A 216520-nucleotide genomic window follows, 5' to 3' on the forward strand; every position below is an offset into this window, starting at 1 on the left:
CGCCTGCAGGACGATCAGTCCAAGCTGCGTGGGACGGGTGTCGTCGATGTCATAAGGGACACTCATTTCAGCACCCGAATGGCAGGGCCTTGGGGGGATGACAGCCACTCCGCTCCGGTCTCGCGGACCACGATGTTTTCTTCATGGACCATGATGCGCCCATCGCCCAAGGATACCGATGGCTCCAGCGTCAGCACCATGCCTGGATTTAGTGGGGTGTGGTCCGCCACAATAATGGATGGCCACTCGGTCAGCTGCATACCCAGCCCGTGACCAAGGCGCCCCGCCTCCATCGCCTCACCTCCTGGATTGGCGATGGTGTTCATGGCGTGGAAAATGTCGGAAATCGTCGCGCCGGGGCGGGCCGCGTCAAACCCGGCTTGGGTGGAATCGATCAATCGTGCATGGGCATCCCGCACCTCGGTACTCGGTACATCGATGCTGAAGTTGCGATCGAAATCGCAGAAGTACCCATCATGCACGAGGCCGGTGTCGAGCATCAGCACATCCCCCTGCGCCAAAGGCACATCCGTCGCCGGAGAAATCACATCGCCGTACCCGCCCTGATTCGATGCCCCTGCAAGGTACGGCACCCAATCGGCCCCTTCTTCAAGGCAAAGCGCTTGAAACAGGCGAAACACCTCGGACAATGGTGTTCCTGTTCGGGCGACCTCGGCCACGCGATCAAAGGCTCGGTCGGCGATGTTTGCAGCGGTTCGTATCTTTGAAATCTCGGCCTCGGATTTGGTCAATCGCAAACGCCGCGTGATCTGCATATCGCTCACCAGCCTGCGCGATCCCAGCTTTTGCTCGAGGCTGCGCAGATCGCCCAAAGGCATGCGGACATAGCTTTCCATCGCATCGGCAATGCCGATTGAGCCGCCGGGCGGAGTGTGCTCGGACAATGTGTCGACCAGCAATGCGATACCGTCATCGTCATAGTCCGGTGCCTGCCACGTCCGAATATCGGTGATCCATGTCTGGCCCATCAGATGTGCGCCGATGGATGGAATAACGGCAATCGGGTTGCCTTCCGCTGGAACGACAACGAACCAAGGGCGCGTCGGGCTTTCCCAGAAGCGGGTGAGAAAGCCGGTGTAGTACCTGATCTCCGGCTCAGTTGTGAGCAGCAGGGCAGACAGGCCAGCACCTTCCATCATCGACTGGGCCTTGCGGGTGCGCTCCGCAAATTCAGCCGTGGGGAAACCGCGCGCGTGCGGTGTCATTCCGACGCCTCCTCGCTCAGGATCAACAGCACGCGTGACGCGTCCGTCAGACCCAATGCGTCACGATGGGGGGCGCTTGCCAGCAAGGCAGACAGACCCGCCGCCCCGGAGGGCGTGGATGCCAAGCCAACTTTGGCCGAAACAGCGCTGCCGTGCGCGCCTTCCTCCTCGGAAATCAGCACGTAGTCATTGGCGTCTCGCGCCAACCCTTTGAGTGCGATCAGCGATGGTTCTTTGCAATCAAGCCGCCCCATGTCCGAACTTGGCCCTTCGGTCACTTGCGGGGCGCCCGCCTGAACGGACGCGAAAAGGGCGGGGGCCACCTCGGGTTCAACCACGATGATCCGGGGCGCCTGTCCCCATGCGTCGCGCGCATAGGCGGCACAGGCCGCGGCCAGTCCACCAACGCCCGCCTGCAGGAAGATGTGGGTGGGCGCATCCATAGCGGCCACGGTTTCCTGCATCAGTACAGTATACCCTTCCATCAAACGGTGCGGGATGTCGAAGTAGCCGGGCCAGGAGCTGTCAGAAAGAAGCGTCCAGCCATTGGCCTCCGCCGCACGGGCCGCTTCGGCCATGCTGTCTTCGTAGACCGAGCCATGACGCCGTACATCCGCACCAAAGCTACGCAGCCGGTCGGCAAACACCTCCGGCACGGTGTCTGCCAGATAGATAACCGCCTTTGCACCGAAGGCTTGCGCACCCGCCGCGACTGACAAGCCGTGATTGCCAGCGCTGGCCGTCACATAAGTTCGTCCAGACGCTGCGCCGGTCTCGGCGTCGCAGGCAATGACATAAGCCGCACCAAGCGCCTTGAAGCTGCCCAAACCCATGCGCGCCCGTTCGTCCTTGATCTGCACCTCGGCTACATTCGCACTGTCCGCCAAGACAGGCGAGGACACCAATGGTGTTGGCGCCGCCGCCGGGCACCGGCGCAGCAGGCGCGCTGGATTGTCTGCGCTCACGCTGGGATCTGGAACGTCAGTTAGCGTGGCAATGGCTGCGTCGGCGCGGGTGTCTGTACGGGCAAGATGTTTCATGCCCAAACGCTATCAGGTGCTGCAGTCCACGCTAGATAGAATCGCGACATCGCGCGGTGCTGATGCGGCGAGTGCAGTGATATTGCGGAAAGTGGCTGGGATGGTAGGACTCGAACCTACAACCTACTGTACCAAAAACAGTTGATCTACCAATTGATCTACATCCCAACGTGCCGCGCTAATTAGAGCGGCAAAGCGATGTGCGCAAGCCCCTTTACATCAAAAATCCGACTATTCCTTGGGGGCCGCATCTGTCAGCAAATCGGGGGCGTCGGGGTCATTGCGTTCCGCATCCACCAGCTTGTCCAGTCCCGGCTCTGACATGTCGGTAACATCGGCGGCTTCGACCTCTGGGGCTGTCGGCAAAGCGGGTGCCTGTTCGCTTGGTCCGGGCTGGTCCAATTCTGCGTCGAGTGCCGCACCGCCCAGCAACTGAATGCGATAGGTGGTGTCGGGCACTTCGATTCCGGCCCCTTCGATTCGTGCCTTGACCAGACGCAGGGCCTCCCCCTTGGCTCGGACCAGCGATGTCGCCTCTTGATCGATCCAGCCCGTGACTGTCATGAAAATCGCGCCATCCCCGATCCGTTCGATCCACGACATTGGAGCGGGCTCGGAAAGGATAAAGGGCAGCTCCGCCACGGTTTCTTCTGCCATGCGCCGCACCTCGGCCAGATCGGCGTCCGAACTCACGCCAATCTCAAAGCTGAAGCGGCGTTCGGTGTTGGTGGAGTAGTTCACGATGCGGCTTTTGAAGACGGTCGCATTGGGGATGCGAATGTGGTTGCCGTCAAAGCTCAGCAGAATAGTCGCCCGACTGGTCAGGCGAATGACCTTGCCCGTGTCGCCTTCGATTTCGACGACATCATTGGGACGAAAGGGTTGGCGGATCGACAACATGATCGATGCGATAAAGTTTTCGACGGTGTCACGCACGGCAAAACCGATGGCCAGACCCACGATCCCCGCCGCGCCCAGTATCGTGCCCAGCAAGGCCGTCGCTCCAAGGATATCCAGCGCGATGACCACACCTGCGATAAAGAACAGGATACGTACCACCTGGCGGTAGATGTTGGCGATAAAGGCATTTGGCGCGATCCGGTCCCAAGGATAACGTGCGCGAGCCAGCAACATCCCAAGGGTCAGAACCAGAACAAAGGCCAAAAGGGCAACCGCAATCAGCGGCAGCATCGCAACGGCCTGTGTCATGCGGGCCTGAAAGCGCTCGACCGCCGGGTTCAACCGGGCGACCACATCCGTCGTTTCGGTCACTTCGTTCTCGATGGCAACGACGCCTTCGACACGGCCAACCAGTTCGTTCAGGCGGTCGGCGGTTGCGGTGTCCACGGTCGTGCCCCGCAGTGTCACGATGCCAGACGTGACAGACACAGTTACCCCGTCGAACCCGTCAAGCTCGTTCAGAATATCGCGGATACGCACCGCAATTGCGGCGTCCTGTGCGGCACTGTCCGTGATGGCAATCGTGCCTTGGGGCTGGCTCGCGTTCTGTGCCGAAAGTGGTGCAGCGCACAGGCACAGGATGATCAATAGCGCACGGATCACGTCTGCACCTCGACCAGAATGGCTCCGGCCCGCCGACCTGCTTCGACCGCATCATGTGCTGCTGCTGTGTCTGCCAGCGCAAAGGTTTGGGCAATCGGGCAGGTCAGCGCGCCTGTAAGCAGCGCATCATGCAGATGCTCGATCGCCACGGCGCGTTGATCTGGCGGCAGAAGATAGATCAACAGGATGTCGACCGTCGCAGCCTTGAACAGCAATGGACCAAAGGGCAGCGTGGGCGCCATGTCCTGCGCCGAGCCATAGGCCGCGATGGTGCCATTGGGGGCAATCACCTCCGCATCGGTCCCCACATTGCGGCCAAATTCCACTTCGATGATGCGCGATATAGGCGCGCCGTCATTGGCCGCCAGAATGTGCTGTGCAAGGTCAGGGTCGGAGTAGTTCAGAACAACGTCTGCACCTGCGTCCTCCGCGGCGGTCAATCCGTCCCCCCGGGCTGTTGCGATCACCTTGGCACCACCCCATTTCGCCAGTTGCACGGCCAGCAGGCCGACAGTGCCTGCACCGCCTTGGATAAGAAGCGTTTGGCCTGCAACAGCGCCACCTCCGAAAACAGCATGTGCTGCGGTCAGGCCGGGAATGCCCAACACGGCCCCTGTGTCCATGGTGATCGGGTCTGGCAGCGGTACCGCTTGGTCTGCGGGCAGACAGATATGTGTTGCGGCCGTGCCGAAGGGGCGCTGCCACTGGCCGTTCCAGATCCAGACACGTTGCCCGATCCGTGTCTCTGGCACATCATCGCCAACGGCCACGATCCGTCCCGCGCCATCGCTATGTGGGATGATCTGGTCAAACGGAGGCTTTGTCACACCGGGCCGTGTGCCAGAGCGTGCTTTGACATCTGACGGGTTCACGCCGGAAAAGGTCAACTCGACCAGCACCTCGCCCGGTGCGGGGTCCGGCGTTGGCATCTCTGCCAAGGTCAGAACATCCGAGGCCGGGCCGAAACGGGTGTAGTGAATGGCTTTCATTGGAATGTTCTTCTTGGATACGCGTTGTGCAATGCTTTGAATGCTAAACAAGATAAGGGCAAGAGCAAGGAGAGTTGCTGATGACGCGACGGGTATTGATACCACCGGGGCTCGAGGCCGCCTGTGACGCGGCGGGCATGTCGCCGGGGGTCCTATCGCACAATCATGTATTCATGACAGGTGTCACCGGGGCAGCGGCGGACGGAACGATGCCAGTGTCGGAGGAGGCACAATTCCACGCCTGTTTCACCAAGATTGGCGAGGTGCTGGCCCAAGCCGACCTTACCCTGAACGCCGTTGTCGAGATGACCAGTTACCACGTGGGGCTCCACGCCCATTTCGATGCGTTTGATGCCGTGCGCCGCGCACATCTGTCACAACCTTACCCTGCTTGGACAGCGGTCGAGGTGGCAGGGTTGCGCCGCGAAGGGGCGGTCGTGGAAATCCGTATTGTGGCGGAGCTGGGTTAGTCGCGCAGTTCGTCTATCGCAACACCCCAAAGCCGTGCTTTGGGTGCCCAACCGCGATAGCCGCCAGAACTCAGGCGGCACCACTCGGGTCCGCATTTGCCCAATCGGGCGACAACGCCAGCTTCCAATGCAGCGGTGACGGGCGCATTGGCATCAGGTTTGGTGCGAAGGGTCAGCATGTCCTGTTCGACAATGACCGTGCGTGTGCCGGAAAGCAGCGAATAGTGCACCCAGCCGCCCAGTCCGTCCCGGTCTTCGACCCGGCGCCAGTGGCCATGTTCGGCCGTGATGCGCAGCGGCATGTCGCGCCGCTTGAACACCCAGTCGATTCTGTGGGTCAGGGAGGGGCCGCGGCGCACGTTACCCTCTGCCGCTTTCATCGACACAAAGCGCGGCAAGGGCAGGTTGGTCACGGGACCCGTGTCTCGTGCAACAGCGGGCAGGGTCAGGCCCAGCACCAAAAGCATCGATAGCACAAACCGCCAAACCGCAATCATCGGGAACTTTCCGCTCGTCACTCGCCTTTTGATGTGGCCGAGGTTCTTGTGCCTCGTGCTCACATCCGCCACCATGCCAAAGATAGGACCCAAGGCCAAGCACCGGGGAGGGCGCAATGCCAAAGGAACGTCTGAGTGTTGTCGTTACGCGACGGTTGCCCGCCGAGGTGGAAACCCGGTTGAGCGAACTGTTCGACGTCACCTTGCGCGACAGCGATGCGCCCATGACCCGCACCGAGTTGGTCGAGGCGATGAAGGCGGCTGATGTTCTGGTTCCCACGATCACCGACACCGTGGATGGGGCCATGATCGGGCAAGCTGGCGAACGTTTGAAACTGATCGCGAACTATGGCGCAGGTGTTGATAATATTGATGTCTCGACGGCGCGGCAGCGCGGTATCCTGGTGTCAAACACGCCCGGTGTACTGACCGATGACACTGCCGACATGACCATGGGTCTGATCCTTGCCGTGACCCGCCGCCTGCCCGAAGGGCTGGCTGCGATGCAATCGGGCACATGGGACGGATGGGCGCCCACCGCATTCCTTGGCGGCCGGGTGGCCGGGCGCAGGCTCGGCATCCTTGGCATGGGTCGCATCGGACAGGCGGTTGCCCGCCGAGCGGCGGCTTTCGGGATGCAGGTGCACTACCACAACCGCCGCCGCCTGCGGCCCGAGATCGAAGAAGAGTTGCAAGCCACGTGGTGGGAGAGCCTGGACCAGATGGTGGCGCGCATGGACGTTATCAGCGTCAACTGTCCGCACACGCCCTCTACCTTTCACCTGATGAATGCACGCCGTTTGAAACTGATGAAGCCGGATGCCGTGATCGTGAACACGTCGCGTGGCGAGGTGATTGATGAAAACGCCCTGACACGCATGTTGCGGGCGGGCGAGATCGCGGGGGCGGGCCTCGATGTCTATGAAAACGGGACCGAGGTGAACCCGCGCCTGCGCGAACTGAACAACGTTGTATTGTTGCCCCATATGGGTTCGGCCACCCGCGAAAGCCGGATCGAAATGGGCGAAAAGGTCATTATCAATATCAAGACCTTTGACGATGGTCACCGCCCACCTGATCAGGTCGTGCCGTCCATGCTTTGATGCCCCGGGCGGCACAGCTGCCCGGTTTTTTGACCGCCGAATTGACGAGCCTGCCGCGCCAAAGGAGGATCCCATGCGCTTTTCCCTGACCGTTGCCTTTACCCTGATCGCAGGGGCCGCGTTGGCCCAGCAAACCGCGGACGCCGTCCAGCCCGAAGGCGGGACTGAAGGCGCAGCGGTTGCGACCACAGAAGCCATTGCCGCGGCACAAGTATCCAAGGATGCAGGCCAGCCCGTCACGGCGCAAAGCTATATGGTTGCCGCTGCCAACCCGTTGGCCGTGCAGGCCGGCGCCGAAGTGCTTGCGAAGGGCGGCACCGCAGCGGACGCACTTGTGGCCGTGCAGGTCGTTCTGGGATTGGTTGAGCCACAATCGTCCGGCCTGGGAGGAGGCGCGTTCCTGGTCTGGTATGATGCTGAAACACAGGAATTGACGACACTTGATGGGCGCGAAACGGCGCCGTTGGCAGCAACGCCGCAGCTATTCCAGACAGAGGATGGGGAGCCCATGGGCTTCTTCGATGCGGTCGTTGGAGGGCGGTCCGTTGGCACGCCGGGAACACCCGCGCTCTTGGAAGAGGTGCATCAACGTTGGGGCAGCCAACCTTGGCCCAGCCTTTTCGACTCAGCGATTGGGCTGGCCGATGACGGGTTCGAAGTATCACCACGTCTTGCGGGTTTGATCGAACAGGATGCAGAACGCCTGGGTCGCTTCCCCGTGACTGCTGACTATTTCCTGCCTGATGGCACGCCGCTGAGCGCGGGCACAGTGTTGCAGAACCCGGAATATGCCGAAACCTTGCGGGTCTTGGCGGCCGAAGGTGCGGACGGCTTTTACACCGGCAAAATCGCGCAGGACATCATGGCGACGGTGCAGTTTGCAGCGGGCAATCCCGGCGTTCTGTCCGAGCTTGATCTGGCGGTCTACCAGGTCAAGGAACGTGCACCGGTCTGTGTTACCTACCGGGCACATGATGTCTGCGGGATGGGTCCGCCATCGTCGGGGGCGCTGACTGTGGGTCAGATCCTGGGGATGCTGAACAGCTACGATCTTGCCGAGCTTGGGGCAGAAAATCCGGAAAGCTGGCGGTTGATCGGTGACGCATCGCGTCTCGCGTTTGCGGATCGGGGGCGGTACATGGCTGATAGCGACTTCGTTCCAATGCCCACCGCCGGTCTGGTCGATCCTGCCTACCTTGCCGACCGCGCCGGGCAACTGAACGGAGAGACTGCCCTGGCCGATGTTGCCCCGGGCAATCCGGCCTTTGATCACAGCAGTCTTTGGGCCGATGACCAAAGCCTAGAACTGCCTTCGACGTCACACATCTCGATTGTTGATGCGTATGGCAATGTGGCTTCGATGACGACGACCATTGAAAACGCATTTGGCTCACGGCTGATGGTGCATGGGTTCCTTCTGAACAACGAGCTGACCGACTTCAGCTTCAGCACCCATGTGGACGGCGTGCCGATTGCGAATGCGCTTGCACCGGGCAAACGTCCCCGCTCGTCCATGTCGCCGACCATCGTGATGAAGGATGACGCGCCGGTGCTGGCCATCGGCTCGCCCGGTGGCAGCCGCATCATCGGCTACACAGCCAAGTCGATCATCGCATGGATGGACTGGGGGATGGACGTGCAGCAGGCCGTCAGTCTGCCCCACGCCGTGAACCGGTTTGGCACCTACGATTTCGAAGAAGGCACATCGGCGGCCGATCTGGCCCCCGCAATGGAAGCGCTTGGCTTTGAAGTCAATGTGCGTGGGTTGAATTCCGGTCTGCATGCGATTGAGATTGGTGAAACGCTGCAAGGCGGGGCCGATCCGCGCCGTGAAGGCATTGCGCTGGGCGACTGACGCTCGGCGACAAGGGGAGAATACACATGCCGCAGGCCATTGATCTGCCACGCAACGAAGAGGGGATTGCCACGGCGCTTGGCATCCTCAAGCAGAAGTTCGGGGACCAATTCCATACCGGTCAGGCCATGCGCGACCAGCACGCCCACACCACGACGTGGATCCGGGCGCAGGCGCCGGATGCGGTTGTGTTCCCCACCTCGACTAAGGAAGTGTCGGACATCATAAAGGTGTGCGCGACGCATCAGGTGCCTGTGATCCCCTTTGGCACTGGCACGTCGCTCGAGGGACACGTGAATGCGCCGGCGGGTGGCGTATCCGTGGATCTGACCCAGATGGACCAGATACTCGCCGTGAATGCCGAAGACCTTGATTGCGTCGTGCAACCGGGTGTGACGCGAGAGCAGTTGAACACCTATCTGCGGGACAGGGGGCTCTTCTTTCCCATTGATCCCGGTGCGAATGCATCGCTGGGTGGGATGGCCTCGACCCGCGCTTCGGGCACCAACGCGGTGCGCTATGGCACGATGAAGGACAATGTGCTGGCGCTTGAGGCTGTGATGGCCGATGGGCGGGTCATCCGCACGGCGCAGCGGGCCAAGAAAACATCAGCAGGCTATGACATGACACGCTTGCTGATCGGGTCCGAGGGCACGCTGGGTCTGATCACCGAGATCACGCTGAAACTGCAGGGTATCCCGGAGGCTATCTCTGCGGCGCGCATGTCCTTTCCCTCCATCGATGCCGCCTGCCAGGCCGTGATGACGACGATCCAGTATGGCATTCCCGTTGCGCGGATCGAGCTGATGGACGCGCTGAACGTGAAGGCGGCGAATGATTATGCAGGTCTAACCCTGCCAGAGACACCGTTGCTTTTGCTGGAATTCCACGGCTCGGACAGTGGTGTGATCGAACAGGCAGAGATGTTTGGTTCTATCGCCGAGGATGCGGGAGGCACCGACTTTGCAACGACCGCGACGGCAGAAGAACGCAACAAGCTGTGGAAAGCGCGGCACGACCTGTATTGGGCAACCTTGCAATTGCGCCCCGGCGCACAAGGGATCTCGACCGATGTTTGCGTGCCCATCTCGCGACTGGCTGAGGCCGTGACAGGCGCGCAGGCCAAGGCGGAGGAGCTTGGGCTTCTGGCCCCAATCGTCGGGCATGTGGGTGATGGCAATTTTCATAGCCTCGTGCTGATCGATATGGAAAACGCCGAGGAGGTGCGTCGCGCCGAGGAGTTCACGGCCTTCCTTGCGGACGAGGCAATCCGGATGGACGGCACCTGCACCGGTGAGCATGGCATCGGTCAGGGCAAGATGCCCTATCTGGTCAAGGAACTGGGGCCCACGGTCGAATATATGGCCGCGATCAAGACGGCGCTGGATCCACAAAACATCATGAACCCGGGTAAGATCTTTGGCCCGCGTCGCTAAGGCAATCGCGACGTTTCTGTGCGTGGTGATGGCAGGTGTCGCGCTGGCGCAAGACACGGCGCGCTACCGTGTCGATGTGACGTTCAATTGGACGGCAGCGGATGACCTGGACGCGCATTGGAGCAGGTTGATCGCCTTTGCGCATTCATCGCGGTACAGCCTTTTCCAGGACGGAGAAACAGCCTCGAGCGGTTTGGCCCTTGTCGCCACAAACGGGCGCGTCAGCGTGCTTGAAGCGGAACTGGCCGAGGGGCGCAGGCGTGGCCGCGTCGGCGAGCATGTGGTGTTGCCGGGAGTCGCCAGCCCAGGGGCGTTTTCCTTTGAGTTGATGGTGGATGAGACGTTGAGCCGTGTGTCCTTTGCGACGATGCTTGCGCCCAGTCCGGATTGGTTTTCCGGCGCCAGCGGCGTGCAATTGCGCGCCGAAGACATATGGCGGGATCAGGTGACCGTTGTGCTGTGGCCGTGGGACGCGGGGGCAGACAGTGGACCGGATTACACCGGCCCAAATGTCGAAACGCAGCCGCGCCAGTCTGTCCGCCTGCTGACCCATCCCGATTTTCTGACCGCAGATGGTCTTGCCCCCATCGGACAGGCCTCCTTTACCCGTTTGCCTTGATCCTGCGGACGCCTGCGGCGACGCTGTCTGTTTATTGGGGGCCAGCCCCCAAACCCCCGGGATTTTTTGAAACAGGGAAGAAGGGACGTGTCGCGGGCGTCGTTTTTCTGCAGCGTTCGGTCGGCTTGTTGGCGCGGCGCGCGTGTTGTTTTCCTAGAACAACGGGGACGGATTGCGAAGGAATCGGGACATGAAAACTCAGGTCAAAGCATTGGTTGTCGGCGGCGGCGCTGTCGGAACCTCGATTGCCTACCATCTGGCGCGTGCGGGCTGGGACGACGTGATGCTGCTTGAACGGGACGAGTTGACCTCTGGCTCGACATGGCATGCTGCTGGCTTGCTGCCCTATTTCAACATGTCCTATGCCACGACCCACATCCACGACTACTCGATCAAGTTCTACAAGACACTTGAGGAAGAGACGGGGCTGAACGCGGGCTTCGCCGTTGTGGGCAACCTCCGCATGGCGCAAACTCAAGAGCGCATGGACGAATACATGCTCTATGCCTCAACGGCCGAGACCTGCGGGGTGCCTTACGAGTTCATGACGCCTGATGAGATCAAGGCGAAGTGGCCCCTGATCCGGACTGAGGATTTGAAGGGCGCGCTGTATCACCAGACGGACGGCTATATTAACCCCGCTGATGTCACGATGGCGATGGCCAAGGGTGCGCGCCAGCGCGGCGTGATGATCGAGCGGAAGTGGCAGGCCGATGCCTTTCACTGGAACGGTGAGGCTTGGGAGGTCACGGCCACCAAGATGGTGGAGAAGGGCGGCAATCTTGTACCCTCTGACGAGCAGGTGGTGATCACGGCTGAGCATGTTGTGACTGCCAGCGGCAACCATGCGCAGCGCACGGCCCAAATGCTGGGTATCAAGATGCCCGCCATCCCTGTTGAACACCAGTTCATCGTGATGGAGCAGGACCCCGAGCTTGTGAAGTACCGGGCCGAGGGCAATGCCGAGCACCCGGTCATTCGCGATGCCGACGCGCAGTCCTACGTCCGCGAGGAGCGCGGCGGTTGGATCCTTGGGGTGTATGAAAAGAATGCGCCTGCGCGATTCGAACATGGGGTGCCGGACAGCTTCCGGGCGGACCTGTTCCAGCTGGATCTGGAGCGGATCGAAGACCAGTACATGGCGATGATCCATCGCGTGCCGTCTTGCGAAGAAAGCGGTCTCAAGGACGATTTCAATGGCCCGATCTGCTACACGCCGGATGGCAACCCGCTGGTCGGCCCCGCGCCCGGGTTGGACAACATGTGGCTGGCCGAAGGGTTCTCATTTGGCATCACCGCCGCTGGCGGCACCGGGTATTACCTTGCCCAGATGATGGTCGAGGGGGAGGCCGAGATCGACATGGCCTCGCTTGATCCCAAGCGCTACGGCGACTGGATGACGACCGAATATGCTGCGCGCAAGAACGAGGAATGCTACGAGCACGTCTATATCCTGCACCACCCCGACGAAGAGCGTGAAGCGTGCCGTCCGTTGCGGACAGGTCCGGCCTATGACCGGCAAAAGGCGGCAGGCGCACAGTTTGGCTGCGTGAACGGGTTCGAGCGCCCCAACTATTACGGCCCTCTGGATGCGCCGGACAGTTTTGATCACGATGCCAGGTCCTTCCGCCGGGGCGGTTGGTGGCAATACGCCCATGATGAGGCCCAGGCGATCCGTGAGGGCGTTGGTCTCGTCGACGCGACGGCGTTTACCAAGCACCGGATCAGTGGGCCGGGGGCCACGGCATTCCTGGATTGGTTCACCACCAACAAGCTGCCCAAGGTCGGGCGCATCAACCTGACCTATGCCTTGACCGTTGCGGGCACGACACGCACGGAATACACCATCGTGCGGCTGGCCCAGGATGACTATTACCTCGTGTCGGCAGGCGCATGGCACGCCTATGATCAGGATTACCTCTACAAGGCGATCATGGAGAAAGAGGCCGAGTTCGGGCGCATCAACGAAGAGGACGTGACGACCAAGTGGGGCGTATTCGCCATTGCCGGGCCAAAATCGCGGGATGTGCTGAACGAGCTGGTCAAGGATGCGGACCCGTCGACCGTGCTGTCAAACAAGCGTTTCCCTTGGCTGTCCTACCGGGATATCGAACTGGGCATGTGCCCCGTACGCGCCATCCGCGTGGCCTATACTGGCGAGCTGGGGTGGGAACTGCACCATCCAATCGAGATGCAGAACTACCTGTGGGATCAGCTTGTCCAGGCGGGCGAGAAGCACGGGATGAAACTGGTGGGCGCACGCGCGCAGAACTGGTTGCGACAGGAAAAATCCTATCGCGCGTTCGGGACCGAACTGGGCCGCGATGCGACCCCGATGGAAGCTGATTTGCCCCGTTTCGTTGACCTGTCCAAGGATTTCCATGGCAAGGCGGCGATGGAAAAGATTGGCGTCCGTTCGACTTGCGTCACCGTATTGATCGACGGGCCTGATGATGCAGACCCTTGGGGACGTGAAGCCCTCTATCACGGGGATACACGTGTCGGACGTTTGACCTCTGGCGGGTATTCGGTCGCTTTCGGCAAATCGATTGGCATGGGATATGTCCAGCCCGATCTGGCTTTACCGGGCACACAGCTGCAGGTCAGGATGTTCGACAAACTTTGGCAGGCAGAAATTGTCAGCGACAGCCCCTACGATCCAAAGAACGAGGTGATCCGCAAGGATGGGTGAACCCGCCGATTGAAGGGGGATCACTCGCCTGTTGGTTGACTCGGCTGGCGCGTCGCTTAATTGTCCGCTTCAATATTGGAAAAAGGCGTTGCACCACGATGAATCTAATAAAGATTTTTGTATTTGGCATCGGCGCAGCGCTTGCATCAGCGGTGTCACTCAGCGCTCAGGACGTTTTGCGCCCTGCCAAGATCGCCACCGTTCAGGAAACAGAAGCAACGATCCAGCGTACGTATCCTGCGATTGTGTTGCCCTCCGAAGAGGTTGAGCTGTCGTTTCGCGTCAGTGGGCGGGTCATTGAACTCCCCATTCGTGGTGCACAGGATGTGGCGCTGGGTGCGTTGATTGCGCAGATCGACCCGCGCGACTTCGAACGCCAGATTGCCCAGCTTGAAAGCTCACGTGATCAGTCGGCAGCCCAGCTCCGCGCATTGCGAACAGGCGCGCGTGCGGAAGAGATTGTTGCGCTGGAAGCCGCAGTTGAATCGGCCCAGGCCCAAGTTGACCAGGCCCGTGATCAGGCCGAACGGACACGCGAGTTGGCGGAACGTGGCGTTGTTGCCGCTGCCCGTCTTGAACAGGATGAGGCGTCCTTGCGTGTTGCCGAAGCGAACCTGCGGGCGCAGCAAGAACAATTGATCATCGGGCAATCCGGTGGTCGAGCGGAAGACATTGAAGCGGCTGAGGCGGCCTTGCGCGGGCTTGAAGCGCAATTGCAGGTGGCAAACGACAATCTTGATGACGCAACGCTGACGGCGCCTTTTGCGGGCATCATCTCGCGCCGTGATATCGACAACTTCACGAATGTGCAGGCGGGCCAAAGCATTGCGCTGCTGCAAAACATCGACACCGTGCACCTTGCCTTTGATGTGCCGGGGCCGGATGTGGTCGCGCTGTCCGCAAACGGACAGGACCAGATCCAATCCCAGGTTCAGTTTGACGCGTTGCCGGGGCAAACCTTTGACGCAGAGGTGGTGGAATTCTCTGTTCAGGCCGACGCCGCCACCCAAACCTATCGGGGGCGGGTCAGTGTCGCGCAACCAAACGGGTCCATCATTCTGCCTGGCATGGTTGGCCGCGCCTTGGCAACGGCCCCGGGGTCGGCGCCGGAGTTGCGTATTCCGCTGACATCAGTGGGCGCAGACCCCGATGGTTCGCCGTTTGTATGGCTGCTGGATGATGACAACGCCGTGTCCAAGCAATCCGTCACGTTGGGCGAGGCCAGCGGCGCTGAGGTTGCCGTGACCGATGGGGTCAGCGCGGGGGACCGCGTGATTGCTGCTGGGGTCAGTCAGATCGTTGACGGGATGACCATACGCCCGATCACTCGGGTTGGAGATTAAGCTATGGATCTGGCCCGGTTTGCCATCGAAAAGCGTCTGATCTCGGCGATCTCGACGCTCCTTATTCTGATCTCGGGGTACTTTGCCTACACCGTGCTCCCGCGGTTCGAAGACCCTGAATTCATCATCCGTCAGGCCCAGATCATCACGCCCTATCCCGGTGCCAGCGCCGAAGAGGTGGCAGAGGAAGTGACCGAGGTTGTCGAAAACGCCTTGCAGCAATTGCAAGGCGTGGATGAAGTGCGGTCGGTGTCCTCGCCAGGTCTCAGCATCGTGAATGTTGAATTCACCATTCCTTCGGTGCCGGACTACCCTGTGCTCTATGAACGGTTCGCACAGATGCGCGCCAAGGTCGACGATGCGCAGGGGGACCTGCCCCCTAACGCGCTTGAAAGCCTGATCTTTGATGATTTTGGTGACGTTTATGCCCTGTATTTCGCTGTTGTAGGGGATGGGTTCTCCATCAGCGAGTTGCATGAATACGCCAAGGACCTGCAACGCGAACTGGTGACGGTCGATGGCGTGTCCAAGGTGGTTCTGAACGGCGTCCAGGACGAGGTCATCTATGTCGAATACTCGTCGGCCCGCTTGATTGAGCTTGGCTTGGCACCGGATCAGATCGCACAAATCCTTGAAGGCCAGAACCTCGTTCGTCCCGCCGGGTCAATCAAGGCGGGGCAAACCCGCCTGATGGTCCGCCCGGAAAGTGCGGTGTCCTCGACCGAGGCCATCGGCAACCTGATGATCACCAATCCGCAGACCGGCGCGTCCTTCCGCCTGTCCGATATTGCAACGATCAGCCGCGGGGTCGAGGACCCGGCCACCATGTTGCTGTACCGCGATGGGAAACAAGCCATCGGGATCGGGATATCAAACACGTTGGGCGGTAACGTCGTGAACATGGGTGTGGCGGTCAAGGAACGGATGGACGCCCTGATTGATCAGCGCCCCATTGGTATCGATGTGCTGGCGATTTCGGATCAGTCCGTCACGGTCAAAGAGTCGGTCGACGATTTCGTCATGAACGTCGTGTTGGCGCTCGCCATCGTCGTGGGCACGCTTCTGATCTTCATGGGGCTGCGGTCGGGCATTCTGATGGGCGGCATCCTGATGGTGACTGTGGCCGGGACACTGTTCGGGATGTACCTCTATGATCTGGATATGCAGCGCATTTCCCTTGGCGCGTTGATTATCGCGCTGGGGATGCTGGTCGACAACGCCATCGTCGTGGTCGAAGGCACGCTGGTTCGGGTCCAAAGGGGCGAGAGCGCGGCGTCCGCCTCCATCGCGGTTGTGAACCAGACGAAATGGCCGCTGCTGGGGGGGACACTTGTTGGTATCCTCGCCTTTTCACCCATCGGTTTTTCGCCGGACAACACCGGCGAATATGCGGGCAGCCTGTTCTGGACCATCGCGATTTCACTACTGTTTTCCTGGCTGGTTGCCATTTGGCTGACACCGTATTTCTGCACCCTTCTGCTCAAACCCGGCACGGCCGTGGAAGAGCGGGAAAATGTGTTTCTGGGGATGTACCGCAGCATTCTCAAACGTGCGATTGCGGTCCGGTATCTGACCATCGGCCTGGTCGTGGTGCTGTTCGCATCTGCGATTGCGATGTTCAGCATGGTGCCGCCCGGCTTCTTTCCGACCTCCACCCGCGCGCAATTCGCGATTGACTACTTCCTGCCGCAAGGCGCCGACATCACTGCAACCGAGGCGGACATACTGGAAATCAGTGAGCACGTGCGCACGCTGCCCGGGGTCACTGGAACAAACACGGCCATCGGTCGGGGCCACACTCGGTTCATGCTGATCTACGAGGCCGAGACGCAGAACTCGGCCTATGGGCAGATTCTGGTCGACGTGGAGAGCTTTGACCAGATTGAGGACCTGCGTACTGAATTGCAGGCGTGGATCGAAGAAAACTATCCCGTGGCCAATACCAAAGTGTGGAAATTCGTGCTGGGCCCCGGTGGCGGGTCCAAGGTCGAGGCGCGGTTTTTCGGTCCCGATCCCGTGGTCTTGCGCGAACTGGCCGCCAAGGCAAAGGCGATCATGTCCGATGCAGGGGCCATTGCGGTCAAGGACGACTGGCGTGAACAGGTGCAGGTCCTCCGGCCTGTCATCGACACCGAAAACGCGCGCCGTCTGGGCCTGACCCAAAGCGATATCTCGGGTGCCCTTGCCACCCATCTGACCGGATCCACCCTGGGCGTGTATCGCGAGCGGGATGAGCTGTTGAACATTGTCATGCGCCCGACAGCCGTAGAACGTGACGACCTGACAGAGCTGCGCGATGTGCAGGTCTTCAGTCAGGTGGCCGGTGGATACATTCCGATCAATCAGGTCGTGGACCGATTTGACGTTGTGTTCGAGGCAGGTAACCTGCGTCGCATCGACCGTAAGTTGGCCATCACGGCGCAATCCGACAACGCGGTGGGTGTCCTGTCAGGCGACCTGTTCAACGATGTCCGGGACCAGATCGAGGATATCGCTCTGCCGCCCGGCTATGCGCTCGAGTGGAAGGGTGAATACGGCAACTCTCAAGAGGCGAATGCCGGTCTTGCCGCGACCATGCCCTTGGGGTTTGGCGCGATGATCCTTGTTGTGATCTTCCTGTTCAACGCGGTTCGGCAGCCATTAATCATCTGGTTGACGGTGCCGCTGGCCCTGATCGGGGTGATCTGGGGGCTGGCGGCCACGCAAACCCCGCTCGAGTTCATGGCGATCCTTGGTGTCCTGTCCTTGACCGGCCTGCTGATCAAGGCGGCCATCGTGTTGATTGATGAGATCGATAGCCAGATTGCCGACGACAAACCACGCATGGATGCCATCGTGGATTCTGCGGTCAGTAGGGTGCGACCTGTGTTGCTGGGGGTGCTGACGACCGTGCTGGGCGTTGTGCCACTGGTGTGGGACCCGTTCTTCGCCTCGCTGGCAATCGTGATCATCTGCGGGCTCAGCTTTGCAGCGGTTCTCACGTTGATCGTTGTGCCCGCGCTCTATGCCATCTTCTTCCGGGTGAGCGGCGACGAGGTCGCCTAACGGATCGTCCGCCGCTCAAGCCAGCTTTGCCAGTCGGCGGCTGAGCCGTTGAAGGCATTGATATCAACGGAACCGGGCGTGTTTGGCAGCGTCCCGGTTGCCGTGTATTGCCAGAACCGCCACGACTGGCCGGGATAGGCCTGTGCCGGGGTCTTGGCCGTGGTGCGCAGCCAGAATTCGTAGCCCCGCAAACGGTTCAGCTCCGCATCTTCGTAGAAGCCGGGCGTCGTGTAGATGACGGGCTTCTGACCGTAATGTGCCTCAACAATATTCAGCCAACGCTGCATTTCGTCGCGCACCGTGGCCGCATCTGGGCGGCGCTGGCAGGTGGGTGAAAACGGGTTCCATTCCATGTCCAGCACAGGGGGCAAGCTGCCGCGCGTCCGTGGGGCTGTACGGATAAAGAACTGCGCCTGCACCTCGGGTGTCGTGCAGAAATAGTAGAAGTGGTAGGCCCCACGCCTGATCCCGGCTTGACCCGCGCCACGCCAGTGATCCTTGAACATCGGATCGGCCAGGTCCCCGCCTTCGGTCGCCTTCAGGAAGGTAAACTCGATCCCCACGGCCTTGGCCCGCACCCAATCTACGCTTGTCTGGAAACGGGCCGCATCCATGCCGCGCACCGGAAAGGTGCTGGGTTGACGACCGGCAAAGCGCACCGGGTCGGTGTCCCCGATGATCATCGGGCCGGTAAAGGGGGTGGGGCCGGGGGCGCAGGCGGATAAAATGACGAGGGCGGCAATCAAAAATCGTGTGAACATGAGGCTGAGCCTAGCCGCTTAGAACCGCGCTGGCGACAAGGATTTGATGGTGGCCACGTCAATGTGCGGAGGACGGCCAAGGACCAGCTCAGCCACAAACTGGCTGGCCGCGGGCGCTGTCTGAAACCCATAGCCGCCCTGGCCCGCGCACCAAATGAAATCAGGGACTTGGCGGTCGGGTCCCAGCACCAGCGTGCGGTCGGGGGCAAAGCTGCGCAGACCCGCCCATGACGTCTCAACCCGGGTGACAGGTTCGGTCACGTGCTGGCTATAGCGGTCCAGCCCTTTGGCCAGCACCATGTCGTCGGCCCATGCGTCCTGCGGTGCGACAAGGTCTTCATCCGCCGGAGAGACCAAAAGTTTCCCCGCATCCGGCTTGGCATACCACGTCTCGCCCACACCAAAGAAGATGGGCCAATCGCTCACGTCGTGGCCGCCCGGCGCGGGCAGGCGTGCCATGGAACGACGGAGGGGCATGATGCCAATGGGCGCGACCCCCGCCATCGCGGCAATCTGGTCGGCCCAGGCACCCGCAGCGTTCACGAGTACATCAGCGGTGAACACCTCGTCACCGCAACGCACGGTCCAGGTTTTGTCGTGCTTGATCTCGGTCACCGCCTGACCTGTCAGAACCCGCCCGCCATTCGCGCGCACGGTCTTTGCAAAATCCTGAATCATCCGGTCCGTATCGATATCAAACGCATCGGCATGATAAGCGGCGCGGGTGATCGCGTCGTTCAGGATCGGGATGTATGTCCGCGCCTCGTCCACCGAAATCTCGGGGCACTTCAGGGTCTGCGCATCTTCATCGAATTGATCATCTTCGCCTGCGCGCCCAAGTAACAGGAAGCCACGGGGGCTGAGGTACGGTTGCTGATAGGCGGCGCTGGCCTTGTTCAGTGCCACCACCGAAGGCGACCCATAGTTCTCTTCGAACAGCGCGGCAGACCGGCCCGAGGCGTGGTAACCAAGTGCGCTTTCGCCCTCGATCAACGTGACCTGCGCCCCATCCGATAGACGCGCCGCCGCAGACACCCCGGCGATACCACCGCCGATGACGATGATGTCTGTCACGCTTCCTCGATCCGGTCCGTGGCCGGGGGCGGCGTGACGCTGAAGCCGGTGATCTGGTCATAAAGGTCGGCAGTCATGTCAAAGTCGAGCGCGGCAAGCGACGGTGCCAATTGCTCTGCCGATCGGGCCGAAATGATGGGCCGGGGCCGCGCCGGATGCGCCATGGCCCACGCCACGGCAAGCGTTGCAGGGCTGGTGCCAAGGTCAGCTGCCAGCGCAGACAGCTTGGCTGCCGCCTCGCGCATCCAATCCACGTTGTAGCGCGCGGCATAACGGTCATCCTCGGTCAGCCGCCCGGTGCCGCCATCCGCGTATTTGCCGGTCAACAGCCCGCCACCAAGGGGCGAATAGGGTGCGATTTCAATGCCCTGATCGACGGCCATCGGGAAAATCTCGACCTCGGACTGGCGTTTGACGAGGCTGTGCATGGGCTGGATGATGTCGATCCGCACTTCGAACTGTGCGGCAACCGCCTGCGCCTTCATCACCTGCCATGCGGCAAAGTTGGAGACACCGATATGGCGGATCTTGCCCTGCGCCTTCAGCGTGGCCAGCGAGTCAAAGGTTTCCTGCAGTGGCGTGTCATCGTCAAAGCGGTGCAGGTACAGAATATCGACCATATCCATCTGCAACCGCTGCTGAGACGTGGCAAAGCCGGTCAGGATGTTGTCGCGCCCGGACCCACCCTCGTATGCCGCCTTGGTCGCGATGATCAAGTCATCGCGGTCGGCCTTGACCATCTCACCCAACAGCGTTTCGGATGCGCCGCCCGTATAAACAAAGGCGGTGTCGAAATGGGTGATGCCCGCGGCGCGGGCGGCGTCGAACATCGCCCGGCTTTCGCTGGCGTCGGCCTTGCCGCCGAACTGCATGGTGCCGAAGGTCAGCGGTGAAAGCGGGGTGCCGTTGAGAGAGGTAATCATGCGCCAAATCGTGCCATGCAGAACACAGTGGGCGCAACGGCTAACGCGTGTTTTGGTGCGAAGAATGCGGATGCGCCGTGCTGGTCTGTATGGACAGAGTGCACCGGGCGTACATCCCCGAAGCGCCATGGGTGTGTCTCGGCAAACTGTGGTCGGGTGCGTGAACACGGCACAAATGCACGCCACTGCCGCAATCTGGCAGCAGCTTGCGGTGGACTGACCCCCGCTGTGCGATAGGTTCGGAAGGGAACGACATGCAGGGGGCGGATATGGCCGACGGGTTTGAACAGATGGTGGATGAGGCGCTCAGCTTCTTTGCCAAGCTGGAGAAGAACAACACCAAGGACTGGTTCGAGCCGCACAAGGCCCACTACAAGGAGGCCATCGCTGGCCCTGCCGGGTTCTTTTCAGACCTGATGGCCGAGGATATCGCCCGCATCACCGGCAAGCCGCACAGCCCAAAGGTCTTCCGCATCTACCGCGATGTGCGCTTTTCCAAGGACAAGACACCACTCAACACGCATCTGCACATCATGTGGTCCCCTGCGGATAAGGACCCGCTGGCCCCCTCGTGGTTCTGGGGGCTGTCGAAGGACTATTTCATCCTTGGTATGGGGGTGATGGGCCTGCAGGGCGAGCATCTGACCCGCTACCGCGCCTTCGTCGACAGTTGGGGGGACAGCTTGCAGGAGGCGCTGGATGCGGCCGCCGACACCGGTGCTGAGATCAGTGACTGGGGACCAGAGCCGCTGAAGCGCGTACCGAAACCCTATAACCAGGACCATCCGCATGGGGATCTGCTGAAGCGCAAGGCGCTTGCCATGTCGGGGCCGATGCCCGCCAATTGGCGCGACACTGGCCTGATCAAGGCAACCGTATCGCGGATCAACACCTTGATGCCTGTCTGGAAGGTCTTCGATTCGCACCTGTAAATGACGCACATCAATGACAACGCGTACGTGCGGGTTTCTACGTCTTCACCGAATAGCATTAGGAGAAGACTTTTGGCACAATCTGTTGAGATCATTGATCGCAAGCCCTCTAACGCTCAGGCCTTTGACCAGACCCAATGCCCCCACGCCGACAAGATGACGCGTGCCGAATACGAGGCGGAAAAGGCTGCCTTGCAGGTCGAGTTGCTGAAGGTTCAGTTGTGGGTGCAGGAGACGGGCCAGAAGTTTGTGCTGCTGTTCGAAGGGCGCGATGCGGCAGGCAAGGGCGGCACCATCAAACGGTTCATGGAGCATCTGAACCCCCGTGCTGCGCGTGTGGTGGCCCTCAACAAACCCACAGACCAAGAGCGGGGGCAGTGGTTTTTTCAACGCTACATCAAGCATCTGCCGACCAGCGGCGAGATCGTGCTGTATGACCGATCCTGGTACAACCGGGCGGGTGTGGAACGGGTGATGTCGTTCTGTGCCGCCAACGAATACCTTGAATTCATGCGCCAGACACCCGAGTTCGAACGGATGCTGTCGCGGTCGGGCATTCAACTGTTCAAATACTGGTTTTCCGTCACGCAGGATGAACAACGCCGCCGCTTCAAGGCGCGTGAGACGGACCCGCTGAAACAGTGGAAACTGTCGCCGATCGACCGGGCCAGCCTTGATAAATGGGATGCGTACACCGAAGCGAAAGAGGCGATGTTTTTCTACACCGATACGGCCGATGCACCTTGGACGGTCGTCAAATCCAACGACAAGAAACGCGCACGCATCAATTGCATGAAGCACTTTCTGTCGACATTGGACTATCCCGACAAGGACCTGACAGTGGCCACCGTACCCGACCCGCTGATCGTGCAGCAGGCAGATGCTGCTGTGAACGGATCCGAACATATCCTGGCGGCATCTCTGCACCCGCATTCCCGCAAAAGCTGACGACCCGGAGGATCAGATGTCGAACACGCCCCACGAGCTTATGCAGGATTTTCCCGAACATGCAGATCGCATTTCGGACCTGCGGCAGACCGATGCGCATTTCGCCCGCTTGCTCGATGAATACCACGACGTCAATCGCGCCGTGCACCGCGCCGAGACGGATGTTGAACCCGTATCAGACGCGCATATGCAAGACATGCGCAAGCAGCGCATGGCGCTGAAGGACCAGCTCTATGCCACGCTGACGGCCGCCTGAACGGGGTCGTTCACGCGATAAATCGCATTTGAACTAAACTCGGCTCAAAACGCATTGCGGTGGCAACCCCGTGTTTAGGGATGTCGCCGCACAAACCCCGCACGCGATGATTTCAGAATGGGATTGCGATGCGGCGGATTTGGGGCCTTTTGGCGTGTGTTGGATTGGTGGGGCAAGGGGCATTTGCCTGGGCGGAGGCGTTGCCGATGGTCAGTAGGGCCAGCCTGATGACCAAGGCGGCACCGCTGATCAGTACAGAGCCGATGATCCGTCATTCCGGGCCGAGCCTGTTTGCAGGGCGTTCCATCACTGGCCTTTTTGCGCCGCCCGATCCCAAGGAACTCGACAACTTGCGCAACTATCCCGTCGAAGGGCGGGTAGCGCGGTTGCGCAACCTGATCGCACAGGCCGAGGCAGGCAAAAAGGGGTATGACGCGGTGCAATACGGGGCAAAGGTCAAGCCCGCAGCGGCCCCAACCCGGCTGACGATCCAGCAAATCTATGACTGGATCGACGCCACGCCGAGCCAGCCCCACGCCATTGGCCGCTACCAGTTCATTCCACCCACCTTGCGGCGGCTCGTGCGGCAGGCGGGGATCAATCCCAAGACGCAGTTCACACCGCAAGTGCAGGATCGTCTTGCTGACATACTGCTGGCTGACGCTGGCCTTGCACCCTTCCTCGCGGGTGAGATGAAGCGGCAGACCTTCATGAACAATCTGGCCAAGATCTGGGCGGGTCTGCCCAATGACACCGGCAAGTCCCATTATCATGGATATGCGGGCAACAAAGCGACAATGTCATGGGCGCATTTCGACGCGCAGATGGTCCGGATTTTCACGCAATAAAATGTCCCCGGCGCATTTGGCACGGGGTGGCGGAGGACACCTCCGCCTTACAGTGTCGCGCGTAAAGCTGACGCGCCCGTAAGGCGCACGTGCCGTGCGCCCCACCCAACAAAAAACCCCCGGCGCGGGGCCGGGGGCAATCCTGTTCGGCGGGGGAACCCCCGCCTTACAACGGCTTACTGCGGGATATCGCCTTCGATGCCTTCGACATAGAAGTTCATGCCAGCCAGGGTGCCATCATCGGCGGTCTCACCATCTGCCAGGAAGGGCGAGCCGTCCTGCTTGTTCAGCGGGCCGGTGAACGCATGGTACGATCCATCCGCCAAAGCGGCCTTCATCGCCAGTGCCTCTTCCCTGACCTCGGCAGGAACAGCGTCCGAAATCTCGCCGATGCCAACCATGCCAGCGCCGATGCCGTCCCATGTGTCTTTGGACTCCCAAGTGCCGTCCATCACAGCGCGGGTGCGCGCGATATAGTAGGGGGCCCAGTCATCAATAATCGACGACACGCGCGGGAAGGGCGCGTACTGACCCATGTCCGACGCTTGGCCAAAGGTGACAACGCCACCGGCTTCCTGAGCCGCCGCTTGCGGTGCTGTCGAGTCGGTGTGCTGCAGTACCACGTCCGCACCCTGATCGATCAGGGTCTTGGCGGCGTCGGCTTCTTTTGCGGGGTCAAACCACGTGTAAACCCAGATGATCTTGAACTCGACATCCGGGTTCACCTTCTTGGCGTGGATATAGGCCGAGTTGATGCCACGGATCACCTCGGGGATCGGGAAGGACCCGATATAACCGATGGTGTTGGTCTTGGTCATCTTGCCCGCGATGTGACCCTGAATGGCACGGCCTTCATAGAAGCGGGCCGAGTAGGTGGACACGTTCGGGTGCAGGCGCTTGTAGCCGGTCGCGTGCTCGAACTTCACATCCGGGAACTTGGCCGCGACGTTGTTTGTCGGGTCCATGTAGCCAAAGGACGTGGTAAAGATCAGGTCAGCCCCATCCAGTGCCATCTGAGTCATCACGCGCTCGCTGTCCGGACCTTCGGCCACGTTCTCTACGAACACGGTCTCAACCGCATCGCCGAACTCTTCCTCGACCGCAAGACGACCCTGATCATGCTCGTATGTCCAGCCGCCGTCGCCCACGGGCCCTACATAGACAAAGCCAACCTTCGTTTTCTCATGGCCATCGGCATAGGCGCCGCCCGCCAGACCAAGCGCCAGCGCAGCACTTGCCATCAAAGTGGTGAATTTCATTCAGGTAGTCTCCCCATTTAGGTGCGCCCCTTATCCCGAGGCGTGGAATGTGCGCCCCAGTGAGCCGGGGGCGCGTGATTTATCTGCGCTCAGAATCACCAGAACGATGATCGTCACGACGTAGGGGGACATTGCCAAATACTCGACCGGAATGGCAACGCCCGCGCCCTGCAGGTTCAACTGGAGCTGGGTAATTCCGCCAAAAAGATAAGCACCCAGCAACACGCGCCAGGGCTTCCAGCTGGCAAACACAACCAGGGCGAGGGCAATCCACCCCACACCGGCTGTCATCCCCTCGGTCCACTGTGGCACGCGGATCAGCGAAATGTAGGCGCCACCCAGCCCGGCACAGGCCCCGCCAAACAGGATCGCCAACGTCCGGATGCGCTTGACCTTGTACCCTAGCGCATGGGCCGCATCGTGGTTTTCCCCCACTGCCCGCAGGACCAGCCCCATGCGGGTGAATTTCAGTACCGCCCACGTGGCGGCAACGATTCCAAGGCCCAGATAGACCATCAGGTCATGACCAAAGATGATCGGCCCGATGACCGGAATGTCAGCCAGTGGCCCCAGCGGCGTTGCCTCGGCACGGGGCGGTTTGATCCCCACATAGCTCTGCCCCATGAGCGACGACAACCCAAGGCCAAAAAGGGTGAGGGCAAGGCCCGATGCCACTTGGTTCGCCAGGGCCACCTGCGTGAGAAAGGCAAAAAGCAGGGACAGCACCGCGCCCCCGACAGCGGCAGCGATGAAGCCCACGGTGGGTGAGCCGGTGTTCACGGCAATGATAAAGCCACAGACAGCGCCCGTGATCATCATCCCCTCGACCCCAAGGTTCAGGACACCGGCGCGTTCCACGACAAGCTCGCCGATGGCCGCCAGCAGAATGGGCGTCGCCGCCGCGATCATGGCAGCGATCAGGAGAATGGGATTGATGGCGGAAAGGTCCATGTCAGTGCCCGAACCCATGCAAGAATACGTGGAGCATCGCGCCACCCAGTGCAGCGCCACCCAGCATCAGCGTCGCATGCTGACGGCTTGGCCGGTGCACCCGTGCCAACCATGCGCGCAACCGGGGACTTGCAGTAAAGGGCGCGGCAAGCAGGACCAGAGCCGCCACCGCGTGCGCTCCAACAAAGACAAGCAGCGCCGTCAGGTCCAGCGGTTCTGGCGACATGATCTGCCGGTGTAGCATGAACAGCATCATCGCGCCCATCACGAGGCCCAGCCACGTGGGTATCAAGGTTTGTCTTGTCATCATGCTACCTCTGCCCGGCCGACCCGCACGCGGTAATTCGTCAACACGTCCAGCGCCAAAAGGAAGAACAGCAGCATGCCCTGAAACACCTGGATCGCCGCCGCAGGCAGACCCAGCTGCGACTGGGCAATGTCGCCGCCAATATATGTCAACGCCATCAGCAGTCCCGCGGCCACAATGCCCAGCGGGTTCAAACGACCCAGAAAGGCCACGATGATCGCCGTAAACCCGTAACCCACATTGAAATCAATGCTGATCTGACCCGATGGCCCCGCCACTTCGAACATCCCCGCAAGCCCCGCCAAAAGGCCGGACATGCCAAGACAGAACAGCACCAACCGCCCCGGATTAACCCCGCCAAACTTGGCCGCCCGTGGCGCCTCACCCGTCACCCGAATGGCAAATCCCAACCGGTGCCGTGTCAGCAAAACATAGGCAAAGATGACGGCAATCAACGCGGCAACCACACCCCAATGCATGCCAGTGCCCGCAATGATCTCGGCGTTGTGCGCAGACGGATACTGTTGCAGGTTCCGCGAACCGGGAAAGCCAAAGCCCTCCGGATTTTTCAGCAATCCCAACGACATCGATGCCAACAACTGCTCGGCCACATAGACCAGCATCAGCGACACCAAAATCTCATTGGTGCCAAACTTCACCTTCAAAACAGCAGGGATCATCGCCCACGCCCATCCACCCAAGGCCCCGGCCAACACCATGAAAGGAAAGATCAAAACACTCTCTGTCGGAAAAAAGGCCAACCCGGCACCGGCACCGCAAATGGCCCCGACAATGTATTGTCCCTCGGCCCCAATGTTCCAGATGCCTGCTCGAAACCCCAAGGCCAGCCCAATGGCAATCAGCACCAGCGGCGCACCCTTGATCAGCAGTTGCGGCCGGTAAAAGAACGCAAACTCGCCAAAGATCGGCTCCCAGAAAATCGTTGCAATGGCCTGCAACGGATCTTTGCCCAAAACAGCAAACAAGATCCCACCAAAGATCATGGTCAGCACCACCGCGAGCACCGGCGTGGCATAAGCCATAACAGCAGATGGCTGCGGACGCGCCTCGATCCGGATCATCCCCGCAGTCCTCCGGAATAGGGCAGCAGGTCGAACACCTCGGGGCTCCACCCATTCGGACCTGAAACCCTCCACTGGAGGCTTTCCAAGACGGTCCTCATTCCCTGTTTCAAAAAAATCCCCCCCGGAGGGCTGGTCTCAAACATGTGCAACCTCCATCCCGTGGGCGCCGCCCAGCATCAAGCCAATCTGCTCGACATCCAGCCCCACAGTCGGACGCGGATCACTCAGCCGCCCTTCGTTCAGGGCCGCAAACCGGTCCGAGATTTCCATCAACTCATCCAGATCCTGCGAAATCGCAACCACGGCCGACCCGTCAGCCGCCAAATCAAGCAAGGCCTGTCGGATCGCTGCCGCCGCCGCCGCATCCACGCCCCAGGTCGGCTGGTTCACCACCAGCACCTCGGGGCGCTGCAATACCTCGCGGCCGATCACGAATTTCTGCAGGTTCCCACCCGACAGCGACCGCGCCGCATTGTCCGGCCCCGGCGTGCGCACGTCAAAACCCGCAATGATCCGTTCGGCGAAATCGCGGGTCTTGGTCCAATTCAGCATCCCGCGCCGCACCAACCCTTCGCGGGCGGCCCCGGTCAGCATCGCGTTCTCGGTCAGTGACATGTTGGGCGCCGCGGCATGACCCAACCGTTCTTCAGGGGCCGCCAGCACACCCAGACCGCGCCGCGCTTCCGGTCCGTTCTTCGCCAGGTCGCTGCCCTTGAACTGCACCATGCCGACGCCGCAGGGCAGTTCGCCTGACAGAACGGCAAGCAATTCATCCTGCCCGTTGCCCGCGACACCGCCGATGCCCAGCACTTCTCCCGCCCGCACATCAAAGGAAATGCCCCGCAGGGACATGCCAAAGGCAGACGGCGATGCAACCGAAAGGCCCGTCACCGACAACAAAACCTCACCGGCGTCATGGGCGGCAGCCTTGGGCGTGGCAAGCGTGCTGCCCACCATCATTTCGGCCATCGCGCGGGCCGACGTGTCGCGCGGCACGCAGTCGCCCACCACTTTGCCGCCGCGCAGGATCGTAGCGACGTCACACAGGGCGCGGATTTCCTCCAGCTTGTGCGAGATATACAGGATCGCCGTGCCCTCCGCGCTCAGCTTGCGCAGGGTTTCAAACAGGATCTCGACCTCCTGCGGGGTCAGGACGGACGTAGGTTCGTCCATGATCAACAGCTTGGGGTCCTGCAGCAGGCACCGAATGATCTCGACCCGCTGCCGCTCGCCCGCTGACAGATCACCGACAACACGGTCAGGGGACAGCGGCAGGCCATAGGTTTCGGACACCTCACGGATACGGGCCGCCAGCGTGCGCATGGGCGGTGGTGTCTCCATGCCAAGGGCAATGTTCTCGGCCACGCTCAGCGCGTCAAACAGCGAAAAGTGCTGGAACACCATGCCCACGCCCGCCGCCCGCGCCATACGTGGATCGGTGGGGGCAAAATCGCCACCATTCATCTGCATCTGGCCCGCATCGGGCTTGACCAGCCCATAGATCATCTTGACCAGCGTTGACTTGCCCGCCCCGTTTTCCCCCAGCAACGCATGGATTTCCCCGGGGGCGATGGACAACGACACGTCATCATTTGCCACCACGCCGGGATAGGCCTTGGTCAAGCCGGTCAGGGACAGAAGTGGGGTCACGCACGCGTCTCCAGTCGTTGCGGTATGGTCTGCGTGGACTGTGCTAGCCGATAGGCAACCCCGACCGCAATCAAATGTGGGTCCTTTCCCAAAGATGGATCGCCAATGGGGCAGGTGATGCGCGCAATTTCATCCGTGCCGTGTCCCAGTGCGGCAAGCCTTTTGCGAAACCGCGCCCACTTGGTGGCGGACCCGATCAATCCGCAAGAGGCAAAGCCGCGCGTCAGCGCCGCGTGGCACAGGCCCAGATCAATATCATGCGCATAGGTCAGGATCAGGTGATGCGCGCCGCGGGGCGCGTGGGCGGCAAGGGCGGGCAGGTCGGTGGCAGGCACGGTCGTGACGCACTCGGGCACGGCATCCGGAAACCGCTCGGCCTCTGTATCCGCCCAGGTCAGGCTGTATCCGGGCATATGCTGCAAGATATCAACCAACGCGCGCCCGACATGGCCCGCGCCCCAGATCCAGATATCCTGATCCGGTGTGCGCACCGGTTCGATCATCCACCCGTCCTTCAACTGCGCTGCAGGCAACTGTCCCTGGTTCCGCGCCGCCTTCAACATGCGTTTGACCGACAGCGGCATCGGCTCTGGCCCCCGCGCCACAAGATCATCCGGCAGGGCACGCGCACGTTCCAAATCATAGGCTTCGCTCAGCACCTCGACCGCCCCGCCACAGCACTGGCCCAGATCAGGCCCTAAGGCATGGCGACTGCGCGTATCCTTGGTCAGCGTGCGGGCGGCAGCAGCCAGTTCAAACTCAAGGACCCCGCCGCCAATCGTGCCGGATTGGCCCGTGTCCCACACCAGCATCGCCGCACCCACCTCGCGCGGGGCAGACCCTTGCACGGACGCAATCACCACCCGCACAACGCGGGCATGTGCCTTGCAGGCCGCAATCAGTTCCGCCCGATCAAACATCGCCACGCGCGGTGTGCACCGCCTTCAAAATCGTCTCAGCCGTGGCCGGAGCCTGTAGGTCAGGATATTGCGATCCACAGGCCGCCGCCGCATCGCTCAACGCCAGAAAGGCGGATATGCCCAGCATCAGGGGCGGCTCTCCAACGGCCTTCGACTTGTAGATTGTGTCGGCCCGGTTCTCGCCCTCCCACAGGACCACGTTGAACACATCGGGCCGGTCCGAACAGGCAGGGATCTTGTAGGTCGACGGCGCATGGGTCCGCAGACGCCCCTGATCGTCCCAGACCAACTCTTCTGTCGTCAGCCAACCCGCGCCCTGCACATACCCCCCCTCAACCTGCCCGATATCTAGGGCAGGGTTCAGCGATGCACCCGCATCATGCAGAATGTCTGCACGCAGAATACGGTTTTCCCCGGTCAGCGTGTCGATCACCACTTCGGTCACCGCCGCCCCATAGGCAAAGTAGAAAAACGGGCGGCCTTGACCCTTGATCCGGTCCCACTTGATCTCGGGCGTCTTGTAGTAGCCGGTGGAGGACAGGCTGATACGCGCCTCGTAGGTCAGGGCCGCCACCTCGGCAAAGCTGTAGTCGCCCGATCCGGCGCGCACCCGGCCGTCCTCAAAGACCACCTCATCGGGGCGACACTGATGCAGCTGCGCCAGATGCTCGCACATCCGATCCCGAATGGTGTCGCAAGCGGCCTTGACCGCCATTCCGTTCAGATCACTGCCAGAGGAGGCGGCGGTGGCCGACGTATTCGGCACCTTTGCCGTGTCCGTCGCGGTGATCTTGACCATGTCCAAGGGCACGCCAAAACGACTCGCGGCCACTTGGGCCACCTTCTGAAACAGGCCCTGACCCATCTCGGTCCCGCCATGGTTCAGGTGAATGGACCCGTCGGCATAGACATGGACCAAGGCGCCTGCCTGGTTCAGATGGGTGAGGGTAAAGCTGATGCCGAACTTCACAGGCGTCAGCGCAATACCCTTCTTCAACACCGGATTGGCCGCGTTCCAGTCCGCCACAGCCGCCCGGCGGGCCTCATAATCCGACGTCTCCCGCAACTGGGCCACCAGCGCATCGCCAATGAAATCGTCAACCTCCTGACCATAGGGCGTCGTCTGTTTCTTCTGACCGGAAATACCACCGCCGGAGGCATAAAAGTTCACAACCCGCACCGCCAGCGGATCAATATCCAGATGGCCCGCCACATGATCGACAATCCGCTCCATCCCCAACATGCCCTGTGGCCCGCCAAAGCCGCGAAAGGCCGTGGCGCTCTGGGTGTTGGTGCGCAAACGATGGCTCTCGATCCGCACGTGGGGCAGGAAATAGGTATTGTCGGCATGCAGCATGGCCCGGTCGGCCACCGGCAGGGACAGATCCATGGCCCAGCCACAGCGCACGTACTGGCGCACATCCAGGGCCGTGATGCGGCCCGCATCATCAAATCCAACATCGTAATCAATGCGGAAATCATGGCGCTTGCCGGTGATCATCATGTCGTCGTCGCGGTCATAGCGCATCTTGCAAGGGTTGCCGGTTACGCGTGCCGCCACGGCGCATGCCACGGCCAAGGCATTGCCCTGGCTCTCCTTACCGCCAAAGCCGCCTCCCATACGACGGGTCTCGACCCGGACGGCATGCATGGGGCGGCCAATGGCATCAGCCACCTTGTGCTGGATCTCGGTTGGGTGCTGGGTGGACGAGATGACATGCATGTCCCCGTCCTCACCCGGCAGAGCAAGTGCTGCCTGCCCTTCGAGGTAAAAGTGCTCCTGCCCGCCAATCTCGAACGACCCCGTAAGGCGGTGCTGTGCCCCGCCCAGTTCGGTTGTCGCATCGCCACGGGTATAGATGCGCGGGCCATCCTCGAACCGGGTGCCAGCCTTCAGCGCGTCGTCGATGGACAGAACAGGCGCTTCTTCGGTGATCTCAACGTTGCCCAGACGCGCCGCGTGACGGGCGGCCAGATGCGAGCGGGCAACCACCAGAAACAATGGCTGGCCGAGGTAGTGTACCGTCCCATCCGACAGCAGCGGCTCATCATGGGCCGAGGGCGAGACGTCGTTGGCAAAAGGCAGGTCTTCGGCCACAAGCACAGCAACCACATCCGGCGCGGACCGCACGGCATCAAGGTCCATCGCGGCAATCCGGCCATGTGCGACGTCGCTCATGCCAAAGGCCAAGTGTAACGTGCCCACAGGCGTCGGTGTGTCGTCCACATAGCGGGCCGCCCCGGTCACATGCAGATGGGCGGCGTCATGGGGCAGGGGCTTTGCGACAGTCATGACGTCACCTCCAGCACATTGGTGGCCTGCCCTTGATCCTCCAGCCACGCCCGCAACAACATGTTCTGCGCCGTCTGCATCCGGTAATCGGCAGAGGCGCGCATATCGCTGAGCGGTTGGAAATCGCGGGTCATGGCTTGCATGGCGCGGGCCACGACAGCATCGGTCCACGGCTGGCCGCGCAGCGCCGTTTCGGCATGTGCCGCCCGCTTGGGCGTGCCAGCCATGCCGCCAAAAGCAAGGCGCACCTCGGTCACGACGTCATTGACAACTTCGATCCAGAAACAGCCGCATACGGCCGAAATGTCCTGATCAAACCGTTTCGATAGTTTGTAGCAGCGCAAGGCGTCGTCTTGCCGTGGAATCGTGATCGCCTCGACAAACTCGTTCTCGGCCCGGTCCTGCTTGCCATAGTCGATGAAGAAATCCTCGATCGGCAGCGTCCGCACCCCGTCCACCGACCGCAAATGCAGCGTCGCGTCCAAGGCGATCAGCGCGGGCGAGCCATCTCCGATGGGCGAGCCATTGGCGACATTGCCGCCGATGGTCGCTGCATTGCGCACCTGCACGGACCCATAGCGGCGGATCAACTCGGCAAAACCCGGGTGACGGGGGGCAATGGCGTTGTGCAAATCGGTCATGGTTGTGGCCGCTCCGATGCGTATGTCATCCTCGGTGACAGTCACGCCAGACAGATCCGGAATGCGGTTCAGAAAGGCAACCGGTCCAAGATCCCTGAACTGCTTGGTGACCCACAGACCCACATCCGTGGCCCCGGCAATCAGCGTGCCGCCGGGGTTCTGATCCAGCCACGTCGCAAGGGCTTCGGGCGTGGTTGGGGGCATCGCCATTGTCTCTCGGACCAATGGCGTTCCAATGGCGATCCCCGCCTGCGGCTCCCCCGAGGTATTTTGGGCCAGAAGAAGGGGAATGTCCTTTACATGGTCGGGAACGGGCGCTGTTTCAGCCGCCTCTGCTGCGCGGATGATGGGCGCGTAGCCCGTGCAGCGGCACAGGTTTCCAGCAAGGGCGGTGTCGTGATCCGTGTCGCCGTTCAGGTGCGCCGTGGCCATCGTGGTGATGAAACCGGGTGTGCAGAATCCGCATTGTGACCCGTGGTGGTCGATCATTGCCTGTTGCACGGGGTGCAAGGTGCCATCGGGCGCGCTGATCCCCTCGACCGTGCGCACCGCTTTGCCTTCAAGCTGGGGCATGAACAGGATGCAGGCGTTCAGGGCCCGCGCCCCGTCCACATCCGTGACCATCACCGAACAGGCCCCGCAGTCGCCTTCGTTGCAGCCTTCCTTGGTGCCTGTCAGCCCGGGATGTCCCCGTAGCCAGTCCAGCAGCGTTGTCGTGGGGGTCGTGTCGGCCGTGATCTCGCTTCCGTTCAGAAGAAAGGTCGTACGCATATTGTTTTGTGCCTGCCGCGTTACCAACGCCCTTTTTGGGCCTTTTGGTCGATGCGGCGTAGACCAAAGGGCGGGCAGTCGGTCGTCAGGTTAGGCGAGGCAGACAGGGATTGGCAAGCTGTGCGGCCCTGTCAGGCCACCATCTTGGCGGCCAGTGCCTCCAGATTGGCCAGCCCCGCTTCCCAGCCCGCCTTGAATTCACCATCGGCATCCGGCCCGGCAAAGGATGACACGGCCACCGCCACATCCAGTTTCGAACCCGCAGCGTCAGGAGTGATGCGGTAGGTGACCAGCGTGGTCGCAATGGCGCCTTCGCCCATGTTCACCGTCTCGGTAAAGGCCGCGTCATGTGGTCCGTCGATCCGGTACCAGCGCGTGTCGACCGTGAATTCCGGTGCGCCGGCAGGTCCGCTATGATGCGTCTCAAGCCCACCAACCCTGAAATCCGACGTTTGGAGTGTCATCACCATCCCTTCGCCCGGCGCATTCCATGTCCCGCGCATCTCGGCATCCGTCAAAACGTGCCACAAGCGATCCGGAGTGAGGGGAAATGTGCGCGTCAGTTCAAAATGTCCGGTGTCGGTGGTCATGTCCGGGTCCTTTCCAGGTGGTCGGCGAGGCGGGCAAGCCGATCAATGCGGCCCTCCCACATCGATTTGTGCGCCTCGAACCAGTCCGCCCCGGCGCGCAGGGCCTTGGGTTGCATCTCGACCGTGCGGACGCGCCCCTTTTTCGTGCTTGTGACCAATCCGCTGTCTTCCAGCACCTTGAGGTGTCGCAGGAAGGTCGGCAGCGCCATGTCGTGCCCGTCATGCAATGCGCTGACCGCGGCAGGGCCTTGGATCAGCTGTTCCACCACCGCCCGGCGGGTCGGGTCGGCAAGGGCGCTGAAGAAGCTGTCGAGTTGGTTAGTCATATAGCTAAGTATTGCCGCAAGGCGATTCGTGTCAAGATACTTAGCTGTTCAGCTATCTATTGACCTGTGGATAACATCTTGTGGGGCTTTCCCAGCGGCGCGCCACGACATATCGTAGGTCCATGACTGACGCCCCCCGATTCATCCACCTGCGCACCCATTCCGAATACTCCCTGCTTGAAGGGGCCATGCGCCTGAAAAAGCTGCCCGGACTGGTGCGTGACGCGGGTATGCCTGCCATCGCACTGACCGACACGAACAACATGTTCGCGGCGCTCGAATTCTCGGTGGGCATGGCTGGGGCAGGGGTGCAACCGATCATCGGCTGCCAGGTCGATCTGCAATACATGACCCCGCGCCCCGGCGAACGTCCGCGTGACCCCGCACCGCTGGTGCTGCTGGCCCAGACCGAGGCGGGCTACGAACACCTGATGAAGCTGAACTCGTGTCTCTATCTGCGCGACGGCTCAGAACTGCCCCATGTCACGGTCGATGAACTGGCGCGCCATGCTGATGATGTGATTTGTTTGACCGGGGGGCCGGATGGTCCCGTCGGGATGCTGCTGCAAACCGGACAGACGCCCGCCGCGCAGGCGCTGATGGACCGGCTCAAAGAGATCTTTGGCGACCGGCTCTATGTCGAGTTGCAGCGCCACCCGGGCGAGGGCGGACAGCCCGAAGCTGAACGCCTGACCGAACGGCCACTCATTGAAATGGCCTATGCCATGGACCTGCCGCTGGTCGCCACCAATGACGTCTATTTCCCCAAACCGGACATGTACGAAAGCCACGACGCGCTGATCTGCATTGCCGAAGGGGCCTATGTCGACCAACAGGAACCACGCCGCCGCCTGACGGCCCAACACTATTTCAAAAGCCAGGCTGAAATGGTGACGCTCTTTGCGGACCTGCCCGAGGCCATTGAAAACACGGTTGAAATTGCGCAGCGCTGCGCCTTCATGGCCTATCGCCGTGATCCGATCCTGCCAAAGTTTGCGGATGACGAGGTGGAGGAGTTGCGCCGTCAAGCCAATGAGGGCCTGCAAGAGCGGCTCAAGGTCATCCCGCATGCCACCAGCGAGGAAGAATACCAGAAACGCCTCGATTTCGAACTCGACATCATCGAAGGCATGGGCTTTCCCGGCTACTTCCTGATCGTGGCGGACTTCATCAAATGGGCCAAGGATCAGAACATTCCGGTTGGCCCCGGCCGTGGGTCCGGTGCGGGCAGCCTTGTGGCCTACGCGCTCACGGTCACCGACCTCGACCCCTTGCGCTACGCCCTGCTGTTCGAACGGTTCCTGAACCCCGAACGGGTCTCCATGCCGGACTTCGACATCGACTTCTGCATGGACCGGCGCGAGGAAGTGATCCGCTACGTGCAAGAGAAATACGGCCGCGACAAGGTCGGCCAGATCATCACCTTCGGTGCACTTCTGTCCAAGGCCGCCGTGCGCGACATCGGGCGCGTGCTACAGATGCCCTACGGCCAGGTGGACCGGCTGTCGAAACTGATCCCGGTCGAAGGGGTCAAACCGGTCAGCATCGAAAAGGCCCTCGCGGATGAACCCCGACTGCGCGAAGAAGCGCGGAACGAAGAGGTGGTCGCCCGCCTTCTTGAATACGGCCAGCAGGTCGAAGGGCTGCTCAGAAACGCCTCCACCCACGCCGCTGGCGTTGTGATCGGGGACCGGCCATTAGATGCGCTGGTGCCGCTTTACCAAGACCCGCGCTCGGACATGCCTGCAACCCAGTTCAACATGAAATGGGTGGAACAGGCGGGTCTCGTCAAATTCGACTTTCTGGGCCTGAAGACCCTGACGGTGATCCAGAACGCAGTCGAACAAATCCTTGGCTCGGGCCGCAACCTACATGTGGCCGCAGATGGGACTGAACTCTACACGCCTGCAGAGGGAATGGAGAATGACATCGGCGGCATCCCCCTCGATGACGAGCCTTCCTACAAGCTTTATGCCGCAGGCAAGACGGTGGCCGTGTTCCAGGTGGAAAGCTCGGGCATGATCGACGCGCTCAAGCGGATGAAACCGGACTGCATCGAAGATATCATCGCGCTTGTGGCCCTCTATCGCCCCGGCCCGATGGAGAACATCCCGAAATTCTGCGAGGTCAAGAACGGGCTTTCCGAACGCGACACGCTGCACCCCTCCATCGATCATATCCTCGACGAAACCCAGGGCATCATTGTCTACCAGGAACAGGTGATGCAGATCGCGCAGGAAATGGCGGGCTACAGCCTTGGCGGCGCCGACCTGCTGCGCCGCGCGATGGGTAAGAAGATTCAGGAAGCGATGGACGCCGAACGCCCGAAATTCCTGGCGGGCTCGAAAGAAAACGGCGTGGACAAGGACAAGGCGATGGAGGTCTGGAACCTCCTCGACAAGTTCGCCAACTACGGCTTCAACAAATCCCATGCGGCAGCGTATGCCGTGGTCAGCTACCAGACGGCGTGGCTCAAGGCCAACCACCCGGTCGAGTTCATGGCCGGGGTGATGAACTGCGATATCCACCTGACGGACAAGCTGGCGGTCTACTTCGAAGAGGTGCGCAAAGGGCTCGACCTGCCTTGGGTGCCTCCTTGCGTGAACCGCTCCGATGCCACGTTCAAGGTGGTGGATGGCGCACTGGTCTACGCTTTGGGTGCGCTGAAAAACGTGGGTGTTGAGGCCATGCGGCTGGTGCAGGAGGCGAGAAAAGACAAACCCTTCGTCAACCTCTTCGACTTCGCCCGCCGCGTGGACCTGAAACGGGTCGGCAAGCGCCCCCTCGAAATGCTGGCGCGGGCCGGGGCCTTCGACCAGCTTGACCCCAACCGCCGCCGTGTCTTCGATGCGCTTGATGCACTCAGTGCCTATTCCTCAGCCATCCATGACCAGAAGAACTCGAACCAGGTCTCGCTTTTCGGAGAAGCAGGCGATGACCTGCCCGAACCCCGGCTGATGCCGGTGGACGACTGGCTGCCCTCGGAACGGCTGGGTGAAGAACACAAAGCAGTCGGCTTCTACCTCTCCGGCCACCCGCTGGACGACTACATGGGGCCACTCAAACGCAAGGGCATCCTCACACTGGACGAAGTGACGGCCAAGGCCGAAAGCCAGCCGCTGGTCGCCAAGCTGGCCGGCGTTGTATCGGGCCTGCAAATCCGCAAATCCGCCCGCGGCAACCGCTTTGCCTTCTGCCAGATGTCCGACACGACGGGTGCGTTCGAGGTCACGCTGTTCTCCGAAAGTCTGGAGAAAGCACAGGACCACCTCGAAACAGGGGCAAAGGTGATCGTCACGGTCGAGGCGACCATGGAATCCGACCAACTCAAACTGTTGGGCCGATCGGTTGCCGCGATTGACACCGTCGTTGCCGATGTGGGCGGCATGGGGCTGCGCATCTTTGTCGAAGCGCCAAATGCTCTCGCGTCGGTCGCAACCGTGCTCGAAGGCGCGGTGACAGCGGCCAAGGGGGCAGGGCGCGGGCCCATCACCGTGTGCCTCATGGACGACAGCCTGCCGGGTGAGGTCGAGATGGACCTGGGCACGGAATTCCCGGTCACGCCGCAGATCAAGGGAGCGATCAAGTCCCTTTCAGGCGTGCTCGACGTGCAGGAGATGTAAGCGGCGCTCCGCCCGCCTGACTGGACCTGACGCCCTCTTGCCGCTAATGACATCGCCGGGACGTTCAAAATCTGTGGGAGGAGCCGCGCGTGATGCGATCTGCGATGGCATGTGTGATGCTGCTTGCGCTTGCCGCCTGTGGCGATCCCTTGCGCGGAATCGAACGCGTGTCCGAAGGGGCGACGCTGCCCGCAGAACCCGGCAACAACGCACTCCCATCCGAGGAAGAACTGGCGCGCGAGGGCAGCATTCTGGGCGATTTTCTGGACGGTACGGAAACGGATGTGGCCGAAGGTGCAGCACAATCTGCACGTCCACTGCCAACCGCCGACGTTTCCGAAACCGGACCAGTCGCCGCTGCACAGGCACAGACTGCGCCGCAGGAACAGGCCACACAAACGCCCCGGACGTCCGGCGGTCTTTTGGGTTGGCTTCGCGGTGCGGCGCAGAACGACACGCAAGCCCAGGCAGACGTCGTGCCAGTGGCTGCTGCTCCACAAGACCCGGAAACGATCCTTGCCAAGGCCGAAGACGCCCCGGCTGCGCAGAGCCCGGACCTGGTAGAGCCGCAAAAGCGCCGTGGCCTCTTTGGTCGGCCACGCGCCTTTGCACCCGGCAGCGCGGACATCATCGATGTCGCCCCTGGCATGACCGTCCCTTTCGGCCAGATTGCCCGTGCCTGCGCCGCCAATCCCAAAAAAACTGCGACGCTGGTGGACAAGGCGGCGGGCAAGGGGCGTGGCTACGCCCTCTATGACACGGTCCCTGACAGCACCGGTCCCCGGACGTTCTACGTGACCGGCTTTTCAGACAACTGCCCCCGCCAGTTCACGGCAGCGTTGGCCCTGTTCGGCGAGCCCGCGTTTCACGAACAGTTGCGCTACGGTCTGCCGGCCGACGAATACCCCTACTCCACGACGGACAAAGCGTACGAGACGCTGAAACGTCGCATCTGCAATGTGGGCCGCACCAAACCATGCGGCACGCGCATCGACCGGCTGTCGCGCAACACGACCTTCATCAGCGCCTACGAAAACTTCACCGACAACGCGCGCTGGGCGGACATGCTGCTGCATGACGGTGCTGTTCTGGCAACGGCGCTCAAGACACCCTGAACACGGCGCTGCTGGCCACTCGACCCTTCGGGGAGGATTTTTTGAAACAGGGAAGTGCTGGACGGTCCTGCACTATAACGACGGAGGCAAGAGGTCATCCGGTCGGAGTCCAGCCCTTGATCACAATGGACCAAGGGCCTTCCCCGTTTACACCGGTTCGCATCCCTGCTCCCGGTGCTCCGTGAGCAAAGTGCATTAACCTTAATATCGGGTGAACGGGTCCGGCTTCCCTGTTTCAAAAAATCCTCCCCCAAGGGTCGCTTTCGGCCGGGCCGATCGGGTCAATAATGCGGCGGCCGTTCGTCGCCAAGGATCACACCGCCACCGCCATCCGCTTCGCGCTGCGCTTCCCGCTCCATTAGCATCTGCACGCGACGGGTCAGCAGGGCAATCTCCGTCTCCTGCCGCGCCGTGACTTCCGACAACTCATCCACCGTGCGCTGCAAATGCGCGATCTGTTCTTCCAGCTTTTCCATCTCTCCCTCCTGCCATCTCAGGCTCCGCTTGCCCAGCCCCCATGCCTGCGGTATCCCCGCGCCCGAACGCCAGATGGAGCACCACCATGGCCAAGCCCAAGAAAACTCCCCGCCCCAAGGCCCAGACGCCCAAGGGGTTTCGCGATTATTTCGGCACCGATATCTCTGACCGGGCCGAGATGCTGCAGGCGATTGCCGGGGTGTATCATCGGTATGGCTTTGATGCGCTCGAATCCAGTGCCGTGGAAACGGTCGAGGCGTTGGGCAAGTTCCTGCCCGACGTGGACCGCCCGAATGAAGGCGTGTTTGCCTGGCAGGAAGAAGACGGCGACTGGCTGGCCCTGCGCTACGACATGACGGCCCCGCTGGCTCGCGTCTATGCCCAGCACCGCAACGACCTGCCGAACCCCTATCGCCGCTACACGATGGGCCCGGTCTGGCGCAATGAAAAGCCGGGGCCTGGGCGGTTTCGCCAGTTTTATCAATGCGATGCGGATACGGTGGGTACGGCTTCCATGGCCGCGGATGCCGAGATTTGCGCGATGCTCTCCGACACGCTCGAAGCGGTGGGGATCCGGCGCGGCGACTACGTGATCCGCATCAACAACCGCAAGGTGCTGAACGGCGTGATGGAAGTCGCGGGGCTTGCCGGTGACGACAAGGAGGCCGAACGCGGCATCGTCCTGCGCGCCATCGACAAGCTAGACAGGCTTGGCCCCGACGGCGTGCGTGCGCTGCTGGGCGAAGGTCGCAAGGACGACAGCGGGGACTTCACCAAAGGTGCCGGGCTGGGTGACAGCGAAGCCGACATCGTCATGGGCTTTATGGACGCCAAGCGTGACACCGGTACGGAAACCGTTGCCCGTCTGCGCGAACTGGTCCAAGGCTCTGACATCGGTGCCCAAGGCGTCGCTGAACTCGAAGAGATCGCCGCCCTCCTGGACGCTGCAGGCTATGGCCCTGATCGCATCACCATCGACCCCTCTATCGTTCGGGGCTTGGGTTACTACACCGGTCCCGTCTACGAGGCGGAACTCACCTTCGACGTCCAGAACGAAAAGGGCCAGACGGTCCAGTTCGGCTCTGTCGCAGGCGGGGGGCGCTACGATGACCTCGTCAAACGCTTCACTGGGCAGGAAGTCCCAGCCACCGGCGTCTCCATCGGTGTCGACCGACTGTTGGCCGCACTGCGCGCCACCAACCGCATCGGCACCACGGAACAAGGGCCCGTCGTCGTCACCGTGATGGACCGCGCCCGCATGGCCGACTACCAGGCCATGGTCGCCGAGCTGCGCAACGCAGGCATCCGGGCCGAGGTCTATCTGGGCAACCCGAAAAACTTCGGCAACCAGCTCAAATACGCGGACAAGCGCAACTCCCCCATCGCCATCATCGAAGGCGGGGACGAGAAAGTGCGCGGCGTGGTCCAGATCAAGGACCTCTATCTGGGCGCCAAGATTGCCGAGACGGCCACGCACGAAGAATGGGCCGGAAACCCCAGCCAGTTCGAAGTGCCGCGCGACCAGATGCTCGCCAAGGTGCAGGAGATCCTGAACCAATGACGCAAGCACGCCAGCGGGCCCATGCCCTGCGCGACAGCTTTGTCGCGGCGGGGGCACAGGCCGTGGAACCGCCCATCTTGCAATCCGCCGACCTGCTGCTGGACCTCTATGGCGAGGATATCCGCGCGCGCGCCTATGTGACCTCTGACGCCTTGCGTGGGGAACAGATGCTGCGCCCGGATTTCACTGTGCCGGTGGTCCAGATGCACATGTCAAACGGCGCCGAACCCGCACGCTACACCTATGCGGGCGAGGTGTTTCGCAGGCAGGAGGAAGACCCGGACCGGGCCAATGAATTCCTGCAAGTGGGCTACGAGGTCTTTGACCGCACCGATCCGGCAGCCGCAGATGCCGAGGTGTTCGCCCTGATCGCCGACGCGATCAGCACCTTGTCCTTGCGGGCGGCCACGGGCGACATCGGCGTGCTCATGGCGGCCGTGGATGGGCTGGACACATCTGAGCGGCGCAAGGCGGCCTTGCGCCGTCACATCTGGCGTCCGCGCCGGTTCCGCGCGCTGCTCGACCGGTTTTCGGGACGCAGTGATGTGCCAGAAACGCGCGCGGCCCTGCTGGCCGGAGAGGCGCAGACAGACGCACCGCTGACTGGTCTGCGCAGCCAGGCCGAAATCGATGCGCGCATCGCGGCCCTGCACGCGGATGCGGCAGAGCCACACCTGTCCGGCGCGCAGATGGACAGCCTCGACGCGCTCCTGAACGTGCGCGAAACGCTTCCCTTCGCTCTGGCGCAGATGCACACGTTGTGCGTCGACTTGCCTGCCATCCGCCCCGCCGTCAAACGCGTCGACGCACGGGCCGAGGCGCTCAGCGCGCGGGGTGTGGACGTGGACAACCTGGAATTCGAGGCCAGCTTCGGGCGCACCTCCATGGAATATTACGACGGCTTCGTGTTCGGCTTCTACGCCGAACAGCGCCCTGATCTGCCGCCCATCGCCTCGGGCGGGCGCTATGACGCGCTGACCCGCCGCCTTGGCTCAGGTCAGGAAATCCCGGCAGTGGGGGCCGTCATCCGTCCGGGTCTGCTGGTCGAATTGGAGGCAACGCCATGATCAAGCTTGGTGTGCCGTCCAAGGGTCGGCTGATGGAAAAAACGTTCCAGTGGTTTGAAAAGCGTGGCATCACGCTCAGCCGGACAGGATCGGACCGGGAATATGCAGGGGCCGTTGACGGGATCGACGGTGTGTCGCTTGTGCTGCTGTCAGCCGGTGAAACGCCGCGTGAGCTTGCAGCAGGGCGCATCCACCTTGGCGTGACGGGCACCGACCTGATCCACGAAAAGCTGCCGCTGTGGGAACAGCAGGTCGAACCGATGGCCGAAATGGGTTTTGGCCACGCCGACCTTGTGTTGGCCGTGCCGCAGGGCTGGATCGACGTTGATCTGACCGACGACCTTGATGCGGCTGCCGCGGCCTTCCGAGGGACGCATGGCTTCCGCCTGCGCATCGCGACGAAGTATCACCGGCTGGTGCGGGATTTCCTGCGCGAGGCGGGCGTGGCCGACTATGCCCTCGTGGACAGCCAGGGCGCGACCGAAGGCACTGTGGCGAATGAAACGGCAGAGGCAATTGCCGACATCACCTCATCCGGCGAAACGCTGCGCGCCAACCACCTCAAGATCCTCAGCGACGGTCTGATCCTCGCCAGTCAGGCGACGCTGTGGCGGTCGCGCGTGGCTGAGGTCACGGATGCGGATCGCGCGGTGCTGGCGACGCTGCTGGACAGGTTGGGGGCCGACTAGGCGCCAATTCTTTCCAAACAGTGAATGCGCCCGCGCAAACGTTAACAGGTGGAGAGTGTTAACGGTGTCTGAACGGGTGCGCTGACGGTAAAATGCGCAATTTGCGCGTCGAAATGTGCAGTTTGCCTGAAATGCGCCGAAATCCGCGGTTTTGGAGCGGGGCAAAGATCGCGGTTTATGCGGTAAAACGCGCAGTTTCGGAAAATCCGGCCCAAAAACCGCACCGAACGGTCGATTAACCTCTGAGCCTAAAGCACCCCGATCTCGGCTAGCGCGCGGTTCAGTTCGACCGGCAGCGGCTCCTCCCGCTCGCGGCCTTTCGGCAGGTCCGGCGGGGCATCTTCGGGCTTCAGATAACGCCACCCCTGGAAGGGGCGTTTCAACGCTGATTGCACCCGCACCAGCTCCGGATCCGACACGATGGCACAGCGGCGGATGCCGTCGCTGCCAATCACTTCGTCCAGCCTGATGATGCGCTGACGACAGGTCAAAACGCCTTTGACCACCCAAAAGATCGACCCACCGTTCAGGATTTCGGCCTGCCGCTTGGGCCACATGCGGGTCACGTGCCGCGGGTAGCCATCGGCGGTCTGCGCGCGCTTGGTCTGTTGCCACGCCGCCAGACTTTCATAGCATTCGCTGCCCACAGAAAGTTTGATCAGGTTGATGTACTTATCCACAGAGTCGTCCCCAAGCCACACTCTATATTGTAGCGTGTATCCACGCTTCTGCAATCTGTTGGGGTGTGCTACGTTGGTGATCTTCTGCCGACCGATAGATTCGACTGCCACCATGGGGATGCTCTGATGACACGTTTCGCTGCGCCGATCGCTGAACAGATCTGGGACATGAAGTATCGCTTCAAGGACGCCGATGGCACGCCCATCGACACCACGGTCGAAGACAGTTGGCGGCGCATCGCTCGTGATCTCGCCAAGGTCGAAAAAGACCCCGAAGCATGGGAGCAGACGTTCTATAACGCCCTGGAAGATTTCAAGTTTTTGCCCGCCGGTCGTATCACCGCCGGAGCGGGGACGGCGCGTTCGGTCACCCTGTTCAACTGTTTTGTCATGGGCACCATACCCGACAGCATGGCTGGCATCTTTGACATGCTGAAAGAGGCGGCCCTGACCATGCAGCAGGGTGGCGGCATTGGCTACGATTTCTCGACCATCCGGCCCAAGGGGGCAGGGGTCAAAGGCGTGGCGGCAGATGCCTCCGGACCCCTTAGTTTTATGGACGTTTGGGACGCCATGTGCCGCACCATCATGTCCGCAGGCAGCCGCCGCGGCGCCATGATGGCGACCATGCGCTGCGACCACCCTGACATCGAGGATTTCATCACAGCCAAGTCCGACGCCGCCCGCCTGCGCATGTTCAACGTGTCCGTTCTGGTGACGGACGCGTTTATGGAAGCGGTCAAGACAGACGGATCCTGGGACCTGATTTTTGATGGCACCGTCTACAAGACCTTGGAAGCGCGCGACCTCTGGGACGGCATCATGAAGTCGACCTATGATTATGCCGAACCCGGCGTGATCTTCATCGACCGCATAAACGCCGCCAACAACCTGAACTATTGCGAGACCATCGCGGCGACGAACCCTTGTGGGGAACAACCTCTGCCACCCTACGGTGCTTGCCTTCTGGGGTCGATCAACCTTGCCCGTTTGGTTGGCCAACCCTTTGAAGAGGCTGCTGAATTGGATGAGGCAGCGCTGTCCAACCTTGTCGGCACTGCGGTGCGGATGATGGACAATGTGGTCGATGCCTCCCGCTTCCCGCTCGAAGCTCAGGCGCGCGAGGCGCAAGCCAAACGCCGCATCGGGCTTGGCGTTACCGGGCTTGCCGACGCACTGTTGATGCTGGGCCTGCGCTATGGATCCGACGAGGCGGCGCGTCAGACCGAGCAATGGTTGAAAGCCATCGCCCGCGCCGCGTATCTGGCGTCGGTGCAATTGGCGAAGGAAAAGGGCGCCTTCCCGCTGTTCGATGCCGAAGGCTACCTTGCAAGCGGCACCATGCAAATGATGGACGCTGACGTTCGTGACGCCATTGCCGAACATGGCATCCGCAACGCACTTCTGACTTCAATTGCGCCTACGGGCACCATCTCGCTGTATGCCGGGAACGTGTCGTCGGGGATCGAACCGGTCTTTGCTTACGCCTACACGCGCAAGGTCCTGCAAAAGGACGGTTCGCGGACCGAAGAAGAAGTCGTTGATTACGCTGTACAAATGTGGCGCGATAAATTTGGCGATGCCGAGCTGCCCGACTACTTCGTCAACGCACAGACTTTAGCGCCCGCCGATCACGTCAAGATGCAGGCGGCAGCGCAGAAGTGGGTCGACTCGTCAATTTCCAAGACAATCAACTGCCCCGAGGACATCAGCTTTGACGATTTCAAAGATGTCTACATGCAGGCGTGGGATACAGGGTGCAAAGGGTGCACGACATATCGCCCCAACGCCGTGACTGGCTCGGTGCTGACGGTGGCCGAGGAGAAACCGGCCGAGGCATCGGTGCTTGCCAACAACGATGCCGAACCACTGCAGCCTCATGGTGATGTGATCTACATGGCCGAGCCTTTGGACCGACCCAACGCGCTTGAGGGCAACACGTACAAGGTCAAGTGGCCCAACAGCGAACATGCGCTCTACATCACCATCAACGATCTGGTGATTGGCGGGCATCGTCGCCCGTTCGAGGTATTCATCAACTCCAAGAACATGGAGCATTTCGCTTGGACCGTTGCCCTGACCCGCATGATTTCGGCCGTGTTCCGGCGGGGCGGGGATGTGTCGTTTGTGGTTGAAGAACTGAAGGCAGTCTTTGACCCACGTGGCGGCGCGTGGATGCAAGGGAAGTACATCCCATCGATTCTGGCCGCCATTGGTGGCGTGATCGAACAGCACATGATCCAGATCGGTTTCATTGAGGGCGAGGGCATGGGCCTCAAATCGGATCCACGGGCTGAGGTGGTTGGCCTTGATGCACCGCGTGGCAAAGCGTGCTCAAGTTGCGGCAGCTATGAGATGCGCATGATCGAAGGCTGTATGACGTGTGCGTCCTGCGGCTTTTCGAAATGCGGATAGCCTGGTTTGTTCCGGTTGGGCATGTTCCCACGGTTTTGCCATTTTGACCCTGGGGACCGCCAGTCTGGTCGCACAAATCAGCCCTTGACCATTGTCGCTTGGACCCGAGAGTTGGACACTCAATGAATGACGCATTGGTACAAGGCCGATGCCTCTTAGGGTGCCTGTCTCATCGTCTCGGGCAGCCACATCGCGATGTCTGGGAACCAGATCAGGACAAAGCACATCAGGACCATGATCATGAACATCGGGAATGCGGCGCGCGTGATGTAGCCCATTTCGTGTTCAGTCATCCCTTGCAAGACAAAGAGATTAAAACCGATGGGGGGTGTGATCTGCGCCATCTCGACCACCACGACGACAAAGATACCGAACCAGATCAGGTCAATCCCAGCCTCGCGCACCATGGGTTCGACCACGGCCATGGTCAGCACCACCGACGAGATGCCGTCGAGGAACATGCCCAGCACGATGTAAAATACCATCAGGATCATCAGCAGCTCAAAACGTGACAGCTCCATGGTGGCGATCCCGTCGGCGAGTGCGCGGGGCAATCCGGTGAACCCCATGGCGAGTTTCAGGAAGGCCGCCCCGGCAAGGATTAGGGCAATCATTGCAGACGTTCGGGTGGCACCCATCAGGCTTTCGGTGAACGTGTTCCAGTTCAGTGACCCTTGGCTCGCTGCCAGAACTAGCGCTCCGATCACGCCGATGGCTGCTGCTTCGGTTGCGGTGGCGTAACCTGCATACATCGACCCGATGACAATAAAGATCAGGCACAGAACAGGGATCAGGAAGCGGGAATTGCGCAGCTTGTCCCTGAACGACATACCGGTTTCCTGTTTCGGGTTCCAAGCGCCGGATGTGTAGGAGTAGATTGCCACATAGCCCATGAACATCAGGGCTAGGCACAGGCCCGGAAACACGCCTGCAAAGAACAGCTGTGTGATCGATTCATTCACGGTAACGCCATAGACGATCAAGGCTAGCGAGGGGGGTATCATCAGCCCGAGTGTGGCCGCGCCTGCAAGCGTGCCGATCACGATACGCTCCGGGTAGTCGCGCGCGCGCAGTTCGGGGATCGACATTTTGCCAACCGTGGTCAGCGTTGCCGCAGACGATCCGGAGACAGCGGCAAAGACCGTACAGCCGACGATATTGGTGTGCACCAGCCCACCCGGCAGCCGCGCTAGCCAAGGGGACAGCCCGCGAAACATGTCTTCGGACAATCGCGTCCGGAAAAGGATTTCGCCCATCCAGATAAAGAGTGGCAGTGCCGTCAGCGTCCAACTCGACGATGAAGCCCAGATCGTCGTGATCATCGTGTCGCCGACGGGGCGGGTGGTGAACAGTTCCATCCCCACCCATGCGACGCCCATCAGGGCAAGCCCGACCCAGACGCCGCTGCCCAACAACAGGAACAGGACAAACAGAAACAGCGTGATGGCATAGATTTCTTGCATGATCCTACTCCGCGAAGCTTTGATCAACGAGGTTGCGCTTGATCCGGTGATCGCCTCGGAACAGCACGTGGATCAGGTGATCTGTCAGGGAAAGCGCCAGAATGGCACCGCCGATCACCATGACAGATTGTGGGATCCACATTGGCGTCGCATCCTGTGCCTGACTGACTTCCTTGAACTTCCAAGACCAGTAGGTGAACCAATAGGCATAGTAGGTGAAATACCACATGACCGCCGCGGCAATCCCGAAGCACCAGATTTCAAGGAAGCGTCTAAAACGGGTGGGCACTGCATTCAGCACTAATGACACCCGAATATGGGCCCCGCGGTTAAGCGCGTTGGCAAATGCAAAGAAGCTGGCGGCGGCCATGGCGTAGCCAGCATAATTCGCGGCACCAGGGAATATCTCTCCGGTCCAGCGGGCCACCATCTGCGCTACGATCAACAGCAATATCGCGATCAGGCAGAGGGCGGCGAGCACGCCCGCGGCAAGATAAATGAAATCAAGGACGCGGCGCAGACCGCGCAGAAGTCCGGTCATGTGTCTGTCCCCCGCGAAAAAGAAAAGCGGGTCGATCTTTCACAAACCGACCCGCCTGTTGTCGTTTAGTTGGCGTTGTAGGCGTCGACGATGGACTTGCCTGTCTCGCCAGCGGCTTCGAGCCATTCAGCCGTCATTGTAGCGCCGATGTCCTTGAGCTCTGACATGAGCGCATCGCCAGCTGGGCCAACACTCATACCGCCCTCGGCCAAGCCCGCCAGGGTGAAGCCAGTGTATTCCTTGGCGCGCCACGTGCCTGCATATTCGGCCATGCCTGCACAGGCGTTGATGACGTTCTTGTTCGCCTCATCCACGCCGGACCAGACGTCGGAGTTGATCAGCATGTAGTTGCGTGGCAGCCAGGCATCCACGGCATAGAAGTGGCTTAGGCTTTCCCAGACTTTCCGGTCGTAGCCAGTCGCGCCCGAGGACACCATGGATTCCGCCACGCCGGTCGCAAAGGCCTGACTGATCTCGGCGGCTTCGATCTGCACTGGCAACATGCCCGTCAGTTCAGCAAGACGTGCGGTGGCGTTGTTGTAGGAGCGGAACTTGATCCCCTCCATGTCTGCAACGCCGTTCACCTCCTTGTTGAAGTAGAGGCCCTGCGGCGGCCACGGCACGGAGTAAAGCAGTGTCAGGTTCTGCTCAGCCAACAGCTCTTCGAGATGCGGTTTGGCTGCGCCGTAGAGCTTGTCGTGCTCATCGAAGGACGAGACGAGGAATGGAACGGAGTCCCAGCCAAAGATCGCACTTTCGTTCTGGTGGCCGGACAGCAGGCGCTCACCAATCGGCACCTGTCCCGTCTGGACCGCGCGCTTAATGTCTGCGCCCGCAAACAGTGAGCCTGATGGGTGTGTTGTAATCTCGATCGCGCCGCCTGTGCCGGTCGTCACACATTCCGCAAACTCAGCACCGGTGACGGAGTGAAAGTTGGACCCTGAGTACGCCATCGGCAGGTCCCATTTCTCTTGTGCAGCAGCGGGCAGCGCAAGCATCGTCGTCGCAGCCAGCGTGGCGCATGTTTTGGTGAATTTTGTCATTGTAGTCTCCCTGGTGGTCATTTCTTTTTGGCGCGGCCTTAGGAAAAACGCATTGGGTTAAATGCACTTATGTCAGTATTTACGGGCTGTTCCGCGACAAGACCTGCGGTGATCCTTCCCGTTTTCGGCCCACCGGTCAATCCAATATGATGGTGTCCGAACGCTGTGAATACGCCTGTCTCGCCCACTTGCCCAATTAGTGGGAGGCTGTCGGATGGGGCAGGGCGATGGCCAAGCCATTCGACCTCTTCGCTGTAGGTCAGGTTGGGAAAGCTGGCTTTGGCGTGCCTGCGCAAAAAGTCCAGAGGCGGCTTTGAAGGCCCGGCAGACAGCCCGCCGAATTCGACGATGCCCGCGCATCTCAAGCCTGCGGCCATCGGGGTGGCGACGAATTTTCCGCTGGCGACCATTACAGGATGCGAGGGTCCGCCCGCGGCATCCTTGAAGATAATATGATAGCCGCGTTCTGCTTCGATCGGGATCGACAGGCCCAGTTTCTGCATCAGGGGTTTGGACCAAACACCGGTCGCAAGGATGGCTTGATCGCAAGCATGCGGCCCCTGATCTGTCTGCACTGCCGAGATCTTGCCGTCGGTGAGGTCGAAATCTTTGATCTCGGCCTGCAAGATCGTGCCGCCAAGTCTTTCGAACTCGACCGCCAACGCTTTGACGTAGCGACCCGGGTCGCGGACATATCCGTGGTCCTGCATCGTTGCCAGCAGTCCTATGTCGGGCGACAGGTTGGGTTCATATGCGCGTGCGGCGTCACCTTCCCGGATGATCGGTTCAAACCCCGCATCTCGGCGCAGGCCCCAAGTATAGGCGTCGGCTTCGAATGCGGCGCGGTTTGAATAGGCAAAAGAATAGTCGCCGTCGCTTACCCAGCTTGCTGCATCGGTGTCGGCCGCAAGTGCTTTGTGCTGGTCGACACTGTCCGCGACGATGGTGGTCAGCCCATCCGCAATGCGGCGTGTGTCACTTTCATTGGCGTTAGATAGATACCTGAGCAACCAAGGCAGCAGTTTCGGAAAGTAGCCCCAGCGCATGAACAGGGGAAAATCCGGGTTCACAAGCATTCGAGGTGCTTTACGCGTCAGCCCCGGAGCGGTCACGGGCGCAATCGAACAGGCGGCGAGGACGCCGGCATTTCCGTGCGAGGTCCCTTCGCCCGGGCGTAGCCGGTCGATTATCGTGACCTCAGCATCGCTGATGCGGCGCAGCCAGATCCCAGTTGAGACGCCGACAATCCCGGCCCCGGCTATGATCACGCGCTTTGGCATTGTCTTGCTGCTCGACCTCTGAAAACAGTTGTAGTATTGTATACAGATCAATGCACAGCCTTGTGCGCAATGCAAGGGTTGCGCTAGGCTGCCTCTGACACATCGGGATACGAAGAGATGAACCATGCCACGTCTGAGATGAACGACACGGTCAGCGCGATTTATTTTAAATTGCGTGAAATGGCGGCATCTTTTGCCTTCAAGCCGGGTGAAAGGATTAATGAATCATCGTTATCGCGAGATTTGGGCGCCAGCCGCACGCCGTTGCGCGAAGCGTTGAATCGTTTGGTTGCAGAAGGGTTTGTTGAGTTTCGCGCGGGGCGCGGTTTCTTTTGCCGGACGCTGTCTGACAAGCGGATCATTCATTTGTATCAGGCACGGATGGCGATTGAGTGCGAGGCGGTGCGTCAAGCAGCAATGCACGCCAAACCCGCTGAACTAGAGGCGATCGATGCATCGCTGGACCTCTCGGCGGATGAATATTCAAACTGCACAAACCCAATCCGGTTGATGGAGCTGGATGAGGCATTTCATCTGCAACTGGCGGGTCTGTCGGGCAACCCCGAGCTGTTGCGAATGCTCGAAACGATCTATGACAAGATCCGCTTTGTTCGCACGGCTGATTTGCGACGTCTGCAAGCTGCCGGACGCACGACAACGGAACGGCATCGTGCGGTTCTGGACATCGTCCGCACCGGGGATGGTGCTGCGGCCTCTGCTGCCATGCGCGATCATATCGAACACCGCGCAAAACATGCGTCCGAGGCCGTGCGCCTTGCCTTTGCTGATCTTTACGCCCCTCAGGAAGAACTGACATGACGACATATGGTGGCAAAACAGTCTTTGGAGCGACGGTGGGCGTCCTGATGCTGAACACCCGGTTTCCCCGCATTCCCGGAGATATTGGCAACGCAGCCACATGGCCGTTCCCCGTCCAGTTCAAGGTTGTCTCTGCAGCCACGCCCGACAAAGTGGTGCGCGGCGATGCGACACCGCTGCTGGACGCATTTATCGGGGCAGGTCGCGAGTTGGTTGATCTTGGATGCGACGGGATCGCGACAAATTGCGGGTTTCTCGTTCCTTTTCAACACGACATGTCGCGCGCCCTCGGGGTGCCGGTCGCATCCTCATCGCTGTTGCAAGCGCCCCTCATTCGACAGTCGTTGCCTGCCGATCATTCGCTGGGTATTCTCACCATTTCGTCCGAGACACTGACACCCGTGCATCTGGAGGCAGCTGGTATTGCGCCAGATACACCAGTTGCAGGTACTGGGGCTGGATCACACTTCACCACGCGCATCCTTGATGATGCAGCAGAGATCGACTTTGACAAGGCGCGGGCGGATAACACTTCGGCAGCGATGCAACTGGTTGCGGATCACCCAAAGGTAGGTGCCATCCTGCTCGAGTGCACCAATATGGTGCCCTATGCCGCCGACATCCGGCGTGCCACCGGGCGCCCGGTCTTTTCGATCTACACCTATCTGATGTGGTTTCAAGCCGGACTGCTGCCACGCCGCTTTCCCGCAGATCTGGACGACATCCGTCTCAGTGAGGCCGTTCCAAAGTGAGCGATCACCGTATCACTGAGATGCGCGTTCATTGCGTTTCCATTCCAGCCAGAGCGGTCCATTCGCACGGGTCGGGCGATGTGGGCGGGATCAATGTGGTTCTCTGCGAACTTGTAACTGATACTGGCCTGACAGGCTGGGGAGAGGCATCGCCATGGCCGGTCTTCACCGGAACGGTCGAGGGTAATGCCGCTGCGCTGCATGTGAATCTTCGCCCTCATGTCATCGGGCGTGACCCTGTGTTGGTCGAACCGATCCTGAATGATGCAGACCAGCTCCTTGTGGGCCACAACGAGGCCAAGGCCGCCTTGGAATGCGCGTTGCTAGACATCACCGGACAAGTTGCGGGCTTACCCGTGGCCGAGTTGGTAGGCGGGCGGCACCGCGACAGTATTCCGCTCAGCTTTTCGGTTGCGAACCCCGATTTCGGCGCCGATCAGGAGGACGTTGCCCATATCTGGGACAGCGGTGTGCGGATCTTCAAGCTGAAGACCGGTTTTGCCGATCACGCCTTTGATCTGATGCGCCTTGAAAAGCTGCGTGCGCGCTATGGCGACGATATCCGCTTGCGTGTCGATTACAATCAGGGCCTGCCGGCCTATGACGCGATCCGGCACATTCGCGACCTCGAAACGTTTCGCCCCGATTTCGTAGAACAACCCGTCAAACGACACGAGCGCGAAGTGTTGGCCGAGATTACCCGCGCCGTCGATGTGCCGATCATGGCTGATGAAAGTGTATTTGATGTGCGCGATGCAACCCGAGGTGCGGCGGCCCGCATGGCCGACATCTTCTCGCTTAAAACCGCCAAATCCGGCGGCATCCGCCGATGTATCGAGATCGCGGCGATTGCGCGTGCGGCCGGTATTGAAGTTTACGGAGGCTGCATGTTCGAGACGTCCATTGCCCACATGGCAGGTGCACATCTGATGGCCGCCGTTCCCGATCTGACACTCGGTTGCGAATTCTACATGTCCACATTCTATGCCGGGGCGGATTTGGCCGAAACGCCATTCCCGGTGAGTGAGGGTCATGTCCATGTGCCGACAACTTCGGGCCTTGGAACCGCGCCTGATCCGGATGCGCTTGCACGCCACCGGACACAGCTGCTGACATAGGAAGGTTGCTGATGCCAAACATACCAGCCCCGCAACGTATGAATGGCGCGCAGGCGCTCTTGCGAATGCTGGAATTGCATGATGTCACCCACGTCTTTGGATTGCCAGGTGAAACAACAATCGGGTGGTACAAGGAATGGCGCAAACACTCGGACATCGAATTTGTCCTGACCCGCGACGAACGCACGGCTTCATATGCAGCCGAGGCCTATGCCAAAATCACCGGCAAACCCTGTGTGCTTGAAGCCCCCAGCCCGGGCGTGACCCACTGCACCCCGGGCATCACCGAAGCATTCCTGAGCTCGGTGCCCATTATCTTTTTCAGCTCCGACATTCCGATCAATCAGGACAAGAGACATGGGCTGACGGGTGTGGATCAAACGGCGCTGTATGACAGCATCTGCAAGGAATCTTTTGTCGTCACCAAGGTCAGCGAAATCCCTTTCCTTGTTCGGCGTGCCTTTCGCGTTGCAACCTCGGGCAGACCGGCGCCCGTCCACATTCGCGTGCCGATCAACATTTTTGGCGAAGAGGCAGAGGTTACTGATCTCTATGCCGAAGGTGAATACAGCACCTATCCTGCGCATCGTCCGGTCGCCAACCATGGCAAGATCCGGGCGGCGATCGACGTGCTACTGGCTGCCGAAAAACCAGCAATTGTCTGCGGGCAGGGCGCGCTGATCTCCAAAGCATCAGAGGTTATTGTTGAACTGGCTGAACTGCTGCAAATACCGGTCGGGACGACCACGCCGGGCAAGGGCACGATCCGAGAGGATCATCCGCTGGCTTTGCGGGTCATCGGTGGGCGCGGTGGAATGGAGTATTCCAATCAATATGTCTACGATGCCGATACGATCTTTTTCATCGGGTCGAACACGGACAGTGCAGCTACGGATCACTGGAAGCTGTATGGCGACCCGTACAGCAAGACCTTTCTGCACCTTGATATCGCAGAAGCGCATATCGGCAACAACTTCCCGGTTGAAGTTGGCATGGTAGGCGATGCGCGGGCAAGCCTTGAATACATGGTCGAGATCATCAAGACGGAGCACTCAAATTTTGACCGTCCCCGCGTTGATGTGACCGCGACGAAAAAGACGGCGCTCGACAAGGTGTTCAACTCGAACATCCCGATGCCCGAAGGGACGATATCGCCCGTCAAACTGTCACAGGCGTTGGACAGGCTTATGCCCGACAACGCAGTCGTCACCTCCGAACCGGGGGTCAGCGCGATCTACCCTTCGGCGCTGTTGACGTTTCGCAGGGCGGGGCGGCGCTATATCACCAACTATTCCATGGGGGCGCTTGGCTATTCCGTTCCAGCGGCTCTGGGGGCGTCCTATGCCTGTGACAGCCCGGTGATTTCGTTCACCGGGGATGGATCGCTTGGTTTTGTGATGGGGGACATGGAAACGATCAAACGATCCGGAAAGAATGTGACCATCGTCCTGAATCGAAATGATAGCTTCGGTTGGATCCGGGGCGAAGCCGTGTTGCTGGATGATGTGGATGCGCCGTGGTCGACGGATTTCGGCACTGTGGATTACCTGAAAATCGCCGAAGGGTTTGGGTTCGCCACGTCGCGGATCACGTCAGAGGCGGATATCGAATCCACACTGGCAACCGCCATCGCGCATGACGGCGCCAGTTTCATTGAAGTCATGGTGCCCACCCAAGACAAGATCGTGCCCTTCGTCCCAAACTGGGTGCGTGCTGCCCGGGCCAAAAACCTCCCGCATTTTTATTAAATGCTTGTGAATCAATGGGTTGCGAGTCTCCGGCTTACGTTTTGGCATAGTCCTCCATCGGTGGACAGGTGCAGGACAGGTTTCTGTCTCCCCAGACATTGTCGACCCGGTTGACCGGTGGCCAATACTTGTCGACTCGGAAGGATCCGGTTGGGAAGCAACCGCTTTCACGACTGTAAGGGCGATCCCAATCCCGCACCAAGTCTTCCATCGTATGCGGCGCGTTCTTGAGGGGGTTGTTCTCGGGGTCCATTGTCCCCTCTTCGATCGCACGGATCTCATCGCGGATGCCCAGCATGGCATCGCAAAAACGATCCAGCTCTGCCTTGTTCTCGGACTCGGTCGGTTCGATCATCAAGGTGCCCGCCACCGGCCACGACATCGTGGGCGCATGGAACCCGCAATCTGCCAGCCGCTTTGCAATGTCGTCCACCGTGATGTGCGCGTTGTCGGCAAAGGGGCGCGTGTCGATGATACATTCATGCGCCACGCGACCGGTTGGCCCCTTGTACAGAACGTCGAATGCCCCTTCGAGCCGTTTCGCGATGTAGTTGGCGTTCAGGATGGCAACGCGCGTCGCCTGCGTCAGCCCGTCACCGCCCATCATCAGGCAGTAGGCCCACGAGATAGGCAACAGAGAGGGTGACCCAAAGGCTGCAGCGCTGACCGCACCCTCGCCACCATTGGGGTCGCCCGGAAGGTGTTTGGTCAGGTGCGCTTTGACACCGATGGGTCCCATGCCGGGGCCACCGCCACCATGCGGGATGCAGAATGTCTTGTGCAGGTTGAGATGGCTGACATCGCCGCCCAGGTCGCCGGGGCGGCTCAGACCCACCATGGCATTCATGTTGGCCCCGTCGATATAGACCTGTCCGCCCGCATCATGTGTGATCTGGCACACCTCGATTACCGTCTCTTCGAACACGCCGTGGGTCGACGGATACGTGATCATGCAACCGGCAAGGTTGTCCCTGTGTTCCGCCACCTTGGCCCGGAAATCATCCAGATCAATGTCGCCGTTGTCCGCTGACTTCACGGGCACCACCTTCCACCCGACCATCTGGGCGGATGCAGGATTGGTGCCGTGGGCGCTCATCGGGATTAGGCAGATGTCACGATGTCCTTCGCCGTTGGCCCGGTGCCAGCTTGCGATGGTCAAAAGGCCCGCATATTCCCCTTGCGCGCCCGAATTGGGTTGCATGGAAATCGCGTCATAGCCGGTCACATCGCACAGCTTGGCCGACAGATCGTCGATCATCTCGATATACCCCGCGGCCTGATCCTTGGGGCAATAGGGATGCAGTAGCGAAAACTCTCGCCAACTGACCGGCATCATCTCGGCGGCAGAATTCAGCTTCATGGTGCACGACCCCAGCGGGATCATTGCACGGTCCAGCGCCAGATCGCGATCCGCGAGCCGGCGCATGTAGCGCATCATCTCCGTCTCGGCCCGGTTCATGTGAAAAATCGGGTGTGTCATGAAGTCGGATGTGCGGATCAGCTTCTCCGGCATGTTGTAATGCGGCGTGTAATCCTTGTCCTGCCGTTCGATCCCGAACGCGCGCCAGACCTTTTCAATAGTGGCGGGCCGCGTGCGTTCGTCCAGCGTGATGCCGATTGCGGTCGCCCCCACTGCGCGCAGGTTGATACCTTCGTCGATGGCGGACTTGATCACAGCCGATTGCAATGGCCCCACATCGACTGTGATCGTGTCAAAGAAGCTTGCTGGGCGCACATCGAAGCCCGCCTGTTTCAGCCCCTCTGCCAATCGGGCGGTCTTGCGGTGGATGCGCTGCGCAATGGCTTTCAGGCCGTCCGGTCCGTGAAAAACGCCGTAGAATCCAGCCATGACGGCCAGCAACGCCTGCGCCGTACAGACATTCGACGTCGCCTTTTCCCGGCGGATGTGCTGCTCGCGCGTTTGCAGGGACAGGCGGTAGGCCCGGTTGCCAAAGCTGTCGACCGACACCCCGACAATCCGGCCCGGCATGTTACGGGCATAGTTGGCCTTGGTCGCCATATAAGCCGCGTGTGGACCGCCATAGCCGACAGGCACACCAAAGCGCTGAGTCGTGCCAACGGCGATATCCGCGCCCATCGCCCCCGGCTCCTTGAGCAGGGTTAGCGACAGCGGATCAGCAGAGATGATGCCAATGGACTTATTCTCATGCAGCTTTGCGATTTGATCGGTAAAATCCCGGATGTGACCATGGGTACCCGGATACTGGAAAATCGCGCCAAATACGGTGCTGGCATCAAAATCATCGGGATTGCCGACGGTGATTTCTATGCCCAACGGCTGTGCCCGCGTCTTCATCACAGCGATGTTCTGAGGGTGGCAATTCTCATCGACAAAGAAGCCAACCGCCTTCGACTTGCTGATCCGCTGTGCCATGGTCATCGCCTCGGCGCAGGCCGTGGCCTCGTCCAGCAGCGATGCGTTGGCAATCTCGAGCCCGGTCAGGTCCGACACCATGGTCTGGAAATTTAACAGGGCTTCAAGCCGGCCTTGGCTGATCTCGGGTTGGTAGGGCGTGTAAGCCGTGTACCACGCTGGGTTTTCAAGAATGTTCCGCTGGATCGCCGGGGGCGTGACTGTCCCGTGATAGCCTTGGCCAATCAACGAGGTCAGCACTTTGTTCTTGGACGCCGTCACCCGCATGTGGTGCAAAAGTTCCCTTTCCGACTTGGCCTTGCCGAAATCCAACGGTTCCTTTTGCCGGATGTTGGCCGGGATCGTGTCGTCGATCAGCGCGTCGAGGTCTTTCGCCCCCACCACTTTCAGCATCTCGTCCATTTCGGCAGGGGATGGCCCAATATGGCGGCGGTTCGCAAAATCATAGGGCAAATAGTCGGTGGGTTTGAAAGTCATCGATTATGTTCCTTAGCTGATCAGCGCGTTATAGGCGGCTTCATCCATCAAGGTGTCGATCTGGGACGCGTCGGAAGGCTTGATCTTGAAGAACCAGCCAGCGCCGAGCGGGTCGCTGTTTGCAAGGCTCGGGTCATCCGCTAGCGCTGTATTCACTTCGGTGATTTCGCCATCGACAGGAGCCATGATGTCGGACGCGGCCTTCACGCTTTCGATGACCACGATCTCTTCGTCCTTGGTGACGGTCGTGCCAACTTCGGGCAGTTCGACAAAGACCAGATCGCCCAGCTGAGTGGTAGCGTGCTCGGTGATGCCTACGACATAGTCATCCCCGTCGGCGCGCAGCCATTCGTGTTCTTCGGTGAATTTCATAGGGTTTCCTCTCTACTATCGTTTGAAATTGGCTGACGTGAACGGCATTTTTGCTACCGTGAGTGGTTGGCGTTTTCCACGCAATTCGCCGAAAATCGTGGTGCCCAACGCGGCGTATTCAGTGGTGACATAACCCATAGCAACGGGTCCCCCGACCGTGGGGCCAAACCCACCCGAGGTGATGGTACCAATTGAATCCGTTGCATCCTCGGTTACAAGCAGCACCACGCCCTCGCGCATGGGCGCGCGACCGGCAGGCAGCAACCCCACGCGCTTGCGCGCAGCGCCGCTATCCATCTCGGCCAGGATTTTCTCCGCGCCCGGGAAGCCACCTTCCCGGTCTCCGCCCGCGCGCCGCACATTCTGGATCGCCCATGTCAGGCCGCCCTCAACAGGCGTTGTTGTGGCGTCAATGTCATGCCCATATAGGCACAGCCCCGCCTCCAACCGCAGGGAATCGCGCGCGCCCAGGCCGATGGCTTCAACGTCAGAATGGTCCAGCAAGGCCTTTGCAATGTCTTCCGCGACATCCATGGGTGCCGAAATCTCGTACCCGTCTTCGCCCGTGTAGCCGGACCGGGAAACCCAGACCTCAACCCCGTTCAGATCCAGCGTAGCCACATCCATAAAGCGCATCTCTGCTGCACGCGGATCGAGCGCGGCCAGCACACCTTCAGCGGCAGGCCCCTGCAAAGCCAGCAAGGCACGGTCGGTGATCTCAGTCACCGTCACACCCGGTTCAAGCGCGGCTTTCATATGCGCAATATCGGCGTCCTTGCAGGCAGCATTCACCACAACGAACACATGATCCCCGCGGTTCGCCAGCATCAGATCGTCTTCGATGCCGCCATCCGCATTCGTGAAAAAGCCATAACGTTGGCGGTTCTTGCCCAAGCCCAGCACATCGACTGGAATCAGCGATTCCAGACCACGTGCAGCCGCGTCATAAGTCGTCCCGCGCACAATGATCTGCCCCATATGGCTGACGTCAAAAAGACCGGCCTTCGCCCGCGCATGGAGGTGCTCTTTCATGACCCCCAGTTCGTATTGCACCGGCATGTCATACCCCGCAAAGGGTACCATCTTGGCCCCAAGGGCAACGTGCAACGCGTGAAGCGGGGTCTGCTTTAGATCGGACATGCCTCATCACCTTTTTCAAGCCGACAAGATTTGCGTCAAATCATGCGGCACCAAGTCATGCGCAAGACATCTCTTGCGCGTCGGTGCCTCCTCTGTCCCGGGTGCCTGAGATCATTATCCCTTCGGCGGATGCCAATGGCATCACTCTCCAGAGTAGTTTGGCCTGACATTGGTCCTTTGGCCTGAGAGTTTCCGAGGCAGTTGCTCCTTCGGCACCAGTAAGCTGGTTCTCCCAACATCAAGCTGTGAGGGTTTCGTATCGGAAACTTGCCCGAAGTGGCAAGCAGAAAGTTGATACCAGCTGATGGTCGGCGCTTGTATCGGCCAAACGACCTTTTGCTGTTTTGTGCCACCCCACCTTTTGCTCGCTTGCGGGTCCTTGAGGTCGCATGTGACTGATGTGCATGATCGCCAAAACGCAATGGAGAGTGGCGATGATGATCAGGGATGGCACAGTTGAAGATATTGAGCAGATGAGCACATTTCTTCGCGAGCTGACGGCCGCTGGCAAACGTTTGAGTCCTGACGATGAGGAATTCGTACGGCAATACTACATTGAAAGCGTCGATAAGATTCGTTGCTCCGTGGCCGAGGACGATGGGATCATACTTGGATTCCAGTCACTCAAAACTGCCCGTGCGGGCAACCAATGGGGTGTAGAACCTGGGTGGGGCATTGTTGGCACGCACATACGACCCTCCGCAGCACGGCGTGGCGTTGGCCGCGCATTATTCGATGTCACATGTAGGGCTGCGCAAGATGCAGGGTTGGCCCATATCGACGCAAGCATTGGTGCGAATAATCCGGAAGGGTTGGCGTACTACGAAGCGATGGGCTTTCGAACATATAGGACGCCAAGAAACCTGATCTGCAAACGCTTCGACATATTGCAGTGATGGCTCGTTAGCAGACGTAAGTTTCTTCTAGGCTGTGCAACATAAAGCGGAATGGCTTCAACCTGTTCGCAGTAAGAGGGTTGGCAGGCGGTCTGAATGGACGGGCCACAAAACTGATTGTGGCCCGTTTCTAAATTACGAGCATTGCGTCAGGTTATGGGTCGGCGCGCCCGTCAAAAGGTCTGATCGTATTCCCCAACGGTATCTTCAGTCCGGACTATCGCATCGATGTCTGCGAAAATCGCGCGCAACTCGTCTTCGCTTTCCGGGCTTTCGCACACCACCACCAAGTTCGGCGTGTTGGACGAAGCGCGCACCAAACCCCAACCGCCGTTATCCAGAATGACCCGAGCGCCGTTTACCGTCACCACCTCCTTGATTGCGCGACCTGCGATGGGTTCATTCGCAACGGCCTTGGCTGTCAGCTTGGCGACAATACGGTCCAGTGTGCTGTATTTTTCAGTATCCGAGCAGTAGGGGGACATTGTCGGGGTTGAGTGTGTTTTCGGCAGCGCCTTGCGCAGATCCGACATCTTCATGTCAGGGTTGCGATCCAATAGTTTGCAGATTTCAACTGCGACCCGCATCCCGCAATCGTAGCCGCGGCCTATTGGCTCAGCGAGAAAATAGTGGCCTGATTTTTCAAACCCTGCGAGGGCGCCGATTTCCTTGACCCGCCGCTTCATGTGGCTGTGTCCGGTTTTCCAATAGTCTGCCGTGACGCCGTTCGCTTGCAGTTCGGGGTCTGAGGCGAAGAGGCCGGTGGATTTCACATCGGCCACGAAGGTTGCGTTCGGGTAGAGTTTCGACAAGTCGCGCGCCATGATGACCCCCACCTTGTCGGCAAAGATCTCTTCCCCTTCATCATCCACAACGCCGCAGCGGTCACCATCCCCGTCAAATCCAAGCGCAAGGTCTGCGCCAGAAGCTTTTACGCTGTCCGCCATGTCGTGCAGCATTTCCATGGCTTCGGGGTTCGGGTTGTAGTTTGGAAAGGTGTAGTCGAGCGTTGTGTGACTTTCGACCACTTCGACACCGATGCGGCGGAAGAGTTCGGGGGCAAAGGCAGCGGCGGTGCCGTTGCCAGTGGCGCATACGACCTTGAGTGGGCGTGTCATTCTGAAGTCGCCGACAAGGTCCTGAAGGTACGCTTCCTGCACGTCGTCAACGAATTCATAACCGCCGCCAGGACGTGCTTCACCACTACCATTCAATACGATATCGCGCAGTTCCGACATCTCGTCCGGGCCGTGAGTGAGGGGGCGATCAAAGCCCATCTTGACGCCGGTCCAGCCATTGGGATTATGAGAGGCAGTGACCATGGCAACCGCCGGCACATCAAGGTGGAACTGGCTAAAATAGGCCATGGGGGACAGTGCGGGGCCGATGTCCTTGACCTGTATCCCTGCCTGCATCAGCCCGACGATCAGGGCGTTCTTGATGCTGAGAGAGTAATCACGATAGTCGTTGCCTACGGCAATCACAGGATCGATGCCGCGCCGTCGCATTTGTGTCCCAAGGCCAAGACCAAGTGCTGTTACCCCGGGAAGGTTGATCTCGTCCGGGTATTTCCAGCGCGCATCATACTCGCGGAAGCCCGTCGGCTTAATCATGGGGTCGCGCAGGAATTCCCACGTGTTCGGGGTCACGGTGGCGGCAGGTTTGGTCATGGAAAACTCTTTGACTAAAATGTCATTGGGCGCGCTTTGGCGAGCGCATCGAACTGCATAAGAGTCTCGATCAGGGCGGGCATTTGATCGAGATAAATCATATTTGGCCCGTCTGACGGAGCGGTGTCGGGATCGGGGTGCGTTTCGATAAAGACGGCCCCGACCCCGATGGCCACTGCCGCCCGCGCCATAACAGGTGCAAATTCACGCTGCCCGCCACTTGATCCACCTTTGCCCCCCGGTTGCTGCACCGAATGCGTGGCGTCCATCACCACCGGATAGCCGGTTTGCGCCATCTGCGGCAGCGACCGCATGTCGGCCACCAGAGTGTTGTAGCCGAAGGATGTGCCCCGCTCTGTTAGCAGGATACGGGTGTTGCCGGTGCTTTCGACCTTGGTGATGATGTTGGGCATTTCCCACGGAGCCAGGAACTGGCCCTTCTTTATGTTCACCACGGCACCCGTGTCGCCAGCGGCCAAAAGCATGTCCGTCTGACGGCAGAGGAAGGCGGGGATTTGCAGGATGTCAGCGACTTCAGCCACCGGGGCGCATTGAGCCTCTGTATGCACATCCGTAAGTACTGGGACACCGATGGACTCTTTGACCGCTTGCAGCGCTTTTAACCCAGCGTCCAGCCCAAGGCCGCGCCCACCCTTTAGCGATGTGCGGTTGGCTTTGTCATAGCTTGCTTTGAAGACATATTGCGCGCCAGCGGCCTCGCAGACTTCCTTCATACGCCCAGCGACCGCTTGGCCGAGGTCGATGCTCTCCAAGGCGCAAGGGCCTGCGATCACCGTCAAGGGACGGTCATTGCCGATCGTGAGATCGGCGACTTCAACATGTTTCATAGTGGGTCCAGACCCTAGCTTGTCACCTGTTCTCTCAGGATCGACGCGGTGAGCGAGATCATCAGATAGATGCCTGCAAAGACGAGGAATGCCAAGATCGTGTTTTCGAATGCGCGGGGATAGGTCGGTTCCTCGGGCGCGATGGGTTCCACAGCAACTGTAAGATAGCGCACCTGACGGGTTGCTTCGACCCGCGCCTGTTCCATCTGTTGCAGAGCCGATTGCAGCATCAAGTCGCGTGAGGCAAGGTCGGCCTGGGCGATCTGGATGCGTGCGGCAAGCTCCGCCAGTGAGTTTTCGCCTTGGCTCACGTCGGTCATCTTGTTGTTGAGAGCCGCAAGTTGGTCCTTGAGGATTTCAAGCGTGCCGCGTGCGCCGTCCACACGACTCTGGTTGGGCCGCGCGTTGTTCAGCAAGCTGGCCAGCTCGATCTCTTTTTCGATGATTTGTGTTTCGAGTTGGCCGATCTGCGTGCGCAGGGAAGCGATCACGCCCTCCGGGTCGAGGGTGGAGCCCTCGATCTGCAATCGGACAAGGTTTTCTTGCGCTGTGCGGCGCTCCGACTCTGCTCGTTCAAACCCTTGGCGGGCGTCGCGCATCTGGTCATCGCGCTTTTGTGCGGACAGGTTGTTTACGCGCTGTTCCGCGTAGTCGATCAACTGGCTTGAGAACTCGGCCGATACCAGTGGATCAGCGGCGGCCACTTCCATCCGGATCATGCCCTCTGTCGGATCATAGCCGATTTTGACGTTTTTCTTATAGGTTTTGTAGGCTTCTTCATTGGTGGGATTGTCACTCAGCCGCTGGATTGGGTCGATCCAGTTCTGTGTGAAATGCGTCTTGAAGCCGACATCGCGGTCGAGCCGCAGCATCGCATCCTTGGACTGCAAAAAGCCTTGCACGGCAATGCTGTCGGCGTTGGTGGCGAATTGTGTAGGCAGAAGGCCGCCAAGGGGTCCGGCGCCGCCCGATCCTTCGTTCTGAATAATCAGGAACTCGGACTTGGTCGCGTACATCGGCGTGGCGATTGTATAAAAATAGTAGCCGGCAAGGAAGGTGGGCAGGATCACGAAAAAGGCCAGCCGGACCAGCAAAAGGCCCATCTTCTTGCGACGACGCCGTGCAATGTCGCGCTGGATGTTCTGGATTTCCTGAGATCTGCGGTCTGCGGGGCTAAGCTCTGTTGACGGCAGTTGCTGCTGTTTCACAGGCACGGTTTGTGGCAGTTGCGCGCGCCCAGCACCTCCGGCACTTGCAGGCAGGCTTGCGAAGGCATCCGGCGCGCCGCCTTCATGTTGTTCGGCCCCCGCCTGCGGCACAACAAGCTCCAGCATGTTCGCGCGTTGGAATGGATCAATTCCCTTGGCGCGCAGCAGGCGAACGGCATCAAAGTCGGATGTGGGTGCCAGCCCATGCTTCTGCGCCACCCGTCGCGCCATGCGTAGTTGCCGACCGGTCAGCCCCTCCTGGCGTATCGCATCAATGGTATTTTCGCTTTGCACCTGTTGGTTCGACGCGACTTCTCCGCTTTGGGCGGAAGGTTTTTGAGTTTGCTCACGCGGCTTGGCCTCAGGCGCTGGCTTTTCGGGAGGGGTATCGCGCTCGGACGCAGGCGCCGCACTGCCAAGCGCGGGCGCTGTGCGCTTGATCCGGAACTTCCTAGCTTTGGGTTTCGTAGTCATAAAGCCGTTTTGCCTCTTCCAGCGTGTCAAACATGTGCAGTTTGCCGTCCAGCAAAACTGCGGCTGAGCGCGCAAATTTCTCAAGCGTTTGCGCCTGATGCGACACGATGATGATTGTTGTGGTACGCAGCCGTTCCTGCAGTACCTCGCCTGCTTTGCGATTAAATTCAACGTCTGTTGACGAGGGCATGCCCTCGTCGATCAGGTAGATGTCAAAGTCAAGAGCCAACATAAGCGCGAATGAAAACCGCGCCCGCATGCCCGATGAATACGTACCCAAGGGCTGGTCGAAATACTCACCCAGGTTACAGAGCCAGCGACAGAAGCTTTCCACATAGTCGGGATCAAGCCCATAGAGCCGTGCAATGTAACGTGAGTTTTCGAGTGCAGAGATCTTGGGCAGCACCCCGCCCATGAACCCAAGAGGAAAGGAGATGTTGCAGCTGCGGCGGATTTCGCCCTCATCTGGCTTCTCGAGCCCTGCCATCATGTTGATCAGGGTCGTCTTGCCGGTGCCATTGGGGGCCAGCACGCCAAACGAATGGCCCAATTCCACCCGGAAGGATACACGATCAAGGATCACCTTGCGCTGTGTGCCCGTCCAGAAGGACTTGGATACATTTTCGAATTCCAGCATCCCCGTTGCTCCGCGGTGTCTGCTTTGTCCCCGCGCATTAACGTGGGAGACCAGGGCCCTCCTTACCAGAGGCGTCTTAACGGTCTAATCACCGACTTAGGCGATATTATGTCCAAAGTCCTGTTAAATGTATAGGTTTCACGGGGTATTGTCGCGACGGAATGGACAGTTTGGGGGAATGTACACGGGTCTTTGATATGCCCGTGTGCTGTTTGTTCGTACTCTGAGTATGCCTCAGCTCAGAATTTGCCAAGCCATGCCGGCGATGACAGACCCCGCCAGTGCGAAACTCAGGTAAGCAGCAAAGACGCGTGGTTTGACGAGCGCCCAAACGGCTATTGCGGCGGGGATGCAACTGACGCCACCGGCCAGCATGAATGACATAGCTGCTCCTGCAGCCATACCCTGATCCATCAGTTCTGCCACCAGCGGCGCGGCCGCGTAACCATTCAGATAGGCAGGCATGCCCACAAGCGCACCAAGGATCACCGTGCCGATGCCACCATCGCCCAGAACCGATGCAATCAGATCGGCGGGCATATAGTGCACCATGACTGCCTCGATCACGTAGGCGAGCGTCAGCCATTTGAGCAGGAAAATCGCATTGTCCAAAGCCGTGCTACGGAAGATGTCGAGGCGGTTGCGTTCGGTCCAGAACCGCCAGATCGGCTGTGATGAGAAGGGCTGTTTCACGCCACAGCACCCGCCCACCGACGGCTTCTCACGTAGCGGATTTGTAAAGACCGGTGTGCCCGACAGCATCAGCGTTCCAAACCCGCCGAACATACCAAGCGCGACCGCCGCAATTGTCTTTGCCAAGGCGAATTCGAAGCTGATTGCGCCAGTGGTGATTGCGAACATGGCCGGGTCCATCAGCGGAGACGCCAGCCAGAAAGCCATAACCGCGCCAAGCGGTGCACCTACTGCAAGCAGTGCAGCGATAAACGGGATGACTTCGCAGGAACAAAAGGGTGACAAGCCGCCCAGCAGTGCTGCCATGACGATCATGCGTGCGGGGTTCCCCTCAAACGCCTTTGCCAGCAGGTTTTCCGCGCCCGTGGCTTTTAGATAGGCAACTGCGCAGACTGCAAAGGCGATGAACGGGGCTGTGTGTAGCAACGCATTCGCGGCAAAGGTGATCGTCGGCCAAAGCTGCGCTATGTCCAGAACAGCCAGAACCACAAGAACCGCGATCGATGCAATCCATGCGCCATCAAGGAACTTGCGCCGTTGAGCAGGTACCGGTGTAGTGGTGTCAGCCATGATCATGATCCGAGTTGGGGCTGTCTGCGCAGCATTCTGTAAGGAGGAAGTTCGACAGGTCTTGCACCTCGTCAAAGGCGACGGCGGCGCAGATGATCGAACGGCCTTGTCGGGCTTGTGTCACAAGACCCGCACTGGCAAGGATTTTGACGTGATGGGTCAAGGTTGAGCCTGTGACGCCCGTGCGGTCACCCAATGCCCCGATGCTCAGCCCTTCGGGCCCGGCCCGTACCAGCGTTCGCAGAACCGACAGGCGTTGTTCTGATCCAAGTGCGGCAAAGGCTGCGGCGGCGCGTGTCAGATCAAGCGAGTGATGAGATTCTATTTTCATATTTCTAGAATTATAGAAATGTTGGAGTCACGCAAGGTTTATTTCGAAGAGTATCGAATTGATTGCCTAACCCATTGTTGTCGCATAGGTGTTTTTTTATGGGATTGCCTGAAGACATTCGTGCTTGCACGCTTTGTGCGGATCGATTTGCTGCGACCGAAACAGGGCACAGCCCGCGTCCCGTCGTTTGGTTCAAGCCCGGCGCACGGATCCTCGTGGCGGGTCAGGCGCCCGGCGCGCGTGTACACGAAAGCGGACGGCCCTTCACCGACCCTTCCGGAGACCGGCTGCGCGATTGGCTTGGTATGGACGAGGCCACATTTTACGACCGAAACAAATTGGCCATTGTACCGATGGCGTTTTGCTTTCCCGGTTACGACGCAAAGGGATCGGACCGACCGCCGCCCAAGATCTGTGCCAAAACGTGGCGAAGTGATGTCATGGATCATATGGGCGAGGTTCCATTGGTTCTTTTGATTGGCGGATATGCCCAATCCTGGCATCTGGGGACGAAGATGTCGGTGCGTGAAACCGTGGCTGCTTGGCGCGACTTCGCGCCTCGGGCCTTTCCCTTGCCTCATCCGTCTTGGCGCAATACCGCGTGGTTGAAGAAAAACCCGTGGTTCGAGGCGGACGTGCTGCCTGTGCTACAGGCGCGTGTAAAAGAGGTGTTGGCGTGACAGAAACGGTTCTCGATCAGGCGCATGCCGCCATGCTGGCTACGCCCGAGGATGATGCAAAGCGGTTGCGGTTCTTTGAGCGCTTGGGGGATGCGGAGCTGTTCCTTCTGCTCGAAGCAGAGGCGCAAGGGGAGCAGATCACGCCGCAAGTCTTCGACCCCGGTTCTGGTCCGCTTGTTCTTGTCTTTGATCGCGAGGACCGGTTGGCTCTGTTTGTTGGTGCTGAGGCACCATATGCCGCACTGTCCGGTCGGATAATCGCAGGTTTGCTTGCGGAACAGGGGTTGGGGTTGGGGTTGAACCTTGACGTGGCCCAGTCGTCTTTTCTGCTGGATGCGGATGGAGTGCAATGGCTTGCGCGGACACTCGGCAATGGTCCGGACGAAGTTGAGGCACGGCTGGCTGAAGTATCCGCTCCAACAGGTTTGCCGGAAATGCTGATCTCGGCTGTGGATACCAAATTGGCCACGGCAACGGGATTGGCACAGATTGCATATCTGGTCGGTACGACGGATACGGATGGTGTGCGCAGTCACATGCTGGCTTTTGTCGGGGCGGCGCCGGGCGCTGAGGGCGCCTTGACCAGAGCCGCGTCCGAGGCTTTGACCTTTTCCGGGATCGATGCAGGAGCGATGGATGTTGGATTTTTTGAGGCCAATGATCCTGTGACTCAGCGTCTTGCACGTGTTGGTTTGCGCTTTGATTTGCCGCAACCTGCACCCGTACGGTCGCCTGAGCCTGCCGCTCCGGGCATGGACCCGGACCGCCCGCCGCGCCTGCGTTAAGAGCATCCGGTATTCACGGAATCCGACGTCATCTCACATCAGCGCGAGGCAGGCTGAAATGCTGGACCGCGGACCCCTAATGACTGATTATCCACCGCAATGACGCGCGGAGAGCTCAGTTTGACAGAGGATGATCACAAATGATGAATCGATTCACGTTGGCCGTTGCGGCTGCTGCAAGTGCCTTGACTTTCGCAACTGCCGCGTTCGCCGGCGACCAGTATATTGATGAGACGGGGTTTGCCGTCTCTGGTTATGATGTGGTGGCTTATTTTGACCTTGAGATGAAGCCAGTCGGTCAAACCCAAACACCAGGTGTTCCCGGCAATGCCGACATCACCGCGGAATACAATGGTGCGACCTTTGCGTTCTCAACCGAGGAAAACCGCGACAAGTTTGCTGCTGATCCCGCGCGCTATGCCCCTCAATATGACGGTCACTGTGCCTACGGTGTTGCCAAGGGGGGGAAAGTGCCCGCCAACCCCAACCTGTGGCGCATCGTCGATGACAAGCTGTATCTGAACATCACAGACGTTGTTGTGGGCTTTTGGGAAGAAGACATTCCAGGCAACATCACCGTTTCGGAAAGCAACTGGGTCAGCCTCGAGGGTGATGCAGCATCGGAAAGCACCATTCCGAAATTCACAAGCGAAGCTCCAAACACCTGATATGACGGATCGCCCGACAGAACATTCCCGAACTGATCGGGCAAAGGCCCCGGCGCGGATGACGCGCCGGGGCTTTGGTCTTGCCGCCGGAGTGGCCATCGTTGGCGGCGCGGTTTTTGCATCCCGCTGGTACAACATCTCGGCCGAGGCAGGGGTAGAAGGAACGCTGAGCACCCCGGACGCTCATGCTTCGGCGGTGAACGGTGCGATCCTGTTGATCGACATTCGCCGTCCTGACGAATGGGAGCGGACCGGTGTGGGTGAGGGGGCTGTTCCATTGGACATGCGTCGGAAGGATTTTACCGAAGCGCTTCTGATTCATACGGATGGGCGTAGGGATGTGCCTGTTGCTTTGATCTGCGCCCGCGGCGTGCGTTCCCGTCGTTTGACCGAGCGTCTGACAACAGCCGGATTTACAACGATCATCGATGTGCCGGAGGGAATGCTGGGATCGGGTGCAGGGCCTGGTTGGTTGAAGCGCGGCTTACCGACCGTGACATGGCAGCCCGAGTAGACTTTTTCCGAACGGTTGTTTTCGGACGCGCTGTGCTGCTCAACAATTGTATCGCCCTCTCTACGCAAGGGCGTTTTCGCAAATCTAACAGACGGCTGCCGTTTCTGCTTCGAAACGATCTACCGGCTGGTCCCGGACCCGTATTCCTTCGCGCAACAAGACATCGCTTGGCGGTGTCCATTGCTTTGCCTCAACACCGCTCGACTGCGCGCGTTGTCTTTCTCGCGTAGACTGCTACTCGGCTGCGATTTCCGACGCTTCAATCCGCGCGCGCATTTCGGCGCGTGCGGTACGGGCGTTGCCGACGATGGCAGGCTCACGAAGCGTCAGAGGATTGTCGAGCCGTAGGCTCGGTGGCCGGATATGGGCCAAAGGATATGCGCTAAGGCCAGACAGCGGGACAGAAAAGGCCAGGCTGGCGGCAATCGGGATTAGCCACCAGGACACCAGTCCCGTACCTAACCCAAGGAAAAGAAGGGCGCCGATCAGGGTTTCAATCCAATGGAACTTGATCAAGGTCGTCATCGGATACGCCTGTGCGGTACGGCTTTGTGGTGCCCATCCGCCGCGGCCCATCACCCCTCCGATCACGGCCTTGGTTTGCTGGATCATCATGATTGGCGCATAGGCAACAGACAGCGCGAGTTCTGTCACCACCGCACCTGCAAATACGCTACGACCACCAAAGAGCCGAACCGCCTTGCCGTTGGCGGCGATAATCAGGGCAGAGGTGATCTTGGGCGTCAGCAGCATAGCGTACATGACCACCAAGAAGATGGCGCTGTCGATATGTGTCATGGCCGGTGGCCAGTTGGGAAAAAGAGGGTTCGCCTCGTTGAAGTACGAGATCACGTTGGTCTCTGCATCGCGGCCCAGAAGCGCCCAGAACACGAGAAGAACGAACCACGCGGGCGACATCAAGTAGGCAGCTGCCCCCTGAAACAGATGGAAGCGGCTGACCGGGTGCAGGCCACGTGTGGTCAGCAGGCGCAAGTGTTGCAGGTTGCCTCGGCACCAGCGCCGGTCACGGATCACGTAGTCGATCAGTGTTCCGGGGGTTTCTTCGAAACTGCCCGAGATACGGGGCAGGAAACGCACGCGCCAGCCAGAACGCCGCAGGAGCGATGCCTCGACAAAATCATGAGACAGGATCATGTTGGTACGTCCTGTCATACTCTGCAGATGTGGCAGTCCGGCGGAGGAAGCGAAGGCGCGTGTGCGGATGATTGCGTTGTGACCCCAATAGTTACCCTCGGTCCGGGACCAATGCGCAAGCCCTTCGGCCAACAACCAACCATACGCAACATTGGAAAACTGCTGCATTCTTGCAAACAGGGTGTTGGCGCCGATCAGCTGTGGAAAGCTTTGGATCAGACCGGCCTTTGGGTCTGCAGCCAGCTCGCTGGCCAGTCGATCAATGGCGCGGCCGGTCATCAGGCTGTCGGCATCCAGAACCAGCATGGCTTCATAAGAAGCGCCCCATCCCGTGATCCAGTCGACGAGGTTGCCAACCTTTTTATCCGTATTCTGTGCGCGGCGGCGATAATGGACTGGAAACGGCGCGCTGCTCCGCAAAGCTTCGAAAGCTTGCCATTCCTGCCACGCGATGAGGTCGTCCGTCGTGTCACTCAGGATGAAGAGACTGTACCGATGACCGCCCTTTTGGCGGGCCAAGTCAGTCAGCATTGCGGCTGCGTTACCGAATACGTCCCACGGTGTTTCATTGTAAACGGGCACCAGAAGGGCCACGTCCAACGGGTCCGAAGGTTCGGGTTTGCGGTTTGGATCAAGTCTACCAGCCAACCCGACACCGACGGTCGAGACGGCGATGGTGACCCAGACGAACGTGAGGCCGATGAGAGCCAAAAGCACATACTCGAAGCCCGTCATGCCAGACATCTTGAACAGGCCGTAGAGCCCCCAAAGCACTAGGCCTGTGATTGTCAGAGCCGGGATGAACACCGCCATGCGCCAAATCGGGTCCTGTTTGCCTGTGCCTGCATCCGAGTTCGCAGGCGCGCATGCAAAATCCTGCGCCGGCATATCGAGCGGCGCGCGGGTAGGCATTGCTGTGTGTATCATATGGTCCATCGATAGAGCCACACTTCGCTAAGAGCTTGCCCGTCCAGCCGCAATTGCGCACGGAATTCGGCCCACTGTGCGTCACCTGCCATGAAGGTGAATGCAAGGCGCGGCCCGCCGGTTTCGGGATTGCGTTGGATAATACCTTCGGTCACATCACCCGCGCTGGAGCGGACAAGTCGGTCCACTTTTGACAGGTCCTTGGGAACATGGGGCGCGTCTTCGAAGTCAATTGTGAAGATGCGCCCGCCTTCGGGGCGGCCGCCCGCAGCCGTATTCAAAACGCGCAGTGGCATGGCAGCTTTCGGTGCCGGGTCCGCGCCCCAATCCAAGCGATAGGTCATGCGACGGGATGTACCAGCCTCAATGTCAGCTGAGGGCCGCCAATACGCAACAATGTTGTCGTAGACTTCCTTGTCTGTCGGGATTTCGATCAGCGCCACACTTCCGCGTCCCCAACCCTCACCCGGTGTAACCCAAAGACCAGGGCGGCGATGATACAAAGCCTCCAGGTCATTAAAGTCACTGAATTTACGCGCCCTTTGCATCAGGCCGAAACCCCGTGGATTGTTGTCGCCAAAAGCACTGATTTGCAGGGTGCGTGGGTTGGCCAAAGGACGCCAGATCACCTCACCGCCACCATTGTGGATCATGAGCCCGTCATTGTCGTGCACTGCCGGCCGAAAATCATCGAAGCGTTGGGTGTTCATGTCATCGAACATGAACATCGATGTCAGAGGTGCGATGCCCACATGCGTGAGAGTAGCGCGGGCAAAGATTTCCGCTTCAACCTCCATCACAAGCGGTTGGCCGGGCATGATCTCGAACCGGTAGGCCCCGGTGCAGGACGGGCTGTCCAGCAACGCATGAACGACGATTTGCGCCGCTCCAGTTGCGGGGCGCTCCAGCCAGAAATGTGTGAAGTCGGGGAATTCCTCGCCCATCGGATCGCCGGTCTTGAGGGCAAGGCCCCGGGCCGACAGGCCGTAAATATCCCCGGTGCCGATGCCACGAAAATAGCTGGCACCTTGAAAAACGGCGTATTCCTCATGGATGCCGGGCTGGCGCAGCTCTGCCCGCAAACGCAGACCAGAATAGCCTAAGGTGTCGTCAATCGGAACGTCAGGGAATTTGTCGGTCGTGTCGAAGACGCCCATGTCGAACTTGATCGGACGGGCCTGATCGCCTTTGACCACATATGTGCGGATGGCTTGTGGAAAGTAGAGTCCCGGCGGAAACACGTCGACCCGTTGTGGTGCATCGCTGCCTTCCCACAGGCCATTGCGGCTGTCGAACCAAATCTTACGATACTGATCGTAGGTAAGGTTCTGCCACGCTTCAGGGATCATCGGGCGCGGTTCATAGGCGCGGCTGGCCTTGTCCCGGGCCATGTCGATGACGTTTGACGGGTTGAAGGACACGGCATCGCCCAATGGCAAACCGGGTTCATCCTGCGCCCAAGACGCATTGGGGGCTGCGGCAAGCGCTGCAAGGGAAGCGAGGAATTCGCGGCGCAGCATCAGCGGCTCGCCTTTGGTTTCCAGGGAACGGACTTGAACCAGCCTGCCAAATAGGCCGTCAGGACCAGCATGCCGCACCCGAATGCATTGACTGCCAGCACGGTGCCTGTGTCGCGGCCCAGAACGTCCATCGCAAAGCCGTTGAACCGTGCAACGAAGATAGACACGACGAAAACCGCTAGGGATTGCTGACCCACCTTCAGGATGACCGTCAGCACCTTTTCCCATGCACGGGCCAACGCGCTGGTCGTCGAGACCCGCAGGCGGTGGCCCTTGTCGCCTGCCAGAACCCAGGCAAGGTAAGCGAGCGCCAGGAATTGCACGTAACGCAGCAGGCCAAAGTCGGATTTGGAGATCCACTGGCGGTTGTCGGCGCGCCAGTCACGGGCCCAGTCAAAGCCCAGTTCGCGAATGCCGATGTTCGAGAAAGGGATGTTTGCCAGTACGATAAAGGCGGCGATACCGATCAGCACCTTGTTGACGGGCGGTTTCGGTAACCAGCCGCGCATGAAGGCAAAGCCGGTAAAGAAAACAAGCTGCCAGCCAAACGGGTTAAGGAACCAACGCCGCTGCCAATCGTCATTTCCGATCCATGGTTCAGCAGTGAAATTCAGATATGGCAGGCCCATCGCCTCCATGAATTTGCGTTGGCCAAGTATCCACAGGATGCCGCAGAATGCCGCGACAAGCCCCAGATGCACTCGCGCCAGAAAGATCACGATGGGCATCATGGCAAGGATCACCATGTACATCGGCAAGATGTCAAAAAGGTTTGGTACCCACTGCAACGTCATGAAACGGAACAGCATGTCCGGGTTCTGCCAATGCTCGCCTTCGACAAACAGCATCCACAAGTTCAATTGGCCCCAGTAGTTGCGGGTTGTAATTTCAAGATCCGTGACAAAGGCCAACAGGGCTGTGGTGGCAAAGAACAGGCCGACATGCGCCCAGTAAACCTGCCAGATACGGTAGCCAACGCGGGCTGTCCCAAGGGCAAAGCCAGCCCTCTGGAACGTGGAGCCAAAGGCAATGGCGGATGCCATGCCTGAGCAGAAGACGAAGATTTCGGTCGCGTCCGAAAAACCCCAACGTGCAGGGATCCATGAGGTCAGGAAGTTGCCCGGCGTATGTGCAAACAGGATAATGAACATTGCCAACCCGCGGAAGAAATCCAGACGGATATCACGCACCCGCACCGGATTGGCTGGCACGGCGGCAGCGGAAGGCGCTGCAGTGGTGGTCGGGTCGGCGAAAGTCATGGCAGCTGTCTACTTTACCTCACAAATGGGTGCTATCCCCGCACATTATTGAGCGGGAATGCGCCGCGCGTCCTGGATCGAGGCGAGCCGGGTTGCGGCAAACCGGTCGACTGCGCCTGCCCGACGTGCAATGCGATCTTCGAGCAAGGCTTCGGTCGCGTCATACATGCCTGACCGCAGGCCGGCATCGATCGTCATCCGTTCGAACACGTCGCGCTGGGCGTGGCTGCCACCGATGCTCTGCATCGATGGGCGGGCTGCTGCGAGGTCTTGGAATGCAGTGTCGTAACGCCCTTCGGCAAAGGCATTCAGGCCCGAAAGCGCCGCCTTGCCCGGATCAGCTACACGTGCCGGCATCTCACCCTGACGTGCTGCATCGACGGCAAAGCGCGCGGTCATTGCAGCCTGAGCGTCCTCACGCCCAGCGGCACAAAGGGCCAGCTGGTAGTGCAGGTCGGCAAAGACGAGGCATCCATCATCCGTGCGGTGTTGTGCGAAATCCGCCAGCTCGGTCCAGCGATCGCCAACTTGGGTTCCTTCCAGCTCAAGCCGCATCAGCAAGGATGTGGCGTTGGCGATGTCACGGTAGTCGTCTGTCTTCTCCACTCGGATCTGCTGATCATAGAGCGCGAGTACGATATCGTTCTCGCCCCGGTCGAGGTGCAACAGCGCTTTGTGCCACCACACATGGTAGCGGAAGTTGTTACAGTGGTCCCATGCTGGGACATTGTTTTCGATGAGGGAAATGCCCGCGTCAGGACGGGCGGTCATGTCGTAAACGTGGGCTACGGCGTGCAGACCCCAAGCGTCGTCCGTTGCCAGTTCTAGCCCCTTGAGGCCGGCGGCTTCTGCCGCGTGATAGTCACCGGTTTCTTCGAGAGTGAAGGCATGACAGCCGTGCAAGTACCCTTCGAGCGGGTGATCCTTGTGGGCATCCAGCACGTTCTCGATTGAGGTGCGCATGCCGACACCGTCGCCCAGAATGAAACGGATGGCGTGGCTTACCTTGGCTGACAGGGTGTCGGTGGGATGATCGGCCAGAACACGCTCCATTGCGGCTATCGCGCCCGAAGGGCGACCATCCAGCCATTCGCCCAGAGCGCGAACCCACAGCCGTTCGCGTGTGGAGCCTCCGGCAACAGCCAATGCAGCCACCGCATCCTTGCCGGCCTGATGGGCAACATCCCACAACTCCTTTCGCCCCATCATCAGGGAAAAGAGACCTTTTGCGGCGTATCCCATTGCAAACTGGGGCGCGCCAGACAGGACCGCCCCCAGATGTGTGGGGGTTGCAGTGCCATGCGCAAGGAAGGCGCGGATCAAGCCGTTCCACTCTTCAACGAGAGCGGGGTCTTCAAGGCTGACGGGCGCCTGACAAATATCGTGCATCATGGGTGCGTGACCTTTTACCGAATGCGTTCTTGATTGGGTGTAAAACATCTAGGCAGGAATGGTATGCTATGAGCATAGGAAACACGTAACCGTGAAGCAGCATGTGCGGTTCCGTGAGCAAAATGTCAGCACATCTGCGAAAATCAGGCAAAAACCGGCCAAAGCGCTTGGGCTAGTCGGTATTTTGTTGCGAATTTCGGGGCTTTAATGTTGCAAGTACGGCCTCTGTGTCCTGCCCGAACCGCGGCGGGGGGCGTCTGTAAGTCACGGGCGTGGCCGAAAACTTGAGCGGATTCGCCAAAAGACGTACGTGTCCGTCTTTCACATCACTGCTGTCGACCTGCACCACCGTACCGCGCGCCTCGGCCTGATCAGAGTTCAGCGCTTCGGCGACATCGTGGATCGGCCCGCCGGGAACTTTGACAGCATGCATTTTCGCCAGCAGGTCGTCTTTTGTCATCCCGGATAAAATCGGGGTGAGCGACGCAGTCAGCGTTACCCGGTTTTCGATACGGTCAAGGTTGGTTTTATAGCGTGGGTCGCTGCCCAGTTCGAGCGCGCCTATGGCATCGCAGAAACGTACAAATTGCGCGTCGTTTCCAACGGCTACCAGTACATGTCCGTCTGATGTCGCAAACGCATCGTAGGGAACGATGTTCGGGTGCGCATTGCCGCGCCGTTCCGGCACTTGACCCGACACGAGGTAGTTGCATCCTTCATTGATCAGCCACGCCATCTGCGCGTCCACAAGGCTGAGGTCTATGTGCTGCCCTTCGCCGGTTTGATCCCGGTGCCGCAGTGCGGCCAGAATACCGATGGTGGCATACATGCCGCACATGACGTCGGCGATGCCGACACCGACCTTGGTTGGTGTGCCTTCTGGATCGCCGGTCAGTGACATGATCCCGCCATAGCCCTGTGCCATCAGGTCGTAGCCGGGTTTGTCGCGGTTTGGGCCGGTTTGCCCGAACCCGGAGATCGAACAATAGACAAGTCCCGGATGGGCGCCCAGGAGGGTGTCGCGATCAAGGCCGTATTTTGCCAACCCCCCGGGCTTGTAATTCTCGATCACCACATCGGCGCGCGCGGCGAGCTGGCGAACAACATCCTGACCCTCTTCGGTCGAAAGATCGACGGCCACCGATTGCTTATTGCGGTTTGCGGACATGAAATAGGCAGATAGATCAGTGGGTTGTCCATCTTGGTCGCGGGCGTAGTTGGGGCCCCATCCTCGTGTGTCGTCACCGCCGGTCTTCGGGTTCTCAATCTTGATCACTGTGGCACCAAGGTCGCCCAACATTTGCGTCGCAGTTGGCCCGGCAAGAATACGCGACAGGTCCAGAACGAACAGGCCATCCAGCGCGCCCGGTGTATCAGATGCGGCCATCATATGCTCCCCGATCAATCACAGCGGCAATCACGGTGAAGGTATCGGCGGATTGCGCGGCGGCAAGTGCGTCTTTCAACTCGGTCCGTGACGTGACCGTATGGCCTGCGCCGCCAAAGGCGCGCGCCATCGCAGCGAAATCATGTTTGGCAAAGTCGACGCCTGCATTGGTGAGTTGTCGTTGCCGCTGTTTCAGTTCGATCAGAGCCAGAGAAGCATCGACGAAGACGACAAAGATGGTCTTGAGACCCAGTTCGGCCGCTGTCGATAGTTCCCCGGCAACCATGAGGAATCCGGCGTCGCCCGAAAAGCTGACAACCGTGCGCGCGGGATCAGCCACCTGGGCACCCATCGCAAGGGGAATTGCACAGCCCATGGTGCAGAGCGCAGAGGATTGCATGAGCCCGCGTGCCTCGTAGCATTCCCACATCTGGCTGAGCAGAATGCGATGCGCTCCGCTGTCTGCCGTGGCAAGCGCATCGCGGGGCAGTTCGGCACGACATGTGTCTATCACCGCCGCCGGTCCCCAATCGTCGTCACGCGGGAAGGCCTTGGACAACTTGGCTTTAGCAGCGGAGGCTTCTCCATCTGCCCATGTGGCGCGCGGCGTTACGCCCTCAGCCATCGCCGTCAGGGTGGCGGCGCAATCGCCGATCACATTGGTTGTGGCTTGGTGCATGTAGTGATGGTTCGGTTCAGCCGTGATGTCGATCATGGTCTGGATGCCGGGGAAATAGAAATCACGCCAACCGGTGCGCATTTCGATCGGGTCATAGCCCAGACCGATGATCAGATCGGCGCGCTGGACGAGTGGCAGCAGAATCTTGTCTGCCTTGGGCGACAGTCCCGCACCCCCCAAAGCCAGTGGGTGATCTTCGGGTAGCAGCCCTTTGGCTTTGTACGTGGTGATGACGGGTACGTTGTAGGTTTCGACAAAGTGACGCAGCGTGTCTGACATGCCTTGGCGCCGCGTGTCGAAACCTTGGTTCAACGCATCGACGCCAGCAATCAGAATGGGGCGTTCTGCGTTGGCCAGGGCGGCCCGCATGTCGGCAAGTGTTTGTGCCGCCGGTACAACCGGTTCGGCACACGACCTGCGTATCGGAAGCTCCGGACGTACAGGGGTGACTGCAACAGTGATTGGCACATCGATGTGAACGGGGCCGGGTCGACCCTCCAGCGCGATGCCCACGGCCTTGTCTGCAATGACGTGCGTTGCACCAGTGTTGAGAGTGAAGGTTGCCTTCGTGATCGGACGGAACACTTGCGTCTGATCCAGCACCTGGTGCGTGTAGGTCTGCGCCTCATCCGCATCAACACAACCAGCGAGCACAATCAGCGGCACGCGGTCTTGATGCGCATTGGCCACCGCATTCACGCCATTCAATGCGCCAGGACCGACCGTAGCGACTAGAATGCCCGGTGCGCCGGTGCGGTGCCATGCCCCTTCGGCCATGAAAGCCGCGGCGTTCTCGTGTTTGCACAAGATGAAGCGAATACCGGCCCGCTCCAGAGCGTCCACGATGGTCAGGACCTCGCCGCCCGGCATACCAAAGGCGAAACGGCACCCCGCATCAAAAAGCCGCGCCGCCAGAACATCTGCGGCGCGCGGTGGTGTCGGGGGCGGGGGCAAGTCTTGCATCGCTGGTCTTTCACGTTTTTACACCGCGTCTTCCTGTCATGGTCGTTGCTGACGCACAACTCACACCTGCGCTGGGTTTGTTTCATCAGGGACTTGACCTTCCAGTCACTGGAAGCCCTATGTGCAATGCATGGCTGATCAAACATTGACCTTTCAGTTGCAGGGACTGCGCTGCGCATCTTGCGTGGGACGGGCCGAAACGGCCTTGGCGGCATTGCCGGGTGCGCATGACGTAAGGGTGAACCTTGCAGATCACAGCGCACGTGTCGCGGGGGTCGATATGGCCAACGCGGTGCAGGCATTGGATGACGCCGGTTATCCGCCTGCCGTCCGGCAGATCGTCTTGAACATCCCGTCCATGTCCTGCGCATCCTGCGTTGGGCGGATCGAGGCGGCGGCGCGCGCCACGCCGGGTGTCATCAAGGCCGAGGCACGTTTGCCAACCCGTACCCTTGTTGTTGACATGCTCGGGTCTGACACAGATCTGCGAACCGCTTTGAAGGATGCAGGCTATCCAGCGGAGGCATCCAACGCCAGTGCGCAAGAGGCAGACGAAACCCAGCGCATTTTCCGCCGCTTCCTGCTTGCCGCCGCGCTGACATTGCCCGTGTTTGTTATCGAGATGGGCGGTCACATGTATCCGCCTTTGCATCACTGGGTGGCCCGCACGATCGGCACCGCCAACAGTCATCTGTTTCAACTTGTCCTGACTGCCGTCGTATTGGCAGGGCCCGGGGCGGGGTTCTTCCGTCGCGGTATTCCAAACCTTTTCAAGGCACGCCCGGACATGGATGCCTTGGTGGCACTCGGGGCAGGGGCGGCGTTCGCATTTTCAGCTTTTTCCGTCCTTGCCCCCGGCATCTTGCCACCTGCAGGCGTCTATTTCGAAGCTGCCGCAGTGATTGTCACATTGATCCTCATGGGGCGCTGGCTTGAGGCGCGCGCGAAGGGGCGCACCGGTGACGCCGTCCGGCGTTTGCTGGGGTTGCGCCCGGACACAGCCGAGCGGCTGACAGATGACGGTGAGACAGAGACTGTGCCGCTGACAGCTGTACATACCGGCGATGTGCTGCGTGTGCGTTCCGGTGGGCGGATCCCGGTGGATGGCATCGTGGTCGATGGGTACAGCCACGTTGATGAAAGCATGTTGACGGGTGAACCTGTGCCGGTCCTCAGGCAAGAGGGCGACGTGGTCACCGGCGGGACGCTGACAACCACAGGCACCATCGCGCTGCGCGCCACACATGTGGGCGAGGATACAGTGCTGGCTCGCATTACGGCCCTGACGCAGGAAGCACAGGCCGCGCGTTTGCCGGTTGAGGCACTGGTCAATCGGATCACGGCGCGGTTCGTGCCCGCGGTCCTTGCAGTGGCATTTGGGACATTTGTGATCTGGTGGGCTCTTGCCGGATTGGCCCCTGCCGTGGTTTCGGCCGTTTCGGTGCTGATCATTGCGTGTCCCTGCGCAATGGGCTTGGCAACGCCCATGTCCGTGATGGTGGGCACGGGGCGGGCGGCAGAGTTGGGCGTCCTGTTCCACAAGGGCGATGCGTTGCAGCGGGTGCAGGATGCGCAGGTCGTAGCCTTTGACAAGACAGGGACTTTGACCATGGGGACGCCGCGACTCCATGAAATCGCCTTGGCTAGTGCTGTGGATGAGGCGTTTGTTATGCGGATGGCTGCGGGTGTCGAAAGTCTGTCCGAACATCCAATCGCCCGCGCGATAGTTGATCATGTTGCGAAAGTTCCGACGCGTATCACCGACTTCCAGGCGACTCTGGGGGCAGGAGCATCCGCATCTGTCGAAGGGCACAACGTGGTTGTTGGCAATCTGGATATGCTGTTGCAGGCCAACGTAACGACGGATGCACCGTTGAGCGAGACCGCTGCAGGCTGGGCTGCGACGGGTGCAACCGTTGTGCATGTGTCCATTGATGAGCGGCACATGGCGTCATTGGCCATCCGCGATACGATACGAAGCGGTGCGGCAGACGCCATTGCCGCTTTGAAAGCGCAGGGCAGGTCGGTGGCCATGATATCTGGTGACGCGGTTGCCGCAGCAAAATACACTGCCGCAGCATTGCAGATCGATACTGTCATCGCCGGTGTGAAACCGGATCAAAAGGTTGATGCGATCCGCCAACTGCGCGCCGACAAAGGCGCCGTTGCCTTTGTCGGAGACGGCATCAACGATGCCCCGGCTCTAGCCGCTGCCGACGTTGGGCTGGCCGTAAATGGGGCCACTGACGCAGCCATCGAAGCGGCGGATGTTGTGCTCATGTCGCCGCAACCAGCGGCCGTCCTGCGCGCCATGCGCATCAGCCGTGCCACGCTACGCAACATCTGGCAGAATCTGGGTTGGGCTTTCGTCTACAACACAGCCCTGATCCCGGTGGCCGCAGGCATTCTTGTGCCCTTTGGTGGCCCGCAACTTTCGCCTGCTTTGGCAGCCCTGGCCATGGCGCTGTCGTCCGTTTTTGTCGTTACGAATGCATTGCGCTTGCGCACGGAGGGAGCCGAATGAATATCTCGGACGCTGCAGAGATCACGTCACTGCCACCCAAAACAATTCGCTACTACGAAGAGATAGGGTTGATCACGCCGGGGCGCAGCGCGAACGGCTACCGAAGCTTTACAGACATGCACATCCATCAACTGACGTTTTTGGCACATGCTCGCGCACTTGGTTTTTCGGTTGAGGATTGCCGCTCTCTTCTTGCGTTGTGGGAAGATCGTGATCGGGCCAGCGCCGATGTGCGCAAGATTGCTGAGACACACCTCGGTGCCATTGAAGCCAAAATCGCTGACCTGTCAGCCATGCGCGATACGCTGCGTCACCTCGTCAACACCTGTGCAGGTGACAATCGACCCGATTGCCCGATTTTGAACAGCCTGTCTTCTTCTGACTGAAAATACGATGTGGGAGGCCGCGGGCCGAGGGCAAAGCTCCCTTGAACATGGCGCCGCCGTTAGGCGACCGCAGGATCAGCGGCGGCGATCCCGGCGCGACGACATCGGTTGGAAGGCCACGCCCACATGTGCTTCGCAGTAGGGTTTGCCTTGTTGCACCGGTAGGCCACAAAACCAGAAGTTATCCGTCGCTGGATCGCCCACGGGCCACTTGCAGGTCCGTTCGGTCAGTTCCATCAGGCTGATCTTCTTGGCTTTCTTTTCGACCTCGTTGACCTTTGCCAGAGCTTCCGGGCTGATCTCGTTGGCCGAGGGCTGCGGTGGCAAGGGCTGGCCTGCCGGAATGATCTGCTTGCGAGCGGGCAGGGTTGTCTTGGTCTCGGACACCGGCTTTACGGCCGGTTCCGTCTTGGGTTGCACCTTAGGCTCGGCCTTGGCCTTGGGGGCCGGTTTCGGTTTGGCTTCAGCCTTTGCCGTGCTGGCACTACCACCGCCACCAGCGCGGTTCGACAGGCCGAGGCGATGCACCTTGCCGATCACCGCATTGCGGGTGACGCCACCAAGCTCCTTGGCAATCTGGCTGGCCGATTGGCCCTCGCCCCACATTTTTTTCAGCAGTTCAACGCGTTCGTCGGTCCAGGACATCAGCAGGCTTTCCGATTTAAAAAGCGGCCTCACGTGGGGCCGCCTTGTGTCTCATTTCAGTGTCAGCGCCCTATAGTAGTCACACAGCCCAAAGTTACAAGACGTGACCTTAGGCTTTGGGTGGGGCACGCAACCCTTCCCGCCAGGCCAGAAGCAGTGCGCCCGCGATGATAACACCAGCGCCGAGGATCGTGATTGCATCGGGGATCACGCGATAGAAGATGATGTCGTATCCCGCGGCAAAGATCAGGGTGGCATAGCTGAACGGCGCGACAAAGCTGGCATCGGCCCTTGCCATGGCGTTTACAAAGCATGCTTGTGCTGCAGCCATGGCACATCCGACCCCAGCCATGAGTATCCACTGGCTCAGGGAGAGGGATTGCCAAACAAAAGATACGGCCACCCCGGCAATGCAAAGTCCAAGCGCGTTGTTGACCAGTAGAATCGAAAACGGCCCCTCGCGAGCGGTCAGTTTCTTGATAAAGCTCAGCTCAAGTCCCAGCGCCATGGCAGCCCCGAGGGCCAGGAGTGCGGCGGGCTGAAAGCTCTCCGGCGTCGGACGCAACAGGATCATTGCCCCGACAAAGGCAATCAGGGCGGCCAGCCAACGCCACTTACCCACCCGCTCGCCCAGCAATGGGATGGCCAAAATCATACCGAAGACCGGGTTTAGAAACGAAATTGCGGTGGCATCTGCCAAGGGAATGTACGCAACGGACGCGAACATCAGGGTAACACCTGCCCAACCACTTGCTGTGCGGGCCAAATGGAAGCCGAGATGGGGGCGCTGCAATTCTGGCCGTAGGATCATCGCGGCCGTGCCGAGGACCAAAAAAGCAAAAAGAAACCTGCCAAAGCTGATCTGGAACGGATGCAACGGCGCGCCAAACTGACCTGTACCCAGTGCTTTTGCGAACAAGGTCGAGGCTGCGATGAAGGCGCAAGCCACGATTATCAGCAGCGCGGCAAAAACGGGGTTCTCGGCCTTCGGCTTGTACATATCGCGTCCCTGCGCCCACGCCGCCCCAAGTGCAAGCGCATTTTTGCTGGCAAATACGCTGCGACTGGCCTAGACGGACTCCATGATCAATTTCGCACACCTCCGACGAGCCTTGCGACGCAGCTGACCCCTGCGCCCGATCTTGATGTGCCGTGATGGCACGCTTTCCTCAAATCTGTTGACCCTGCCTCATGCCTCATGCACCAACGTGCTTTGATGTATTGGCCTTCCAAAAAGGATGATCCGCATGATCACGTCCGTTCTGCCGACCTACAACCGTGCTCCTTTGACGTTCGTCAAAGGCGAAGGCACTTGGCTGATTGAGGCAGATGGCCGACGTTTTCTTGATCTTGGGGCTGGCATCGCCGTGAACGCATTGGGTCACGCTCATCCCGCTCTGACGCAGGCCTTGACCGAGCAGGCTGGCACGCTGTGGCACACGTCCAACCTGTATCACATCCCACAACAGCAGGCGCTGGCAGACAAGTTGGTGGACGCAACCTTTGCCGACACCGTTTTCTTCACCAATTCGGGAACCGAGGCGTGCGAACTGGCCGTCAAGATGGCGCGCAAATACTGGTATGACAAAGGGCATCCCGAAAAGGTGGACATCATCACATTCTCGGGCAGCTTTCATGGCCGGTCCTCTGCAGGCATCGCGGCTGCCGGGTCTGAGAAGATGACAAAGGGTTTTGGTCCCCTGTTGCCTGGTTTCACGCATCTGGCCTTTGGTGATCACGATGCCATTGCGCCAGCCATCACCGAAGCGACCGCCGCCATCATGGTCGAACCCGTGCAGGGCGAGGGCGGCATCATCCCCATACCGGATCAATGTCTTAAAGGGCTGCGCGACCTGTGTGACGAAAAGGATATCCTTTTGATCCTCGACGAGGTGCAGTGCGGTGTTGGGCGTACCGGTAAACTCTTTGCCCATGAATGGGCCGGGATTGAGCCTGACATCATGATGGTGGCCAAGGGCATCGGTGGTGGTTTCCCGCTTGGGGCGGTACTTGCCACCGAAGATGCAGCCAGCGGAATGACAGCTGGCACACATGGATCGACCTACGGTGGAAACCCACTGGGTTGCGCCGTGGGGTGCGCGGTTTTGGATATCGTCGCGGATCCGAAGTTTTTGGACGATGTGAATCGCAAGGCGGGTCTTCTGCGCCAAAAGCTCGAAGGCTTGATCGCGGCGCATCCGGACGTGTTCGAACTGGTTCGCGGATCGGGGCTTATGCTTGGTATCAAGTGCAAGGTTCCATGCGGGGATGTCGTTGCTGCCGGTTATGACAAAGAGATCATTACAGTGCCTGCAGCGGACAACACCGTCCGTCTTTTGCCGCCTTTGACCATAACGGATGACGAAATCGCCGCTGCTGTTGAACGCCTTGATGCAGCCGCACAGACGGTGGCGGCCTGATCCTTCCTTATTTGAATAAACCTCGAGGGTTGGGGGGCTGTTGGCCCTCGAACCTTTCGATCCAAGAGACATCGACATGACCCATTTCCTGGACATCCACACCACCAGCCAAACAGATCTGCGGCACATCATCGACAACGCGCAAGCAATGAAAGCAGCGCGTGCCGGGCGCCCCAAAGGCACCCATGACGACGATCAGCCATTGGCTGGCCATATGGTCGCCCTGATCTTTGAAAAGCCCTCGACCCGGACGCGTGTGTCGTTTGACGTCGGCGTGCGCCAGATGGGTGGGCAGACCATGGTGCTTTCAGGCAGCGACATGCAGCTTGGCCACGGAGAGACCATTGCCGACACTGCGCGCGTGCTGAGCCGCTATGTGGACCTGATCATGATCCGTACCTTTGAAGAGGCGACGCTGCTTGAAATGGCGGAGTATGCCAGCGTTCCCGTGATCAATGGGCTGACCAATCGCACCCATCCTTGCCAGATCATGGCCGATGTCATGACCTTCGAAGAACATCGTGGTCCAATCAAGGGCAAGAAGGTCGTGTGGTCTGGCGATGGCAACAACGTCTTTGCCAGCTTTGCCCACGCGGCCAAGCAATTCGAGTTTGATCTGACGTTTACCGGACCAGATCCCTTGGACCCGGAACGCGCGTTGGATGGTCTTTATACGATCGAGCGCGATCCTCATGCGGCGGTGAAAGATGCCGATCTCGTCGTAACTGATACATGGGTCAGCATGCACGATCCACAATCCGCACGCGAGCGGCGTCATAACCAACTGCGTGGCTACCAGGTGAACGCGGACCTTATGGCACAAGCGAAACCGGACAGTCTCTTCATGCACTGCCTGCCGGCCCACCGTGATGACGAGGCCACGTCCGAAGTGATGGACGGCCCGCATTCGGTCATTTTTGACGAGGCTGAGAACCGTCTGCATGCTCAAAAGGCCATCATGCGCTGGTGTCTTGGGGTCTGAGCTGATGGCGGGCGCACGCATAGCAGTCGCGGGCGCAGGCAGTATTGGCTGCTATGTGGGCGGTTTGCTGGCCGCAGCAGGGCATGACGTTTGTTTTCTGGCACGGCCACGTATCGCGCAAGCCTGTGCGCAGCGTGGCCTGCGTATGACGGACTATGCTGGGAATGATGTGCACCTGCCAAAGCCGCAGATGCTCGAAACGCCCGAAACCGCATTCGAAGGTGCGGATGTGATCCTTGTTTGCACAAAGTCAGGCGATACGGCCGCCATGGCGCGAGACATCGCAGCACATGCGCCTTCGGCACAGATTGTCAGTTTGCAGAACGGGGTCGACAACGCCTCTACCATACGCGCCGAAGTGCCGGGCGCCGATGTTCGCGCTGCTATGGTCCCATTCAATGTCGTGCCGGAAGGGGCTGCGCACTACCACCGCGCGACTTCTGGCGACATTCTGATCGAAGCCGGGCCATTGCCCGATTTTGATACGCCAACCCTTGCGTGGCAGCAGGTCGACAACATCGAAGCGGTGCAATGGGGCAAGTTGTTGATCAATCTGGGCAATGCCGTCAACGCGCTGTCCGACTTGCCGCTGTTGACACAGCTGCAGGACCGGGCGTGGCGGCGTCTCATGGCGGATCAAATGGCCGAAGCACTGCGCATATTGTCTGCTGCAGGGATCAAGCCTGCCAAGACAACTGCTGCTCCACCCGGCTTGATCCCGCATATCCTGCGTCTGCCCACACCTCTATTTCGTCGGATCGCAGCCCAGATGCTGACCATCGACACACAGGCCCGCTCATCCATGTGGGATGATTTGAAACAGGGGCGTCGCACCGAAATCGATGCTTTGCAAGGTGCCATCATTGCGCTTGCTGAAAGGTACGGACGGCAAGCGCCGTTGAATGCACGCATGCGCACACTGATCCGTGAGGCGGAAGCTGCTGGAAATGGGCCGCCCGGACTAACCCCCGCTGATATTCGATTGTAGCTGCCGCAGAGTTCAACGCCTTGGCTTTGCCCTAAGCGTGGGGTCTGCTTGCGTTGGGTCTTCGGGCCAGGGGTGTTTCGGATATTGCCCGCGCATGTCCTTGCGTACATCGGCATAGGAATTGGCCCAGAAGCCGGGCAGGTCCGACGTAACCTGTACAGGGCGTTGGGCAGGGGACAACAGGGTAACTTGTAGTGGCACATTGCCCACCACCGGATGTCGGGTGACGCCAAACATTTCCTGCAGGCGCACAGAGATGCCCGGCACGTCTTCATCATAGTCGATGGGGATGTGACGACCGAGAGGTGTTTCAAAATGCCCCGGTACCGCGCGATCAAGTTTTTGCAGCATGTCCCACCCAAGATGCGCCTGCAATGCGGGCAAGATGTCGAACGCCTTCCAGTCTGACGTTGTGCGGATTCCGGTAAGGTGCGGGAGCAACCATGTCTCGAGGGAGCTGAGTAGTGTATCTTCGCTCAGATCGGGAAATTCGTTTCCCATCAGACGCGCACGCGCCATCAGCCGTTTTGCGCCTTTGGACGGTCGCAGACCCATCTGCCGAATACCGTCGATCATCGCCATCGCCACCGCCTCATCTGGCGCTGCGTGCCATGGTTGGTCTTCGAGGATCAGCGCACCAAACTGACGTTGCGTGCGGGCCTGAACTGCCCCATCCCGTTTGGACCACAAGCAGATGTCTTTCCACTGGATTTGGTCGGCAAAAAGGTCTTCCAACTCTGACATCGTCAAAGCTGTTGCTTGCCTGATCCGCGCTTCGCGTGGGTTGCCGTCAAGGTCTGTCGCCACGATAAGCCGCTGCCCAGCAAGGGCATCGCCTTCGGGCATGATGGCGCCCTTGCCGCCGGACAGGACATAGCGCGGTTGGTCACCGGAACGCCTCAGTCCGATGCGGTCAGGATAGGCAAGACTGGCCATTGCCGCCGCTGTAAGCGGTGGGGCACCCTGCTGCTTCGCGGCCAGCCTTTTTGCCTCTTGCCTAATCCGGGCTATCGCCCCGAGATGGACACTGTCGCCAAAGTCACCGGGGTTCTTGAGCGCGCGTAACCTAAGACCAAGATCCACCCCTCTTCCCCGTAGCGGATCTCGATCGCTCAGCAAAGCGGCCAGCGGTGCGGCCTGTTTGCCAGCCATCACCAGCATATGGGCAAGCCTGGGGTGCAACGGCTGCCGGGCAAGCCGCCGCCCATGATCAGTGATCCGGTTTTGAGCGTCGAGGGCACCAAGCATTTGCAAGACGGCGCGCGCTTCGGCCAGACGTCCTTCGTGGGGTGGCGTGACAAACCGCAGGTCATTCTCGCCTCCACCCCAGATGGCAAGTTCAAGCGCAAAGCTGGCCAGATCGCCTGCGCTGATTTCGGGCGGCGGGAAGGCGGCAAGCGCGCCGTCCTCGCCCTTTGTCCAAAGTTTGTATGCGACGCCGGGGGCGACGCGGCCCGCACGGCCCGCACGTTGTGTGGCTTCAGCGCGGGTCACCTTTTCTGTGATCAGGCGCGACATGCCCGATGACGGATCGAATTGCGCGCGACGGGCACGGCCACCATCAACGACGATGCGGATGTCCGGAATGGTCAGCGAGGTCTCTGCAATTGCTGTGGCCAGCACGATCTTGCGTTGGTCAGACGGGGAAATGGCGGCGCGCTGTGCTTTGAAGTCCATGGCACCAAAAAGCGGCTGCACATTGGGCAGATCGGACAGGAACGCTGCGGTACGACGGATTTCTCCTTCTCCTGGTAGAAAAGCAAGCAGGCCGCCTGGCTCGTTTGCATAGGCCGTGCGGATCAGGTCCGCCATCGCGCTTTCGAAGCGGGTCGTTTTCGCAAGCGGGCGGTCCAGCCAATGCGCCGCGACATCATAGTTCTTGCCCTCGGATGTCAGGATCGGAGCCTGCATCACGTCGGCCACCGGTGCAGCATCCAGCGTGGCAGACATGGCCAGCAGGATCAGGTCGTCCCGTAAGGCCTCGGCCACCTCCAAGCACAGGGCAAGACCCAGATCGGCGTTCAAAGACCGTTCATGGAATTCATCAAAGATCACCGCGCCCACGCCCGGCAGGTCCGAAGCGTCTTGCAGCATCCTTGTCAGGATTCCCTCGGTCACGACTTCGACGCGGGTAGATGAACCAACAGTGCTGTCCCCGCGGATGCGATACCCGACAGTTTGCCCGGTTCGTTCGCCAAGTGTTGTTGCCATTCGGTCTGCGGCCGTGCGCGCGGCCAGTCGACGGGGTTCCAGCATGAGAATGCGCCCGTCGGTCAACCCGGCATCAAGTATGGCCAACGGCACCCGGGTGGTTTTGCCCGCACCCGGCGGCGCCTGAAGGACAGCGCGCCCGTGCTGGCGCAATGCGTCCATCAGATCAGGCAGAATGTCATCGATAGGCAAGCGGGTCATATGTCGCCTTATGGCGCAACCGTCATGGGTCGCCAACTCTGGACATTTTTAACATGCCCACGCAGAAACGCGCGTATGGATACAAAGGATCTTGCTGAACGGATTGCAGCCGGCGAGCGGCGGGCGCTGGCACGCGGTATCACGCTGGTTGAAAGCGGACGGGCCGATCATCGGGTGCAGGCGGCCGAGGTATTGGCTGCATTGCCACGAGATCGGCAGTCGCTGCGGATTGGATTGTCCGGCACACCGGGCGTCGGCAAATCAACCTTTATCGAGGCGTTCGGAATGACGCTTGTACAGGCTGGGTTGCGCGTCGCGGTTCTTGCCGTTGATCCGTCCTCTGCCCGGTCCGGCGGTTCGATCCTGGGCGACAAGACACGCATGGACCGGCTGAGCCGCGAACCGGCTGCTTTCATTCGCCCGTCGCCGAGCCAGACTCATCTGGGCGGCGTGGCCCGACGGACGCGCGAGGCGGTCGCCTTGTGCGAAGGCGCCGGGTTCGACGTGGTGCTGATTGAAACGGTTGGTGTCGGGCAGTCCGAAACGGTTGTGGCGCAGATGTCCGACCTGTTTCTGTTGCTGCTGGCTCCGGCGGGTGGGGATGAGCTGCAGGGGGTCAAGCGCGGGATCATGGAGATGGCCGACATGATCCTGATCAACAAGGCGGATGGTGATCTGAAACCCGCCGCGACGCGCACCTGTGCCGACTATGCCGGCGCTTTGCGCTTGTTGCGCAAGCGTCCCCAGGACCCGGACGGATTTCCCAAGGCGATGATGGTGTCGGCGATGACCGGAGAAGGTCTGGACGCCGCGTGGACCGACATGCAGGCGCTGATGGACTGGCGAAAGCAAGCGGGTTTCTTTGCTGCAACCCGTGCTGCGCAAGCGCGTTACTGGTTCGAAGACGATGTGCGCGCAGGCCTGCTCGCACGGTTGGACAGACCAACGGCGCGGGCCGCGCTTGGCAAACTGGCGGCCGAGGTTGAGGCGGGAACGCGCAGTCCTTCGGCGGCCGCACAGATGTTCCTGACAGAACATCTGGATGGCTGACCCCAAACGCGTCTTCGATGGCGATCTGCTGCGCGCCGACCTCTTCAATCCGTCGGGGCGACGCCTGTTCGTCAGTTTCCGTCAACGCATAGCAGTTGATGGGGCATTCAGCCGCCCTAACCCGGTACGTAGTTTCATCGCGCAAGACCACGCGCATCTGCACATTCAGTCGCGGTTCAACGACTGGTTTGTCAATGACGAGACCGAAGCGCTTGAACACTGTTTGGCAGACGCCCTGCGCGGGTATGGTCGACGGGTGGCGATGGGGTTTTCAATGGGGGGTTACGCAGCGTTGCGGCTGTCGCGTTGTCTTGATCTGCGCCACGTGATGCTTGTGTCACCGCAGGTGTCGATCCACCCGGATGTGGTGCCGTTCGACAAGCGTTTTCGTGGGTCGTCCGGCGGCTTCCACTTTGCGCAAGGGGACTTGGGCATACATGGGCGGCGTCAATTGGCCGGGACAGTGATCGTGGATCCGTTCCGCGCGCTGGACATGCGCAATGCCCACATGATTCAAACCCTGTTCCCACGGATCGGGCTGGCGCGGACGGCGTGTTCTGGTCATCCGGCCAGTCGTGTGTTGCGCGAAGCGGGGCAGTTTCCGGCCTTGCAGCGCATGTTGTTTGACCCACCCGTCTCATCTGGCGCAGTGACTGTGCTGCACCGGAACGCCCGCCGTCATTCTGCCATTTACTGGAAAAAACTCGCTGAGCTTGCTACGCTGCGCAAGCGTGCTGACCTTGCAAGGGTTGCTATGTCGCGCGCGACTGCTCTTGGCAGGTCTAGGGGTTGACGAATCTTGGTTGAGCGCATACCAGCCGCTGACCAAGTTTCAGGCGCTGCCATTGCGGCGCCCTTTTGATATTTGCGAGGGCGCGTCCCTTGCCGGACGAAAGAGGACAAGCCGATGTCGCGCGTATGCGAACTGACCGGAAAAGGCCCGATGACTGGCAACAATGTCAGCCACGCCAACAACAAAACACGTCGGCGCTTCTTGCCGAACCTGAATGACGTAACCCTTCAGTCCGAGACACTGGGCCGTGGTGTAAAATTGCGCATCTCGGCTGCGGCACTTCGGTCGGTTGATCACCGCGGTGGTCTGGACGCGTACCTTGCCAAAGCCAAGGACGTTGAACTGTCGGACCGTGCCCTGAAAGTCAAAAAAGAGATCGCGAAGGCGCAAGCCGCCGCCGCCTGATTTCAAAGCTTTTCAGCTTGTGACCCCGCTTTCGCAAGAAGGCGGGTTTTCTTGTTTTGTGACGCCTGCTCGGGGTCGCGGACGCTTGTGAGCGGTGATTGTGCCGCAGTTGTGATGTGAGCCGAGTCTCTCTAAGTGTGCGGCATGTACCGCGCTTTTGTGTCCATAGTCCTGAGCCTCGTGCTGTTGGCGACAAGCTACGGTGCCGCGGTGGCACGTGGTGGGCCGCAAGCTGTCGATCAAATGGTGATCTGCTCAGGGACTACGGTGGCCGTCGTCTTTATCGATACGGATGGACAGCCAACGACAGCTCCGCATCTGTGCCCCGACTGCGCGTTACACCTGTTTGCGGCTGTAGCGCCTTTCGAAGCCATTCCAAAGTGGCTGGACAACGCGACGATGCTTCGAGCCACGCCGCCGGTTGAGCAGCAGTCCGTTACGTGCCAACTACGAGCGTCTGCGCGGGCCCCTCCTGTCGATCTGATCCGGACTTTCCAATCAGAGACCACTTAATTTCAGGAGGACACCATGTCCCTTCGTACTACTCTTGCCGCAGGTATCGCGGCCACACTTCTTTCTGTGCCTGCATTTGCTGACGGCATCATGGTCATGGACCCGTATGCCCGCGCGGCAAGCCCAGCTGCAAAGTCGGGCGCTGCCTTCATGATGATCCGCAATGATACAGGGCAAGACGACACTCTGATCTCGGCCAGCACAGACGCCGCAGCACGGGTTGAATTGCACACGCATATCGAGGTGAGCGACGGCGTGATGCAGATGACGGAAATCGAGGGCGGCATTCCACTGCCCGCCGGCGGCACACACCACATGATGCGGGGCGGTGACCATGTCATGCTCATGAGGCTGACCGGCCCGCTGGAGCAGGACGCGACCATCGAAGTTACCTTGACGTTCGAAAACGCGGGCGAGGTTGCCGTAACCATACCCGTCGACAATGCGCGCAAGCCAGAAGCCGGTGCGCACGGCAGCCACTCGCACTAAAGGCTTGCGGATCAAGATCCGCCTTACATGTGCCCCGCCTGTTTGAAACCAGATGGGACATCGCTGGAAATGTCGTAAGGCGGATCTCGATCCGCCTTACCCAGCCAGAACCTCGGCCACCCAGCTCGGCACCGTTTCTGATGCTTTGCCTGCGCGAACGTCGTCGAACAGACCTACATTCTCGCCCGGTTCCAGGTTGATCTCGATCGTTTCTGCGCCGACATGTCGGGCCATCTGCACAAACCCGGCCGCCGGATACACGTTGCCCGACGTGCCGATAGCGACAAACACGTCGGCGTTTGCCAACGCACGTTCGATCCGTTCCATGTGATAGGGTATTTCGCCAAACCAAACGATATCCGGTCGGGCCGTTGGTCCTGTGCAGTTGGGGCAATCCTGTCCGACTGACATCGCAAGCGGTGCGGGCCAGCGATGCTCACATGTGGCGCACAGGGCAGAATTCAATGCACCGTGCATGTGGATCACGTCCACGCTGCCACCTTTTTCGTGCAGATCGTCGACGTTCTGCGTCACCAAAGTGACGGAACCCGCATGCTCGGCTTGCAGCCGCGCCAGGGCCATGTGTGCCGCATTCGGGTTGGCGTCCGCTGCTTGAGCACGGCGCGCGTTGTAGAAATCAACAACAAGCTGTGGATTGCGCACGAAGCCTTCAGGCGTGGCGACATCTTCGATCCGGTGCTGTGCCCAAAGCCCGCCTTCGTCCCGAAACGTTCCAAGACCGCTTTCGGCTGAAATCCCGGCCCCGGTCAGGATCACGATGGAAGGGACTGACATTTTGCATCTCCTCGCTGCTGCGTGGGCATGTGGACCGGTTCATAAAACAGTGCAAGCGATCAGCCGTCGAGCAAACGCAGCTCACCCGCGAGCCATGGCAATTGTATCAGAGCGGGGTCCATCATATGCGTTTTGATCAGACGGCGCATTGTGTTGGCCACATCGGTCGGTACTTCGCCCGCCCAATCCGCGCTCGCATACAGCGATATCGTGCGTGAGAACGGTTTGAATGGCAGCGGGAACGCATCAACCTGATCATGAAATCGCCCGGCTCGCATGTAGCCCAGCGGCGTCGTAACCGACCACCCGATGCGTCGTGCCACCATTGCCATCAAGGCCAAGTGGCTGCCGATCTCGAAGCGGTCCGCGAAATCCAGCTTTTGACGCGCCAGGTGCGCTTCAATCTGGCGCGAAATCAATTGTTGGCGCTCGTAACGCAGAAATGGCAGGTCGGGCAGGATGGACATGGGATCGCCATCGCGGACCACACCGCGTGGGGCAACCAGAATGAATGGATCTCGGGCCAAGGGATATTCAAGAACGCCATCGCGCATGGTACCATCACTGGCCGAAATGGCGATGTGCAGGCTCTTGTCGGCAATCGCTTGCAGGATCTCGTGGCTGGGGGCGGTCGCAAGCGTGAATTTGCAGCGCGTCAGGCTGTCAGCGAGGATCGTCACCAGCCTTGGGGTCAGGTCGTTCTCGAAGTCATCGATGACGCCAATGGAAAGGGCCGATAAATGTGCCAGGTCCATCACCGTCAATTCGGATTGCGCAAGACGCAGTTGCGACAAAGCGGCCTCGGCCCGTGCCAGAAAGCTGGTGCCGGCAGGCGTCAGCCGCATGGGGCGTTTTCCGTGATCGACCAGGTCAGTGGCCAAAGCCGTTTCGAGGTTCCGCAATTGCTGACTGACGGCAGGTTGGCTGAGGCCGGTCACTGACGCGGCTTGGGCAACTGAACCGGTTGCGGCGAGCGCTTCGAACACTTCAAGGCCACGCAGGGTGACACCCTTGCTTAACATGGGATACCTTTACACAGTTTTGTATTCTTTGAATGTTCAGGTGCGGATCGGTCAAGAAAAATCAGTCTTCATGTCGCATTGCTTTTGGCTTTTTGAAAGACATGCCGCGTCTTGCGTCAAGCGATCAGAGTAAGGCACAAAAGGGTATGAAGATTGCAACAGCCTCGTATCCTCTTGATGTACTGCCCGATTGGGTGGCCTATGAGGACAAGTTGACGGCATGGGTGTCCGAAGCGGCGGAAGCCGGTGCGGATTTGCTGGTTTTCCCCGAGTATGGCGCGATGGAGTTGGCCACGCTTGCCGGGTTGGACATTGCCCGCGATCTGGAGGCTTCCCTTTTCGCCGTGGCGGATCGGTTGCCCGATGCGGATGCGCTGCATGCTCACCTTGCTGCTCAGTTCCGCGTGCATATCCTTGCCGCCTCTGGCCCTGCGCGACATGATGAAATTGCCCGCCCTGTGAACCGCGCCCGCCTGTTTGCCCCCGGCGGGGCGGTTGGCGTGCAAGACAAACAGATCATGACCCGTTTCGAGGCGGAGACATGGAACGTCGTTCCGGGCGATCCCTTGCAATTGTTTGATACGGCGCTGGGGCGGATTGGCATCCTGATATGCTACGACAGCGAGTTCCCACTTCTGGGGCGGGCCCTTGCCGATGCCGATATCATTTTGGTGCCATCCGTGACTGAAGCCTTGTCGGGCTATTCCCGCGTTCGGATCGGTGCGCAGGCGCGCGCGTTGGAAAATCAATGCGTTACCGTGATGTCGTCCGTTGTTGGGGAAGCGTCCTGGTCCGAGGCCGTCGACATCTCGACAGGGGCGGGTGGCATTTTCGGGCCACCGGATCAGGGGTTTCCCGAGACCGGAGTGATTGCAACGGGCACGCTAAACGAGCCGGGATGGGTGTATGGCGAGATTGATTTGGCCCGCGTCGCAAGTGTGCGGGCAAACGGCACGGTCTTGAACCGCAGGGACTGGGATGCACAAAGCGGTCGTGCCGATCCTGTCAAAGTCGTGACACTCGCCTGATTAGCCCTTGAATTATGGGGCGCAGAGGCGCATTTAGTGGCGCGTCCGCACATTGGCGGGCAATGCAATGAAGGAGAGACCATGGCCAAGGAAGATACGCTCGAATTTCCCGGTGTCGTGAAGGAACTCCTGCCCAATGCGACGTTTCGGGTCGAGCTTGAGAATGGCCATGAGATCATCGCACACACGGCAGGAAAAATGCGCAAGAACCGCATCCGCGTTCTGGCTGGCGACAAGGTACAGGTCGAGATGACCCCCTATGATCTGACCAAGGGTCGGATCAACTACCGCTTTAAATAAACCACTTTCGTGGCATTTGTTCTGGGATCCGGAAGTCCGAGGCGGCTTGAGCTGCTCGGGCAACTTGGTGTCGTGCCCGATGATGTGCGCCCGCCCGACATCGACGAAACCCCGCGAAACGGGGAATTGCCGCGCAGCTATTGCGCGCGTATTGCCCGCGAGAAAGTGACTGCAGTGGTTGCCGCTTCCGATGATGTCGTTTTGTGTGCGGACACGACCGTTGCACTGGGGCGTCGCATTCTGGGCAAACCCGAAGATGCAGCCGAAGCGCGCGCATTCCTGAACCAGATGTCGGGTCGTCGCCACCGGGTTATCACTGCCGTTGCGGTAAAAAAGGGTGACAGGGTCTGGGAGCGCGATGTTGTCAGTACGGTGCGCATGAAAGCTCTGTCTGCAGATGAAATCACCAGCTATCTGGCGATGAACGATTGGCAGGGCAAGGCAGGGGGCTATGGCATACAAGGTCCAGCCGGTGCTTTGATCCCTTGGATCTCAGGGTCGTTTTCAGCCATTGTCGGCTTACCTCTTTCTGAGACCGCAGGGCTTTTGCAAGCCGCAGGCATGAAGGTTTGGGCATGAAGGGTCACCAGATATGTTTGGATCATCTGAACGGTCGCGAGGCGGCCGCCCTTGTCGTGGACGGGCACCTGGATGATCTGCTGATTGACTCTGATGCTCCGCGCCCGGGCACCGTTTACCGCGCGGTCACAGACAGACCTGTCAAAGGGCAGGGGGGGCTTTTCCTGAAAACCCCAGATGGCGCGGCGTATCTGCGCGGTGTCAAAGGGATCGGGCAAGGTGAGACACTTTTGGTGCAGGTCACCGGCTACGCCGAGCCGGGCAAGGCCATCCCAGTCAGTCACAAGCTTCTGTTCAAAAGCCGCTATGCCATCGTCACCCCAGATGCTCCTGGCCTCAACCTCTCCCGCAGCATTCGGGATGATGACATTCGGGATGAGCTGATGGCGCTTGCGCATGATGGAATGGACGGGAGCCAGATGGGTCTGATCCTGAGGTCCGCGGCAGCTGGTGCAGATGCCGAAGCAGTGTCGGATGACATTGCCGCAATGCGCGATCTGGCAGAAACGGTTGTGGGTGATCAGGGTGCCGGTCCCGAGGTTCTGACCGAAGGTGATAGCCCCCATGTCTTGGCGTGGCGAGACTGGACCGATCCGGCAACAGTTGTGACAGAACAGGGGTGCTTCGAAGAATATGGTATCCTGGATGCGCTGGACAGTGCGAAGGCGGCGCGCGTGGGTTTGGGCGCAGATGCCAGCATGTTTGTTGAAGCGACACGGGCGCTGGTCGCCGTGGATGTGAACACCGGTGCAGACGGCTCGTTTGCCGCGGGTCTGAAGGCGAACCTCGCCTGCGCGCGCATGCTGCCGTCGGCCTTGCGGGTGCGCGGTTTGGGAGGCCAGATTACCATCGATCTTGCGCCTATGCCTAAAAAGGAACGCAAGACTTTCGAAGCGGCGTTGCGTGCCGCCTTGCGCAAGGATGATGTGGATACGGTGATGGCCGGATGGACACCGCTCGGTCACTTCGAATTGCAACGCAAACGCGCGCGGTTGCCGCTGGCCGAGGTGCTGTCTTGACGTGCCCGATCTGCAGTGAAGACACGGCGCCGGAGTATCGCCCTTTTTGCTCGCGACGTTGCGCAGACATCGACTTGGCTCGATGGATGAACGGCGCCTATTCTGTTCCTTCCCAGCGTGAAGAAGAGGGCGATGTCGTGGATGACGAGGGTCCATTGCCACACTAGGCATTTGGTGTGATTTTGCTATGGACAGTGCCTGACGATACGCTTATCACGCGCCCACCCGAAGCGTCAGGCTTCACCCGTGCCCGGGTAGCTCAGGGGTAGAGCAGTGGATTGAAAATCCTCGTGTCGGTGGTTCGATTCCGCCCCCGGGCACCACAAAATCAAAGGCTTAGGAGAGTTTTTGAGTTTTTAGGCTCGGCATAGGCTCATCTAGTATGAAGCTCGCACTAACTAGCCGTATTGTTGAGCAACCGAATGTCTTGCTTCAAGGTCGGTGGACAACGGTATTGGAATGCAAATGAATACAATGCTGTCTGACTACAGGGGCTTGGAAGTCAAGCAAACGTATTGATGGAAATAGCTCAGTCTGCTACTGCTGAGTGGGGCGGGCGAGATTTGGCTCTCCAAGGGGGCACTTCATGAAAAACAAAGACGTTGAGAGCGTTTTCGCTGTTGATCGTATTGAGCGAAACCATCTCGGTGCGCATGACATAGATGTAAGAAGTCTAGACGGTGGGTATCTACGGGCAGGTACCAATGACCAATCTGAAGAGGTCAGGGATTTCGTGGACCGGCTTGTCGATGAATTACGTACAGCACCTCTAAAGTCATAGGCTGTATGCCTGCGATGGAGATTTCCGACAAATCACACTTTCTAGTCGTACGTTTTGATGTAGAGAACAGTCTTCATCATTTAGGTTTCGTGCCCGAGGCTGATATTCATAGTGTGTCTTGGGACGGTACTACTAGGTTATCGCCCGTGTGGGAGGTGACCTTTGACGGTGACCTGCCCGGTGCAACGATGGACTTCGAGCTGCCAGACAATTCATATGTATGCTTCGTTGGCCCTGTTGATCCTCAGAGAGCAATCGACGCGTGGAAGGCAGAATTGCTTGAGAACAAACCGCAAGGTTCTTTGTGGGCGACGCTTGGGCAATATAATCTTATTGTCATTTGTGAGAAAAAAGAGCTGGAATCTATCCGAGAATTCTGTTCTGCCCATGATTGTCGATGTGAGTTCTGGAGAGTACTTGACCAATCTGATGTGTTGGACCTGGTTTGCGACGAAATAGAGTATTTCATCCCGGACAGACTTGGACGATCGCTTGAGGATCATGAGCTACCTCCATTTTCAGAAGTACATTTAGCGCCGGTTGTTTCTTCACTCGACTCGAGTCTCAAGCAAGCATTTTTGGAATTCTTTTCACTTCGACAAATTACACTTCAACGATCTGCACCAATGTTTCGAGCTCTCAGTGACGATGCGGAAGAGATAAGCGTTAGTGTGCCTTCGTTGTCAGAAATACTAGTCGGCAGTGAGTTGACAGATGATGCACCTAGTGAGAGCGGTGAAGGGGTCGATCGGCCAGAGTCTAGGGTAATACGCGCACTTCAATACCGGGATCGTATACTCGGGATAAACGCAGCTTTATCAAGACAGGTATCCCAAGGTTACTCTGGTGTTGCGCCGCTCATGCAAACAGAGTGTCACTTTTGGCCTCACTCTCTTTTGGGGGCCGGCGTTGCTAGTTTGGCTCTAAGGAACCTGGCGTCATTTATTATTGGTTGCGTTAATGAGTCCGAGTTCGGTGCTCGCTACGAAGCTCGGACAGCCGGTAGCCTTCAAGACCTTGGTTTGTCTGAAGTGGATCTTTCCAGTGAACAACTATCCACGCTAGCTAGCCTCTCCTTGAGTACTGAGAATATTGAAGGATATGAACCTGAAAGGTGGCATATACCGGCACCGATCACCTACTACAGTGGCCGTGATGGGTTCAGGTATGGAACTTTTTCGATAAGCGCGCCACTCCTCTGCATAAGTGGGTGCAACAGTAAGCAGTGGAACCTTGGGACCATTAGCCATGAACTCTCTCATCGTGTTGTAAGTCATCGACTATCGAACCTGTTAAAGGGCGTCAGAAACAGCGCTAAACTTGCCAACGGAAAAGACATCAGAACAGTTTTGCAAGCCTATGATGGAAGCGTCCAGCAAGCAGCCGAAACGCTTTTGATGACCACACTTACTCTTGACGAAGCTTTTCGGGTTGGTGCCGAACGATTTGAGAAGCAGAAGCATGATCCAAAAGCATTTTTCGCAAATGCTATCGCCCATAACAAACATGAATTGGAAGAGCGAATAGTACACATGTTCGATTACTTTCATTTCTATAATATGGAAGCAGATGAATATGTTGCGAATATCTGGCAGTCTTGGGCGATCCAGCCGTCAATCGCTGAGAAATTCAATTCATACATTGAGCGAACTGCTGTAGCGTTGGCACTCAAACATATAGAGAAAGAAAACTGGGCCACGCTGACTTATGAAGAGTTCTTGGCAGCGTCAGATGAGCATTTTTTTTGGCACAAGACACCGTTTCGCGAAAAATTACATTTGGAACTTGCGAATGGAAGAGAGAAGATCACGAAAATTCTGAGGCAGAATTGGTCTACGATCGCTCTGTTTCAGCTCCTATTTCGCTCCCGTGATCTCGCGGTGTCGAGCCAGGAAGAGGCGCGGGAGACCGGTCGCGCTCAGAAGCTTTGCCTCTACGATGTTTCCGGTATGGGGTTCCCTGCACACACAAATCCTTTGCAGCTGATTCGATGGGCTACTACTGACAAGACACCAAATTCTTCACGCGCTGCGTGGTTGTTGTCGGCTCTGGCATTCCGATCAAGAAGGCAGGGAGGGTAATAGATTGGCCACTGTCTATGGATACCTCCATACCCTAACACGTTCAAGGATAGAGGGCTCAATGCTGCCCGAAGAGATCGAAGCGAATATCCATGATGTCTGCGACTCTGAGCGGATTTTTAGCTCATATGAAGGAGATAAGCTTGAAGAAATCAATGGCTGGCAGGTTAGGTCTTTCCTTTCTCCGAAGCCGATGATGGGTGAAGATGACGACGGTTTTCTGTCCGGCCCCTATCCCTACCCTTTCTACGTCTTTGTTAACAAGGTGTCTGGGAATATAATTGTGGCCTCGCTTAGGTACACAATTACTAATTCGATAATCGAAAACCTCAATTATTTCTTGTCTCACCGGATGAATAAGACGCTACAAAGGCTTTCATTTGATATTGAGGCAATTAGGCGTTCAATTGAACGGGGTGAGGAGGAGGCTATTTTTGCAACTTTCGTGCAATTGGACGTCAACGATTTTTCGTCAAAAATTGAAACACTTTCTATTTCCGGAGGTGACGTGCTTGGTGTCGACTTCTTGAATCGATTCGACGTTAAATCATTCCGAGCTAGGCAAATCGGACTTAGAGTAAGTACGTCGTTTTCTGAAACTTGCAGGCTTCAAGGAACAGGTGGAATGCAGTTTTACTCTGATCGATTGCGGGATCTTGAGATTTCTCTGGGTTCAGTACATCGGAGTGACGCCATTGTCACTAACTACTAGGGTTCCAGTACCACTCTGTCGGCTTCTCATGTAAATCTTTATCTTCAGGTTGCACGCCAAACTCGTTTGCTCGTCTTAGATTCCATACTTGGTGGATGAAGCCATGTTTGTCGACGTGGTCGGGCAAGCGTCGCTCCTCTGCAGTTTTTCTAGACGCGAATGCTTTGTCAATGTAATAGCCAGAACAGACCACCTGATTACTGTACTCTCGGTTCATCGAGTCTAAGATGCGCGCGCAAGTTACCAGCGCGTTTCCAGCGTACCGGGGGCCAAGTTGACCTTCCCAGCGAAGCGAGTCGTCGCAATGAATCGCGCTGCGTACATTGATAGTTGAATCAGGCCTGCTTTCTAAATTGTGCTCGTTGATCTCTCGATAAAGCTTTGTCAAAAATGGAAATGCTTTGTCATAGAATGTCTCAAACAGTAAAAAGCCACCGTCACCACTGTCAATCCAGCGCAACTCGCCATCGGTCGCTAAAATTTCTGCAGCATTTGATGCCGTCACTATCCAGCTTTCAAGCTTCTGCTGCGCTCTGTACTGTTGATTGACCGACTTCTTAGAGTACCCTTCGATATCTACGCCAACTACAATTAAGAACTGATTCTGAGGGTCACTCATGATACTTCCGTTTTTATCCAAATTCGCAATGTATTTCACTGTTAGTTTTCGTTGTCAAGCTGTCGTGCCTGTTCACGGTTGTTTTTCATTTTCAGGTGTGTCTTTGAGGGCTTTCGGAAGGAAAAATACCGAACATTGATGATCGGCATTTGGTTCTATGGCTCCTGCTGGAAGAAAATTACCCGGATGACCTGTGATGCATAAGAGTTTCTATTTTCTTTTGGTTGCGTCTTTCGTAGTTTAGAAATTCGCCTTTTACGATCCCAGTTACTTGGTCGCAGCATACTGGACAGGGTCGAGCTTCTTGGTCTCCAAAAACTTGTGACGTAACAAGCTTTTCTCCATGGCAAAAGCGACAGCCTAGATATATTTTTTCCATTTTGATCTCCTGAAGCCGTACATCATCAAGGAGTAGATGCTGTGACGGAGCCCAAGAGACGAAAAGCAATTTTTACTGAGAACGCCCGGCTTAATCTTAGCATAAGCTATAATTGATTGCGACGCTGAAAGAATTTTCCAAGATTTGTGCTCGAAGGTTTAGCAGTCGTTTTGTCTGAGCTATCATGAACCTACTAGGATCTCATTCCTATGCTAGTCGGGTCAGTTTGTTTAATGGGACTTTAGGGTCAGGATTCATAACCATTATATGACGGTTGCTGCGAGTGCGATTGCGGACAGGAAGACCTTGAGGCAGCGATCATAGCGTGTTGCCACGCGCCTCCAATCCTTGAGCCGACCGAACATGATCTCTATCCTGTTGCGCCTTTTGTATCTGCGCTTGTCGTACTTGACCGGTGTCTTGCGCTGCTTTCGGCCGGGGATGCAGGCGCGTATCCCTTTGTCTTTCAACGCATCTCGGAACCAGTCAGCGTCACAACCACGATCACCCAGCAGCCAGTCCACATTTGGTATGCTGTTGAGCAGAGCCCGAGCTCCGATGTAGTCGCTAACCTGCCCGGCGGTAACGAACAGGTTGAGCGGGCGACCTTGGCTATCACAGATAGCATGCAGCTTGGTATTCATGCCGCCCTTGGTTCTACCGATCAGGCGGCCACGCCCCCCTTTTTCGCGACCATACTGGTCGCGGTGCGGTGTGCCTTGAGATAGGTCGCGTCAATCATGACTGTCTTCCGTTCGCCGTTCTCGGCAGCCAGGCCGGCCAATATGCGAGCGAAGACACCTTTCTCGCTCCAACGCTTCCACCGGCTGTAGAGTGTCTTGTGCGGCCCGTATTCCTTAGGGGCATCTCGCCAGCGCAACCCATTGCGATTGATGAAGATAATCCCACTCAACACCCGTTTGTTATCAACCCGGGGCTTGCCGTGCGATTTCGGGAAGAAGGGGGCGAGATCCGCCATCTGCTCGTCGGTTAGCCAATAAAGGTCGCTCGTTTCACCGCTCCGTTTCGGGAGCCGTGAATCACGCAGCGAAGCAAAAATCAATGCATCCTGACCCTAGGGCGACTTACTGTAATGACAATTTGTACCAAGGGTGCTGGGCTGCTCGGAAGATGAAGTGGGAATTGACAACGTAGTTTACAGTTGGGGCGTGAGGAGCAATACGAAGCTGGTAGGCGAGCTAGGGAAGAACAATGTGAAAGTTCGAAAACTGACTCGGATAAGCCCGCATAGTGGGACGCAAGTCCCAAAATCACCAATCGAGCCTTATTTTACACCATGAAATCGGTTCGAACTTCGGTTTTCTGTGTTGTCGCCTGTTTGTTGGCAAAACCACCAAAATACGGCTCTGCTAAGCCGTATTTATCGGTTCGAACTTTTTTCTGTTAATTGACGGTACCGTCGTGGATTGCGACAGCTTGTGACGCCTGTTTTTGACGTGTTGGGGTTGGTTGCCGGTGCCGCCAATGTTTGCTGTCCTGGGTGCATCTCTCGTGCCGTCAGTTGCAGTTGCCCATCCACAACTAAGCCGATATTTCGACCTGTAACGGCGGAACTGTCATTCGCATATCTTCCTACACCAAAAAACTAGCGGCCACCCGCAAAATGCGGAGAACAGCTCCGGACCCAGAGTCACCGATGCTGCGTGTCGCACAAATGTCAGCTTTGCGCAGAAAGCGGATTTTGCAAACATCCGAGATCTGCATGTACTGTACCGTCAGCCCGTATCAGACGCTGCGTTCTAGCTGTGAGATCCGGACAGTCCTAAAAAAGGCTTTTGGGAGAAATCAGGGGGGTGTCACGGATGGAAACAAAGTCGACATCTCTCAGGACATTATGAGATGAACGCAATCAGGACGACCAATGAATCAGGTGGGCGCGCGATAGAGTGTATTACCCTTCTTGCTCACGCGCGTCACGATTTGGTTTTTCTGGACAAGCCTTCGAAGCGCGAACCTGATTTGAGTTGTTGTGAAACTACCTAGGGTTTCAAATCCCACCTGTTTGCTTCCATATGACCGAATACGACTCGGTGAAAAAGCCCATCGATCGTATTGGGAAAGGAACTCCATTATTTTCTTGTCGATGTTTGATGTAGTAGTAATGTCAGTTCGCTCATGATCCTCGCTGGTAGCGTGCTGATCGGCCGACGGGACCTTAGTCTGTTGAAGCGCCTTTAGTGCGCCTCTCAAATCCTCGATTTCATCTTGGATTTCTGCGAGCTCAATCTCTTGTTCGCGCGCTTGGCCTTCGATTTTTCTCTCTAGCGCGATCGGTCCAATTTGTGTGATGCGCACATCTTCTCTTTCCCATGGAAGCGCTAAGAGTATGGTGCCAATCAGACTCACTGGAAGAAGGACTAAGAAGTTTGTATTTCGCGGTTCGGGCCATTTGAACGAAAATGACTCTCCGGAAACAATTTCTAAGCCGCCGAAGATTTCTAAGAACACGCCAGCAACGCACAAAACCAGCAAAAGAAAACTCAAGCCGAGCAACAGCAGACGAAGTCCGTAAGGAATTGTAAAGCTGGACTGATCTTCTTGTCCTACCGGCTGATCTTCATCCAGTAATTCGGTGCCTGCAATGTCTTTCACTGGTTAGTCTCGCGTAACTTCGTCAAAAAATTGAGCGTCAATCATACTTGCCTTGGTTGTCGTTAAGCAAGAACAATGTGTGTTAGGTTCGAAACAGCCACCGTTCGCGAGTTTCGAGCCTTTGTTCATCGATTTGGTTTAGCCGGAAAAGCGCACTAAACCTCTGCAAGGGCTAACGTTTTGACAGCGGCCTACTTTGTGGCAACCGGACAGGTCGACTGCTAAGGCTTCGTATAGTCGCCATCCAGTTTTTAGCATGGCGCGACATCTCGACCCAAAAAGCGTTCTGCTTCAAATCATTTGTGGCTGCTCGGATTCGGGAACGTGAACCCTGACCTAATGCGATGAACTGCCTTCCCACCAAACTGCAGCTATTGTTGCGGGCATAGGTGAAATGAGGAGCATTTTGATGGATACCAAAGTTTTGGGCATAGATCTGGGCAAGACCGTTTGCAGCCTTGCAGGACTGGACGTGAAGGGGGCGGTTGTTTTTCGCGCACGCAACTCGATGCACAATTTCTTACTTGCGCGTTTAAGAAGTACATCGCTTCTATTGGCGATCACTGCGCTGGATTATGAGCTCAGATTAATTATGCTCCGTTAGTCAGCTCGCCTTGGCGCTTCAAGTATTGTCCGATGGTGTTGTGCAAACCATCAGCCCCGCCGGCCAATACCAACGTCGTGATCAGGATATCCAGAGCAGAGAACCAAGACTGTTGTGTTTCATTTTTGATCGCAGCCGCAAAGTCCCCCTCGATAAATTGTCCAAATATCCGAAAGCCGATCACCGCTGCAAAGGCGCTAATCGTCACGCTTGCGAGAGTCGCGGTGAAGGCTTTCCTGTTCTTTAACGGCCTCAATTTCTTTGCCGCTTCCGAAACCATTTCCTGGTGTGCAGCAAACGCAGATACAAAAGCCGCTTGCGCCTCTTGTTCATCTGCACCATTAGCTCGCGCCGCTGCCACAGCCTTGGCTGCATTTTCCTTGGCGATACGTGTGACCATGACTTCATCAGTCAAATGGGCCTCCTCTGAACCGTGATTTGTGTTCACGATGATCTCAATCGCACGCTCAATAAACAGAGCAACAAAGGTGATAGTAAGAAACTTCTGACCTATATCTGTCACGCCAAGCCCTGTGAGGTTGACGTTATCAAATCCTATGCCAAAAGAAATCCAGGCAGCCAAAATCGCGACGCCAGCGATAATAAGCGAGGGAAAATGCTTCATTGGTTCGCTCCGTGAATTTAAGTGGGATAATATGGATCGCTCAGAGATTATAGCAGCAAGGCGCGCCTCATTCGAATATTATTCCGAGTCTATCTCATCGTGCATGTTACTATAAAAGTTTGATCAACGAAGAGTTTCTGTTACCTCAAGCCGACGTTCACACAATTGCAGCGAATTCACATTTTACCCGCACAGAAATTCTTCATTGCTCCTCTGGCATTCGACATACCGACCCGTCGGTTGGCTCGCCGCCACAAGGTAAATCAAGGTTGAACAGGGCGCGTGGAACGGATTTAGCGCGAAAGGCAAGCTAATTGTCGGACGATAGTCTTGTACGGGTTTCGTTATGAACAAGGCGCGGCGAACTAAACGTTCTATCTCAACGTTGCGACAAGCGACCTCAGAATGGCGCCGTCCAATCGCTTTTTCGGCAAGACCAGTCTGGCTGCGAAGTTTACTGATGCGGACCTCGCAGCGGCGGACTTTGCCGAAGCAGTGCTGCAAGCCGCGGCCGTGATGGGAACAATTCAAGGTACGCCGGTGTAAAAGATGTGGTTGCCAATCACAGCGCTGACCTCAGCGTTGGGGTGCCGGGCCCATTTGGGCATGACATAATTTGCGTGGTAGTACTGCGCACCGCCCGTGTGATCAGGCAACGAACCTAAGAACATTTGGTCCGCGATATCCATGCATTCCTCAAATTCGGCGTCTGGGTTGTCTTGCACGGCGCGCATCTTCTGAAGGTTGTTATCACCCGCGTTCCAGCACGAGAACTGCCAGGGTTTCAGGCACACGCCCTTGTGCCCCGAACCAAAGCGTTGGCGGTCGTCGGCCACGCGGTTGGCAATAACGTTGGCCACAGCTTCGCGTCCTTTCCGGCTGGGTTCGCCGCGCGCTTCGCCCCATAGGGTTAGAGCAACGACGAGGACGGCATCGCCGGATGCGTAGTCGGAAAGCGCGTTTTGGTGCGGTGTCGGATCCACATTCATCCACCGAACGGCACGTATGCGTGACACTGGGTAAGTACTGACCTTGCAGGTGTCGCTCTGATTTCCGCCCAGACACTCGATTTTTTTCGATCCTGGTATACGCCTTTTGAAAAACGTCACATGACCTGATGCGGTAGACCCAGCAGTAGGGTGCAACACAACGACTGCGCCTTCAGGGATCTTGGGGTCGGACGAGAGGAACTCGGTGTCCCCCCAGTTTACCCAGTCAGCGGCCCTTGCTGGCAAATTTGTCAGACTTTCAGCCAGCTTTTCGTTGCCTGACTGAACCAAGCAATGCCCTGCGAATGCACCGCACCAGGCAGATGTGCCATCGTTATCTATTCCAATGGACGCAAAGTACTCGCGGACCATGGCCCGCCCATCATCTGTCGTTTCACTTTGGCCACCCCAGCGCGTCTTTTGTTGTTCAGCCACTGTCATCCATGGCGCGTCCGTTGATGGTACTTTTGCAAGATAGCTGCTTGCGTGTTTCTTGATTTTTGAAAAGGCAGATTTCAGCGCCTTATTTAGTGCATTAGCCGTTTGTTCGACAAAGCTGTCGATTGTTAGCAAGTCCCCGTGTTTGATCACGCGTCCGACGGCCTGCATAGCAGCATCAACGTCAATCTGCTTTTCTTTGGGCAAGGCGGTGTTGCTCGCCTTCAAAGCCTCTTCCAAGGCAACATTTGGGTCCCCTTCGCGGTGGATCGCGTCGACATGAATTGCGGCATCCACGCCCAACAGCCACGCGTGCAGCAGGTTCAGAAATGAAGGGACAAAAACCTGATCCACCTCGGTCAGATCATCAGCTGTCAGCATTGCGGTGATCGCGTCATAGTCGAGCGTGCTTTTCCAAACCGCATAACGCAGCTGCGGAAAAGACAAGAAGCGCCGAAATGGACCAAGGGGCGCTTCGGGGTGCGCCGCGGCGAAGGCCGCCCATTCAACTGGGGATACCTGGTAGGGACCTGTCAAACCGGGAACCTTGTTGAAATTCTCAGGTTTTAACTCCGTGAGAATGATTGCAAGAGCAATCATGTAATCCGCCGAAACACCGAACGACGGCGGCGTTGCACCTGTAGAAGCCCGCAGCTGATAGGTGCAGCATTCAGGCACGAAATGGGCTTCGTCAAAGCCGTTAAGCAGGCCCGCGATTGCGGCGTCATCTACTGACTGGATCAAAAAGCTTTCTTCGATCCATCCTTCAACGGGATCGGCCCCAATCAATTTGTACGAAGTAACCGGGACCCGCCCATTGACTGCTACAGCTCCTTCTTCGACAACTACTAGGCTCTTTTCAAAGATGAGATTGATAAGATGCTCATCGTCATTTGCATCTCTGTAAATACGCGGGCGGGTTGTAATCATCCCACCAAACGACGGCATTACAAAAACTTGGACCATAGTGAACTACCCTTCTGAAACAATAGCAAACAATTCTGGAGTGACTTGCGCCGGGGCCGCTCCTTCAACAGTAGGTGTTTCTTTCTTGGCGTAGGAGTCCAGCTTCGCCCGGAAAGTAGTGCTGCCAAATGTGGTGTCGGCGGGAAGTGGTGTGCCGTCAGTGACGCTTGCATTGATTGCCTGTATGAGTAGCCCCTGTTCCGAGGAATTCCCCTTATACACTCCAAGCTCAAGGTAGTTGCGGAAAGTTCCCAGATCCTCTGCTTTGCATCCCGTACTACCGAGTATATCCCATTCAGATTGGCTGATACGACCGTCGATCGAAACGGCCCCCGGTTTGGTCCCAGCCGCGACAGTTTCGAAAATCCGAACTGCTGAACGGGTTTTAGGCCCAACGGTACCGGTTGGCGTGTCGACGCAAAGAAGAGTTTGCGCGCGTCGAATGACTTCGCATCCTCGTCCGGGCGCAAATCCAGAGGCAAACAACAGGCCGAAGTCTGAGCATTCCGCGCGGCCTGGTGCCTCAATTCTCGGATTGATCCGATTGCCTGGATCAGCTGCCACCAATGGCTTTGCTGCTGCGAACTGCTCCTGTGCTTCCCTCGCAAGGTCCGGGGTGTTGCCTGTGACCGCGCCGCGGCTGAATTCGTTGACGTTCAGCAGGATCGTTTGCGGCGTGCAGATGCGCAGGTAGTTGCGCAGGGCGTTGATCATCTCGGGGCGCGAGCTGATCTTGGCGTTACTGGCTGCCTGGCGGAATGCTGTGCGGCGCTCAAAGACGACCGTCTTGATCGTTGATGGTTCCAGTGCAGACAAAACGGTCGTCGTCTGCGCGTCGTAGATCGAATTGGCAAACCCAAAAACTTGGGTGACATAGGCCAACGTTTCGCCGCTCGCACCACTTGTACCCAGGACACCGCCCAGAAAGACTTGGGTTGCGTTCAAACCCCGGCGTGACACTAAACGTTCGGTACGGATGCGGTCGATCCAGGCGATGTAGCGATCGCAGCGCTGATCAATATCGTTAAAGCCAGTGAATGTCAGTAGGGGGTATTCAGCCGGTCCCAATGATCGGTCGCAGGCGCGCTTCTCTTCATCGACCGAACCCATGCCCGCCTGAATGCAAAGCTCAACTAAATATAGTGCAAGCGCATTACTATCCTGAGGCATCTCCGGCGTGTAAAGGTCAACGCCAATCCCTTCGTACTGGTATTGGTCATTTACCGTGGTCGTACAGCCTGCAATAGATGTAAAAACGAGCACGGAAAATAAACGTGCAAGATTCATTTAAATTTCCCCCGGTGTTTACCTGGGGAAGCTTAAAAAGGACTTTCCCCGTTTGGTGTGTCACCTGACGCAACGGTCGCGTGGTTGGGCCAATTGATCAAGTGATTTTTTTGATTTGAGCGGCGTTTGCGATCATGCAGATGGTTGGAATTGGGCGGATGGTGCCGCGAAACGGTCGAGTCGGTCCCCGATATTGACGTTTTTCAGCGCGTCGCGCAGACCTTTGAAAACGATTTCGGTCAGTTTGACCCAGATCTCGGCCATTCGAATTGTAGTGGCGCTCGAAGGAGGCGGAGCGACTAGGAAAGTCGGAACAATCGGGCCGTGACGACCACCTCTGCAAGTTGGAAGGTGATGACGAGGGCGTGTTGCACGACGCGGGAGCTTCCCCCACATCCGAGCTGCGATGTCTTGCTCTTCCTTGCCAACGTCGCCCGCATAGATCGCCGTTGTTGTGAGCTGCGCGTTTTGGCGTTGTTGCTGCTATTAAGGCAAAAACGAAAAAACAGCTCTATTGAGCCGCACTTTGCGTTTCAACTTTTTTCGCTGGCTCATTGCCTGACGTGGGTACCGTGAGCCGATGATCCCTATCCTCTCGATGTAGTGGTACCTACAATACTGGCATGTGTTTGCTGAACCGGGTGCATCTCCCGTGCAGTCAATTGCAGCTGCCCGTCCACAATCAAACGTATGCTGTAAATTTTCCGTAGCAATGCCCTGGCTTCTTGGTCCGTGGCAACACGGTACAAGTTGGACACATTTGAAACGAACTCAAGCAAGCTTTCGACATCACCCATTTCTTGCATAGTGCGCGCCAGCTGCTCTCTTTCTTCATCGATCTGCTCCAGATCCAGTTTCAGCTGCTGGTCGCGCATGTTGAACTCAGCTTCAGCAAGTTTGCCGTCAATGAATAGGTCCGTCAGGCGTGTCTGCCTCGTTTGGATGTCTGCAACGCGAAGATTGAGAGACCCACGCAATTCTTCCTGCTGCTTGAACAGGTCATAGCCCTCCAAAGACTGTCTAAACACACTGGTTTGCTCTTCTGTCCATTGGAACTCTGCTAGCCCCTGTTGAACGGCATCATCTAGGCGATCCTCTCGGATGCTTCGTGCCGGGCACCCCTTGGTATGGCAGCGGTAGTAAATGTGGGCTTTCTGACGCTCACCGGTGAGTGTTGTGTTGCAGTGACCGCAGGTGAATGTATTCCGGAACTTGTATACGTGCTTGGTTGCCTTCTTCACGTGCCGAGCGGATTTGACGGCCTGCACTCGATTGAAGTCGCGGACTGAAACGAGCGGTATGTGTTTGCCTTTGAAGACTCCCTGTTTGCTGACCAGTTGGCCGCAGAAGTATGGATTGCGCAAAATGGCTTCGACGTTCCGACGAGCCAGGCGGCGGTCGTAGTATCCGGTGAGACCGCGCTGGCGCATTGCCCCAGTCAAGCTCGTGATGGAGTGCTCGCCGGAAAGATAGAGCCTGAACAGTTCTTTCACCAACGGAGCCTTCTTCGGGCACGGAACCTTTAGTTCTCCCTCTCCCATGTCGATATAGCCCAGTGGTGCTCGCCAGGGCCAATAGCCTTGCTTAAGGCGTTGAGACTGGCCTTTCTTCACCTCGATACTGAGATTTCGCGAGTAGTCGGTAGCCAACACCATTTGAATGTCAGCCATCAAACGACCACTGCGGCTATCAAAATCGATGTTGTCGCCTGCACAGAAGACTTTGACGCCCTGATCTGCGAGCTCGGAGATCGTTGCCCAGTCACCAAAGTTGCGAGCGGTCCGATCGAGACGATGCACAATGACCCCTTGGGCTTTTCCAGCCTGAAGATCCCTTGTCATTCGATCAAAGACGGGACGGCCTTTCTTGCGAGCAGTTTCTTGTTCCTCGAACCACTCAACAACCTGGAGGTTGTTGTGACTCGCAAATCCCATGATGGCGTCTTTCTGGGCCTCAAGGGACGCACCTTCCCCCTGTTTGAGGGTAGAGACCCGCACGTAGCCAAAGCACGGGATCATGGATCTGAGTTAATGTCCTCAGACTCTATCACATCCTCTATTTTTGGCGAATCCGGCCACAGCCATTTGCCTTCCCGCACCAAGCGTTCATGGACTAGCAAACAGTGGTCCAAATATCGCATCAAGTGATCGTCTCTGTTCATGTCTCTAGTTTGCGAGTGGACAGGATTCTAAGCTAGCAGCCAACTTATGCCCTCCCGTGATACGGCGGATACATCGACGCGGTGAACGGCTGCAAACGTTCACCGCGATGGGTGAGCAAAGCATTGGCACGGTGGTTTGGTTGGTTCTGAAAATCGAAGGCTGAGAAGATAGGCATTTGCCGTTCGAAGAACGGTGCGTCGCTAGCCCCGACGCGAAACACGATCTGGTTGCCGACGTTTCCAACGATTGCATCACGCACATCGTGTTCAATCTGAGAAAGGTGTTGGTGGGCTAAGATCAACCCGAGGCCGTACTTCCGCGCCTCAGATAGCATTCCGGTGAATGTTTTGGTGGTTAGGTTGTGGAACTCATCAACATAGAGGAAGAACGGGCTTCGAGCGACTGCTGGAACGCCGTGGCGAGTGAATGCTGCCTGCATGATACTGGAGGTGATTAATCCGCCCATCACGTTCGAAACGTCAGTACCAAGGCGTCCTTTGGCCAGGTTCACAATCAAGACCTGACCGCTGTCCATGATGGACCGAAAGCTCAACGGCTCTTGTGGTTCACATAGGGCCGTGCGGACTGCCGGATGCGCGAGGAACGCGCCCAACTTGTTGGCAATCGGTGATACACCGTCAGCGCTGGTTTGATAGTTCAACGATGGAAACTCGTGTTTCCAGAAAAAGCGGACCTGGGGGTCGGTGATACTTTCTGTAATTTGGCGACGATAGCCTTTGTATACAAAGAGGCGCATGAGGTCGCGCAGGTCTGCAGCGGGTTGCTCCATAAGAGCAAGCACGGCATGACGTAGCAAGTGCTCCATCCTCGCGCCCCAAGCATCCGGCCATTGCTTCTTAAGCGTCTCAATCAGGCCTGATGCAACAAGTGGGCGGTATAGTTCAGCGACACGTTTGAGTGGGTTGTATCCAAGGCGGCAGTCGGGATCGGCCAAGTCCCAGTACAGGTGAGGTCTTTCGATGTGGTGATGCAGGCTCTCGGCCAGGTCGCCATGGGGGTCGATTAAGCAGAACCCGTTTCCGACCTGGGCATCCTGCCAAGCCAAATTCTGGAGCAGGGTGGTTTTTCCTGTACCGGTTTGTCCGATCACATAACTGTGCAGCAGGCGCTCGCGCGTTTCTATGCCAAACGGTGCCGGGTCTTGATACCGGCGAAACGCGAGACCGATGATTGGGGTGTGCATCGCCCAAGTATCGATGACTGAACCGATAGCACTAGCAGCCAAGATATTGGTCATAATCTAAGAGCATATCTTGACTGCTAGTGGTTTTGCACTGGCTACCGCACAATGCCTCCAGACAGTTCTTTCATCGACCTTCGTCGGATGTGCCGGAGCAATTCCGCTCGGACACATCCGACCGAAAGGAGATGAACTATGGGAATACTGCAAGAAGACTTGGCTGGTGACATTGGTTCAATACCACGTTGTCAGACCTGCGGGTCGGAGCGCGTTGTGAAAAACGCGTGGGCGTGCTGGAACCCGGATAGAGGGATGTGGGAATTGGAGCAGGTGTTCGACCACGAACACTGTAACCAGTGTGAAAGTGAAACCAAGCTTGTGTGGTCGCGGCCCGAAGGACCAAACCATCAGCGTATCCGTGAGCTTAATGATCGCTTCCGCATCGAAGGATTGGGACGCGGTTCCATCCTGCTCACGCAAGGCATTCAGGCTAAAGGTGGGGAGTTTGCCGTATCGGCGGTCAATGCTGTACGAGAGTTCGCTGACTTCTCAAACGATAACGACCCGTGGGGAGAGCATGACTTTGGAGCGGTTGATCTGCATGGCGAGAATGTCTTCTTTAAAATCGACTACTACGATCTCTCGCTGCAGCAGGGTTCGGAGAACCCAGCCAATGACGGCTGTACGCACAGAGTGTTAACGATAATGTTGGCCTCGGAGTATTGATGTGTGTCGCCCGAATTCGGGCGGCTTTTCTTGCAGCTGAAGCCCAACAAGGCCGCGACAGGAAAATTCATGGAGCAACCGTAAGGGACACGCACACAAACGGCGCCGAGCCTTGATACCGGTGAAAGGCTAAGCCGATGACTGCAGTTTTCATCGGTGAATGACGGATACAAATTCACCCGCAGACTAACGCTCAGGGTATGGTAAGATGCACTCTCGGCATAGCTACCAAGCGGCCAAACTTCACATCTCGCAACGAGTGTGATGGCTCCAGAATTGTCATAATTACTATCGAAACACAGATCGTTGCTGTAAACTAAGCCCACGTTTTGATTCGGCATTTTCAAAAAAACTGATGGCTACTAAAGTACTCATGCTTGGTTTTAACTCGTACGGCGAGGATAGCGATATCCCGCCACTTTCTAGTGCTGAGAACAACTTCCGCATATTGCGTGAACTTTTAACATTCAAAAGAGCTGGAGCGCAAGCGGTAGTAGAAAGCGACATATCATCATTTGAAGATAAAACTGCTTCTAAGGCCCGAGCGCTTGTAGCCAATGAGATCCAAGCATGTAAGGACGCTAAGAACGATCTGATTATTTATGTAACCGGACATGGTCTGATTGCTAACAAGACATCTGGTGAGAAAACTGTGGATTCCTTTGTCGTACCCACAAAAAATGCAACGAAGGAAAGAGCACGTGAAGGACAAGTCGATTATTGTATCGATGTAGAATTGGACATCTTCAGCCAACTTAGAAAAATCGATGCACCGAACACAACGGTTATCCTTGATTGCTGCAACGCAAACGCGGCTATAAAAGGCGAAGATGATTCCATGGCAGGTGAAGCGTTGGCCGTGGAGGCAATAGACCTCGGCGCAGAGGCAAGGTCTGCTGGTCGAAGGTTTGCTATTGTTTCTGCATCCGGTAGTGGTCAGAGTGCATGGGAAACGAGTTGGGCTGACGTGAGTCCTTGCCGTCACGGATTAAGAAATAAATACAAGTCACTTGGCCTTAGCAGTGGTGTGAAGCTAACAAACTTTGTCGGAGCTCTAGTAGACGTGTGGGGTTTGAGTGGCATCCAACTTCCTGTTTCGTTAGAGGAACATATAGCACAGGACGACGAGGGTGTTTTTCACTTCATGGCTGCAGCTAACTTAAATGAAGTTCTAAATGAATCACCTGCTGGAACAATCTCGATATCCAATGCGGTTGGAGGTGCTGCAAAGCTTCTTGATATAGTAGAGAATGCCAGCATCCGCCAGAAAGTTGGATTGAGTGATCCCAATGAAATCTCAAAAAAGTTGCCTATATTTCGCCTACCTGGGCCGTCACGAGAGGAGAAATTAGATTACTTAAGTAATTACGTCAGTCACCTGAACGAGGTTACTGAGAGCACTCGGAAAGAGATAATTTCCTTGATTCACCGCGGGCGAGAAGATGCACGCCGTCGTACCAATAAGTTCCCAAGAACAGCAATCGCCCTAGAAGACCGCCTTTTCCGAACAAGCAAAGAAAGAAGTGCGGCTGAGTTTGTCGAGGAATTTCTTTTGAATGGCATTTCCGACAGAATGAAGTCAGAAATTGAAATTAGAGCTGAAAAGTGGACTAAGGCCCGAGAAATTTTTTCAAATACTGAAAGGACGCAGAAAGACAGAATTGCGAAACTGGATGAGCTTTTGGCTCATGAAGCCGAAAATTCCCGAAAGTACAAGAACTACAACATTGTCATATCTTGCTTCGCGCTCGTTGTTACCTCGTTGCTCGTTGCAACTTTGGTATATGGAGGCTAAAATGAAATTACTACTCGTAATTGCAGCTGCAATTATCATCTCAACTACGACTCCAGCAGTAGCTTGTCCGCAGGGATATGTTCCATGTGGCAAGGGTAGCTGCTGCATCCAGTAAACGAAATTGCAAAAGCAGTTATCATCATTGCGGCTATGGACACTTGCACTTTCTTTGTTCCTCATCGCACTTGCATTGGTGTGTCTATCAATTTATCGCCAGATTTCATCAGATGAGCTAGAGTGGACGCTTATAAAGTCTGGATATTATCCTATCGCGGCAGCGCCGGAAGACGCAACTTTAGGAAGCTTGATATTACTAAAGAGAGACGGATCGATTGAGACGCTCAACCCAACCTCAATGTGTGGTGTACCAGAGGCTGCATTAGCCGAAGATGACGGTGTGTTTGTTGTCAAGAGTCCTCTACCAAACATATCTAAGGCGCCACGCTTCTTGGATCAAGTATCAGAGAGCCTCAATATAGAAGCTGGCCAACTAGACTCTTATCCAGGAGAGTTGGTGGTAGATAGAGCGCTTGAAACTGCAGCCTACGTAGATTTCCTTGACAACAAATTCGAATGTTTCTCGGCACTCATTGACGGTGAGAATGACGACTGTTTTTTGTTTTATGCGTCGGAAATCTCCGTTGCAGGAAGACCTGTTGCCTTCACTACAAGCTTATCCTGTCAACTATTTAACTACGAAAATCTGACAGCAGAGCAAGTTGATTATCTTACTCGAAAAAAGCAAGTTAGTAAGCACTTTGGGATCACAATATTCCAAAGGCTATCTTTATTGATCGATGACCTACTTTAGCGTTCTTATGACACATATTCAATTGCCATCGGAGCATAGTGCTGCTCGGCGTCGGTACTAAAGATGAACTTTTGCAACCGCGAGAAAGATTGTTCCAACTCAACAAAGCTTTCGACATCAAGATTTCCTGGTTCAACCAAAAGGTCCCCTAGCGAAAAGTTGAATCCAACAACATTTATCGCCGCAAATGCTTCCGTATTGTTTAGTTGGCCGGCTGCAGCAAGATTCGGGATGGTGAGTTCAAACCCCAGATTCAATTCAGATGTAGCGGCGATCATACGCACCGCGACTCCAACGTTAATAGTTTCACCAGTTGTGCTTTTTATCTTGTTGTATCTTCTTACCTCATGAACCACGCTCGCAAAGCTCTGCGAAGCTCTAGCCCCAAAAATTCCGGCCAAGAACGTCGTTTCTGCTTGTGAACTTTTTCGGATTACGTGGTACTTCGCATCTGTAAAGGGTAGCTGAAGCTTTGATCCATCGCTGTCGGCGTCCAAGTTGTTTTTTTCATTGTGTTTAGTTGAGTTTAAAAGATCGACCCTCGGCGCACTGCCGGGATCAAGAACAATTGACATTGTCAGTACCTCAGATGGCAAATTACTTTTGGCAACTTCTGGTCGAAGTTAGCGCAGTAGCTTTTTGGTGTAAACGTGTTGTTGTTTGCCAGCCAGCCTCCACCACTTGCCAAGTGGTCCAATCTGTCCTGCACTGAAAGAATTATGTTTGAGGCGCGTATACTAGGTTTCCAGCCTCGGCTAGTTCAGCCGCTCTCCGGGGCTTAGAAGCATCAGTCGCGAGATGTTGCTGAGCCCTGTTCTTTCGTATTGGCAGAGACAAACGCGCAGTTGCGAATGTTCGCTGGTTGCCGGACCCATCAGGGGTCCGGTGCCAAGCACCCACACTGCACGAAACGTTCGTCCTGCAAAACGCGATCCCGCCGAACCTATAACGTCAGACCATATCTTGCCTGCTAGAGGCAGACTCCTTGGCAACATAGACTGAGTGTCCTCACCACGAGGATTTAATCAGTAAGTACAACACTATGAGTTCTCAATTTGCCCTCGACTTGCGCCTGGCACGCAAGAAAGCGGGCTACACCCAAGATGATCTGGCACATCTTCTTGATACGCATCAGACGGTGGTCTCACAGCTCGAGCACGGCAAGCGCCGTCCCAGCCTGATCGAGATCATCGATCTGTCGCTCGTTTATGGTCGTTCCTTCGAAAGCTTTTTGGCAGAAGTGATGGCCGAGCGAAAGCAACACTTGACAACCCGGCTCTCAACGCTTCCGGCACCTGGTCGCAAAGCCATGAGCACCTTTAATCGCCCGGGATCTCTGGCGCGCATGAAGCGTCGATTGGCGGAAAGCAACGATCATGGCTGCGCATAAGGTTCTGTCACTGGCGGTTTCTTCCGGACGTGTCGGCTATGTGTTCCTTGAGGGCACCCAGCTGCTTGATTGGGCGGTAACCACGACCGTCTCGGGCAAGGCCACCGATATGGTTGCCTTCGTCCAGGAACTAATCAACACACTGAAGCCTGATGTGGTTGTAACCGAGAAGTGCGACCAGAACTGTCGAAAGGGCAGTCGTTCAAAGCGGCTCATCGCATCAGTTGCTGAGCTAGCCAGCCACAACTATGTTCTTGATGTTGCAGTATCCCGGCCGCGCGTCTTCCAATCGAAGTATGAAGAGGCGGAAAGTGCGGTGCAGCGGCACCCTGACCTGATCGGGTACCTGCCCGAGAAGAAGCGCCGCTTCTTTGAAACGGAGCCGCGCAACATGATTGTCTTCGACGCCTTGGCATTGGCCGAGGAAGTCATCCACGGCCCGCCAAATAAACTGGCGACTGCCCTAGGGTAGAAGAGAAGAAAAGCGCCCAACCAACGGGGCGCTTTTTTCGTTGCCCGAAAATAATCGGAGAGGACGAGAGCTTTTGAAGCTACTTGATGAGGTAGTCCTTGAGCGCTTTGCCCGAGGCCAGGCCATCTTTAATCCAGCCTGGTTGGCGACCCTTTCCTGTCCACGTCACACTCGGGTTTTCGGGATGTTGGTACTTCGGTTGAGATGGTGCCCCAACTCGTTTTGGCTTCTTCGAGCCATCCATTAACTCGGCGAGTGTAAAGCCAAATTCTGCGGCGGCTTTCTGGGCTGCAGCCAAAGCGTCTTTGCGCTCGGTTTTTCTTGCAACAATAATCGCGGCACCCACGTCACTTCGAAGCTGACTCAGCTCTTTCAGTGACATTTTCTCCAGATTGATCTTGGCCATTTCTCAGTCTGCTCACTTTTTGTTCCGATCTCTTCTCGTACCGGCTTTTGCCAGGTTCCGCAAACAGCACCAAGCTGAGTCAGTTCATTGCCGCATTGCTGCAAGGTTCAACATCTGTCCAACGACATCTGATGAATACCTTACCACCGATGCACACAATTCAATCGAAAAATGGTGAGACAAGCGGAATCCCCGTACACCCTATAAAAGCGCTGAAGCCCTTCAAGCTGTCTATCAATGGTCTGGTTGTCATTGGCATCAGCTTGGCGAAGCCGTCCTATTGCGCTTTGCAGGCATTCACCAAACGATCAAATGCTGTTATGGCCTCGGGAAGGTCAAGCTTGGCCTCTTCCGGAGCCACATCGACGAAGCCCGAGCGAGCAACCTTCGTACCGGGATTGAAGCCACGGTTGCCATCCCAGGCGCTCGAGCGAATGCCGTCGGTTATCAGATGGTGCGCAAAGTCAGCTAGGTATTCCACACGAGCGTCTTTCTTTCCAAACACACCTTTTGATACCAACCCCTCGTTCCCCTTGGTCAGCACATATTTCACCTGACTGCCAGAGAAAGCGCTTTTGCTGAAATCGTATGCGCGCAAGGGCAGCTCGCTGTATGTGATGTCAATCTCGGTAAAAAACCCGCCGCCATAGGCGTTGTTCGAGACGCGTATCCGGTAGTGCTCGGTCGTCAGAACACAGTCTGCGACAGAGTGTTGAAAATACACATCGTAGTTGCGGTTTCCCCGGTCGTTATATGCGGCATACAGATTGAGGTCTGCGAGGGCTTGTTCCACTGCTGGTGGGTTCTCCGCATACGCCACTGAACCAAGCGCAATTGTGGCAGCCAGGACTGCAGCCGCAACATTCTTGGACACTGACAAAAAACCTAGCATTGGCTTTGCACCCGCGCTGATGCCTGAGCCGGATTAAGCCCTTGGCTGTATGCCTGTTGGCGCACCCGATTGTAGCAGGCGCGTTCGGCTGAGGTTGGGGTCGGTTTGCCGGTCACCGCCTGCCGGACACCGTCAGAGAATTCGCGCAGTGGTGATCCTTCTGGCTGGTGTTGTCCCACCGCCGTGGCTGATGCGCCAGCGGTGACAGCCGTGGTCGCCATTAAGACCGGGGCAGCACAGCCAGAACAGGCAAGCCCCACAATCAATGTAGCGCACATGCATAGTGGTTTTCTCGCAAAAATCTTCATCAGTCCCCTCACAGATTGACAGGTGCTTCTCTGGCCCTTGCCGGTTGTGATCCGCGCTATCCCCTGTGGATGACTGATACAAAATTGGTAATTCTGTACACTGTATTGGTTAGCAATGACTTAGGAGGCAATGCGCCCAAATAAGTGTAAGAAAAAGAAACCTGATCCATCGATAATCCCCTGAAATGTATACGCAAAACGCGTCTGATGCAGAATTACCAATTCTGCATCAACGTTTTTGAGGCAGTGGTTTAGGGCCCATCCACTATGTCCAATTCACCAGTCAACATGATGCGCCTATATAGCGCTCAAAGCGAGCGTTTGTATCTCAACTCAACCGAGGTGGACCGATTTCTGCATGCCGCGAACGACGCGCCAGAAATGGTCCGGCTGTTCGCGCTCACCCTTGCATATACGGGTATGCGGCTTTCGGAAGCTTGCTGCCTCCGCAGGGACAGTATTCAGGCGGACGCTCGTGTGTTGTCGGTGCTCTCACTCAAAAAACGACAGAAACGGGCTGTGCGAGAAATTCCTATTCCTGCCGAACTCGCTCTGGCTTTTATGTCGCTGGACTTGGAAGGGGGGGGCTGGATTGGGGTGATCGATTGTCGCCGGTACCGCGCATAACAGCGTATCGTTGGATCAAGCACCTGATGGCACAAGCCAAGATTGACGGACCAAAAGCGTGCCCGAAGGGACTACGACATGCCTTTGGCGCGCGGGCAACCGTGGCAGGTATTCCACTGCATATGCTGCAACGATGGATGGGACACGCTTCAATGGAAACTACCGCGATTTACGCGACCGTATTGGGCCCTGACCAATTGCACTTGTCTGACCAGATGTGGGAAGCAATCGAAAAGCCAAAAAACATTTGACTCCAAAGAGCGTCACTTGGCAAATTTCCTGCATTGTTTAAGGGGGATTACAAGATGCGTTCATATGAAGCGGCACGTGGTACGTTCAATAGGCTCGAAATGACTGCCCAGATCATTTCGGCGGTTGGGACGTTAATGGCAATCGGCGGAGGAATAGCCGGGATCGCGTTATTGACTAATGCCATGCCTGGCTTCCTAGCACTGATCGTCTGCGCATTTCCTGGGTTGATGATTGCGATGTATGGCTCGTCTTGTCTTGCCGGTGCCCAAATGGGTCGCGCATCAGTTGACTGTGCTGAATACGCGCAGCTCTCTTTGAGTGTCTCTCGTCAGCAACTTGAATTGGTGCAAGAAGCTTTGAACTTCAGCAAATACCAGTCGCAATCGAGCTATGCAGCCAGGCTTGCGAAGGCCGCAGTTGATGCGGCGCTCGATGCATCCGACCGAGACACAACCACTGATGTCCGTGACGGTCCGACCTATGCCGATAGAATACCGACTGATGATGAGACAACACCTTCAACTATGTCGTCTGAACCGGAAACTGCGATCACAACTTCAGCACAGGACCATCAAGAAACCACTCTGCCACACGAGGTTTTGGTGGGCGATGTCTTGCCTGGGCCGGACGCTATGGAACACTTGGAAGTTGAGGTCATACCGGTACCTAAAGCAGAGGAGCAGAAGGCATCACCGCAGTTACCGGATGAAGCAGTTGAGATCGAGAACCTGCGTCGAGTTGAAGAGATCAAAGACGTGTCTGTCGGAGACAGCGTAACTGATCCTCAAGCCCTTGAGGATAAAGACCTCGCTGCGTCGACTGACGCTACCCCAGGGATGCCACCTGCCATCGCGGAGACGGAAGCCGAGGAACCAAAACAGGTCATTGCTGAAGCTCCGACGAAGAAAGAAATCATCGAAGCAGACGGTGTCTTTTCATATGGCACTATGACCTTTTCCAGCCGCGCGGCGGCGGAGCGATACGTCAGCCAGTTCGGCGTCAATAGCGATGCCAAACTAAGTGATGCAGCGAACGATTCCAGTTTCGAAGTCGCAGTCGGTTCTGATGCATTCAAGACAGAAATTGTGTGCCGAGATGGCCATTTTGTGGTCGGTGGCAAGGCCTTCAAAAACAAAGGTCCCGCCGTTGAGTACCAGCGCGAACTGCAAGCCAAAGCGTCGGTAACGTGACCCCCATACAGACCCCCAACCCGCATGGGGGTAATGCATGTGGATCAGGGCAGCTCATTGATGTACATAGGGTACCGAAAAGCCGAATTTCCCCTGATGACTTCACCTGCTTCTTGCTGGTGAAGTCTGCTCGCCCAAACGATGCTCCCTCTAGCGCCCTGGTACCGCCCACCCGTTCCCATCCGGATGTCTACAACCCCATGCTTCCGAGCAGTTCCTGATGCGTATCAATGTCCGTCACACGAACAAACAAGTTGGGTTGTTGTTCAAAAAGACGTTCATTGAGGTTTCTGTGTCCGTCCTCTTTTCTCATGAGGAAACCCAGATCATTCGACAGCGGAATCTGACCCGAACGAAGCTGATGACCAGAAGGCCCGCGACGGCCAAAGTTGATGATCACGATGAACCGTTCGAACTTCAGGTCCGTGACATTCTCAATGGCAAAACCGACCGGTTTTTGTTGGCTGATCCATCGGCTGCCAAGCGATATCAGGACGCACTTTTGGAAACCTTGGCGCAGCTGAAACTCTGGATCAGCGACAACGCTGAGATCGGCGATGATTTTGTGGTTGAGCTCTGATGGGACGTGATGTCGCCGAGTTGGCCTTTGGTCTCATCGGCACTGCCTTAATTGTGCTTGGGTTGCTGTTTGCCGCCGCCATCATCACGCCACTATTCTTGATTGGTATCGCTGCCTATGTCGGCATTCGCTTGTGGTATGAAAGTCCTACGCGGTTGGAGCGGTTGGCGTACGAAGAAACCATGCAGCTCTATCGCCACGCGCAAGCTGGCCAGGTGCACTTGTCTGAAGACGAGGTCAACGCGCGTTTGTCAGCGGCTTGGTCAACACAAACACCAAACGTGCTTTCTGAACAGCTTCTCGAAGCAGGTCGGGCTCTGATTGCGGCAGAGGGCTTGAACCCGGATATCCCGCCCCTTCCGGCCCTGTGCAATACGGTTGAAGGCGGGCGGTACCGCGATCTTCTGGCGCGACTGGGTCAAGCGCGCAACGACCGGCACATGCTCCTCTCGGCCCTGGATACAATTTCAGAAGCGTTGGCACCAATTGCCAATGCTGCGCCACCGATGAACGGAGATGTCTTGGTGCCAATGTCGCAATTTCTGACGCCGCTTGGACCAAACATTGAAGCAGTTGTGGCTCCGTTCTTTGAGGACACCGGATACAACCACTTCAAATCATTGCGTGAGCGACTGGACTACAACCTGCGCCAAACCCACCGGACGAACCCCGTTTATCCGTCAGAGTACAAAGGTGACGACGCCGTCGCCACCTACCTCTCAGGCACGCTTCTGGCAGACTTGTTTGCACTGAAGACCCCGTTTGCCATACCCGAAGAGCTTCGGTTCGAACACACCCACATCGTGGCGGGCAGCGGGCACGGCAAAACCCAAACCTTGCAGTACCTGATAGCACACGATCTGGCAGATGTGGCCGCTGGTGACAAATCCGTGGTGGTCATCGACAGTCAAGGGGATCTCATCAACACCATCCTCAAAGCCAAAGTGCTGGAGTCCGAAGACATCGTTCTTATCAATCCAGAAGACATTGCCTATCCGGTTTGCCTCAATCTGTTCTCAGTCGGTGCCGAGCGGCTCAAGGGCTACTCAGACCTCGAACGCGAACGCCTGACAAACTCCATCATTGAGCTCTATGACTTCGTATTGGGCTCGCTCTTGTCTGCGGGCATGACGGCCAAGCAAAGTGTTGTTTTCCGATACGTGACCCGGCTCATGTTCCATATCCCAAACGCGACTATCCACACGCTACAAGACTTGTTGGAAACTGGCGGCACTGAGAAGTACCGGGAATACATCGAACAGCTTGAGGGCACGCCGCGACGGTTCTTTGAAACCGAATTCGACAGCAAGGAATTCACCGCGACCAAAACGCAAGTGCTGCGCAGGTTGTATGGAGTGCTCGAGAACCAAACCTTCGAGCGGATGTTTGCCAATCCGCAGTCGAAGTTCGACATGTTCACCGAACTCAACGCCGGAAAGCTGATCCTGATCAATACCAGCAAGTCCTTGCTGAAGGATCAAGGCACTGAGATCTTCGGACGGTTCTTTATCGCCTTGATTGCACAAGCAGCCCAGGAACGCGCTGTGTTGCCGCCTAGAGACCGTCTTCCGGCCATCGTATACATTGATGAAGCCCAAGACTATTTCGACGCCAACATCAGCACGATCCTGTCTCAGGCGCGCAAGTACAGAGTTGGGATGGTGATGGCACACCAGTATCTCGGGCAGTTGGCCAGCGGTTTGCAGGAAGCCTTTGAAGCCAATACCTCGATCAAATTGGCCGGTGGCGTTTCTACGCGTGATGCACGAACGCTCTCAAGCCAGATGCATGCTCCTGCCGAAATGATCCAGCAGCAGCCCAAAGGGTCATTTGTGGCATTCCTGCGTGGCATCACGGACCGAGCAGTGCCAATTGCCTTTCCGTTCTTCGAACTGGAGAAACGCCCGCGCACCACAAAAGAAGAGCGTGCGGCTATCATGCAACACAGCCGTGACCACTACGCTGAACCGGCAGGGACCAAGGACGAACATAGCGAACCAGAACCGGAAGAACCGGAAATCACCCCGCCAGAAAACGATGAAGATGATCCAACAAAACCTTCGCCGGAGTTGTAGCGGAGGGCATGTTGCCGGTCATGACCCGCTCCAAAGCAAACGTCTCAGCCAATCTGACGCCCACACAACGCGAATTGCGTTGGTTGGCTCACATTGATCGCCATGGACCCCAATCAAGCCAGTTTCTCTACGAACTGACCCGCGACACACATCGCTGCAAAGACACGTCCTTGCGTCGAATGCAGGTGCTGCGAGAAGCTGGATACTTGCACCTGCCTGTGCAGCAACGTCAGATTGCCAAAGCTGAGTTCAACCCGTTTGTGTATGATCTGGCCACCAAAGGCAGCGAATATCTCAGCTACCACAAGACGTTGGAACGACATGCGCGACAGACCGGTCACTGGTGGCACACCTACTGGGTGTCGTCTGTGTCGAGCGCGTTAGAAATATACGCGAGGCGTTCCGGTCTAGAGTACATTGAAGCAGCCCGGATTCTGAGAATAAACGATGTCTCTGCGGCTATCCCCTTGAAACAGGGTAAGGTCGTTCCAGACCAGATTTTTGCCATCAAGTATCAAGATGGCTATCGAGCTTTTGCGTTGGAGGTGGATCGAGGTACCGAACCGGTCCGGTCAACAGCTGCCCGGAAGTCGCTCCAGCGGTCTGTGGAGCAATATCGCGAGGTACTGGAGCGCAAACTCCACGCACAGCACTACGGTCTGAACAGCAACCTGATCGTACTTTGGGTTTTTACGAGTGCTGCGCGTGAGCGGCAATTTCGAGAGCTACTTCCGACAGGCCAAAACGGGTTCCGATCTACCGTTTGTGAGGTGGGATTTCCCAATTGGGCAACAGTTTCGCATGCAACATGCTTGACAGACTTCTGATCTTTGAGTTGGCCTACTGTGCGCGACACCCACCCAAGATATGCGTCATACTTGGTTACCGTGCCCATCATATCTTCAAGAAGCGGCTACCAGTATCGCTAGGCAGCTAGCTTCTGAACCTGTGGGGATATGGGGTCATTCCTCAATTGCACCAATCTGCATCAACGTCTTTCGTTCTCGATCATTGCGGGGGGCTATCGCCATGAAAGTCCGTGGTGGAAGTTTGCCTCTATCGAGCTCTTGAAGCACGCCGTTTCCAAAGGTGTCGGACAACAGAGCGATACCTTCTGGGCCAAGCACACCACGCGCTCCTTGGTTCTTCCTCAGGCGTTTCATGGGATCATCTTGATCAAACAAGAGCGCTTCCACCACCTCCCGTGGTACCGGTTTCTCTAAGTTTTGTCTGAAGAACTCAGCGGCTCGGGCGGTACCTGGCTGCACTTTCCTGAGCTCGCGGAAGGCCGCCATATCGAAGGCACGCCAAACGGAGGGTGGATAACCGGCACCTTCCACCAACCAAAGTACGTTTTCGACCGCTCCTGATTTCACACCACGCTTTCCGTCTCTGTTGGGTGCATTCAGATAAGACTCGCGAGCCAGGATTACGCCCATCCAGCATCGGCTTTCATCTTCTTTTGAGTTGATCACAAGGCACGGGCCCTCGTCACGGTATGTCTCAGGTGGGATCATCCAGCTGTTATCGAGCGTATTTTTGATATCAACGTCGCGACTTCCGATGACTAAGTCACGAATGCCCTTTGGGGCACCCAGAATGTCGCGCACGTAGTGTTCGATCTTCAACCCAACAAAGGTCTTTTCGACGTTGTCCAGTTCTCGAATTTCGGTACGTCCGGTTCGGATTGGATCCAGCACGAAGTCGATGGCGTCGCGTACAGCTTGCGGAAACGCATCTTGAATTTCGGTATTGCCACCGGCGATAGCGAATATGCCGTCACGAATTCTGTTCAGTTCTTCGAAGTCTGGATGACCTGGTACCACCACTGACGGCAACATCTTCATGTTGCATCATTGACGCCATTCGCTTGGGATGTGGAGTCTAAATGATTGAAAAGGCCGGCGTTTCCAGGCTGCTACGCTACCGCGTACAGGGTCCTGGTTGTAAGCGCGCTATGCAGTTGCTTGCCAACGGCTGCGGCGACTGGCGGGGGGAATGCGTTGCCAACTTGTCTGTACGCGTTGGTTTTTGCGCCAGTGAAGTGCCAGCTGTCCGGAAAACCCTGAAGTTTTGCCACCATGGGAACGGTGAGGCGCGGCATACCGACATGATCTCTTCCCGGAGCTTCCGGTGCGATCGTTCGTCCCTCCACACCAAGTGATGCCCAGGCCTTGCGGGCGCGAGTTGGTCCGAGGTCTGGACCACCATGTTTCTTGCTACCGCCGACGATTGTGGGCGCTATCTCATTTGCATGCTTCACCCACGCATCAACACCATGCCATCCGTTCTCTGACATCATTCGCTTCAAAGTTTGGCCGACTGTTTTGGGCTTTCGCTTCGATGGCTGTGGCCAGTCAAAGTGTTCTATCCGGCTTTCTTCGATTGCAATTATAACAACGCGAGGTCGCAGCTGCGGCACGCCGTAGTCGGACGCGTTCAGAAGTTTTGGCTCAGAGTGATACCCAAGTTTTTTCAGCTGTTTCTTGAGGTGGAGGCGGTAGTCCTCAAAAACGGCGTCCAAGAAGCCGCGAACGTTCTCGATCATGATTGCACGCGGGCGTACGACATCAATGATGTCTATTGCGTCGTCAAAGAGGTTGCGCTCATCTTGCTGACCCAACTGTTTGCCAGCCTTAGAGAACGGAGGGCATGGTAGGCCGCCCGCTAGAAGGTCTGTGCCTTGATATTGGGCTGCGTCCTCTTTGAAGAGACGCATGTCCTCCTCTAAGACGTTCCACTTGGGGCGGTTGTGTCGAAGCGTGTTGCAACAGTGCTTGTCGATCTCCACCAAAGCTTGATGGCGGAACTCTGCTTTCTCAAGTCCAAGCGCCTGACCTCCAGCTCCCGCACACAGTTCCAAAGATGTCAGCATGTAGCGGGTCCTCCTAGACGCATATACAACAGGTTGCGGAATCTGGTGCAACCTTGTTTAGCGTACAGGGCGGATGTTCACAATATGTTCGCGCCACTGACTCTCAAGTCAGCTTTGCGAATAGAGCTTTGATTCGAGCGTTTCGGCTCGACCTACTGCGAGTTCTGGAGGTTGAGCCGCTACGGTAGTTTTCGATATCCTGATCTGTGTCTTCAGACTGGTACTCTGTAACAAAAATATCAAGTCGCTTTGGCATTCCATCAAGCGACAAGTCTCGTTCCACCAGCATTTGATCTACACAAAACAATGTGAACAGATGGATTGGTCTCGCGAAAAATTTCCGAGTTTCCGGATCGACAAGGTAGCTCTTTGAAGCCCGTTCGAGAAACGACTGAACCTTTGATATATCGTCTTTAGCTTCGGGGTACTCGTCATTGTATAAATCATAGATCTCGTTAATTGATTTAGTGTTTTCTTCTACTAAGCCCTTGCGCAAAAACATCAGCAAACTACTGGTAAACTCGATGTCAGCCATTCTCCTAACTTGACTGTCTCGAAATATCTGCAGCTCCTCGAACTCGGGTAGCTCGGTAATTGCCTCTGCAGCTTTGATGAACTGTCCATTAAACCCAGCGTTTCTCAGTTCCTGCGGGTTAAGTGATTTGTCCGTTTCGTTGAGTCTTTTGAATACATCTGTAATTTGTTTATCGGTAATATGGGAGGGAATGGTGCGTACATTAATTACGTACTCCCAAAATCCTTTTTTTGAATCTGCATCTAAGTCCTTCCATGACCGATCTTTGTAGATTCCCCATCCGTCAACTTCGTCCAGATATTTCGTTTGCAGCGACCATTCGTTTGCAGTGAATTGCAATAGTGTTGTGAGGCGTTGCTGCCCATCGACAATGCTATGTCGTTGTTTCCCGGTTTCGGGATTAGCTGGTTGCTGCCAGAGGTAGACTTCCGGCATCGGATATCCCATCAAGACGGTTTGAATCAGTCTTGCTTTTTGTCGTTCTGTCCACACCAGTCGCCGCTGAAATGAGTCATCAACGAAGAATGTTTCGTTTCTCAAATTCTCTAGAAGCTCTGTAATGGTTGGGCGTCCAGGTTGTATGACCTGATTAAGAGTCATTTTCTAACTTCCTCTTGATCTTTGCTAAGCCACTTGCGTGGTACGCAACTGCTGCTTCTTGACTTTCATAGATTCTGTATTTGAGCGGTCTCGATGAACCAGTTCTTAAGTAGACTTGCTTAGAGATCCCATCGAGCAACTTTACCCTCTTGCGGAGAACGTTCGTTTTGTAGTTTCCATCGTTCACCAATAGGGCAAATTTTCGAAATATTTCATCTGCGTGCCGCGTCATTACCCATCTGTAGCCTCGGTGGTACGCCTCTACGAGCTCATTCCAGACAGATCGAAAAAGAGTCTCAGAAACAATCACGAGATCCAAATCCGACTCATCATGAAAGGCTGAGAATGTCTTCTCGCCTTTTGGACTCATGCTAAAGCCGTAGATGGTGCTGCCTACCAGCGCGACTTGCTCACGTTGGACCCCGACGTGCTCTGCAACGACATCTCGAAAAAGTTCGTAGGTGGTTTCACCTCCAATTTCGCCGCACTGATCAAAGTACCAGTTTTCATTGCGAGACAGTATGTGTTGAGCCACCTGATTCACATCTGCGGCCAACAGGCACTCCTTAAACTCTTCGACATTCAATTCAGTTTTACCAATCCTGCTCTGCCCATTTCAAAGTGCACGTGGGGTGGCCGGGTTTGCAACCCCGGCCACCCAGCTCCTGAAATCAGGAGTGTCGGTTTGGTCCTTCTCGCTGCGCCAAGCGTTCTTGAAGCCAGTCCAGCACTTCGCTCTCAACCCAGCCCACCCGGTTCGGGCCCAGCGGTACCCGCTTGGGGAATTGGCCTGCCTTCTCCAGCCGGGCTATGTGTTGCGGTGAGTACAGAACAAGCTCCTTCACCTGACGTTTTGAAAGTATCCTCATCACGAAGTCTCCATGATTGGAGAGCAACGCGATGCCCTCAGGTTTCGACAAGTCTCCCGAGAGGCCTTGAGGATATCAATCAGTTACTAGCTTGGCGAGATAGTTGTCATATGCAGAGACGGCGCTTCGCATCTCTTCGAGATACGTGTGCCGATTATAGACTGCTGCCACACCGCTGATGGTGCCGGTGACGTGGTTCAATAGCTTCTCAGTGACATGTATTGGGGTGCCAAGCATGGCGTGGGTGGTGGCAAACGTGCGGCGAAGATCGTGCAGGGTATATGGCGCTATATCTTCAAGCGTTGCATCGAAGCGCTCTTTGGCCTTTCCCCAGCCGTTGAAAACCGTGCCGGTCTTTGTGGTTGAGGGGAAGAGATACTGGTTCATGCGGGGTGTACGTTCCAAAACAGCAGACAATCGTTCCCCAACTGGAATGCTGTGTGCGCGACCGTTTTTGGTCAGGTGAGCGGGTAGGGTAAGTATCCCGGAACTATCGTCAATGAAGTCCCATTCAAGCTGCGCTGCCTCACTGCGTCGGAGCCCGGTTAGAAGCAATACTTCTATAATTCGCCCAAAGGGATACGGTGCAGCTTCAGCTGCCATCACGACCGTCTTGAGCTCCGGCTCAGACAGCACATGCTCTCGCGCGGCAGCGGGCTTGAAGCCACGCACACCCTGCAAAGGGTTTGCTGAGATATAGTCCTCACGTACTGCCCAGTTGAACATGGTGCGGGCGGCGACAAACGCATGATGCTGCTCGCTGTTTGATGTCTGGATGCGGCGGATCTTTTGCAACAGGTCTTGCTTGCTGATGTCCGCGAGATTTCGTGTGCCGTATCGAAAGTGGGCGTCGAGCCGCTTTCGATAGTACGCTACGGTGTTGGGTTTGTTCTTGCGCTCACAATCCTGCAGGAATCGTTCGCGTGCTTGCTTCCAGCTGATAGAGCGCTGCTTGTCGATACCAAGAGTCACTTCGGCCAGCAGTTCTTTTGCTTTGTCGCGGGCTTGCTTGAGGCTGATGGTGGGGTAGCGTCCCAGCGTCTTGCGAGTGCGATTTGGACCGTACACAACCACGAAACTCTTGGCTCCACCCTGAGAGATGCGAACGCCAAAATTGCTTAGTCCTTCGTCCCAGTATGTTGTTTGGCCGGAGGTCGGCGGCGTAAGCGTCTTCAGGGTGCGATCAGAGAGGGCTGTTCTAGGCACTCTTAGGCTCCGTATAGGCTCAGAAAATACACGGCTTTGGGTGGTTTTCTATGGTTCGCTATGTTCAGTGTATTGGACAATTATCAATATAAATCAGTATTTTGCGTGCGTCTATGTTCATGTATGAAAATCTCCATAAAGGGATTGAAAATCCTCGTGTCGGTGGTTCGATTCCGCCCCCGGGCACCATTTAACAAACTGACATGACTGCACTTTTTGCGTGTAACTGATCCATGTTTTGGTCAGGTTTGATGCTTTTGGCCCGCCTGCGGTTCACTACTTCCAGCGTGGCCAAGGTCTTCCGCTTCTTGTTGGCAAGGTTCTCAGACCGCGAATATGCGACCGGAGCCGTGGACGGCACTACTGGCCGGTTCGCACGCATTGAGGAAAGCAAGGCGTGTGCCCACACCAAACCCGACTCACTAAATTGCGCCCAAACTGTGGTCGTATTCTGAAAACATCCGAACTGATCACCTGAATTGCGAAACATTTGCAGGCAAGAACCGTATTTTGTCTCGGCACGGTTTCCAGTGCCTCATTTTCGCCATATTCGTGACACCTGCGCCACACATTCCGGCCCTAGCTTCGCCTTATCCGCCACGCGCGAATTAACAAGAACGCCCGATCTGCCAAGGCTGGTAAATAGAGCTCCGGCTGGTATCGGGGCAAGGAAGCTGTCGATGAAATACACGTTGATCCCAGGTCAGCCTCACACCGCAAGTGAGGAAGAAACGATGTCAATGATCCGTTCGGTCCTGACGGATGAGGCGGATACCTCCAAGTCTCAGCCTCGCAATATCGATGTGACGGACATGGACGCGCCTGGTTCTCAAGACGTTGCGGCCCGCGCCTTTATCGAACGTACGCCTCCGCCAGCGCCACGCCGTCGCGCAACAGACCTGCCGGAACTTGAAAAAGATACGTATGCGCAGAAACGCGCCGGCCTCTTCCGCCCATTGACAAGCATGATCTCGCGTGTCCGCCGGTTTGAACCCAAAACGCGCCATCTGGCGCTGGCCAGTGCCGCATTGCTGTTTGTCGTGCGCCCACATTGGTTTGTAATCGCTGCGGTCATTGCTGTTGTGCTTATCGTCGCGACCTTCCTGACGTTGGGTGCAGATCGGATCTGGACGTCCGTTCTGGGCTGGTTGGACCGGATCGAGATGAAAGACCATGGCCGCGCCGAAGATCTGCGCGCCAAACTCGACACGTTTGCCTATCGGTGGGACAGCGTGTTGGACGTTTTCCCCGATGGCATGGTCGACAGCCTCTACATGCCGGATTTCCAATCGCTGCAGCAGGCCGAAGCCGAACATCAACAGGTTGTGGCGGAACGCCTGAGCAGGATGGCGCAAGAAACCTAATCAGCATCCACACCTGTAGACGTGCAAGGCGGGCGCAATCCCGCCTTGAATTCGTTCTTGACTGCCGTTACATGCGATCCATCCGCAGCAAAGGACATGATCCATGGCCACAACCAACCCACTTCAATTCATCCAGCAGGTGCGCTCGGAAGTCGCGAAAGTGGTGTGGCCAACGCGGCGCGAGGTATTCCTGACCACTGTCATGGTCTTTATCCTTGCCGCGCTGACAGCCGTGTTTTTCGCCCTGGTCGATATCTTGATCCGTGGTGGGCTCGAGATGGTGTTGACGACCTTCGGGTAACGCCAAGCAGGCGCGAGCCTCTTGCACTTTGATATGGTGCAGAGTATTTCCCGATCCTGATCTGAAACAGGCGCGCGGCGATTCGAGCCCCGCGCCGCTTTTTATTCAGGGCGGTGGCACGGGCTGCTGCACAAGGCGTAACAAATCGGGCGAGGGGCCAGAAACAACATGGCGAAACGGTGGTATTCGGTCAGCGTTCTTTCGAATTTCGAAAAGAAGATTGCCGAGCAAATCCGAACCTCGGTCGAGGAAAACGGTCTTGAGGATCAGATCGACGAAGTGCTGGTCCCGACCGAAGAGGTGATCGAAGTCCGTCGCGGCAAGAAAGTGACAACCGAACGCCGCTTCATGCCCGGTTATGTGCTGGTGCACATGGAAATGTCCGACCAGGGCTATCACCTGATCAACTCGATCAACCGCGTCACTGGTTTCCTTGGCCCACAGGGCCGTCCGATGCCGATGCGCGATGCCGAAGTGAACCAGATCCTGAACCGCGTTCAGGAAGGTGAGGAAGCACCGAAGCTGATGATCAGCTTCGAGGTGGGCGAAAAGGTCAAGGTCAACGATGGCCCGTTCGAGGATTTCGACGGCATGGTCGAAGAGGTCGACGAGGACAACCAGCGCCTGAAAGTGACTGTATCGATCTTTGGCCGCGAAACGCCGGTCGAACTGGAATACACGCAAGTCACCAAACAGATCTGACCGGATCGCTGGACTATTTGAAAGGGCGCACGCAAGTGCGCCTTTTTTGATTCTGTGCATGAAAAATTCAAAAATTGAAAGTTATCCACAGGATCATCCACAAGCCCTGTTGACGAAGATGGCGGATTATCGCCTACTGGTTGATGTAGGCACACAATGTAGATGTGCCATTGATGGCCGAGCAGCGTATCTGGGGGATATTCTATGGCATTGACGTATTTGCGGGACAGCCTTCCTTGGCTGGTCCCATCTGCTGCAATTGTGTTTGCCGCATCCGGGTTTCTTGAGCTTGGGGGCGGGAAAGACGTCGCGCCTACAAGTGAACAGACATTTTCAAACGCAGCAGCACCACAAGGTGTAACGGCTCAACAAACACCGACCGAGACCGTCGAAGAAGAGGTCGTCGCGCGTCAGGCTGGACCCGAAACCACACTGACAAAGGTGGGCACATCAAACACCCGGGCTCAGCCGCTGGCCGCGGCCGCGCTGCCGCAACCCGCACCTGCACCGCAACGCACCGCGGCCTTGGCGACAACGCCAGCGGCCCCGTTCTTCGACGCCAACACCTTTGGCGCAGCGGCGCAGCAGCAATGCCTCGAAGATCTGCGCACCATGGCTGGTCAAGCACGCGTCTATTTCCCAAGCGGTGGTCTGAATGCGGATCAGGGGGGCATCGAACAGGGTCGCCTGCTCGGTCTGATCGCGCAAACCTGCCCAGATGTGCAGATCCGGGTGGAAGGGCATTCAGACCCCTCTGGGGATCCCGCGGCAAACCTGCGCCTAAGCCAGGCCCGCGCCGAGGAGGTCATCAAGCGCATCGGGGCGTCTGGCATCAATACGGCCATGTTCTTTGCCGAAGGTCTTGGTGATCGCCAGCCTTCCGGCATCGTCGGGCCAGAGCCTGCGTCGTACTATGATCGCCGGGTTGAGTTCTCGATTGTCGAAGAAGTGACCCGCGTGGCCGTCGGGGCACCGGCGGCGGCACCCAAGCCCTGGGCCAATGCCACTTGTGTCACGGCGCTCCAACAGGCTGTCGACACCACCATGCTGTTCTATGCGCCGCGATCGGTCTCTCTTGGGTCCAGCGACGTCGATACCGCGATGACGCTTGCTGCCATGGCGATGGAGTGCCCGCACGCGCGGCTTCGCGTGATTGGCCATCACGCGGGCGACCTGCAATCGGGTGAGAATGTGTCGACAGGTCTGCTGCGCGCCAAGGCGCTGATGGCGATGCTTGTCGGTCGCGGCGTGAAAGCCGAAGAGATCATCATCGCCGCCCCCTCACGCCCCTTGAACGATGCGGGCCTGCCGGGCAGCCGCGTGCGCTTTGACGTGATCCTCGAAGAGGGCTGATAACCCGTCCCCGCAGGGACAAAGCTTCAAAACAGGCTTGTAATTTGGACAGGAGCGCTGTAACCGGCGCTCTTGTTGCATTTGCAGCATCCCATGTGGGAGGCGCGACGGTCGCGACCGCCAGACCAGACCACATCAACATAGGCCAAGGGGCGCGTCCCGCGGCTGTTTGAAAAGGAGATTGGCACATGGCCAAGAAACTTGCCGGCACCATGAAATTGCAGGTGCCCGCCGGTCAGGCAAACCCATCCCCGCCGGTTGGTCCGGCGCTGGGTCAGCGTGGCATCAACATCATGGAATTCTGCAAGGCGTTCAACGCCAAGACCGCAGATCTGGAGCCCGGTGCGCCGTGCCCTACCGTGATCACCTACTACCAGGACAAATCCTTCGCCATGGATATCAAGACGCCCCCGGCGTCCTACTATCTGAAAAAGGCGGCCAAGGTGAAATCCGGCGCGAACAACCCGTCGCGTGAAACCGTGGGCACCGTGACAGCGGCCCAGGTCAAGGAAATCGCCGAAGCGAAAATGAAAGATCTGAACGCCAACGACATCGAAGGCGCAATGCAGATCATCCTGGGCTCCGCCCGCTCCATGGGCATCGAGGTGAAGTAAGATGGCAAAGCTTGGAAAACGCACAACAGCGGCCCGCGAAGCCTTCGCCGGCAAAGAGAACCTGACCGTCGAAGACGCGGTGGCCCTGGTTAAAGGAAATGCCAACGCCAAGTTCGACGAGACGATCGAAATCTCGATGAACCTGGGCGTCGATCCCCGTCACGCAGACCAGATGGTGCGCGGCGTAATTGGCCTGCCCAACGGCACAGGCAAAGACGTGCGCGTCGCTGTTTTTGCTCGTGGCCCCAAGGCCGAAGAAGCGCAAGCAGCCGGTGCGGACATCGTCGGCGCAGAGGACCTGATGGAAACCGTTCAAGGCGGCACCATCGACTTTGACCGCTGCATCGCCACCCCTGACATGATGCCCATCGTGGGTCGTCTGGGTAAAGTGCTGGGCCCCCGTAACCTGATGCCGAACCCCAAGGTTGGCACCGTGACCATGGACGTCGCAGACGCCGTGAAAGCGGCCAAAGGTGGCGAAGTTCAGTTCAAGGCCGAGAAGGCTGGCGTCGTGCACGCAGGTGTTGGCAAAGCGTCCTTTGACGAAGCCAAACTGGTCGAAAACATCCGCGCTTTCGTGGGTGCCGTTGCCAAGGCCAAGCCTGCTGGCGCGAAAGGCACCTACATGAAAAAGGTGTCGCTGAGCTCGACCATGGGTCCAGGCGTGAGCGTCGATGTCGAGAACGCTGTCACCGAGTAATCGGGCGACAGAAAGCATTTGAGAGGCGCGTATCCGAAAGGATGCGCGCCTTTTTTGTGATGTGGAGCGGATCGGGCATATCGAGCGCCACGATCTTCATCAAATCGGGCAACGGTCTGGCACGATGACCAGTGTAGCAGGACTATTCTGATCTCATCGTTTCAAAGTCATCCAATAGTCATGCAGCCAACAAGGGTAAAGGCGCGCCTTTACGATGCAGAGTGTGCGGAGTTTGCGAAGCGAGGTTTTGAAGCGTCCGCAATGAGCCCAGAGTTACAAGGTCATCGCTCCGAGATGAGTATCTGCCTTCGGTAACCAGCCCAAAGCGAGCGCTTGTTCTTTAGGTCCGACAACGAGATCATGCAGCCAAATACTTGTTGTTGGTTAATGCCGTTCCGACACGCCAATTTGAATTGTGCACCGAAGATGCAACCGGCACACGTTTCAGATCCATCACTGTGTCTATACAGACACTAAGTCTGCCACGCCAAAAAACATCATTTAAGCTGGGACGAAGCGACGTTAGTTTCCGAGAAGGGATTGATTCAAGTATCGGGGCGAACGTTGAAAACGAGAATAACCGGAGTGTTAGCCGCTTCACTCCTTTTTGCTGCTTGCAGTGTTTCAGATTCTTCGTCTGACAGATTCAAGGGAAGGGCGGTCGTAGGCGGGTATCAAGTGAGCTGGAATAATGTTGTCAGAACAAACGATCCAGCAAGTCAAACGCCTCTATTTTTCTCGTTCACACCAATGGACGTTCGGGCACACGGCGTCACCGAAGCAAATTGGACAACGGAGGCCAGAAAGCAGAATTTACCCGTCGAGAGCGTAAAGCGGCTGTTTAACGAACCATACATTTACCCGAGCAAAGACGGTGGTGTTGCAAGTTGCACAGGGTTCGCCATACGAAAAGGTTTGTGTGGTCACTTAAAGAGCCTTTCAAACGCGGAAAGAGTGTCAATGGCACGCCAAGCATTGATGACGAGCAACACTTGCCGTTGGGTAGGATTTGATCAAGGCTACGATGCGACTATGAAGGCCAGAGCCGGAGCAGAGGCGAATACACTATGGGTCAAGGCTGCATGCGATTAGCCCGCGATGCAAGTGCCTATTCTGTGTGCTAGTTGTTCTGCGCAAATACGGTTCCCGATACGTTAGGAAAGTAATGAAACATACTAAATTACTGGGCATAATTCTTTGCTTCTCATTTGCTTGCTCAACCGCCTTTGCCGAAGTCACGTATCCGCCGAGCAATCGAACTCTTGATCTAACGATCAAAAAAGCTCCTACCAATACCATTTGCGCGGTGGCAAACGCACGTGGAAAGTCCAAAGTTACACATGGACGGCGAATTCGAATAAAGATCAAAGGGTACCCGGGGTCAGCAGACATTGTTTGTAAAATGCCTGACGGGCAAAGTATTATCCTGATGACCAACAAGTTTCTTTTCAAGAGATCCACACACAATTTGGTAACTGAAGGAGACGTTTCATCTGTGAAGTACAGTTTGAGCTTTCCGGCAGGCACCGGCTCGGCACTAACCGTTACCAAATTTGGAACATTCGATGTAATAGTCGCTGAAGACGCAATTCGGAACTATAACCGCGCGCAAAGCCGATAGCGGAATGCAGCGGGCGTCCAAGCTTTTGGTCTTGAACCAGGTTTGCGAAGTCCGTTTCTTGCGCTTTGCGCTCATTGTCAAAGCTAAATGCAGCGCTTTCGCTAAAGGCAGCTTTAATCCCCAAAGTGGTCATCACGATCGTTACGCGCTTCTTTGGTCAACCGTGAAGGCAGTCAATCCATGTGATGCCATGTCCCTATGACCGCCAAGGATTCTGCGTATACTCTCCGCAGACCACGCCACGGTGGTCCAAAAAAGGGGATACGGATGACGCAATCACTGGAACACCCATTTGGCACGCAGGCGGCGGACTTCGGTTTGGACAAGCTTGAGACCGGAACACTTGTCGAAGCACTGGACAGGGCGGCAGAAACCTATGCCGCAAAACCGGCACTCACCACCATCCTGCCCACCGGGGCAGAGACGACCGCCACCTATGCTCAGATCAAGGACCATGCGGAGGCGTTTGCTGTTTATCTGCGGGAAGAATTGGGGCTGTCGAGCGGGGACACCGTGGCGATCATGTCGCCCAACTGCATTGGCTTTTGCGTTGCATCACTTGGCGTCGTGAAAGCGGGGTGCGTAGGCACCAATGTGAACCCGCTCTACACTCCACACGAGCTTGAACATCAGCTGACCCACAGCAAGGCCAAGGCCATCGTCATCATCGACCTCTTTGGCAACAAGCTGGACGAGGTGGTGGCGCGCACGGGCGTGCAGCATGTCATCACTCTGTCCGTTGTCGACTTCTTTCCGGCGCTCAAGAAAACCCTGCTGAAATTCGTGCTGAAGCGGGTGCGCAAGGTGGTCCCGGCCATGACCACCCCGGCAGTGTCTTTGACCGAGGCGCTGGCCAAAGGCAGGGCGCGGATGTCTTCCGCAGATGTGTCGGCCTATACCCGGGAAGTTACTCCGGCGTCGCCCGCCCTTTATCAATACACCAGCGGCACGACGGGCCGGAGCAAAGGCGCGGTCCTGTCCCATCAGGCGATCCTGTCCAACGCCGAACAGGGGCGGCTGATGACAACCGGTATTTTGCAGGAGGGAAATGAGGTCGCGCTGGTTGCTCTACCCCTCTATCACATCACTGCGTTCAGCTTGATATTTGTCTCAGGCATGACAGTGGGTGCGCATGGCATTCTGGCACCCAGCCCGCGCCCACCCTCGAACCTCAAGGCAGCGTTCGAGAAGTACCGGATCACCTGGTTCACCGGGATCAACACACTGTTTGCGGCGCTGATGGCGGAACCTTGGTTCGACCGGTCCCTGTTCTCGGCCATCCGGTTCTGCGGCTCTGGCGGCGCGGCGCAGCAGACCGGGGTTGCGCAGAAGTGGCAGGAGTTGACCGGGGTCGAGATCCTGCAAGGTTATGGCATGACCGAAGTGTCGGGCATCCTGACCTTCAACCCGCCGGGATCAAACCGGCTTGGGATGGTGGGGGTGCCGGCCCCCGGCGCGCAGATCCGGATTGTGGATGACGCGGGCAACGATGTCCCCGCCGGGACACCGGGCGAAGTGATCGCGCGGAGCCCGGGCATGATGGACGGATACCTCGACAATCCGCAAGCCACGGCCGAGACGATCCAGGACGGGTGGTATTACTCGGGTGATATCGGGGTTTTGGATGACGACGGATACCTGGAGATCGTGGACCGCAAGAAGGACATGATCCTTGTGTCGGGCTTCAACGTGTCCCCGAACGAGATCGAGGACGCCATCTCGACCGTGCCGGGGGTGGTGCAAGTCGGGGTTATCGGGATCGAGGACGCCAAGACGGCCGAAGCCCCTGCTGCCTTCGTGGTACGGTCAGATGAGACGTTGAGCGAAGAGGATATTCTGGAGGCCTGCCGGGCGCGGTTGACCAACTACAAGGTGCCCAAGGTGGTGCGCTTTGTGGACGACGTGCCGGTGACGCTGTCGGGCAAGGTGCTGCGGCGGCAGTTGCGCGAGGATTATGCGGGCTGACATGAGCGCAGCAGGGATTTGTCCCCGCGGGGACACGCTGTTCGGTGCGGCCACGATGTTTTCATCGATCTGTGAAAGACGCGGGAGGTCAGAGGGTTAGACCTGCGCCCGGTGCGTTTTGGGGATTTTAACGGGTTGGGACGTAGCCTGCCCCTCGAAAGGGGGCGGTTTTCTGGATCGACAAAAGGGTCCGCCCCGGGGACGTCAAAATCTTGCCATGCTGCACCTGTATGCATCCGCGAAACCAGTGGGGGCACATGAGAAAAGCACGGCACATTTTGGGACCGTTGATCGCGGTCTTGGCAACCGGCGGGCCGTCGCAGACGTGGGCCGAAGAGACGTTCAGCCATGCGGAGATCGCAGCACAGTATTGTCCGGCAGAATGGTCGGCGCTTGCGACATTGCAGCCAGACGCGTGGGCGGCGTTCGGAACGGTTGAAGATGACCCCGATGTCGATCCTGCCCACACCAAAGCGTTCAACAAGTACACGGCGGCGGCGATAGCGCTTGCCGACTACTTTGGGTCGTTCATCGGGCTGCCGAATGCTGTTGCGCAGGACCCGGATTCTTTTGACGTGACGCGTGCAAAATTCGCTTTGACGCAGTGCCTGATGCCAACGGTGTACGACCGTGGGGTGGTCATGGCGTTTTCGCGACTTGCGGAACCCGGAATACCGGATGATGCGCTACACAAGGCGTTGTTCGAGGGTTTTGATTTGTACGAGTGCATGCGCGTTCCGGAAGCGAGCGAGCAGATTTTTGCGCTTGATCCGATGAGTGCGTCTTTTGCTGATGACCATCAAGCGTTCATGTTGGCGGTCATGGAGCCGTGCACCTAGCACTGGCAACGTCCGGCACCTTCGGCTTGGTTACGGACGGGGTTGGATGACCGCGTTAGCCAGAAGTGGACGTCGTTGGAATGGCCCATACGTTAGATCTGCGGGACGAAACCGCGTTCATTCAGATCACTGACCAGACCGGAATCAAGCCGAAGGCGCCGGTCCAACACAAGCCCGTCCCGGCGGGCTGGTGTTTTGATGCCTGTGCCGAGCAGAATTTCTGTGGAATGTGCTTGGTGACTATTAAGCGTTACCGAATGTGCGGTGCGACACCACCCCACGGGCTTGTGTTGGGCAGCTCAAGGTCGGCTCTGCGGGACGGAGCAGACTTTCGCCGTAGATGCACCAATGTCGGCTTTGGGGTATATGGCCAAACGGTCATTTGGCCAAGTGACAGGGTCGTGCGAGGCTTGTCACTAGCACTCGGCGCGCAGCAATTTTAGATGCCCCTCCTTTTCCGAAAATAGGATGGACTTACCATCAGGCAGCGCACCGTATACTTCTATTGCTGAATGAGACTGCATGATCAAGGCAGCCTCGCCGGTAGGGTTTAGGGAATAGATACCCGTCTTCCAGCCAAAGAAGCCTATGCTAAGCCCACCGCATCCCAAATCGAAGACCTTATCATTCGATCCAAACCCGGCTTTTGTCCGCGGGGCCAAGACTTCGGTAAGCGTGTCGTCTCGACCTAGAAGGAATAGTCCGTTGGTTGCAGCAACGTAGAGCGCGTGATTGGTTGCAAGAAAGTGAGGGAGATTCCCAACAATGCCCAACCACTCGGCGGGCAGGAGTGACACCTGTCCATCTGAATAGTACGCGAAGCCGTTTTCATGCAGAAAGTAGAGCCGGTCTGTCCCGGGCATGGCAGCGAAACGATACTGATAGCTAATCGAGTTTTCATCATAGATCAGGAGCAACGGACGCAGGTCCGGAAACGTTTGCGGCACATCAGAGTTGGGAGGGACGCGGACGAATTTGGGCGTTCGCTCTTCGACTTCTTCATGATTCTCAGCATAAAGCAGATGGCGGTGCCTAAACCCAAGCCACCCCACTACTTCGCCAGAATTGCCAACTTCATTCCATTGGCCAGCCAACGAAGGCAGCATCGCTGTTGGGTAACCGTCTGAAACTCGATATTGCGTTAGACCAAGCTGGTTTTCCGAGATGACCTTTAAGAGTGTACCGTCGGGGCTAAGAATGTCCTGAGACCCACGTTGGAATAGGCCCCAATCCGGATCCCACGAACGCGTTTCAATTTCATTTAAGCGATGCCATTCTGGATCGCCTGTTCGATAGAACCAGATGTCAGTGGCCGAAGCGGTGAAGTACCCATCAAGCGCCGTCGAATACCATGGCAAGAATTCGCCTTGTCGCGTTTGTCCTTTTTCTGGGATTGGTGATGAAACGAAACTTTCGCCGTCGAATACCAGAAGCGCCCCCTCCTTTGATCTCTTGGCAAAAACTATGTCGGCGCCTTCAAGGTGATCGCTCCAGTACAGGTCAACGGCGTCTGGTATGAGCGCAAAAGCATCCCCACCTTGTGGTTTGATAAAGCGGAGATGATTTGCGCTCGGGCCTCCAATCACCGTTCCATCCGGAAGACCAACAGTCTCGCTGAGAAGGTTTGCTCGCGGAAAGTCGGGAGTCCACTCGCGCAACCGTGCATCTTCGAGGAACCAACTTTTCTTTGTTCCTCTGATGTTGATCAAAGGGACGTCCAAGCCCTCAAATATATGGAAGCCTTGACCCGAGATGCGCTGCCACGCTTGTCCAGGTCGTTGAAGATCAGCAATCGCGCTAACATCGACCTCTTGTATTGAGACGTCAGCCTTAGCGGAGGAAAACAAGCTCAATACTACAGAAACCGTAATTCCCAAAATAGGTGTTCGGTAACTCATCAAGTTTTTAAACCAGTGTTTGTTGATCGAACCCATGTGTACTTTGCTAAGGGGTAGCGTTCAATCCATGCCAATAGCCCACTGTCAAAGCTAATAGTGCATGAATGATCGTTTTTGGCAACGACGCTTCGAGCGGCACAGCTATTGAACAACTCCATGCCACAAACCCATGGCAGAATCTTGTTTGATCTTGTCACGTTTTTGGCCGGACCCTGAAGAGCGGACGTTGGTGCGATGCGCAGCATCGGTCAAAGTGGGCTCAAACCGATCATCCGATGGTTCCGATCAACCTTTCAAGCGCGTTTTGGTCGCCCGGATCTCGGTCATGCGGACGAAGCGCCAAGTCGCGGCGGCAGCGCCGATGTCTGATCTCACCGGGACACAGAACAATCCGGTCCTAACCTAACATAAGCCGATCAGCGAGACTTGGGATGGAGCGGTGTGCTCCAAGTTCCTTGAGAACCCCATCTTCATGCGCCATGAATTGGGCGACTACATCCTTCTTGGCGAAAAGAATGGTGTTGAACATCTCTTTCCGCGCGGCGGCGTTTGGAAACGGTTCTGACTGATGCGTATCGTGCATCGCTGCAAACAAAAGATAAAAGCGTTCCTTGTCGGTTTGAAGCACATGCAGGTGCGCATCGGTAATTTCAAATTCAAAGGACATGGTTGCTAAGCCAGACGCAACAGGAAAGTGGTAAAGGAGCATGCCATTCTTTCCAACAACACCGGCGCACCAAGCTTCTTTGCCCTTGCCCATCGTCGGGATGAATTCCTCACTGGTCACGATTATTTCTCGTTTCTTTCTAAACGCTTCAAACCGATACCAGACATTGAGGCGCACTGCAGCATATGTCACAATGGGCTCGTTGCCGTCGTTGGGTCTGATGCAGCATCCTATTCACGGACACGGATCTCAGCGATGAGTACGGCCCAAAGCAGACTTCCAGCGTCGACCGTCGGTTCTGCGTTGCGGCCCGTCATTCCAGACATTCGCTGCCCTTGCGAAATCAGGGGGCAGCCGAACGCACAGTCTGCGGACTTTGCGGCCGTTCGCCATGGCGCTTTCAGTGGCCGCTTTTGAGCCGACAACAGCTACTTTGCCGTAAGGGAACGCTTGCCTCGCTCAACCTCGGTCGCAAGAGATTCCATCTTGGAGCCCCAATAGCGACGAAGCTGATCAAGCCATGTCTGCACATCCTCGAAGCCTGCTGGATCAATCGAATAGCACCGTTTCGCACCTTCTTTGCGCACCTTTGCAAATCCAGCATCGCGCAAGATACGAAGGTGCTGTGAAACTGCTGATTGCGAAATGCCAAATTCGGCTTGGATGACCATGACGATTTCACCTGATGCGTGCTCCTTCTGGGATATCAGTTCCAGCGTTCGTCGCCGAACGGGGTCCGAGAGAATATCGAAAGCGTGCATCATTCTTCCCCGGTGTAGAAATTTGCGGTGCGAGCGGCAATTTCCATTGTGATCTTCATAGGCGTGCCATCCTCAGCATGGGCTTTCCCCCAAGCCTCGGACCAGGAACGCAACCTGCTCTTGCCGTCTTCTCCCTCTGCCCATGCTTGACCCGCCTCAATCACACTTTGGCCGTTCGTTTGCACATGGCCGTCCAGACCCAGCATTGCCATTTCCCAGCCAACACCTGTTGCGCCGGGACCGTATTTTTGCCAATGCGCTTCGCTTTCCTCGTCAGTGGGAAGTTCGTGTTCTAGCGTCAGCAGCGCGCCGTCCTCAACATCTTGGATCGTCGCAGTGACCCAACTCTTGTTTCCGCCAAACTCCCAAGTGAGGGCCAAGGTATGCGGCGGATCGCAGGAGATGATGTCACCGTCTGCGTTGCCCTCGATGGAAAACCGTCCACCGAGTTTGAAATCGCCGGAGACGTTACCGAACCAGCGTTCTATCCGCTGTTTTTCGGTGATCGCAGTCCATAGGTCGGCCTGACTGGTCGGGTAGGTGCGAGAGGCGCGAACCATGTGCGTGAGGCGGCCTTCGCGCTCACCTTTGCCGACCTCGCGAATGTCAGCACCAAACGCTCTTTCGAAATCCACGATCATACTCTCCAGACAGTTATATATTAGCTAGGGCTAATATAATATTTCCCTAATATGATCAAGTTGGCGCTCATCAGAGCCGACACTCATGCGCTATGCAGCATCCGGTAAAGTGGGCTCGCAGTCAGATTTTGCTGCACTTCGCTTGAACGGCTCACGTCAGACGATTGTGACCTTTCAAATGAGACGCGGCTAAGATCTGTGTCGGCTGACTGCATTTCCGTCCGGAAGGCAGCTCAGCAATCAAAACATTCGCAACAGTGGCGAAAGACTTGTCCAAGTCTCTTGTGCGAGCTTAAGCCTTGCCATTGCTGGACTCCGCATCAAGGGCTCCCAACGCCATACTCAAACGCCGCATCATGCGATCCATCGTGTCGGCCTTGTCCTGATCAGTAAGCGGCAGGGTCTTTGCCACGTCCGAATTCAGAATGCTGCAGCAACCGTGCAGGGTCGCCCAGATGAACATGGCGTCATGTTTAGCGGGTTGATCAAGGCCGTCCCGGAGATCGCTCAGAGGAATAGTCTGAAGCCGATCATGCAGAATGGAAAACGACCGTTGTGACTTTGCCAGCATTTTCGGGTGGTCGTCGATGTCCGGCAGGGCGGTGTTGAACATGAGCCGGTATTGCAACGGGTGCGTCATGGCGAACTCAAGATAGGCGCGCCCCATGAAGCCCAGGTCCTCGAACCCATTTTCGCTGCGCGGGCGCGCCTCTAGATGAGTCGCGAAGGATTCGAAACTCCGCGCGACTACCTCAGCCAGGATGTGATCGCGGGACGCAAAGTGCTTGTAGGGTGCTTGGTGCGACACACCCAATCGCTTGGCGATGGCACGCAAGCTGAGCGCCTCGACACCGGCCTCGGCGATCACTTTGAAGGCTTCGGACACAACCTGATCCTTTAGCGGCCTGGTGTCCGGTTTAGCCATCGCGGTGTTTCGTCATGCCCCTCATCACCTGGCCGAGTATCCGGCTTCGCAGGGCGCGTGGCAAGGTGCCAAGCCCATAGCCCAAAAGTTTTGACTGGGTGCCGGGACGGACCGTGCTGCGACGACCAAGGGCCGCCAGCGTCTCGTGGGCGATTGTGGCCGGTTCCGCAGCCCCGGACATTGCCATGTCCGCGCGTCTGGCAAACCCCGTTGCCACGGGTCCCGGTGCGCTCGCCAGCACATCGACGTCATCTGGTTTCAGTTCCAGGGCCAAGCCTTCCGCAAGCGACTGCACATAGGCTTTCGTCGCGGCGTAATTCGCTGAGTGCGGCACGCCCTGAAAGCCGACGATGGAGCTCATCAGGATCAGGCCACCCCGCCCTCGCGCCCGCATTTGTCGCGCCAGTGGGTGGGCCAACGCGGTCAGCGCGCGGCAGTTGACGTCAATCATGGAAAGTTCGTCATCAAACGGAAGGTCGCAGAAAGCGCCCGCGCTGCCGAACCCAGCAGCACCGAAGTAGAGACCAACTTCAGTGCTCTCGGTTTCATCGATGACAGCGCGGATGCCCTCAGGCGTGCCGAGGTCAGCGGCGATCACCCGAACATTGACCCCATGCGCCGCGCAAGACTTCGCTTTCTCTTCCAGCTTTTCGTGCCGACGCCCAACCAACAGCACGTTGAGCCCAAGTTCCGCGATCTGGTCAGCCGCTGCCGCACCGATCCCGTCGCTTGCCCCGGTCACAAGCGCCCATGGTCCGTATTTGCGCTGGAACGTCTCTTTGTCGATGTTCATCACGATCTCCGCCAGGTTGACAGCGTCTACTGAATGCGTGATATGGTAGACGCTGTCAACCCATTCAGAGCGAAGCTGCCATGTACGTTTCAATCACCGGCCTCAAGCTCAAGCGTTTCTGGCACGCGCCTTTGTTCTGGCGGCACGCCACTGCTGCGATGGTGCAAGCGCGGTCAGCTGATGGATGCCTGAGGTCCGATGCCCGCACCATGTCCGGCATTCACCACACGCGGAGTGTCTGGCGCGATCGGCAGGCGATGGAGGCCTATCTCCGCGCGGGCGCGCACCTACAAGCCATGCGCGTCTTTCCGAAGATCGCCACCGGCAAGACCTATGGCTACGAGACCACTGTCATTCCCGACTGGGACCAAGTGCATCGCCTGTGGACGGAAAAGGGCCGCGAGGTCTGAACAAAAGGACCACCCATATGTTCTCCCCGATTTCAGAAGCCATCGTTCTATTCTCTGTTCCCGCCGTGTATTGGCACCTTCTATGGGTAATGACGGCGGGAGGTGCGACGGTAAGGGCCCGCATTGTCATGTCCGCCCTTGTGATCCTTTGGACAGCGATCGCCTACACGCACGTCCGCTACGGCTTCGGGGTTGCGGTTATCGGGGAAAGCCCTGCCGTGCCTGCCGTGGTCCTCGCCGTCGTTGCGCTACTGGCCTTTCTCTTACGCAATGTGGTTCTTGGCGACGGGGTGCCGCAGCGGCTGTTGATTGCGCTTCAGCTCTTTCGACCCATCGGTCTGGTCTTCGTGCTGGAAAACGCACGCGGCACGTTACCCTGGACATTTGCGCAACCCGCTGGATGGGGCGACCTGTTGGCTGGGATCGTCGCCGCAGGTGTTCTGATCCGGTACTGGGATCAGACAATCCCGACCCGCGCAATTATCCTTGTGGCGGTGGTCGGGCTGCTTGATTTCGCATCCGCGTTCTTCTTCGGTTTCACAAGTGCGGCCTCGCCGCTTCAACTGTTCGCCTTCGACAATCCGAACCGCGTGATCGAATACCCGTTAGGGCTGATACCAGTCTTTCTTGTACCCTATGCTGTGGCGGCGCACATCTGGTCGCTTGCCCAGCTTGCCCGCGACAGACGGGCGGCGCGATGACATCGGCCTCGAATGTGGCAAAAGACCAGCGCTCTCCCCGACCGAGATACGGTGGACCAAGCGGGAGTTTGATAAGGAGAACGAATGATGACTGACGAATTGGAAGGCGGATGCTTTTGCGGTGCGATCCGATACACCGTGACCTCGAAACCACGCCTGAAAGCGCAGTGTCATTGCCGTGCCTGCCAGTACTTTTCCGGTGGCGGGCCAAATTACTATATGCTGGTGAGCCCGGAGAGCTTGACCCTCTCAGGCGATGCACCAGGCACCTACCGCAACCCCGACAAGCCCGATGCCGTCACGCGAATGTTCTGCAAAACTTGCGGTACGCATCTCACGACGGAACGGCCCGGTCTTAAGGAGCGCGTGCTCAAGGTTGGGACTCTGGACGACCCAAGTGCCTTTCGCGGACCCAAAATCGCGATCTTCTGCGAGGAAAAGCAAGATTGGCACGTCATTCCCGAGGGTCTGCCAACGTTCGACACGTTGCCATCAAATACCTGAATTTGTGCGCGACATCAGCTGGACCAAGTCGTTCGCATAAGCCAACCTACGTACTAATTAGAGGGTCTGCCAACGTGGGCTTGCTGTCGACCTCAGCCGGTGGCTAGGGTGATGACGTCAACGCGGGATGGAACGGCCGTTTCGGATAGACTTGCAAGCACCGCATTGAGCGGTTTCTCTAGCCGAACGTGGCGACTAAGCTCGACCCACCGAAGAAACGAAGAGAACTCTTTTGATCGACTACGAAACCAGATCGCTCAGCGCGGATACATGGGATGATTTCGCCAACCTCGTCGAAGAAAACAACGGCGTGTGGGGAGGCTGCTGGTGCCTATGGTACCACGGCAAGGAGGGAGAAAAGGCGTCTTCGGAAGAAAAGCGCGCGATGAAAAAGGCCCGAGTTGCGTCGGGTGAGGCTCATGCGGCTCTGGTCTATCACGATGGTAAGTGCGTGGGCTGGTGCCAGTTTGGACCGCCCAAAGAACTTCCCCGTCTTCACAATGCCCGAGCGTATCAAAAGGAACTTGCAGCCCTACCCGACTGGCGCATCACTTGCTTTTTCTCGGGGAAAGGCCACCGGGGCGGTGGTGTGGCTTCTGCCGCACTTGCCGGAGCCGTTTCGCAGATCAAGGCACTTGGCGGAGGACGGATCGAGGGCTACCCCGAAGACATCGCAGGACGCAAGGCAACGGCTGCATTTCTCTTCAACGGCGCGCTGCATATGTTTGATCGGCTAGGATTTGAGCGAACCCGCAAAATCGGCAAACACAAGTGGGTCGTCACTCTCAATCTTTAGTGCCCTAGTTCGATTGTTTCTTGCAGCTCAGTTTATCAACCGACACGTCAGCAATGCGGACAAACTGAGAGTTCGCTGCGGTTGCTCCGAGGTCTGCTTGGCGCGATCATATCTCTGGACCGCGAGAAACCTTTCGGGTGCTCAAGAACCCAAGTAAGATGACCGCATGTGTTTCTTCATTTCAATTGTCGTGAAGGGTGGCGATGCCAAATCGATCGACGTAGCACTTCGCAGAAACGGTCGGCGCGCGAAACCATTGGAAAACGCCTCGCTGCGCAAAGCGCTACAATCTGACGAACATCACTTCCTTACAACGGTTGGACATTGCGACTGTGGAACAGTCCTCTCTCCAGGATTGCATTCTACAGAAAAACAGAACAGCCAAAGGTCAAAACATGTTGCCAAGCTTAGGAAAAAAGGCTGGTCGGCAACGAAGATAGACAGATGGATTATCGACCGAATGAAAGCAGAAGACCGCGCTGAACAACAGCATCAACTCAATGCACCGGACACTTTCGAATTATGGACGAACGTCATTTACGACGTGATTGCAATAAACGGTGTGCGTCAAGCTGGCATACTACTGCACTTTTATTCTGGCCACTTTGAGGATGAGGAGATTGATCCGGTGCGGAAGTCGGTTTCGGTTGACGACTTCGCGGACCGGCTTCGCAACATCAAAGAGGACCAACTGCTCATCGCTGTGCCGACCTCCATCTGAATTGCGGCCATTCGCGCAAAGCGCGGCACTTGGGACTTTGGGTTCTCTGCTGACATCTGACGGTTTTGGTCGGTTGACCGGTGCCAGCCCTAAGGAGACATTGGATTTCCGCACGTCGGGCGGAAACCAGACTTTCGCTGCAGAAGCAAACGAGCCACGACGAAGTTTGGAAAAGCGGACACTTGTGACTCATTGGGCCTGGGCAACTAAGCTATGCTGATCTTCGAGGGCGTTAGGGTGGTTGGGATATGGTTGCACATGCCACCGAGACGTTATTGTGCAACTGCGCGACGTCAGAAATGGACTCCAACTCCGTTGCAGCATCATCTCGCATAAGTTTCTCTTGTGCAAGTTACTCAGATGCGAAGCGATCAGGGTTTCATTCTCTGTGAGTCTCAACCAGAAATCTTCGCGTTGACCAATGAATTGGTTGAATGCTGGACAACCACCGGCGAACAATTTGTTCGCAGCTTTTGACGGTTCGTCGCAACAACGCATGACGGGCAAGGATTCAAAGTTGTGCTGAAAGGAAATGAGACCCAGCATTCCGGTTCGACCTCGTAAATCGTTCGCCGTTTGAGGGTTGGCTTCGGGCTAGCAGTTATGCTTGTTATTGAGTGCTTTCCTCTTCCCCTGCCTCAGCCGTTCTACTGCCGGTCACTGCGTCATTTGTAGTTCACTGACGAGCCGTAATTTGGGGCTCCTTCGGCCTTCGAAACTGGACGCCCAAGCCTCTACGTCTCGAGACATCAAGATAAAGGCGGAAGCGGCGTTTGGGCCCGATGTTACAGCCAATTTGTAAGCGATATCTTCGAGTAGTCGCGCAACGGCCCTTAATTCCGAAGTTGCTGCAACCGAGGCGCAGGGCTGTCGATTGTCTCCTGAGCGAGTGTCAGTATTCATGATTATTCGTCCCCAAAACCTATGCTTGAAAATTTATCGTCAGTTGACGCTGCCGTCAGTTGCCCAAAGCAATAGGATGCTGCAAATGAACGAGAGGAAAACGCGCCGTTCATGTACCGTTAATGTTCCAATCCATAGGCCCGGTTTGAGTTTGCGTCAGGTTGGGTTCTGCTGATCTCTGACCTGATCATCAAGGTAACCCTGTAATCATCGGTACACCGCTGCTGACATCCAGTTCCACAAACTGCGCGATGCAACCATCGTTACAACACGTTTCATCCTGGCATTCATTGGCTTGGTATTTCCATTGAGCCCGAAGATGAACCGAAGATGAACAAGACGTTCTCATCAAGTTCAAATCAAATGAGGCATAAAAGTGTCAGAAAAAGAATCGATGGCTAAAACCATCGAGTTAGTAATAGGGGAAGTTGTGTGTCGGATCAGGTCGAAAACCCACTCACGGAGTCGCAAAAGTTCGTTGTACTGAAGTTTCGCACGAAAATCACCAAGGACAAGCCGCAAAGCCTTGGCAGATCAAGTGGGCGATTTGAGGACGTCGAACAGGTTCTTGAAGATATTTTCAATAACAAGAATTTGCGTAGCGCTTGATAAGAATTCAGCTCGTCTAGAAAGGAGCCGCTCAATTTGAGCGGCTCCTTTTTTTACCGGCGGTGTTCGTGCATCGCTGCGGCACGAAGTGATTATCCAAAAACATGAATATAATCGAACCTCATAGGCAATTCGGGCCGCCAACCGTTCTAGTGTGACATTAAACTTAAAAAAACTGCCAAACGTGAAATGGGCGAGATGGATCATCATCCCGCCCTTGTCTTACTGGTCAGCGTGCGTGGGCCCGGTCGTAGACCAAGCCTATTGCCAATACTACAAACCGAGGATGGACCTGACGGCCGCTTCAACCTGATCGGTTACAGGCTTGTTCGCAGCGTCCTCTAAGGCAGCGCGTGCAACCGTGTCCTGCTCATCAACCTGACCCGTCAGCGCTTCAACTTCGCTCACCGCTTGCTGATATTGCTCGGCGGTCTGTTGCTCTTCCGCCAGAGAGTCTGCGGTCGCTTGTGCCGCATCCAGATCTGCCCGTGCACTTGCCAGTTCGCTTTCAATTTGCGGATCCGTTCCACCAGCCTCTACAAGTGCGGCCTCAAGCTCGGATACTCGTTCGCTGATTTGCGCCGCTTCGGCATCTGCAAATTCACGTGCGGCCTCGATTTCCGCCAAAGGGCGTTCCGGCGGTGTTAAACCCGCCAGTTCATCTTTCTTTTCGTCCAGTGCATCACGAAGAAGGTTCAACACGATTGAAGCGTTTCGGAAATCGGCAATCTTTCCCACTCGGGAGTTGGGGGACGCATTAGCGAATGCATTCTGATTGGCGTTCGCCGCGTTCAAGGCGCCCAGTTCAGAAGGATGAACTCCGAGAAGAGCGGCCATTCTGTTGGCTTTCGTTCTTGGGGCCGCCTTGGGCTTTATCGACTTGACAGGTGCTGAAACGCGCACCGCTCTTTTCGGAGCATTGGACGTCTTCGCCGGCTTTGATATTGTTCTTTCGATCCGTTTGGTTTTAGGATCTTTTTGGCCTTCGAACAGTTTCTTTAGCGAGAAACGGGTGCGCTTTTGTTGACCAGCTTTATGCCCACTGCGCGTTGCTGACTTTGCACTCTTGCCTTTATCGGCGGACGCTCCGGAACCTTTGCCGTTGCTGCCACCGTGACCCTTGCCACCATCATTATCGTTGCCGTTTCCGCCACCGTTACCACCACCTTTGCCGCCGCCATTGCCACCGCCGTTACCGCCACCACCTTTGCCGTTTTTGGCAAGTGCAATATCTGGGGTGGTTAGTGCCACTACGATCGCGGTTGTTCCTACCAACGCAGCGGACATTGAAATTGAGAGTGAGAGTGCTCTGAGCACCTTTCCAAATTCGACCTTCATGTGAGGCACCTATGATCTGTTTGGTCACTCGGTGACCACGGTTTCATATCGCAGTTTCGAACGGCGCGTTTGGGAATGAGTCGCGCATTTGCAACAATCAGTCTGCACATAGGTTGTGAACCTGGCTGAAATCGGTTGTTCACCGAGCATTCATCTTGCATTTGCTACCCTGATATCGACGTATTCACGCGAGAAGTGAGGATGAAACGGGTACAAAGTACGATTATTGCCGCAGTATTGGCCCTGTACACAACGGGGCCGGTTTATGCGGCAGCGCGTGAGTTGAGCCAATCCGAGTTACGTGAGGAATCTGCATCAGGGCAGGCGATCGGATTGAAGCGTGTGATAGACGGTGTTGCCCAAATAACGGGTGGAACACCCATTGATGCGCGGGCATTCAAGTCGAATGACGTCTATTACCGAATTCTGGTTAAGAAGCCGAGCGGCCAGATCGTGAGTGTCATCGTCAATGCGCGCACCGGGAAGGCAGTGTCCCAGAAGTCCAAAGTTGGCCGGCAGATTGATGCGCTGGTATCCACTCCCGCTAAAGGCCTCAGCAGGACCAACGAAACGACAGGCGTTGGCAAAGGTAAAAATGGGAACGCTGGCGCTGGCGGCAACGGTGGCGGCAATGGCGGCGGTAACGGTGGCGGCAACGGTGGCGGCAATGGCGGCGGTAACGGTGGCGGCAATGGCGGCGGCAACGGTGGCAGCAATGGCGGCGGCAACGGTGGCGGCAATGGCGGCGGTAACGGTGGCGGCAAAGGTCGCGGATAGGTGAAACGATTTCGCCTTATATTGTCCCCATTTCGCGTCTAATGATTGTGAAATGCGAATACTACTTGCCGAAGATGAACCGCAGCTTTGCAAACAGATCAAGACCCTGTTGAATGCAGAAGGTCGGATCGTCGATGTCGTAAATGATGGCGTCGAAGCCCACTTTTTGGGCTCAACCGAACCGTACGATATGATCATCCTCGACATCGGCTTGCCAGAACGCGACGGAATTTCCGTACTGCGTCAGTGGCGTAAGGAAGGGTTAAAAACGCCGGTCCTTATTCTAACAGCCCGTGATGGGTGGAGCGAGCGCGTTGATGGTTTGGATGCGGGTGCAGACGACTACATGACAAAGCCGTTCCACATGTCCGAACTGGCTGCGCGGGTCCGCGCGATATTGCGTCGACAAAGTGGCCACGTGAATCCAGTTTTCGAGAAAGGCGACTTTGTTTTTGACACGCGCAATGGTCGCGTCTCCATCAATGGCCTGCCTGTAGACCTTACGGCTCAGGAACTCGCAGTTTTGTCCTATCTCGTGTACAACACGGGCCGGATGATTTCGCGCACTGAACTATCTGAACACATCTACGAATACGACGGCGACCGTGACTCCAACACGATTGCAGTTTTTGTTACGCGACTCAGAAAGAAACTTGGACCAGATCTGATCACGACCGTTCGCGGCCGTGGGTACATGATCGACGCCGCGTGATGTTGTCCTTACGCCATCGTGCTCTTTTGGGCAGTTTGGCATCGGGCTTAATATCCGTCGCAGTAGGTGCACTGACCCTTTATGCCTATGTCGACAGCAGAGTACAGGAGCGGTTTGATGCTACCCTTCGCGACCGTCACACTCAGGTGGTGGTCGCTCTTAGTACTGCAACAAGTGATCCTGAACGGCTAAGAGACCTGATATTTGACCCGGCTTACGGCACGCCGTTTTCCGGTCGATATTGGCAAGTGACAAGCAGCGATGGCCAGATTGTCACTTCTGCATCGCTATTTGATCAAACCTTTGACGAACCGACGCAAACAGACACAGGTTTGATCGTGTGGGACATCGTAGGTCCAGAGAACGAAGGCGTTCGCGGTGTGTATCAGCGCATCACCTACGAAGACGGGAGCGAGTGGGGCGTCAGCGTTGCCGAAAGTCTGACCGAATTGATTCATGAGCGAAGCGACACTCGCCAGAGCTTGCTACTTGTTTTTTCGCTCGTGGGAATGATTGGTTTGGCGGGATCGGTGATGTTGATATCTACCATTCTGTGGCCTTTGCGGAGACTGCGCAAAGACGTGGCAAAGCGGTGGGACCATGACGAAGAATTGGTGCAGGCGGACTATCCCGAAGAAGTCGCGCCCTTGGTCAGTGATATCAACGCGTTACTTCAACGAAACCGTGACATCGTCATGGGCGCTCGTCGACAGGCGGCCGACCTTGCGCATGCACTCAAGACTCCATCCGCCATTTTGCGCAACGAGTTGGACGTTCTGTCCGACAAAGACGTGGGTGCGCCGATGGCCTTCGAAGCACTTGACAGAATCGATGCGCAGATCGGCCGGTCTTTGGCTCGAATGCGTGCAGCCAATTCAGCAGAACTCACTCATTCGCGTACCGATTTGTCGAACTCTGTCGATAGATTTTCACGCCTGTTTTCGATGATGGCGGAACGTGAAGGAAAATCACTACGGTGCAAAAACGCAAGAGGTTTGTGGGTGCGAATGGACACTCAAGACATTGAAGAAGTCATTGGGAATCTATTGGACAATGCTCTGAAATGGAGCCGACACACAGTTCAGTTGACTGCTGAGAAAGCCGACGGCTGTGTCATGATCTATGTCGAAGATGACGGTCCGGGCATTCCAGAGGAATCGCAGCGCGAGGCATTGCGTTCAGGCGGTCGCCTAGACACATCCAAGCCCGGCACTGGGTTGGGTCTCGCAATAGCTGTTGACTTGCTCAAAGCATATGGGGCTGATCTCGCCCTCGAAAATTCCGGGGATTTAGGCGGCTTAGCGGTGAAAGTACTGATCCCGACACCATTCGATCTCCAGGCGGCCTAAAGTGGTTGCAGAGTGAACGAGGCCTCGCTGACTGGTCTTTTGATTGTGTCTGGCGTCAGAACCAATGGGAGAGTTTAAGTCGATCTGGTAAGAGAGAGTTTCCAACACATCTTATGCCGCTGAACCTCGTGCGAGCCTTTGGGCGAAGGACCGCTTTCAGGAAGCTGGGCACCTCGCTTGATGAATGGCTGGTACGGGCCGTGAAGGTCGTTACTCTATGTGCTCGCATCATCGGTGCTGCGCTACTTCCGCCATCTACTGTGTTCTGACGCCGACATTTCTTTTGCAACTCCCTCAAGTCTTATTCTGAAGTTAGATAGTAGCCGGCAATTCTGAAGTGGCGGGGTATATTCCTTGGAACCCAGCTATCGCCTGCGCCACCCGTCAATCGTGAGGTTGCCGACATCGGCGACATCCTTTGCGGCAGTTGTTTTCCCTTCAACGCGGATCAGTGCGAGCGCCCCCCAAAGCAAACCAAGGAGATAAGTAGCGCGCTGTTCGATCACGTCATCGTCAGCGATCATCTGGCCTTCAGACCGTGCATTTTGTAGCGCGGAGACAAAGGAGGTTCTAAGGAGTTCGCGGTAGCCCGTGATACGTGCTTTCACCTCGTCCGAGGCACGGCGAACGTCCAGCACGGTGTTGACCATCAGGCACCCAGCATGTGCTGGCGCGTCTGGATCGGCAGGTGCGCTCATAGCTGTAAAAAGGTTCTGGATCGCATCGAGGTTACCCTGTGCCACCATGCCCTCATAGACGTCCCGAGCGCCAAGGTGGTAGCGATCCAGCGCCGCGAGGAACAGCCCTTCTTTGTCGCCGAAGGCATTGTATAGGCTGATCCGCTTGATCCCCGTCGCGTCTTCCAATGCGTTGATCGGCGTGTCGTCAAACCCCGTCCGCCAAAACGCCACCATCGCAGCGTCCACGACTGTATCTTCGTCAAAAGTTCTCGGACGGGCCATATCACACCTATTTTATAATTCTGAGTATATAACGCTGGACAGCGCCTGAGGCAAACGTTAGTCGTTATGTACCGCGGATTATAAAACGATTCTGATGCGATGGAGTATCGCCCATGAGGACTTTTCTTCAGTACGTCGCCTGCGCGGCAGCCATAGGAGTGACCTCGCCCCTCACAGCCAACGCACAGGATTGGGCGCGATCATTCGATGCTGCCATTACCAAGGACATCACGCTGCGGCGGAACGTCAGCGTTCGGTTTGATCAGGCTCCCGCTGAAATCCTTCCGCTGCTTCTAACGCGCGTTGACCTCTACGATCCGAACATCGTCGAGGTCCGTTTCGATCATTCACAAAGCGAGGTGCCGGGACAGTTTGGCGTAGGATCGCGGCGCATCTGCGTTTTCGCCGATGGAAGAGAATTGGTCGAACCGCTCGTGGTTTACGACCCACCTCATACTTACGCGTATACCATTGATGCCGACGCTTCGACGATGAACCTGCCTGTACGCGACATCGTCCTGCTTTACGCCTTCGAAGCTAACAAAACTGGCGGCACCGACCTTACTGTACAGGCGTATTTCGACCCTCGCATACCGGGCACCGGCCCTGTCATCGAACCCGTTTTGACCGGCACCCTCCGCCGTACCTTTCAAACCGCCAGCGAAACATTTGGCGGGACCTATCTCGGCGACGAGAAACCCTGAGACCACAGCGTCTCGCTCAAACATCCCCAAAGGAGAAACACTATGAATCCTGCAAAAATTTTGCGCTTCGTCGCTCTTGCAACCTCGACCGCATTGATCCCTGCACTCGTGTTCGCTCAAGAGGCAACTGTGATGGAAATCGTGACGTTCCAGGCTGAGGATGGAGCAGATACAGCTTCGGTAACAGCGGCGCTTGCACCCATCGCCGAGAAGATGGGACAGTACGACACGCTGGTCGCCCGCGCCGTCTCAGAGGGGCCGGACGGCACATGGACGATGGTCAACTACTGGACCGACCGCGACGCCATGAACCGCATCAACGAAGAGGCGTTGACCTGGCCAGAGTTCGGCGCCTTGCCCGGCGTGGCCAATCTCGAAACGCTTCAGATGCAGCAACTCGATATTGCGGCATCGGTTGGTCTGGACGGTGAGTAATGCAGATCGCGCGCTCCATGGAGGTTGCAGCCTCCGCTGAACACCTTTGGAAAATCCTTGCAGAGGATTACGCGAAGGTCGGTCAATGGGCCCGCGCGGTACAATCCTCCGAGCCCAACACGACGGTCGCTCCTCACAAAGGAGCGACCGTCGGAGGGCGGGTCTGCACCGCGTCCATTGGCGATGTAACCGAGACGATCCGGACCTTCGATGTTCGAAATCACATTCTTGCCTACGACGCCAAGGCCAAGGCAATGCCGTTCTTTGTCCGTAAACTCAGTGGTCGCTGGACGCTAAATGAGCTCGGAAACGTGACGGAGGTCGATCTTTCGTTTGTGGCCGACCTCATGCCGCCATTCGGCGTGCTGATGGGATGGGCCATTCGGCGTCAGTTCAGCACTGCCATCGACGAAACGCTCGAAGACCTCAAGCTTTTCGCCGAGACCGGCAAAATACACCCCGACAAGGCAACCGCGTTGGCCGCCTAAAACCTAGGAAAATACTATGACTATAGAACTCTGGTCCGTCTTTGTGACCGGTGGAATGCTTTGGCTGTCCATCGTAATACAGCAACTCCATCTCGATAAGATCGGCGGCACAGCGTACGCGCTGTCAAACCGCGCTGATCCGCCGCCGGATTCTCCTGCGCAGGGCAGACTTTTGCGCGCTGTGCGCAATCAAAGCGACGTTGCCGCTGTATGGATTGCGCTGGTCGTCGTTCAGCAGGTCACCGGTTCCTCCGGGACGCTGACCTACTGGGCCTCTCTGGCAATGATTGTGTCGCGAATTTTCTACCTGCCGCTCTATGCGTTCGGTATCATACCGTTCCGAAGCCTCAGCTGGGCACTGTTCCTGATCGCAGCTCCTGTCTTTGCAGTTGGTGTCGTGTTGGGATTGGATGCAGTAGGCATGGTCGCAGGCCAATGAACTGGCTAGCAAAACTGATGATGTCGGAAGGGCGGCCCAAAGCGGATCGCGCTTTCGATGATCGCCGCCGGGCTGCGGACACTCTGTCCCTGGCAGAGCTTGAGCCGGCGCATTCGGTACTGGAATTGGAGCCGGGTAAGGGGTGGTTCACAGGCCTTTTGCTGGAACTGATCGACAGTTCAGGGAAATTGGTTGTGCAGCAACCGTCTGCGCTGGACGCATTCTTTGGAAAAGACGCGCGTAGACGCGTCGAGCGGACGGGCAAACCACATGCGCGTTACAGCTCGTCATCCTGGGAGGAACTTGATGCGCAAGACGCGTCCATTGACCGCGTCATCTGGCTTCAGGGGCCGCACGAATTGTGGTTCATGCCTCAGCCAGAAATCTCCTTTGGCCGCCCGAGCAAGGTATTTTCCGAAATAGAGCGTGTGCTTCGACGTAATGGAAAGTTCTTGCTGATCGACAATCTTGCCCCATCAGGTATCGATCAGGCGTCCGCGGGGGCGCTGCATCGAAGCGTTCCTGATGAGCTGAAAGCGTTGATTGAAGCCACTGGACTGAGCCTGAGCCATGAAGACCGAGACTGGATCATCGAACCTGACGATCCACTTGATGTGCCCACTTACGACCCAAAGGCGCATCTGAAAACGAGGCAGTTCGCGCAGCTTTATACGAAGTAGTTCGACCAATAGAAGCTCGACCCAGCTGCCTAGCTTGCCGAGGACCTGAAAGTCAGAACACTGCCAGTTGACCTCTCAGCCGATTGCGTAGTTGCAGACGAATGTCTCCTTCGACGAGCCGCACTGCAGCAATGATGTCCTATGTTGAACGGCAGGAATGGGCCGCCCGTGTGGGCGACCCAGACATGTTAGATTTCAATAGCTTCCGCAATAGCCAATGCGTCCTCAAGTTCGACGCCGAGATATCTGACCGTACTATCCATCTTGGTGTGGCCTAGAAGGAGCTGAACAGCGCGAAGGTTGCCGGTCTTCTTATAGATTTGGGTAACCTTGGTACGTCGCATAGAGTGCGTTCCGTATGCGCTGGCCTCTAGGCCGATTGAGGTGACCCAATCCCGGACAATGCGGGCATACTGGCGGGTCGAGATGTGCAGGCGCTCATGGAAGCGGCCCGGCCAAAGGTACTCCGAGCCAACCATGAGCTCGTCTTCCATCCACTTCTCGACCGAGGCGCGGGTGCCTTCCGAAATCTCGAAGCGCACCGGTTTCTGCGTTTTGCTTTGTAGAACGGAAGCGCGTTCCTTGATCTGGCCAGACGCCATTACATCCACGACTTTCATCTTTACAAGGTCACAGCCTCGAAGCTTGCTGTCGATTGCCATGTTGAACAGTGCTAGGTCGCGGTGGTTTTCGGCCAGTTCGAGACGAACCCTGATCGCCCAGACGTGTTTTGGTTTCAAAGGTCGCTTCTGGCCTACGATGCGCCCCTTGTTCCAGGCGGGGCGAAGCGCGCGAATGACAGGTAAGTTTGGTGTTTCCATGACTGATCCTCCGATCCGCCATGCCCTCCCACAACGACAACCCGAAGTTGACAAGGCACCGTATCACGGTCTTGCTGCGCTTCACCCTAGGTCCGGATCACCCTATCCCGCGAGTTCACGTTTCGCGCAGCCTGCGCTCTTAGCGTAGAACATCCGGCGAGCGTTTGATTTCTGATGCTGGCTTGCGGCGGCCTAACACGCTCTGGACAAAACGGCCTTGTTTCCTTGCCGTATTCACTCAAGCACGGAAACTGCGCGGTCATGGCTCAAGAATCGCGATGTTGAGGTGGTGTTGTCCAAATTGGCCTTTTGTTCACTTTGGTCGAGACTCAGCATCGACAAAGCCGTACGGTCGTCATCTGAAGCGATGTGATCATGCGTCTATCAATGCATGTTCATGCATCGCTTAATCCCGCAGGGAGCCAAATCATCACAAATCTTATCCAGATCGTTTATGTGTCACAGCCGTTTGGGTTCGACGAGCCGACACTGGCAGGAATTTTGCTAGATGCCAGACGCTGTAATAAGCGGGATGACGTGACTGGCGCGTTGGTTTGTCGACATGACATCTACCTTCAACTGCTAGAAGGTCCGGAAGATGCAGTGCGCGCAGCCTATGCACGGATTTGTCGCGATGATCGTCATGCTGGGGTCAAAGAACTCCTGAATCTCAAGATACAAAGTCGATTGTTTGCAAGTTGGGCGATGCTTCATGATCCTGCGAAGACTTGGATTTGGACGGAAGAAGAGATCGCAGATGCGGCACTTGATCGCGCAGAACCAGCAGAAATCATAAAAGTATTCAAAGACCTATCGGATCGATCCGGGAAACCGGCTGTGCATTGATGCAGACCCTTCTCGCATCCACGCAGACGCGAACCATGATTTGTAAATGGTGGGCGGAATGATGGGTGTGCACTCAGTGCCCGATGCGTTTACGACGTGGGAATGTGATCGCATTGTTGCGGCAATCGCCAAAATGCCCGCCGACGAGGCGCTGCTTGTGGGCCGCAATCGGGATCACAATTTGCGTAATGCGGAACTCCTTTGGATGGACGATGTCGGAGACCTCAGCTGGGTGATGACCCGGTTGATTGAGCTTGTTAGTCATTCTAACAACCAACAGTTTGATTTCGACGTGCGTGAATTTGCGGAAAGCCCGCAAATTGCCAGTTATGATGCGGCCAAAGAGGGACATTTTGCATGGCATTCTGACATTGGTCATGGTCCCGCTGCCGGTAAAAGAAAGCTCACACTTGTTCTTCAATTGAGCAATCCTGACACCTACGACGGGGGTGACCTGGAAGTCAGGCCAAGTGCTCAAGTCCTCTTGGCCAATCGGGCGCAGGGATCAGTGAGTGTGTTTCCTAGCTTTGTGCTGCATCAAGTAACGCCGATCAAGCGGGGCATTCGGCGTTCGCTGACCGTCTGGGCGCATGGCCCACCGTTTCGCTGAAGGCGGCTCGAAGAGGTCAAGTGCTAGAAACCACCGGCTCTGTTTGAAAATGGGTCACGTCAGCTAGCATTGCAAATTAGGCGCTAGGCGACTATGTAGGAGATACAAAGTTGTGGTCTTCTTCGGCAAGGCGCATCGTCTGCCAAAATTAGCTGCAATTATCTATCACCAAAATTCGATTGCCACATGCCGGAACAGGGATTTGGCGCTTGGGACGGTTGCCGGCTGATTGCGCACGACCACGTCGCTCATGCGTCATGTTTTTCCGACCTAGCGGCCGGGCGGACCAGCGATTTGCGCCCGGGCATTGAGTACGAGTCGTCAATAAATCGACCTCGAAACGGCTCTGACAAAATGTCTTGTCAGCGCAACAAACAGTGAGGCGGCGCTTTCTCCGTCATAGGATCAAAAATGACTTTTCCTGACTGGACGAAACCCGGCATCTACGGTGCTTTGGGTGGCGCGATTGCGGTTTCTATAATTGGCTTCACTTGGGGTGGCTGGACAACAAGCAGCAACGCCCAAACCATGGCGCAGGACCTCGCATCTGAGGAAGTGACTTTGGCGATGGTTCCGGTGTGCCTCAACCTGTCGGCGGCTGATCCAGAGCGCACACAGAAGCTCGCAGCTCTACAAGAGATTTCTGGCTTCGGGCGTCGCACTGCGATGATGGAAACGGGCTGGGCGACCTACCCAGGCTCAGATACGCCGGACCGTGACCTTGCAGACGCTTGTCTTGCGGGGCTTGAATTGGATGGATCATAGATCAAAAGCCCCGCTGCAATCGTCGCAATCAGCTTGCGGGACGCCTATGTTGAAGGAAGCCCATATTCTTTGGGTCCTTTTCATGGGCCCCGTTATTGCTCTGCTACTCTTTGCAATGCCGGCCATTGCCCAAATCATGCCGGAAAACGCCAGCGCAAAGAGCTATGGCGACGGTTGGGAATGCAACGTTGGGTACCGCGCGATCGACGAGACCTGTGCAGCTATTGTGGTCCCCGAAAACGCCTATGAGACAAACCGCACCTATGGATCCGGCTGGGAATGTCATCACGGATTTCGCAAGGTCGATGAAACAGCCTGCGTTGCAGTGGTTGTCCCTGATGGTGGGTTCCTAGACCCTTCAGGCGAACGCTGGCGCTGCCTGCGCGGATTTCTCAAAGTCGACGATGCTTGCCAAGAGGTCGTCGTGCCTGAAAATGCCTATCTGGTGGATGGAACCTATGGGTCTGCGTGGGTATGCGAACGCGGGTTCGAGCAGGTGGATGACAGTTGCTCCGCAATCGCGGTCCCGGTCAACGGATATCTAAACGGGTCCCGCTACGGTCAACCCTGGTCATGCGAACGTGGGTTTTTCGAACAAGACGGTCTTTGCGAGGCCGTCGATATCCCGGAATTCGCATATTTCGACGGTGCATCTTACGGCGAGGGATGGAAATGCCAGCGGGGGTATGAAGTTTCAGGTGAAGGATGCGAAGCGATTAACATGCCCGCCAACGCCCATCTCGACAGGTCTGGGAACCGTTGGGAATGCAACCGGAACTTCCAAAAGTCCAAGGGTCTGTGCGTTCTCAGGAATTGAACGCCGCGCACCGCGAGATCCACATCAATATCCTGTCGAGCAACAGTCTCGCCACCAAAAGGAAGATACGATGAAATCCGAAATCCAAACGGTAGATACCGTTCGCCGTCCCGCAAGGGGCGCCCAAACGCCCCCCGTGATCCTTAACGCACCAGCACAATCATCTTCGCTCACTCAAATCCCGACAGCAGTTGTCTACTGCGAAGGTAACTTTGCTAAAATTGACGGTAAGACGGCCAACGGCCTTGTACGCCATTCAGAGGCCTACAGGATTGTTTCGGTCATCGACAGCACCTGTAGCGACGAGAACGCCGGGCGGGTTCTTGATGACGTGATCAACGATATACCAATCCTCGAGAGCCTGAACATCGCTATCGCCCGCGAATCCTCCGTACCTGATACTTTCATCTACGGCATGGCCCCCTCAACAGGGCGGCTTTCGAATGTCGATCGTGGTGTCGTGCTAGATGCGATCGCGCGCGGTATGAACATCGTCAGTGGCCTGCATGAATACCTCAGTGACGATCCCGAAATTGCACAAGCCGCATTGGACAGACAGGTCACCATCCGCGACATCCGCAAACCCAAGAGCAGCAAAAACATGCGCTTGTTCGACGGCAGTGTCGCGGACGTCAATGCGCTACGCATCGCTGTTCTGGGGACCGACTGCGCCATAGGAAAACGGACCACTGCGACGGTCTTGGCACGCGCCCTCAACTCAAAGGGCATCAAGACTGTACTGGTTGGCACGGGTCAGACGGGCCTGATGCAAGGCGCAAAATATGGCGTGGCCATGGATGCCGTCCCGCCCCAATTCTGCTGCGGCGAACTTGAGGGTGCGATTGTCGCCGCCTCAGAGGCGGAACAACCCGATGTCATTTTGATCGAGGGCCAAGGTGCGCTCAGCCATCCAGCGTTCTGTACATCGGCCTTTATCCTGCGCGGCAGCCAACCTGACGCCGTCATCCTTCAGCATGCCCCAAAACGCAGCCATCGCTGCGATTTTCCCAATATGCCAATGCCCACCCCGACAAGCGAGATTGCTTTGATCGAGGCCTTTTCTGACACCAAGGTCATCGGCATCACGCTCAACCACGAGGGGATGTCGGAAGCCGAGATCACGAATACGATTGCAGCCCAAAGCAAGAAACTTGAGCTGCCCGTCACTGACGCGCTTAGCAGACCAGCGGCGCATTTGCTGGCGATGGTTGCTGCGGCCTATCCTGGCCTGCAGCAAGGAACACCCGTGGCCGCGATTTGAACTGCCCACGCATAGAAGTTGATCTGCGCAAATTGCGGCACAACACACGAACAGTTGTCGAGCGCTTGAAAGGGCGTGGCATTCGGGTGACTGCGGTGACCAAAGCGGTATGTGGGCATCCGGCCATGGCACAGGCCATGCTTGACGGCGGCATCGAGGGCTTGGCTGAGGCGCGTTTGAGCAATGTGAAGCGGTTGCGCCAGGCTGGCATGACTTGTCCGATCACCTTGATCAGAACACCAATGTTGAGCCAGGTCGATGACATCGTGCAGGTCTGTGAGGCGAGCTACAACACAGAGATACCTGTGATCGCAGCATTGGCCGCTGCTGCACTCCGGCAAAACACGGCTCACGGCATCATCTTGATGGCCGAAATGGGTGACCTGCGCGAAGGGATCATGCCACAAGACATTGGATATGTAGGACAGCAAGTCGTGGACATGCCCGGTGTGGCGCTGAAAGGCATCGGTGCCAACTTCGCCTGTCTGAGCGGCATGGCCCCTAGCGCGACAAAAATGCAGGCCCTGACTTCGCTTGCCAATAAAGTCGAGGGGCAGTGTGGCCCGTTCCTTGAGACGGTATCTGGCGGCAACTCTGCAAATTTGCCTTGGGCGTTCGGCTCGCGCGCTACCGGCCGGATTAACGATCTGCGCATTGGCGAAGCCATACTGCTTGGCATGGATCCGATCACAGGAGATCAGATTGGTGGTTTGTTTCGAGACACCTTCACGCTTGTCGCCGAAGTGATCGAAACCGACACCAAGACAGTGAACCCACTCTTAGGCACCGCGGATCACGCACCGGCAATAATTCGGCTCGTTCCTACCACCTCAGAAACGACAAGGATCATTCTTGCCCTTGGAAACCAAGACGTGGATGTGGCGGGGCTTTCGATGCCTGCTGGCAGTACACTTGTCGGTGCGACAAGCGATCATCTCGTCATTGGCACGACAGATCAGAAGCTCCGCGTTGGATCGGAAATGCAGTTTCGGATGAACTATAGCGCATTGATGCGCGCCATGGCCGCGCCTGACATTCAAACGAATCTACACAATGACCGGCCTCGGTCGCAGGTAAACGATGCCCATGGTCCAAAGAAACACCTGGCATTGGTTTGACCGACAGTGTTGGGGCCCGGCAAAGAGAAATCAAAGAGGAAATTATCACTTGGCAAAACTAACAAAAACAAGCGTGTTCAAGGCTCAAGCTCCCAATGCCGAACCACCATTGGACAAGACAACCCGCATCGTTCGCAAGATGGTCGAAGAAGAGGCCGAGCAGCGCCAAGCCAAGAACGACCGTCTTCGCAACGCGCGCCTTGAACGAGAAGCTAACACTCCGACAAAGCCGTCGCGTTAGGGGCGTAGGAAAGGTTTAACCAAGGTGACCACATCGCGACAACCCAGGTTTTGCCCGCATCTTTCAATCTGCTTGAGCGACCGGACACACCAGAAGGAATTTGCCAATGACGCACGCAGACGAGAGCACAACAAAAGTTCACTATATCTGTCAGACATACGTGGAACAGAAGCCAGGGCGCGACGGGCACACGAGCCTGAAGATTGGCAAACAATTTCAGTATTCCACGGCAGCAGATGCTCAGAATAGAGCGGAACGGGAAGCCCAGTCCGAGGATTGTGCCGGTGCCGATGCCTATATGATTAGTGAAGACCCAGTCAGTGGTGAGGTCGGATCACCGAGCTTCCTTGTCAGGCTCGGGAATGTCCCGGAAACCGATGACTACTAGCACTATGCTTATGGCTTGGGATCGTCCACGACGCATCTCACGACCATTGGCCGAGTTCGTCCGCAGTACAAATCGAGCATGCGCAGCGAATGGCAGCAGTGCGGGCTGCGACCGCAGCATTCAATGATCACGCCGAAGGTCCGGTATGGGCCGTTGAAACGCTCGCATCCCCAATTTGATCACGTCTTTCATTTGCTGCAGGTTACCCAAGATGATTACTTAGGTTTTCCATCATCAACAAAATGATATGACTATACGCAACCAAACAAACTATACTCTTGGTAAGGACATCCATGAGCAACCTTGTAGAATTCTTGGATGCCCCAGAAAACTCACACGCAAAAGAATCTATCTTGATGAACAAGCTTTTCTTGGACATCAAAACCAGTGCTGCCAAGCGAGGCTACTACCTCAACACCTATTTTGACACAGTAGATCATGATGGATTTGACGTCATTTTTGATGACCACGATGCCTTGATCAAAACGCAACTGAAGTCAGTTCGCTCCGATGCAAAAACGAATAAGTGGGCCATTAAGAAGAGTGTTCTACGACCTTCAATCGAGGCTGCCGAGAACCTTGGTTTTGAGTTTTCTCCCGAAGGACTAGGTGTCGGCGGCGGAGCACTGCTAATGAAATATGGTGAGTTGGACGGGAGTATTGTCGCTGATTACTATTACACCGATGCATACATATTGTCCGCTTTCCATCACGATGTGATCCGTCGCAAACATGCCTCTAGCCGCAAAGCGTTAAAAACATGCCTCGCAGGTTTGCGTAGCGGTGTTGGATCAAAGTTTCTGTCGGTACCTAAATCAGCCTTTCTAAAGGCAAAGGATACAGATCACCTCTTGGCACTTATGTGCTTGCATGGCCCAACGAGCTCTTTTTGGCCTGGAAATTTAGCAAAACTCGCTTCATATGAAGGAGGCCTAAAGGCTGCAAACGAACTCCCATCGCCGCCAAACAAATTGAGGAAATTCATCTGGGACGAAATTTCAGAATTGACTGATGAGCCAAAGCTAACTCACGGAAGCTTTGAAGAAGAGTAGACAAAAAAGCTTGACCCAGAGGACACCATTGGTGGGAAGTCGACTACGAGGATTGCTCGATTTGTCTTTAACTTTGTCCTACGCGCCGGCCATGGACGCCCCAAGACTGTTGTGGAATGTACGAACGGCGGCTTTGCGGAAGCTGCACCGCAGCGACCCGCCCAAATGTGAGAGTCCGGTTTGGGCCGTCTCCCTCGTCGTGATTTGGGCCCTCCAATAAAATGCCGTGGTTGCTCCGATTGCGGCATCAAGCCCACCCCCCCCAAGCTATTGCAACGCAACGAAAGTCGGTTGTGAAGGCCCCTCGCCAGTTGAATGACGAGGGGCGTGCGGTTCAAAGAACCTTGCAGAAGGTTACCTTGTCGTCTCCGTCAGCCCAAAAGTCGCGGATGCGGGCTTCTTCTTTGTAGCCATTTTGGGCGTAGAACTTGCGTGTGAGGGCGAAGTCCTCTGTTCCGGATGTATCCACGATTAGAATACGTTGCCCTTTGTCCTTTAGGTGCCGCTCTGTGGCAGCGACCGCGCCGCTCCAAGCCGCTTGCCTTGCAGGTCCGGACGCACACCGAGAGCAAGCATGTTCCAGGTCCCATCAGCAAAATCCTCGGGGACCGTGTAGCAAAAGCCCACAGCTTCATCTTTGCTGTGGCACGTCAGCCAAAACGCCTCGGTTTCGCCTGCCGATGAAGGGGTCAGCATATCTGGAAGCATCTCGCTCGGGAAAAGCTCAGTTCCGTCCAGCACGGCTTGCAGCCCAACAATATCGGCGGTTGATGTGGGTTTGATGATTGGATTTGTCATTCTCTGGATGTCCTTATCGGTTGTTGTATCGAAGTTGAATGGAGCGGAGCGGCGTGGGACACTTCCGCAGCGCCGTCCGAGATCAATCGCAGCCTTGCAAGCTTTAAAGCGGAGAGAACACAATCACAGCAAACCAGGCTTGCGAGTCGGTGTAGAACGCGTCGATCTTCCAGCCGGACGCTTTCGCCAATTCATGGAGCCCTTCTTCGGTGTATTTTCGACTGTTCTCGGTATGAATGGTTTCACCAACCTCAAAATGAATATGCGTGTCACCAATGCTTACGCTCTGATTCACTTCGCTGCGTAGGTGCATCTCGACCCGGCTTTCATCTGCGTTCCAGCGGGCCTCGTGCCGGAAGGTTGACGGTACGAAGGTTGCACCAATCTCCCGGTTAAGCCGGCGCAGGATGTTCAGGTTGAACTTAGCTGTCACACCAGTCCCGTCATCATAGGCCGGAATAAGGATCTCAGGCGGCTTCACCAGGTCAGCTCCTAGGATGAACCGATGAATTCCGTCCCACGCCCGTATGCCAGAGAGCAGCTCCACAGCCTGATCTTGATCTAGATTGCCGATAGTCGATCCGGGAAAGAAGACCGTTTTTGGAACGTCCTACAGGTCTTTTGACAAGCCAAGTAGTCCAGTGAAATCGGCGACGACCGGTTGCACGGTCAGGTGTGGGTATTCCGTCGCCAGACTGGACGAAGATTGCTGTAGGAAGTCGTCTGCTATGTCGACCGGCACATAGCGGCTAACTTGCCGCGCAGCGTCGAGCAGGATGCGGGTTTTGACGCTTGAGCCGCTGCCAAGCTCGACAAGCGCTCCGCCCGACGCAATTGACGTGGCAAGCTCGCCCGCGTTTGACCGCAATATCTGCGTTTCAGTCCGACTGGGATAGTACTCTGGGAGTTGCGTGATCTCCTCAAACAGGCGGCTGCCTTCGGTGTCATAGAACCATCTGCTTGGTAGCTCTTTCGGGGTCCGCTGAAGACCGTCCAGCGCCGCGGACAGGAGCGCCTCGTTCTTGACTATCGGCTTGTCTAACATCACGCGTCCTTTGCCAACCGAAGGCCAAGCATCTGCCGGCGCTGATGAGGATAGAAAAACGTCCGATAGGTCGGTCGCATCTGCTCGCGCGGTGTTGCGCAGGATCCTCCGCGCAAGACGAACTGGTTGACCATAAACTTGCCATTGTATTCGCCGATGGCGCCAGTAGGGGCGCGGAACCCGGGGTAAGGGGTGTAGGGGCTCTGCGTCCATTCCCAGACGTCGCCCCAGACGCCGTCGCCGGGCAGCGGACGGAAAGCGTTGGTATCCGCGAAGTTGCCCTCGATCGGCCGGTTGCGGAATGCCGCCTCGTGTTCTGCCTCTGTGGGCAGACGCGCTTCTGCCCAATGTGCGAATGCATCCGCCTCGTAGTAGCTGACATGAACAACCGGAGAGCCGAGGGCAACGGGTTGTGCGCCGCGCAAGGTAAACGACCACCACTCGTCATCCTGTCGCCACCAATAAAGCGGCGCATCCCAGCCTTCCCGCTGGCGCGTTGCCCAGCCGTCGGACAACCACAGGGTCTGTGTGTCGTATCCTCCGTCCTCGATGAAGGCGATCCAGTCGCGGTTTGTGACTGGGCGGTTTGCTAGCGCATATGGGGCCAGGTGGGACGGGTGTCTAGGGCTTTCACAGTCGTAGTGAAATGCATCGCCTGTATAGCCGACCTCCACGAGGCCACCGGCATGGCCAATGAATTCCAGCTCTGGTGCCTGGACAATCGGGAGCGGTTCGGGTGGGCGATAGGACGGCATCAAAGGGTTATGGGACAGGCCATGAAGCAGATCCGTCACCAGCAACTCCTGGTGTTGCATCTCGTGGTGACACCTAAGTTCTACCAACGCCGCGATATCGACCAGCTCATCCCGCCCTGAGTTGAGAAGCCTGTCGAGCGACGCATCGACATGAGCGCGATAGGTGTGAACGTCCTGCAGGGAAGGGCGCGAAATCAGACCGCGTTTGTCACGGGCATGCCGTGGACCTGCTTGAACGTAGTAGGAATTGAAAAGGAACGCGAAACGGTCGTCGGGCGAGACGTAGTCTTCGACAGTTGGCCGAAGGATAAATTCCTCAAAAAACCAAGTGGTATGGGCCAAATGCCATTTGGCCGGGCTGGCATCTTCCATAGACTGCAGCATGGCATCTTCGGGAGAGAGCGGCTCGACCAGTGTGGTCGAGCGTTGACGGACCTGGGACAAGAGCGTTTGCGCCGCACCCAAGTCATCTGTTTTGAAATACAGTGCTTCGGTCATATCTGGGGCCTCCGGCAAGTGTCTGGGGTTATTGCAGGGTTACGCCAGCGAAGGCCGCAATTGCCTGCGCGTCCCAGCCGGTAAACATCTGTTCGCGGCCATCTGGCAAACGGACGAAGAATCCCGGCGTTCCCACGAGACCAAGCGCGCGCATCGCCGCTGTGTTGACCCGCATGTTGTTCTGGTATGCGCCAATTGCAGCCTCGGTATCTGCGATACCGACAGCGATCCCGAGATCTTCAAGCTCGCGGAGCGCGCGGGCGCCCGTCATCTGGCCCCGGCCATCCATGAGCGCGTGGTAGGCGCGGTTATAGTCTTCCGGCTTTGCGATCGAGAACGTCAACGCCGCGGCTTCGCGCGATCCGGGACCAATCAACGGAACGTCCACCGCGACCACCCGCGTGTTATCGGGCATCTGCGACAAGAACCGGTCCATCTGACGGTGCGCGATGCGGCAGATCGAGCAGTTGAAATCGAAGAATTTGTAGATCACAAGATCGCCGTCGGGGTTCCCGAAATAGCCGCCTCGCGCCTCAGCCGCGGCCAAAGCTTCGGCAATCACGGCATCCGGCTCACCGCCAGCGTCCGGCGCAGCTGTGACCGCAATGGGAAGTGGCCGGGTTCGTGCCACTGGCACACCGGCGATCCGGTCGTCTATCCAGGAGGCAATAACGCGGCGTCCCGCCCCGCTGACGACATGGGGGACTGGGAAGGTTTCGAGCTGGACGGACAACCCAGCATCTGAAAGCGTGGCGACTGTAGCATCCAGTTCCTCGGCGCTAAATCGTGCGTCGCGTGTGCCGTACCCTAAAAGTACGGGCGCGCCGCCTTCGACGGTCCAATCTTCTGCTCGGACCTCGGGCGGCAACCCACCCGCAAAAGCAACGTAGCCTGCCGCGAGATCGGGATGGGTCAACGCAAGACCAAGCGCCATCGACGCACCCTGGCTGAAACCGACGATGTAGACGTGCTCCGGGTCCGCGCCGGTTTCGGCAACCAGGGCCGCAGTCGCGCTGGCAACCCAATCAGCGCTCAAGCGCACATTGTCCGGATCTACCGCGACGGAGCCGGAGCTATCGTCGAGAGGGAACCAGGCGCCCCCTCCGCCCTCCACGGGCACCGGCGCGTTCAAGGCAACAAAGGAGTGGTCTGTGTTTGGCTCAATATTGACGAGTGTTTCAATCTGCTTGGCGTCCATGCCGTAACCATGGAGGCCGATGATGAGCGCGGCGCCGGGTGTGTCCGCCTCTCGTATGATCCGTGCATCGATCTCACCCTGATCGGTCACGAGCGTGATGATGTCCGCGTCAGATTGCGCCGCGGCCCCTTTGGGGGCCACGGCAGCGAAGGGGATCGACAAGCCGACTGCTAGCAGAAGAGATAGTATTTTGCGCATGTTCGACCCCCTTGGCGATCAGTTTTAAGACGGGAACTGGCGCGCGTAGGGCGTACCATTCTCAAGGAAGTACTTGAGATCGTCGATCCCGAAGCCGGCGAACATGAAGAAGCTCGTCCGCGCGAAAGCGACAGCCTGCGGCGGTACGCCCGGTGCGCTTTCGAAGACGATGGACACCGTGACTTCAGACGAATCTTCATCAATCGGTTTGACGCTCCACTCGGCCTCGTTGGTGGTCACAAACGGAGGCATGCCTGCTTCGATCGTGTAAGCATAGGTGAGATTGTCTTCGTCGTAGCGTGTGATGATCTCACGGGTCGCGCCCCCAAGCCCGGGGATGAAACAGGCGCGTACGTCGCCGACTTTTCCATCCGTGTCCTCGAATTCGATGGACTCGATCACGCTCGACCATTCGTGGGCACCTGCGTAGTTTTCGGCAACCTCAGCCCAGACGGCCTGCGCCGATACGTTGAACATCCGGGTGTGGGTCAACGTGACATCGGCGATCCCGCTGTGCATCCCGCTGGAGTAGCCGCCAAATCGGTCAGTGAGGCTTGCCGCAGCTTCGGTATAAAGCGCCATCACCTCCTCGGAGGTCTCGCCGTCGAAATACTGCTGCCAGGACAGGACTGCGCCTTCGCGTTCTTCAGCGGGGCGTACCTGCATCACGGCAAGGTGGTTGGACAAGCCCAATGGGTTGTCGCCGGGCAAGCTGTAGGCAAAAGACATTTTGCCTGTATTGTTCACGAGGATCGTTTCGGTCACCACCGTACCATCCGCGAGTGTCAGGTCACGGGACATACCGTCGCCGGACACGGAGACACTGGACACCACGCCGATCATGTCATCAACGTTGTTGCTGTCAGAGACGAAGGCAAAAACGTCAGCGGGCGAGGCGGCGAGTTCGACCTCGATTGCGAACTGCATGGGTGCCATAGTCAGTTCGTCGACCATGACCGCACCGACGACACGCGGTGGAATATCCTGAGCGACCGCAACGGGTGCGGTAGCCGCGAGGCTTGTGGCAACGGCCAGAACGGCGGCAGTTGTCGTGAGATTAGAAATCAGGCGCATGGAATCCTCCTGGTTGGGTACCTGCGCACGAAGCTACACTAGTCGAAAATGCACCTCATGTTCCGTTTGAGGGCCACACTGGACGAAAAATGGAACGCCTGCTACGTTTTGAAGTGTGACATCCACACGCGAAAAATACAGATTTTAAACCAAAGGTGATCTTAACGTTGTCTGTCGATTGGAACGATTTGAAGGTCTTTCTCGCCGTCGCGCGTGCGGGTTCGATCCGCGGTGCATCAGAGAGCCTGAAGGTCGCGCACTCCACTGTATCCCGCAGGATGGATGCGCTTGAATTTGCGTTGAAGGCCCGCTTGTTCGACCGGACGCCGGACGGCTTACTGATCACCTCGGCGGGTGAAGACCTGCTCGGATCTGCCCGAACGATTGAAGAAACAATGCATTCGGCCGAACGGTCCGTCGCGGGGCGCGACCGCGAGCTGTCCGGCGACGTCCGCTTTACTCTTCCGCTACCAATGGCTGTTTGCGTTCTGACCGACGACCTAGCCAGCTTCGTTGAGCAAAACCCACTCGTTAACCTGATCCTCGATATAACCGAGGACCTTCTTGATCTGTCAAAGCGGGAAGCTGACATTGCAATGCGTTTTACGTCACGGGGTAATTCGCCGCCTGACTACCTGGTTGGGCGTAACCTGGCGACACAAGCGTCCTGTGCCTATGCTTCGACCGATTACATCGAGGCACATACCTTTTCAGGACCCAATCGAAATGGGCGCTGGCTGGGATGGGATGACGTTGTCGAGTATCCAAAATGGGTTCATTCGGCGGGGCTGGAGCCGATGCCGGTCATGGGCAGTTTCGACGACGTGTTTGTCCAGATGGCTTTTGCCAAGCGTGGCCTCGGTATGGCCTTCCTTCCATGCATGATGGGCGACCTAGATCCGGCGCTTCAGCGAGTGCCCGACGCGCGACCAGTTCCTCATACGACACTTTGGGTTCTGACCCATCCGGACCTGCGGGACAGCGTACGACTTCGGAGTTTCCGCGAGTATCTATACGACGTTGTGTCCGACAAGCTTGACCTCATCGAAGGGCGCGGCGCTTAGCCTTGCGCTTCGCGAAGGGCGTCCAGGACGGCGCCGGGGCTCAAAAGCTCGGGCAGCACGATCCCTTCAGGAGCCCCAGGTCCGTAAACCACGTTGAATGGGATGCCGTAGCGGCCGTGGCTCGTCAGGTACGAAAGAATGCTGTCGTCGCGCTGCGTCCAATCGGCCTGCAGGGGGGCTACACCTTCTGCTTCCAATGCCGCGCGCACCTCGCCATCGCTCAGGGCGACGCGTTTGTTGACCTGGCACGTGATACACCAATCCGCTGTCACATCGACGAAGACGATCTCGCCCGCCGAGACGAGACGGTCTCGCTCTGCGATGGAGAAGACTCCGAAATCGGCTGTCGCCACAGAGGAGGCACCGGCCTGCGACGAAGTGATCACGCTGGGGCTGAACATCAGGGCCAGTGCGACAATGGCAAGTGTCGCCCCAATGGCGCTGCCCCGGCCTTCGACTGACCGGCCTGTCCAAAGCGCTGCCCCCATCACGACAAGGCCAACCGATACGACGATGGCCAAGGTCTGCCCGGAAACGCCAGCGATGACGAAGAGAAGCCAAACGGTCGTTGCCGCCAGGGCAAGCCCAAGCACCTTCTTCATTGTGAGCATCCACTTGCCGGGCTTGGGCATCGAGGTCGCAAGCCCGGGGAACACAGCCACAAGCAGGAAGGGCGCAGCAAGGCCGACACCGAGCGCCGTGAAAATAGCGAGTATCTCGAACGTACCCGAAGACAGCGCGAACCCGATTGCTGTCCCGACGAAAGGCGCGGAACACGGGGTGGCGAGCAGCGTGGCGAAGACACCGGTCAGGAAGTGACCCTTGAGCGTGTCGGAGTTGCCAATCTGCGCGGTCCCGGACATCCATTTTGGCAGCGGGATTTCAAACATACCCAGCAGATTGTAGGCGAACACCGTGACGACGATGGCCATGAAGACGAGAAAGTAGGGGTTCTGGAACTGAATGCCCCATCCCACCGCCACGCCAACCGACCGCAGTGCAACGGCCCCGAGGGCGAGAACCCAGAAAGACGCAAGGATGCCCATGGCAGACGCCATGAACGACAGGCGGACGCGGGCCGGGCTATGTCCGCCGTGAGAGACCACCGAGAGCAGCTTGATCGATAGCACAGGCAGGACGCACGGCATCAGGTTCAGGATCATTCCGCCGACAAAGGCGATCCCGACAAAGCCCAGAAACGCGGAGACAGAGATGCCGACCGCTGCCTGGGCGAGTGCTGCGGTGTCCAGCTGAGCTTCGAGGCCGCGCGTGCCATCCACAATGGTGAGAGTCAGGTCTTTCCCCGAGAGGTCGGCGGGCGTGCCTTCAAACGTCTCGGCGTCCAGCGTCGCGGTGAAGCCCAACCCATCTTCTTGCAGATCAACGGCAGGGCGGGAAAACGGGACGTCCTCCGGTCCCTCCACGATTACGTCTGGAGCGGTCAGCGGGAAAACGGAGGTGACGCGCACTGCGATGCTGTTACCAGTGTCTGAGCGGGTGACCTCGTCCAGAGACAACCCGGATTGAGACCCATCGCCGGGAACCTGGGATTGGTAGAGGTCGATTAACTGGGCATCCAGGCCAGCAGACGGAGTGCCGGGATCGAGTGTGAGAGAGACTGTGGCGACTTGCGGGACGCAGATTTCCTTGCAAAGCAAATAGTCGACCACCGCGTTTAAAAGAACAGGCTGTGTCGGGTCCGGGATATCCACATTCACCGGAAAGACGATGCGTTCGCCGTATCCAAAGGTGTCGAGATCGAACAGCGAAAACCGATGCGGTGCGGGCCATTGCATTTGGGATGGTTCGGCGTTGTCCGAACCCGACCAATCCACCGTGACCGGGTACCCTGCGTCGCCTGGGGTTCTCCAATAGGTTTTCCAGCCATCGTTGAGCCGAATGTCGATGCCGACCTGAAGCGAACCATCTGCTGGCGCTGCCGTTTGCGCCGCGATCAGCCGCGCGCTCGACAAATCCAGGTCCGTCCATCCTTCATCCGCATGTGCGGACAGCCCGGAAAGGAGAGCAATCACAACTGCAAACGATCTGAAAAACCGCATCGGACGACTCCTGTTTTTGAGGCAAACGCCGTCATCCTAACGGACCAATTTCAGACCAGCACGTACCATTATTGGAACTGACCGGTGCGAAATTGAACGTGGCAAGGGAGAAGTCGTGACGCCACATTCGCAGCATCAAGCCCCGGAGGATTTCGCGCTATGCCCAAGCCACCACTCATCTCAGTTGAGCTCAAGACGCCCGACACCGCAGAAGGCGCCGCAGCGGGTATCCTTGCTGGTGCCCGCGGCCAGCTTGGCTTTGTCCCGAACATGTACGCGGCCATGGCGAACCTGCCCGCCGTTCTGGAGCAGTACTCCGCAAGTTATGCAGCATTCCGTGAAACGGCGGGTTTTACGCCTGCCGAGCAGGAGACGGTCTTCCTCACGATCAGTCAGGCAAACGATTGCCACTACTGTACCGCCGCGCATTCCATGCTGGCGGACGTGATGTCTGGCGTTCCGAAGTACGCGCTGGAGGCGCTGCGTAAGGGCGACACGCCTGCAGACGACCGGCTTGGTGCCTTGTCCGAGTTCACCCGCAGAATGACTCTCTTGCGGGGGGCGGTCGAGAAAGACGATGTGGACCGCTTTCTGGCCGCCGGTTTCACCAATCAGCACGTCTTTGGGGTAATCCTCGCCATCGCGTGCAAGACATTCTCCAATTACACCAACCATTTGGTCGGAACCGAGATCGATGACGCGATGGCGGCCTATGCCCTGTCCGGTGACGAATTCGCAGAAGCGACTGCGTAAGCGCGTGTCCCGCGCAACTCACCCTTAAACCTAGAAGGAACAAAAACATGCATGCAGAAATGACAAAACGCGTGAATGCGTCGGCGGAAGACATCTGGGCAGCCTTCAACGACTGGGGCGGCATCTGGCGCTTTCAGCCGTGGGTCGTCCGTTCCCCGCTGCTCAGCCAGAACAATGAGGGCGTGGGCGCCAAGCGCCGCTGCGAGTTCGTCGACAAGACGTCCATCGTTGAGACAATCACCAAGATCGAGGACGGTCGCGCCATTCACATGACGCTGAGCGAAACCCCCAAACCCATGAAGGGCGGCAAGTCCGTCATCCGCCTGAGCCCAAGTGGCAACGGCACCGACGTCATCGTGGAGATGGACATCGAAATCGGCATGGGCCCTCTCGGCGCGATTATGGGAAATCTCATGATGAAGCCGATGATGAAAAAGCGCGTGTCGCTGATGCTGGAGAGCCTTGAGCACCACCTCAAGACCGGCGGCAAGATCGACAGCAAAGGCGTCAAGCACAACTCCCCGTCCGCTGCTGGTGCCGTGCCTGCATAACCCAATGAAATCAAAAGCCGGGTGTGGCGGGTCGCCGCCACGCTCAAGATGGAGAACGAAATGAAGAAGATACTCAAAATAGTTGGCGGCCTCGTCGTGATCGCTATCGTTGGGGGATTTGGGTTTCTGAGTTTGAGCCCCACACTAAGAAGCGACCCGAACGTTGGCCTTTCGCCCGAAACTCACGTGTTTGGGGAGTTGGATGTTCGAGACTTCACCGACAAACCGCTCGGTGCTGAAGTTAAGGTATTCCTACCCATGACACCGTCGGAAGCCATGGCGATTGTCGCGGCGTTCGAAGACTACTCCGATTGGGTATCCCCTCCACCTGAGAACGTTGTGATTGACAATTCAGCGAGGGAAGCTGGGAATTTTGGTGTTGGTTCTTTTGTCTCTTACAAGGAAGGCGAAACAGACGAAATCGTACACCTCGACCCCGAGTCTTCCATGGTTGCGAAGCCACTCTGGGCACCTGATGCCTTTGAAGGCCACCGAGGGGTCGTGATCGTGACGCCAGCTGAAGGCGGCTCAATCATGCATATGCGGCGGTATTTTGAGACCACTAGTATGCAAGGCTGGATGATGTCCAAGATGATGCCGATGTTCATGGAAGGAAGCGCTGAAAACCTGGCAGAGATTTATGGCGGTGAAGTTCTTTGAATGTGTCCGTACGGACTTTGGCGGGAGAATAGGCCGTGCCGCGCAGATAAAGCGCGGCATGGCTTTTTGTTAGTGCGCCAATTCCATTCCGCAAGCAAAGAGGACTGATGATGAACGATCGGTATCGCGAGCTTCGCTATGTCCAAAAAACGGGCAGGCAATGGCGGCGTAAATTCACACAACTCAATCGACGTGAACACCCAGGAGGAGTCTCTTGGGATCTCCGCCGGATTTTCCAATCAAGTAAATCAGGTAAGGCGCTAAGAAGAGAATGCCTAACGGCGGTGCGAGGAGACCCAATCCAATACTGCCGCCGGTGAAGCCACCGCGCCAGGCCATCCAGACACCCGACAAGATCAAGTAGGTCGTGAAGTCCACGTTGAACTGACCTTGCCACGTGAGCGCGAAGATCGGGCCGAAGAAGTGTGGCAGGAGGTTCCATCCGTCGTTCGCAACAGCGGCGATGGTGAACACGACGATCACAACCGTGATCGCAATGAGAAGCAGGCGAAATTGTGCCATGGTGGTATCCTTTCTCGTCAAGCGGTGCTTTGAGCCGGTCGCCACATCGGACCGACCAGTATGACCAGAACGAGGATGTTCCAGACCGCGTTCTCCCAATTGCCCGAGGTGATCGACCCTGAGCTGTCTACAAGGAACCAGCCGAGCAGCCCCGCAAAGACGGTCTTGCGGCAGCGCTCGCCGTCGAGGTCGTAGAGCCAGAGCGACACACAGTACATCGTCACGCCCCAGCCGGTGAGGAAGCCACCGGACAGCGCGGACAAGAACCATGTCTCGCGCGACTCGTAGGACGGGAAGCCGTCCAGCGGCCACGACAGCAAGTCGAGGCCCCATCGCAACGGCTCGTTGGTCGCCGGCATTGTGCCGAAAAAGCCCAATATCCCGAACCCTATGAGCGCGCCGCCCGAGAATTTCATCCAGAACTTATGTGCTGCGTGGCCGAACATGTCTTGCACACTCCATATGTATTTCGCCCCATTGCTATGAAGCACGAGGGACCTCAGCAATTACTTTGGAGGTAAGTGACAGCTCAGGATGCGGCGTATACCTTCCGGACATGCAAACCTTCCCCAACACATTGCGCCATTGGCGAAACCTACGGCGCTTCTCGCAACTCGACCTGGCAAACGAGGCGGGCATTTCCTCTCGCCATCTGTCGTTTCTCGAAACCGGTCGTGCGCGGCCAAGTCGCGAAATGGTCGTGCGGCTTGGTGAGACGCTGGAAGTTCCACTAGAGGCCCGGAACGAAATGCTGACGGCCGCCGGTTTTGCCGCGCGGTATCGGTCTGCGGATTGGACCGCCGAAGAGATGGACCCGGTTCGCGCTGCGATTGAAACGACGCTTGCCAATCACATGCCTATGCCCGGCCTCGCCGTTGATCGCCTCTGGACGATCCGCATGGCCAACCCTGCCGCACTGGCGCTTTTCTCATCCTTCGGAATCGGCGTCGGCGACAGCCTGCTGGACCTCATGGTGTCGGACGCGCTTCCGACCGTGGTGGAGAACTGGCCCGAGGTCGCCCATCACGCCGCGAAGCGGCTCCGAACCGAGAGCGCATCTGAAGGCGGCATTCCGGAGTTTGGTCCCGTCATTGCGCACCTTGAGAAGGCCCTGAAACCGATTGACCCCGCTCGAACACCGGTTATTCCGACGATCGTCGTTCAGGGCGATCAAAGGCTGTCCCTGTTCGCGACAATCGCCCAATTCGGAACGCCCGAAGATGTTGCGCTCGGCTCGTTGAAGATCGAACTCTACTTCCCGATGGATCTGGAAACGGAGCACGTCTTTAAAGGAATGGCAGAGGACGAGACCGCTCAGCCTGCAATGTGAGCGCGAGGATCGTACCCACCGGAGTTGCATATTGTTCGTACAGCCTGGGCACGTCTTCCCAAACCAGCGGAATATCGGTTTCGAACCTATAGGTCTTGCCGTCGCCGATATTGGAGAAGACCGGCGTCGCACAAAGTCGTGCCCCTGCCCGGAGGTTGTCCATCGATGTGTGAGCTCAAGCAAGCACAGAGTTAGGGTCGCGGCGAATGGCGGCTAACATAGGCCGAAAGCCATCGATTGTGTCCGCGATTTGTGAGCTAGCCAGAAGTTATATTTTGCACATGCAGCGAATGACCGGAATACGGGCTGCGAGCGCAGCATCTTGATCGGTCGATAAATGACAGGAATGGGCCGTACTAGATTTGCCGTAGTGCAAAGAGACAGGGGACGCCATTTCGTCTACTTCATGTATCGACAAGAAGTTGTGCATTGCACCAGTCCTGGACCGCATTGCAAAAGCGCTCGACGCGGGCGGGTCGCTTCGTTCCTGAAGCCAAAGCTAAATTCACCGGCAAACGCGCAGCTCTCAGGCTTGGTGCTACATCGGTCAAGGTTCCATGTTTGAGGTCTGACGCCACAAACCAATGCGGTAGGATGGCGATGCCGATGCCCTGCATTGCCGCTTCATAGACGGCAAAGATGTTGTCGCTTGCCAGTTTCGGTCGGACGTTAAATGTCCGAGTGGCATCGTTTTCATCAAACAGTTCGATCCGGTTCCCTTCGAAGGGACCAAGTGTCAGCCAGGGCAGTGCATCGACATCACTTCCAGCATGTCGCGCCAAGCAGTCCGGTGTTCCGACGACAAGGCGCTCCACCCGCGTCAACTCTCGAACAACGAGCGTCTCATCGGGCACGGGGCCGATCTTGAGCCAACAATCACACCCTTCCTCGGCAAAGCGAATGGTGTCATCGCGCAACTGCCAATCGATCGTTATGTTCGGGTGTTGCTTCATGAACTTGGCCGCTGCTTTAATGAACAGCCGTTGGCCCAATGCGACTGGCGCGATGACCCGGATCGTGCCTTTCAGTTCGTCATTCTCGCTATGACGATCTTCGATGGCCTCCCATTCTCCGAACATGCGGCGCGCATCTGACAGCAGCGCCAGACCGTCAGGGGTCAGTGTCACGTCATGTGTTGTGCGCCGCACCAGAACGACACCGAGGCGTTCTTCGAGTGCGGCGAGTTGTCGGGATACTGACGGCTGAGATGTGCCGAGATCACGTGCAGCGCCGGACAGCGATTGCCGTTCCGCAATCCGAACAAAGGTCTCAAGCAGGGTGAGGCGGTCAAAACGAGTGCTCATACGCCTATCGTATAGCAGTGTTACTTTTCATGCTACTACCGTTGTTCACTCCGGTGGGTATGTTCCTTGCAACACAAACGAAAGGAACCACGACATGACAAACGATCTGAACACGACCTTCACTTTCCTGAACGGGCGGACCGTAGATCGCATCGGATATGGCGCAATGCGCCTGACCGGTCAGCCGCGTAACTTTGGGCCCTACGCCGATTGGCAGGGCGGCATTGAACTATTGCGACGCGCCCGTGATCTTGGTGTCTCCCATATCGACACAGCCCGGGCATATGGACCTCATGACAACGAAAGGCTGATTGCAGACGCCTTGGTCGATGACGATGGCAGCTACGGTGAGATGTTCATCGCCTCCAAGGGTGGTGTGGAGAAGTCCGCCACCAGCATCAGTCGAGACACATCGGCTGAAACCATGAAGCGGCATCTTGATGAAAGCTTAGACAATCTTCGAACAGACAAGATCGATCTTTACTACGTGCATGCGCCAGACGGCATCACGCCAATCTCTGAAAGTGTGGCTGCGCTTGAAGAGATGCGCCAGACGGGGAAGATCGACATGATAGGCCTGTCGAACGTGTCCCGTTCACAAGTCGAGGAAGCTTTGCGCGTCGCGCCTATAGCGGCTGTCCAGAACCGGTACTCGCCTGCCGACGCACGCGATGAGGCCCTCGAAGATATGATTGACTGGTTGAATGATCAGGGCATCGCCTTTGTCCCACACGGACCCTTGGGTGCGAACCCGATGAAGCAGGGTGCGGCGGTCAATCCCAGTGATGCGCTCCGCACATTGTTGGCGCGCGCACCGAACGTTCTTGTCATTCCGGGAACGACGACCATCGCACATCTGGAAGACAACGCAGCGGCATTGGCGGCATGACATGCGGTCGGTTCTGATCACCTGGGCGGCAGCATGGCCAACAATCTCGGCCCTGCTGTTTGCTTTTGAAGGAATGCTTGAGCATTGGCCGCTGGCCTTCAGGACGCTTGTTTTGACCGGCCTTATGGTCCCTGCAATGAGCCTCTTTGTTGTTCCCTACCTGACCCGATTACTTGATCGTATATACGCAAGCTGGCGCTCAGCCGAAAAGACCAGATAAAAGCTTGTGCTTACACTGGCTGACCATGAACGCGATTACTGCTTGGGTGAGGCCAATGTCTGCTATGCGGGCTGCGACTGCAGCATCGAAGTCGTGTGCTGAAAGTCGGCTATGGGCCGACCATGACACCTCAATCAAACGGTCTTCTAAATTCAATTTTTCGAATTCGGCCTGTGCGCTCTCGTAACCAGTCAATACCATTCACGTCTGTGTATTCGACTTCCACAACAGGGTGACCGAACATAGAACTCTCGAGGTTCTCGTACGGCACCGCATCACTGATTGTTTGACGAGGTGGAATTGTGCCAAACACGACCTCTATGTCAGCGAAAGGCTCATCGAAATTTTCCACACGGTATGCTCTCGCAACGCAATCAAGAAATGGAGCCGTAGTTGGGTTTTTGATACGCAGGATCCAACTGCCGTTTTCTTCTTCGCACCAACCAGTTAACCCTATGTCAGACTGTCCAGTTGACAGTTCGGAGAAGACAGCCTCTTCGTGTAACTCTTTCCATATTTGAAGCACTGACTCTTTAAAGTCGGCTCCGTTGTTCTTGTCGATGAGCGTTGCACAAGCACCGCAAAGCCAAATCCCGTTACTAGCAGATTTACGCTGAAGGGCGGTTTGCTCGGAGTTATAGCGCGGTCCATTGTCTTGAGCTGCGCAGATATGTGCTGCAACCCCCTGAGAGATCGACTTGGCTTGGTCGGCTGTAGATGGACCAACGGTGGTTTTTCTACAATCTGGATTACTGCATCTGTAGCCCGCACGTTCTGCCAAAAGTCGCTTAGTTGTCGCAGTAAAATCATCTCTCATGAGTAATTTTCTCGTCCAAGAACGTCTGAAATGTCACCGCAACTTAGCCATACTAGCTCCGTAACGTCAGCCCAAAACGCCCCTGATCTTTGGGCCGTTCAACGTCCGGTTCGGCGTGCTGCACCGCAGCAGCAGTTCGACCGGCTCAATGACCGCAATGGGCCGGACGCATAATTCTGCAGCTGCGCATCAAAGAACTTCAGTTGGCTATGGATTCATTCCCAGAACCCGTCGGGAGCAGGTCGCTCAACCTCGAACTCATCGTATTTCCTGACCCATTGATAGTTTGTTGTAGCGCTGCCGGTACGCTCGAAATCAGAATTTAGACATTCAATCTGTTGGTTGGAGAGTGGAAACCGGGTGCCGGTAAGTATGTGTTCACCGTTCGGGGCCAACAATGGTTGGCCCGTTTGGACCCTATCCCGCAGGTACCAATATGCCCATGAGGTCTCCGCACAACCGCCCTCTGACTGGGTCGCTTCTTGTTTGTATCGATAAGCTACATCAAAGGGAGTTGGGTAGAAGTTCTTATCCCCAAATAGATAAACTGACTGTCCCGTACTGATTTTGAAAGCTAAGATCTTCTCCCAGAACAAGAATGACAGAGTGGAGGTGCCGTCATCATATGGGTGTATCCAAGAGTTGAAGTTTACATCATCGGCAACAGGTAAGAGCTGTACAGTAATTCGATAATCCTCGTCGCTCCAGTTGACCCAAGTGCGGTGTAGACCGTTCATGATGTGATTTGCATCTGTGTCGTCTGAGATGACAACAATGTTTCCTAGTGTTGGACCACCTGTTCGCTCGAAGGTTGCGTGATCAGCGCTGAACCAAGGCGATGAAACCGTCGCGAGTAGATCGATGCTAGAAAACACTGATCCCGAAAAGTCGACACCAGTTGCATCGATCCCAACAAAATCTGTCCCTCGAAGGTTCGCACCAGTTAAAACAGTCTTTCCTAGGCTGCGAAGTTCTTGCTGGTAAAGGTCTATGCTACCAACAAGTTTGAGGGAGCTGAGATCGGCGTCAGGGATCTGGAAAGGTACAGACAACTCGTCGAAATTCACCCCCGCAGATATTAGGAGTTGAAGCAACTGACCTCGTTCTGGACTATAAGTTGAATTACTAAGATCTTGCCCCGCAAGCGTTTCAAGGTCACCCGGAACCATCTCGCCTAGTTCACTTTTTTCCACACTCAACTGCATTTGACCAATTATTTCAGCGACTTGGTTGTCTACCTGATAAGGCTCAAGGGAGTAAATTAAAGCTTGGATCCTAGCCTGCAGGCTTTGGCTTGGTGTCCATAAGCTTTGCTCCGCCCTTTCCCGGTACATTTCGTCCATTAGACTAGGCATCTGTGCCGCAAAAACTGCTGAACTTCTGGCCGACTTAGCTATCGATATCTGCAAGTCAATCAACTCGTTTTGTTTGTCGAGCCTGTCAACCTGCCGGATCGCCGCCAACGCAGTGATGGTAGCAATTACAGCGCCTATTGCCGTGAAACAGAAGCCAATTGCTATTGTCGCTCCCCAGAAGCTCATGACGGTTTTCGAAATAGCTCTCACTCGTGTCAGAATTTCGTCACGAGAACCCGAAAGCTGGGAGGAATTTGGTAGGATCTCTCCCAAGAGGCTCTCAAAGATGTCTTGATCTGACTTACTTTCCGAGTTGCCTCGCAAATCTGAAAATGAGCGTGTCAGGCTTCGAAAGACTGCAAAAAGGAATAACGCAAACGTTGCTCCTGCAAATCCAACCCAAACGCTTCCTTCTAACAACCACTCCGCGCGAAATAAAAAGCCAAGCGCAAGGACGATGCCTATGGCAACACCAATTAGAACTGGCGTCAAAGCTCCCAACACGCGGGCTAACACAGTAACAGACTTCATCGCTTTTGGTGCGCTCCCAGGTTGTCGATTAGTCTCTACAACGTCGCTTCGAAATCAAGTACTCGTTTTGGTGTCCTAAAGCTCTCCGCCGCAATATGCCGCTGGCCCATCGAATGTCGGCTATCCAGGCTGCAATCGCAGCATCAAATTCAATGATCGAACGGCGGCTTTGGGCCGTTTGTCAAAATTTGCAAAGTCCGCTTCCTGCACTCCGCCGCCATTAGTGCATCGTGCAGCATAAAGCTATTTGGGCTCAGAGCGGACGTTTGTTCGAAACGCAGCACCTGACAATATGGGCTCGCTGCGGACATACACGCAAACTTTGCAACGTTGGCTTTCTGCGCTCCCGGTCGTTTCGATCCAGCCACACCCTGCCCAAACCGCCCCAAACACCCTTACCCCCTTGGCATTCCGCCCCAAACCGACTAACCAACCTGCGAGGGCTTCCGTGTGATTCGGCAAGCCCTCATTTCGTCCGAGACGGTGGGTGACTGGGATATGCCAGTCATAATTCCTGCCCGAGGCGGGAACAGGCCACGTTAAGCTCAGATGCTCTGTCGAGCCTCGGGCGGCTTTGGACCCGTGTATTTCGAGGACCAAACCGCCGGAGTGATCCGGTGCAAACTGAGCCGGGGACCATCAAGGCCCCCAAATTTGGAGAAAACTGTGGATAGAGCCCAGAAAGAGAAAGTGGTCGAGGAACTCGGCCAGATCTTTGAAAGCTCTGGCGTCGTCGTGGTTGCCCACTACGCCGGTCTGACAGTTGCCGAAATGCAGGACCTGCGCGCACGTGCCCGTGACGCGGAAGCTTCTGTTCGGGTTGCAAAAAACAGGCTCGCCAAGATCGCCCTGGACGGGAAGCCATGCGAAAGCATCGGTGATTACCTGACGGGCATGACCGTTCTGACCTTTTCCGAAGACCCCGTGGCAGCCGCCAAGGTGTCCGAGGACTTTGCCAAGGAAAACGACAAGTTCGTGATCCTGGGCGGGGCCATGGGTGAGAACGCGTTGGACCGGGCCGGTGTGACGGCTGTGTCGAAGATGCCTTCGCGCGAGGAGCTTATCAGCACCATCGCGGGCATGCTTGGCGCACCTGCATCGAACATCGCCGGGGCCATTGGCGCACCTGCAAGCAACATCGCCTCCGTTCTCTCGACCATCGAGGAAAAGGCGGCCTAAGGCATTGTCTGATTGGCGTGCGGACATCGCGCACGTTGGAACACACTGTAAACGGAAAGAGCTGATAAAATGGCTGATCTGAAGAAACTGGCAGAAGAGATCGTTGGTCTGACCCTGCTGGAAGCACAAGAACTGAAAACCATCCTCAAGGACGAGTACGGCATCGAGCCCGCCGCTGGCGGCGCTGTGATGATGGCTGGTCCTGCTGACGGCGCTGGCGCTGCAGCTGAGGAAGAAAAGTCGGAATTCGACGTCGTCCTGAAAAACGCTGGCGCCTCCAAGATCAACGTGATCAAGGAAGTCCGCGGCATCACAGGCCTGGGCCTGAAAGAAGCCAAGGACCTGGTCGAAGCCGGTGGCAAGATCAAAGAAGGCTGCGGCAAAGACGAAGCCGAAGAGATCAAAGGCAAGCTGGAAGCAGCTGGCGCCGAGGTCGAACTGGCCTAAGTCCCGCTGGGACGGGGGCGCCTTTGTGCATCAAGGGCGACAGGGGTTCTTGCCGAATTCCACGCCCCCACTTGAAAACGATGGGCTGGATGCGCATATCGCGCGTCCGGCCCGACCCGTCTTGGTAAGGGCTTTCCTGAAAAGTCTTTTCCAAGATGCGGTTTGAAAGGTCGGGAGGCCGCCGGTGGGACGGTGGCCATGAATTGACCTGAAACCCATCGTCTCACGGGTGCAGCGTGCCGGGGCCCGACGGCATTGCAGTGTCCAGAGAAACGCTGAAAGGTGACACCAGTATGGCGCAAACGTTCCTTGGCCAGAAACGTCTTCGTAAATATTATGGCAAAATCCGTGAAGTTTTGGATATGCCCAACCTCATCGAGGTTCAAAAGTCTTCCTACGACCTGTTCCTGAACTCCGGTGATGAGCCCACGCCCATGGACGGCGAAGGCATCATGGGTGTGTTCCAGTCGGTCTTCCCGATCAAGGACTTCAACGAAACCTCCGTCCTGGAATACGTCAAGTACGAGCTGGAAAAGCCCAAATACGACGTTGAGGAATGCCAGCAGCGCGACATGACCTACTCGGCCCCGCTGAAGGTCACCCTGCGTCTGATCGTGTTCGATATCGATGAAGACACCGGCGCGAAGTCCGTCAAGGACATCAAGGAACAGGACGTGTTCATGGGCGATATGCCTTTGATGACACCGAACGGGACGTTCATCGTGAACGGCACCGAGCGTGTGATCGTGTCCCAGATGCACCGGTCGCCCGGTGTGTTCTTTGACCATGACAAGGGCAAGACACACTCGTCCGGTAAACTGCTGTTCGCCTGCCGCATCATTCCCTATCGCGGCAGCTGGCTGGACTTCGAGTTCGACGCCAAGGACATCGTGTTTGCCCGGATCGACCGTCGCCGCAAACTGCCGGTGACCACGCTCCTGTACGCTCTTGGTCTCGACCAAGAAGCGATCATGGACGCCTACTACAACACCGTCAGCTACAAGCTTAAGAAGAACAAAGGCTGGGTCACGCCGTTCTTCCCCGAGCGTGTGCGCGGCACCCGTCCGACATACGATCTGGTTGATGCGAAAACCGGTGAAGTGATTGCCGAATCGGGCAAGAAAATCACGCCACGCGCCGTCAAGAAGCTGATCGACGAGGGCAATGTCACCGAGTTGCTGGTGCCTTACGAGCACATCGTCGGCAAATTCGTCGCCAAGGACATCATCAACGAAGAAAACGGCGCGATCTATGTCGAAGCCGGTGATGAGCTGACCCTTGAATATGACAAGGATGGCGATCTGATCGGCGGTACGGTCAAGGAACTGGTGGATGCGGGCATCACCGACATTCCGGTTCTGGACATCGATAACGTCAATGTCGGTCCGTACATGCGCAACACCATGGCGCAGGACAAGAACATGAACCGCGAAACCGCGCTCATGGACATCTATCGCGTCATGCGTCCGGGCGAGCCACCCACCGTTGATGCGGCAAGCGCCCTGTTCGACACGTTGTTCTTCGATAGCGAACGCTATGACCTGTCCGCTGTTGGCCGGGTGAAAATGAACATGCGTCTGGCCTTGGATGCCGAAGACACGCAGCGCACGTTGCGCCGCGAAGACATCGTGGCCTGCATCAAGGCACTTGTGGAACTGCGCGACGGCAAGGGCGATATCGACGATATCGACCACCTCGGCAACCGTCGTGTGCGTTCTGTTGGTGAGCTGATGGAGAACCAGTACCGTGTTGGCCTTCTGCGTATGGAGCGTGCCATCAAGGAACGCATGTCGTCGGTCGAGATCGACACCGTCATGCCGCAGGACCTGATCAACGCGAAACCGGCTGCTGCTGCTGTGCGCGAGTTCTTTGGCTCGTCCCAGCTGTCACAGTTCATGGACCAAACCAACCCGCTGTCCGAAGTGACACACAAACGCCGCCTGTCGGCGCTTGGGCCGGGCGGTCTGACCCGTGAGCGTGCCGGTTTTGAGGTGCGCGACGTGCACCCAACCCACTATGGTCGGATGTGCCCGATTGAAACGCCGGAAGGGCCGAACATTGGTCTGATCAACTCGCTGGCCACCTTTGCTCGTGTGAACAAGTACGGCTTCATCGAAACGCCTTACCGCGTGGTAAGCGACGGTCAGGTGACGGACGAAGTGCACTACATGTCCGCGACCGAAGAGATGCGGCACACCGTGGCACAGGCGAACGCTTCGCTGGATGCCGAAGGTCGCTTCAACAACGAGATGGTGAACACCCGTCAATCCGGGGACTACACGCTGGCGCCCGTGGATCAGGTTGATCTGATCGACGTGTCGCCCAAGCAGTTGGTCTCGGTCGCGGCCTCGCTGATCCCGTTCCTTGAGAATGACGACGCCAACCGCGCTCTGATGGGCTCGAACATGCAACGTCAGGCCGTTCCGCTCCTGCAAGCCGAGGCGCCGCTGGTCGGCACCGGCATCGAAGAAGTTGTGGCGCGCGATTCTGGTGCGGCCATCATGGCGAAACGTGCTGGTATCATCGACCAGGTGGATGCCACCCGGATCGTGATCCGTGCCACGCACGACCTTGAGCTGGGCGACGCGGGCGTGGACATCTACCGCATGCGCAAGTTCCAGCGCTCGAACCAGAACACCTGCATCAACCAGCGTCCGCTGGTGAAGGTGGGTGACACGGTTCAGAAGGGCGAAGTGATTGCCGATGGTCCGTCCACCGATATGGGTGAACTGGCGCTGGGCAAGAACGTGGTTGTCGCGTTCATGCCGTGGAACGGCTATAACTACGAAGACTCGATCCTGATCTCGGAACGTGTGTCGCGCGATGACGTCTTTACCTCGATACACATCGAGGAATTCGAAGTCGCCGCCCGTGACACCAAGCTGGGGCCGGAAGAGATCACCCGCGATATCCCGAACGTCGGTGAGGAAGCCCTGCGCAACCTCGACGAAGCGGGCATCGTTTATATCGGTGCGGACGTTGAGCCGGGCGATATTCTGGTGGGCAAGATCACACCGAAGGGCGAAAGCCCGATGACGCCGGAAGAGAAGCTTCTGCGCGCCATCTTTGGTGAGAAAGCCTCGGACGTGCGCGACACCTCGCTGCGTGTGAAGCCGGGTGATTTCGGCACGGTCGTTGAGGTGCGCGTCTTTAACCGCCACGGTGTGGAAAAAGACGAGCGTGCTCTGCAGATCGAGCGTGAGGAAGTTGAACGCCTTGCCCGTGACCGCGACGACGAACTGACCATTCTGGACCGCAACATCTATGCCCGTCTGGGCGATATGCTGTTGGGCAAAGAGATCGCCAAGGGGCCGAAAGGCGTCAAGGCAGGCTCGAACGTTGATGCGGACCTGCTGGAAGCCTTCCCGCGGTCTGTATGGTGGCAGATTGCCCTGAAGGACGAGCAATCGGCGCAAGTGGTCGAGGCCCTGAACGAGCAATACGAGGCGCAGAAGCGTGCCCTGGATGCCCGTTTTGAGGATAAGGTCGAGAAGGTTCGTCGTGGTGACGATCTGCCCCCGGGCGTGATGAAGATGGTCAAAGTGTTCGTGGCGGTGAAGCGCAAGCTGCAACCGGGCGACAAGATGGCTGGTCGTCACGGCAACAAGGGTGTGATTTCGAAAGTGGTGCCGATGGAGGACATGCCGTTCCTCGCGGATGGTACGCCGGTTGATTTCTGTCTGAACCCGCTGGGTGTGCCGTCGCGTATGAACGTCGGTCAGATCCTTGAGACACACATGGGCTGGGCCGCACGCGGTCTGGGTGTGAATGTGGACGAGGCGCTGCAAGAGTACCGTCGTTCGGGTGACCTGACGCCGGTGCGCGAAGCGATGCAACTCGCCTATGGCGGTGATGTCTATGAAGAGGGCATCTCGGGCATGGACGAAGAGCATATGATCGAAGCCGCTGGCAACGTCACACGCGGTGTTCCGATCGCCACGCCCGTCTTTGACGGTGCGAAAGAGGCGGATGTGAACGACGCGCTGGAGCGTGCAGGCTTCTCGACATCGGGTCAGTCGGTGCTGTTTGACGGCCGCACAGGTGAGCAATTTGCCCGCCCTGTGACCGTCGGCATCAAGTACCTGCTGAAGCTGCACCACCTTGTGGACGACAAGATCCACGCCCGTTCGACCGGTCCGTACTCCCTCGTCACGCAGCAGCCGCTGGGTGGTAAGGCGCAGTTCGGTGGTCAGCGCTTTGGTGAGATGGAGGTCTGGGCCTTGGAAGCCTACGGCGCCGCCTACACCCTGCAAGAGATGCTGACGGTGAAGTCGGATGACGTGGCAGGCCGAACCAAGGTCTATGAGAGCATCGTCAAGGGCGAGGACAACTTCGAAGCCGGCGTGCCGGAATCGTTCAACGTTCTGGTCAAGGAGGTCCGCGGCTTGGGCCTCAACATGGAACTCCTGGATGCGGAGGAAGATGAATAGCGGCGCAATCGTAAGGCGGGGTTAACCCCGCCCTACAGCTCCAATCTTCCCTCCGCTCCCCTTTCAAGGATTTGAAAATGAACCAGGAACTGACAAACAACCCGTTCAACCCGCTGACGCCACCCAAGGTCTTTGATGAGATCAAGGTGAGCCTGGCGTCGCCCGAACGCATCCTCTCGTGGTCGTTTGGCGAGATCAAGAAGCCCGAGACCATCAACTACCGCACGTTCAAGCCCGAGCGTGATGGCCTGTTCTGTGCGCGTATCTTTGGCCCGATCAAGGATTATGAATGCCTGTGCGGCAAGTACAAGCGCATGAAGTATCGCGGCGTTGTCTGCGAGAAATGCGGTGTCGAAGTCACGCTGCAAAAGGTCCGCCGCGAGCGGATGGGCCACATCGAACTGGCGGCTCCCGTCGCGCACATCTGGTTTCTGAAATCGCTGCCCTCCCGTATTGGTTTGATGCTGGATATGACGCTGCGCGATCTGGAGCGTGTGCTGTACTTTGAAAACTACGTGGTGACCGAGCCGGGTCTGACCGACCTGTCCTATGGCCAGATGCTGTCGGAAGAAGAGTTCATGGACGCGCAGGACGCGTTCGGCATGGACGCCTTCACCGCCAATATCGGTGCCGAAGCGATCCGCGAGATGCTGTCCCAGATCGACCTTGAGCAAGAGGCAGAGACCCTGCGCGCCGATCTGAAAGAGGCGACAGGCGAGCTGAAGCCCAAGAAGATCATCAAGCGCCTGAAAGTGGTGGAAAGCTTCCTGGAATCCGGCAACCGCCCGGAGTGGATGGTTCTGACCGTGATCCCCGTGATCCCGCCGGAACTGCGCCCGCTGGTGCCGCTGGATGGGGGCCGTTTTGCGACGTCCGACCTGAACGATCTGTATCGCCGGGTCATCAACCGGAACAATCGTCTGAAGCGTCTGATCGAACTGCGCGCGCCTGACATCATCGTCCGCAACGAAAAGCGGATGCTGCAGGAATCTGTCGATGCGCTGTTTGACAACGGCCGTCGCGGCCGCGTGATCACGGGTGCCAACAAGCGCCCGCTGAAATCGCTGTCGGACATGCTGAAAGGCAAGCAGGGTCGTTTCCGTCAGAACCTTTTGGGTAAGCGGGTCGACTTCTCGGGCCGTTCGGTCATCGTGACCGGGCCGGAACTGAAGCTGCATCAATGTGGTCTTCCGAAGAAGATGGCGCTGGAGCTGTTCAAGCCGTTCATCTATTCGCGGCTTGAGGCGAAGGGGCTGTCGTCCACCGTTAAGCAAGCCAAGAAACTGGTCGAGAAAGAGCGTCCCGAAGTTTGGGATATCCTTGACGAGGTAATCCGCGAACACCCTGTCATGCTGAACCGTGCGCCCACGCTGCACCGTCTTGGCATTCAGGCGTTCGAGCCCGTGCTGATCGAAGGCAAAGCCATCCAGTTGCACCCGCTCGTTTGTTCGGCTTTTAACGCCGACTTCGACGGTGACCAGATGGCTGTGCACGTCCCGCTGAGCCTTGAGGCGCAGCTTGAAGCACGCGTGCTGATGATGTCGACGAACAACGTTCTGTCGCCTGCAAACGGCGCGCCGATCATCGTTCCTTCGCAGGACATGATCCTGGGTCTCTACTATGTGACCCTGGAACGCGAAGGCATGAAGGGCGAAGGCATGGTCTTTGGTTCGATCGAGGAAGTGCAACACGCCCTCGACGCTGGTGTTGTGCACCTGCACTCAAAGATCACCGCTCGTGTTCCGCAAATCAACCCCGAAGGGCTTGAGGTGATGGAACGGTTCGAAACGACCCCGGGTCGTGTCCTTTTGGGTGCGCTTCTGCCGCTCAACAACAAGGCACCGTTTGCACTGGTGAACCGTCTTCTGCGGAAGAAGGAAGTGCAGCAGGTGATCGACACCGTCTACCGCTATTGTGGTCAGAAAGAGTCGGTCATCTTCTGTGACCAGATCATGACCATGGGCTTCCGTCACGCGTTCAAGGCGGGCATCTCGTTCGGCAAGGACGACATGCTGATCCCCGACACCAAGTGGACCATCGTGGATGAAACCCGCGATCAGGTGAAGGACTTTGAACAGCAGTACATGGACGGTCTGATCACCCAGGGCGAAAAGTACAACAAGGTGGTCGATGCCTGGTCGAAGTGTAACGATAAGGTCACCGACGCGATGATGGGCTCGATCTCGGCGGATCGTCGGGATGAGAGTGGCGCTGAAATGGAGCCGAACTCGGTCTACATGATGGCGCACTCCGGTGCCCGTGGCTCGGTCACGCAGATGAAGCAGCTGGGCGGGATGCGCGGCCTGATGGCCCGTCCGAACGGCGACATCATCGAAACGCCCGTGATCTCGAACTTCAAGGAAGGTCTGACCGTTCTTGAATACTTCAACTCGACCCACGGTGCGCGGAAAGGTCTGTCGGACACCGCTCTGAAGACGGCGAACTCGGGTTACTTGACCCGTCGTCTGGTGGACGTCGCACAGGACTGCATCGTGCGCGATCTGGACTGTGGCACCGAAAACGCCATCACTGCTGAAGCGGCCGTGAATGACGGTGAGGTGGTTGCATCGCTGGCCGAGCGTGTGCTGGGCCGTGTTGCCGCCGATGACGTGCTCAAGCCCGGCACCGACGAGGTGATCTTGGCAGCCGGCACGTTGATCGACGAGCGTATGTCGGACGCCATCGAAGAGATGGGCGTGCAGTCGATGCGCATCCGGTCGCCGCTGACCTGTGAGGCCGAAGAAGGCGTGTGTACGATGTGCTATGGTCGTGACCTGGCGCGCGGCACCATGGTCAACACCGGTGAAGCGGTCGGCATCATTGCCGCCCAGTCCATCGGTGAACCGGGCACGCAGCTGACGATGCGGACCTTCCACATCGGCGGCGTTGCTCAAGGTGGCCAGCAGTCGTTCCTGGAAGCAAGTCAGGAAGGCAAGATCGTCTTTGAGAACGCGCAGACGCTGACTAACGCAGCAGGTCAGGTTCTGGTCATGGGCCGGAACATGAAACTGATCATCCAGGACGAGAACGGCGACGAGCGCGCCAATCACAAACTGGGCTACGGTACGGCATTGTTCGTCACTGATGGTCAGGATGTAAAGCGTGGCGAAAAGCTGTTTGAGTGGGATCCCTACACTCTGCCGATCATCGCGGAGAAAGCCGGTACTGCGAAATATGTCGACCTGGTTTCGGGCCTTGCGGTTCGCGACGAGACTGACGAAGCAACCGGCATGACCCAGAAGATCGTGATCGACTGGCGGACCGCACCGAAAGGCAACGAGCTGAAGCCGGAAATCATCCTTGTGGGTGAAGACGGTGAGCCCGTGCGGAACGATGCGGGCAACCCGATCACTTACGCGATGTCCGTGGACGCGGTTCTGTCGGTGGAAGACGGTCAGGAGGTCGCCGCTGGTGACGTCGTGGCACGTATTCCGCGTGAAGGCGCCAAGACCAAGGACATCACCGGTGGTCTGCCACGTGTGGCTGAACTGTTCGAAGCCCGTCGTCCCAAGGATCACGCGATCATCGCCGAAATCGATGGTTACGTGCGCTTTGGCAAGGACTACAAGAACAAGCGCCGCATTGCGATTGAACCCGCCGACGAGACCATGGACAAGGTCGAGTACATGGTGCCCAAGGGCAAGCACATCCCGGTGGCCGAAGGCGACTTCATCCAGAAGGGTGACTACATCATGGATGGCAACCCCGCCCCCCATGACATCCTTGCCATCATGGGTGTCGAGGCCTTGGCCGACTACATGATCAACGAGGTGCAGGAGGTCTATCGTCTGCAGGGCGTGAAGATCAACGACAAGCACATCGAGGTCATCGTCCGGCAAATGCTCCAGAAATGGGAGATCGAGGACTCGGGCGACACCACGCTGCTGAAAGGTGAGCACGTGGACAAGCAGGAGTTCGATGCTGCGAATGAGAAGGCGCTGTCGAAAGGCGGACGGCCAGCTCAGGGTGGTCCGATCCTGTTGGGTATCACCAAGGCGTCACTGCAGACCCGGTCGTTCATCTCGGCTGCGTCCTTCCAGGAAACAACCCGCGTGCTGACCGAAGCGTCGGTGCAGGGCAAGAAGGACAAGCTGGTCGGTCTGAAAGAGAACGTGATCGTGGGCCGTCTGATCCCTGCCGGGACCGGTGGTGCAACACAGTCCGTGCGCAAGATCGCATCGGACCGCGACAACGTCGTCATCGAAGCCCGTCGGGAAGAGGCCGAAGCGGCTGCTGCCCTGGCAGCACCGGCTGCCGAAGATGTGGTGGGTGGCGATGTGTTCGACACGGTCATCGACCATTCGGAAGACAGCCGCGACTGACCTGGGTCGCAGTTTGAAAATCAAACCCCCGCCAGAGATGGCGGGGGTTTTCTTGTTTTTGTGCGCTGTGGAAGAGTGCGAGCCGCCCGTTCGCCCGCAATTGGGTCATCGCTGGTCCCGAGGCATGTTTCTTTGGTTGCCGATGGTGAGAAGAAGGCCCGTTGAAGGGCGTTCAGATCAAGGATGCCAACTTGAGCCTTTGGATTTTCCCGGATGGTCCTTTCGGCAACTCCTTGAGAAAGTGGATGCTTTCCGGGGATTTGAATGCGCCAAGCCGTTGGTGGCACAGGGCGATCAAGGCAGCCTCTGAGAGCTGTGACCCGGGTTTGACGCTGACGGCAGCTTCGACCCGTTCACCATAGCTTTTGCAAGGGCGAGCGAAGGCAGCCGCTTCGATGATGTCCGGCTCGGAATAGAGAACCTCGTCAATCTCGCGGGGGGCGATGTTTTCACCCCCCTTGATGATCAGCTCTTTCAGGCGACCGGTCACGAAAACATAGCCGTCTTCGTCTATGTGCCCGAGATCCCCGGTGCGGAGCCATTCTCCGGCAAAGGTTTTGGCTGTGGCCTCCGGGTTGTGCAGGTATTCGACCATCACGTTCGGGCCGCGAATGGCGATTTCACCCTCTTGCAGGGGCGGTGCATCCTCAAGATCGGCGGTCAGGATGCGCACCTTGTTGCCAAAGGCGATGCCGGGGGATCCGATTTTGCGTGTGCCGGGGGGGAGTGGGTTTGAAAGAATTTGCGCTGCGGTTTCGGTCAGTCCCATTGTCTCGATGATCGGAACCTTGAAACGCTCTTCAAAGGCGGATTGAGTCTCGACCGCCAGGGCGGAGGAGGCAGAGCGCCCAAATCTCAGCCGGGCGGAAACATCTGTGTTCGGGTTGGTGTCGCTGTGCAGAAGATGGCTGATGATTGTCGGCACGACCGAGAACCAGGTTACCTTGGCACGGTCGGCCTGTTCCCAGAACTGGCTGGCTGAAAACTTGGCGGTCATCGCCAGCGATCCGCCAGAGACGAGTGACCCCATCAAGGTGACGCAAAGCCCGTTGATGTGGTAGATTGGCAAAACGCAAAAGCCGCGATCCTTTGCCGATAAGTCATGTGCGATGGCAGTCGTCCATCCGCCCGCGAGCAGGCTGGCGTGTGCATGCACGACACCTTTTGGCTGACCGGTTGTGCCGGACGTGTACATCAGCAATGCATGCTGCGCGGCATCGAAAGTTGCCAACGACGCCCGCTGCGCCAGCATGTCTGGTTCAAGGATTGTCAGTCGGGTTGGTGCAACCCGAGCAATCACGTCCCTCTGACTGTCGTGGACAAAGGCGTAGCGCGCACCGCTGTGATCGAGGGCATAAGCGATTGCATCAGGGCCCGCCGCCAGATTGATCATGGTTGCCCGAAACCCACCATAAAGAGCGGCATAGAGCGCCACGACACCGGCACGACCGTTGGGATGAACGATGGCTACGCTTTCGCCGGGGGCGACACCTTGCCCTGCCAGTCCTTCGGCCGCTGCTCGGGCCTCATCGCGCAGGGTTCGCCAATTAAGCGCATCCCCCGTTTCGGGGAACACAATCGCGACGCCACCCGTGTCTGCCCTGGCATCAAGCCAGTCCTTCACGGTGCCTTTGGGCGGCGTGTTCCGGTCAAGGATCATTGTCCGGCTTCGTTCCAGTAGTCGCCAAAAATCTCATCGAGTGCGGGTTCATTGGCCGGGATTTCCCGCACGATCTTGGTGGTTTGCATGAAGTGGCGCCAGTGCAGGTTGGTATCAATCGAATTGCCACCCCAAGACCCGCACCCCATCGACAGCGAAAAGGGCATGCCATTGGTGAACGATCCGCCCGTGGCAAATGTATGGGCCTGATTGACGATCACCCGGCTGGTGGGGATTGCCTGTGCGAGGATCAATGGCCGGTCTTCCATTTGCGTATGTAGCCCGACGGAATGACCCGCGCCCTGATGCAACTCGATCTCGCGGGTGATGCGCACCGCATCCTCGAAATCCTTTGCACGATAGACTGTCAGAACCCGGCTGAGTTTCTCGCCCGACAGCGGATGATCGGGCCCGATGCCTGATGTTTCGACGGCCAGATAGGATGTGTCGGCCGGCACCTCATCTGTCAGCCCGAGTGCGGCGATCATCTTGTCTGCGTCCTGCGCGATGGCCCTTGGGTTCAAGTGGCCTTTTACCCACAGCTTGGACGTGACCTTGGTTTCGTCTCGGATCAGCGCGCCGCCCGTGCGGGCCATTTCGGCGGCAAAGTCGTCATAGACCGCATCCACCACAACGACTGCGTTCTCGGATGAGCAGGAGGTGGCGTTGTCGAACGTCTTCGATGCTTTTATTTTCTCTGCTGCCGCTGCCAGATCTGCTGTTTCGTCAACGATCACCGCCACGTTGCCTGCCCCAACGGCGAGTGCGGGTGTGCCCGACGTATAGGCCCGTTTCACATTGTTCTGGCTGCCGGTGACGACGATCAGATCGGTGATCTCAAGTAGGCGCTGCGTCGTCTCCTTGGAGCCACGTCCGGGAATCATCTGGACAAGATCCTTGTCGATGCCCAGCTTGTCGAATTCGGCGTGGATATAGCCCAATAGTGTTTCGCAGGTCGGCACGCCTTTGGGGGAGGGCGAAACGACGATGGCGTTGCCACATTTCAACGCGTTGATGATGTTATTTGCAGGGGTCGCGCCCGGATTGGTCGAGGGCACCACCGCTCCGATGACACCAATGGGCCTGGCCACCTCGGTGATACCAGTGGTTGGGTCGTCGGCGATGACCCCATATGTCCGCGCCTCTTTGATGTCGCGCATCAGGCCAAGGGTCTTGCGATGGTTCTTGGTGATCTTGTCAGGCACATTTCCCAGGCCCGTGGTCTCAACCGCGAGCTCCGCCAAATGGCGGTTGCGAGCGGGTTCCATGATCGCCCATGCGGCGGCTTGGGCTGCGCGGTCATATGCTTGCTGTGATCCATTGCGTTCAAAGGCGACTTGCGCCGCCCGCGCGCGGGCTACGATGGCTTCCACGTCTGCAATGGGATCAATGGTGTTCATGGGTGTGTCCTGATTAGTGTGCAGCGCCCGCGAATCGGGCGCTGCACTTGTGATTTAGAGACCGGCAAGCAGTTCTTCGAGTGTTGCCTGGCGCGCTGCCCACATTTTGAGCACTTCGTCGCGCGTCATGATGTTCATGGGCGAGCCGCCCGCGGCCATCCGGCTTTGCACCCGACCGTTTTCGAACATGGCGGGCACGGTTGTCGCCAGCTTGTCGATGATCGGCTGTGGCGTACCCTTGGGCACCATCACGCCGCGGAAGTTGACCGACGCGTTGTCGATCTCAAAGCCCTGTTCCTTCATGGTGGGGACATCGGGCAGGAACTCTTCGTTCCGTTCCAGATCAAAGACGCCGAGGATTTTGACGTTGCCCGCTTCACGCGCGCGGAATGCGTCGGACAGGTTGTTCACTCCGCCCAGTACTTCGCCTGCGATGACGGCACGCATCGCACCTGCGCCCCCTTTGTTGTTGGGGATGTAGGCGAGTTTCACGCCTGCTGCCTTTTCGAGCTGGAGCGCGGCAATGTGGTGACCCACGAACAAACCGGCACCAGAGAACGTCAAGCCGCCCGGGTTTTCCTTGGCATAGTTGACGACGTCTTCCATCGAGTTGAATGCGCTGTCCGCACCAACAACAAAGACCGCAGGGTCTGCGCCCCAGTTCGCAATCGGTTCAAAGCTGTCGGCAGAGTAGGATACGCCGCCTTCGATCGACTGCGCGATGAAGTGCGGGATGTTGTAAGCACCCAGCGTGTAGCCGTCAGCCTCGGCTTCGGAGGCGAACCAGTTCCAGCCGACGCGGCCACCCGCGCCGGGACGGTTGACGATGGCAATGGGCATGCCAAGCGCATCTTCATTCCCGGCGGTCATTGTGACGATGCGCGCCTGGAAATCCGTCGCACCACCGGCACCGTAGCTGACCATCATCAGGATGGGCCGTTCTGGATAGGCTTCATGGCCATCGGCATGCGCCGACCCCGCCATTGCGGCGAGTGCAAGCGCCGCCCCTGTGATCCATTTTTTCATTTTATTCCTCCCTTGGGGTTAAATCTGCCGCTTTTGCGGTTCAGAAAAAAATCTCTCGCGGTGTGAAGACATTCAGCAATGCCGCGAAGAGGCCGTACATGACCGCCATGAAACCGGCGGTGATGAGTATCCGTTTGATCCAGCTTTTGATGTCTGAATGCGGGGCCGGATCGTAGAGCGATACAAGCACAAAGAAGGCGATGGTGGTTGCCGTGTAGAACCCCAGCCCCTTGGCCGCCCAGAAGACATAGATGATCGCAACAATCAGCCCCGGCAGCATCTTACGCATTGCGTCTGCGCTGATCCCGTTCCCGACTTTTGTCCGACCAAGGATGGCCTTTGCGAACGTCCAGATGGCGAGAACCGCAAAGACGGATGAGATCAGTCGTGGGAAGACAAATGCGTCTGCTGGTTCCTGCGTGAAACTGATGTAAGCGACGCTGATGCCAACCCCGGCGATAAGACCCGAGGCGATGATGTGCTGGCTGCGGGGCAGATCGCTCATGACATTGCCTCTTCCTTGGCGACGGCGTCGTCCTTGGTAGTGTATCGACGCGCGGCGATCTCCATCCAGATCGAGTAGCTGATGGACGCCAACACGATCAGGATCAGGAACCAGTTGAGCCAGCCGGTGAAGAAATAGGCCCCGGTTCCAACTGTTGCGTTGGCGATCATGGACCCTTGGATAAAGTTCGCTTCGGCAATGGGCCCGAGGATCAGACCAAGGACAAGCGGGGCTGCCGAGAAGCCGAACCGTTCAAGAAAGTACATCGCCATCCCCAGCGTCGCCATCACATAGACATCGCCCATGGAGTTCTGAACCGAGTAGCTTCCGAAAACGGCCAGGCCCAGCACAATTGCGGCCATCACCGCATGCGGCACCCGTGCAACGCTGGCCGCCAGCCCAGCGATGTAAAGCCCAAAGACACACATGAGGATTTGCCCGATCAGCATGGAGTCGATGAATGTCCAGGCGACTTGCGGGTAGTTCATGAAGAGATCAGGACCGGGGAAAATCCCGTGGATCAAAAGCCCGCCAAGCAGCACCGCCGCTGTGGGTGAGCCCGGAATTGAAAGCGTGAGCAGTGGTACAAGAGAGGGTCCGACCATTGCGTTATTGGCACTTTCCGCCGCGATGATGCCTTCGCTATGGCCGGTTCCGAATTTCTGGCTTTCCTTGCTGAATTTCTTGGATTGGTCATAGGCCACCAACCCTGCGATCTGGCCACCGACCCCGGGGATCAGCCCAATGATGGAGCCTGTCAAAGTGCCGATGGTCAGTGCCGTCTTGCGCTTGATCACTTCGACGACGGCGAGCCGGATCGGATGCCGCTTGACGCTGATCACCTCAGCATCATCGCTCGAGCGTCCCTTGGTGAACATGGTGATCACCTGCGGGATGGCGAAGAGGCCAATAAGCGCGGGGATCACGTTGATCCCCCCGCTGACTGACGGATGGAATATGAAACGCTGCGCCCCCATGATGTCGTCAAAGCCAATTGTAGCGAGCCAAAGGCCGATGCACCCGGACAGCAAACCCTTCACGACCGAGCTGGAGTCGAGGGTTCCGATCACGGTCACGCCGAGGATTGCCAGCCAGAACAGATGGGATGGGCCAAATGCCAGTGCCCACTGCGCAAGAACGGGTGTGAGGAAAATCAAAAGGAAGACGCCGAACAATCCTCCCACTGCGGAGGCGAGGAAGGAAAGCTGCAGCGCTTTCGCGCCTTCGCCTTTGGTGGCCATGGTGTGGCCATCCAGCGTTGTGGCGATATTGGCAGGTGCGCCTGGGATTTTCAGCAGGATTGCACTTACCGCGCCGCCTGCCACGGTCGATGTGTAGGCGGCCCCAAGCAGGATCAGCCCCTGTTGCGGTTCCAGTTGAAAGGTGAAGGGGATCAACAGCGCAACGGCCATTGTTGGCGAGAGCCCGGGTGTCGCCCCAAGGATCAGGCCGCCAATTGTGCCGAGCAACAACAGCCCGAAATTGATCGGGGTAAAGACATCGCCCATGTAGAACAGAAAGTCCATCAGGCCCAACTCCTCCCAAACTCAGGCTTGACCCGTAACGCTAAGCAATGAAAATAGTTTTGCAAATGTTTTCATAACTCTCCGAGTTTAGGTATTTAGGTGTCTGAAACAAAACCAAAAAAAGTGGATATCCTGACGGTCGCAAAAGCCGCGCGGGTGTCAGCGTCGACGGTTTCACGCTACTTCAATCATCCCGACTTGCTTAAGCCTGCGACGCGCAAGCGCATCGATTCCGCGGTGCGTAGGACGGGATACATTCGAAATCGTGCGGCCCAAACCATCCACGGCATTCGTTCGGGAACGATTGGTGTGCTTATCCCGACATTGGACCATGCGATCTTTGCCGAAGTTGTGCAGGCCTTTTCCGACACCGTGGCCGAAAAGGGTTTTACTATTCTTCTCGCCTCGCACGGGTATGACTTGCAGCGCGAATACGCGATCTTGCGTAAGTTCCTTGAACATCGCGTAGATGGGGTCGTTCTGACGGGTCTGGATCATGATGACGCTGTGTTTCAGCTTCTTGACCAGCAGGAGATCCCTTGCGTGCTGATGTGGAACCACGCGGCAGGATCGCGTTTCCCCTGTATCGGTGCAGACAATGAACAGGCAGGGCGCATGATCGCGGAGCATGTCTTGTCACTGGGGCACCGAAAGATCGCCTGCATGTTTCCACCCACTGACGGCAATGACCGGGCGCTTGCCCGGCGCGACATCGTGTTACAGACTTTGAAAAACGCAGGTGTATCCGTTCCCGATGCTTGGTCTCTCACCACCGTTTACAGCATCTCTGAGTCGAAAACGGACGCTCGAAAACTGTTTTCTGGTCTCAACCGGCCCACCGCTCTGATTTGTGGCAACGACATCCTTGCAACCGGGGCACTTTATGGTGCCAAGGCGGCTGGGCTGTCGGTCCCGGACGATATCTCGATCGTTGGGATTGGCGACTTCAAAGGGTCGTCGGACATCGAACCTGCGTTGACGACAGTGCGGCTTCCGGCAAAGCGTATTGGTCACGAGGCCGGCAAGGCCCTGGTCGCTGCAATCATCGACCAAGAGACCTGGGACCAGCGCAGTTTACACTGCGAACCTACGCTCATGCTTCGTCATTCTGCGCGGGCGGTGTCAGTTGGGTAATGGCGAAAGCGCTTCTTTCCTTGAAGTTGGCCCGACCGGAAATAGCCGTTTTGGGGCCATAAAAAAGAAAACCCGGCGCGAGGTAGTCCTCACGCCGGGTTTCCTGAACTGTCAGCGGCTTAGTTGATCCAGCCGTTCACGACGTCCATGTTTTCGGCCACCCATTCTTCGGCCACATCTTGCGGATCCATCTCGTCCCGACCGATTGCCAGGATCCAGCCGTTCACGACCGCAGGATCCAGTTGGATTTGGCTCAGGAACTTGGCCGCGGGTGGGTTCCGCTCTTCCAGCGACTTGGAGTAGCTGACAAAGATCTGAGCGTCCGGCGTTTTGCAGCCTGCTTCGGACACTTCCAGCCAGTCCTCACCATCCAGCTGCAGGTTCAGGCAGCCTTCTGAGTGCTCGGGCTCTGCCAGTGGCGCGATGTCATAGGCGGCGTGGATCCATTCAGGCGTCCAGTAGTAGAACAGGATCGGTTTCTGGTTGCCGTAGGACGATTTCAGCTGTGCCTTGAAGGTCGCGTCCGAGATGATCTCGGGCTCCCACAGTTCAGAGAGGCCATAGGACTTCATCTTGACCTGCCAGATCTTCGTGGATTTCCACGATGCATCACCGGCCCAGTATTCACCCTTGCCGTTGCCGTCCTTGTCGAACATGGCCGCAACCGCCGGGTCCTTCAGATCCTCGAACGAGCTGATCTGGTCGGACATGTAGCTGGGCACGTACATTTGCTGTGTACCGGCATAGGGCTGGTTATGCGCGACGGTGCCTGCGTCTTCGATGAAGCGATCCCATGGGCCTTGCTGGTTCGGCATCCACATGTCGGTCCAGACGTCGGCCGAGCCGTCGCCCTTGTCCATACCGGTCGCGATGATCGCCTGGTCGGACAGACCTTCGACGATTTCGGCTTCAGAACCGAGCGGCCCCTCGATGACCGTCTTGATGACGTGCGCGATGGCTTTGGCACCGGTCCAGTTCAGGTCCGAAATGGCTACCTTTTCCTGGGCCGAGGCACCGACTGCGGCAACCGACAGGGCCCCTGCAGCGGTGAGGGTTGTCATGAGTTTCATATGTGTCTCCCTTATTGAACTCATTCTTGGTTAGTGTTTGACGGTGTTGGCCTTCTGAACGACCCGGTCGATCATCATCGCCAGAAGTGCGATGCCGATGCCGGCCAGGATGCCAGCACCTGTACGGGTGTTTGCCAGCGCTTCGGTCACGATGAAGCCCATGCCGCCCGCGCCGATCAGGGCCGCGACAACGACCATCGACAGCGCCATCATCACAACCTGGTTCACACCGGCCATGATCGAGGGAAGCGCCTGGGGCAGTTCCACCTTTGTCAGCAGCTGACGGGGGTTGGCGCCAAAGGCGAGCGCCGCTTCCTTGGTGTTTTCAGGCACGTGTTTGATCCCGAGCGCTGTCAGCCGCACCATGGGTGGCATGGCGAAAATCACCGTGGCGAGGATGCCCGGCGGCTTGCCTATTGAGAAGAAGGCGACCGCAGGCAGCAGGTACACGAACGACGGGATCGTCTGCATGATGTCGAGGATGGGCGTAATGATCGCCTGTCCGCGTGTCGACTTGCCCACCCATATGCCCAGCGGCAGGCCGAAGACCACGCAGATGATCGATGCCGCGACCACGAGGCTCATCGTGTCCATGGCCGTTTGCCAGAAGCCGAAGAGGGCGAGGTACACGAGAGAGGCGGCTACGAATATGGTTATTCGCGCCCCGGCCATCGTGTAACTGATGGCCATGATGGCCCCCATGGCGATGATCCACGGCGTGCCTACGAAGACGGCGGTGATGGCTGACAGCATTGATCGAAGGAAGGTCGTGATCCCGTCAAAGAAGAAGCCGTAGAAGGCTGTGAGGTAGCCGATGCCGTCATCGATCAATTGCGCTGTGTAGCTGTTCAGGTTGACCGGCGGCAGACCGTCGCGCGGTGCTTCACGGCGCACAAAGCGGTTGCCGTCATCGTCCCGGGGATAGGTGACGGTGTCGCGCCGTTCGAGCCAGACAATGGTGGGAAATTCCCCGATGATCATGCAGTCGAATTGATCCTTGAACGCCACCTCTTCGCCTGCTGCAATGGATCGTGCCTGTTTGATGCAAGTCCGTTCTTCGGGTGGGAATTGCGAGGCGCGATACAGCATCAGTGGTGCGATCATGGCGACGATGACTGCAGCCCAAATCAGCCGTTTCATGTCCCATCCCGAGGGTTTGCTGTGATCCACCCGCCAGACATTGTATTGCCGGAAATAGATGCGGTCGGCGAGCCATCCAAACAGCACACGACCCAGGACAAAGATGATCACAGCCGCCCAGAGGCTGGACATCGTCCAGTCTTCGTAGCGAACCACGAGGAAGTCCTTGCCGTCGATCACGGCCTGTTCCGCAGCACGGGAGAATTTCCAGACCTGCATCAGGTAGACGGCTGCCACGAGGTCGATCAGGAAGCCGATCCAGAACAGCATTTTGTTGGCGCGGATCGCGGCCCAGGGAAAGCCAGCAATGGCAGCCAACCAGTTGATGTGGGTGGAAGGCAGCTTGGCCTTTTGGATCGATAGAAACGTCTGGGCGAAATAGCCGCCAGACTTGTCGGCGAAATCGGCAAAGGGCTTGGTTTCATCCGTTGCTGCCGCTGGCGCACCGCCTATTTGATCGGGTGTTGTATCGGTCATTTTATGCCTCCCCCTGAACGCCGTGCAGGATTGCATCCTTGGACACGACGCCCACAACGTTGCCGTCATCCTTGATCAGGACCGGATGGTCTTGGTTGACGCTGAGCGCGATCAGTTTGTCGAGGTCGTCATCCGGTTCCGCCACGGGTGCCTCGGCCTGTGCCACAGGCCCTTTACGCGCCTCGTAGGCGGCCAGTGGCTCCATAACCGTGTGGGCGTAGAGCAATTTCAGTTTCGAGATGCCCGCCACGAAGTCGGCCACATAGGCGTCCGCCGGATTGGTCACGATGTCTTCGGGCGTGCCGACCTGAACGATCTCACCATCCTTCATGATGGCGATGCGGCTGCCCATGCGGATCGCTTCATCCAGATCGTGGGTGATGAACAGCGTCGTCTTGTTCATCGACTTTGACAGCTCGAGGAATTCATCCTGCAGTACCCGCCGGATGAGCGGGTCGAGGGCCGAGAATGGTTCGTCCATCAGCAGGATATCCGGGTCGGCGGCCATGGCGCGGGCAAGGCCCACACGCTGCTGCATCCCGCCCGACAGTTCGGAGGGCAGGCGGTCGCCGTAGCCTTGCAGGCTGACCAGTTCGATCACACGGTCCGCGACTTGCGCCCGCGTGTAGGCATCGACATTGCGCAGCTCCAGAGACAGGGCGACGTTGTCACGCACCGTGCGGTGCGGCAGCAGGGCCATGTTCTGGAACACCATCCCGATCTTGTCGGCGCGCATGGCACGCAATTCTTCGGCATTCAGTTGGCCGACATTGGCGCCGTTGATCAGGATCTCTCCGCCCGTGGGTTCGATCAGACGGTTGATATGGCGAACAAGGGTGGATTTGCCTGAGCCCGACAGGCCCATGATGCAGAAGATTTCTCCTTCACCGACCGAGATCGACACGTCCTTGACCCCGACAACGGCGCCGAATTCTTCCAGCACGTCCGCCTTTGACAGGTTGTCCCTGCGGACGGCTTCCATGGCTTCGTCAGCCCGGTTGCCAAATATCTTCCAAACGTTGCGGGTGACGACCACCCCTTCTTCTGTATTTTCGGTCACGCGCGTGCCTTTTCTCTTTTTGGGTCCAGGAAGGGCAGGTCGACAAGCGTAGCACCTAGGCGCTTCATATGTCCGTCCAGTTTGCCCACTTCCAGTTCCGTGCCGGGTGCGGCGTTTTCGATGGCGACCCGCGCCATGCATATGGCATGGCCGAGCGCAGGAGAGTGGCAGGCGCTGGTGATCGTGCCCACCTGTTCGCGGCCGACAAAGACGCCATCGCCGTGGCTTGGCACCTCGTTTCCGACCATGGATAGCCCCACGAGTTTGCGTCGGGGGGCAATGTTATTGCGCTCAAGCGCGGCGCGTCCGATGAAGTCGGGTTTCTTCAGATCGACTGCAAAGCCCAGCCCGGATTCAAACGCATCCATGTCGGGGCCGAATTCTGCGCCGGCGATCATCAAGCCTGCTTCGATCCGCAGCATTTCGAGCGCGTCACCGCCCATCGGCACCAAGCCAAGCGGGGTTCCCGCGTCGATCAACGCGTCCCAAATGGCAACGGCGTCGTTGCTGTCGCAAAAAATTTCGTATCCCAGTTCACCTGTGAAACCAGTGCGACACAGCATGAACATCGGCCCCTCCCGGTCGTGAAGCCGGGCAATGGTGAAGCCGAACCACTTAAGGTTATCAAGTGTGGGACGGGACGGTTGGGTAAAGACCAGCTTGCGCAGGATGTCCCGTGATTTCGGCCCCTGCAGCGCAAGGTTCTGCATCTTGCTGCCATGGCTAAGGACCCGCACATTCAGGCCATGTGCCTCTGCCTGTTCGCGCAAATGCAAGCTGGAATTATCCGATCCACAGCACCAGCGGAATGCGGTGTCTTCCAGCCTGAACAGCGTCCCGTCGTCCAGCACGGATCCGCGCTGATCGCACAGCAAGGCATACAAGCCGCGATGGACAGACAGCTTGGCCACATTGCGTGTCATGCAAAGCTGCAAAAGCTCTTCGGCATCCGGTCCCACGATGTCGAACTTCCTGAGCCCGGACATGTCCTGCAGGGTGGCGGCGTTCTTGCAGGCCCAATACTCGGCAACCGCGCCGGTTGCGTCATACTGTGTCGGCATCCAGAGTTGCCGGGCGACCTGGTAGCTGCTTGTCAGTTTCGAGATGCGTGGGTGGAAGGCCGAATGGGCCGTCATCTGTACAGCATCTCCAGGATTTGACCGCCACGACACCGCGTGTTGGATATCGCTGTTTTCTTCATAAATACGCACGTGAATATCCGTTGGGTTCCAGCCATTGATGGGATCGACATCATCGGGGCAGGCCGTAGACACGCAGACCAGATCCGTCAGCGCCTGAAGGGCCACGTAATCTCCGGGTCGTGACCATGCCTCGTCTGTTGCGATGTGGTGGTCTTGCCAATCGATCCACGAGTTGAAAAAGAAGTTGATCGCGGGCCAGGCGCGCCGCGATTGAATGCCGTAGGGGGCAAATGCTCCGCTTATGTTGTCGGAACAGTTGATGTGGCCGGGAAATCCGCGTTCCTCGTACCCGCGTGCGGTGCAGGCAAGCGCAAAGGTGTCGTGCCGTCCGACGGTATCCTGGCGCACCGCCAGCAGCGGTTTCATGTCCTGATCAAAGAACTTGTCGTGCAAGCCGGGCAGGGGATAGGCGCCGCGTGCCAGTGTGCGGGAAACGGCACTGTCGATGTACCGTTCGGTTCCTTGGTCCAGTGCGTCATTGCGCATCGCCATGAAATCCGAGCACTGCTGCCCGTCGACATCAATAATCTGGACGAATTGCCCCTTTTTTAATGTGTAAGCGTGTGCCGTACCGCGGCTGACACGCCATTCGTCAACAACACGGCCCATCGGTTCGGGCAGCGATGCGTCACGGATCGATCCAGTTGGAGGTTGGACGGACAGAGCGACAAGACCGCCGCCACCGATACTGAGATATTCCCGCGACACGGGGACGATGCAAAACAGGTCAGCGTCCTCGGTCATCTTCGCAATGTGGATGTCACCCGGTGCGTCTGATGCGCCAAAGATGCGCAGGCCGCGGCCCCGGGCAAGATCACTGTCGCGTCCATGTGCGAGCATGTCCATCTGACGTTTGTCGAACCCATCGACGGGCAGTGGTTGACCAGCTTCGCCGACTTGCGCAAATGCCGAGAGGTCAAAATCGCGGGTATTGTCCGTCAGCGCGGTCAACCAGACGTCACATCCGCCGTCCACATTGGTGATCGATATCACCGAGCCTGCGCGAACGCGTATCCTGCCCATTTCGCCGTAACGTATGTCGCGGCGGAGTGCGGCGGCGTCCTTTAGACCCTGATACCGCGCGCGAGCAGGCGTGTAGGTATCGCTTCGTTTTAGCACGTGGCTATTCCCTGTTTGGTTCAAGCGTCAATTGATAGGTGCGCTGTGTAACCGGTTACATTTGAACACTTGCGAATCGCTTTGGTCAAGCATCTGGTGCGGAGGAGGGGGATTATCGTGGCAAAAATCGCGGCAAGTATCAGAGATGTGGCACGGGACACCGGGTTATCCACGGCGACGATCTCTCGCGTCGTGAATGGTGACACGAAGGTCAGCGAAAAGACCCGGCAACTTGTGCTAGATGCGTGTAGCCGTCTTGACTATCTGCCCAACCCGGCGGCTCGCGCGCTGTCAACGCGCCGGAGCAGAGTGGTGGCTGCCATTATCCCGACAATTGAGCATTCGGTCTTTGCCAAGTTCATTTCAGCCATCGAACGGACGCTCGGCCTGCATGGCTATTCCCTGGTTCTTGCGATCTCGAATGCCGATGAGGCAGAGGAATTGGCGGCAGCCCGCAAGCTTTTGGGTATGGGCGCGGATGCGTTCATTCTCAGCGGTCAGACGCATTCCAAAGCACTCTTGGGTATGTTGGCCAAGCGACAGGTGCCTTACGTCTATACGTCCGTCTGGGATCCGCTTTGTGAGCAACCTACCGTGGGATATGACAATGCTGATTTGGCAGGCCAAGCTTTGCGGCATCTATACGCCAATGGGCACAGAAGGGTGGCAGTCGTCCATGGGCCGCTTGCTGAAAGCGACAGGACAGTGGCGCGCCGGGATGGCGCGCGGGCATTGCGCGGCCTTTTCGATACGCTGGATTTCTTCGAAACGCCATTGAGTGTGGCGGGGGGCAAAGCCTGCGTTGGTCACCGGTTGGCGGATGGGGGAGGGTACTCCGCATATCTGTGTTTTTCCGACGTGCTTGCACTAGGCGCTTACTTTGCTTGCGCAGACGTAGGCAAACAGATCCCGCAAGACGTGTCGGTCATGGGGTTTGACAACCTCGATTGGGCGGAGGCCGTTGTGCCGCCGCTCACGACCATCGACCTGCCTGCGTCTGGCATGGGGGAAGCTGTGGGCACCCACATCGTGGAATGCCTTGAAACCAGCGCGCCGATGCAAAGCCAACAGTTGACCGCACGCATAATCGAACGAGGGTCGGTGGCGCAGCTGACCTAGCGATCCGACGTCGGTAGCCGACCGTTTTACGCGTGTCGCTGAGTGCTGTGCAGCGACGCATACTACCCGTCTAGTTGGACCGGTTCATCGGTTGAAAGCCACGCCCCAACGGTCTCCATGCGCACACCGTCAGGAGAGCCGCCCCGGCGGCTGCCAAGACAAAGGGTGATATCAGTGCAAATGAACGCGGTATTGTCTCTTCTGCCACGCCCACGACCAGCCCGGACAGCAGCAAGCCGATGGGCATCATGCCCCAGGCCAGCAGGCGATAGATGCTGTTCACGCGTCCAAGCAAGGCGTCGGGAATGTATCGTTGGCGGTAAGATACCGAAACGGTATTCCAGATCAGGCCGGTGAACTCGAACAACGCCAGAACCAGAGCCAGCACATAACCGTTCGGTGCAAATGGGATGATGGCGAAGGCCACGGCCGACGCCAGTGTCATCCATTGGGCGGCCCTGTTCTGACCAATGACTTTCACCACCCGGTCCGCGACAAAACCTCCGGCAATCCCCCCAACCGCGCCGGCGGCAAGGATCAGTCCGTACCCTTGCGCTCCGATCCCGAGGTTCTCTTGAACGTGCAAAATGAGTGCGATCACGACCATCTGATGCAGCAGGTTCCAAACGCCGGTGATCACGGCAAGCACCTGAAGAAAGGGGGCTGCCCGCAGGAAGGCGATACCTTCGGCCAGATCGGCACGCAGTGAGCTTTGCTGTGTGCGCGTTGGTCTGAAATTGCCAGGTAGCGTTAATATGAGCAGGGCGGCGAGCGCAAACATGACGGCATTCATTGAAAAAGGCGCCCAGACCACGGCGGCGATCAGAAAGGCGCCGAGCGCGGGGCCAAGCAGCGAATTGCCAACCAGTTCAACACTCCAGAGCCGACCGTTGGCCTTTTCAAGTTGATCGTGCGGCACAAGGGCCGGCAACATGGTTTGAGCGGCATTATCCCGAAAGACCTCGGCCGTGCCCACAAGCAGCGCACAGGCGAGGAGAGCATAAAAAAGAAATGGGTCCGATGTTCCGTCGTTGGGCGCTGGTGCCAGTGGGGACGCGGTCCAGACCAGGATCGTGGCGGATGCAAAGGCAACTGCGCGCAGAACGTCCATGCCTAGAATAAGCTTCCTGCGATCCACGCGGTCCGTCACCACTCCTGCAGGCAAGGCAAACAGGAACCATGGCAGTCGCAGTGCAATGGGCATAAGCGCAATCAAAAGCGGATCGCGGCTGAGCAGCGAAGCGATCCAAGCCCATACAACCAGGGCAATGCCATCTGCCAGATTTGTCATGCCGCTCGCGGCAATGAAACGGGGCAGACGGTTGGGCTTGGACATGGTCACCTCGTTACATGCGATGGACCATGTGTAGGGGTTTAAGTGAACTTGAGGTCAAGCCCCAAACGGACGCCTTGTTTTTGCTTGCGGCTGTGAAGCAGAAACCGCTCGGAAATCACTCGTACTCGTGACGAATGGTTATGTTTTCCCCGTTCTCGCGCGTGATCTCGCGCGCATAAAACTCGTTCAGAAAAAGATCATTGTCGAGGACACCCGACACACGGATGCGTTCGCCGCTTTTTAGGTCAATCATTTGCGGCCCAAGGTACACACGCACCGTGCCGGATTCATCGCGCAGCCGGATTTCATCGCTGTCAAAAAACTTGTCTACAACACCTTCGACAGTGGCGGTCTGGCCACGTTGCATACTGGCGATAGGTACAACGTCGGACAGTGCAGGAGTTGTAATGCCGATGGCGACCGCCAAAGACAGAAAGAAACGCATGAGATCCTCATTTTGTTGAATACCTGATTGATTTAGTGTGATTTAGATGCTTCACAAGTGAGCCGGACACGGGATACGCGAAACGACGCTGACCGGCGGCCTGCTGTCCGTCCGGTTTCGCTCTGGTCTTCACTGCGGCTGAACGCTAGCGTGCCCGTGAATTGATCCGGCAGGTCCTGATGTCCCCCAACACAATCGGCGCGCTCTTGATGATGGCGTCCATGGCGTCGTTCACGATCAATGATACGTTGATCAAGCTAACGGATGGCGCGGTGCCGCTGATGCAGCTGTTGGTCATCCGAGGTGTGCTGTCATCATTGTTGATCCTGTGCATGGCCCGGTGGCTGGGAAGGATCCACTTTCGCATTGGGGCGCAGGACTGGGCATTGATCGCGGTGCGATCGGTGGCAGAGGTAGGCGCCGCCTACTTCTTCATAACCGCACTACTGAATATGCCGCTGGCGAATGTGACCGCGATCCTGCAGGTCTTGCCTTTGACCGTCGCAGTTGGGGCAGCCCTGTTTTTTCGAGAACCATTGGGTTGGCGCCGTATGTCGGCGATCCTTCTGGGCTTTATGGGTATGCTTTTGATCGTGCGACCGGGGGCGGAAGGTTTTTCACTGTGGTCAGTTTATGCCCTGATCGCCGTGCTTTGTGTCACAGCGCGTGACCTGGCGACGCGTCGATTGTCGGCGGATGTGCCGTCCATGACGGTAACTTGGATCGCCGCACTGACCGTTACTGCCTTTGCCGGTGTTGCCTCAACCACTACGGAATGGGTGCCCATCGACATGCGCCTTGGCCTGCTGATCGGCGGTGCATCGGTCTTTATCATCGGCGGCTACTTCTTTTCCGTACAGGTGATGCGTGTGGGCGAGATCAGCTTTATCGCACCGTTCAGGTACACCGGCCTTGTGTGGGCCCTGGTTCTGGGCTGGTTGGTATTCGGTGACTGGCCATCGTCTCTGACCTTGGTGGGGGCCGCCATCGTGGTGGCGACTGGTCTGTTCACCCTTTATCGCGAGCGTAAGCTGTCAGCGCGCTGAGAACACGCTGCGCACGTGGTCAATATCCACGGCGAAGCGGTCTCGGAACAGTTGTTCCTGCTGCGGTGTCAGCGGATCGACCGGCACCGGTTTGACCTTTTTCTGACGGCTGTCATTGTATCCGTTGTGCGTGCGAACAAACATGTCCGGGTCGGCATAGGTGATGCACGGCATGAATTGCGGGATCCGTTCATGCATGAAGTTGTGGATCGTCAACTTGCAGTCCCCCTGAATGTACATCCCCAGGGCCGACACATAGAACGCGCGGTAGATCTGCGTCGCTGAAATGCCATCTGCTCCAACCTCGGCGACATATCCCTGGTTCCAGTCCAATCCGATGGTCTTGTGTTTCTTTGTCAGGGGGCGCGCGTCCTTGGCCGCCTCGCGCAGCTTCTCGATGAAGTCGACGGCACATGCGTCATCATCATCGTGCCGGAACTGGATGCACGGGTTCGAGGGGTTGCGGCGGGCATTGTTCAGTAATGCCTTGGACATCTCGCGGCTGGGATGGGGTGGCTCGGCTATGATCTGTACCTGTTTCATGTCTGACGTCAGATCATGCAACCGGTCGCGATGTTCCTTGGGAAACTGATCACCGATCAGGATCAGAAGGTCAAAGTCCTGATCTGTTTGTGCGCGCAAGCAGGGCAGGGCCATCGTTTCAAGAAGGCGGAACCGTTCTTCGAGCCGGTCGCGCGCCCAGAGATAGGCCATACGATCTTCGATCGTTTCATGGCCTACCTGGAACCCGCCAATGGCGGGGTAGGAAAAGCGGCAGAGCCCGATGATCTGCATGGTCTGGTTGTGCCTCTTTGCTCAGTCGACTGCTCGGCGTTGAGCGTCGACCGTGACCTTTTCATAATTGCGCCCCATTCGCACCTCGTCAAAATACACCACTTGTGTTGGCATGGGCCCGCGGTGCTGACTGACGAAAGACCGATAGATGCCATATTTGAAGTAATACGCCTTGGGCGCATAGTTCTGATTGTAATTATGCGCCGCCACACGCGTTCCGTTCTTGTACACTTCGATGGTGCCGGGTGCCGTCTTGGTGTTCACGCGCACAACGAAGTCCGTCCATTTGCCGCGTAACTCACGGATGGAGGCAATGTTGTAGTCCTTGATGTCATTGCGCACGTTGTCGAACGGGCCGGACAGCACGTGCACACGCAGGAAGTAGCGGTCGCCCAGCATCTCCATCTGGAACACGCCCGGCTCGGACGGGAAGCCGCCGGTAAAGCCGGTCGGGCCGCCCTTCATCTTGACCTGACCCACTGTTGTGCGGACGCGTGAACTGGTCTTGAAATCCGGCGGCAGGTAGATCGAGAATCCAATCCATTGGTCCGTGCCCGCACGCCAGTCCTTCTTGACGTAAAGCTCGGATCGTTCCCGGTCATTGTCGCAATCGCTCCAGCCATCGTCCCAACCACAATCACCTGCTCGCACTTCGAAACGCTGCGCGCGTTTGCCCAACCGTGCATTACCTTTGACCTTTGCAAAGCCGTGCTTGGTGGTGTTCTGTTTCATGCTGCGTTCGACGGGCAGACGCTGGGCGTTGACCGGGTCGGGTATGGTGAAAGCGGTGAGGGTGAGGCAGAGCAGCCCAAAAAGCGATAAGAGTTTCATTTTTCGTCCGAAATACTATTGCCTCAAGGTCTAGCGGCCATCTCGCGGACCTGTCCAGTGAAAGGGGCCGATCCGTGAGAGTTGGAATTCGGCAATGTGCCCTATCTCACGGTCGGCCGCCCTGTTGACACCCTCAGAGACTCGCCATATACGCGCGCTATCTCGGCAAGGGGGTCGCCCCGGCACCGAAATCAAAACTTAAGTGGACACGATCCGGCCCCTGCATTGGCCCGATCCTCTGGAAACCCACCGCGTCGCCCCTTCGACAGGAGCGATTGCGGTTTTTGCGCTGTTGTGGACGCACAGGCAGCGATGGAATTGAAACCGCGGGTTGGACCCGCATGACACATGTGTTGATGAGACGGGGAAAGAACCTGCAATGCCAACGATCCAACAGCTGATCCGCAAGCCGCGGCAGCCCAAAGTAAAACGCTCGAAGTCGCTGCACCTTGAGGGCAACCCTCAGAAGCGCGGCGTGTGCACCCGTGTGTACACCACCACACCCAAGAAGCCGAACTCGGCCATGCGTAAGGTTGCCAAAGTGCGCCTGACCAATGGTTACGAGGTCATCAGCTACATCCCCGGCGAGAGCCACAACCTGCAAGAGCACTCGGTTGTGTTGATCCGCGGCGGTCGTGTCAAAGACCTTCCTGGTGTACGTTACCACATCCTGCGCGGTGTTCTGGATACCCAGGGCGTCAAAGATCGTAAGCAACGTCGTTCGAAATACGGCGCCAAGCGCCCCAAATAAGGAGAGCAGCAGATGTCACGTCGTCACGCCGCCGAGAAACGCGAAGTCCTGCCCGACGCCAAGTATGGTGATAAGGTGCTGACCAAATTCATGAACAACATGATGCTGGACGGAAAGAAATCGACTGCCGAGCGTATTGTTTACAACGCGCTTGATCGCGTTGAGAGCAAAATCAAGCGCGCACCCGTGGAAGTGTTCCACGAAGCGCTGGACAACATCAAGCCGTCCGTCGAAGTGCGTTCGCGCCGCGTCGGTGGTGCCACCTACCAGGTGCCTGTTGAAGTTCGTCCCGAGCGCCGCGAAGCGCTGGCCATCCGTTGGCTGATCACAGCCAGCCGCGGCCGCAACGAAAACACGATGGAAGAACGCCTCGCCGGTGAACTGCTCGACGCTGTACAGTCGCGCGGTACTGCCGTGAAGAAGCGTGAAGACACGCACAAGATGGCCGACGCCAACAAAGCGTTCAGCCACTACCGTTGGTAATCCAGACACCCTGAGGAAGCAGCCCCATGGCACGCGAATATCCGCTCGACCGCTACCGCAACTTCGGCATCATGGCTCACATCGATGCCGGCAAGACCACATGTTCGGAACGCATCCTGTACTACACAGGCAAGTCCCACAACATCGGTGAGGTGCACGATGGTGCGGCCACCATGGACTGGATGGAGCAAGAGCAGGAACGCGGCATCACCATCACGTCGGCTGCGACCACCACGTTCTGGGAACGCACCGAGGACGGTCAGACGGCGGAAACTGAAAAGCATCGCCTGAACATCATCGACACCCCCGGCCACGTGGACTTCACCATTGAAGTTGAGCGTTCGCTGGCGGTTCTTGATGGAGCTGTCTGTGTTCTGGACGCCAACGCTGGCGTTGAGCCGCAGACCGAAACCGTGTGGCGTCAGGCTGACCGCTACAAGGTGCCGCGCATGGTCTTCGTCAACAAGATGGACAAGATCGGCGCCGACTTCTTCAACTGCGTGAACATGATTGAAGACCGTACCGGCGCCCGCGCTGTTCCTGTCGGTATCCCGATCGGTGCAGAGACCGAGCTGGAAGGTCTGATCGACCTCGTGACCATGGAAGAGTGGCTGTGGCAGGGTGAAGACCTGGGCGCGTCCTGGATCAAAGCTCCCATCCGCGCCGATCTGGCTGACATGGCCGCCGAATGGCGCGAGAAGATGATCGAAGCCGCCGTCGAGCAAGACGACGACGCGATGGAAGCCTACCTTGAAGGCAACGAACCCGACGTTCCCACGCTGCGCAAACTGCTGCGCAAGGGCACGCTGGCGCTGGACTTTGTTCCGGTTCTTGGTGGCTCGGCCTTTAAAAACAAAGGTGTGCAACCGCTGCTGAATGCCGTGATCGACTACCTACCCAGCCCGCTGGACGTTGTTGATTACATGGGCTTCAAACCCGGTGACGAAACCGAAGAGCGTAACATCGCCCGTCGTGCGGATGATGACATGGCGTTCTCGGGCCTCGCATTCAAAATTATGAACGACCCCTTCGTGGGCTCGCTGACCTTCGTCCGCGTCTATTCGGGCACCCTGTCGAAGGGCGACTCGATGCTGAACTCGACCAAGGGCAACAACGAGCGCGTTGGTCGTATGATGATGATGCACTCGAACGACCGGGACGAGATCACCGAAGCCTTTGCGGGTGACATTATTGCGCTGGGTGGTCTGAAGAACACCACAACCGGTGACACGCTGTGCGACAAGAATGACCCCGTCATTCTGGAAACGATGAACTTCCCTGATCCGGTGATCGAGATCGCGGTTGAGCCCAAGACCAAGGGTGACCAAGAGAAGATGTCTCAGGGTCTGGCCCGTCTGGCCGCCGAAGATCCGTCCTTCCGCGTGGAAACTGACCTCGAAAGCGGTCAGACCATCATGAAGGGTATGGGCGAACTTCACCTCGACATCCTCGTTGATCGCCTGAAGCGTGAATTCAAGGTTGAGGCGAACATCGGTGCCCCGCAGGTGGCCTACCGCGAGACCATCGGCCACGAGGTCGAACACACCTACACCCACAAGAAACAGTCGGGTGGGTCCGGTCAGTTTGCCGAGGTGAAGATGATCATCACCCCGACAGAGCCGGGCGAAGGCTACTCGTTCGAGAGCCGCATCGTTGGCGGTGCCGTGCCCAAGGAGTACATTCCTGGCGTTGAAAAAGGCATCAACTCGGTCATGGACAGCGGTCCGCTGGCGGGCTTCCCCGTCATCGACTTCAAGGTTGCCCTGATCGACGGTAAGTTCCACGACGTTGACTCCAGCGTTCTGGCCTTTGAAATCGCGGCCCGCATGGGTATGCGCGAAGGCATGAAGAAGGCTGGCGCCAAGCTGCTGGAACCGATCATGAAGGTCGAGGTCATCACGCCTGAAGAATACACCGGTGGTATCATCGGTGACCTGACATCGCGTCGGGGTCAGGTGTCGGGCCAGGAGAACCGCGGCAACGCAATTGCCATCGACGCGATGGTGCCGCTGGCCAACATGTTCGGCTACATCAACACACTGCGTTCAATGTCGTCGGGCCGCGCCCAGTTTACCATGCAATTCGACCACTACGATCCCGTGCCGCAGAACATCAGCGACGAGATCCAGGCGAAATACGCTTGATCAGCTAGGGAACGGTTTGGTGGCTGTCGTGCTTAACAAATATAAATTATCGATCATGTTGGTCCCGAAAGGGGCCAGCACGACGATTAAGCACGTGGCGTTCGAGATTGAGAACGGGTACCCGTTCAAACCCTTTTTCACCAACAGCCGCCGTCGACAGATCCATCACCTGTATCAGTCCCGCATGTTCAAGTTTGACCGCGATATGGTGAACTGGAAAAATGCCGTGTTCGCCGTCATTCGTGACCCCGTCGAACGGCTTTTGTCTTGCCATTCCAATCGTGTTCTGCACTTGGGAGAGCTGGATAAACTGCCCCTCACGGACGAAGATCATGAGAAGGGCGTCACAATGCGGCCTTCGTTTGGAACGTTCGTGGCGCATTTGCACCGGTATCGGGAGCTGTCTGACAAGATCAAGCATCACAGCCTGCCGATGGAACGTTTCCTGGGCGGGCGCGCTGACCGTTACACCCGCATTTTCGACTCTGCTGATCTGTCGGAATTTTGGACGATGCTCCGTGAACGGATCGGAACGTTGCCTGAAATCCCGCATGAGCAAACCGGCGGGCGGGACCTGAAGGAACGCAGTATTTCTGGACAGACCCTTGATCGGATCAAGCAGATCTACGCACGGGACTACGATATTTTCGGGGATTTTTTGACCGCGAAAGAAAACACATTTGCAGTCAGCTGACTGCATTGGGAAAGTAAAAGGAGGCCATCATGGCAAAGGAAAAGTTTGAACGTACGAAGCCGCACGTTAACATTGGCACGATTGGCCACGTTGACCACGGCAAGAC

At 57.4% G+C, this 216520-nt stretch carries 201 protein-coding genes, 2 tRNA genes, 1 pseudogene and 1 riboswitch (1 of these 205 running past the window's edge); of the genes and pseudogenes, 106 read left to right on the forward strand and 98 right to left on the reverse strand.

Translation table 11 applies throughout. The features are described 5' to 3' along the window. From Q1A51_RS21660 to Q1A51_RS21685, 6 genes are all read right to left on the reverse strand, one after another. Nucleotides 1-66: the 5' portion of an Asp/Glu racemase gene (locus tag Q1A51_RS21660; RefSeq protein WP_299602337.1), read on the reverse strand. Its footprint begins 696 nt before the window's first position; 66 of the gene's 762 nt are visible here — the first part of the coding sequence; it begins with the start codon at nucleotides 64-66; the stop codon falls past the left edge of the window. Further along, nucleotides 63-1226: a Xaa-Pro peptidase family protein gene (locus Q1A51_RS21665; RefSeq protein WP_299602340.1), complete on the reverse strand. Its 1164-nt coding sequence runs from the start codon at nucleotides 1224-1226 to the stop codon at nucleotides 63-65. The genes Q1A51_RS21660 and Q1A51_RS21665 overlap by 4 nt, the downstream gene beginning before the upstream one ends. Further along, nucleotides 1223-2266 carry a pyridoxal-phosphate dependent enzyme gene (locus Q1A51_RS21670; protein ID WP_299602343.1) on the reverse strand — a complete coding sequence of 348 codons (1044 nt, stop codon included), beginning with the start codon at nucleotides 2264-2266 and terminating at the stop codon, nucleotides 1223-1225. The genes Q1A51_RS21665 and Q1A51_RS21670 overlap by 4 nt, the downstream gene beginning before the upstream one ends. Before the next feature lie 92 nt (nucleotides 2267-2358). Continuing rightward, nucleotides 2359-2434: transfer RNA gene (locus Q1A51_RS21675), tRNA-Gln, on the reverse strand. Between the two features lie 63 nt (nucleotides 2435-2497). Further along, complete coding sequence (locus tag Q1A51_RS21680; RefSeq protein WP_366870265.1) at nucleotides 2498-3829, reverse strand: mechanosensitive ion channel family protein; 1332 nt, start codon at nucleotides 3827-3829, stop codon at nucleotides 2498-2500. Next, entirely contained in the window at nucleotides 3826-4818 is a 993-nt protein-coding gene (locus tag Q1A51_RS21685; protein ID WP_299602345.1) for an NADPH:quinone reductase, read from the reverse strand. Before Q1A51_RS21685 ends, Q1A51_RS21680 begins: the two co-directional genes overlap by 4 nt. A gap of 80 nt (nucleotides 4819-4898) precedes the next feature. On the opposite strand from Q1A51_RS21685, the gene Q1A51_RS21690 reads away from it, so the two are divergent. Next, entirely contained in the window at nucleotides 4899-5288 is a 390-nt protein-coding gene (locus Q1A51_RS21690; protein WP_299602347.1) for a Rid family hydrolase, read from the forward strand. On the opposite strand, the gene Q1A51_RS21695 is transcribed toward Q1A51_RS21690, so the two are convergent. Then, nucleotides 5285-5755 carry an SH3 domain-containing protein gene (locus Q1A51_RS21695; protein WP_299205917.1) on the reverse strand — a complete coding sequence of 157 codons (471 nt, stop codon included), beginning with the start codon at nucleotides 5753-5755 and terminating at the stop codon, nucleotides 5285-5287. The genes Q1A51_RS21690 and Q1A51_RS21695 overlap by 4 nt on opposite strands. A 146-nt stretch (nucleotides 5756-5901) precedes the next feature. Between Q1A51_RS21695 and Q1A51_RS21700 the strand changes: the two genes are divergently transcribed. The 7 genes from Q1A51_RS21700 to Q1A51_RS21730 all read left to right on the forward strand — a co-directional run bounded on the left by Q1A51_RS21700 (nucleotide 5902) and on the right by Q1A51_RS21730 (nucleotide 17878). After that, complete coding sequence (locus tag Q1A51_RS21700; protein WP_299205327.1) at nucleotides 5902-6888, forward strand: D-glycerate dehydrogenase; 987 nt, start codon at nucleotides 5902-5904, stop codon at nucleotides 6886-6888. Between the two features lie 73 nt (nucleotides 6889-6961). Then, the gene (ggt, locus tag Q1A51_RS21705) at nucleotides 6962-8743 is read left to right on the forward strand and encodes a gamma-glutamyltransferase (RefSeq protein ID WP_299602348.1); all 1782 of its coding nucleotides are present in this window, start codon (nucleotides 6962-6964) and stop codon (nucleotides 8741-8743) included. A 26-nt stretch (nucleotides 8744-8769) separates the two neighbouring features. Next, nucleotides 8770-10179 (forward strand): FAD-linked oxidase C-terminal domain-containing protein, encoded by a 1410-nt coding sequence (locus tag Q1A51_RS21710; protein WP_299602349.1) that lies wholly within the window; start codon nucleotides 8770-8772, stop codon nucleotides 10177-10179. After that, nucleotides 10163-10798 carry a spondin domain-containing protein gene (locus tag Q1A51_RS21715; RefSeq protein WP_299602351.1) on the forward strand — a complete coding sequence of 212 codons (636 nt, stop codon included), beginning with the start codon at nucleotides 10163-10165 and terminating at the stop codon, nucleotides 10796-10798. Before Q1A51_RS21710 ends, Q1A51_RS21715 begins: the two co-directional genes overlap by 17 nt. A gap of 190 nt (nucleotides 10799-10988) precedes the next feature. Continuing rightward, nucleotides 10989-13490: an FAD-dependent oxidoreductase gene (locus Q1A51_RS21720; protein ID WP_299602354.1), complete on the forward strand. Its 2502-nt coding sequence runs from the start codon at nucleotides 10989-10991 to the stop codon at nucleotides 13488-13490. Nucleotides 13491-13588: 98 nt separating this feature from the next. After that, nucleotides 13589-14833, forward strand: coding sequence for an efflux RND transporter periplasmic adaptor subunit (locus Q1A51_RS21725; protein WP_299602358.1), 1245 nt, complete (start codon nucleotides 13589-13591; stop codon nucleotides 14831-14833). Nucleotides 14834-14836: 3 nt separating this feature from the next. Beyond that, the gene (locus Q1A51_RS21730; protein WP_299602361.1) at nucleotides 14837-17878 is read left to right on the forward strand and encodes an efflux RND transporter permease subunit; all 3042 of its coding nucleotides are present in this window, start codon (nucleotides 14837-14839) and stop codon (nucleotides 17876-17878) included. On the opposite strand, the gene Q1A51_RS21735 is transcribed toward Q1A51_RS21730, so the two are convergent. From Q1A51_RS21735 to Q1A51_RS21745, 3 genes are read right to left on the reverse strand one after another with little or no spacing between them, the layout of a single operon-like run. Next, nucleotides 17875-18639 (reverse strand): GH25 family lysozyme, encoded by a 765-nt coding sequence (locus tag Q1A51_RS21735; protein WP_299602363.1) that lies wholly within the window; start codon nucleotides 18637-18639, stop codon nucleotides 17875-17877. The genes Q1A51_RS21730 and Q1A51_RS21735 overlap by 4 nt on opposite strands. Before the next feature lie 18 nt (nucleotides 18640-18657). Next, nucleotides 18658-19713, reverse strand: a complete 1056-nt coding sequence (locus tag Q1A51_RS21740) for an FAD-binding oxidoreductase (protein ID WP_299602366.1) — start codon at nucleotides 19711-19713, stop codon at nucleotides 18658-18660. After that, nucleotides 19710-20636 carry an aldo/keto reductase gene (locus tag Q1A51_RS21745; protein ID WP_299602368.1) on the reverse strand — a complete coding sequence of 309 codons (927 nt, stop codon included), beginning with the start codon at nucleotides 20634-20636 and terminating at the stop codon, nucleotides 19710-19712. Before Q1A51_RS21745 ends, Q1A51_RS21740 begins: the two co-directional genes overlap by 4 nt. Nucleotides 20637-20905: 269 nt before the next feature. Here Q1A51_RS21745 and Q1A51_RS21750 point away from each other — a divergent pair, with 269 nt between their 5' ends. From Q1A51_RS21750 to Q1A51_RS21765, 4 genes are all read left to right on the forward strand, one after another. Continuing rightward, on the forward strand, nucleotides 20906-21568 hold the full coding sequence (locus tag Q1A51_RS21750; protein WP_299602369.1) for a DUF2461 domain-containing protein: 663 nt from the start codon (nucleotides 20906-20908) through the stop codon (nucleotides 21566-21568). Nucleotides 21569-21640: 72 nt separating this feature from the next. Next, nucleotides 21641-22516, forward strand: a complete 876-nt coding sequence (gene ppk2, locus Q1A51_RS21755) for a polyphosphate kinase 2 (RefSeq protein ID WP_299205296.1) — start codon at nucleotides 21641-21643, stop codon at nucleotides 22514-22516. Between the two features lie 16 nt (nucleotides 22517-22532). Continuing rightward, a complete protein-coding gene (locus tag Q1A51_RS21760; protein WP_299205294.1) occupies nucleotides 22533-22772 on the forward strand; it encodes a YdcH family protein in 240 nt (79 codons plus the stop codon). Nucleotides 22773-22900: 128 nt separating this feature from the next. Then, a complete protein-coding gene (locus Q1A51_RS21765; RefSeq protein WP_299602372.1) occupies nucleotides 22901-23620 on the forward strand; it encodes a hypothetical protein in 720 nt (239 codons plus the stop codon). Nucleotides 23621-23796: 176 nt separating this feature from the next. On the opposite strand, the gene Q1A51_RS21770 is transcribed toward Q1A51_RS21765, so the two are convergent. From Q1A51_RS21770 to Q1A51_RS21815, 10 genes are all read right to left on the reverse strand, one after another. Further along, nucleotides 23797-24879: a BMP family ABC transporter substrate-binding protein gene (locus Q1A51_RS21770; RefSeq protein ID WP_299602375.1), complete on the reverse strand. Its 1083-nt coding sequence runs from the start codon at nucleotides 24877-24879 to the stop codon at nucleotides 23797-23799. A 30-nt stretch (nucleotides 24880-24909) separates the two neighbouring features. Next, complete coding sequence (locus Q1A51_RS21775) at nucleotides 24910-25830, reverse strand: ABC transporter permease (RefSeq protein ID WP_299602377.1); 921 nt, start codon at nucleotides 25828-25830, stop codon at nucleotides 24910-24912. A gap of 1 nt (nucleotide 25831) precedes the next feature. Further along, complete coding sequence (locus Q1A51_RS21780) at nucleotides 25832-26137, reverse strand: hypothetical protein (RefSeq protein WP_299671516.1); 306 nt, start codon at nucleotides 26135-26137, stop codon at nucleotides 25832-25834. Then, nucleotides 26137-27219 carry an ABC transporter permease gene (locus Q1A51_RS21785; protein ID WP_299205279.1) on the reverse strand — a complete coding sequence of 361 codons (1083 nt, stop codon included), beginning with the start codon at nucleotides 27217-27219 and terminating at the stop codon, nucleotides 26137-26139. The genes Q1A51_RS21780 and Q1A51_RS21785 overlap by 1 nt, the downstream gene beginning before the upstream one ends. A gap of 138 nt (nucleotides 27220-27357) precedes the next feature. Beyond that, the gene (locus Q1A51_RS21790) at nucleotides 27358-28872 is read right to left on the reverse strand and encodes an ABC transporter ATP-binding protein (RefSeq protein WP_299602381.1); all 1515 of its coding nucleotides are present in this window, start codon (nucleotides 28870-28872) and stop codon (nucleotides 27358-27360) included. Beyond that, entirely contained in the window at nucleotides 28869-29792 is a 924-nt protein-coding gene (gene xdhC / locus Q1A51_RS21795) for a xanthine dehydrogenase accessory protein XdhC (RefSeq protein WP_299602383.1), read from the reverse strand. The genes Q1A51_RS21790 and xdhC overlap by 4 nt, the downstream gene beginning before the upstream one ends. Beyond that, entirely contained in the window at nucleotides 29785-32085 is a 2301-nt protein-coding gene (xdhB, locus tag Q1A51_RS21800; RefSeq protein WP_299602385.1) for a xanthine dehydrogenase molybdopterin binding subunit, read from the reverse strand. Before xdhB ends, xdhC begins: the two co-directional genes overlap by 8 nt. Continuing rightward, complete coding sequence (gene xdhA, locus Q1A51_RS21805) at nucleotides 32082-33497, reverse strand: xanthine dehydrogenase small subunit (RefSeq protein WP_299602387.1); 1416 nt, start codon at nucleotides 33495-33497, stop codon at nucleotides 32082-32084. Before xdhA ends, xdhB begins: the two co-directional genes overlap by 4 nt. Before the next feature lie 131 nt (nucleotides 33498-33628). After that, entirely contained in the window at nucleotides 33629-34087 is a 459-nt protein-coding gene (locus tag Q1A51_RS21810) for an SRPBCC domain-containing protein (RefSeq protein ID WP_299602389.1), read from the reverse strand. After that, nucleotides 34084-34413 (reverse strand): metalloregulator ArsR/SmtB family transcription factor, encoded by a 330-nt coding sequence (locus Q1A51_RS21815; RefSeq protein WP_299602391.1) that lies wholly within the window; start codon nucleotides 34411-34413, stop codon nucleotides 34084-34086. The genes Q1A51_RS21810 and Q1A51_RS21815 overlap by 4 nt, the downstream gene beginning before the upstream one ends. Nucleotides 34414-34535: 122 nt before the next feature. Here Q1A51_RS21815 and dnaE point away from each other — a divergent pair, with 122 nt between their 5' ends. Further along, nucleotides 34536-38036: a DNA polymerase III subunit alpha gene (dnaE, locus tag Q1A51_RS21820; RefSeq protein WP_299602393.1), complete on the forward strand. Its 3501-nt coding sequence runs from the start codon at nucleotides 34536-34538 to the stop codon at nucleotides 38034-38036. Nucleotides 38037-38125: 89 nt separating this feature from the next. Then, a complete protein-coding gene (locus Q1A51_RS21825) occupies nucleotides 38126-39151 on the forward strand; it encodes a hypothetical protein (RefSeq protein ID WP_299602395.1) in 1026 nt (341 codons plus the stop codon). 281 nt (nucleotides 39152-39432) lie between these two features. Here the strand turns inward: Q1A51_RS21825 and Q1A51_RS21830 are convergent, their stop codons facing one another. Continuing rightward, nucleotides 39433-39627 carry a SlyX family protein gene (locus tag Q1A51_RS21830; RefSeq protein WP_299602397.1) on the reverse strand — a complete coding sequence of 65 codons (195 nt, stop codon included), beginning with the start codon at nucleotides 39625-39627 and terminating at the stop codon, nucleotides 39433-39435. A gap of 86 nt (nucleotides 39628-39713) precedes the next feature. On the opposite strand from Q1A51_RS21830, the gene hisS reads away from it, so the two are divergent. Genes hisS through hisG form a run of 3 tightly spaced genes read left to right on the forward strand, consistent with a single transcriptional unit; the run spans nucleotide 39714 to nucleotide 42945 of the window. Beyond that, on the forward strand, nucleotides 39714-41189 hold the full coding sequence (hisS, locus tag Q1A51_RS21835) for a histidine--tRNA ligase (protein ID WP_299602399.1): 1476 nt from the start codon (nucleotides 39714-39716) through the stop codon (nucleotides 41187-41189). Further along, complete coding sequence (locus Q1A51_RS21840) at nucleotides 41186-42256, forward strand: ATP phosphoribosyltransferase regulatory subunit (RefSeq protein WP_299602402.1); 1071 nt, start codon at nucleotides 41186-41188, stop codon at nucleotides 42254-42256. The genes hisS and Q1A51_RS21840 overlap by 4 nt, the downstream gene beginning before the upstream one ends. Then, nucleotides 42253-42945, forward strand: coding sequence for an ATP phosphoribosyltransferase (gene hisG / locus Q1A51_RS21845; RefSeq protein WP_299602405.1), 693 nt, complete (start codon nucleotides 42253-42255; stop codon nucleotides 42943-42945). The genes Q1A51_RS21840 and hisG overlap by 4 nt, the downstream gene beginning before the upstream one ends. Before the next feature lie 248 nt (nucleotides 42946-43193). Here hisG and Q1A51_RS21850 read toward each other — a convergent pair whose 3' ends face one another. Continuing rightward, complete coding sequence (locus Q1A51_RS21850; protein WP_299602407.1) at nucleotides 43194-43625, reverse strand: DUF1489 domain-containing protein; 432 nt, start codon at nucleotides 43623-43625, stop codon at nucleotides 43194-43196. Between the two features lie 126 nt (nucleotides 43626-43751). Between Q1A51_RS21850 and Q1A51_RS21855 the strand changes: the two genes are divergently transcribed. Next, a complete protein-coding gene (locus Q1A51_RS21855) occupies nucleotides 43752-46040 on the forward strand; it encodes an adenosylcobalamin-dependent ribonucleoside-diphosphate reductase (protein ID WP_299602409.1) in 2289 nt (762 codons plus the stop codon). A 155-nt stretch (nucleotides 46041-46195) separates the two neighbouring features. On the opposite strand, the gene Q1A51_RS21860 is transcribed toward Q1A51_RS21855, so the two are convergent. The 4 genes from Q1A51_RS21860 to Q1A51_RS21875 form a co-directional block, all read right to left on the reverse strand. Further along, complete coding sequence (locus Q1A51_RS21860; RefSeq protein ID WP_299602411.1) at nucleotides 46196-47503, reverse strand: TRAP transporter large permease subunit; 1308 nt, start codon at nucleotides 47501-47503, stop codon at nucleotides 46196-46198. A 4-nt stretch (nucleotides 47504-47507) separates the two neighbouring features. Next, on the reverse strand, nucleotides 47508-48044 hold the full coding sequence (locus Q1A51_RS21865; protein WP_299205235.1) for a TRAP transporter small permease: 537 nt from the start codon (nucleotides 48042-48044) through the stop codon (nucleotides 47508-47510). A 65-nt stretch (nucleotides 48045-48109) separates the two neighbouring features. Beyond that, nucleotides 48110-49087 (reverse strand): TRAP transporter substrate-binding protein, encoded by a 978-nt coding sequence (locus Q1A51_RS21870; protein ID WP_299602413.1) that lies wholly within the window; start codon nucleotides 49085-49087, stop codon nucleotides 48110-48112. Nucleotides 49088-49125: 38 nt separating this feature from the next. Continuing rightward, on the reverse strand, nucleotides 49126-50367 hold the full coding sequence (locus tag Q1A51_RS21875; RefSeq protein ID WP_299602415.1) for an FAD-dependent oxidoreductase: 1242 nt from the start codon (nucleotides 50365-50367) through the stop codon (nucleotides 49126-49128). 138 nt (nucleotides 50368-50505) lie between these two features. Here Q1A51_RS21875 and Q1A51_RS21880 point away from each other — a divergent pair, with 138 nt between their 5' ends. From Q1A51_RS21880 to Q1A51_RS21895, 4 genes are read left to right on the forward strand one after another with little or no spacing between them, the layout of a single operon-like run. After that, complete coding sequence (locus tag Q1A51_RS21880; protein WP_299602821.1) at nucleotides 50506-51186, forward strand: GntR family transcriptional regulator; 681 nt, start codon at nucleotides 50506-50508, stop codon at nucleotides 51184-51186. After that, nucleotides 51183-51938, forward strand: coding sequence for an aspartate/glutamate racemase family protein (locus tag Q1A51_RS21885; protein WP_299602417.1), 756 nt, complete (start codon nucleotides 51183-51185; stop codon nucleotides 51936-51938). The genes Q1A51_RS21880 and Q1A51_RS21885 overlap by 4 nt, the downstream gene beginning before the upstream one ends. Continuing rightward, nucleotides 51935-53056, forward strand: coding sequence for an enolase C-terminal domain-like protein (locus Q1A51_RS21890; protein ID WP_299602420.1), 1122 nt, complete (start codon nucleotides 51935-51937; stop codon nucleotides 53054-53056). The genes Q1A51_RS21885 and Q1A51_RS21890 overlap by 4 nt, the downstream gene beginning before the upstream one ends. 11 nt (nucleotides 53057-53067) lie before the next feature. Beyond that, nucleotides 53068-54804: a thiamine pyrophosphate-binding protein gene (locus tag Q1A51_RS21895; protein WP_299602423.1), complete on the forward strand. Its 1737-nt coding sequence runs from the start codon at nucleotides 53068-53070 to the stop codon at nucleotides 54802-54804. A gap of 34 nt (nucleotides 54805-54838) precedes the next feature. On the opposite strand, the gene gcvP is transcribed toward Q1A51_RS21895, so the two are convergent. Genes gcvP through gcvT form a run of 3 tightly spaced genes read right to left on the reverse strand, consistent with a single transcriptional unit; the run spans nucleotide 54839 to nucleotide 59188 of the window. Continuing rightward, complete coding sequence (gene gcvP / locus Q1A51_RS21900) at nucleotides 54839-57676, reverse strand: aminomethyl-transferring glycine dehydrogenase (protein ID WP_299602426.1); 2838 nt, start codon at nucleotides 57674-57676, stop codon at nucleotides 54839-54841. Nucleotides 57677-57688: 12 nt separating this feature from the next. Further along, nucleotides 57689-58048 carry a glycine cleavage system protein GcvH gene (gcvH, locus tag Q1A51_RS21905; RefSeq protein ID WP_299602429.1) on the reverse strand — a complete coding sequence of 120 codons (360 nt, stop codon included), beginning with the start codon at nucleotides 58046-58048 and terminating at the stop codon, nucleotides 57689-57691. Between the two features lie 15 nt (nucleotides 58049-58063). Beyond that, nucleotides 58064-59188 carry a glycine cleavage system aminomethyltransferase GcvT gene (gene gcvT, locus Q1A51_RS21910; RefSeq protein WP_299602431.1) on the reverse strand — a complete coding sequence of 375 codons (1125 nt, stop codon included), beginning with the start codon at nucleotides 59186-59188 and terminating at the stop codon, nucleotides 58064-58066. Nucleotides 59189-59348: 160 nt separating this feature from the next. After that, nucleotides 59349-59433: riboswitch (glycine riboswitch) on the reverse strand. 159 nt (nucleotides 59434-59592) lie between these two features. On the opposite strand from gcvT, the gene Q1A51_RS21915 reads away from it, so the two are divergent. Beyond that, nucleotides 59593-60084, forward strand: coding sequence for a GNAT family N-acetyltransferase (locus Q1A51_RS21915; RefSeq protein ID WP_299205208.1), 492 nt, complete (start codon nucleotides 59593-59595; stop codon nucleotides 60082-60084). Nucleotides 60085-60257: 173 nt separating this feature from the next. On the opposite strand, the gene Q1A51_RS21920 is transcribed toward Q1A51_RS21915, so the two are convergent. The 6 genes from Q1A51_RS21920 to Q1A51_RS21945 all read right to left on the reverse strand — a co-directional run bounded on the left by Q1A51_RS21920 (nucleotide 60258) and on the right by Q1A51_RS21945 (nucleotide 66515). Continuing rightward, entirely contained in the window at nucleotides 60258-61754 is a 1497-nt protein-coding gene (locus Q1A51_RS21920; protein WP_299602435.1) for a phosphomannomutase/phosphoglucomutase, read from the reverse strand. Nucleotides 61755-61768: 14 nt separating this feature from the next. Then, nucleotides 61769-62602, reverse strand: coding sequence for a 3-deoxy-8-phosphooctulonate synthase (gene kdsA / locus Q1A51_RS21925; protein ID WP_299602438.1), 834 nt, complete (start codon nucleotides 62600-62602; stop codon nucleotides 61769-61771). A 14-nt stretch (nucleotides 62603-62616) separates the two neighbouring features. After that, nucleotides 62617-64284, reverse strand: coding sequence for a capsule biosynthesis protein (locus tag Q1A51_RS21930; RefSeq protein ID WP_299602441.1), 1668 nt, complete (start codon nucleotides 64282-64284; stop codon nucleotides 62617-62619). Continuing rightward, nucleotides 64262-64921 (reverse strand): ATP-binding cassette domain-containing protein, encoded by a 660-nt coding sequence (locus Q1A51_RS21935; RefSeq protein WP_299205196.1) that lies wholly within the window; start codon nucleotides 64919-64921, stop codon nucleotides 64262-64264. Before Q1A51_RS21935 ends, Q1A51_RS21930 begins: the two co-directional genes overlap by 23 nt. A 234-nt stretch (nucleotides 64922-65155) precedes the next feature. Then, nucleotides 65156-66184, reverse strand: coding sequence for a permease (locus Q1A51_RS21940; protein ID WP_299602445.1), 1029 nt, complete (start codon nucleotides 66182-66184; stop codon nucleotides 65156-65158). Then, on the reverse strand, nucleotides 66177-66515 hold the full coding sequence (locus Q1A51_RS21945) for a helix-turn-helix transcriptional regulator (RefSeq protein WP_299205190.1): 339 nt from the start codon (nucleotides 66513-66515) through the stop codon (nucleotides 66177-66179). Before Q1A51_RS21945 ends, Q1A51_RS21940 begins: the two co-directional genes overlap by 8 nt. A gap of 98 nt (nucleotides 66516-66613) precedes the next feature. Between Q1A51_RS21945 and Q1A51_RS21950 the strand changes: the two genes are divergently transcribed. From Q1A51_RS21950 to Q1A51_RS21965, 4 genes are all read left to right on the forward strand, one after another. Beyond that, complete coding sequence (locus tag Q1A51_RS21950; protein ID WP_299602448.1) at nucleotides 66614-67195, forward strand: uracil-DNA glycosylase family protein; 582 nt, start codon at nucleotides 66614-66616, stop codon at nucleotides 67193-67195. Continuing rightward, entirely contained in the window at nucleotides 67192-67980 is a 789-nt protein-coding gene (locus tag Q1A51_RS21955; RefSeq protein WP_299602451.1) for an SseB family protein, read from the forward strand. Before Q1A51_RS21950 ends, Q1A51_RS21955 begins: the two co-directional genes overlap by 4 nt. Before the next feature lie 143 nt (nucleotides 67981-68123). Further along, a complete protein-coding gene (locus Q1A51_RS21960; protein ID WP_299602823.1) occupies nucleotides 68124-68648 on the forward strand; it encodes a YHS domain-containing (seleno)protein in 525 nt (174 codons plus the stop codon). Nucleotide 68649: 1 nt separating this feature from the next. Then, entirely contained in the window at nucleotides 68650-69162 is a 513-nt protein-coding gene (locus Q1A51_RS21965; protein ID WP_299602454.1) for a rhodanese-like domain-containing protein, read from the forward strand. Nucleotides 69163-69396: 234 nt separating this feature from the next. Here the strand turns inward: Q1A51_RS21965 and mdoH are convergent, their stop codons facing one another. From mdoH to Q1A51_RS21995, 6 genes are all read right to left on the reverse strand, one after another. Further along, entirely contained in the window at nucleotides 69397-71229 is a 1833-nt protein-coding gene (gene mdoH, locus Q1A51_RS21970; protein ID WP_299602457.1) for a glucans biosynthesis glucosyltransferase MdoH, read from the reverse strand. An 11-nt stretch (nucleotides 71230-71240) separates the two neighbouring features. Then, on the reverse strand, nucleotides 71241-72764 hold the full coding sequence (locus tag Q1A51_RS21975) for a glucan biosynthesis protein G (protein ID WP_299602460.1): 1524 nt from the start codon (nucleotides 72762-72764) through the stop codon (nucleotides 71241-71243). Beyond that, a complete protein-coding gene (locus tag Q1A51_RS21980; RefSeq protein WP_299602464.1) occupies nucleotides 72764-74023 on the reverse strand; it encodes an OpgC family protein in 1260 nt (419 codons plus the stop codon). Before Q1A51_RS21980 ends, Q1A51_RS21975 begins: the two co-directional genes overlap by 1 nt. Nucleotides 74024-74068: 45 nt before the next feature. Further along, nucleotides 74069-75415, reverse strand: a complete 1347-nt coding sequence (locus tag Q1A51_RS21985; RefSeq protein ID WP_299602466.1) for a tetratricopeptide repeat protein — start codon at nucleotides 75413-75415, stop codon at nucleotides 74069-74071. 172 nt (nucleotides 75416-75587) lie between these two features. Continuing rightward, complete coding sequence (locus Q1A51_RS21990) at nucleotides 75588-76802, reverse strand: CoA transferase (RefSeq protein ID WP_299671521.1); 1215 nt, start codon at nucleotides 76800-76802, stop codon at nucleotides 75588-75590. Continuing rightward, entirely contained in the window at nucleotides 76789-78444 is a 1656-nt protein-coding gene (locus Q1A51_RS21995; protein ID WP_299602470.1) for a thiamine pyrophosphate-binding protein, read from the reverse strand. Before Q1A51_RS21995 ends, Q1A51_RS21990 begins: the two co-directional genes overlap by 14 nt. A 130-nt stretch (nucleotides 78445-78574) precedes the next feature. Here Q1A51_RS21995 and Q1A51_RS22000 point away from each other — a divergent pair, with 130 nt between their 5' ends. Both Q1A51_RS22000 and cueR read left to right on the forward strand, forming a co-directional pair. After that, complete coding sequence (locus tag Q1A51_RS22000; protein WP_299602472.1) at nucleotides 78575-80968, forward strand: heavy metal translocating P-type ATPase; 2394 nt, start codon at nucleotides 78575-78577, stop codon at nucleotides 80966-80968. After that, nucleotides 80965-81354 carry a Cu(I)-responsive transcriptional regulator gene (gene cueR, locus Q1A51_RS22005; protein ID WP_299602475.1) on the forward strand — a complete coding sequence of 130 codons (390 nt, stop codon included), beginning with the start codon at nucleotides 80965-80967 and terminating at the stop codon, nucleotides 81352-81354. Before Q1A51_RS22000 ends, cueR begins: the two co-directional genes overlap by 4 nt. A gap of 75 nt (nucleotides 81355-81429) precedes the next feature. Here cueR and Q1A51_RS22010 read toward each other — a convergent pair whose 3' ends face one another. Continuing rightward, nucleotides 81430-81999: a GcrA family cell cycle regulator gene (locus tag Q1A51_RS22010; RefSeq protein WP_299205904.1), complete on the reverse strand. Its 570-nt coding sequence runs from the start codon at nucleotides 81997-81999 to the stop codon at nucleotides 81430-81432. A gap of 109 nt (nucleotides 82000-82108) precedes the next feature. Beyond that, nucleotides 82109-82999, reverse strand: coding sequence for a DMT family transporter (locus Q1A51_RS22015; protein WP_299602479.1), 891 nt, complete (start codon nucleotides 82997-82999; stop codon nucleotides 82109-82111). A gap of 247 nt (nucleotides 83000-83246) precedes the next feature. On the opposite strand from Q1A51_RS22015, the gene Q1A51_RS22020 reads away from it, so the two are divergent. The 3 genes from Q1A51_RS22020 to Q1A51_RS22030 all read left to right on the forward strand — a co-directional run bounded on the left by Q1A51_RS22020 (nucleotide 83247) and on the right by Q1A51_RS22030 (nucleotide 86389). After that, nucleotides 83247-84419 carry an aspartate aminotransferase family protein gene (locus Q1A51_RS22020; protein WP_299602482.1) on the forward strand — a complete coding sequence of 391 codons (1173 nt, stop codon included), beginning with the start codon at nucleotides 83247-83249 and terminating at the stop codon, nucleotides 84417-84419. A 76-nt stretch (nucleotides 84420-84495) separates the two neighbouring features. Beyond that, a complete protein-coding gene (gene argF / locus Q1A51_RS22025; protein WP_299602826.1) occupies nucleotides 84496-85401 on the forward strand; it encodes an ornithine carbamoyltransferase in 906 nt (301 codons plus the stop codon). Nucleotides 85402-85405: 4 nt separating this feature from the next. Continuing rightward, nucleotides 85406-86389 (forward strand): 2-dehydropantoate 2-reductase, encoded by a 984-nt coding sequence (locus tag Q1A51_RS22030; RefSeq protein ID WP_299602485.1) that lies wholly within the window; start codon nucleotides 85406-85408, stop codon nucleotides 86387-86389. Between the two features lie 12 nt (nucleotides 86390-86401). On the opposite strand, the gene hrpB is transcribed toward Q1A51_RS22030, so the two are convergent. Next, nucleotides 86402-88801, reverse strand: a complete 2400-nt coding sequence (gene hrpB, locus Q1A51_RS22035; protein ID WP_299602487.1) for an ATP-dependent helicase HrpB — start codon at nucleotides 88799-88801, stop codon at nucleotides 86402-86404. Between the two features lie 75 nt (nucleotides 88802-88876). Between hrpB and meaB the strand changes: the two genes are divergently transcribed. The 5 genes from meaB (at nucleotide 88877) to Q1A51_RS22060 (ending at nucleotide 92051) form a co-directional block, all read left to right on the forward strand. Next, a complete protein-coding gene (gene meaB / locus Q1A51_RS22040; RefSeq protein ID WP_299602490.1) occupies nucleotides 88877-89851 on the forward strand; it encodes a methylmalonyl Co-A mutase-associated GTPase MeaB in 975 nt (324 codons plus the stop codon). After that, entirely contained in the window at nucleotides 89844-90644 is an 801-nt protein-coding gene (locus Q1A51_RS22045) for an alpha/beta hydrolase (RefSeq protein ID WP_299602492.1), read from the forward strand. Before meaB ends, Q1A51_RS22045 begins: the two co-directional genes overlap by 8 nt. Before the next feature lie 114 nt (nucleotides 90645-90758). Next, a complete protein-coding gene (gene rpmB / locus Q1A51_RS22050) occupies nucleotides 90759-91049 on the forward strand; it encodes a 50S ribosomal protein L28 (protein ID WP_299374978.1) in 291 nt (96 codons plus the stop codon). A 144-nt stretch (nucleotides 91050-91193) separates the two neighbouring features. Beyond that, entirely contained in the window at nucleotides 91194-91562 is a 369-nt protein-coding gene (locus tag Q1A51_RS22055) for a hypothetical protein (protein WP_299602495.1), read from the forward strand. Nucleotides 91563-91577: 15 nt separating this feature from the next. Next, on the forward strand, nucleotides 91578-92051 hold the full coding sequence (locus Q1A51_RS22060) for a copper chaperone PCu(A)C (protein WP_299602497.1): 474 nt from the start codon (nucleotides 91578-91580) through the stop codon (nucleotides 92049-92051). A 96-nt stretch (nucleotides 92052-92147) separates the two neighbouring features. Here the strand turns inward: Q1A51_RS22060 and Q1A51_RS22065 are convergent, their stop codons facing one another. Next, entirely contained in the window at nucleotides 92148-92846 is a 699-nt protein-coding gene (locus Q1A51_RS22065; RefSeq protein WP_299602501.1) for an NAD-dependent deacylase, read from the reverse strand. Between the two features lie 59 nt (nucleotides 92847-92905). Further along, nucleotides 92906-93868 carry a LysR family transcriptional regulator gene (locus tag Q1A51_RS22070; protein WP_299602504.1) on the reverse strand — a complete coding sequence of 321 codons (963 nt, stop codon included), beginning with the start codon at nucleotides 93866-93868 and terminating at the stop codon, nucleotides 92906-92908. A 146-nt stretch (nucleotides 93869-94014) separates the two neighbouring features. Here Q1A51_RS22070 and Q1A51_RS22075 point away from each other — a divergent pair, with 146 nt between their 5' ends. From Q1A51_RS22075 to Q1A51_RS22110, 8 genes are all read left to right on the forward strand, one after another. After that, entirely contained in the window at nucleotides 94015-94896 is an 882-nt protein-coding gene (locus Q1A51_RS22075) for a carbon-nitrogen hydrolase family protein (protein ID WP_299602508.1), read from the forward strand. Between the two features lie 81 nt (nucleotides 94897-94977). Beyond that, nucleotides 94978-95196 carry a translation initiation factor IF-1 gene (gene infA / locus Q1A51_RS22080; protein WP_005978431.1) on the forward strand — a complete coding sequence of 73 codons (219 nt, stop codon included), beginning with the start codon at nucleotides 94978-94980 and terminating at the stop codon, nucleotides 95194-95196. Between the two features lie 9 nt (nucleotides 95197-95205). Continuing rightward, on the forward strand, nucleotides 95206-95775 hold the full coding sequence (locus Q1A51_RS22085; protein WP_299602511.1) for a nucleoside triphosphate pyrophosphatase: 570 nt from the start codon (nucleotides 95206-95208) through the stop codon (nucleotides 95773-95775). Continuing rightward, complete coding sequence (locus tag Q1A51_RS22090) at nucleotides 95772-96794, forward strand: ribonuclease E/G (RefSeq protein ID WP_299602515.1); 1023 nt, start codon at nucleotides 95772-95774, stop codon at nucleotides 96792-96794. The genes Q1A51_RS22085 and Q1A51_RS22090 overlap by 4 nt, the downstream gene beginning before the upstream one ends. Then, the gene (gene yacG, locus Q1A51_RS22095) at nucleotides 96791-96961 is read left to right on the forward strand and encodes a DNA gyrase inhibitor YacG (protein ID WP_299205120.1); all 171 of its coding nucleotides are present in this window, start codon (nucleotides 96791-96793) and stop codon (nucleotides 96959-96961) included. Before Q1A51_RS22090 ends, yacG begins: the two co-directional genes overlap by 4 nt. An 81-nt stretch (nucleotides 96962-97042) precedes the next feature. Next, nucleotides 97043-97117 (forward strand) — tRNA-Phe (locus Q1A51_RS22100). A gap of 472 nt (nucleotides 97118-97589) precedes the next feature. Further along, nucleotides 97590-99656 (forward strand): hypothetical protein, encoded by a 2067-nt coding sequence (locus Q1A51_RS22105; RefSeq protein WP_299602519.1) that lies wholly within the window; start codon nucleotides 97590-97592, stop codon nucleotides 99654-99656. A gap of 61 nt (nucleotides 99657-99717) precedes the next feature. Beyond that, nucleotides 99718-100368: a hypothetical protein gene (locus Q1A51_RS22110; RefSeq protein ID WP_299602521.1), complete on the forward strand. Its 651-nt coding sequence runs from the start codon at nucleotides 99718-99720 to the stop codon at nucleotides 100366-100368. Here the strand turns inward: Q1A51_RS22110 and Q1A51_RS22115 are convergent. From Q1A51_RS22115 to Q1A51_RS22125, 3 genes are all read right to left on the reverse strand, one after another. Further along, nucleotides 100358-100987: a hypothetical protein gene (locus tag Q1A51_RS22115; RefSeq protein ID WP_299602524.1), complete on the reverse strand. Its 630-nt coding sequence runs from the start codon at nucleotides 100985-100987 to the stop codon at nucleotides 100358-100360. The two genes, Q1A51_RS22110 and Q1A51_RS22115, sit on opposite strands and share 11 nt — an antisense overlap. A 642-nt stretch (nucleotides 100988-101629) precedes the next feature. Beyond that, nucleotides 101630-102345, reverse strand: a protein-coding gene (locus Q1A51_RS22120) for an IS5 family transposase (protein WP_299602526.1) whose coding sequence is annotated in 2 segments (ribosomal slippage) — nucleotides 101630-102054 and nucleotides 102054-102345 — 717 coding nt in all. Because the reading frame shifts where the segments join, the coding sequence is not laid out codon by codon here. A 908-nt stretch (nucleotides 102346-103253) separates the two neighbouring features. Further along, nucleotides 103254-103979, reverse strand: coding sequence for a hypothetical protein (locus tag Q1A51_RS22125; protein ID WP_299602529.1), 726 nt, complete (start codon nucleotides 103977-103979; stop codon nucleotides 103254-103256). Between the two features lie 409 nt (nucleotides 103980-104388). Between Q1A51_RS22125 and Q1A51_RS22130 the strand changes: the two genes are divergently transcribed. Beyond that, entirely contained in the window at nucleotides 104389-104583 is a 195-nt protein-coding gene (locus Q1A51_RS22130; protein ID WP_299602533.1) for a hypothetical protein, read from the forward strand. On the opposite strand, the gene Q1A51_RS22135 is transcribed toward Q1A51_RS22130, so the two are convergent. Further along, nucleotides 104570-105208, reverse strand: a complete 639-nt coding sequence (locus Q1A51_RS22135; protein ID WP_299602535.1) for a hypothetical protein — start codon at nucleotides 105206-105208, stop codon at nucleotides 104570-104572. The genes Q1A51_RS22130 and Q1A51_RS22135 overlap by 14 nt on opposite strands. A gap of 405 nt (nucleotides 105209-105613) precedes the next feature. Here Q1A51_RS22135 and Q1A51_RS22140 point away from each other — a divergent pair, with 405 nt between their 5' ends. Further along, a complete protein-coding gene (locus Q1A51_RS22140; RefSeq protein WP_299602538.1) occupies nucleotides 105614-105754 on the forward strand; it encodes a hypothetical protein in 141 nt (46 codons plus the stop codon). Here Q1A51_RS22140 and Q1A51_RS22145 read toward each other — a convergent pair. From Q1A51_RS22145 to Q1A51_RS22165, 5 genes are all read right to left on the reverse strand, one after another. Next, on the reverse strand, nucleotides 105736-107565 hold the full coding sequence (locus Q1A51_RS22145) for a cell wall hydrolase (protein WP_299602541.1): 1830 nt from the start codon (nucleotides 107563-107565) through the stop codon (nucleotides 105736-105738). The two genes, Q1A51_RS22140 and Q1A51_RS22145, sit on opposite strands and share 19 nt — an antisense overlap. 42 nt (nucleotides 107566-107607) lie before the next feature. Then, complete coding sequence (locus Q1A51_RS22150) at nucleotides 107608-108888, reverse strand: hypothetical protein (protein ID WP_299602544.1); 1281 nt, start codon at nucleotides 108886-108888, stop codon at nucleotides 107608-107610. A gap of 132 nt (nucleotides 108889-109020) precedes the next feature. After that, nucleotides 109021-109152, reverse strand: coding sequence for a hypothetical protein (locus Q1A51_RS22155; protein WP_299602545.1), 132 nt, complete (start codon nucleotides 109150-109152; stop codon nucleotides 109021-109023). Between the two features lie 323 nt (nucleotides 109153-109475). After that, nucleotides 109476-110906 (reverse strand): recombinase family protein, encoded by a 1431-nt coding sequence (locus Q1A51_RS22160; RefSeq protein WP_299602547.1) that lies wholly within the window; start codon nucleotides 110904-110906, stop codon nucleotides 109476-109478. A gap of 187 nt (nucleotides 110907-111093) precedes the next feature. Next, on the reverse strand, nucleotides 111094-112308 hold the full coding sequence (locus Q1A51_RS22165) for a TraM recognition domain-containing protein (protein WP_299602549.1): 1215 nt from the start codon (nucleotides 112306-112308) through the stop codon (nucleotides 111094-111096). A gap of 138 nt (nucleotides 112309-112446) precedes the next feature. Between Q1A51_RS22165 and Q1A51_RS22170 the strand changes: the two genes are divergently transcribed. From Q1A51_RS22170 to Q1A51_RS22180, 3 genes are all read left to right on the forward strand, one after another. Beyond that, complete coding sequence (locus tag Q1A51_RS22170; protein WP_299602552.1) at nucleotides 112447-112977, forward strand: DUF3768 domain-containing protein; 531 nt, start codon at nucleotides 112447-112449, stop codon at nucleotides 112975-112977. Between the two features lie 355 nt (nucleotides 112978-113332). After that, nucleotides 113333-114772, forward strand: coding sequence for a caspase family protein (locus Q1A51_RS22175; RefSeq protein WP_299602555.1), 1440 nt, complete (start codon nucleotides 113333-113335; stop codon nucleotides 114770-114772). A gap of 169 nt (nucleotides 114773-114941) precedes the next feature. Continuing rightward, nucleotides 114942-115583 (forward strand): hypothetical protein, encoded by a 642-nt coding sequence (locus tag Q1A51_RS22180; protein WP_299602558.1) that lies wholly within the window; start codon nucleotides 114942-114944, stop codon nucleotides 115581-115583. 5 nt (nucleotides 115584-115588) lie between these two features. On the opposite strand, the gene Q1A51_RS22185 is transcribed toward Q1A51_RS22180, so the two are convergent. Next, entirely contained in the window at nucleotides 115589-116158 is a 570-nt protein-coding gene (locus tag Q1A51_RS22185; RefSeq protein WP_299602561.1) for a hypothetical protein, read from the reverse strand. A gap of 467 nt (nucleotides 116159-116625) precedes the next feature. Between Q1A51_RS22185 and Q1A51_RS22190 the strand changes: the two genes are divergently transcribed. Then, nucleotides 116626-116973 (forward strand): helix-turn-helix transcriptional regulator, encoded by a 348-nt coding sequence (locus tag Q1A51_RS22190; protein WP_299602564.1) that lies wholly within the window; start codon nucleotides 116626-116628, stop codon nucleotides 116971-116973. Beyond that, complete coding sequence (locus tag Q1A51_RS22195) at nucleotides 116960-117445, forward strand: hypothetical protein (protein WP_299602567.1); 486 nt, start codon at nucleotides 116960-116962, stop codon at nucleotides 117443-117445. Before Q1A51_RS22190 ends, Q1A51_RS22195 begins: the two co-directional genes overlap by 14 nt. 79 nt (nucleotides 117446-117524) lie before the next feature. Here Q1A51_RS22195 and Q1A51_RS22200 read toward each other — a convergent pair whose 3' ends face one another. From Q1A51_RS22200 to Q1A51_RS22210, 3 genes are all read right to left on the reverse strand, one after another. After that, nucleotides 117525-117851 (reverse strand): H-NS histone family protein, encoded by a 327-nt coding sequence (locus tag Q1A51_RS22200; protein ID WP_299602570.1) that lies wholly within the window; start codon nucleotides 117849-117851, stop codon nucleotides 117525-117527. A 277-nt stretch (nucleotides 117852-118128) separates the two neighbouring features. Continuing rightward, nucleotides 118129-118725: a hypothetical protein gene (locus tag Q1A51_RS22205; RefSeq protein ID WP_299602572.1), complete on the reverse strand. Its 597-nt coding sequence runs from the start codon at nucleotides 118723-118725 to the stop codon at nucleotides 118129-118131. An 11-nt stretch (nucleotides 118726-118736) separates the two neighbouring features. Beyond that, on the reverse strand, nucleotides 118737-119021 hold the full coding sequence (locus tag Q1A51_RS22210; protein ID WP_299602574.1) for a hypothetical protein: 285 nt from the start codon (nucleotides 119019-119021) through the stop codon (nucleotides 118737-118739). Nucleotides 119022-119318: 297 nt separating this feature from the next. Between Q1A51_RS22210 and Q1A51_RS22215 the strand changes: the two genes are divergently transcribed. The 6 genes from Q1A51_RS22215 to Q1A51_RS22235 all read left to right on the forward strand — a co-directional run bounded on the left by Q1A51_RS22215 (nucleotide 119319) and on the right by Q1A51_RS22235 (nucleotide 124602). Continuing rightward, nucleotides 119319-119678, forward strand: coding sequence for a tyrosine-type recombinase/integrase (locus Q1A51_RS22215; protein ID WP_299671525.1), 360 nt, complete (start codon nucleotides 119319-119321; stop codon nucleotides 119676-119678). A gap of 26 nt (nucleotides 119679-119704) precedes the next feature. After that, nucleotides 119705-119929 carry a tyrosine-type recombinase/integrase gene (locus tag Q1A51_RS24390; protein ID WP_366870268.1) on the forward strand — a complete coding sequence of 75 codons (225 nt, stop codon included), beginning with the start codon at nucleotides 119705-119707 and terminating at the stop codon, nucleotides 119927-119929. A 99-nt stretch (nucleotides 119930-120028) separates the two neighbouring features. Continuing rightward, nucleotides 120029-121120 carry a hypothetical protein gene (locus Q1A51_RS22220; protein ID WP_299602576.1) on the forward strand — a complete coding sequence of 364 codons (1092 nt, stop codon included), beginning with the start codon at nucleotides 120029-120031 and terminating at the stop codon, nucleotides 121118-121120. Between the two features lie 361 nt (nucleotides 121121-121481). Beyond that, complete coding sequence (locus Q1A51_RS22225; protein WP_299602578.1) at nucleotides 121482-121700, forward strand: hypothetical protein; 219 nt, start codon at nucleotides 121482-121484, stop codon at nucleotides 121698-121700. Next, nucleotides 121700-123775 (forward strand): type IV secretion system DNA-binding domain-containing protein, encoded by a 2076-nt coding sequence (locus Q1A51_RS22230; protein WP_299602580.1) that lies wholly within the window; start codon nucleotides 121700-121702, stop codon nucleotides 123773-123775. The genes Q1A51_RS22225 and Q1A51_RS22230 overlap by 1 nt, the downstream gene beginning before the upstream one ends. A gap of 20 nt (nucleotides 123776-123795) precedes the next feature. Next, complete coding sequence (locus Q1A51_RS22235; RefSeq protein ID WP_299602583.1) at nucleotides 123796-124602, forward strand: replication-relaxation family protein; 807 nt, start codon at nucleotides 123796-123798, stop codon at nucleotides 124600-124602. 135 nt (nucleotides 124603-124737) lie between these two features. Here the strand turns inward: Q1A51_RS22235 and Q1A51_RS22240 are convergent, their stop codons facing one another. From Q1A51_RS22240 to Q1A51_RS22265, 6 genes are all read right to left on the reverse strand, one after another. Beyond that, the gene (locus Q1A51_RS22240) at nucleotides 124738-125622 is read right to left on the reverse strand and encodes a NaeI family type II restriction endonuclease (protein WP_299602586.1); all 885 of its coding nucleotides are present in this window, start codon (nucleotides 125620-125622) and stop codon (nucleotides 124738-124740) included. Nucleotides 125623-125693: 71 nt separating this feature from the next. Beyond that, the gene (locus Q1A51_RS22245; RefSeq protein WP_299602588.1) at nucleotides 125694-126650 is read right to left on the reverse strand and encodes a DNA cytosine methyltransferase; all 957 of its coding nucleotides are present in this window, start codon (nucleotides 126648-126650) and stop codon (nucleotides 125694-125696) included. Between the two features lie 103 nt (nucleotides 126651-126753). Next, nucleotides 126754-127785 (reverse strand): DUF262 domain-containing protein, encoded by a 1032-nt coding sequence (locus tag Q1A51_RS22250; protein ID WP_299602592.1) that lies wholly within the window; start codon nucleotides 127783-127785, stop codon nucleotides 126754-126756. After that, the gene (locus tag Q1A51_RS22255) at nucleotides 127775-128341 is read right to left on the reverse strand and encodes a hypothetical protein (RefSeq protein WP_299602595.1); all 567 of its coding nucleotides are present in this window, start codon (nucleotides 128339-128341) and stop codon (nucleotides 127775-127777) included. The genes Q1A51_RS22250 and Q1A51_RS22255 overlap by 11 nt, the downstream gene beginning before the upstream one ends. A 115-nt stretch (nucleotides 128342-128456) precedes the next feature. After that, on the reverse strand, nucleotides 128457-128654 hold the full coding sequence (locus Q1A51_RS22260; protein ID WP_299602598.1) for an AlpA family phage regulatory protein: 198 nt from the start codon (nucleotides 128652-128654) through the stop codon (nucleotides 128457-128459). 75 nt (nucleotides 128655-128729) lie between these two features. Next, the gene (locus tag Q1A51_RS22265) at nucleotides 128730-129860 is read right to left on the reverse strand and encodes a site-specific integrase (RefSeq protein WP_299602600.1); all 1131 of its coding nucleotides are present in this window, start codon (nucleotides 129858-129860) and stop codon (nucleotides 128730-128732) included. 680 nt (nucleotides 129861-130540) lie between these two features. Here Q1A51_RS22265 and Q1A51_RS22270 point away from each other — a divergent pair. The 8 genes from Q1A51_RS22270 to Q1A51_RS22305 all read left to right on the forward strand — a co-directional run bounded on the left by Q1A51_RS22270 (nucleotide 130541) and on the right by Q1A51_RS22305 (nucleotide 139319). Next, entirely contained in the window at nucleotides 130541-131224 is a 684-nt protein-coding gene (locus tag Q1A51_RS22270) for a hypothetical protein (protein WP_299602602.1), read from the forward strand. 103 nt (nucleotides 131225-131327) lie between these two features. Further along, nucleotides 131328-131525, forward strand: coding sequence for a preprotein translocase subunit SecE (gene secE / locus Q1A51_RS22275; protein WP_299212244.1), 198 nt, complete (start codon nucleotides 131328-131330; stop codon nucleotides 131523-131525). A 168-nt stretch (nucleotides 131526-131693) separates the two neighbouring features. Further along, entirely contained in the window at nucleotides 131694-132227 is a 534-nt protein-coding gene (gene nusG / locus Q1A51_RS22280; protein ID WP_039689781.1) for a transcription termination/antitermination protein NusG, read from the forward strand. Between the two features lie 204 nt (nucleotides 132228-132431). Beyond that, a complete protein-coding gene (locus tag Q1A51_RS22285) occupies nucleotides 132432-133580 on the forward strand; it encodes an OmpA family protein (RefSeq protein ID WP_299602606.1) in 1149 nt (382 codons plus the stop codon). Nucleotides 133581-133768: 188 nt separating this feature from the next. Then, nucleotides 133769-134194 (forward strand): 50S ribosomal protein L11, encoded by a 426-nt coding sequence (rplK, locus tag Q1A51_RS22290; protein WP_299212236.1) that lies wholly within the window; start codon nucleotides 133769-133771, stop codon nucleotides 134192-134194. A 1-nt stretch (nucleotide 134195) separates the two neighbouring features. Continuing rightward, on the forward strand, nucleotides 134196-134894 hold the full coding sequence (gene rplA, locus Q1A51_RS22295; protein ID WP_299602610.1) for a 50S ribosomal protein L1: 699 nt from the start codon (nucleotides 134196-134198) through the stop codon (nucleotides 134892-134894). 1888 nt (nucleotides 134895-136782) lie between these two features. After that, nucleotides 136783-138480: an AMP-binding protein gene (locus Q1A51_RS22300; RefSeq protein WP_299602614.1), complete on the forward strand. Its 1698-nt coding sequence runs from the start codon at nucleotides 136783-136785 to the stop codon at nucleotides 138478-138480. Between the two features lie 257 nt (nucleotides 138481-138737). Further along, a complete protein-coding gene (locus Q1A51_RS22305) occupies nucleotides 138738-139319 on the forward strand; it encodes a hypothetical protein (protein ID WP_299602616.1) in 582 nt (193 codons plus the stop codon). Nucleotides 139320-139735: 416 nt separating this feature from the next. On the opposite strand, the gene Q1A51_RS22310 is transcribed toward Q1A51_RS22305, so the two are convergent. From Q1A51_RS22310 to Q1A51_RS22335, 6 genes are all read right to left on the reverse strand, one after another. Then, a complete protein-coding gene (locus Q1A51_RS22310; RefSeq protein ID WP_299602618.1) occupies nucleotides 139736-141253 on the reverse strand; it encodes a hypothetical protein in 1518 nt (505 codons plus the stop codon). Between the two features lie 361 nt (nucleotides 141254-141614). Further along, nucleotides 141615-142076: a hypothetical protein gene (locus Q1A51_RS22315; protein ID WP_299602619.1), complete on the reverse strand. Its 462-nt coding sequence runs from the start codon at nucleotides 142074-142076 to the stop codon at nucleotides 141615-141617. A gap of 236 nt (nucleotides 142077-142312) precedes the next feature. Continuing rightward, entirely contained in the window at nucleotides 142313-142648 is a 336-nt protein-coding gene (locus Q1A51_RS22320) for a metalloregulator ArsR/SmtB family transcription factor (RefSeq protein ID WP_299602620.1), read from the reverse strand. Continuing rightward, nucleotides 142645-143280 carry an SRPBCC family protein gene (locus tag Q1A51_RS22325; RefSeq protein WP_299602621.1) on the reverse strand — a complete coding sequence of 212 codons (636 nt, stop codon included), beginning with the start codon at nucleotides 143278-143280 and terminating at the stop codon, nucleotides 142645-142647. Before Q1A51_RS22325 ends, Q1A51_RS22320 begins: the two co-directional genes overlap by 4 nt. Nucleotides 143281-143578: 298 nt before the next feature. After that, nucleotides 143579-144211: a TetR/AcrR family transcriptional regulator gene (locus Q1A51_RS22330; protein ID WP_299602624.1), complete on the reverse strand. Its 633-nt coding sequence runs from the start codon at nucleotides 144209-144211 to the stop codon at nucleotides 143579-143581. Next, nucleotides 144204-145004 (reverse strand): SDR family NAD(P)-dependent oxidoreductase, encoded by an 801-nt coding sequence (locus Q1A51_RS22335; protein WP_299602626.1) that lies wholly within the window; start codon nucleotides 145002-145004, stop codon nucleotides 144204-144206. Before Q1A51_RS22335 ends, Q1A51_RS22330 begins: the two co-directional genes overlap by 8 nt. A gap of 80 nt (nucleotides 145005-145084) precedes the next feature. On the opposite strand from Q1A51_RS22335, the gene Q1A51_RS22340 reads away from it, so the two are divergent. From Q1A51_RS22340 to Q1A51_RS22360, 5 genes are all read left to right on the forward strand, one after another. Then, nucleotides 145085-145414 (forward strand): hypothetical protein, encoded by a 330-nt coding sequence (locus Q1A51_RS22340; RefSeq protein ID WP_299602628.1) that lies wholly within the window; start codon nucleotides 145085-145087, stop codon nucleotides 145412-145414. Between the two features lie 17 nt (nucleotides 145415-145431). Then, entirely contained in the window at nucleotides 145432-146115 is a 684-nt protein-coding gene (locus tag Q1A51_RS22345; RefSeq protein ID WP_299602630.1) for a hypothetical protein, read from the forward strand. A gap of 87 nt (nucleotides 146116-146202) precedes the next feature. Then, a complete protein-coding gene (locus Q1A51_RS22350; protein ID WP_299671529.1) occupies nucleotides 146203-146619 on the forward strand; it encodes a GFA family protein in 417 nt (138 codons plus the stop codon). A 232-nt stretch (nucleotides 146620-146851) separates the two neighbouring features. After that, the gene (locus Q1A51_RS22355) at nucleotides 146852-147415 is read left to right on the forward strand and encodes a GNAT family N-acetyltransferase (RefSeq protein WP_299602633.1); all 564 of its coding nucleotides are present in this window, start codon (nucleotides 146852-146854) and stop codon (nucleotides 147413-147415) included. Between the two features lie 166 nt (nucleotides 147416-147581). Further along, a complete protein-coding gene (locus tag Q1A51_RS22360; RefSeq protein WP_299602634.1) occupies nucleotides 147582-148136 on the forward strand; it encodes a hypothetical protein in 555 nt (184 codons plus the stop codon). Between the two features lie 1785 nt (nucleotides 148137-149921). Here Q1A51_RS22360 and Q1A51_RS22365 read toward each other — a convergent pair. Further along, nucleotides 149922-150986 carry a hypothetical protein gene (locus Q1A51_RS22365; protein WP_299602636.1) on the reverse strand — a complete coding sequence of 355 codons (1065 nt, stop codon included), beginning with the start codon at nucleotides 150984-150986 and terminating at the stop codon, nucleotides 149922-149924. Nucleotides 150987-151187: 201 nt separating this feature from the next. On the opposite strand from Q1A51_RS22365, the gene Q1A51_RS22370 reads away from it, so the two are divergent. Genes Q1A51_RS22370 through Q1A51_RS22380 form a run of 3 tightly spaced genes read left to right on the forward strand, consistent with a single transcriptional unit; the run spans nucleotide 151188 to nucleotide 153824 of the window. Then, the gene (locus tag Q1A51_RS22370; RefSeq protein WP_299602639.1) at nucleotides 151188-151763 is read left to right on the forward strand and encodes a hypothetical protein; all 576 of its coding nucleotides are present in this window, start codon (nucleotides 151188-151190) and stop codon (nucleotides 151761-151763) included. A gap of 52 nt (nucleotides 151764-151815) precedes the next feature. Continuing rightward, nucleotides 151816-152475, forward strand: coding sequence for a response regulator transcription factor (locus Q1A51_RS22375; RefSeq protein WP_299602641.1), 660 nt, complete (start codon nucleotides 151816-151818; stop codon nucleotides 152473-152475). Further along, on the forward strand, nucleotides 152475-153824 hold the full coding sequence (locus Q1A51_RS22380; RefSeq protein ID WP_299602643.1) for a HAMP domain-containing sensor histidine kinase: 1350 nt from the start codon (nucleotides 152475-152477) through the stop codon (nucleotides 153822-153824). The genes Q1A51_RS22375 and Q1A51_RS22380 overlap by 1 nt, the downstream gene beginning before the upstream one ends. A gap of 365 nt (nucleotides 153825-154189) precedes the next feature. On the opposite strand, the gene Q1A51_RS22385 is transcribed toward Q1A51_RS22380, so the two are convergent. After that, the gene (locus tag Q1A51_RS22385; protein ID WP_299602647.1) at nucleotides 154190-154786 is read right to left on the reverse strand and encodes a TetR/AcrR family transcriptional regulator; all 597 of its coding nucleotides are present in this window, start codon (nucleotides 154784-154786) and stop codon (nucleotides 154190-154192) included. A 113-nt stretch (nucleotides 154787-154899) separates the two neighbouring features. Between Q1A51_RS22385 and Q1A51_RS22390 the strand changes: the two genes are divergently transcribed. The 5 genes from Q1A51_RS22390 to Q1A51_RS22410 are packed head-to-tail and all read left to right on the forward strand — an operon-like array spanning nucleotide 154900 to nucleotide 157532. Next, nucleotides 154900-155490: an SRPBCC family protein gene (locus Q1A51_RS22390; RefSeq protein ID WP_299602651.1), complete on the forward strand. Its 591-nt coding sequence runs from the start codon at nucleotides 154900-154902 to the stop codon at nucleotides 155488-155490. Nucleotides 155491-155532: 42 nt separating this feature from the next. Beyond that, a complete protein-coding gene (locus tag Q1A51_RS22395; protein ID WP_299602654.1) occupies nucleotides 155533-155925 on the forward strand; it encodes a hypothetical protein in 393 nt (130 codons plus the stop codon). Then, complete coding sequence (locus tag Q1A51_RS22400; protein ID WP_299602657.1) at nucleotides 155925-156413, forward strand: SRPBCC family protein; 489 nt, start codon at nucleotides 155925-155927, stop codon at nucleotides 156411-156413. Before Q1A51_RS22395 ends, Q1A51_RS22400 begins: the two co-directional genes overlap by 1 nt. 16 nt (nucleotides 156414-156429) lie before the next feature. Continuing rightward, the gene (locus Q1A51_RS22405) at nucleotides 156430-156852 is read left to right on the forward strand and encodes an MAPEG family protein (protein WP_299602659.1); all 423 of its coding nucleotides are present in this window, start codon (nucleotides 156430-156432) and stop codon (nucleotides 156850-156852) included. Then, nucleotides 156849-157532 (forward strand): methyltransferase domain-containing protein, encoded by a 684-nt coding sequence (locus Q1A51_RS22410; RefSeq protein WP_299602663.1) that lies wholly within the window; start codon nucleotides 156849-156851, stop codon nucleotides 157530-157532. Before Q1A51_RS22405 ends, Q1A51_RS22410 begins: the two co-directional genes overlap by 4 nt. 188 nt (nucleotides 157533-157720) lie before the next feature. Here the strand turns inward: Q1A51_RS22410 and Q1A51_RS22415 are convergent, their stop codons facing one another. Then, nucleotides 157721-158353, reverse strand: a complete 633-nt coding sequence (locus Q1A51_RS22415; protein ID WP_299602665.1) for a tyrosine-type recombinase/integrase — start codon at nucleotides 158351-158353, stop codon at nucleotides 157721-157723. A gap of 375 nt (nucleotides 158354-158728) precedes the next feature. Here Q1A51_RS22415 and Q1A51_RS22420 point away from each other — a divergent pair, with 375 nt between their 5' ends. The 9 genes from Q1A51_RS22420 (at nucleotide 158729) to Q1A51_RS22460 (ending at nucleotide 165451) form a co-directional block, all read left to right on the forward strand. Beyond that, the gene (locus Q1A51_RS22420) at nucleotides 158729-159199 is read left to right on the forward strand and encodes a BLUF domain-containing protein (RefSeq protein ID WP_299602828.1); all 471 of its coding nucleotides are present in this window, start codon (nucleotides 158729-158731) and stop codon (nucleotides 159197-159199) included. A 58-nt stretch (nucleotides 159200-159257) separates the two neighbouring features. Beyond that, complete coding sequence (locus tag Q1A51_RS22425; protein WP_299602667.1) at nucleotides 159258-159809, forward strand: 2OG-Fe(II) oxygenase; 552 nt, start codon at nucleotides 159258-159260, stop codon at nucleotides 159807-159809. A gap of 411 nt (nucleotides 159810-160220) precedes the next feature. Then, complete coding sequence (locus Q1A51_RS22430) at nucleotides 160221-160574, forward strand: hypothetical protein (RefSeq protein WP_299602669.1); 354 nt, start codon at nucleotides 160221-160223, stop codon at nucleotides 160572-160574. Nucleotides 160575-160710: 136 nt separating this feature from the next. Further along, on the forward strand, nucleotides 160711-161391 hold the full coding sequence (locus Q1A51_RS22435) for a hypothetical protein (protein ID WP_299671532.1): 681 nt from the start codon (nucleotides 160711-160713) through the stop codon (nucleotides 161389-161391). Between the two features lie 70 nt (nucleotides 161392-161461). Further along, the gene (locus Q1A51_RS22440; protein WP_299602674.1) at nucleotides 161462-162652 is read left to right on the forward strand and encodes a DUF1611 domain-containing protein; all 1191 of its coding nucleotides are present in this window, start codon (nucleotides 161462-161464) and stop codon (nucleotides 162650-162652) included. After that, entirely contained in the window at nucleotides 162649-163770 is a 1122-nt protein-coding gene (locus Q1A51_RS22445) for an alanine/ornithine racemase family PLP-dependent enzyme (RefSeq protein ID WP_299602676.1), read from the forward strand. Before Q1A51_RS22440 ends, Q1A51_RS22445 begins: the two co-directional genes overlap by 4 nt. A gap of 49 nt (nucleotides 163771-163819) precedes the next feature. Continuing rightward, nucleotides 163820-164011, forward strand: coding sequence for a hypothetical protein (locus Q1A51_RS22450; RefSeq protein ID WP_299602680.1), 192 nt, complete (start codon nucleotides 163820-163822; stop codon nucleotides 164009-164011). Between the two features lie 106 nt (nucleotides 164012-164117). Next, nucleotides 164118-164399, forward strand: a complete 282-nt coding sequence (locus Q1A51_RS22455; RefSeq protein ID WP_299602682.1) for a hypothetical protein — start codon at nucleotides 164118-164120, stop codon at nucleotides 164397-164399. Between the two features lie 293 nt (nucleotides 164400-164692). Continuing rightward, complete coding sequence (locus tag Q1A51_RS22460) at nucleotides 164693-165451, forward strand: hypothetical protein (RefSeq protein ID WP_299602686.1); 759 nt, start codon at nucleotides 164693-164695, stop codon at nucleotides 165449-165451. Between the two features lie 495 nt (nucleotides 165452-165946). Here Q1A51_RS22460 and Q1A51_RS22465 read toward each other — a convergent pair whose 3' ends face one another. The 5 genes and pseudogenes from Q1A51_RS22465 to Q1A51_RS22485 all read right to left on the reverse strand — a co-directional run bounded on the left by Q1A51_RS22465 (nucleotide 165947) and on the right by Q1A51_RS22485 (nucleotide 171017). Then, on the reverse strand, nucleotides 165947-166249 hold the full coding sequence (locus Q1A51_RS22465) for a GNAT family N-acetyltransferase (RefSeq protein WP_299602691.1): 303 nt from the start codon (nucleotides 166247-166249) through the stop codon (nucleotides 165947-165949). Between the two features lie 103 nt (nucleotides 166250-166352). After that, nucleotides 166353-167294 (reverse strand): annotated as a pseudogene (gene egtD, locus Q1A51_RS22470) (L-histidine N(alpha)-methyltransferase). Next, the gene (gene egtB, locus Q1A51_RS22475) at nucleotides 167294-168547 is read right to left on the reverse strand and encodes an ergothioneine biosynthesis protein EgtB (RefSeq protein WP_299602695.1); all 1254 of its coding nucleotides are present in this window, start codon (nucleotides 168545-168547) and stop codon (nucleotides 167294-167296) included. The pseudogene egtD and the gene egtB overlap by 1 nt, the downstream one beginning before the upstream one ends. A 28-nt stretch (nucleotides 168548-168575) precedes the next feature. After that, on the reverse strand, nucleotides 168576-169943 hold the full coding sequence (locus Q1A51_RS22480) for a DsbA family protein (RefSeq protein ID WP_299602698.1): 1368 nt from the start codon (nucleotides 169941-169943) through the stop codon (nucleotides 168576-168578). A 24-nt stretch (nucleotides 169944-169967) separates the two neighbouring features. Beyond that, nucleotides 169968-171017 (reverse strand): SRPBCC family protein, encoded by a 1050-nt coding sequence (locus tag Q1A51_RS22485; protein WP_299602702.1) that lies wholly within the window; start codon nucleotides 171015-171017, stop codon nucleotides 169968-169970. A gap of 155 nt (nucleotides 171018-171172) precedes the next feature. Here Q1A51_RS22485 and Q1A51_RS22490 point away from each other — a divergent pair, with 155 nt between their 5' ends. Continuing rightward, a complete protein-coding gene (locus tag Q1A51_RS22490; RefSeq protein WP_299671535.1) occupies nucleotides 171173-172081 on the forward strand; it encodes a LysR family transcriptional regulator in 909 nt (302 codons plus the stop codon). Here the strand turns inward: Q1A51_RS22490 and Q1A51_RS22495 are convergent. Beyond that, the gene (locus tag Q1A51_RS22495) at nucleotides 172078-174141 is read right to left on the reverse strand and encodes a protein-disulfide reductase DsbD domain-containing protein (protein WP_299602708.1); all 2064 of its coding nucleotides are present in this window, start codon (nucleotides 174139-174141) and stop codon (nucleotides 172078-172080) included. The two genes, Q1A51_RS22490 and Q1A51_RS22495, sit on opposite strands and share 4 nt — an antisense overlap. 159 nt (nucleotides 174142-174300) lie before the next feature. Between Q1A51_RS22495 and Q1A51_RS22500 the strand changes: the two genes are divergently transcribed. Genes Q1A51_RS22500 through Q1A51_RS22510 form a run of 3 tightly spaced genes read left to right on the forward strand, consistent with a single transcriptional unit; the run spans nucleotide 174301 to nucleotide 176105 of the window. Continuing rightward, nucleotides 174301-174894: a carboxymuconolactone decarboxylase family protein gene (locus tag Q1A51_RS22500; protein WP_299602711.1), complete on the forward strand. Its 594-nt coding sequence runs from the start codon at nucleotides 174301-174303 to the stop codon at nucleotides 174892-174894. Between the two features lie 47 nt (nucleotides 174895-174941). Next, a complete protein-coding gene (locus tag Q1A51_RS22505) occupies nucleotides 174942-175445 on the forward strand; it encodes an SRPBCC family protein (RefSeq protein WP_299602715.1) in 504 nt (167 codons plus the stop codon). 60 nt (nucleotides 175446-175505) lie between these two features. Further along, nucleotides 175506-176105: an SRPBCC family protein gene (locus tag Q1A51_RS22510; protein WP_299602719.1), complete on the forward strand. Its 600-nt coding sequence runs from the start codon at nucleotides 175506-175508 to the stop codon at nucleotides 176103-176105. Nucleotides 176106-176288: 183 nt separating this feature from the next. Here Q1A51_RS22510 and Q1A51_RS22515 read toward each other — a convergent pair whose 3' ends face one another. Together Q1A51_RS22515 and Q1A51_RS22520 are read right to left on the reverse strand one after the other, a co-directional pair. Beyond that, nucleotides 176289-176627: a hypothetical protein gene (locus Q1A51_RS22515; protein WP_299602723.1), complete on the reverse strand. Its 339-nt coding sequence runs from the start codon at nucleotides 176625-176627 to the stop codon at nucleotides 176289-176291. 17 nt (nucleotides 176628-176644) lie between these two features. Further along, nucleotides 176645-177073: a hypothetical protein gene (locus Q1A51_RS22520; RefSeq protein ID WP_299602726.1), complete on the reverse strand. Its 429-nt coding sequence runs from the start codon at nucleotides 177071-177073 to the stop codon at nucleotides 176645-176647. 110 nt (nucleotides 177074-177183) lie between these two features. Between Q1A51_RS22520 and Q1A51_RS22525 the strand changes: the two genes are divergently transcribed. Next, complete coding sequence (locus Q1A51_RS22525) at nucleotides 177184-177957, forward strand: helix-turn-helix domain-containing protein (RefSeq protein WP_299602728.1); 774 nt, start codon at nucleotides 177184-177186, stop codon at nucleotides 177955-177957. A 404-nt stretch (nucleotides 177958-178361) separates the two neighbouring features. Here the strand turns inward: Q1A51_RS22525 and Q1A51_RS22530 are convergent, their stop codons facing one another. Continuing rightward, nucleotides 178362-179261: a LysR family transcriptional regulator gene (locus Q1A51_RS22530; RefSeq protein WP_299602731.1), complete on the reverse strand. Its 900-nt coding sequence runs from the start codon at nucleotides 179259-179261 to the stop codon at nucleotides 178362-178364. A 94-nt stretch (nucleotides 179262-179355) separates the two neighbouring features. Between Q1A51_RS22530 and Q1A51_RS22535 the strand changes: the two genes are divergently transcribed. Together Q1A51_RS22535 and Q1A51_RS22540 are read left to right on the forward strand one after the other, a co-directional pair. Further along, nucleotides 179356-180150 (forward strand): aldo/keto reductase, encoded by a 795-nt coding sequence (locus tag Q1A51_RS22535; RefSeq protein ID WP_299602734.1) that lies wholly within the window; start codon nucleotides 179356-179358, stop codon nucleotides 180148-180150. Nucleotide 180151: 1 nt separating this feature from the next. Beyond that, nucleotides 180152-180370 carry a hypothetical protein gene (locus Q1A51_RS22540; RefSeq protein WP_299602738.1) on the forward strand — a complete coding sequence of 73 codons (219 nt, stop codon included), beginning with the start codon at nucleotides 180152-180154 and terminating at the stop codon, nucleotides 180368-180370. A 130-nt stretch (nucleotides 180371-180500) separates the two neighbouring features. Here the strand turns inward: Q1A51_RS22540 and Q1A51_RS22545 are convergent, their stop codons facing one another. Then, the gene (locus tag Q1A51_RS22545; protein ID WP_299602741.1) at nucleotides 180501-181187 is read right to left on the reverse strand and encodes a hypothetical protein; all 687 of its coding nucleotides are present in this window, start codon (nucleotides 181185-181187) and stop codon (nucleotides 180501-180503) included. A 215-nt stretch (nucleotides 181188-181402) separates the two neighbouring features. Beyond that, nucleotides 181403-183073: a pentapeptide repeat-containing protein gene (locus tag Q1A51_RS22550; RefSeq protein ID WP_299602744.1), complete on the reverse strand. Its 1671-nt coding sequence runs from the start codon at nucleotides 183071-183073 to the stop codon at nucleotides 181403-181405. 666 nt (nucleotides 183074-183739) lie between these two features. On the opposite strand from Q1A51_RS22550, the gene rplJ reads away from it, so the two are divergent. From rplJ to rpoC, 4 genes are all read left to right on the forward strand, one after another. Further along, nucleotides 183740-184252, forward strand: a complete 513-nt coding sequence (gene rplJ, locus Q1A51_RS22555; RefSeq protein ID WP_299211411.1) for a 50S ribosomal protein L10 — start codon at nucleotides 183740-183742, stop codon at nucleotides 184250-184252. A 69-nt stretch (nucleotides 184253-184321) separates the two neighbouring features. Further along, entirely contained in the window at nucleotides 184322-184699 is a 378-nt protein-coding gene (rplL, locus tag Q1A51_RS22560) for a 50S ribosomal protein L7/L12 (RefSeq protein WP_299211414.1), read from the forward strand. A 293-nt stretch (nucleotides 184700-184992) separates the two neighbouring features. Continuing rightward, the gene (gene rpoB / locus Q1A51_RS22565) at nucleotides 184993-189129 is read left to right on the forward strand and encodes a DNA-directed RNA polymerase subunit beta (RefSeq protein ID WP_299602747.1); all 4137 of its coding nucleotides are present in this window, start codon (nucleotides 184993-184995) and stop codon (nucleotides 189127-189129) included. A 77-nt stretch (nucleotides 189130-189206) separates the two neighbouring features. After that, nucleotides 189207-193451, forward strand: coding sequence for a DNA-directed RNA polymerase subunit beta' (rpoC, locus tag Q1A51_RS22570; protein ID WP_299211423.1), 4245 nt, complete (start codon nucleotides 189207-189209; stop codon nucleotides 193449-193451). A 172-nt stretch (nucleotides 193452-193623) separates the two neighbouring features. On the opposite strand, the gene Q1A51_RS22575 is transcribed toward rpoC, so the two are convergent. The 5 genes from Q1A51_RS22575 to Q1A51_RS22595 are packed head-to-tail and all read right to left on the reverse strand — an operon-like array spanning nucleotide 193624 to nucleotide 199568. Next, nucleotides 193624-195111, reverse strand: coding sequence for an AMP-binding protein (locus Q1A51_RS22575; RefSeq protein WP_299602752.1), 1488 nt, complete (start codon nucleotides 195109-195111; stop codon nucleotides 193624-193626). Continuing rightward, on the reverse strand, nucleotides 195108-196511 hold the full coding sequence (locus tag Q1A51_RS22580) for an aldehyde dehydrogenase family protein (RefSeq protein ID WP_299602756.1): 1404 nt from the start codon (nucleotides 196509-196511) through the stop codon (nucleotides 195108-195110). The genes Q1A51_RS22575 and Q1A51_RS22580 overlap by 4 nt, the downstream gene beginning before the upstream one ends. 54 nt (nucleotides 196512-196565) lie before the next feature. Beyond that, the gene (locus Q1A51_RS22585) at nucleotides 196566-197537 is read right to left on the reverse strand and encodes a tripartite tricarboxylate transporter substrate binding protein (RefSeq protein ID WP_299602759.1); all 972 of its coding nucleotides are present in this window, start codon (nucleotides 197535-197537) and stop codon (nucleotides 196566-196568) included. Nucleotides 197538-197577: 40 nt separating this feature from the next. Then, nucleotides 197578-198042, reverse strand: a complete 465-nt coding sequence (locus Q1A51_RS22590; protein WP_299602761.1) for a tripartite tricarboxylate transporter TctB family protein — start codon at nucleotides 198040-198042, stop codon at nucleotides 197578-197580. Continuing rightward, complete coding sequence (locus Q1A51_RS22595) at nucleotides 198039-199568, reverse strand: tripartite tricarboxylate transporter permease (protein ID WP_299211435.1); 1530 nt, start codon at nucleotides 199566-199568, stop codon at nucleotides 198039-198041. Before Q1A51_RS22595 ends, Q1A51_RS22590 begins: the two co-directional genes overlap by 4 nt. Before the next feature lie 99 nt (nucleotides 199569-199667). Here Q1A51_RS22595 and Q1A51_RS22600 point away from each other — a divergent pair, with 99 nt between their 5' ends. Next, a complete protein-coding gene (locus Q1A51_RS22600; protein WP_299671539.1) occupies nucleotides 199668-200702 on the forward strand; it encodes a substrate-binding domain-containing protein in 1035 nt (344 codons plus the stop codon). A gap of 119 nt (nucleotides 200703-200821) precedes the next feature. Here the strand turns inward: Q1A51_RS22600 and Q1A51_RS22605 are convergent, their stop codons facing one another. Genes Q1A51_RS22605 through Q1A51_RS22620 form a run of 4 tightly spaced genes read right to left on the reverse strand, consistent with a single transcriptional unit; the run spans nucleotide 200822 to nucleotide 206770 of the window. Continuing rightward, nucleotides 200822-201772: a glycine betaine ABC transporter substrate-binding protein gene (locus Q1A51_RS22605; protein WP_299602768.1), complete on the reverse strand. Its 951-nt coding sequence runs from the start codon at nucleotides 201770-201772 to the stop codon at nucleotides 200822-200824. A 30-nt stretch (nucleotides 201773-201802) separates the two neighbouring features. Beyond that, a complete protein-coding gene (locus tag Q1A51_RS22610; protein ID WP_299602771.1) occupies nucleotides 201803-203389 on the reverse strand; it encodes an ABC transporter permease subunit in 1587 nt (528 codons plus the stop codon). A gap of 1 nt (nucleotide 203390) precedes the next feature. Next, nucleotides 203391-204449 (reverse strand): betaine/proline/choline family ABC transporter ATP-binding protein, encoded by a 1059-nt coding sequence (locus tag Q1A51_RS22615; protein WP_299211447.1) that lies wholly within the window; start codon nucleotides 204447-204449, stop codon nucleotides 203391-203393. Then, nucleotides 204446-206770 carry an aminomethyltransferase family protein gene (locus tag Q1A51_RS22620; protein ID WP_299602774.1) on the reverse strand — a complete coding sequence of 775 codons (2325 nt, stop codon included), beginning with the start codon at nucleotides 206768-206770 and terminating at the stop codon, nucleotides 204446-204448. The genes Q1A51_RS22615 and Q1A51_RS22620 overlap by 4 nt, the downstream gene beginning before the upstream one ends. Nucleotides 206771-206887: 117 nt before the next feature. On the opposite strand from Q1A51_RS22620, the gene Q1A51_RS22625 reads away from it, so the two are divergent. After that, entirely contained in the window at nucleotides 206888-207889 is a 1002-nt protein-coding gene (locus tag Q1A51_RS22625; protein WP_299211453.1) for a LacI family DNA-binding transcriptional regulator, read from the forward strand. A 70-nt stretch (nucleotides 207890-207959) separates the two neighbouring features. On the opposite strand, the gene Q1A51_RS22630 is transcribed toward Q1A51_RS22625, so the two are convergent. Beyond that, the gene (locus Q1A51_RS22630) at nucleotides 207960-209225 is read right to left on the reverse strand and encodes an MFS transporter (protein ID WP_299602778.1); all 1266 of its coding nucleotides are present in this window, start codon (nucleotides 209223-209225) and stop codon (nucleotides 207960-207962) included. Between the two features lie 115 nt (nucleotides 209226-209340). Beyond that, complete coding sequence (locus tag Q1A51_RS22635; protein ID WP_299602782.1) at nucleotides 209341-209670, reverse strand: hypothetical protein; 330 nt, start codon at nucleotides 209668-209670, stop codon at nucleotides 209341-209343. A 179-nt stretch (nucleotides 209671-209849) separates the two neighbouring features. Here Q1A51_RS22635 and Q1A51_RS22640 point away from each other — a divergent pair, with 179 nt between their 5' ends. Next, entirely contained in the window at nucleotides 209850-210716 is an 867-nt protein-coding gene (locus tag Q1A51_RS22640; RefSeq protein WP_299602784.1) for a DMT family transporter, read from the forward strand. On the opposite strand, the gene Q1A51_RS22645 is transcribed toward Q1A51_RS22640, so the two are convergent. Beyond that, nucleotides 210705-211511 carry a putative rhamnosyl transferase gene (locus Q1A51_RS22645; protein WP_299602787.1) on the reverse strand — a complete coding sequence of 269 codons (807 nt, stop codon included), beginning with the start codon at nucleotides 211509-211511 and terminating at the stop codon, nucleotides 210705-210707. The two genes, Q1A51_RS22640 and Q1A51_RS22645, sit on opposite strands and share 12 nt — an antisense overlap. Before the next feature lie 21 nt (nucleotides 211512-211532). After that, nucleotides 211533-212342, reverse strand: coding sequence for a heparin lyase I family protein (locus tag Q1A51_RS22650; protein WP_299602789.1), 810 nt, complete (start codon nucleotides 212340-212342; stop codon nucleotides 211533-211535). Between the two features lie 379 nt (nucleotides 212343-212721). Here Q1A51_RS22650 and rpsL point away from each other — a divergent pair, with 379 nt between their 5' ends. From rpsL to Q1A51_RS22670, 4 genes are read left to right on the forward strand one after another with little or no spacing between them, the layout of a single operon-like run. Next, nucleotides 212722-213093, forward strand: coding sequence for a 30S ribosomal protein S12 (gene rpsL, locus Q1A51_RS22655; protein ID WP_109385713.1), 372 nt, complete (start codon nucleotides 212722-212724; stop codon nucleotides 213091-213093). Between the two features lie 12 nt (nucleotides 213094-213105). After that, nucleotides 213106-213576, forward strand: coding sequence for a 30S ribosomal protein S7 (rpsG, locus tag Q1A51_RS22660; protein WP_189371941.1), 471 nt, complete (start codon nucleotides 213106-213108; stop codon nucleotides 213574-213576). 26 nt (nucleotides 213577-213602) lie between these two features. Continuing rightward, complete coding sequence (gene fusA, locus Q1A51_RS22665) at nucleotides 213603-215720, forward strand: elongation factor G (RefSeq protein ID WP_299211487.1); 2118 nt, start codon at nucleotides 213603-213605, stop codon at nucleotides 215718-215720. Between the two features lie 19 nt (nucleotides 215721-215739). After that, complete coding sequence (locus Q1A51_RS22670) at nucleotides 215740-216414, forward strand: sulfotransferase family 2 domain-containing protein (RefSeq protein WP_299671542.1); 675 nt, start codon at nucleotides 215740-215742, stop codon at nucleotides 216412-216414. The last annotated feature ends 106 nt before the right edge of the window (nucleotides 216415-216520 follow it).

Origin of the sequence: uncultured Tateyamaria sp. (assembly GCF_947496075.1) — a bacterium.
Lineage (GTDB): Bacteria > Pseudomonadota > Alphaproteobacteria > Rhodobacterales > Rhodobacteraceae > Tateyamaria.

Coding starts and splice junctions, on each gene's coding strand:
- Q1A51_RS22520 (WP_299602726.1), bottom strand. CDS start 177,073: ATGTTCGGCCACGCAGCACATAAGTTCTGGATGAAATTCTCGGGCGGC.
- Q1A51_RS22245 (WP_299602588.1), bottom strand. CDS start 126,650: ATGCTGACATCTTTGGAACTGTGTGCGGGAGCTGGAGGTCAGGCGCTT.
- xdhA (WP_299602387.1), bottom strand. CDS start 33,497: ATGCGTACGACCTTTCTTCTGAACGGAAGCGAGATCACGGCCGACACG.
- Q1A51_RS22150 (WP_299602544.1), bottom strand. CDS start 108,888: ATGAATCTTGCACGTTTATTTTCCGTGCTCGTTTTTACATCTATTGCA.
- Q1A51_RS22540 (WP_299602738.1), top strand. CDS start 180,152: ATGCGGTCGGTTCTGATCACCTGGGCGGCAGCATGGCCAACAATCTCG.
- Q1A51_RS22485 (WP_299602702.1), bottom strand. CDS start 171,017: ATGCGCCTGATTTCTAATCTCACGACAACTGCCGCCGTTCTGGCCGTT.
- Q1A51_RS21665 (WP_299602340.1), bottom strand. CDS start 1,226: ATGACACCGCACGCGCGCGGTTTCCCCACGGCTGAATTTGCGGAGCGC.
- Q1A51_RS21875 (WP_299602415.1), bottom strand. CDS start 50,367: ATGCCAAAGCGCGTGATCATAGCCGGGGCCGGGATTGTCGGCGTCTCA.
- Q1A51_RS22650 (WP_299602789.1), bottom strand. CDS start 212,342: ATGAAACTCTTATCGCTTTTTGGGCTGCTCTGCCTCACCCTCACCGCT.
- Q1A51_RS22270 (WP_299602602.1), top strand. CDS start 130,541: ATGAAATACACGTTGATCCCAGGTCAGCCTCACACCGCAAGTGAGGAA.
- Q1A51_RS22405 (WP_299602659.1), top strand. CDS start 156,430: ATGACTATAGAACTCTGGTCCGTCTTTGTGACCGGTGGAATGCTTTGG.
- Q1A51_RS21775 (WP_299602377.1), bottom strand. CDS start 25,830: ATGGACCTTTCCGCCATCAATCCCATTCTCCTGATCGCTGCCATGATC.
- Q1A51_RS22300 (WP_299602614.1), top strand. CDS start 136,783: ATGACGCAATCACTGGAACACCCATTTGGCACGCAGGCGGCGGACTTC.
- Q1A51_RS22395 (WP_299602654.1), top strand. CDS start 155,533: ATGAATCCTGCAAAAATTTTGCGCTTCGTCGCTCTTGCAACCTCGACC.
- Q1A51_RS22135 (WP_299602535.1), bottom strand. CDS start 105,208: ATGAAGCATTTTCCCTCGCTTATTATCGCTGGCGTCGCGATTTTGGCT.
- Q1A51_RS22010 (WP_299205904.1), bottom strand. CDS start 81,999: ATGTCCTGGACCGACGAACGCGTTGAACTGCTGAAAAAAATGTGGGGC.
- Q1A51_RS22630 (WP_299602778.1), bottom strand. CDS start 209,225: ATGTCCAAGCCCAACCGTCTGCCCCGTTTCATTGCCGCGAGCGGCATG.
- Q1A51_RS22390 (WP_299602651.1), top strand. CDS start 154,900: ATGAGGACTTTTCTTCAGTACGTCGCCTGCGCGGCAGCCATAGGAGTG.
- Q1A51_RS22385 (WP_299602647.1), bottom strand. CDS start 154,786: ATGGCCCGTCCGAGAACTTTTGACGAAGATACAGTCGTGGACGCTGCG.
- Q1A51_RS22065 (WP_299602501.1), bottom strand. CDS start 92,846: ATGTCAGTCCCTTCCATCGTGATCCTGACCGGGGCCGGGATTTCAGCC.
- Q1A51_RS21980 (WP_299602464.1), bottom strand. CDS start 74,023: ATGACTTTCGCCGACCCGACCACCACTGCAGCGCCTTCCGCTGCCGCC.
- Q1A51_RS21880 (WP_299602821.1), top strand. CDS start 50,506: ATGAACGACACGGTCAGCGCGATTTATTTTAAATTGCGTGAAATGGCG.
- Q1A51_RS22160 (WP_299602547.1), bottom strand. CDS start 110,906: ATGATCCCGTGCTTTGGCTACGTGCGGGTCTCTACCCTCAAACAGGGG.
- Q1A51_RS22175 (WP_299602555.1), top strand. CDS start 113,333: ATGGCTACTAAAGTACTCATGCTTGGTTTTAACTCGTACGGCGAGGAT.
- Q1A51_RS22170 (WP_299602552.1), top strand. CDS start 112,447: ATGGGAATACTGCAAGAAGACTTGGCTGGTGACATTGGTTCAATACCA.
- Q1A51_RS22075 (WP_299602508.1), top strand. CDS start 94,015: ATGAAGATTGCAACAGCCTCGTATCCTCTTGATGTACTGCCCGATTGG.
- Q1A51_RS21695 (WP_299205917.1), bottom strand. CDS start 5,755: ATGCTTTTGGTGCTGGGCCTGACCCTGCCCGCTGTTGCACGAGACACG.
- infA (WP_005978431.1), top strand. CDS start 94,978: ATGGCCAAGGAAGATACGCTCGAATTTCCCGGTGTCGTGAAGGAACTC.
- Q1A51_RS21965 (WP_299602454.1), top strand. CDS start 68,650: ATGACGGATCGCCCGACAGAACATTCCCGAACTGATCGGGCAAAGGCC.
- Q1A51_RS22190 (WP_299602564.1), top strand. CDS start 116,626: ATGAGTTCTCAATTTGCCCTCGACTTGCGCCTGGCACGCAAGAAAGCG.
- egtB (WP_299602695.1), bottom strand. CDS start 168,547: ATGACCGAAGCACTGTATTTCAAAACAGATGACTTGGGTGCGGCGCAA.
- Q1A51_RS21810 (WP_299602389.1), bottom strand. CDS start 34,087: ATGACCACCGACACCGGACATTTTGAACTGACGCGCACATTTCCCCTC.
- Q1A51_RS21770 (WP_299602375.1), bottom strand. CDS start 24,879: ATGAAATTCACCACTTTGATGGCAAGTGCTGCGCTGGCGCTTGGTCTG.
- Q1A51_RS21985 (WP_299602466.1), bottom strand. CDS start 75,415: ATGATGCACGATATTTGTCAGGCGCCCGTCAGCCTTGAAGACCCCGCT.
- Q1A51_RS21865 (WP_299205235.1), bottom strand. CDS start 48,044: ATGACCGGACTTCTGCGCGGTCTGCGCCGCGTCCTTGATTTCATTTAT.
- Q1A51_RS22060 (WP_299602497.1), top strand. CDS start 91,578: ATGTCCCTTCGTACTACTCTTGCCGCAGGTATCGCGGCCACACTTCTT.
- Q1A51_RS22535 (WP_299602734.1), top strand. CDS start 179,356: ATGACAAACGATCTGAACACGACCTTCACTTTCCTGAACGGGCGGACC.
- Q1A51_RS22430 (WP_299602669.1), top strand. CDS start 160,221: ATGACTTTTCCTGACTGGACGAAACCCGGCATCTACGGTGCTTTGGGT.
- Q1A51_RS21710 (WP_299602349.1), top strand. CDS start 8,770: ATGCCGCAGGCCATTGATCTGCCACGCAACGAAGAGGGGATTGCCACG.
- Q1A51_RS22260 (WP_299602598.1), bottom strand. CDS start 128,654: ATGAGGATACTTTCAAAACGTCAGGTGAAGGAGCTTGTTCTGTACTCA.
- meaB (WP_299602490.1), top strand. CDS start 88,877: ATGGATACAAAGGATCTTGCTGAACGGATTGCAGCCGGCGAGCGGCGG.
- Q1A51_RS22000 (WP_299602472.1), top strand. CDS start 78,575: ATGGCTGATCAAACATTGACCTTTCAGTTGCAGGGACTGCGCTGCGCA.
- Q1A51_RS22240 (WP_299602586.1), bottom strand. CDS start 125,622: ATGAAGATGTTGCCGTCAGTGGTGGTACCAGGTCATCCAGACTTCGAA.
- Q1A51_RS22495 (WP_299602708.1), bottom strand. CDS start 174,141: ATGCGGTTTTTCAGATCGTTTGCAGTTGTGATTGCTCTCCTTTCCGGG.
- Q1A51_RS22020 (WP_299602482.1), top strand. CDS start 83,247: ATGATCACGTCCGTTCTGCCGACCTACAACCGTGCTCCTTTGACGTTC.
- Q1A51_RS22230 (WP_299602580.1), top strand. CDS start 121,700: ATGGGACGTGATGTCGCCGAGTTGGCCTTTGGTCTCATCGGCACTGCC.
- rpmB (WP_299374978.1), top strand. CDS start 90,759: ATGTCGCGCGTATGCGAACTGACCGGAAAAGGCCCGATGACTGGCAAC.
- Q1A51_RS22055 (WP_299602495.1), top strand. CDS start 91,194: ATGTACCGCGCTTTTGTGTCCATAGTCCTGAGCCTCGTGCTGTTGGCG.
- Q1A51_RS22370 (WP_299602639.1), top strand. CDS start 151,188: ATGAAACGGGTACAAAGTACGATTATTGCCGCAGTATTGGCCCTGTAC.
- Q1A51_RS21920 (WP_299602435.1), bottom strand. CDS start 61,754: ATGACCAAACCTGCCGCCACCGTGACCCCGAACACGTGGGAATTCCTG.
- Q1A51_RS22185 (WP_299602561.1), bottom strand. CDS start 116,158: ATGTCAATTGTTCTTGATCCCGGCAGTGCGCCGAGGGTCGATCTTTTA.
- rpoC (WP_299211423.1), top strand. CDS start 189,207: ATGAACCAGGAACTGACAAACAACCCGTTCAACCCGCTGACGCCACCC.
- rplL (WP_299211414.1), top strand. CDS start 184,322: ATGGCTGATCTGAAGAAACTGGCAGAAGAGATCGTTGGTCTGACCCTG.
- Q1A51_RS21840 (WP_299602402.1), top strand. CDS start 41,186: ATGACGCAAGCACGCCAGCGGGCCCATGCCCTGCGCGACAGCTTTGTC.
- Q1A51_RS22510 (WP_299602719.1), top strand. CDS start 175,506: ATGAAGAAGATACTCAAAATAGTTGGCGGCCTCGTCGTGATCGCTATC.
- Q1A51_RS22195 (WP_299602567.1), top strand. CDS start 116,960: ATGGCTGCGCATAAGGTTCTGTCACTGGCGGTTTCTTCCGGACGTGTC.
- Q1A51_RS22375 (WP_299602641.1), top strand. CDS start 151,816: ATGCGAATACTACTTGCCGAAGATGAACCGCAGCTTTGCAAACAGATC.
- Q1A51_RS21930 (WP_299602441.1), bottom strand. CDS start 64,284: ATGACTACGAAACCCAAAGCTAGGAAGTTCCGGATCAAGCGCACAGCG.
- Q1A51_RS21750 (WP_299602369.1), top strand. CDS start 20,906: ATGGCCGACGGGTTTGAACAGATGGTGGATGAGGCGCTCAGCTTCTTT.
- Q1A51_RS22305 (WP_299602616.1), top strand. CDS start 138,738: ATGAGAAAAGCACGGCACATTTTGGGACCGTTGATCGCGGTCTTGGCA.
- rpsL (WP_109385713.1), top strand. CDS start 212,722: ATGCCAACGATCCAACAGCTGATCCGCAAGCCGCGGCAGCCCAAAGTA.
- Q1A51_RS22320 (WP_299602620.1), bottom strand. CDS start 142,648: ATGATGCACGCTTTCGATATTCTCTCGGACCCCGTTCGGCGACGAACG.
- cueR (WP_299602475.1), top strand. CDS start 80,965: ATGAATATCTCGGACGCTGCAGAGATCACGTCACTGCCACCCAAAACA.
- Q1A51_RS22455 (WP_299602682.1), top strand. CDS start 164,118: ATGACGCACGCAGACGAGAGCACAACAAAAGTTCACTATATCTGTCAG.
- Q1A51_RS22310 (WP_299602618.1), bottom strand. CDS start 141,253: ATGGGTTCGATCAACAAACACTGGTTTAAAAACTTGATGAGTTACCGA.
- Q1A51_RS22115 (WP_299602524.1), bottom strand. CDS start 100,987: ATGAGTGACCCTCAGAATCAGTTCTTAATTGTAGTTGGCGTAGATATC.
- Q1A51_RS22365 (WP_299602636.1), bottom strand. CDS start 150,986: ATGAAGGTCGAATTTGGAAAGGTGCTCAGAGCACTCTCACTCTCAATT.
- fusA (WP_299211487.1), top strand. CDS start 213,603: ATGGCACGCGAATATCCGCTCGACCGCTACCGCAACTTCGGCATCATG.
- Q1A51_RS21735 (WP_299602363.1), bottom strand. CDS start 18,639: ATGTTCACACGATTTTTGATTGCCGCCCTCGTCATTTTATCCGCCTGC.
- xdhB (WP_299602385.1), bottom strand. CDS start 32,085: ATGACTGTCGCAAAGCCCCTGCCCCATGACGCCGCCCATCTGCATGTG.
- hisS (WP_299602399.1), top strand. CDS start 39,714: ATGGCCAAGCCCAAGAAAACTCCCCGCCCCAAGGCCCAGACGCCCAAG.
- Q1A51_RS21760 (WP_299205294.1), top strand. CDS start 22,533: ATGTCGAACACGCCCCACGAGCTTATGCAGGATTTTCCCGAACATGCA.
- Q1A51_RS24390 (WP_366870268.1), top strand. CDS start 119,705: ATGGCACAAGCCAAGATTGACGGACCAAAAGCGTGCCCGAAGGGACTA.
- Q1A51_RS22090 (WP_299602515.1), top strand. CDS start 95,772: ATGAAGGGTCACCAGATATGTTTGGATCATCTGAACGGTCGCGAGGCG.
- Q1A51_RS21690 (WP_299602347.1), top strand. CDS start 4,899: ATGACGCGACGGGTATTGATACCACCGGGGCTCGAGGCCGCCTGTGAC.
- Q1A51_RS22425 (WP_299602667.1), top strand. CDS start 159,258: ATGATGGGTGTGCACTCAGTGCCCGATGCGTTTACGACGTGGGAATGT.
- Q1A51_RS22215 (WP_299671525.1), top strand. CDS start 119,319: ATGTCCAATTCACCAGTCAACATGATGCGCCTATATAGCGCTCAAAGC.
- rplA (WP_299602610.1), top strand. CDS start 134,196: ATGGCAAAGCTTGGAAAACGCACAACAGCGGCCCGCGAAGCCTTCGCC.
- Q1A51_RS21815 (WP_299602391.1), bottom strand. CDS start 34,413: ATGACTAACCAACTCGACAGCTTCTTCAGCGCCCTTGCCGACCCGACC.
- Q1A51_RS22435 (WP_299671532.1), top strand. CDS start 160,711: ATGCCGGAAAACGCCAGCGCAAAGAGCTATGGCGACGGTTGGGAATGC.
- Q1A51_RS22330 (WP_299602624.1), bottom strand. CDS start 144,211: ATGGCTAAACCGGACACCAGGCCGCTAAAGGATCAGGTTGTGTCCGAA.
- Q1A51_RS22440 (WP_299602674.1), top strand. CDS start 161,462: ATGAAATCCGAAATCCAAACGGTAGATACCGTTCGCCGTCCCGCAAGG.
- Q1A51_RS22220 (WP_299602576.1), top strand. CDS start 120,029: ATGACTGCCCAGATCATTTCGGCGGTTGGGACGTTAATGGCAATCGGC.
- Q1A51_RS22015 (WP_299602479.1), bottom strand. CDS start 82,999: ATGTACAAGCCGAAGGCCGAGAACCCCGTTTTTGCCGCGCTGCTGATA.
- Q1A51_RS22285 (WP_299602606.1), top strand. CDS start 132,432: ATGGCATTGACGTATTTGCGGGACAGCCTTCCTTGGCTGGTCCCATCT.
- Q1A51_RS22070 (WP_299602504.1), bottom strand. CDS start 93,868: ATGTTAAGCAAGGGTGTCACCCTGCGTGGCCTTGAAGTGTTCGAAGCG.
- Q1A51_RS22515 (WP_299602723.1), bottom strand. CDS start 176,627: ATGGCACAATTTCGCCTGCTTCTCATTGCGATCACGGTTGTGATCGTC.
- Q1A51_RS21685 (WP_299602345.1), bottom strand. CDS start 4,818: ATGAAAGCCATTCACTACACCCGTTTCGGCCCGGCCTCGGATGTTCTG.
- Q1A51_RS22110 (WP_299602521.1), top strand. CDS start 99,718: ATGCTGCCCGAAGAGATCGAAGCGAATATCCATGATGTCTGCGACTCT.
- Q1A51_RS22225 (WP_299602578.1), top strand. CDS start 121,482: ATGACCAGAAGGCCCGCGACGGCCAAAGTTGATGATCACGATGAACCG.
- mdoH (WP_299602457.1), bottom strand. CDS start 71,229: ATGCCTACCCGCGCGCCGCTCGATATGCCGGCGCAGGATTTTGCATGC.
- Q1A51_RS22545 (WP_299602741.1), bottom strand. CDS start 181,187: ATGAGAGATGATTTTACTGCGACAACTAAGCGACTTTTGGCAGAACGT.
- Q1A51_RS22595 (WP_299211435.1), bottom strand. CDS start 199,568: ATGGACTTTCTGTTCTACATGGGCGATGTCTTTACCCCGATCAATTTC.
- Q1A51_RS22200 (WP_299602570.1), bottom strand. CDS start 117,851: ATGGCCAAGATCAATCTGGAGAAAATGTCACTGAAAGAGCTGAGTCAG.
- Q1A51_RS22140 (WP_299602538.1), top strand. CDS start 105,614: ATGGCGCCGTCCAATCGCTTTTTCGGCAAGACCAGTCTGGCTGCGAAG.
- Q1A51_RS21745 (WP_299602368.1), bottom strand. CDS start 20,636: ATGATTACCTCTCTCAACGGCACCCCGCTTTCACCGCTGACCTTCGGC.
- Q1A51_RS22420 (WP_299602828.1), top strand. CDS start 158,729: ATGCGTCTATCAATGCATGTTCATGCATCGCTTAATCCCGCAGGGAGC.
- gcvP (WP_299602426.1), bottom strand. CDS start 57,676: ATGACTTTCAAACCCACCGACTATTTGCCCTATGATTTTGCGAACCGC.
- gcvH (WP_299602429.1), bottom strand. CDS start 58,048: ATGAAATTCACCGAAGAACACGAATGGCTGCGCGCCGACGGGGATGAC.
- Q1A51_RS21830 (WP_299602397.1), bottom strand. CDS start 39,627: ATGGAAAAGCTGGAAGAACAGATCGCGCATTTGCAGCGCACGGTGGAT.
- Q1A51_RS21990 (WP_299671521.1), bottom strand. CDS start 76,802: ATGGCCGCATCTGATACACCGGGCGCGCTGGATGGCCTGTTCGTTCTG.
- Q1A51_RS21895 (WP_299602423.1), top strand. CDS start 53,068: ATGCCAAACATACCAGCCCCGCAACGTATGAATGGCGCGCAGGCGCTC.
- Q1A51_RS22210 (WP_299602574.1), bottom strand. CDS start 119,021: ATGTGCGCTACATTGATTGTGGGGCTTGCCTGTTCTGGCTGTGCTGCC.
- Q1A51_RS21765 (WP_299602372.1), top strand. CDS start 22,901: ATGCGGCGGATTTGGGGCCTTTTGGCGTGTGTTGGATTGGTGGGGCAA.
- Q1A51_RS21950 (WP_299602448.1), top strand. CDS start 66,614: ATGGGATTGCCTGAAGACATTCGTGCTTGCACGCTTTGTGCGGATCGA.
- Q1A51_RS22640 (WP_299602784.1), top strand. CDS start 209,850: ATGTCCCCCAACACAATCGGCGCGCTCTTGATGATGGCGTCCATGGCG.
- Q1A51_RS22525 (WP_299602728.1), top strand. CDS start 177,184: ATGCAAACCTTCCCCAACACATTGCGCCATTGGCGAAACCTACGGCGC.
- Q1A51_RS22130 (WP_299602533.1), top strand. CDS start 104,389: ATGGATACCAAAGTTTTGGGCATAGATCTGGGCAAGACCGTTTGCAGC.
- Q1A51_RS22580 (WP_299602756.1), bottom strand. CDS start 196,511: ATGAACACCATTGATCCCATTGCAGACGTGGAAGCCATCGTAGCCCGC.
- Q1A51_RS21670 (WP_299602343.1), bottom strand. CDS start 2,266: ATGAAACATCTTGCCCGTACAGACACCCGCGCCGACGCAGCCATTGCC.
- Q1A51_RS22360 (WP_299602634.1), top strand. CDS start 147,582: ATGTGTTTCTTCATTTCAATTGTCGTGAAGGGTGGCGATGCCAAATCG.
- Q1A51_RS21855 (WP_299602409.1), top strand. CDS start 43,752: ATGACACGTTTCGCTGCGCCGATCGCTGAACAGATCTGGGACATGAAG.
- Q1A51_RS21700 (WP_299205327.1), top strand. CDS start 5,902: ATGCCAAAGGAACGTCTGAGTGTTGTCGTTACGCGACGGTTGCCCGCC.
- Q1A51_RS22045 (WP_299602492.1), top strand. CDS start 89,844: ATGGCTGACCCCAAACGCGTCTTCGATGGCGATCTGCTGCGCGCCGAC.
- Q1A51_RS22530 (WP_299602731.1), bottom strand. CDS start 179,261: ATGAGCACTCGTTTTGACCGCCTCACCCTGCTTGAGACCTTTGTTCGG.
- Q1A51_RS22345 (WP_299602630.1), top strand. CDS start 145,432: ATGTTCTCCCCGATTTCAGAAGCCATCGTTCTATTCTCTGTTCCCGCC.
- Q1A51_RS22155 (WP_299602545.1), bottom strand. CDS start 109,152: ATGGCCGAGATCTGGGTCAAACTGACCGAAATCGTTTTCAAAGGTCTG.
- Q1A51_RS21960 (WP_299602823.1), top strand. CDS start 68,124: ATGAATCGATTCACGTTGGCCGTTGCGGCTGCTGCAAGTGCCTTGACT.
- hisG (WP_299602405.1), top strand. CDS start 42,253: ATGATCAAGCTTGGTGTGCCGTCCAAGGGTCGGCTGATGGAAAAAACG.
- argF (WP_299602826.1), top strand. CDS start 84,496: ATGACCCATTTCCTGGACATCCACACCACCAGCCAAACAGATCTGCGG.
- Q1A51_RS22235 (WP_299602583.1), top strand. CDS start 123,796: ATGACCCGCTCCAAAGCAAACGTCTCAGCCAATCTGACGCCCACACAA.
- hrpB (WP_299602487.1), bottom strand. CDS start 88,801: ATGACCCGCTTGCCTATCGATGACATTCTGCCTGATCTGATGGACGCA.
- Q1A51_RS22585 (WP_299602759.1), bottom strand. CDS start 197,537: ATGAAAAAATGGATCACAGGGGCGGCGCTTGCACTCGCCGCAATGGCG.
- Q1A51_RS22105 (WP_299602519.1), top strand. CDS start 97,590: ATGGAGATTTCCGACAAATCACACTTTCTAGTCGTACGTTTTGATGTA.
- Q1A51_RS22335 (WP_299602626.1), bottom strand. CDS start 145,004: ATGAACATCGACAAAGAGACGTTCCAGCGCAAATACGGACCATGGGCG.
- Q1A51_RS21885 (WP_299602417.1), top strand. CDS start 51,183: ATGACGACATATGGTGGCAAAACAGTCTTTGGAGCGACGGTGGGCGTC.
- Q1A51_RS22500 (WP_299602711.1), top strand. CDS start 174,301: ATGCCCAAGCCACCACTCATCTCAGTTGAGCTCAAGACGCCCGACACC.
- kdsA (WP_299602438.1), bottom strand. CDS start 62,602: ATGAAACATGTTGAAGTCGCCGATCTCACGATCGGCAATGACCGTCCC.
- Q1A51_RS22505 (WP_299602715.1), top strand. CDS start 174,942: ATGCATGCAGAAATGACAAAACGCGTGAATGCGTCGGCGGAAGACATC.
- Q1A51_RS21720 (WP_299602354.1), top strand. CDS start 10,989: ATGAAAACTCAGGTCAAAGCATTGGTTGTCGGCGGCGGCGCTGTCGGA.
- rpoB (WP_299602747.1), top strand. CDS start 184,993: ATGGCGCAAACGTTCCTTGGCCAGAAACGTCTTCGTAAATATTATGGC.
- dnaE (WP_299602393.1), top strand. CDS start 34,536: ATGACTGACGCCCCCCGATTCATCCACCTGCGCACCCATTCCGAATAC.
- Q1A51_RS22380 (WP_299602643.1), top strand. CDS start 152,475: ATGTTGTCCTTACGCCATCGTGCTCTTTTGGGCAGTTTGGCATCGGGC.
- gcvT (WP_299602431.1), bottom strand. CDS start 59,188: ATGTCCGATCTAAAGCAGACCCCGCTTCACGCGTTGCACGTTGCCCTT.
- Q1A51_RS22605 (WP_299602768.1), bottom strand. CDS start 201,772: ATGAAACTCATGACAACCCTCACCGCTGCAGGGGCCCTGTCGGTTGCC.
- Q1A51_RS22635 (WP_299602782.1), bottom strand. CDS start 209,670: ATGCGTTTCTTTCTGTCTTTGGCGGTCGCCATCGGCATTACAACTCCT.
- Q1A51_RS22030 (WP_299602485.1), top strand. CDS start 85,406: ATGGCGGGCGCACGCATAGCAGTCGCGGGCGCAGGCAGTATTGGCTGC.
- Q1A51_RS21995 (WP_299602470.1), bottom strand. CDS start 78,444: ATGCAAGACTTGCCCCCGCCCCCGACACCACCGCGCGCCGCAGATGTT.
- Q1A51_RS22460 (WP_299602686.1), top strand. CDS start 164,693: ATGAGCAACCTTGTAGAATTCTTGGATGCCCCAGAAAACTCACACGCA.
- Q1A51_RS21940 (WP_299602445.1), bottom strand. CDS start 66,184: ATGGCTGACACCACTACACCGGTACCTGCTCAACGGCGCAAGTTCCTT.
- Q1A51_RS21780 (WP_299671516.1), bottom strand. CDS start 26,137: ATGACAAGACAAACCTTGATACCCACGTGGCTGGGCCTCGTGATGGGC.
- Q1A51_RS22340 (WP_299602628.1), top strand. CDS start 145,085: ATGTACGTTTCAATCACCGGCCTCAAGCTCAAGCGTTTCTGGCACGCG.
- Q1A51_RS22550 (WP_299602744.1), bottom strand. CDS start 183,073: ATGAAGTCTGTTACTGTGTTAGCCCGCGTGTTGGGAGCTTTGACGCCA.
- Q1A51_RS21730 (WP_299602361.1), top strand. CDS start 14,837: ATGGATCTGGCCCGGTTTGCCATCGAAAAGCGTCTGATCTCGGCGATC.
- Q1A51_RS21860 (WP_299602411.1), bottom strand. CDS start 47,503: ATGCAAGAAATCTATGCCATCACGCTGTTTCTGTTTGTCCTGTTCCTG.
- ggt (WP_299602348.1), top strand. CDS start 6,962: ATGCGCTTTTCCCTGACCGTTGCCTTTACCCTGATCGCAGGGGCCGCG.
- Q1A51_RS21725 (WP_299602358.1), top strand. CDS start 13,589: ATGAATCTAATAAAGATTTTTGTATTTGGCATCGGCGCAGCGCTTGCA.
- Q1A51_RS22165 (WP_299602549.1), bottom strand. CDS start 112,308: ATGACCAATATCTTGGCTGCTAGTGCTATCGGTTCAGTCATCGATACT.
- Q1A51_RS21975 (WP_299602460.1), bottom strand. CDS start 72,764: ATGCTGCGCCGCGAATTCCTCGCTTCCCTTGCAGCGCTTGCCGCAGCC.
- nusG (WP_039689781.1), top strand. CDS start 131,694: ATGGCGAAACGGTGGTATTCGGTCAGCGTTCTTTCGAATTTCGAAAAG.
- Q1A51_RS22415 (WP_299602665.1), bottom strand. CDS start 158,353: ATGGAAACACCAAACTTACCTGTCATTCGCGCGCTTCGCCCCGCCTGG.
- Q1A51_RS22480 (WP_299602698.1), bottom strand. CDS start 169,943: ATGCGCAAAATACTATCTCTTCTGCTAGCAGTCGGCTTGTCGATCCCC.
- rpsG (WP_189371941.1), top strand. CDS start 213,106: ATGTCACGTCGTCACGCCGCCGAGAAACGCGAAGTCCTGCCCGACGCC.
- Q1A51_RS22410 (WP_299602663.1), top strand. CDS start 156,849: ATGAACTGGCTAGCAAAACTGATGATGTCGGAAGGGCGGCCCAAAGCG.
- Q1A51_RS22590 (WP_299602761.1), bottom strand. CDS start 198,042: ATGAGCGATCTGCCCCGCAGCCAGCACATCATCGCCTCGGGTCTTATC.
- Q1A51_RS22400 (WP_299602657.1), top strand. CDS start 155,925: ATGCAGATCGCGCGCTCCATGGAGGTTGCAGCCTCCGCTGAACACCTT.
- Q1A51_RS21915 (WP_299205208.1), top strand. CDS start 59,593: ATGATCGCCAAAACGCAATGGAGAGTGGCGATGATGATCAGGGATGGC.
- Q1A51_RS21945 (WP_299205190.1), bottom strand. CDS start 66,515: ATGAAAATAGAATCTCATCACTCGCTTGATCTGACACGCGCCGCCGCA.
- Q1A51_RS21785 (WP_299205279.1), bottom strand. CDS start 27,219: ATGATCCGGATCGAGGCGCGTCCGCAGCCATCTGCTGTTATGGCTTAT.
- Q1A51_RS22645 (WP_299602787.1), bottom strand. CDS start 211,511: ATGCAGATCATCGGGCTCTGCCGCTTTTCCTACCCCGCCATTGGCGGG.
- Q1A51_RS21870 (WP_299602413.1), bottom strand. CDS start 49,087: ATGACAAAATTCACCAAAACATGCGCCACGCTGGCTGCGACGACGATG.
- secE (WP_299212244.1), top strand. CDS start 131,328: ATGGCCACAACCAACCCACTTCAATTCATCCAGCAGGTGCGCTCGGAA.
- xdhC (WP_299602383.1), bottom strand. CDS start 29,792: ATGTTTGATCGGGCGGAACTGATTGCGGCCTGCAAGGCACATGCCCGC.
- rplK (WP_299212236.1), top strand. CDS start 133,769: ATGGCCAAGAAACTTGCCGGCACCATGAAATTGCAGGTGCCCGCCGGT.
- Q1A51_RS22250 (WP_299602592.1), bottom strand. CDS start 127,785: ATGACTCTTAATCAGGTCATACAACCTGGACGCCCAACCATTACAGAG.
- Q1A51_RS21935 (WP_299205196.1), bottom strand. CDS start 64,921: ATGCTGGAATTCGAAAATGTATCCAAGTCCTTCTGGACGGGCACACAG.
- Q1A51_RS22145 (WP_299602541.1), bottom strand. CDS start 107,565: ATGATTACAACCCGCCCGCGTATTTACAGAGATGCAAATGACGATGAG.
- Q1A51_RS22350 (WP_299671529.1), top strand. CDS start 146,203: ATGACTGACGAATTGGAAGGCGGATGCTTTTGCGGTGCGATCCGATAC.
- Q1A51_RS22610 (WP_299602771.1), bottom strand. CDS start 203,389: ATGACCGATACAACACCCGATCAAATAGGCGGTGCGCCAGCGGCAGCA.
- Q1A51_RS22575 (WP_299602752.1), bottom strand. CDS start 195,111: ATGATCCTTGACCGGAACACGCCGCCCAAAGGCACCGTGAAGGACTGG.
- Q1A51_RS22465 (WP_299602691.1), bottom strand. CDS start 166,249: ATGACAAATCCAATCATCAAACCCACATCAACCGCCGATATTGTTGGG.